The following is a 230,686-nucleotide window of genomic DNA, read 5'->3' as shown; positions in this document are numbered from 1 at the left end:
ACCTTGCCATTCGAGGCAAGAAGATGAACCAGATCCTGACGGAACAGATCGATGTCGCCGTGGCCATGAAGCCAACGCTCGTCACCATTTACTCCGGTATCAATGACATCCTGCGCCCGAAGGTGGACATCGACGCCATGATGGCCAGGTATTCGGACGGCCTAGCCAAGCTGGCGGCCACGGGTGCGCGTGTTTTGGTTTTTACCGGTTTTGACGCCAGCACGTCCAAGATTTTCACCAGTATCCGTGGGCGCACGGCCATCTACAACGAGCTGCTCCGTGAAGTTGCACAAAGTCACGGCGCTGAGCTCGTGGACTACTGGCGGTTCCGCGAATACAACGATTGGCGCTTGTGGGGCATCGACCGCATGCACATGTCCACCGCCGGTCACATCAACATGGCCAACCGGGTTCTGGAGCAATTAGGTGAAACCGTGCGCATTCCCGCACCTGACCTGCCTGCCATCCCCGTCCGGACAACTGCAGAAACGCTCAAGGACAATGCCGCCTGGACCAGGGAATATGTTGGCCCGTGGGTGGGGCGCCGCCTGCGCGGAGTGCCATCGGGTGACAACCTCAGCGCCCGCTGGCCCGTTCTGCATTCACCTTTGCGCTAGGCCCGACGCCCGCCCGTCCGCCTGCCCGACAACGAGTACGACGGCGGCGAAGGGGGAGGCTCAGAAGAGGCGGTCTGCGACTTTCACCCGAGTGGCAAACGCTAGTGCCACATTGAGCTGATCGGCGGATGTTGGGCCTGCTTCAGAGGAAAGCAGCTGATCATCGGGTGTGCTCGGATCGGCGAGGTAAATGCGCGTGTACCCGGCGGACTCGGGTTCGAATTTCCACGAGTCAGCGAGCGTTCCGGCGTCGAGCGTATCGAATCCGAGCCGGTCCATGATTGCCGCCGCCTCACGCTTAGCGTCGACGTCATCGGATGCGATGGGAAGAGCGGAGCGATCGGTGGCGCCATTGCGACGTGCAAGAAGCGGGATGTGGTGGGCGAGGATATTGTTAAACGCCTTGACCTGACGGGCACCAATGAGCCATTCGTGCACTAGCTCGCTCGTTGTCATGACCTCGGAATCGAGTTCCGCGATGCGACCGTCGCGGAACGGGTAGTAATTGCTGGTATCTAGAACAAGTTTGTCCCGCAATAGTCCAGCAGGAAGCTCCTTGACCGCGAGTAGCGGAATGGAGAGCACGATCGCGTCTGCGTCATTGGCGACTTCTTCGACTGTGCCAGCCTCGGCAAGTGGACCGAGCTCTTCAACGAGCCCGTGGAGCGATTCTGGGCCGCGGGAGTTCGCGAGGATCACGTTCAAGCCCGAAGCGACCGCGAGCCGAGCGACTGCCGATCCAATATTGCCACTTCCAATGATTCCCAATGTCTGCATGGTTCTTCCTTTCGAAAATGTCCTGCGCGGCGGGCCTTGATTGGCCGTTGGGCAGAACCTCTTGGCTTGAACGTGGGCCGCCTGCGAAATTATTCCTGCTTCTTATAGGCGGGCCCGTTCGCTTCCTGCGGCAGGTATGGTATGCCAATTAGTCATAATCACCCTAAGGAACTAGACTGGGTAGGCGCTAGGTAGCGCGGAGCGTGTGCAATTGCTCCGGTTTGCGGTGATTATCCTCCCGTTGGCCGGTAGTTAGGGGCTCAAGTTGCGTGCATTCGGGTATTCGCCGGACAGCACCTTCCTCATCATCATGTAAATGACGACCACGGAATCATGCTGTCCAAGGACGGACGCTGCCTACTCGCACGGTTTGCACCAGTGGACCGTATCCATATATTTATTAGGAGTGATCATGGCAGCACATTGCCAGGTGACCGGAGCCGAGCCGGGCTTTGGACATAGCATTTCGCACTCGCACCGCCGCAACAAGCGTCGGTTCGATCCGAATATCCAGAAGAAGCGCTACTGGGTACCGTCCTTGCGCCGCAACGTTACGTTGCAGCTGTCTGTCAAGGGCATCAAGACCATCGACGTCCGCGGCATTGACGCAGTCGTTGCCGAAATTCTGGCTCGTGGGGTGAAGCTCTAGTGGCAAAAGACAAGGACGTACGTCCGATCATCAAGCTGAAGAGCACCGCGGGTACCGGTTTCACGTACGTAACCCGCAAAAACCGTCGTAACACTCCGGACCGTTTGGTTCTGAAGAAGTACGATCCCAAGATCCGTCAGCACGTTGAATTCCGAGAGGAGCGCTAAGACTATGGCTAAGAAGTCCATGATCGCTAAGAACGAGCAGCGCAAGGTCATCGTCGAGCGTTACGCCGAGAAGCGTCTCGCCCTGAAGAAGGCCCTCGTTAACCCGGCCTCCACTCCGGAAGAGAAAGAAGCAGCCCGTTTGGGTCTGCAGAAGCTCCCCCGCAACGCCTCGCCGGTACGCGTTCGTAACCGCGACGCCATCGATGGCCGTCCGCGTGGAACGCTCCAGAAGTTCGGCATCTCACGTGTTCGCTTCCGCAAGATGGCACACGCTGGCGAACTGCCCGGTATCAAGAAGTCCAGCTGGTAATCACTGATTTTCAGTTGTAATTAGGGCGGCAACCTTCGGGTTGCCGCCCTTTTTGTTGCCCTCTTTCCGCCTTTCGCCGGGCCGTTTCGCGGCGCCAGTAGGTGCCCCAGAGGTCCCCAAAAAGACTTGGCTGAGAGCGAAATCTCCCTAGAATCCGGGGAATTTGCCGTGCAAATCACTGGAAAACACCGAAATTTACCGGAATCACGCGGAATTGCTGGTAAGTTCGCTAGCAGTGGTTGACACGCAACCGCGTGGAATTGGATTAACTTGATCGTCCAGGAGGACAAACATGGCAAAGAACCGTAGCGAATTGGTTGCTGAAGTTGCTGCAAAGGCTGAGACCAGCCAGACTGCAGTAAATGGCGTTCTGGATGCTCTCTTCTCGGTATTCGAGAACTCCGTTGCAGCCGGCGAAAAGATCACCATCCCGGGCTGGCTCTCCATCGAGCGCACCGACCGTGCAGCTCGCACCGGCCGCAACCCCCAGACCGGCGAGACCATCCAGATTGCAGCAGGCCACAGCGTGAAGCTTTCCGCTGGTTCCAAGCTGAAGGCTGCTGTCAAGAAGTAATTCTTCTCAGACGCACGTGAAGGCGGTCGGCACTTTGCCGGCCGCCTTCACTCTTTTAACAGCCCGGCCTTTTAAGAGCCCGGCGGCGGCCGCCGTTTCGGCCGGCCCATTCCTGAGAACTTCCTGATTCGCCCGATGTTCACCGGGTGCAGGACAATAGAGAAGTGCCACCCGTAGACTCTTCCCCCGCCACCACAGTCCGTGCTGCACCCAACTCTGATGGGGGCACGTTCGCCGACGGCATTCGAAGCCGCTGGTGGTGGGTGGGGCTGGCAGCCGCAGTGGCCGCCGTCGTCCTTGCCTTGCTGTGGACAGGCGCCACTGCAGTAGCTCAGCTGGCCGATCCCGGATCGTTTACGCGCTGGGGCCTGCCCGTGGCCACCACAATCCACAATCTGGCTCTTTCCGCCGTTATCGGCGCTCTGGTGTTTGCCGTCGTGATCCTGCCCAAGGACCGCAAGACCCACCGGCCACACTCGGGCCAAGCGAAATCCGAAAAGCTTGCCAACGCCCCGGAACACCCAGCCTTTGCGCGGGCCATGACCCTGGCCATGGTTGCCGGTGGGGTTTGGACCATGTCAGCAATCGCCGTCCTGGTTCTGACGTACTCCAGCATTTCCGGGTTGCCCTTGGCCGGCACCGCCGAATACTCCAACATGTTGGTGTTCTTCATGACGGATCTGGCGGTGGGCCAGGCCTGGTTGATGATCACCATCCTCGCCGCCGTCGTCACCACCTTGGTGATCGGCCTGCGCAACATCAGCGCACTGGCCGTGCCCCTTGTCCTTGCCCTGCTGGCCTTCGTGCCGCAGTCCTTGATCGGTCACTCGGCGTCGAGCGCCGATCACAAGGGTGCCGTGAACTCGCTGTTCCTGCACGTCACAGGCGCCTCACTGTGGGTTGGTGGCATCATCGCCCTGGTAGTGGTTTCCGGTGTGCTCGGCAAGATCACGGCGCAAACACTCAAGCGATTCTCCGCACTGGCGATCTTTGCCTTTGCTGCCGTGACCGGATCGGGCGTTGTCAACGCCGCCATTCGCATCACCAATTGGCACGATCTTTTCTACTCTTCCTACGGGCAGCTGATCCTGGCCAAGTTCGCGGCCACCGTTGCGCTCGGCGTGATCGGCTATATGCACCGCGCGTGGATCATTCCACGGCTTGAGGGCGGCAAGGGTGCAAAGACCGGCGGCACCAGCAATACCCGCCGCTTGCTATGGCAGCTGATCTTCGTTGAGCTGTTGATCATGGGCGTTGTCAGCGGCCTTGCTGTGGCCCTGGGTCGTTCCGCCCCGCCGCAGTCGCGCGAGTTGGTGCAGGAGTCACTGAGCCCGGCCGAGATCTTGACGGGATATCCGCTGCCACCGGAGCTGGTGTCTTCTCGCTGGATCACTGAATGGCGCATGGACTGGCTCTGGGTTGCCTTCGCACTCTTGGCCGGGGCTGCCTATATTGCGGGCATGGTGAAACTGCGCAAGCGTGGCGACAAGTGGTCGGTGCTGCGGAGTATTTCCTGGTTCACGGGACTTCTGGCCCTTGTCTACATCACCTCCGGTGGGACGGCCGTCTATGGGGCGGTGCTGTTTAGCGCCCACATGGTTGAACATATGGCCCTGATGGTCATCGCCCCGCTGTTCCTGGCACTGGGATCGCCCGTCTCGCTGGCCCTGCAGGCGTTGACGCCACGCGGGGACGGTTCACGCGGTATTCGCGAATGGATTCTGGTGCTGGTGCACTCGAGGTACTCCCAGCTCATTACGCACCCACTGTTTGCCGCGGCCAATTTCTCCGGCAGCCTGATCCTGTTCTACTACACGCCGGCGTTCAAACTGGCCATGACGTATCACGTCGGCCATGAGCTCATGATCGTGCACTTCAGCCTCACCGGGTACATTTTTGTGCAGAGCATGATTGGCGCGGATCCGCTCCCCAGACGCGCGCCCTACCCCCTGCGGCTGCTGCTCCTACTGGCCACCATGGCCTTCCACGCATTCTTTGGCGTCTCGCTCATGATGGCCACCTCCCTCCTCTCCGGCGAGTACTTTGGCAGCATGGGCCGCCCATGGGGCGACGGCGCATTGGTTGACCAGCAAACGGCCGGTGGCATCGCGTGGGGTGTCGGCGAAGTGCCCACCCTGGCTATTGCCATGGGGGTGGCCTACATGTGGTCCAAATCCGATGCCAGGGAGACCAAGCGCAAGGACAGGGCGGCGGACAGGAATAAGGAAGCCGAGTTGGGCGCTTACAATGACATGTTTGCCCAACTGGCCCAGCGCGACGCCACCACACCTAACCGTGGCCCGGCCCTGCCGCACCGCCCCAAGACCAAACAAGATTCACAGGACAAGCACGACGCCGGGCTGCCCACCTCGGGTGCCCCCGGCGCCGAGGGCAACACAGCCGTGACCAGTACCAAGACCAGCACCGAGATCGGCGGGCCGGATACTCCGGACGCTACGCAAGGAGAAGCGAACTAGTGGATTCCTCTACGAAAACAAGCCCCGTCCGCATCAGGGCATCCGAACTCGAGGGCCGCGGTTGGCTGAATACCGGCGGTGCCGAGCTGAACTTGGAAAAGCTGCGCGGCAAGATCGTCATCCTAGATTTCTGGACGTTCTGCTGCATCAACTGCCTCCATGTTCTGGACGAGCTGCGCCCCTTGGAAGAGGAATACCGTGATGTGCTTGTCACGGTTGGCGTGCACTCGCCCAAGTTTGAGCACGAGGCCGATCCCGTTGCCTTGGCCGCCGCCGTTGAGCGTTACGACATTCACCACCCCGTTTTGGATGACCCTGAACTGATCACCTGGCAGGCTTACTCGGCCCGCGCCTGGCCCACCCTGGTGGTCATTGACCCCGAGGGCTACATCGTCTCCCACCTGTCAGGTGAGGGGCATGCGGCCGGTCTGGCTTCCTTCATTCCCGAACTCATCGCCGAGCACGAGGCCAAGGGCACGCTGCACCGCGGCGATGGCCCTTACGTCGCGCCCGAAGCGGTCTCCCGCGATCTCCGATTCCCCGGCAAGGTCCTGCCGCTGGCCGGTGGCAACTTCCTCGTCTCGGACACGGGCCACCACCGCCTAGTAGAGATGGGCCCGGATCTGACAACTGTCATCCGCACTATCGGTTCCGGCACCAAGGGCTTCCTTGACGGCACCGCCGAAGACGCGCAGTTCAACGAGCCCCAGGGCCTGGCACTGCTCCCGGCAGAGTTGGCAGCGGCGGCCGGGTACGACGTCGTCGTGGCTGACTCGGTCAACCACCGTCTGCGCGGCATCACGCTGGCAACGGGCGAGGTGCGCACCTTGGCCGGCAACGGGGTCCAGCGTCTGCTGGATGCGGGCCCGGCCCGCGTAACGGACGACGGCGAAGCCGCCTCCGAGAGCGACCTTGGCTCTTCTCCGCTCGAGGTTGCGCTGTCTTCGCCGTGGGATGTTGCCTATTCCTCGAAGCTCAACTCGGTCTTAATCGCCATGGCCGGCACCCACCAGATCTTCAGCTTTGAGCCGGCCAGCGGTGCCATGACAGTCGTCGCAGGCAATGGCTTGGAAGGCCTATTGGATGGCCCGGCCGGGCAGGCGTGGTTTGCCCAGCCCTCCGGCCTGACCGAAGACGCCAAGGGCAACATCTGGGTTGCCGATTCGGAAACCTCTGCCCTGCGCGTGCTCAAGTTCGCAGACGACGGCGCGGTTAGTGTTGAGACGGCCATCGGCGAAGGCCTCTTTGACTTCGGCTTCCGCGACGGCGAGGCCGGCCAGGCACGCTTGCAGCACCCGCTCGGCGTTGCCGTCCTGCCCGATGGCTCGGTTGCCGTTGCTGACACCTACAACGGTGCTGTTCGCCGCTATGACCCCGCGACCAAAACGGTCAGCACACTGGCCCGTGGGCTGGCGGAGCCCAGTGATGTCTTGCTAGATGAGTCCGGCGAGGTGCCGCTGCTGATTGTGGTTGAGGCCAACAAGCACCAGCTGGTCCGGCTGCCCTTGCCCAAGAACGCACTTCAGGTGGATGAAGGCGCCGTCCAGACGCAGCGCCCCAAGACACCCGTTGCGCCGGGCGAGCTGGCCGTTACCATCAACTTCTCGGCGCCCACAGGTCAGAAGCTCGATGACCGGTGGGGAGATCCCACTCAGTTGAAGGTCTCCTCGACCCCGCCGGAGTTGCTGATTAGCGGCGGGGGAACCTCCATTGGTCTCTCGCGGACCCTTGTGTTGAACGCTGATGTGCCCGAGGGTGTCCTGCACCTGACGGCCCGTGCGGCGGCCTGTGACGGCCCGGAGGACGCCAATGGCGAGATCCCGGACCATGCCGCGTGCCACCTGTACCAGCAGGACTGGGGCATCCCGGTGACAGTTACCGCCGACGGCGCATCCGAGCTCGCGCTGGATCTGCGCGGAGTCTAGATAGCTACAATAATGGCCCCGCCGGAAGGCGGGGCCATTATTGTGTCTGCGAGTTGAAGCTGCTTGGTGTACCTGCGGCTAGTAGCTGACCACGGGAGTCACCGAAACGGTGGTTCCCGAGATGGCCAGCTTGGCCGTAAAGCCAAAGTCCTCAGCGTCCTTCACCTCGGCGACGAGTCCGCTGAAGAGATCCTGCTCCTGGTAGCTCACCTGGGCCTTCACATTCAGCGGCGCCAGAATCCATTGACCACCGTAGGGTGAAATGGTGATGGCTGGGTACTCCACCACAGACCATTTCACGTCGGTGGTCACACGGTTGTTGGTGGCCGCGCTCATGGGGCAACCCGTGGGCATCAGCACAGCCTGCTTGGCGCACGTGTCCAGGTATTTCCGAATGGTTCCATCCACCTGGGTCAGCAGATTGCTGGTAGGCCCGGTGGCAAGTCCGACGGCGGGAACCGGCTGGGCAGGTCCGCTCACGTTACGTGTCACGGGCGGTGCAGCGAAGAGCTCGGAGCGGTACTCCAGCTCGTAGCTGCCCGGGTAGAACACGGCAAAGGAGTTTTTGCCGTCAGGCATATTGGCCGTGGCGCCGTTGATGGTGGCCTGATTGGCGTTGACCACAGACGCTGTGATGGTGGGCAATTTGGAGGGGACCATGTCCCAGCTGTCAAAGAACAACCACCGCTTGGGGCCTGGGGTCAGGCGGAAATCGGTGCTCATGGCCGTTCCGTCAATCAGGTACTTGACCGTGACGAGTTTGTGGCCATCCGGAGTATCGGTGGGGTCGGCAATGCTGACGTCACTGAGCTTCTCCTGGGACGACGCCAGCGCGGCCCCGTCCAAGGCCGCGGCGTTGGCCCCCGGCACCTCGGCGCGCAAAAGTCCCATGGCTTTGGCGCCGTCGCCGTCCTTGAGCGCGTCCAAATAGTTCGATACGGTACTCTCCGGACCGAACTCCTCGGTGTTCACAACCGTGACGGTCACAATGGCAGCGGCGATGCCCAGCATGAAGATCATGAGCCATGCCGCGGCGATCTTGATGAGTTGGGTCCCGTTGTTCACGCCGTCCACTGTACCGGCTTCGGCCTCAACGGCCTGAATCGGGGGTGCCAGGTCATTTCTCATTGCATCATCGCCTTGGCCGGGATCAGCGTCGGCGTTTCCGTGACGCCGTGCCGAACAGGTCGCGCATCAGGCTCCGGCCCAAGGAGGTGCCCATGGAGCGGACCATGCTCTTCAGTCCGCCGCCCAAAGCACCGCCCAAGGCGCCGATGACCTCCGAGGCAACGCCGCCGCCGTCGTTCGCGGGAGCCGGAAGATCAACGGGAGGCGGTGGCGGAAGCGGGCTGCCCACGGCCGGACCGGTGCTGGCGGCAGGAGCGGGAGTCTGGAGTTTTTCGTACGCCGAGACCGGATCAACGGCTGTGCCATATGTGGGCAGCAGGGCTGACGCGGAGATGACGGCCTTAACGGCGTCAGGGGAGCTGGGGCCCATGACCGAACCTGGGGCGCGAAGCCGGGTCAGCGCCACCGGGGTGGGGGAACCGTTCTCATTCATGACCGTCACCACGGCCTCGCCAATCCCGGCGCTCGTGAGCACTTCCTCGAGATCGTAGCCGCTCGTGGGGAAGGTGGAGACGGTGGCCTTGAGTGCCTTGGCATCATCGGGGGTGAACGCACGCAGGGCATGCTGAACACGATTGGCGAGCTGGGCCAGCACCTCGGCCGGCACGTCCTTGGGGGTCTGGGTGACAAAGAAGATGCCAACGCCCTTGGAGCGGATGAGGCGGACGGTCTGCGTGATGGCCGTCAGGAATGCCTTGCTGGCACCGTTGAAGAGCAGGTGGGCCTCGTCAAAGAAGAACACCAGCTTGGGCTTATCAACGTCGCCAACCTCGGGAAGGTCGCGGAACAAGTCCGCCAACAGCCACATGAGGAAGGTCGAGAACAACAGCGGCTTGTCCTGGATGCTGGGCAGTTCCAGGCAGGTGATGACGCCGCGGCCGTCGGGAGCCGTGCGGAGCAGCTCGGCGGTGTCGAACTCCGGCATGCCAAAGAATTCCCCCATTCCTTGGGCATCCAGGGTGATCAGGTTACGCAGAATGACACCAGCCGTGGCCTTGGATAGCCCGCCGAGCTCCTCCAGATCGGCCTTACCCTCATCGGAGGAGAGGAACTGGATAACGGCGCGCAGATCCTTCAGATCGTAGAGGTCCAGGTCCTTGGTGTCCGCGTAGTGGAACACCAGCTGCAGGCTGGATTCCTGTGTTTCATTCAGGTCAAGCACGCGGGCCAGCAGGATGGGCCCAAAGGAGGTGATGGTGGCCCTGACGGGGACGCCATTGCCGTTGCCGCCCAGGGCGAGGAACTCCACGGGGAAGGCCTTGGATTCCCACTGCTGGCCGAGTGCCTGCGTCCGGGCGGTGAGCTTCTCGCTGCCCGTGGCCGCGGTGGCCAAACCCGTGAGGTCGCCCTTGATATCGGCCATGAAGACCGGAACTCCGGCGGTGGAAAGCTGCTCGGCGATCATGTGTAGGGTGACGGTTTTACCGGTTCCCGTTGCCCCAGCAACCAGACCATGGCGGTTCATCATGGCCAACGGCAGGGACACCTGCGCCTCCGGATGGACGGCGCCGTCCACCATAGCTGCGCCAAGCGCAATGGAGGAACCGCTAAATGTGTAGCCTGCCGAAATGGCGGCGATCAACTCTGCTGGGGTATTGGTAGCCATGACGAAAGCGTACCGCGAGCCACAATCCCAGCGCGGTATTACGCCACTTGAATGCTTCGTGTACGGGGTCAGCCCAGCAGGAACGCCACGGCGAACATAGCCGGGATGGCCAGGATGGTTGTCAGGAGCACGGTGTCCTTGGCTACGGCCACACCCACCTGGTAGCGCTGGCTCGTGACGTACACGTTCTGTGCCGTGGGCAGCGCTGCGGCAACCACGACGGCGAACAGGGCAGCCCCGCTCATCCCGAGCGCAAAGTGCCCCAACAGGAAAGCGACGAACGGATGCAGGACCAGCTTGAATCCGGTGCTGAGCAGGATGTCCGGGCGCCTGCCATCCGCTGCCGAGAGTGGCTTGGTGGTGCCTAGCGACATGCCGAAAGCGATCAGGATGGCTGGAATAGCGGCGCCAGCGACGAGATGAAGTGGTTCGGCCACGAGGTTGGGGAGCTGCCATCCGGTGGCGGCCAAAACGAGGCCAACCGCCGTTCCGACGATCATCGGATTACGTACGATCTGCACCAGAACGCGTCCCGGTGTGGCCCGGTGGCCGCTGGTGATGCTGTCCAGCAGCATTAAGTAGCAGGGGGTGTAGAAGGCCAGCTGGAAAACCAGGACCGGGGCAATCAAGGCCGCATCGCCCAGAACGTAGGCGGCGATGGGAATACCGAGGTTGGCCGCGTTGGCGGTTGAGGACGACATGGCGGCGACCAGCGATTCGCCGAGTTGGCGCTTCAGCCAGAACCTGACGATCACCAAGTAGATGCCGCCGGTAATCAATGCACCGGCCGCGGCCACGAGCAGCGGGCCGGCGAAGACGGTTTTCAGTTCTGCCCGGGACAAGGTTTCCACGAGCAAAGCCGGGCTGGCCACAAAGAAGGACAGCCGGCTTAGTACCAGTTGTGCGTTCTCGCCAAGGACTTTTTGTCGGCCGACAAACCAGCCCACAAGGATCACGAGCCAAACCACCGAGAACCCCTCGATGACGGCTAGCACGGGGGAGTCGCTGCGGAGGTTTTTGGTGTTGGCACATCACCAGCCTAAGCAGGAAATGCCCATGCCAAGAAAACGGCGTTATATGTGACTGGGAATCAGGGAGTTTGCGCCAGTGCGGGACGCAGCAGGCCCTCGGTGACGGCTTCGGCCGGATCGGTGCCTAGGTGCACGATCTTATTTCCCGCATCGACGTGGACAACCGTGGGAACAAAGTCCAGGGCCTCGGCCGTGGTCATTTGGGCGTAGGTCATCAAGATGACGAGGTCACCAACATTTACCAAGTGGGCGGCTGCGCCGTTGATGCCGATGACGCCGGAGCCGCGCTCGCCGGGAATGGTGTAGGTCTCCAGGCGGGCACCGTTGGTGATGTCCACAATGGAAACCAGCTCCCCGGGGAGAATGTCGGCAGCGTCCAGCAGATCGGCGTCCACTGTCACGGAGCCAACGTAATTCAGATCGGCGTGGGTGACAGTTGCGCGGTGAATCTTGGATTTGAATATTGTTCGGATCATAACGGGACAAGTCTACCGCTGCCGGGTCAAGGGCAAGCTGTGAACCGCATCTCCGCGGTGGTTAGCGCCTACTTACCGGCGTCAATTTCCGGCCCATGATGGCCCGGGTCAGCGCGTCCACCACCTCGGTATTCGCTAGTGGATTGCGGATGAGGGTGAAGTCCACATCACCCACGGGCGGCAGGTCAAAACGCCTAGTGATGACCTTCAAGTCCTCCGGAACCAACGACGTCGGCATGACAGCGATCCCGATGCCCGCCCGAAGTGCCGCGAGAACTCCGCTGATCTGTTTGGTTGTACAGGTGACGCGCCACGTTCGGCCGGCGTTCTCTAGGGCGTCGAGGGCGAGCTTGCGGCTCAGGCTCGGTGCGGGATAGGCGATGACAGGAACGGGAGCTCCCGGCTCCAGAACGGTTTGATCCAAGCCCACCCAGGCGAAGGTGTCTGTTTTGACTACCTCACCCTCCTGCGTGCCGGACATCCATTTCACGAACACCAGATCCAGTGCGCCGGCCTTGAGGCGGCGATGCAGGTGATCGCTCTGGCTGACGGTGAGCTCCAGGTTGATCTGAGGGTAGAGCTGGCGGAACTCGCGCAGGATCCGGGGCAGGCCCGTAATTGCCAGATCATCCGCCGTGCCAAAACGAAGGCGCCCGCGCATTGCCGCACCAGAGAAGTAGCGAGTCGCAACATCGTTGGCAGCGAGAATGGTGCGGGCAAATCCGGCCATGGCATCGCCATTGTCCGTCAGTTGCACCTCACGCGTGTCCCGGGTGACCAAGATGCGCCCGGCCGATTGCTCCAACTTGCGAATATGCTGGCTGACGGTCGGCTGGCTAATGCCCAAGCGCTCGGCCGCCCGGGTGAAATTGCGAGTTTCGGCCACGGCCAGGAAACTCTTGAGCTGGATGGGATCAAAAATCGGGGCATCTGACATGGCTGACTCCCTGGAAGTATTACGAATCTCAATAGTACTTATAAGCACCATACTATTTCCGCATAGGCCGGCTCAGCCTAGGGTTGAAAAGGTAACCCCATCCGCCCCGCCAAGCCCAGGACGACCGCGTTGACGCCCCCATCAGCACCTGTGAATGCTGCCCTGACCGCACCCATCAACCTAGTGACAACACGCCCACCGTGGAGTCAGACCTTTTCATCGCTCAAGATCCGCAACTACCGCATTTTCGCTTCGGCAAACATCGTGGCCGTTATCGCCGTGTGGATGCAGCGAGTGGCGCAGGACTGGATGGTGTTGGAACTTTCCGGCTCCGTCACGGCCGTCGGCATTACCGTTTTCATGCAATTCGTCCCCTCCCTCGTCTTGATGCCGCTGGGCGGAATCCTTGCAGACAGGTACTCCAAGCGGCTCATCCTCATGATCAGCCAGGGTTCGGCGGCGGTACTGGCGACCCTTATGGCCGTGCTGGCGCTGACTGGACACCTCGAGGTGTGGCACATCTACGTCATTGCCTTCATTCTCGGGCTCGTTGTGGTGGCAGATCAGCCAGCCCGGCAGGTGTTCGTCAACGAATTGGTGGGGCCGAGTCAACTTCGCAACGCGATCAGCCTAAACTCCTCCATTTTCCAACTGGGTGGCATGATCGGCCCCGCTATCAGTGGCGTCCTGATCATGGCCGTAGGTGGAGGTTGGGCATTCGCGGCCAACGCACTCGCCTGCACCATCACCGTGCTTTCACTGGCGATGATCCGCTCCTCGGAGCTGGTGACAATGCCGCCGGTGAAGCGCGCCAAGGGCCAGCTCATGGAAGGGGTTCGGTATGCGTTAGGCAAGCCGACCATCTTCTGGCCGGCCGTCATGGCTGCTGTCTTTGCCGTGTTCGGTCTCAGCCTGGCCGTGCTGATGGCCGCCTACGCCAATAACGTGTTCGACGTCGGTGCCGGAGGCTACGGCCTGCTGAATACTCTCGTTGCGCTCGGCGCCCTGTGTGGCGCGCTGGCCTCGACCAGGGTTGCGACCTTGCGGTTGCGGGGAGTTATGACGGCAGCTGGCGCGTACGGCGTGCTGCTGATCATTGCCTCCGCAGCGCCCAATATGGTCACGTTCGGCGTGGTCATGGTCGTGGCGGGATTCGCCTCGCTACTCTTCCTCACCAGCGCCAATCAGCTCGTGCAGATGTCAACCAACGTTTCCATCCGGGGGCGCGTCATGAGCCTCTACGTCATGGTGCTGCTGGGTGGCCAGGCCGTGGGCGGACCGCTGATGGGTTGGCTGGCCGAGACGTGGGGTGTTCAGTGGGCCATGGTGGTTGCCGGCGGCATGCCGTTGCTCGCCGCCGTCGTTATTGGCCTGGTGCTGGCAAAGCGCGGGCAGCTGACGCTGCAAATGAATCTTCGCAGCGCCCGCCGCCCGGTGTTCATTGTGTCGAGGTAGCTAGCCGTCGGTCAGCGGAAGGTGCGGGTAGCTTTCCTTGCGCCCCTGGAACTCAAGGATGGCCGGGTTGACGATCACGCCGTCGGAAATTTCAATGGCGCGCGTGATGGTGTCCGACTCGGTCCAAGCCAGCCGGCCAGCCAAGACCGTCTCTACGAACGGCAACAAGGCTTCGCTGATTTCCCATGTGGCCGAGTTCCACAAGTAACTCGGACTGTGATCAACCGCGTAGTAGTTGATGTGGTCCCCAACCGTAAACATGGGATCTGCGAAGGTGGTGCTGCGGGCCCAACTGAAGCCCATTCCTTCGTCGCAGGAAACGTCCACGATCAGACTGCCGGGCCGGAACGCGTCAAGGTCCGCTTCCGTCAGATACGTCATGGGATCGTTGGGATCCTGCAACGTGCAATTGACCACGATGTCAGCCTCGGCGAGGAACTCACTCAACGGTGCGTCGCCCTCTTCAAGCATGACAAACCCCTTGTGAGGGGCCTCGGGTGCAAAATCAAACTGCACCATCTCGGCCGAATGGATCGGGGCAGCCACGGCTGCCACGCTGCGACTTGTGAGGACCTGCACTTCGTTGATACCAAGGGCTTTCAGCGCCGTCACGGCACCACGTGCTGTGGCACCAAAGCCGATCACGACTGCCTTGAGCCGGCGTCCGTAATCGCCCGTTGAACCCGTCAGGGCCAGCGAATGCATCACGGAGGAGTAGCCGGCAATCTCGTTGTTCTTGTGGAATACGTGAAGCCCAAAGCCACCGTCGGGAGCCCAATGGTTCATGACTTCAAAGGCAATGAGCGTCAGCTTCTTATCGATGGCCAGTTGGGTAATGGCCCGGTCCTGCACACAGTGGGGCCAACCCCAGAGGATCTGCCCGTCCTTAAGATCTGCCAGATCAGACGCCTGTGGTTTGGGTAGCAGGACAACGTCGGCCTCGGCAATGAGCTCCTCGCGGGTGGCAACCTTGCCTACCAAGGTGGCCAGGACGTCGTCGGACATGCCAAAACGGGCGCCGTAGCCCGCTTCGACAATGAGCCGGGAGCGGACTTCCTCTTCCATGCGGGAGAAATGTTCCGGGTGGATGGGGGCGCGGCGTTCATCAGGCTTGCGCGATTTCCCTAAGACACCCAGGCGCAACCCGGTAGTTTCGGGGCTCATTTCTTCTTTGCTGGCGTGGGTTTGTCAGCGATCGATGCCGTGGTTTCGCCGGAGCGCTTATCAGCGCGCTTTTCCTTGATGGATTTGCTGGATTTCTTCGACGCGGTTTGCCGTGGTGATTTGTCGCCCATGTCAGCTCCCTAAAGGTGGGGCCAAAATGACCCCATGGCCTGACCATACACGCACCGGGAGTTAAAGAACTGTTGCCCCTGAGTTAATACGCAGGGGCAACAGTTCACACAGAGCGGGCGACGGGAATCGAACCCGCGTATCGAGCTTGGGAAGCTAGCGCTCTACCATTGAGCTACGCCCGCATTGGAAAATCCGCGGTTTCCACCGCGTTTGTTCCGGTATTGATTCTAGCCCTTGACCGAGGGTGCTTAAGACCAGTGACACGCACAAGTTAGCGGTGCTGGCGCAACGGCGGGGCATGCGAATGCTCGACGGCGGTGAGGCTCAGGCACATTTTCTAGCCAATGATGGAGGACTTCACGGCCGTGAACTCGGCATCGGTCAGTGCACCTGAGGCATGTAGGGCAGCCAAGCGCTCGAGCTTGCTGAGCAAATCCTGGCCAGATACCTCAGGTACCGCAGGTGCGGCAGATGCCTGGACGAGCGCCGCTGCGGCCGGCTCTTGAGTCGCGGCCCTTGCATTGACGGCGTTGCTGGCTGCCGTTGCGGTTCCTGCAATCACAGCGGTACGGGCGGCGGTCCCTAGAAGTGAGGTGCGTCGATTGCGTCGGCCAAAAGCCATCGTGAACTCCAATATGGTTGGGTTCCGCACCTGAGCAGAGGCATGCGGCTGCTCCCATCGTAGGACGCCAACGCTTCCTTGGGTAGGCCGACGGCAGGCGCTGCGCCCGCGCAACCGGGCGTCCCGCCGTCGTACGTCCGGTGCAGCCGAAGCTAAATGGCCGGCTCAGCCTTTTTGCCCTGAAGCAGGCGCATCAGCGGCTCCACGTAGCGCGCGGCGATGGGGCCACTGACGGCCATGATGAGCACATAGGTGGTGGCCAGCGCGGCCAGTTCCGCCGGGACCGCGCCAGAGGCAACGGCCAGGCCGGCGATGACAATCGAGAACTCACCCCGGGCAATCAAAGCTGCACCGGCTCGGGCGCGGCCGGGTATGCCAATGCCTTGCCGTCGCGCCGCCCACCAACCTGTCGCGACCTTCGTGAGGGAGGTGACCAAAGCCAAAAGGAGCGCAACTCCCAAAACGGGAGGAATGGAGCCCGGATCGGTATTGAGGCCGAACACAACGAAGAACATGGCGGCGAAGAGATCACGCAGGGGTTCAAGAACTCGCGTGGCGTTCTCGGCCGTGCCGCCTGAAATTGCGATGCCAAGCAGGAAGGCGCCCACGGCGGCCGATACCTGCATGGCCGATGCCACACCGGCCACCAGAAGTGCGGCGCCGAGGAGTTTCAGGAGGAACGATTCCCTATCCGGGCTGTCCAGCACGTTGGACACCACGTGCCCAAAGCGCAGGGCACCGATCAGCACCAGCGTGATGACAAGTAGGGAGACTCCGACGGCGGTCAGGCCGCCGAGGAAGGAAACCCCCGCCAGCACGGCCGTCAGGATTGGCAGATACGCCGCCATGGCCAAGTCTTCAAAGACGAGAATGGACAGGACTACGGGTGTCTCACGGTTTCCGAGGCGTCCCAAATCACCGAGTACCTTGGCGATAATGCCTGATGAGGAGCTGTAGGTAATGCCGGCCATGACCAATGCGCCAACAGGGCCCCAGCCAAGAATCAAGGCAACAGCAACACCGGGCAGCATATTCAGCACGATGTCCACCACCCCGGCCATCCATGACTGCTTTAGGCCCGTGACGAGTTCCTTGGCTGTATATTCCAAACCAAGCATAAGTAGCAGGAGGATGACGCCAATCTCGCTGGCTATGTGAGCGAAGCCGTCGATGCCCCCGAGGTGGACAAAGCCACCCTGACCAAAGGCCAGTCCTCCCAAGAGGTACAGCGGGACGGGAGACATGCCAATCCGCCCGGCCAACCGACCCAAGAATCCGAGCCCAAAAAAGACTATGCCGAGCTGAATGAGGGAGAGGGTGGTTGGGTCCATGGAGTGCTTACGCCTTGGACTGCAAAATTAGGGCGGCTTCGGCCAGCCCGTCGTCCGTGCCAACGATGACCACCAAATCGCCAACATGCAGCACTTCGTCGGGGCGGGGTGAGCCGATGACGTCGCCGTCACGCAGCAGTGCCACGATCGAGGCTCCGGTGCGGCTGCGCATCTGGGTATCTCCCATGGTGCGTCCGGCAAAAGCGGATCCCTTGCGAATCAAGATCTGGTGCGTGCTGATGCCCGAAACGTTTTCCTGCTCGGCGGTGAGCTGAGCAACGAGTTGAGCGGATCCCAACAACTGGCCGAGGCCGGCAGCTTCCTCGGCGGTCAGGGGAATGGAGGCCGCGCAGGCATCGGGATCGTCCGCGCGGGAGAGGATCAGCTCGGTGCGGCCGTCACGGTGCGTCACAACGCCTACGCGCCGTCCGATGCCTAGCTGCAGCTCTCTGCGTACGCCAATTCCGGGAAGAGGCGTCTCTTCAATATTCATGGTTCTTACCTTAGCTGTGTGATTCTCTGAATACCCCTATTTACAACGCATAGGAAGGCAAAAATAGTCCCAAGCTGGCGTCGATACGCTAGTTTTAGAAGGTGCTGATCTCTGACCGCGACATACGTGCCGAAATTGACGCCAAGCGCATTGTCTTGGACCCCTATGACCCCTCCATGGTGCAACCATCGAGCGTTGATGTGCGCATCGACAGGTACTTCCGCCTGTTCGACAACCATCGCTACGCCCACATTGACCCGTCGGAGGAGCAGCCCGATCTGACCCGCATGGTTGAAGTTGACCCCAATGAGGCCTTCATTCTGCACCCGGGCGAGTTCGCACTCGCCTCCACCTACGAAACCGTCACGCTGCCGAACGACGTAGCTGCACGTCTGGAAGGCAAGTCCTCCCTTGGTCGCCTTGGCCTGCTGACACACTCAACGGCCGGCTTCATCGATCCGGGATTCTCCGGTCACATCACGCTGGAACTTTCCAATGTTGCTACCTTGCCGATCAAGCTGTGGCCCGGTATGAAGATTGGCCAGTTGTGCTTCTTCCAGCTGACCTCCCCGGCCGAGAACCCTTACGGCACCGGACCGCACCAGAACCGCTACCAGGGCCAGCGCGGCCCCACGGCGTCCCGCTCCTACAAGAATTTTCACCAGACAAAGATCTGATTTCCAGAACGACGGCCCGCCGTCGTTCCTCACGACTCCCTGCTAAGCGTTCGCGCCGTGCGGCGGGGCCTTGACCGGCAGGAGGAGCAGCAGGCCCAGCAGGAGTACTGCAAGGATGCCGATGATTCCCCAGCGCTGAGCGCCGAAGATGACGATGCACAGGCCGAAGAGCTGCGGTGCAAGGAACGAAACGGCGCGCCCCGTCGTGGCGTAGAGGCCGAACAGTTCCCCTTCCTGGCCCTCGGGTGCCAGACGCCCCATGAACGTGCGGGCGGAGGATTGTGCCGGTCCAACAAAGAGGCACAGGGTCAAGCCGAATACCCAGAACGCGTTCTTGCCGTCGAGGAACAGCAGCGCGCCACCGGAAATCAGCAGCCCAACGAGGGACGTGACAATGACGGCCTTCGGGCCAAACTTGTCGTCGAAGAAACCGGCAGAGAGCGCACCAATGGCGGCCACAACGTTGCCGGCGATGGCGAAAATCAAGACGTCGCCCGTCTTGAAGCCAAAGGATCCAACGGCCAACACGGCACCAAACGTGAAGATGGCGGCGAGTCCATCGCGGAAGACGGCGCTGGAAATCAGGAAGTACACCGTGTGCCGATCTGACTTCCACATCAGCCTGATGGTCCAGTACAACTGCTTGTACGACTGGAAGAAGCCCACTTTGGGCATATCCGGATCGGGCTTGGATTCGGGGATGGCAAACAGAACTGGAATGGAGAACACCAGGATCCACAGTGCGGAGAAAAGTGCCACGACGCGGTAGGTCATGCCGTCCGCACTAGTGATGCCAAAGATGCCGACGTCGGGCTTGATCAACGCAAAATACACCATGAGCAGGGCCACGATGCCGCCCAGATATCCTGCAGCCCAGCCGAAACCGCTGATCTTGCCAATCGTCTTTTTGGTTGAAATCTGCAAGAGCATGGCGTTGTAATTCACGCCTGCGATCTCAAAGAAGACGTGGCCAGCGGCGATCAGCATGCAGCCGAACAGAAGGTATGACTCGTGCGGTTGGACGAAGAAGCAGGCCGCGGTCAGCACCACCACAATGAGTGTGTTGATGCCCAACCACAACCTGCGGCGCCCGCTGTGGTCAGTGCGCTGCCCTGCCACCGGAGCCAGCAGTGCAATAGCAAATCCGGAAATGGACATGGCAAACGCCAGGGTGGCCGTTGCCTTGTCTGCACCGCCAAATGCGTCACCTGTTAGATATAGCGCCGTAAAAATGAAGGTGGTCATGACGGAGTTAAACGCAGCACCACCCCAATCCCACAACGACCAGGCGACGATCTGCCCAGTTGTCCCCGGCGTCTTGGTGGGCGCGGCTGGCAAGGAGGCAGCGGCGGGCGGGTAGTCAGTCATAGGGCACATGCTATCTGTCGCAATGGGCCCGCAGGCTCAAGGCGGGTGAACATTAAGTAGCCGCGGCGTGGCGAGGAAACTTACGCGTTCTTCGAGGGTGTCATCGGGAGTCGCTTGGCGGCGTCTGTTGTGACCGTCACTTGATAGGCTGGTGGGGTCGGGAACCGACGTTAAACCCCGTGATTCGCTCATTTCCAGCCCGAAACATGTGGAGCCCCAGTGTTGTTTGTCCTTTGCGCGCACTTCATCGTTGCCATTTTCGCGCCTATTTTGTTCTCACGGTGGGGCCGATCGGCGTTTTATGTTCTCGCTGCCGTTCCAGGAATCAGCTTCATTTGGCTTGTTGCGCAATACAAAAACGTGTTCTCCGACACACTCCCGAGCCCGTCGCTGGATATTAACTGGATTCCGGTTCTTGACCTCAACCTTTCCTTCCGCATGGACCAGCTCTCATGGATGATGTCGCTGCTGGTGCTCGGCGTTGGCGCCCTGGTCCTGGCCTATTGCGCTAGATACTTCAAGACGAACGACGCCGGACTGGGCGGCTTTGGTGCCCAACTGCTGGCCTTCGCTGGGGTCATGTTTGGTCTCGTGACCGCAGATAACCTCATACTTTTGTTTGTTTTCTGGGAACTGACCACTGTCCTTTCCTACCTGCTGATCGGCTACGCGCGAACCCGTATTGCGGCTAGGCGCGCAGCGTTGCAGGCACTCATCGTGACAACCTTTGGCGGCCTTGCCATGCTGGTGGGGCTGATCATGGTGGGCGAGAGCGCCGGAACTTACAGTATTTCTTCGGTGCTGGCGAAGGCGCCGGAGCTCATGGCTGCTGCCGGAAGTCCTCGGATGGTGCTCGATATTGGCATAGCCCTGCTGCTGGTCGGCGCGGTAACTAAATCGGCGCTGCTGCCCTTCCACTTCTGGTTGCCCGGTGCCATGGCGGCGCCAACCCCCGTCAGTGCCTACCTGCATGCCGCGGCGATGGTGAAGGCTGGAATCTATCTCATCGCACGATTGGCACCGGGCTTCGCGCAGACTGAATTCTGGCAACCCATGATCGTGGTGCTGGGGCTGAGCACCATGCTGCTGGGCGGCTGGCGTGCGCTGCGTCAATACGATCTCAAGCTCATCTTGGCCTACGGCACCGTCAGTCAGCTTGGTTTTATTACCCTCGTGGTTGGCTTGGGTGGCCAAGAGGCTGCCATGGCCGGCATGGCCATGGTGCTGGCCCACGGTTTGTTCAAGGCCTCCCTGTTTCTGGTGGTGGGCATTATTGACCACCAGAGTGGCACGCGAGATATCCGTGAGTTGTCCGGTGTCTTCAAGTCCGCACCGAAATTGGGTGTTGTGGCCCTTATCGGCGCGGCCTCCATGGCAGGGTTGCCGCCCATGGCCGGGTTTGTTGCCAAGGAGGGCATCTTCCAGGCCTTCATTGCCTCGGCCGTCCATGGCCCCGCCGGTCCTGTGGTGGGCTGGAGTGTGCTTGCGGGCATTGTTCTTGGCTCGGTGTTGACGTTTGCCTACAGCGCTCGGTTCATTTGGGGCGGCTTCTCCACGAAGACTAAGGGTATGGCCACTGTTTTCAAGCCTGCTGGCTGGCTGTTCCTGGCGGCACCGGCGCTGCTGAGTGCACTGACGCTTGGCTACGGATTCTTCCCGCACATTGTTGAAGGCTGGGTCAAGCCGTACAGTGACCAGTTCCCGGCATATGACCCCCACGGCATGCACCTCTTGCTGTGGCACGGATTGACGCCAGCGCTGGGGCTTAGCGCCATCGTGGTCGCCGGCGGAATTGGGCTGTTCCTCATGCGCAACAAGGTGGAGGCGCTGCAAAGTAAGATTCCTGCTCCCGTTGACTTTGAGCGGGCATACCGGCAATCGATCGTTGTCCTGGACATGGTCGCGATTTGGGTTACGGGCCGTACGCAGCGAGGTTCGCTGTTCTTCTACCTGGCCGTGATCCTATCGACGGCCATTGCGTCGGTGCTGGCGGTGTTGTTCTTGACAGAACAAAAGTGGACCGACGCCCTCTACTTCATCGACGCCGGATCGCCCTTCCAAATTATTGCCGGCGTTGCCATCGTGGTTGGTGCGGTTGCTGCAGCTAGGGCTAGCAAGCGCTTCATGGCGGTCCTCATGGTCTCCGTTACCGGTTACGGCATCGCGTTGATCTTTGCGTTGCAGGGCGCACCGGACCTTGCATTGACGCAGATGTTGGTTGAAACCATTATTCTGGTGGCCTTTGTGCTGGCGATGCGCCAACTGCCGCCGAGCCTGCTGGAACGCAAATCAACAGGCAGCCATCGCGGGATCAGATTGATTCTTGGCATAGTCTTTGGCGCCACCATGATCATCGTGGCCATTGTCGCCATGGGATCGCGAATTCATGAACCTGTCAGCCTGCAGATGCCTGAACTGGCATATGTTGGCGGAGGTGGACTCAACGTTGTCAACGTGACGCTCGTGGATATCAGGGCCTGGGATACCTTCGGTGAAATATCCGTGTTGGCCATAGCTGCCACCGGTGTAGCCAGCCTGATCTTTGTCCGCGGCCGCGGGAACCGACTGCCACGGGCCGAAACGGTTGCGTCCGGTAGCGTTGGAAAGCTCCGTATGGATTCTTCCCACGCCACCGTCAAGATCGCCGAACGGTTCACCCAATCATCAGGTAACCCGTGGCTGGTGGCTGGGCGCACGCTGGCTCCAGAGCGCCGCTCCATCATCATTGAGGTTGTCACGCGGCTGGTCTTCCATAGCATCATTGTTATTTCCATCTACCTCCTGTTGGCAGGTCACAATGCCACCGGCGGAGGCTTTGCCGGGGGGCTTGTGGCCGGGCTGGCGCTGACTATTCGCTACCTGGCGGGTGGGCGTTTTGAGTTGGCCGAGGCAACCCGGATCTCAGCGGGAACGTTGCTGGGTGTCGGTTTGGCGCTTGCAGCCCTGACGGGCGTGGGCCCGCTGTTTCTCGGCGGGGACGTCTTCCAAAGCGCCATTATCGCCTTTGATCTGCACATCTTTGGGCACGTGAAATTTGTGACCTCCACGCTCTTTGATATTGGCGTTTATCTAGTGGTGGTCGGCCTGGTGGTTGATGTCCTGCGCAGCCTGGGTTCTGAGATTGACCAACACGAAGAAGACGGGACCGGCGGCACCGAGCTGATCGAGGACGACGAGCCACTGGAGGTGGGACGATGAGCGTGAATCTCACCTTATTGCTGGTCATGGGAGTGCTCTACGCGGTGGGTATTTATCTCCTGCTCGAGCGAAGCCTGACCCGCGTCTTGCTGGGCCTGATGCTACTGGCCAACGCAACGAATCTGCTGCTGTTAACAACTGGCGGCTACGCCGGACTGGCGCCGATCTTCAACAAAGATATTCCGCCCACGGAATTTAACGACCCCCTTCCGCAGGCCTTCATTCTGACCTCCATTGTGATCTCCTTTGCTGTCACGGCCTTCATGCTGAGTTTGATTTACCGCTCCTGGCTGCTGAGTAATGCCGACCACATCCAAGTGGATATGGAAGATATTCGCGTTGCCAAGCAGGAAATCTACGACGACGAGGAAGACTCGGAAATTGCCGTGGAAATCTCCGACTTCCACGAAAACGATCAACCGCTCGCGAAGCGGGAAACCGTTCCTGGCATTGGCCCCAAAAGAATAGTGGCTGCGCATGGATCAACAATCAGTGAAAACGGTGTCCACCCAGTGACGCCCGAGGAGAACAAGGAATGAACGTCGCCAGTATGGCCCCGCTTGCCGTAGTCCTGCCTTTTTTCGGGGCGGCTCTTGCGTTCGTCCTGATCAAACACCCACGCGCCCAGCGCCGGGTGAGCCTCGGCACCCTGACCATCACCTTGCTCCTGGAGGTCTGGGTCCTCGCCAGCGTTTGGCAGTCCGGACCCATCGCGGTCCAGTTGGGCGGTTGGGCGCCTCCCTTCGGCATCGTCATGGTGGCCGACCAGTTCTCGTCCCTGCTGCTGGTCGTCTCATCGGCCGTCAGCTTGGCCGTCCTTGCCTACGCCACGGGGCAGGGTGCGGCCGACGGCGAAGAAGGCGGGCCGGTCTCGGTATTCCACCCCACCTACCTGATCCTCGTAGCCGGTGTCTCCAACGCCTTCCTTGCTGGTGACCTGTTCAATCTTTATGTTGGCTTTGAGATCCTACTGACAGCCAGTTATGTGCTCATGACGCTCGGTGGCACCGGATCACGCATCCGGGCCGGCATTACCTATGTGGTTGTCAGCGTGGTTTCTTCGCTACTGTTCCTGATCGCCATCGCCATGGTTTACGGAGCCACAGGCACGGTGACCCTTGCCGACTTGGCCGTGAAACTTGGCGAGCTCGATCCAGGGACGCAGAACCTGCTGCATGTGTTGTTGCTCGTGGCGTTTGGCATCAAAGCGGCCGTCTTCCCTCTTTCCTTCTGGCTCCCTGACTCTTACCCCACGGCGCCAGCGCCGGTCACGGCCGTGTTTGCCGGGTTGCTAACCAAGGTCGGCGTCTATGCCATTGTCCGAACGGAAACCCTGCTCTTTCCCACAGATGACTTCAACTCGGCGCTGCTAATAGTTGCTTTGCTGACAATGATCGTGGGAATTCTCGGCGCCCTGGCTCAGACAGACATCAAGCGAATGCTTTCCTTCACCTTGGTGAGCCACATCGGGTACATGATCTTCGGCGTCGCTCTTTCATCGGTGTTGGGGCTTGCCGCAACCATCTTTTACGTCATCCACCACATCACCATCCAAACCAGCTTGTTCATGGTGACGGGTCTGATTGAACGCCGGGGTGGTAATTCTTCCATCACGCGATTGGGTGGGCTGGCGAAGTTGTCGCCCGTTCTGGGGGTCCTGTACTTCATCCCGGCCATGAACCTTGCCGGCATTCCGCCGTTCTCGGGTTTCATTGGCAAACTGGGGTTGCTGCAGGCTGGGGTGGCCGATGGTTCACCACTGGCCTACGCCGTTGTGGTGGGTGGCGTGGTGGCCAGCCTGCTCACGCTGTTGGCCATGGCCCGCGTGTGGAACCGCGTGTTCTGGCGTAGTACGGTCGACGCCGAGGATCCAGATCCCGTGCTGCTGGCCACCGCGCCGGATTCATCGGGTGCACCGAGCATGCGTGCGCTGCGTACCAGCAAGTATGTAGATGCCACCGAGGGACGTTTTTCTGGAGAAAACGAGGTTCCGATCCTGCCAAAGATGATGGTGTACTCCACCATGGGGCTGGTGGTTCTGGGACTTGCCTTGACCTTCTTCGCCGGGCCGCTTCTTGACCTCAGTCAGGAAGCCGCCACCGACATGCTTGCGCGCACACCGTACATCGAGGCCGTTATGGGCAGTGGGGTGGGCACGCCATGAGCCAATCAACACATGAAACGAAGGACAGGCGCAAGCCTAAGTTCCTGCAGAAACTACCACTGCTGGTGTGGCTGGTGGTGGTGTGGGGTGCCCTGTGGCAGGACTTTAGTGCCGGGAATCTGCTCTTCGGGGCATTGATCGCCCTTGCCGTCTCCCAGATTTTCTACCTGCCGCCCATTGAATTGAGTGGCCGTTTCAACGTGCTGCGCGCAGTGACACTCGCGCTGTGGTTCGTCAAGGAAGTCACGGTTGCCAGCTTCCAGGTGCTGTTCTGGGCGCTGATCAAGGGGCCACGAATTCGCAATGCCGTGATTGCGGTTCCATTGCGCAGCCCCTCGGATCTGCTCATGACAGCCGTTGGACACGTGCTTTCACTCATTCCGGGGTCGCTGGTGGTGGAGGTCGACAGGGGATGCGCCACCCTTTATATCCACGCCATGAACACCCCCACGCCCGAGTCCGTGGACAAGGTTCGTAGCGGCATTCAAAACATCGAAGCCAGGCTGATCCAGGTCATGGGGACAAAAGAAGAGCTGGCCATGGTTAAAGCCGAGAAAACAGGAGCATCCATGGTCACCTATGCGGACCAGATGCGGTCCGGAAGCACTGCGGCCGGTACGTCCAAGGGGGTGCACTAACAGCCATGGATATTGTTGTCATCGTTGTTGCCACGATACTTTCCCTCGCCTCGGCCGGCACGATCTACCGAATCGCCAAGGGGCCCTCACTGCTTGACCGCGTGATTGCGGCCGATGTTCTGCTGGCGATTTTCGGAGCCGCGCTAGCCACGGAGATGGCCATGAATCAACACACCGACAATCTTGCCCTGCTGGTGGTGTTGACGGTGATTGGCTTCATTGGATCTGTCACAGTTGCCCGCTTCGTGGCGCACAAGAAGGAGGACGGATGAACACTTTTCTCAATGTCCTGACGGCCATCGCCTTGCTGTTGGGGGCCTTGATGAGTCTTGCGGCGGCGATTGGATTGCTGCGCTTTCCAGACCTGATGAGTCGCATGCACGCGGCCACCAAGCCCCAGGTTTTGGGGCTGCTGTTGATGCTAACCGCCATTGGCCTGCAAATGCGCTCGTGGAGTTTGCTGCCGATCTTGCTGGTTGCGTGGCTTTTCCAGCTGCTCACCGTGCCCGTGTCGGCCCATATGGTGGGCCGTGCCGGCTACCGCACCAAGCACCGGCGCCCGGAACTGCTCAGTGTGGACGAGCTCGATCAGGTGGTAGCCGCCGTTATCGAGGACGACGCGCGGAAGTAGTTCAGCGCGCAACCCAGGACGGCGCAACCCTTGCCAGCACGCAAAAGGCCCCGTCCGGCGTCGTACGACGCACCGGACGGGGCCTCACCTGCTTAGACTTCTTCGGGGTGCTTGTTGAAGCGGGCGATTGCCTTTTGGGTGGTGCGCCCAGCAACGGTCTGGATAATGGCCGCCACCACGGAGGAGACCAGCGCAAATATTAGCGCCGAGCGGAGGCTGTTCTCCAGATCCGCTCCGTCCTTGGGCGGCTTATTGCCGGTACTTTTCTCCCAGACCGTGTCTACGAGCTTGCTGGCAACAAACCCGGCACCCAGGCTCACTCCGGTTCCGAGCAATTTGAAAACAATATTCATGAAGGACTCCTTACGTGTTCGGTGCGGTCCGCAATCGGCGGAAACCCTATGGCCAGCCTAACGCGTTCAAGCGGCGCGGCAAACGAGGCTTGCTGCAGACTGCGGCCGCTCATGACGCAGGACATTAGTTCCCGGGTCAGGGCTGGATGTAAACTGGAGCCGCAATTCAAACACGACAGGGGAGCGTCATCCTTATTCCTAAGGATCCGGCGCTGAGAGTGCGGTTCGCCGCAGACCCTCGAACCTGCTCCGGCTAGTACCGGCGAAGGGAGTCGAGTTCTCTTCGGTTGCGCGGAAATACCGCCGCAGCCGCCCCTCCTGAAAAGGAGGAAACATGAGCAAGTCATTCGCGGGCGAAAACGCCGCGCAACAAAAGAGCACGCAAGAAGTCCGTAAGTCCACGTGGCGCGTGGTCGACATCGTTGTGGTCTCGGTTCTCGGCGTTGCCGTGGGCGTCATTTTCTGGCTCTGGTCAGCCGGGTACGGGATTATCAGCGCCATCACGGTCGCCTTTCCGCCGTTGGGCGCCCTGTACGGTGGCGGCTGGCTGATTGCCGGCGTCCTCGGCGCCTTGGTCATCCGCAAGCCCGGAGCCGCCCTCTACTGCGAGATGATCGCGGCCATCGTTGAAAGTCTGCTGGGAACACACTTTGGCTTCACCGTGCTGCTGTCCGGCCTAGTGCAGGGTCTCGGTGCCGAGTTGGCATTTGCCGCTTTCCGCTACCGCAAGTTCACGCTCCCCGTGGCACTGCTGGCCGGCGCCCTTGCCGGATTGGCTATGGGCCTCAATGACAGCATTGTCTACAACGCACCGTGGGCCTTTGAATGGAAGGCCGTCTACGTTGTCCTCGCCATGATTTCCGGTGCCGTCATTGCCGGCCTGCTCTCCTGGCTTGCTGTGCGCGGACTGGCCCGCACGGGCGCACTGGCGAGCTTGCCATCGCGCGGCGCCGCCACCGAACGCGCGGTGTAGCCATGGGTTCGGCGCAACATCACGCCACGGCGCACCTTGGTGCGCCGGCGCGGATCAGCGCCAAGGGCTGGGGATGGCAGCATTCGGGCCGCACCGGCCGTGCCGTCCACGATCTTGATCTGGAGATTGCGCCGGGGGAGCGGGTCCTGCTGTTGGGCCCTTCCGGGGCCGGCAAGTCCACGCTGCTCCATGCCCTTGCGGGCGTGCTGGGCGATGACGAGGACGCCAACGAATCCGGTGAACTGCTCATCGACGGCCGTCCGGTAGCGGAATCCCGAGGTCGGGCCGGCCTGATGCAGCAGGATCCGGATGCGCAAGTTGTACTCTCGCGCATCGGCGACGACGTGGCCTTCGGCGCGGAGAACCTGTCCGTGCCGCGCGATGAAATCTGGCGCCGGGTCAGCGCAGCGCTCGAGTCCGTTGGGCTGAACCTTCCTCTGGATCATCCAAGTTCGGCCCTGTCCGGCGGGCAAAAGCAGCGCCTTGGGCTGGCAGGAATGCTGGCCATGCGTCCCGGGCTGCTGTTGCTGGACGAGCCCACGGCCAATCTTGATCCCGCGGGCGTCATTGAGGTGCGCGATGCTGTGCGCCGCAGCCTGGATGAAACCGGAGCAACCTTGGTGGTGGTGGAGCACCGGGTCTCCGTGTGGCTCGATGTCGTCGACAGGATCGTCGTTCTTGCCCCTGCCCGGATGGGTGAGCCCGGCGGAATTCTCTTCGACGGTCCGCCCGCAACCGTCATGGCGCAGAGCCGTGAGCTGTTGGCGGCGGCTGGGATCTGGGTGCCGGGGTACATCCCCGCTGTCCGGCCAAGGAGTTCTCCCGCCTTGGATGCGTACGACGCCGGCAATCACCTATTGCTGGAGGCGTCGGCTCTTGCTGTCTCCCGCACCAAGGGACGGCGGCGTCACCCTGTGGTTCCGGCCGCCGTCGTACCTTCTGTCCAGGTGCGGGCAGGCGAGGCGTTGAGCGTGACCGGGCCGAACGGGTCCGGCAAGTCAACGCTGGCGCTGACCCTTGCCGGATTGTTGGCGCCGGCGGCAGGCGAATTGGTGGCTCTACCGGGGCTTGCCCGTGGGGCGGGACCTCAGCCGCTGAAGTGGCGCGGCCTGGAGTTGATCAGCCGGATCGGTACGGTTTTTCAGGAACCCGAACATCAATTTGTTGCCAACAGTGTCCGTGCAGAGCTGCTGTTTGCGCCGAAGCTTTTGGGTCATGGCGGCGACGCCGTGGATGATTTGCTGGTCCGTTTGCGGCTTGACCATCTGGCCGATGCGAACCCGTTCACGCTCTCCGGAGGGGAGAAACGGCGGCTATCCGTGGCAACAGTCTTGGCCGCCAGCCCGCAGCTGCTGATCCTGGACGAGCCAACCTTTGGCCAGGATGCCAACACCTGGGCAGAACTGGCCTCGCTCCTAACGGAACTCTTGGATGCCGGAACGGCCGTTGTCTCCGTGACGCACGACGCTGCCTTTAGCGCTGTGCTGGGCGGGAATCGCTTGGTTCTCGGTGAGAAGGAAACTGACGCAGAAATTCGAAAAATCGGTGTCCCTGTGAAGGCGGTGCGGCGATGAGTGTAGACATTGTTGCCACGCCTCGATCAACGGCCTGGCTGGCGGGGGCCAACCCGCTCGCCAAGCTGGGTGCTGGGATGGCCGTAACCCTCGTGTTGTTGATCAGCGTGGATTGGGTTTCGGCAACTGTGGCACTGGTGCTTGAATGCGCTTTGCTGCCGTTGGCCGGCTTGGGTGCACGCATGTTGTTGATGCGGGGCTGGCCGATCTTAATTGCGGCCGTGGTGGGAGGCTATGGGACGGCGCTGTTGGCCCCAAAAACCGGCGAACTATTGCTTGCCCTGGGGCCGGTAACGTTCACCACGGGATCATTGGAAGCCGGTGTTGCCATCGCCCTGCGTGGGCTGGCCATTGCCTTGCCCGGGATCATTGTGCTGGCCTCGACGGACCCCACTGATTTGGCTGACGCGTTGGCTCAAAAGCTGCGCCTGCCGCACCGTTTTGTCCTTGGGGCGCTCGCCGCGATGCGGCTGGTTGGCCTGCTCGTTGCCGAGTGGCAAACGCTCGGCATGGCCCGCCGCGCGCGCGGGGTGGGTGGCGAGCCCGGCCTATTCCGAGGCGTCAAGGCTCAGCTGGGCCAGGCCATGGCGTTGCTCGTACAAGCCGTCCGGCGCGCCACGCGGCTCGCCGTCACCATGGAGGCCAAGGGTTTCGGTGCGGGACCACGCACCTGGGCGCGGGAATCCACCTTTTCTCGCCAGGACCTCTGGGTCGGTGCCGGGGGAGTGGTGATTGCGGCGGTGTCGGTGATGGCCGCCGTCGTACTTGGTACGTGGAATCCGACGTTTGGCTAACCTTCTCTCAGGAGGTCATCGGCAAGGGGCGGGCCGCAGCTGGTTCCGTACGTAGGTGAATTGTGATGCGCCTCATGCTTGACATGCGTCAGGCGCGTCTGCCATGCTTCCTAACACGAGTTAGGTAGTTGCAAGGAGGCAACATGAGTGACGTATCAAGACGCCTGATGCTGGGTCTGCTCGGCGCTGGCACTGTCGGCGCCGTGGGGGCCAGCTGGCCCCGGCTCACAGGAGCGGACATCCCTGGTCGGGGAACGGATTCACTCAATGTCGCCATCTTGGGCAATGCCCAGGACGCCGCAAGCCGGGTCAATTTGGTGAAAGCCTTCTCCGCGGCCCACCCCAATATTAAGGTCAGGATTCAAGCCATTCAGGGCGCCGACTGGGGGGACTTCTTTGCAAAGATCCTCACTATGGTCGCCGCCGGGACATCGCCGGATGTGGTCTTGGTGGCCACGGAGGGGGCGCAGCTGTTCGCGGAACGCCTGGCCGAGCCGTTGGATGCCTTTATCAAGCGCGACAAATCCGAGGTGCAGGACTACTTCGACGACGTACACCCGTCCCTGGTCGAGGCGTTCATGTATCAAGGCAGCCTGTTCCAGCTGCCACTGGATTTCAATAGCGCCAACATGTACATGAACACCGGAGCGTTCCAGAAGGCCGGACTCGCCAGGCCTTCTGACAACTGGACTCATGATGACTTCTACAACGCCTTGACGGCCATGAAGAAGACCGGCGGCAAACAATTTGTCCCTTACTACTGGACCAACAGGCTCTTCGGCGGCGTGGTGCCGTGGCTCTACGTCAACGACACCAGCTTCCTGAAGGAAACCCGCAGCACGGGCGGCAACTGGTTCTGGGATTCCTTCTACGCCAACGACCCCACACGCAACATGCGTTCCGGAGGCTACCAGTGGCTTGAGCCCAATGCCGAAGATCCCCGTGTTGCGGAGAGTTTTGAATTTCTGCGCACGCTCGTCTCCGAGGGTCTTGGCACCAGTCCCGCCCAAGGTGGCGGCAATGAGCTCGTGGCCCAGTTCGCTTCCGGTCTGATTGGCACCACCCCCGCGGGTGGCTATTGGGTTCAGGGCTTGCACGAGGCGGGTATGGGCGAGAACGATTTTGATGTTCAGTTCTTCCCGAAGTGGCGGACCCAGCGGCACCAATTTGGTGCGGCAGGCTACGCCATCATGAAGACCTCCACCCGTAAGGACGAGGCCTGGGAGTGGATCAAGTTCTGTGCCACCAAGGAGGCCATGGAGCTGGCCATCCCCACGCCGAACACAACGCCCACCCGCCGGTCCATGGTGAATGAGGCACTCTACTCGGGCAAGGGACCGGCCCACTGGCAAGTCTTCTACGACACCTTGGACAAGTTCCCCAGCTCCGGTCCCATCCCCGCCCCGCCGCAGCAGGCCGCCGTCGAGAGTGCCCTGATCAAGAACGTCCTTGGTGCCGTTACGGGCTCCGCGGCTAATGTCAGGCCGGCCCTGTCCACGCTGCAGCGGGACCTCGAACTGGCTCTGAGGAGGGTCTAATGTCAACAACGCTCAAGCAGTCCCGCGCAGAAGCCCGGGTGTTGGCGGCAAAGAACGCCAGCAAGGCCAAGGATAAGGGCGGCAGGCGCCTAGCCGCGATTTTCCTGGCGCCGACCATTATCGGCATTGCTATTTTCACCCTGGTCCCCATCGTCGCATCGCTGACCTTGGCATTCTTCCGCTGGGACATCATCAGCGCCCCGGAATTTGTGGGGGTGGATAACTTCGTCGCCATTGGTGCGGACCCCACAGTCAGGACAGCGTTCCTGAACACCATGGGATTTGTTGTGGTTGCAGTTTCTCTGCAGCTGACGGTCTCCATCGGCCTGGCCGTTCTGGTTCAGTCCAAGATGCCCGGCTGGCTGCGTACCTTCTTCCGCTCATCGTTCTTCTTTCCGTTGGTCCTTTCGGCCTCCAGCGTGTCCATCATTATGAGCTACCTGTTCAACCAAAACTTTGGCCTGGTCAACCAGGTCATTGGCTTGGTGGGGATCCCGGCCGTGCCCTGGCTGACGTCGCAGGGTGGCGCTATGGTGGTCATCATTCTGGTCTACGTCTGGCAGAACTTCGGGTTCACCTTCCTGCTCATCATCGGTGGCCTGAGCTCCATCCCGGTTGAGATGTATGAGGCATCCTCCATTGACGGAGCCACCGGGTGGAAGCAGTTCAAGAACATCACCCTCCCTCTGCTCAGCCCCACTTTGCTGGTGGCAAGCGTCATGGCGATCATCTCCGCCCTGCAGATCTTTGACCAGCCCTACGTTATTACTCGCGGCGGTCCCGGAGATTCCACCCGCACGGCCGTGATGGTCATTTATGAAACAGCCTTCAAGCAGCTCGACTTTGGCCGCGCATTCGCCATCGGCATCGTGCTGACACTGCTGATCATGCTCGTCACCGCCATTCAATTCCGCCTCTCACGACGCTTCGTGCACTACAACTAGGAGCAGCGCCATGACTATTCACTCCGTGAAAGAAAGCGCCACAGTAGGTGGACGCGGAAGCTCCTCGACACCTCGTCGACGAACCCGCATCACGGGCCGCACCGCCGGCCGTGCCGCAATCCTTGTTGTTGCAACATTCCTGACCCTTGGCCCCGTGGTGTGGACGGTCATGACCTCCATGCGCTCACCCACTGAATCCTTGGGCAGCGGCGGCTCCATCTTCTCCGGCGGCCTGGACTTTAGTTCCTACGCTGACGTGTTCAAGCAGGTCAACATGTGGCTGCTGATCTGGAACTCTGCCCTTGTCACTGGCATCGTCGCCGCGGGCCAGATGTTCACCGCTGCGCTCGCCGGCTACGTGTTTGCCCGCATCGACTTCAGGGGCCGCGGCGTGCTGTTCAGCGTTGTGCTGGCCACCATGATGGTTCCCGCGCAGGTCACCATCGTCCCGGTGTTCATGCTGATTCGCGGTATGGGGCTCTCCGATACCCTGCTGGCCTTGATCCTGCCGGCCATCCCGACGGCGTTTGGTACCTTCCTGATGCGCCAATTCTTCATCGGCTTGCCGGGTGAGCTAGCAGAAGCCGCCGCGATCGACGGCGCATCGCCCCTCCGAACGTTCCGCTCCGTATACCTGCCGTTGGCATGGCCGGGGCTGGCCATTGTGGGCATCCTGGCCTTCAATTTCCACTGGAATGAATTCTTCCGGCCCCTGATCATGACCATCAGTGAGGAAAACTTCACCATGCCACTGGGCCTGGTGTCGCTGCAGGGCAACATGGGCACGGGCTCGGTGTCAACAGTTCTTGCCGGTGTGGTCCTGTCCATGATCCCGGCACTGGTTGTCTTCCTCTTTGGCCAGCGCTACCTCCGCGAGGGCCTGACGGCAGGAATCAATAAGTGAGTCCTACACCTGCACCATCGAAACCCGACGATCTAGGAGAAGTAGCTGTGAGCATCATCGACCCCGCCTTCCCGGCACTGCACGGCCGCCCGGATCAGGGCTGGATCAACGACCCCAACGGCTGCATCTACGTTGACGGAACCCATCACGTGTTCTTCCAGCTCAACCCCGACGCACCCATCCATGGCAACATCCACTGGGGACATGCCACCTCGACGGACCTGGTCCGTTGGACCCAGCAACCCATCGCCCTGTATCCGCGCACGGGGGCCGCCGACGCCGCGGGAGCCTGGTCCGGCGTCGTCGCCCTCGACGGCGACGTACCTACCGCCTACTACACGGGCATCGCCGAAACCGAACATGATTCACAGGTCATGACGGCGACCTCGGATCGGGCCCTGCTGGAATGGCAGCAGGAGCAGCATGGCATCCTGGGTATGCCCGAGGAGCTCAATATTGGCGATGTGAGGGACCCCTTCCTCTTCATCTTCAATGGCAGCCAATACGCCATTCAAGGTGCGGGCTACAAGGATGACACCCCCGCGATCCTGCTGTACCGGTGCCACACCATGACCCAGTGGGAGTACTTGGGTCCGCTGGTGACGGGCGGTGCCGGTGTCGCGGCGGAATGGGCGCCCGCACAAATTTGGGAATGCCCGCAGCTGTTTCTCGTCGATGGGCAGTGGGTACTTATGCTGTCCCTGTGGAACCGCGACAACCACGACCTGGACCGGGTCACCTATCTGACGGGCGAACTCAGCGAGGGCGGCGCCGGGCTGAAATTCCTTCCCACCGGTGGCGGCTTGATCGACGACGGGCCCGATTTCTATGCCCCGCAGGTCGTTGCCGGGACCGCAGCCGAGCCCCGCACGCTCATGTGGGGCTGGAGCTGGGAGAAGTCCCGTCCCGAGGCTGATATTCACGCCTCCGGCTGGGCCGGTGTATTGACGTACGCGCGCTCGCTGTCCTTCCGTGACGGTGCGCTGCTCTCGACGCCGGTTGCCGAGGTAGACACGCTGCGTGCTGGCCCGATCTTTGAAGGGCTCGGAAACTTTTCAGTGCCGCCCCAAACCCGCGCCTTTGAGGTGCTGGCTGCCGGTGCGACCGAGCTGGTCCTAGTGGACGGCGGCAGCGAACGCGTCGTGGCAAGCATCGTGGCCGGGCGTATTCTCGTCGACGGCTCCCTCATTGAGATCTTTGCTGACGGTGGCACGGCATGTACGGTTCGCGCCTACCCCACGGCCACATCGCGCTTTGTGGTCCGCGGGGAAGCAGTGGTAAACGCCCTGGCCCTCTAGCGGACGCCGTCTAACGGTGCCGCCACCGAGCCGCGCATCACCACGGGGCAGGGAATGAGTATGGTTCCTCCAGACTGACTCGCTGCCCCGTGGTCCAACTCCGCCAACAGCAGCTCAATGGCCTTCTCGCCCATTTCACGGTGGGGCAGTGCCACCGTGGTTAGCCCGGGAACAACCGTCCTAGCCAGCGGTTCGTCATCGTCATAACCCACAATGCTCAGGTCCTGCGGGATCCGCAGTCCCAGCTGTCCGCAGGCCAACATGAAGCCCACGGCGACCCTGTCATTTGCGCACACGACCCCGGTGGGCCGGTCGAGCTTTGGCGAGCGGCCGCCGTCGTCCGATAAAAGGCGCATGGCTGCGGCATATCCGTCGTTGATTTCCCAGCCGGTTTCCAGCGCGGTGATGGAGGGCAGCCCCGCCGCGGCAATGGCGGCATCAAAGCCCTGGGTGCGGCGCTCGGTGGCCACCAACTCGGGCCCGCCGGAGAGGTAGACGATGGAGGTGTGCCCGGCGTCGAGCAGGATTTGGGCGGCGCGGCGGCCTCCGCCAATCTCGTCGGGAATGATGGAGAGCACGGCGCCTGCCGGGTCAAAACTGTTCGCAAGCAGCGCCGGAATTCCCTGCATGGCGGGGTGGGGCCGATGCGGGCGCAGGCTCTCCGCGGCGAACATCACGGCGTCAACCTGACGGTTAATGAGCGTGCCAAAGGCATTGTCCTCGCGGACGTCATTGCGCTGGGTATCGATGGCAAACAGGAGATATCCGGCATCGAACGCGGCACTGCTGGCACCTTGCAGGAGCTTGCCGGCGAAAGGCCCGCCAGCAATGGCATCGGTGACAACGCCAATGGTGTGGGTGCGCTGGCTTTGCAGGGAGCGTGCGACGGCGTTCGGAGTGTAATTGAGCTCCTCGGCGGCGGCAAGGATGAGCAACTGCTTGTCCTTGGCGATATTTCCGTCAGCGCGGCCATTAAAGACAAAGCTCACGGCACTACGGGAAACCCCGGCGCGGTCGGCGACGTCCTGGGAAGTGGCCTTGCGTGCCATGCTGCCTCCTAAATCGTGTGAGGTCAGCCTATCGCCTGAAGGTGGTGCTGGCTGAACGTTCTAGGACATGGCCGTTTGGGCGTGGTTCACGCTGCAGTCTCCGGCCCGGGGTACCGTTAAGTGGCACCCGGTTCCGGAGGAATTAGGCCATCGAATTTATCGCATGTAACGGATAAATATTCACGCTTTATGCGTAGACTGTCCAAACGGTCACATTAGTCCTTGGGAATATGCGCCCCGTGATATAAAAGAATTATGACTCAAGTTGCTGCAGAAACCGTTGGCGTATTAGTGCGAGATGCACGCAATGAAAAAGGCTGGACCCAGGATGAACTGGCAACCCATTTGGGTACGAGCCAAAGCGCCGTTGCCCGGATGGAACAGGGCAAACAAAACCTCAGCCTGAAGATGATCCAGCGAATGGAAACACTCCTCGAAGCCAATCTCTTCAACGTTGGCGCGGTCAGCAAAAACACCGTCACCCACCTGCGTGTGCACGGTGGCCGTGAACTCTCCGGCAGCGTCGAGGTCAACACCAGCAAGAACGCCGGCGTGGCCCTGCTCTGCGCCAGCCTGCTCAACCGCGGCACCACCACCTTGCGCCGTCTGGCCCGCATTGAAGAGGTTAACCGCATTGTGGAGTTGCTGACCTCGATCGGTGTCGAGTGCACCTGGCTAGAGGACAACGATCTGCAGATCCGCCGCCCCGCCGTCTTGGACCTTGCTTCCATGGACATCGCGGCCGCCAAGCGCACCCGCAGCGTCATCATGCTGCTGGGACCGCTGTTGGACGAGGAAGACAGCTACCGGATCCCGTATGCCGGTGGCTGTGACCTTGGCACCCGCACCGTGGAGCCGCACATGCAGGCCCTTCGTGAGTTCGGCCTCGGCGTCATCGCTCACGACGGTTTCTACCAGGTGCAGGCTCCTGTTAGCGACATCGAGGACCGCACGTTTGTACTGACCGAACGCGGCGATACCGTCACCGAGAACGCCATCATGGCCGCCGCGCACCGCGAAGGCACCACCGTGATCCGCAACGCCAGCCCCAACTACATGGTCCAGGATCTCTGCTTCTACCTGCAGGGACTTGGCGTCACCGTGGAAGGTGTTGGCTCAACAACGCTGACCATCAAGGGCAAGTCCCGTATCGACGTAAACATTGAGTACGCGCCGTCCGAGGACCCCATCGAGGCCATGAGCCTGATCACCGCCGGCATCGTGACAAAGTCTGAGGTCACCGTCACGCGCGTCCCCATCGAGTTCATGGAAATTGAGCTCAAGGTGCTGGAGCAGATGGGCTTCCGCTACCTCAAATCGGCCGAGTACATGGCCCGTAACGGCAAGACCCGCCTCGTGGACATCACAACTCTGCCCTCCGAGCTCAAGGCCGCGCCGGACAAGATTCACGCCATGCCGTTCCCGGGTCTGAACATTGACAACCTGCCGTTCTTCGCCGTGATCGCCTCCTGTGCCGAGGGCACCACGCTGATCCACGACTGGGTGTATGAAGGCCGCGCCATTTACTTGACGGAGCTGAACCGCCTCGGCGCCGGCGTTCGTCTGCTGGATCCGCACCGCATCGACATCACGGGCCCCACCGCGTGGCGTGCCGCCGAAATCGGCTGCCCGCCCGCACTGCGCCCGGCCGCCTGCATCCTGTTGGCCATGCTCGCCGCGAAGGGCACATCCGAACTTCGCAACATCTACGTCATCGAGCGCGGTTACGAAGATTTGGCCGAGCGCCTGAACACCGTTGGTGCTGAGATCGAGTACTTCCAGGACTAGATTCCAAAGTACGACGCCGGGAGGTCACCTTTCTCAGAAAGGTGGCCTCCCGTTTTTGTCCGCCTCGTTGCGGACTGCACTTGTTCCGAATATGGCTATGCTGAGTACATGTTTTCCTGGTTCCGCCGCAACACAGCCACCGGTCTCGCCACAGGGGATAGCGAGCAGAAATCCCCTGCCTTGCCAGCGCCGCTCACGCTGGGCTCCTTGCTCATAGAGGCTGTCGAGATCCCGGCTCGTCGGGCAAGCAAGCCACCCCAGCGAGTGGTCCAATGGAGCGTGGGAGAGACCCAAACCCGACTGCACCCGGAAGAGCTTCACGATCTCCTCGCGGGCAGGGTGGGCATTATTGATTCCATGACCGGCAGCGACGGCGCTTTTCTCTGTAACGCCGCTGGGGTTCAGGCAGCGGTGCAGGCAGAAAAACCGTCCCGGGTCGGCAAATGGACGGCAGTTTTCCCACCCGACGCCCTAGCCCTTTTGACGGGCCTCATCAGCGATGAACCCGCGGTCATCATCAGCCGGGAAGAGCAAGTTACGTTCGCCCGATGGCTGGACACGGTGTCCTATTAGGGACGTTAGATAGCGGCCAGCGCCTGTGCCAGATCCTGTTTCAGGTCATCCAGATCTTCCAAGCCAACTGACAAGCGCAGGAAACCATCGCTCAAACCGATCGCCGCACGAGCGTCCGGCCCCATAGCGCGGTGCGTTGTTGTGGCCGGATGCGTGATGAGTGACTTCGCATCTCCTAAGTTGTTGGAGATGTCGATGATCGCCAACGCGTTCAGCAGCGCAAAGGCTGCGTCCTTGGTGGTTCCATCGGCGGGTTCGGCCAGCTCAAAGGTCAGGACGGTGCCACCGGCCTTCATCTGCTTCTTGGCCAGCTCATACTGCGGGTGCGAGGGCAGATGCGGGTACAGCACGCGGCTGATCTGAGGCTGTGCCTCGAGAAATTCACCCAGCGCCAGCGCACTGTTGCACGAGTGGGTGACACGCAGATTCATGGTCTCCAAGCCCTTGGTCAGCACCCAAGCGTTGAATGCGGACAGGGCCGGACCGGTGTGGCGCATAAGGTTTTTGACCGGCCCGTCAATGAATTCCTTGCTGCCAAGGATGGCCCCGCCCAACACGCGGCCCTGGCCGTCAATGTGCTTGGTGCCCGAGTACACAATAATGTCGGCACCAAAGTCGCCACAGCGTTGCAGCAGGGGAGTCGCGAAAACGTTGTCGGCCACGACCTGGGCGCCGGCCGCATGAGCCAGATCGCACACGGCCTGGATATCGATGATTTCCTGCATGGGGTTCGACGGCGATTCGAAGAACACGACGGTGGTGGGAACGGATAACGCTTCGCGCCACTGCACCAGATCCGGCCCGTCCACAAAAACGGTCTCCACGCCCCAGCGTGGCAGGAGTTCGTTGAGGATCACGAAGCAAGAGCCAAACAGGGAGCGCGAGGCGACCACCCTATCGCCGGCAGCCAACAATGCGCCGAGGGCCGTGAAGACGGCGGACATGCCAGACGCCGTCGCAAAGCAGGCTTCCTTACCCTCCAGTAGCCGCAGCCGTTCCTGGAACGTGGCCACGGATGGGTTGCCATACCGCGAGTAGACGAAGCGGTCCACCTCGCCTGTGAAGGCCTGCTCGGCTGCTTCGGCTGATTCGTACACAAAGCCGGAGTTGAGGAACAGGGCCTCGGAGGTCTCCTGAAAATTGCTGCGGTCGAGCCCGCCGCGCACGGCCTGAGTGTCCTCGGCCCATGTAGCTGCATGCTCGTTAAAGTTACTCAATTGCTTATCCTTGGCTTTCGCTGGTGCTGCTCTTTGTTTGGATCGGGTTCGTGGCGGTTAGCGCCAGGGCAGCTTCCGATTTTTCCAACCGTTGAGCACCCTGTCGCCAAAGCGGTCGGGTTCACCTTCAAAACCTTCCAAGATGTTGTACGCCGTGTACCCGGCGGCCGTGGCGGCGGTAGCGGCTGCGATGGAACGCGCTCCCGAACGACACAGCACCACCAGGGGCTTCTCTGGGGGAACCGTTGCCAAGAGCTGGGTCAGAAACTCAGGATTGTTGCTGCCATTGGACAGGTTCCATTGAATGAAGACGGGTTCGGTATTCAATGAGGATGTGTCCGGCACGCCAATGTGGGTCCATTCCCCGTCGGTGCGCACGTCAACAAGGACGGCTCCTGCCGCTATGTGATCCCATGCTGTTGCGGGAGCGAGATCGCCTGCGTAGCTCATGCGATCCCCTCGCCATCAAATTCAAGTTCGGAATCGAGCTCGTCAAGTGCGTTTGCCACTGCCACGTCGCTGCTGGCCACGGCCTGCGGGAGGATGACGGCCTGGGCGCAGATGACGGTGGTGCCGTTGAACGTCACGGTGGGTCCACCGTGCAGGACGTACCCTTCGGCAAGCGCGGCTGAGATGCGCTCACAAAACGATCGGTCGTCGGGGCCGGTAATTAGGCGGTAGGCCAGGGGGGATTCGTCCGCGGACATGGGGTCTCCTCATTGCAAGTGACTGGCCTGTGCAAGCGGGAGATAACTGCGGCGCTTAAACGAAATTCCTGGCGCTGCTGGAGGGTTCACGCTTGCAAACGTCAGCCGTTGGTAGCTGGTTTTGCCGAGTATTCACCTGAGGCACCCCGCCGGAAAGAGGGTTGCCGGCCAGCAAGTCAGGGCTTGATACTGGCACTCATTACTCACCTCGAAAGTAACACATTCGTCACGGGTGGGGCCTAAAAAATTTTCGTGTGTGGCGCAACATGACGGGACGCGGTTTAAGCGGTGGCGCTGCTGCGGTGGCGCCCCTTGTGCTGGCAGGATAGAACCATGACACCCAGCCGCGCCTTTGCCGCCGTCCGTTTCCTCTTTGGGGCGGTGACTCTCATCGCCGTGGGCATCCAGTTGGGCATCCACATCGGCCATGGCTTCTCGGTGCTGAACTTCTTTAGTTACTTCACCAATCTCTCCAATATTTTCGCCGCTGTGGTGCTGCTGGTGGAATCCGTCTTGACGTGGCGCGGGAAAGAATTGGGGCCGGCGTGGCAGCTGTTGCGCTGTATCTCAGTGGTCTGCATGGCACTGGTGGGCATTGTTTTCCAAGCTCTGCTCCGTGATGTGGACCTTGGAGCGCTCTTGCCGTGGATCAATACGTGGCTGCACTATGTGATGCCCGTTGTGGTCGTTGCCGATTGGCTCATCCAGTCTCCGCGCAACCCCATTTCACTGCGCAAGCTAGGGATAGCAGTGCTGTTCCCGTTGGTCTATCTGGCGTATTCGCTGATTCGCGGCGCGGCGATCAACTGGTACGCCTACCCATTCCTGAACCCGAACAATGGCGGGTACGGCCCTGTGGTGATCACCTGCGTGATTGTGGCTGTGGCGTTCGTCGTCACCAGCGCAGTGCTGATATTGCTGGCTAACAAGTTCCGTCCGCTGGTGCCTACAGCGTTGTTGCCAGAATCGCGCTGAGCTCGCTGCTGAGCTGTTCCCGGATGGCGGCCGTGCCAATTTCCGCACCGTCGATCGTGTTCACGGGTGCCAACAGGCGCAGGCTTGAAATCAGCCAGACAGCGTCCGCGTCGAGCAGATCAGCGGGCGTGACAGGGCCATAGCCGAGTTCCCAGCCAGCCTCCTTGGCCGCGGCAAACAAGGCGCCTTGGGTAGTGCCAGGCAAGATACCCGTGTCCAGGTGCGGTGTGATGAGCCGTTTCAGGGGAACGCCCGAGTCGTCAGAGATATGCGCCAGGAGAACGGACGACGTCGGCCCCTCCAACACGAGATCGTCACCGCTGGTGAAGATCACGTCATCTGCGCCCTGTTCATGTGCGTGCCGCAGGGCCGCCATGTTTACAGCGTAAGAGAGGGTTTTGGCGCCAAGGAGCAGCCACGGTGCGCGGACAGCGATATCGCTGTCGTAGCCGCGCTCAAGCAAAATGACAGCCAAGCCCTTGGCCCGCTGTTCGGCCAGTGCCGGCGAGATTGCCGAAACCTGCACCCAAGCCGTGGGGGTGTTGGCGCCCTCGGGCCCGCGGGTGGCAATGAGTTTGACGACGCACTGACGCGCCGCGTCAGCTGCTGAGCGGGAATCCTGGGGTTCGGAAGCGGCGAAGGCGGCAACCGCCGTCGTAATGGCGCCCTGCCAAGCTTCCGCTGATGGGATGGCAAGGGCCATGGTCCGGGCCGATCCGGCAAGGCGGTCTAGGTGCGCCTGGATTTTTCGTGGAACCCCATCGACGGCCAGCATGGATTCGAAGATTCCGTCCCCACGTGTGACGCCCTGATCCGTGGCCAAGATGGCGGGGGTGGAGGCGTCGACCAAGCGGCCTGCGGGGTGGGCGGGGTCAAGGAAAACCAAAACTGTCATGCGATAGAGCTTAGCCGCCCGCCACCCGCCTCTGCCGGTGAAAATTGCCTATAGGCTGTTGTTATTTGCGGTCCCATGATCCGGTGGGCACCGTACCGGTGAAATAGGGGTGGCTGGATGGTCTGGACCGCATTTAACCTGCCAACGGGCAGCGCGTGGCTCTCAGTGCTCTTCTTGATCGTGGATTTGGGTATTCGCATTGCCGTGTTGGGCATCATTCCCGGAAATCGGCGCCCCACAACAGCTATGGCGTGGCTCTTGTGCATCTTCTTCCTGCCCTATGTTGGCCTGGTCCTGTTCCTGATGTTTGGAAACTTCCGGCTCTCACGACGACGGCGGGAATCTCAGGACGCCGTCAACCACCGTGTGGTGGAAGGGACCCGCGGGATCGCGGATCTGGTTCCTGAGTATGAAGGCCCGGCGTGGGTGAAGTCTGCCATTGAGTTGAACCGCAACTTGGGTTCCTTCCCTGCCTTGGGGGCCAATAAGGTCCAGCTGATCGAGGGCTACCAGGAGTCCCTGGACGCCATGGCCGATGAAGTGAGCCGTGCCGAACACTTCGTCAATGCCGAGTTCTACATTATGAGCTCCGATGGTTGCACCGACCGGCTGTTCACCGAGCTCGAAGCCGCCGCCGAGCGTGGTGTCCGGGTGCGCGTGCTTTTTGACCACATCGGCTCGATCCGGGTGCCCGGCTACCGTGGAATGATTCGACGGCTTAAGGCAAGCCAAATCCAGTGGCGCCGCATGCTGCCGCTGCTGCCCGTCAAAGGCCAATGGCGCAGGCCCGATCTTCGGAACCACCGCAAGATTCTGGTGGTTGATGGACGGGTGGCTTTCACTGGATCACAGAACGTCATTGAGCCGTCATATCGAAACAAGAAAAACCAAAAGATTGGCCGGAAGTGGGTAGAACTCATGTCCCGGCTCGAGGGGCCCATCGTGGGCACGCTCAACGTCATGTTTGCCACCGATTGGTCCGCCGAGACGGAAGAGAACCTCGAAGGCCAGCTGGCAACGCACCACTGGGATTCCTTTGCTGGCGCTTCCTTGTGCCAGGTGGTGCCCAGCGGGCCGGGGTTTGTCACCGAGAACAACCTTCGCCTGTTTAACACCCTGTTGTACTCCGCGGAAGAGTGCATCACGATCTCCAGCCCGTATTTTGTGCCTGACGATTCGCTGCTGTACGCCATCACCACGGCCGCTCAGCGTGGCATTGTGGTTGAGCTCTTCGTTTCGGAGGCGGGCGATCAGTTCCTGGTCCATCACGCCCAACGCTCTTACTACGAGGCACTGCTCAAGGCCGGCGTTCGGATCTATTTGTATCCCAAGCCCTTCGTCCTGCACGCGAAGCACTTCACCGTGGATTCGGATGTGGCAGTGATCGGCTCCTCCAACATGGACATGCGCAGCTTCTCACTCAACCTTGAAGTCACCGTCATGATGATCGACCGCGAGGTGGTTCATCAGATGCACGCCGTGGAGGACCACTACCGCGAAATCTCACGCGAACTAAAACTCGAGGAATGGGTCAACCGGCCAGTCCTTGCGCGCTACGTGGACAACGTTGCCCGCCTGACAGCCACTCTTCAGTAGCGCTACAGGTCGGCTGCCGATCCGGCATTCCCTCGGTCGCTATCCGACGCGTCGGCCGCGGGCGGCCTTTGGCGTCTCCTTTACGCGACCTACGGGAACACCGGATTCGGCTGCCTTCGAGCGGCACAGGCGGCGGTCAGGCCGGGAATTCTGAGCCTAGGGTTGAGAGGACGCCGTAGGCCTTGGCCTGGATCTCCTGCCACTCCGCCTCGTCCTCGGAGTCGGCCGTGATGGCGCCGCCGATGCCCAAGGAAAGGTGCGTGCCGCCGTCGTGCGTGTCCTGCAGGACAAGGGTGCGGATCACCACGGAAAGATCGGTGGCGGCATTGAGTGAAAAGTAGCCGAGCGCGCCGGAATAGATACCGCGCGGGCCGGCCTCGAGCGTGTCAAGGATGGCCATGGTGCTGATCTTCGGTGCGCCCGTCATGGAACCCGCCGGGAAGGCCGCGGCCACGGCTTGGGCACGCGAGCTGCCCGGAGCCAGCTGCGCCTCGATGGTGCTGACCATCTGGTGCACCGTGGCGTAACTTTCGATCGCGCATAACCGCGGGACAGTGAGCGTTTCCGGCAGGGCAAAGCGGGAGAGATCGTTGCGCAGCAGGTCAACGATCATCACGTTTTCCGCCCGGTCCTTGAGGGAGGTCACCAGATCGGCCTTGAGTGCAGCGTCCGTGGCAGGATCGGCATCGCGGCGACGGGTGCCCTTGATGGGTTCGGCGCGCATGAGCCCGCCAGCATCGATGCGCAGGAAACGTTCGGGCGAGGTGCTGCAAACACGCAGCTCGCCCAGGCGCAGGAACGCCGCAAAGGGGGCCGGATTTCGCTTGCGCAGGGCGCGGTAGGCCGCCCACTCGTCCACGTGTTCCGGTGCGTGCGCTTCCAGCTGGGTAGTCAGGCAGATTTCATAGCTGTTGCCGTCATGGATTTGCGCCTGTGCCGCCGCAATCATGTCCTTATAGCGGCGCTCGCCGTCCCAGGCCGTAAAGTGCGGCGGCTTGGTGGCCTGCGCCCCGCCGTGAATGCCCGACGCCGGGTGGCCGGGATTGTTGCGCGAGGCCACGTGGGCGTTGGCGTGCGCTGTGCGGACTGCTGTGCGGAATTCCTCGGCCTCCAGGCGTGAGCCGGGCTGGTGCGGACCACTCAAGGTCAGTGCGTAGACGCAATTGTCCTGATGATCTAGGACCACCGCGCGGCCTGCAAAGAGGAGTGCAGCATCGGGGATGGTGCCTTCGGGTGTAAAGGCTGAGCCACCGGTTTCTGACTTGAGTTCATAGCCCAGGTAGCCCAGCCAGCCAAGCGTGAAATCGCCGGGATAGTGGCGGGGTGCGCGGACTGCCTTCCGGCCCCATACAGAATCGAGCCACCGGAAGAACGGCCCGCGGATGCGCGTTGTGACCTGCCCCGAACTCACCGTTGTCACGCCATTAGTGTGGCGTGCCAGTTGACCGAAGCGGCCAGAATCATCAGCCATGATGGAGAACCTGGATCTAGCCGCAGCCTCGGTGCCCGGTGCTTGCGTGCCCGCGATGGAGCTGTCCAGCCAGACAGCATTCCCGGCCTGCCCATAGAGCGCGTGGAAGAGTTCCTCGGCAGCAGGCAGCCCCTCTAGGCGAACGGCCGAAAATTCCAGTCCGCGGCGGCGGGCCAGCTCGGGGGCCAGCACGTGCTCCAAGGCGGGGAGTTGGGTCAGGGCGTCCAGAACGGATTCCGGGGCATTGGCCACGCCGTGGGTACCGTCGACCAAAATGTCGGCATGTTCCGCCGAGGCCATGCCGGCCAGCAACCGTTCCTCCTGCTCGGCCCAGGCGTCCCAGAAAGGTGCGTACGTTTCGCCGTCGCGGTCAAGGGCTCGCTTCTTGCGCGCCTGGCTGGGGGCGTCCACCCAAATCACTGCGTCAAGGAAGTCTGCAGCCCGTCCATGAGATGACCCAACACCCTCCACGAGCACTACAGGAGCAACGGCGGTGGTGCGGGAGGCGCCGTCGTTCGCTGCTTCCCAATCCCATGCGGTCCACGTGGCGGGCAGGCCATCGTGCAGAGGCTGCAAGACGGAATCGATGTAGCGCTCCACACCGCCCGCCAAGCCATCCCAGCCGGGGTAAATATCCTCGAGATGAAAGAGGGAAACCGTGCGGTGGCGGCGCAACAAGGCTGCCAGCTCCACGGCTACAGTGGTTTTTCCTGCGCCCGAGCGGCCGTCGACGGCGATGATGACAGGGCGCTCAGCCACGGGCGTGCGCCAAAATGCCGGGAATGGCTGCGGCGATCAGATCCCAACTGACCTCAAAATCCTTGGCGTTGCCGTACCAGGGATCGTAAATTCCCTGCTGTTCGGTGGCGGCGTGGGCCACGGCTGGATCGAAGGAACGCAGCATGCGCACCTTGGCGGCAGCGGCGGCGTCTGGCGCAAGAGCGATCAGGGCGTCGTGATGATCGGTGTCCAGTGCCAAGATGAGGTCCCGTTCGGCAAACCAGGCGGGCTGGAATTCGCGCGCGGCGTGCTTGGCGGCGGCAACTCCGTGACGCGCCAGGACAGCCTTGGCTCGCGGGTCGATCGGGTTCCCAATTTCCCAGGCCGTGGTGCCCGCGGAATCGACCTCCACGTCAAGACCGGATTCGGCCGCGGCGTTGGCCAACATGAATTCGGCCATGGGGGAGCGGCAGATATTGCCGGTACAAACGGTCATGATCCGGTACGGATTGCTCATGGGGTCATTCTATCGGCGCTCTCGGCGGAGCCAGGCTTTGGGGGCTGAATGCCAATCGACCCGTCAGATAACGCCGCTCTGACGATTCAAAGCGGCGTTATCTGACGGGTCGACGGAGCGCATTAATGGGGGACGGGCGCGGAAACGGAATTACACGAGGGCCAGCAGGATGCCCACGGCGATGAACAGGATTCCGAAGATGCGGTTGAGGATCAGTTGCCCGCGCTCGCTGGCCGTCAGGTGTTTGAGCTGCTTGGCGCCGGCGGCAAAAATGAACCACATGACGATGATGTCAATGACAACAACCGTGGCCGTCAGGATGGCGTATTGCGGCAGTAACGGATCATTCGGCCGGATGAACTGAGGCATGAACGCCAGGAAAAAGACGATCGCCTTCGGGTTGAGCAGGTTGACCCACAGCCCGCGGCGGAACATCGAGATTCCGGACTCAGCAGCGGCAGGGGAGTCACTGGCGTCGGACGTCTCTGCCTTGGCCAGCAGCTTTCGGATGCCCAAATACACCAGATAGGCGGCGCCCACGTAGCGGATCATCATGAACAGGAACGGGGAATTGGAGACAATGATGCCCACGCCCGCCGCAACGATGACCACATGGATCACGAGCGCCAACTGCTGGCCAAGGATGCCCCAGAACGAGCGGCGGAACCCGGAAGTCAGCGCGTTGGACATGGTGTTGATGGCGCCCGCGCCCGGAGTCAGGCTGATCATGGCGCCGGCGCCCGCGAGGGCCAGCCAAAGTGAGAATTGCACCCGCTTAGTTTACGGGTCAACGGGGCCGCTCCTGTGGCGGAGGCCGGCTGGAGCTACGCCCGGGCGATGATCTCCCCGTTGGGCATGAGGAACCAGCCATCATTGGAGGCGCCCCAGGTCCGCCAACCGGCAGCGATCCGCGCCAGCGTGGCCGCATCCGCGTAACCGTAGGCGATGGCCTGTTCGGCAAAGGCTGAGCCCACCGTCCGGTCCGCCCACACGCCAGACAGCCAGGCTCGCTGCTCCGCCGTGGCGTACAGCCAGTTGGCGCTCGACGGCGTGACCTCGCTCAGTCCCGCGGCGTGCGCCCAGTGCAGTAGTCGACGCCCGGCGTCCGGTTCCGCCTGATTGTGCCGGGCCACCTGCTGATACAACGCCATCCACTCATCGAGTTCGGGAAGCTGCGGGTACCAGGACATGCCATGAAAATCGGCGTCCCGGGCGGCCACAATGCCACCGGGCTTCGTGACGCGCCGCATTTCACGCATCGCCTCAACGGGATCGGTCAGATGCTGCATGACCTGATGGGCATGAACCACATCAAAGCTGTCATCGGGGAAGTCCAGGTTGTAGACATCGCCCGTCTCAAAGCTGAGGTTGTGCAGGTGCCGTTCCCTGGCCAGTGCCGTTGCGGCGGCCACAACTTCGGGCGCCCGGTCCAGCCCCAGCACTTCGCCGGGGGCCAGCAACAGGGCAAAATCGGCCGTGATGGTGCCGGGCCCGGAGCCCACATCCAGTAGCTTGAGCCCATGCGTCAAGTATGGAATCAGATACGCCGCGGAATTTTCCGCAGTCCGTGAAGCGTGCGATCGCAGCACACTTTCGTGGTGTCCGTGGGTGTAGACGTCACCCTGATCCCGGCCTTCGGTGCTGGATTGATCGCTCATAAATGGAGCGTACGCCCGTCGGAGCGGCAGCGGCCAGAGTTTCTTGAAGAGTGGACGGCCGTCCCCAACCCAAGCGCTCCGGAATGTGGCGCAGGGCACCAAAACCGGCCGTCCGGCGTCGTACTTGTTCGCCCAACGTGAAAGTTGAGTCAACTACGCTCAACTTCATTTGACAAGGAAACGAGCCTGAGTAAAGTTGAGTCCAGAACGCTCAATACCGCTGGTTGAGCGACCCGAGCACCATACAGGTGACGGACAAGTTCACGCAGCGGCTCATGAAAGGAACCACTTATGTCACGTGCCGTAGGTATTGACCTCGGAACCACCAACTCTGTTGTATCCGTCTTGGAAGGTGGCGAGCCCACCGTTATCGCCAACGCTGAAGGCGGCCGCACCACGCCCTCGATCGTTGCCTTCTCCAAGTCCGGCGAAGTCCTGGTTGGCGAAATCGCCAAGCGCCAGGCCGTCAACAACATCGACCGCACCATCGCTTCCGTCAAGCGCCACATGGGCACCGACTGGTCCATCGCGATCGACGACAAGAAGTACACGGCTCAGGAAATCTCCGCTCGTATCTTGATGAAGCTCAAGAACGACGCCGAAGCATACTTGGGCGAAAAGGTCACCGACGCTGTTATCACCGTCCCGGCCTACTTCAACGACGCCGAGCGTCAGGCCACGAAGGAAGCTGGCGAAATTGCTGGCTTGAACGTTCTGCGTATTGTCAACGAGCCCACCGCGGCTGCCTTGGCTTACGGCCTGGAAAAGGGCAAGGAAGACGAGCTCATCCTCGTATTCGACCTCGGTGGCGGAACGTTCGATGTTTCCCTGCTCGAAGTTGGCAAGGATGAAGACAACTTCTCCACCATCCAGGTTCGCTCCACCGCCGGTGACAACCGCCTCGGTGGCGACGACTGGGACCAGCGTGTTGTTGACTACCTGCTGAACCAGCTCAAGGTCAAGGGCATCGACCTGTCCAAGGACAAGATCGCCCTGCAGCGTCTGAAGGAAGCTGCCGAGCAGGCCAAGAAGGAACTCTCCTCGGCTTCCAGCACCAGCGTTTCCCTGCAGTACCTCTCCGTTACCGCTGACGGTCCGGTTCACTTGGACGAGCAGTTGACCCGCGCGAAGTTCCAGGAACTGACCTCCGATCTGCTCGAGCGCACCAAGAAGCCGTTCACGGACGTCATCAAGGAAGCCGGCATCAAGGTTTCCGACATCGATCACATCGTGCTTGTTGGTGGTTCCACCCGCATGCCCGCCGTTTCCGAGCTCGTCAAGGAGCTCGCCGGCGGCCAGGAGCCCAACAAGGGTGTCAACCCGGATGAGGTTGTGGCCGTTGGTGCCGCACTGCAGGCTGGCGTTTTGAAGGGCGAGCGCAAGGACGTTCTGCTCATCGACGTCACCCCGCTGTCCTTGGGTATTGAAACCAAGGGTGGTGTCATGACGCACCTGATCGAGCGCAACACGGCCATCCCCACCAAGCGTTCCGAGACCTTCACGACTGCTGACGACAACCAGCCGTCAGTGGCTATCCAGGTCTTCCAGGGTGAGCGTCAGTTCACTCGCGACAACAAGCCGCTGGGCACGTTCGAGTTGACCGGTATTGCTCCGGCTCCGCGCGGCGTCCCGCAGGTTGAGGTCACCTTCGACATCGATGCCAACGGCATTGTGCACGTGTCCGCCAAGGACAAGGGCACCGGCGTTGAGCAGTCAATGACCATCACGGGCGGCTCCTCGCTGTCCAAGGATGACATTGAGCGCATGGTTCGCGAAGCTGAAGAGCACGCAGCCGAGGACAAGGAACGCCGCGAGGCAGCAGATCTGCGCAACTCCGCAGAGCAGCTGCACTACTCCGTGGACAAGGTTCTGGCCGACAACGATGACAAGCTCTCCGACGAGGTCAAGAACCCCGTCAAGGAAGATGTCACCGCGCTCAAGACCGCTCTTGCAGGCGACGACGACGCAGCCGTGAAGACCGCGTTTGAGAAGCTGCAGGCTTCACAGTCCTCACTCGGCGAAGCCATCTACGCCGCAGCCCAGGCTGAGGGTGCAACGGCCGACGCCGGAGCTTCCGAAGGTGCCGACTCCTCCGCTGCCGACGAAGACATCGTCGACGCCGAGGTTGTCGACGAAGAAGCAGACGAGAAGAAGTAAGCATGTCTGAGTCCGTAAACCCCGAAGAGGGCGAGCCGGTGGATCCAGTGGATCCGGTGGGCGAGCCTGTCGAGAGCAATGGCGATGCACTGTCCCAGGCCGAGGAAATTCTCAACGGTGTTGAGGTTCCGGCCGACGAGGCAGTTGCCCAGGGCAGTTCTGTTGAAGAGGCCGCCGAGTTGAAGAATGACCTTCTTCGCTTGCAGGCCGAGTACGTCAACTACCGCAAGCGCGTTGAGCGCGACCGGGCAGTTGCCGGGCAGATGGCCGTCATTGGCGTCCTGAACTCACTTCTTCCCGTCCTTGACGGCATTGACGCAGGGCGTACCCACGGCGACATCGTCGATGGACCGTTCGCGGCAATTGCAACCAAGCTGGAAGCTGCCTTGGCCACCTATGGTCTGGAAAAGATCGACGCCACCGGCGTTGCTTTTGACCCGACCGTGCACGAGGCGCTCATCCAGCAGCCGTCGGCAGAGGTGGAGATTGACACTGTCAGCCAGGTGCTGCGCAATGGTTACAAGTCCGGTGAGCGTATTCTGCGCGCCGCTCAGGTGATCGTAGCCGTACCCGAGTAACGCGCCATTATTGGTGGTCGAGCCTGTCGAGACCCTTCGTCTCGACAGGCTCGACATCTGCATTTCCCCACAAACTTTAGAAAGGAGACGTCTTGGCAAGTCAGGACTGGGCAGAAAAAGACTTCTACAAGATTCTTGGAGTATCCAAGGATGCTTCCGAAGCCGATATCAAAAAGGCCTACCGAAAGCTGGCCCGCAAGTATCACCCGGATACAAACTCCGGTGACCCGCAGGCGGAAAAGACCTTCAAGGACGTCTCCGAAGCGTATTCCGTGCTCTCCAGCAAGGAAGACCGCGAACAGTATGACGCCATCCGCGCCATGGGCGGCGGTGCCCGCTTCAGCGCAGGAGGCGCCGGCCACAACGGCGGCGGTGGCTTTGAAGACGTCTTCGGCGACCTCTTCGGTGGTGGCCGCAGCGCCCCCCGCAGCAATCCCGGCTTTGGCAGTTCAGGCCTGCCCCCGGAATTTGCCGACCTCTTCGGTGGCGGCGGTGGTGGTGGTTTCGGCGGCTTCCAGCCCCAACCCACTAAGGGTGCCGATCGTAGCGCCAGCACCACCATTTCCTTCGGTGGATCCATCAACGGAACCAAGATTGCGCTGCGCGAGCCAAACGGCGACGTCATTGATGTCCGCATTCCCGCGGGCATCAAGGATGGCCAGAAGGTCCGTGTCAAGGGCAAGGGTCAGTCCGGAGCGGCCGGCCCCGGCGATTTGATGGTCACGGTAAACGTCAAGGCGCACGAGTTTTTCGTCCGCGACGGCGACAACATTCGCGTCCACGTTCCCGTCTCCTTCCCCGAGGCAGCCCTCGGTGCGGACATCAGCGTCCCCACGCTGACCGGCGATACTGTGCGCCTCCGCGTGCCTGCCGGAACGCCGTCGGGCCGTACCCTGCGCGTCAAGGGTGCCGGCGTGAAGACCAAGAAGGGCGACGGCGACCTGCTGGTCACGATCGACGTGGCAGTTCCGCAAAAGCTCAACAAGGAAGCCGAAGAGGCCGTGCGTGCCTTTGCGGCAGCCACTGAAGACGGCAACCCCCGCGCGGCGCTGGCGGACAAAGCCAAGTTGTAGAGCCCATGATCGTCGATCCCTACTCACCGATCTTTGTGATCTCCGTGGCGGCCGAACTGGCCGACATGCATCCGCAGACCCTGCGCCAGTACGACAGGCTGGGGATTGTGAAGCCCAGCCGGGCGCCCGGGCGATCGCGGCGCTACTCGCAGCATGATGTGAACATGCTGCGAGAGGTGCAGCGGCTCTCACAAGAAGGCGTTTCCCTGGAGGGCATTCGCCGCATCATGGAGTTGCAGAACCAGGTCGATGCGTTGCGCTCGAGGGTCGTGGAGCTCAGTGAACAGCTTGAGATTGTCACGGCCGAGATGGAATCGCGGCCGCCACGCACCAACAGCAGGATTTTCGCGGCGGGTCTGATGGGTGGGGATATCGTGGCTCTTGCCCGGGGCCAGCGTCCGCGCCCGCGCAGCCAGGCCATGGTGGTCTGGCGGCCAAAAGCGATAACGCCCAAAAAGCGCCTCCCGCCCCTTCCCTAACAACTAACCCGCAGTAGTGGTCGAAAAAGTCACGATTTCCGTGAATTTTCAGCCACTACTGCGGGTCAGTTGTTTAAGGGGTTAGTCGCGGAAGAGGCCGGCCAGATCGGTCGCCGTCAAGGCTCCGCTGGAGAGCGAATCCCCGCTCATGACATCTGAGAACAGTCGGGACTTCTTCGCCTTCAGGGCCATGACCTTTTCCTCGATCGTGTCCTTGGCAACCAGACGGTAAACCATCACGTTCTTCTTCTGGCCAATGCGGTGCGTACGGTCAACGGCCTGCGCCTCGGACGCCGGGTTCCACCAGGGATCAAGGATGAACACGTAGTCTGCCTCGGTCAGGTTCAAACCGAAACCACCGGCCTTGAGGCTGATCAGGAACAGTGGCGAATCACCATTCTTGAATTCGTCCACAACGGCGGCCCTGTTCCGGGTGCCTCCGTCAAGGTACTGGAAATCGATGCCCTCGGCGACGAGTCGATCGCGCACCTTGCCCAAGAATCCCGTGAACTGGCTGAAAATCAGCGCACGGTGGCCTTCCTTGACCACATCCTCCAGCTGTTCAAACAGGACGTCCAGCTTGGATGAACGCACACCAGCGTGACCCTCGTCCACGAGGGACACGTCAAGGCTGAGCTGACGCAGCAAGGTCAGTGACTGGAAGATGGTGAAGCGGTTCTTGTTCACATCCTCCAGCAGACCCAAAATCTTGGCACGTTCACGCTGCAGGTGTGTCTGGTAAATCTTCTGGTGACGAGGATTCAACTCAACTTCCAGCACCTGCTCCTGCTTGGCCGGAAGGTCGGCAATGACCTGCTCCTTGGTACGCCGCAGCATGAGCGGCTTGACCCGGGCCCGCAGCTTCGCCAGCAACTCGGAGTCCGCATTCTTTTCAATGGGGCGCTGGTAGAACTCGGCAAAACGCTTGGGGCTGGGGAACAGGCCGGGAGCCACAATGGAGAGCAGGGCCCACAGTTCCATGAGGTTGTTTTCCATGGGGGTACCCGTGACGGCCAGCTTGAACGGGGCCTTCAACTTCCGGGCACACTGGTAAGCCTTCGACTGGTGGTTCTTGACGAACTGCGCTTCATCGAGGATCAATCCGGCAAACGGCTGCATCCCGTATTCGGCAAAATCGATGCGGAACAGGGCATACGAGGTAATGACGATGTCCGCTCCGTCAAAGAACTTGGCGGAATTCAGGCCACTCTTTGCAAACGTCTCGGAAACCGTGACAACCCGCAGTCCCGGAGCGAACTTGATGCTTTCACTGGCCCAGTTGCCAACCACGGAGGTCGGGGCAACCACAAGGAAGGGTTTGTTGCCCGAACCGGAGCCGGAGCCAACGCTGTCGCCCGTGCCAGCCTCGGCAGCAGCATCGGTTCCCACGCCGGCCGCAGCATCCGCCTTGACCTGGCACATCAAGGCAAGGGTCTGGACGGTCTTACCCAAGCCCATATCATCGGCAAGAACGCCGCCAAGGCCAAGGCTGTACAAGAAGTGCAGCCAGTTGAACCCATCCAGCTGATACGGGCGCAGGGTTGCATTCAACCCGGCGGGAGCCGCCAGCGGAACGGGAGGTCCGCCGTCGAGCAGTCCGGAAATAGTGTTGCGCCAGGCCTGAGCCTGCTCGTCAACGATGCCCAGCTGCGCCAGTTCGTCCCAGAGGCCGGCCTGGAAGCGGCTGATCCGCAGCTCGCCATCCTTGTTGTCATTGAGGCTGCGGGCTTCATCGATCAGGGCGCGCAGCTGGTGCAGTTCGGGGCGATCCAGAGAGAAATAGGCACCGCTGGGCAGCAACATGCGCGAATTGCCAGCCGCCAGCGCGGAGAATACAGCGGCGAAGGAGACGTACTGACCCTCGAGCGTGATCACAATGCCCAGGTCAAACCAGTCACGCTCATCGGTGGCCTTGGTGGAAATGGTCACGACGGGAGCCTCGGTGACCTCACGGTAACTGGCGATGTCACCGCTGGTGTCAACCTCCACACCGGGTAGCTCCCGCAGCCTTGGCAGGACAGTCTCGGTGAAGGTCAAAGTGTCGAGGCCGCTCAGCGCTGCGGTGCCAGCCAGCGACGGCTCACCCCACGCGTGATTCGCGGCGACACCCATGTCCGTGATGTCTTCCCACGGCTGTCCGACGCTGGCGATCAGCCGCGCCTCGGCACCAGTGTCGCGAACGGCGTGCTCACCTAGCTCGGGCCACAGTGGAAGCGACGTGACGCGGCTGCCCACGGGGTAATGCCACTCCCAATGCAACCTGACCGTGTGATCGGTGCCGTAGGCGGCTAGCAACGAAAGCGTGGGCTCAACGTAGGCCGGCAATTCCACCGAATGATCCGCCGAAACCACCGAGGCGGCCTGCTTCAGCTGCGGATAAAACTGTGTCAGGAACTTCTCCCGGGCCGTCTCCGGGATGTGGACGGTCTCCTTGCGGAGGGCAAAATCAAGCATCTGTGCCGAAGCTTCTGCCGGCAAGGGTGCCAGGGTGATGTCTCCCCGTACGACGCCGCTGCGGGCCGGGCCAGCATTCACACCTGACGCGGTGGGCTCGTTGTGATCACTGAAAAACAGCCCGTTGACAGGGTTGCCGACGCGGCCCACGATCTCCGCGGTGACGGGTACGCCGTCGATCTCGATCAGCGGGCCAACGTCAAGGCCACCCGACTCTTCCTGCGTGACATCGAGTTGAAGCGTGGCGTTATGGTCAACAACCCGAACCGGATCGCCGTTGCCCGTCTGGATCAGGGCAATACCGTTCTTATGGGCGCCATGGAGCAGCTGCCAGAGGTTGCGGCCGGCGAAGTCATTCAGCGACAGCCAAGAGCCTGCATTTCCGTGGTTGAACTGCCGCGGGCTGTGCGAGGTCAGGAATTCGGTAAGCCATTCCAACTGGGTGCGGTCGTGGGCGCCGCCGTAGGTCAGGTAACCAAGAGTGGCCCAGCTGACGCCGGTCTTGACCCATTTTCCGCGCGTCCCCATGACTACGGGGCGGACGTTGAGGACCGGCTCCGAGGGGACTGTGCTGCCCCGGCCGCGGTATGAAAAGCGGGGCGGCGGTACATGAAGTTCAAATTGCAGACCCAAGGCGGGCGTGTCCGCGCTCGGGGCGAAGGTGGCCGGTGGAAGGAGGGCTGACAGCGCAGCCTCCCATGAATCCACTGGTTCAACTGTGGGGGTCTTAGCCGGTGCGGCGGCTGCAGTCTTGCCGTCCTTGGCCTTGGCCAGCAGGGTTTCCAGGAATGTCGGTTCCCGCGGTGCCTCTTCGGGGACGAAAAAGTCGGTGAACGACTGGTCGGCTTCGGCGGCGGCGATCAGGGCAACCACGTGTTTGCAGTTCTGGCGAATCGGGCAATTGCAGATGCCCACACGGCAGGCGATGACGCCGTCGTGCTCGCGGACGAGCTTCGCCGTGGTCCGGTAGACCTGGGTGCCTTCCACCTTGCCGGAGAGCAGACCGGTGGCCGGTTCAAGCGTTATTTCGCTGACCCGGCCTTGGTCGGCATACACGCGGCCGGCTGCGATGGAATTGTCGGTGAACTCGGCGATTCGCGTTAGCAAACGGGAACTCGCGGAGGAGTGCGTCACGGAACTTTTCCACCTGTCGGTTGAGGGTGGTCCAAGATTGCGAACCACATCTATCAATCTTAGGCGGCTTTGGGGACCACTTTCATCTTTTGGAGTCGTAGATGTCCAGCGATAGGCGAATCTTGGTGTTATTGCTGGCGAAATTAGATGTTGGCAGCGTAGGAGCGCAGAAGAATTTGGGCCACATTGGCGTCAACATCCGCGGCTTCGCGCAGACGGACCTTACGGGTGAACGGATCGCCGGCCCTGACATTGACGGCTTCGAGCCGGCCGCCCGGGGCTTCATCCAGCCGTAGGAAGATATCAACCGCGGATTTGCTGACGGGCGTGACCTGGGCGAACTTCCGCCGCGATGTGTTGAGCGTGAAGTATGTCTTGCGCAATTGAATTTCCGTGATCGCGGTGCCGCTTTCGGCCCAAGCCTGGACTAAAGCAATGACGGCGTCGGCAATGGGGCGCAAGTTCAAGCGGTCGGCATACTGCCCGTCCAACAGCTGTCTGGCGTCCTTCAGGAAGAAATCGGGATACCCGAACAACTCCCACATGACAGGGTTTTGGGCGTAACCACTCACTCCGTTCGCGGCTAACCAGCGGCGCGTGTCAGCTTCAGAAACAACGTCCGTGACACGCACCTCGGCCAGCCACCACGCCACATCATGGCCGGTCCGGCGCAGCAACAACCCCGTGTTGTGCTCCAACATTTCCTGCCACGTCTTGACCTGCGGCCTGCTGGACGCTGTCGCTGACTCGCTTGATGACGGCTCGCCCGGCACGGCGTTTAGTTGCGGCGCAAGGCGAGGTCGAAGATGACCCGGCCGGCCTTGTGCGCCTTGTTTTCGAAGCTGGTCAGGATGCGCCCGCCAAAGCGCGGAGCCCAGCCACCAACCGTGTCCGGCTCGTCGCTTTGTTCGCAGTCCACGCCGCTGAGCCGCGCTGCGGTAAGTGGACTCTCGGAACCGGAATGTTCGCCGTCGTGAACGTTGGTGAACTCCTCTGCCGCGTTGCCAACTTCCAGCATCTGCTCGGCGTAGGAGGACCAGTCGGTGGCCAGACGCCAAGTGCCGCCGGGGGCAAGGACGCGGGCCACGAGGGGGGCGAAGTTGTCGTTCACCATGCGGCGCTTGTTGTGCTTGGTCTTGTGCCAGGGATCCGGGAAGAATACCCAGACCTCGCTCACCGAACCGGTCGGCAGCATGGTCCTCAGGACCTCTGGGGCGTTCGCCTGAACAACACGGACGTTGCTGATCTTGTTGGCGACGAGCTTCTGGATGGTCTGAGCCAGGCCGGGCGTGTAAACCTCGACAGCGAGGAAGTCCTTGTCTGGGTTCTCCTTGGCCGCGTGCACAATGGCATCGCCAAGGCCGGAGCCGATTTCGACGACGAGCGGGGCCGTGCGGCCGAACTCTTCCTCGGCGTCAAAGGAGTACTCCGGGTGAACGGAAGTGTCGGCAATATGGCGGGGGATGTCCACGGCCAGGTATGCGGAGTGCTCGTCCCAAGCCTTCTGGCGTTTGCCCTGCAGGCGCGTGCCGCGGCGCACGAATGACACTGTCTGCCTGCGGTACGTGCCTTCGGCGGCCTGGGTTCCCGGCGTGATAGGACGGGCAGAGCCGTCCCCGGAGCGGGGTGCGCGCTGGTCAGCAGCTGCGGAGGCGTCTGCGTCTGCGACTGTTGCTGGGGATTCTGGGCCGGAAACTTGATTTTCACTCATCGGGGTTAAGCGTACCGGGCTTCGGCTCCGTCCACTCGTCGCGGTAGCTCGGGCTACCCCGGTCCTTGCTCGATCTGGATTCAAGATGCGCCAAACCCACCATGAGTTCGGCGCATATGAAAAGTGGCGTTCCCTTATGCGCGGAACTGGAGGCCAGTTGTGCGCCACGGCTAAGATGCGCCAAACTCGTCGCGAGTTCAGCGCATAGGAAAACCCCGGCCAGGAAACGCCGGCACTCCGTTTTTGCCTGGCGTCCTGAGCCTCGGAGAAGGTGAGATGCGGCACTAAGATGAGCGTCCGGCGTCGGGCCGCTGCTAGACTGAGACTACTTAATGTGCGTTACGCGCATTCTGCGTCGATGAACGCATGCAACTTGTCCCGCACGGACTTGCCTCAAGGCAGTCGCGGTTGACACGCTCTGGCATTGAATCGGCGAACCCGCGGTCAAAACTGCCCGTGGGACGTTGAACCGCCTTACGAAAGATTCTCTCTTTACATGACAACTTTTGCTGCCCTTGGTGCGCCCAAGGAAATCGTTGCTTCACTCGCCGCTCAGGGCATTGAAGAAGCATTCCCCATCCAGATCAAGACCTTGCCTGACACACTCGCAGGTCGCGATGTTCTGGGTCGCGGCCGCACCGGCTCCGGCAAGACCATTGCCTTCGCAATCCCGCTCGTGGCCCGCCTGGCCGAGCGCGAAGCTCCTTACTTCCGCAAGCCCGGCCGCCCCATGGGCCTGGTCCTTGCACCGACCCGCGAGCTGGCAACCCAGCTGAACAACACCATCGAGCCCCTCGCCAAGGCCATGGGCTTGAACACCACGGTTATCTACGGTGGCGTCTCACAGGCTCGTCAGGAAAAGGCCCTGCGCGCCGGCGTCGACATCGTCATCGCCTGCCCCGGCCGCCTCGAAGACCTCATGAAGCAGCGCATCGTTTCGCTGGAAAGCGTTGAGATCACGGTTCTCGATGAGGCCGACCACATGGCTGACCTTGGCTTCCTGCCCGTCGTCAAGCGTCTCCTGGACACCACCCCCACGCAGGGTCAGCGCATGCTGTTCTCCGCAACCTTGGATAACGGCGTTGACAAGATTGTTCAGCGTTACCTCTCCAACCAGCTCACCCACTCGGTGGACGAGCCCAAGGCTGCCGTCTCCACCATGGAGCACCACGTCTTGGTCGTCAATGACCAGACCGTGAAGAAGCAGGTCATCGTTGAGCTCGCATCCGGCGCCGGTCGCCGCATCCTGTTCATGCGCACCAAGCACCACGCCCGCAAGCTGGCCAAGACCCTGACCGACGCCGGCATCCCCGCCGTCGACCTTCATGGAAACCTGTCACAGAATGCACGTGACCGGAACCTGGCCGAGTTCTCCACTGGCGACGTCCGCGTCCTGGTTGCCACCGACGTTGCCGCCCGCGGCGTGCACGTTGATGACATTGAACTGGTCATCCACGTTGACCCGCCCACAGAGCACAAGGCTTACCTGCACCGTTCAGGCCGTACGGCTCGCGCCGGGTCCGACGGCGTTGTTGTCACTTTGACGCTTCCCGAGCAGCAGGGCGACGTCAAGAAGCTCATGCGCGCAGCAGGCGTTGACGTGAACTTCGAGCGCGTCACCACCAGCTCACCGCTGATCGCCACCTTGGTTGGCGCAGTTGCTGACAAGATCGATCCGCGCACCCGCGCAGCTTTGCTCGCATCCAAGCAGCCTGCTCAGGGCGGTGGCACCTCAACCGGTGCAAACGCTCAGCGTAAGCGTTCGGTCCGCTCCGGCGCAGCCCCCACAGCCGGTGGCCGTGGCGGCCGCGGTGGCCGTGGCCGCGTTGCTTCCGAATCCTCCGAGCGTCCGGCAGCCGCGGGCAACCGCGGCGAACGCCGTGAAGGTGCTCAGCAGGGTGCCCGCTTCGGCGGTGGCGAAAACCGCCGTCCGGCACGTTCCGCCGAGGGCCGCCCGGCCCGCGACGGCGACGTCGCTCGCGGCAAGCGTTCCCCTCAGGGTGGATCACGCGAGGGTTCACGCGAGGGTTCACGAGAGGGCGCAGGCGCACGCACCAACTCGAGCGTTGCCTGGTCCTCCAACACTGGTGGTACTTCCGGTGGCAGCTACAACGCTAACGGTGGTGGCTCGGCTCGTCCGGCACGCTCCGGTGGCGGTGCTCGCCGCGCGTCGGCTCCGGCCTCCAACCAGCGTCGCAGCCGCTAAATAATCACACGAACGACTCGCAGCAGATGGCCACAATGTGCCGGTGCTGCGGGTCGTTTGTTGTTTAACCTCAAGAGGTACGACGCCGACACTCACCTTAGGTGGGCCGCGGCAGGAACCTAGGTGTCCGGCGTCGAACGTTAGGGAACGAGCTTCCGTGAAGCAAGACGGTTGCCCACCAGCGTGGCGGCTGCCATCGTGATGAGTGCGCCCATCACCAGCGCCGCGGGTTCACCGGGTGCCAGCAGGTTTTGCTGGATGCCAATGGTTGCGGCGGCGATCGGCACGCCAAGCTGGGACGCCGAGAGCACCCCTAGCGGCAGCGGAAGGCCGAGAAAATGTGTCAGCGCGTGGACGCCGATGGCGCCGCAGCCCAGGGCCAGGCCGAGCAGCATCATGTGCGGTGCCATGGCTAATTCGCGCAAATCAAGGGAGGATCCGAGCCACAGGAAGAACAGTGGACCAAGGAAACCTTCCGTCAGGGCGAACAGTTGGTGGGCAAGGCGCCGCGGCTCACCTACCGCAGATACGGCCAGCCCAAAGGCGAAGCCTGCGAGCATGATGGACACGTGACTCCACACGGCAAGCCCGGCCAACGCGAACAGAACAGCCAGTTGAAACCGGAGCTCTAGTGCGAACTTGCGTTGTTCGGAAACCCGGTGGATTTTTTGCTGTAGCCCGGTTTGGTCTGCCTTGCGCAGGATGAAGAATAATGCTGTTGCACTGGCCAATACGGCCAGTGAACCGAGCGCCGCCCGCCCCGCGGCGGCTGGGTTGAGGACTAGCGGCAGGGCCACGATGGCGAGGGTGTCAGCCATGGCCACCTGAGCTGTCATGGCCAAGATATTGGGGCCCTTGAGCTTGAGTGAGCCGACGATCGGCAGCACCAAGGCCGCGGACGACGACGCCAGCAGGACAATATAGAGCGGCGCATGGCCCGTGCCGAACCAGGCCGCAACAGCAATACCGACGGCTGCAGCCGCTACGGCCACCACCGCCATTCGTACGGCCCCGCTGCCCAACGCGGAACGAATTTGCTGATCCCGAACGGGGACGTGAGAACCAGCCACAAACATGATCAAGGCAAACCCGAGGTCGGCAAGAAATATGAAAGTCGGTTCGGCCGGGTCTACGAGGCCTAATCCGCTGCGGCCAATGAGGATACCTGCCACCAGTTCACCGATGACCACCGGAACGTGCCACTTGCGCGGAAGTGCCAATAAGGGACCCAGCAGTGCGGCGGCGCAGATCAAGGCCAGAACCGGAAATGTCATGAGCAGGGCCACGCGCGGCTGGCCAAACATTGCTGTTCCATGTGCTCATTGTGCACGGCGGACGCGTTTTGCCAAAGGGGGCAGGCCGTGATGCTAGAGCAGGACACTTCCCTCGATGCACTTGGTGACGTGTCCACCAACCCAGATCGCGTCGTCATCGATGTCGATGTGCACCCGCCCTTCCCTGCCGAGAACGGTTCCCTGAGATGCCACATAGTTTTGGGGAGCCATATTGGTGTCGTTCATCCACCGGGCCAAGCCCGCGTTGAGGCTTCCGGTAACCGGGTCTTCCCAAACGGCGTCGCCGCCGAAGAACGCGCGCACCTCGAACTGAGTCTCGGATTCGGGGCCGTAGGGGCCAACAACGCCGATTTCTAGGTCATCCAGCAGCCCGGGATCTGGGCGCAGGGCCAGGACCTGCTGTGCAGACGCCAATCTGATGCCCATCCAGCGAGGTCCGTTGACGATCCACGAGGAGTCGAGGATATCCGCGCGCTCAATGCCGAGAACACTGGCAACTCGCCGCAACCGTGCTTCTTCGATGGGCTCGTAACGAGTGAGGGGCGGCGCCTCGAAGGCCAAGCGGTCATCCGTAACGCGGACCGGAACCAGGCCTGCCGCGCATTCCTGCAGGATCACGCCGCCAGCTCCAACCGTTCCGCCCGACTCCAGCCAGGCTCTCGCCGATCCGAGTGTGGGGTGGCCGGCGAAGGGCAGTTCCTCACTCGCCGTAAAAATTCTGACGCGGTAGTCAGCCCGTGGATCTTCCGGAGCCAACAGAAACGTGGTCTCGGCGAGGTTGGTCCAGTTGGCGAACTGCTGCATGTCCGCCGTACTCAGGCCATCGGCGTCATGAACCACGGCAAGTGCATTCCCACGGTACGCCGTCGCTGAGAAGACATCGACCTCGCTGTATCGGCGCGACTTCATCACGGAGTTAGAGAACGGGGTCGATGCTCAGCACGGCGAGGAAGCCGCGGCCGGAAATTTCCGGGGCAGCGTCCGAGCCCACCACCGTGTCAAACTTGCCCAACGCCTCGGCGACGGGCGCGGGGGAGGAGGCTCCGGCGTCGTCCGTTGTTGCGGGAGAAACGGTGGCCGAGCCCTGCAGCAGCACGGCAAACTGGTCGGCGAACACCGGGTGCGGGCGCTTCTTGGACAGCTCGATAATGGCGGCGTAGCCCTTGAACGCGCCGCGCCGGGTCATGAGGTTCAGGTCCTTCAAGGTGCCGGTGGGCAGGGCTGCGGAGGTCTCGGAATCGCCGGAAAAGCGGAACGGGCGGAACTTTTCGAGGGCCTGCTCGGCGCCGTCGACCGTCAGTGCAATGAGCTCGCCGTCGACGATCGTGATGATCCGGTCAACGCCGGGCATGGGCGAGAACGGGCCGGCCTTGGCCACCTCGGCGAGGCTGACGCGCCAGTCCCAGTTCTTGGTGTCCGGGCCGGCCGCAATCTGCCGCGTGACACCGCCGCCGTTGGCCCAGGGGGTTGACTTGAGCGAGGCGTAACGGATGATTTCCACTATTTTTCGTCCTCATTCTTCACGCTGTACACGTGCAATCGTTTGGGATCTGACGGCCGACGGCGGAGCTTGCGTTTGTAGTACGACCAGCCTCCCGTGATAGCTAGGGAGACGGCGAAGGCCAGCACGATCTTGATCGGCAGGTTGGTTCTGACAAAGGTGAGCACCAAAATCATGGCTGCGAAGCTGGCGAAGTTGACGATGATGTCCAGCCAGTCGGTCTTATTACGCATGGGACAAGCTTACGCGGCGCCAGGATCCGAATGTGGCGCCAGCCTTTTTAGCGATAGCTACTCACGAAGGGCTGGTTGCTTGGCACGATTTCCTTGCCGAGTGGCATGAGGGAAATCGGGATCATCTTCAGGTTGGCAATGGCCAGGGGGATGCCGATGATGGTGATCGCCATGGCAAAGGCCGTGGTGACGTGGCCGATCACGATCCAGATGCCGGCAACCAGAAGCCAAATGACATTTCCCAGCGTGCTGGCGATGCCCGTGCCGCCGGGCTTATCCACCACGGTACGGCCAAAGGGCCAAAGTGCGTATCCGGCGATGCGGAACGAGGCGATTCCCCACGGGATCGTGATGATAAGAATGCAGCAGAGAATTCCAGCCGCGAAATAGCCCAGGGCCAGCCAGAAACCGCCAAACACGAGCCAAATGACGTTCAGAATAGTCTTCATCATTCCATTCTGCCCTGCCAAGATGGGGAGCGCCTCAGGGATGCCCCTGAAAACACCCTGAACTAGGTTTCCTCTCAGTCCCTCACCATTCGCCGGTGCTAGGCTGATTTGCACCACCATCACTTCCAAAACTGCAAGGAAACCGGCAATTCCATGGACTTCGGAACCGTCTTTTTGATTCTCATGCTGGTCGTCATTGCCATTGTTTTGGGTGTGGCCATCACCCTTGGCGTCCTCATTTACCGCGGCGCCTTGAGCCTTGCGAAAATCTCCAAGCCGAAGATTGAATCGGCCAAACGCAGCGCGCTGAAGGTCCGCGCCGAGTCCAGCACAGGCCCGGTTGCCGAGATATTGAAGCAGCGCGTTGCTTTGCAGGACGCGCTCGAGGCCACACGCCGCTCCCTCGGTGTGGCCCAGTCGACCGGGCAGTACACGGGCAATCTCGAGTCCATTTTCAACACGCTCCAGCAGACCGGAACGGTCATGGACCATCAGCTGTTGGTGGCGCAGCAGGAGCCAGATCGCGCCGTGCAGGCCCTGTACGCGAAGACCCTCGGTGTTCAGGTTGAGCAGATCACCCAAACCGCCTTGGGGGTCCGCAACGCGCTCGCCAGCGCCGCTGCTCCCGCTGGCGATGTCGACATGAAGGACCTCACCCGCACGCTCGAAATCGAGGCCACCATGCTCAAGAACTGGTCCACAACGTATACGGATCTCGGCCAGGACTAGGCCATGAGTTTCCTTGCCCGGATGTTCGGTTCCAAATCTTCCACTGTTAAGCGTTCCCCCGCTCAGTACGACGCCGGAGCCTCCTCGCGCGAACAGCTCACGTTGTCGGATGCGCAGCGTAAGCAACAGTCCGCTGTGCAAAAGATGCGTCGCGGGGTTGCCGATGTTTCGGTGAGTCGGCAGCGGCTGGACCTTCAAGCCGCCGATCTCCAGCAGGCCATGGGTGCGTTGGCGGAACAAGCGAAGAAGTCGGAGTCTTCCGGCGATTGGGCAGCGGCCCAAACTGCCATGAACGGCCACCTGATCATGGGGGAGCAGTTGGGGGATTTGATCTCGCAACGCGACGCCCTGTGGGAACAGGAAACCATGCTGATCGCCGCACTAACCCAGCTCCAGGCAAGGGTCAGCGGGTTCAACGTCACGGTGGAAACCCTCAAGGCGGCGCATACTGCGGCCGGCGCCGATCATGCCATCGCCAAGGCGTTAAATGACCTCGACGACAAAAACGGCCAAGGCAAATAACCCCAACTACCGATCCTCGCTCACATACGGGGCACTTTCTGCGGACGCTCGCTCGGTCGGCAAGAGAACGCTGCCGGCGAAGCTCCGTACCTGAGCGAGGGTTCTGGAAAACAGGCCCGTAAGTGAGCGAGGGATGAGATTGGGGGTTCAGTTCTCCGCGACGTCACCCGAGGCAACGTCAAAGGTGAAGGAACGCTCTGCCGTGTCAGTTCCTGCCTTCACTGTGAAGGAAAGGACGAGCGTGCCGAGTGCAACGTCGGCGTCCGTCAACGTATAGCTGCTCTTGAATCCGCGGGTGGCGCCTGCGTCGAGCGATTCCGCGTCCAGCACCGTCTCAGAGACGAGTCCTGCCGCCAGGGAGACCGCGGCCGATGGCGTGAATTCGGAAGCAGCGATCCGTCCTGAAAACGCCAGAACGTCGCCGGCCTTGTATCCGGCCATGACGGGCCCGTAGTTCAGGTCCTGTGATTCCCTGTTGGACAACACCTGTGGGGCATCCTCGGAGTAGCCCTGGCCAACTTCCTTCCATGCGGAGGGATCCCAATCGCCATCCGTCTGGCTCAGCACGAAACTCTCGCCCACGCTCTCCCACACGGCTGGGCGGCCAGGGGTGATCGAACGCAACACCACGCATAAGCTGACGTTGCCCGCGAAGGAGGTTCCGGCGTCGTGCGTCAAAGAGGTAGTCGGTGAGGCCAACAAGTCCTCCGGATCGACCGCGACAAACACGATCTCCTGGTAGCCCTGACGTTCGTAGAGCACGCCGATCCGGCCATCGGGCAGGCGGGCGGCGGTGGAATATTCGCTACTTCCAGCGCATAGTACGACGGCGAATGGCCACGTTGCGCCGTTATCTTGCGAGAGCTTCAGGAGGGTGTTGCGGCGCAGGAGGGAATCATGATTGTGGGTGGCCATGAGCCAGCTCGCGGTCTCGGGGGTGGCCAGAACGGTGACATTGGGCAGGCCGTCGAAGCGCGCCACGGAGCCGTTGTCGCTGGGATCGGGCAGCTCGAGGTGTGGTTGCGCGGGGGAGTAGGACTGGCCGCCGTTGGTGGACACCGCCGTGAGCCGGTGCGGGGTGGCGCGCGAATGCATCAGCAGCGTGCCGTCCGCGAGGCACACCACCTTGTTCTCGTTGGCGCCCGCGATGAATTCACCCAAGGTCCAGCTCTCACCATGATCGTCACTATAGGCACTGGCGGCCTTGATCTCACCACGGTGCAGGAGCACAAATTGCTGCACCAGGCGCCCCTTGAACGGGCCGACATGAATCTGGATGCCCGCGCCCGCGGCCGCGAAAAGACCCGTCACGCCGTCGATCTTGAGCATGGCTGTGAGGCGGCGGTGTTGCCAGGTGGCGCCGTCGTCATCGGAAAAGCTGAGGTCGGCGTGCTGGATGGCGTCCTCATTGCCCAGGCCCTCGACAGCCTCGAAGAAGCCCGCATGCGTTCCGGCCGCGTGGAACATGAAGATCCGGTGGGTGTCCGTGTCGATCAGCAGGCTGGGATCGCCGTAACCATCCAGTCCGGTGCCCGTGCGGACCGTTTGCTGAGGTTCCCAGGTGACGCCATTATCGGTGCTGCGGCGCAGGAGCAGGTCAATCGGATTGGGTAGATCGTCCAGATTGGGTCGGCCATCGTAGGCGGCAAGAAGGGTGCCGCGAGGGGATACGGCAAGGGCCGGAATACGGTACTGGCGGTGGCCGGCAATGCCTCGGCGGGCAAGAACCTGTTCAGAGGAGGCAAGGGGATTGATCACACGATGAGTTTAGCGCCGATTCGGCCGCCGATCCGGGCCCCGCGCTACGCCCACACCGAATCAGATCCAGCCCTGCTGCCAAGCTTTTTCGGCAGCGTCGTGCCGCGAAACGGCGTCAAGTTTCATCATGGCCGAGGACAGGTAGTTACGTACAGTTCCGGGCGCCAGATGCAACGCCTCGGCGATTTGGGCCACGCTGGTCGTTGACCGGCTATACCGAAGTGCGTCCAGTTCCCGGTCCGTGAGCGGGCAACGCTCGGCGGTCAGGGCCGTCGCGGCAATTTCCGGGTCAATGTAGCGCTTACCGGCCGCCACATCACGGATGACATGGGCCAGATCCTCCGCCGCCGTGGACTTCGGGACGAACCCTGACACCTTCGACGCCAGCGCTCGCCGCAATACTCCGGGCCGGGCATGGCGGGTCACGATGATGACGCGGGTATTAACAGTGGCGAGAATACGTGCGGCGGCCTCTAAACCATCGGCCCGCGGCATCTCAAGATCCAGCAGGCAGATATCAGGTTGGGTAGCTAAAGCCAGCTCGGCGGCCGTGACGCCATTGTCTGCGCTCGCCACGACCTCGATGTCCGGTTCCAGACCTAGGAGTGCCTCGAGGGCGCCGCGGATGAGGTGTTCGTCGTCGGCTATTAGGAGGCGAATACGCCGTGGTTCACTCACGCGAGAGTTCCTTTGGTGGGGACGGAGGCCTGAAGTTCGAAGCGTTCGGCGTTCATGGTTATTTCAAGTTTTCCACCCAGGGCTTCGACGCGTTCGCGCAGCCCGGTGATTCCGTTGCCGGAGCTCGGCTGGCTTGCTGCCGGTCCAGATACGCCGTTGTTGCTGATGGTGAGCGTGCAGCAGTCCGCCGTCGTTACCAGGGCCATGGCGGCATGCGTGGCCTCGCTGTGCCGGAGGATATTAGTGGTGGCCTCACGCGCGATCATGGCCAGCGCATTGCGGGCCGCCGGGCTGCTGGGCAGTGGGTCAAGCGTGAGTTCGCAGTGCGCCCCGGCAGCGGAAAGAACCTCGCGCGCATTTTCCAGTTCGTTCTCGAGCACTGTCTCTCGATATCCCGATACGAGCGAGCGGGTCTCCTCGAGCGCCTGCTTGGCAATGAGCCGCGCCTCGTGAATATGCTCGCGGGCGGCGTCGGGATTCCCCGCGAGTAGCCGCTCGGCGAGCTCCGATTTCAGGGCGATGACCTGCAGATGATGCCCCTGGATGTCATGGAGATCCGCGGCAAAGCGCAGCCGTTCCTGCGCGACGGCGAGTTCGGCAGCGAGGAGCCGATGCCTGTCCAACTCCACGACAATCCCCCACCACCACAGGCTGCTCAGTATGAGGAGGGGCATGCCTGCCGCATAGACAAGCAGCATGCGTGTTCCCGGATTATCCGGAAGGTCATAGTGCGCACCGTTGATCAGTGAGTAAATGAACGGATGCAGTAGGGACACAACGAGCCCCGCACCCAGAACCGTCATGCGTGGTCGGAGTGGAAGCAGACAGGCGATGAGGGTGATGCCCAGCCACAAGGGAAGAGCCCACATCAGTGTGTCGGCCGGCGCAAACAGACCCAGGAGCCACACCAAAAGTGCCGGGACAAGAAGGGCCGTGGTCCATAGCGGGCGAGGAAGCCCGCCGCCCAGTCCGGCGCGGAGGAACCAGCAGTAGCGAATTTGGGGGACAACAGAGGCAAGGAGGCTCAGTACGAGAAGGCTCGAGACGACGTCGTACTGGGCATTGAACGACTCGACGGCCAAGCTCAGCAGCGTGGCATCGAGAACCACAAGGACAAAAACGATGGAGCCCAAGGTGTAGGTCCAGGTGGTGCGCACGCTACGACCCGGGGCTGCGGATGGGCGCGGAATTTCAGGGGAGATAGCGGGCATATCGCCCAGTCTAGGGCAATGACATTTGTCATGGACGGGCATGCGAAAGTGCCCGAGAAGCCATGACGGCAGGACACTACGCGGCGTGCTGGCAGGGCGGCAGGATTGAATTATCAACGTTCCCTGCCCCTGAAAGTAGCTCTCATGATTGAATCTCTGCAGTCCTTCGCCGCCTCCCTCCCTGCAATGCTGCAGTGGGTGGGCGTGCTGCTTGTCGCGGGAATTCCTTTTGTGGATTCCTACTTTGGTGCGGTGATCGGGGTGGTTATCGGCCTGAATCCTGCGCTCGCCATTGGGGTTGCCGTGGTGGGCAATGTGATCTCGATGCTGCTCTTTGTGTTTGGCACCCACAAGGTGCGGAGCAAGGTGTCCGCCGGTAAAACCGTGAAGGAGCTTTCGCCGCGTCAGCAAAAACTACGCACGGCGTTCGATAAATATGGCGTGGCAGGCGTGAGTCTGGTCGGCCCGGCCATCCTGCCGAGCCAGTTCACCTCGGTCGCCATGGTGTCCTTTGGAGCTCCAAAGAATGCCGTCATCCTGTGGCAGGTCATCGCCATCATTATCTGGGGTACCGCGTTCGGCGTGGCCGCTTCGCTGGGCGTCTCGCTGGCCCGCTAGCTACGTGGGTCGGCTATTCGACGGTGATGCCCAGGTGCACGGCCAGAATGGGGGCCAGTAGGCCCAGCTGGTAGTCGTCAATCACGACGCCGGACATGGAACCGACGCCGTTGAGCGTACGGAATTCGGTGGTGCGCAGATCGAGATCCTTCAGCGTCGCCTGCTGTAGATCGAGGGTTCCGATCCGGCAGTTCTTCAAGGCCATGCGGGTGATCTTCGCGCCGCCAAGGTCCAGCTCGCCGATGATGCAGTCGCTGATCTGCAGGTCAATGATCTTGGACGAGCGCAGATTCAGGAAGTCGATTTTCCCGCCGTCGATCCGTACCGACTGCCAGCTGCTGTCATAAAGTTCTGCCGATCCCCAGCGCGGTGAGGTGATCTCGGTGTCGCGCCAGCTGGTGCGGGCGCCCTTCATGATCGGGGCGAAGCTGTCGTTGAGAACCGTGCCGCGGAACCGCACACCACGCAGCTCTGTGTCGTTGAGCGTTGGCCCGTTGAGCTCGCACTCCAGGAAATCTGTTGAGGTCAGATTGGCTTCATCAAAAGCGGTCCGGTTAAATTGCTGACCGTCATACGTCTCACCCGGGCCGAAGAATGCGTCATCGTTCTCCGCAAGATCGTGCAGGTCAAGGGGAGTGAGACGGGGAGCGCGGGGTTCATTCTTCGAAGCCATGTCCCCAGAGTATCGGGCTGCGGTGACATCGAAATTCTGATAACCATCGGCGGTGTTGGTCAGTCGTCGAAGATAATGCTCAGCCCAGAGGTATAGGCAGGGCCGGTGGCGGCCGGGGGCGCCAGCGGCCTTGGTGCGGTTCCGGCAGACCAGGTTCGTGTTGCCCGAAAACTGTAGCCGTCCTGGGCGGCCATTTCCCAGTCAAATTCCACCGCTTGCCCGGCCTGCAGCGCACGGTAGCCGGGCATGGCGAGGTGTGAATAGTGGACCCAGCAACCACCGGGGGTCTCGTCCGAATCCACGATGCCCCAGCCCTCGTCGTCGTACCACAGACGAACAATTCCCAAGGTGACCATGGCGCCAGCCTAAGGGAAATGCGGTGGACCGGCTAGGCCACCCGCTCCACAACCTGGAAACGCTGCAGGACCACCAGGCTGTCGTCATCCACAGTAAATTCCGGGTCCCCCATGGCCTCGCGCATCTCGGCGGAGTGCCAAAATTCCTCATGTCCGGCCCGCCATTGCGCCACCGAGGTGTGGCCTTCGCCCTCGTCGATGGCGTGCTGCAGATCAACATCTGCCAGCCGGACTGTGCGGACCTCGGTCACTTCGATGACGGCGACACCCTTTCCAGCGGAGTCAACCACCAGCTCCCTGCCGCCAACGTAAGGCAGGCCTTCCTCTTCGATCTCATACTCAATAAGGGTCGCGGTGGTGGACGTCTTGGAACCATCGAGAATCGCGCCGACCAATTGATCGCGCAGTGGTCCTGGGAACGCAAACTCGGAAACCGGCAGTGCGCTGTAGTCAGTCATGGAATCAGCCTACTAGTCACCTTTTTGGCACAATCGTTCTAATTCATCGCTCAGGTTTTGCTGCGCCTGCGCAGCCCAAAGCTCACGCCCCTTATGTGTGTGAAACATCGGCTCCAGGGCGAGCAATTGACGCACGACGGCGGCGCGCCCCTTGCTAAAGTCGCTCTCGGACACGTGGGCGTAGTCCCGGCGAACGCCAGTAATGTAGCGGGAATACTCGCTCGGCGCCGACCCAAGGATGGCGAGGTCGGCATCGCACAGGAGGTGCCCGGCGTCGTCCTTGGGGTCGGGGGAGTGGGTGGCCGTCAGTCGCACCAACCGTGCCACCTCACCGACTTCCATGGCGGGAACCAATCCTTCAAGGCTCAGTTGTGCCAAAACAGCCGAGTCCTCTTCGTCGCTGGGCCTGCCGTTGTAGACGGCGTCGTGAAACCACGCCGCCAGCGCCACGGCTCGGGGTACGGAGCGGCTGGTCAACAGCTCAAGTGCCTCCAAAACCGCCAGGAGATGGGTGGCCGAGTGGTAATTCCGGTGGGGCTCGTTCCAGCGGCTCAGCAAGGATGCGCCCAGCTCCACTTGGCCGGGAAGAAGCGCATCCCAGCGGAGCTCCAAAACAGAACCGACTGACTTGACTCGGTATTTGGCTTTGATACGCAGGCCGGACGCAACCAGGGTCCGGGCCAGTTCCTTGCCGGAAAGGGGCACGGCGCCCGCTGCAACAAGATCCCCGTAAATGCGCTCCGGAACGTCGTAATGATCAAGGTCAAAGGCCCGCTCGGCAACCCCATTGGCCGCAGCGAAAGCATGCAACTCATCCACAGACGTGTCTGAAATCAGGTGGGAAAAGACGGTTCCGTGCGCCGGCCAAAAGGGCGGATCGATGAAGATCATGGCCTTAGTGTAGGCGGATGTTCCCCGGGAGGCCGTCCTGCGAATATGACCTGCCGGTCCAGCGCGCATAGACTCGTTTGAGTTCAACACATCAAGCGAAAGCCAGTGGCAGTGCGAAACGAAGACTCCTCAGTTCAGGCAACGTTCAATGGGATCGCCAGGCGCTATGACCTGATGAATAGGCTCATGACGCTCAATTCGCACGCGCGCTGGTGCAAGGAAGTCGCCACATTCGCCACCTCCGGCCATGGGCGTAGTTACCTTGATCTGGCGACGGGTACGGGCGTTATTGCCCGGGCAATCCGTAAGCTGAGCCCCGAGAGCACCATCATTGGTGCCGATTTTTCCGAGTCCATGCTTGAGATGGCTCGCACTATAGAAGGTAACGAAAGCATTGATTGGCAGTTTGCTGACGCCCATGAATTGCCTTTCGAAGACAACGCGTTCGACGGCGTGACCCACGGCTACCTGCTTCGGAACGTCAGCGATCTTGACCAGGTTTTGAACGAACAATTCCGCGTCCTCAAGCCCGGCGGCGTCGTTTCCGCCCTTGAATCATCTCCTCCACGCGGAGTCCTTGCCCCGTTCATTCGTCTTGGCATGAAAGTTGTGATTCCCACGCTTGGGACACTCATTGGCCGAGACCGCCCCGCTTATCAATACCTGGTCGATTCCACGCTCGGATTCCTGAGCCCGGAGGCCCTTCGGCTCAGATTTGAACAGGCTGGCTTCCAGAACGTTCAGGTGACGTCCAAGTTCATGGGCACCAACATGATCTGGACCGCCCGCAAGCCCGGCTAAGCGAACGCTAGAGCTCCCGCTCCGCATAAACTCCCAGGGCATCGCGTACAAAAGAGGCACCCTCGGTGCCGCCGTAGTTGGCCCCAAAGCGGGGATCGGCCACATACATTTCTGCCAGACCCAGCACGTAGCCACGCGTGTCACCCTCAGGTGTCGAAGCCGGAGTGCCGGGAATTGACCCCAACCACTCAACGTGGCGACGGGCCAGGTCCTGCGCGGCCGTAGAGTCCGGTGAAACGCCACTGGTGAAGGCCGCAATCCAACCCCGGCCGAGGGACGCAACGCGACCCTTCCAGTCTGCCTGTTCCGAGGTGTCCATGGCGCGCCACCACGCGTCACTGCGCGCGTAGGCGTTCTTGCCCCACCGCTGTTCCACCTCATCCTTGTATTGCGTGTGGTCAAAGCCGTCAAGCATGTCTTTTGCCATGATCTTTTCTCCTTCCATTTCTGCTTCGATAGTCTTTTCCCCCGACGCAATCAACCGGGCAATCCGGTCCTGCTCCCTGCGGAGCCACATGACATGTGTCTGCAGCGCCGCTGCCGGAGATTTTTCCCGGTCCAAAACCGATGCAATCTCAGGCAATCCCAACCCGAGTTCACGTAACAATAGAATCCGTTGCAACCTTATGAGCGCAGACTGGTCGTAGTGCCGGTATCCGTTGTTCGCAATCCGGCTCGGCGGCAACAATCCAATGGCGCCATAGTGTCGCAGAGTTCGGCTCGTGGTGCCGGCCAGGGCGGCGATCTGCTGGATTGGCCAGTCCACCACGGGCTCGTATGTGTTCATAGAATCAACGGTAAAGGGTGACGCAACGTCAATGTCAAGGCCGGATCTCGACACCTGGATCTCGACAGGCTCGATCACCGGGCCACCCGATCGCCGGGGTCGGAATAGGATCCCGGCATGCAAAGTTGAGCGTAGTAGACTCAACTTAGGAGAGAGCGAGCCATCGCCCTCCCAGACAGCCAACGAAAGGACCTCTCTTGGACGCCAAATTCACCACGAAGAGCCAGGAGGCTCTTTCCGCCGCCGCCATGAACGCCTCGACCGCCGGAAACCCAACGGTTGAACCCGCGCACCTGCTCAAAGCACTCATGGATCAGCGTCAGGGTGTTGCCGTTGCCCTGTTGAAGGCCGCCGGAGTCGACCCAGATGAGGTCAGCGTCGGTGCCAGCGCAGCCATTCGCACCCTCCCGTCGTCGTCCGGCACCTCGGTGGCCCAGGCCCAGCTCAGCAGAAACACGTTGATGGTGGTGCAGGCCGCGCAGCAGGCCGCCGAGCGTATGGGGGACAGCTACGTTTCTACGGAACACCTGCTTTTGGGCTTGGCAGGCGACGCCGGAGCAACAGGAGGCGCCCTACGCCAAGTAGGTGCCACTCGGCAGGCGCTCGATGCCGCGCTGCCTTCCGTGCGCGGCGACGGCAAGGTCACCACGCCCGATCCCGAGAACACTTTTGAGGCGCTGGCAAAGTTTGGCGTGGACATGACGGCCATTGCCCGCACCGGCAAGCTTGATCCGGTGATCGGGCGTGACGCCGAAATTCGCCGGGTCATCCAGGTGCTCAGCCGTCGTACCAAAAACAACCCTGTCCTGATCGGTGAGCCTGGCGTGGGCAAGACAGCCGTGGTTGAGGGTCTGGCTCAGCGCATGGTGGCCGGAGATGTGCCAGAATCACTGCGCGGAAAGACGCTCATCAGCCTTGATCTGGCCTCGATGGTGGCCGGCGCAAAGTACCGCGGCGAGTTCGAGGAACGCCTGAAGGCAGTGCTGGAGGAAATCAAGGCCTCGGACGGCCAAATAGTCACGTTCATCGATGAGATCCACACGGTGGTGGGTGCCGGAGCCGCTGAGGGTTCCATGGACGCGGGCAATATGCTCAAGCCCATGCTGGCCCGTGGCGAGCTGCGCCTGATTGGTGCCACCACGCTCGATGAGTATCGCGAAAACGTTGAAAAGGACCCGGCCCTAGAGCGCCGCTTCCAGCAGGTCTTCGTGGGCGAGCCCAGTGTTGATGACACGATCGGCATCCTGCGTGGCCTCAAGGAACGCTACGAGGCTCACCACAAGGTTGCTATCGCCGACTCCGCGCTCGTTGCGGCCGCAACGCTCTCCAACCGCTACATCAGCGGCCGCCAGCTGCCGGACAAGGCCATCGACCTGATGGATGAGGCGGCCTCGCGGTTGCGCATGGAGATTGACTCCGCCCCGGAGGAGATCGACCAGCTGCGCCGCGCCGTGGATCGGCTGACCATGGAGGAACTGGCACTCACTGGCGAAAGCGACGCGGCATCCATCGAGCGTTTGGAGGCCCTGCGCGCAGATATGGCCGATAAAAAGGAAGAGCTGGCCGGCCTCAACGCCCGTTGGGAAGCAGAAAAGGCCGGACTGAATCGGGTGGGCGATCTGAAGGCCAAGCTCGATGAGCTGCGTTCCATCGCGGACAAGGCCCAGCGCGACGGCGATCTGGAGCTGGCCTCCCGTGTGCTGTACGGGGAGATCCCGGGGCTGCAGCACGAGTTGGAGGCCGCGGCAGCTGCTGAGGAATCCGCGGACAAGCCAGAGCTGATGGTGGCTGAGGAAGTCACGGCGGACGACATTGCCGAGGTCATCTCCGCCTGGACCGGTATTCCGGCCGGTCGCATGCTCCAAGGTGAAAGCCAGAAGCTGTTGCAGATGGAGCAGGTCCTGGGTTCGCGCCTGATCGGCCAGTCCAAGGCTGTTACTGCTGTGTCCGACGCCGTTCGCCGCGCCCGGGCGGGTATCAGCGACCCGGACCGGCCTACCGGCTCGTTCTTGTTCCTTGGCCCAACAGGCGTGGGCAAGACGGAGTTGGCCAAGGCGCTCGCTGATTTCCTCTTTGACGATGAACGCGCCATGATCCGCATCGACATGAGCGAGTACTCCGAGAAGCACTCTGTTTCCCGGCTTGTCGGCGCCCCTCCTGGATACGTGGGCTACGACGAGGGCGGGCAGCTCACCGAGGCCGTGCGCCGTCGGCCATATTCGGTGGTCCTGTTGGATGAAGTCGAGAAGGCGCACCCGGAAGTCTTTGACATCCTGTTGCAGGTGTTCGACGACGGCCGGCTCACCGACGGGCAGGGCCGCACAGTTGACTTCCGCAACGTCATCATCGTGCTGACTTCCAACCTTGGCTCACAGTTCCTGGTGGATCCGTCACTGACCGAGGACCAGAAGCACAAGGCCGTCATGTCCATCGTTGAGGCGTCATTCAAGCCCGAGTTCCTGAACCGCCTCGACGAGATCGTCATGTTTGATGCGCTCAACGTCGAAGAGCTGTCGAGGATCGTTGACCTGCAGGTGCAGTCGCTGGCGGCCCGCCTGTACGAACGGCGCTTGATGCTTGAGGTGAGCGACGCGGCGAAGGCGTGGCTGGCCCTGACGGGTTACGATCCTGCCTACGGTGCCCGTCCGTTGCGCCGGCTGGTGCAGCGCCAAATCGGCGACCGTTTAGCCAAGGAGATCCTGGCTGGCGCCATCACCGACGGTGACACGGTTCTGGTGGACACCTCCGCCGATTTTGACGAGCTCGGCATGGACTCAACTGCCAGCGCCGGATTGACCGTGCTCCGGAAGTAATCCAAAAAATAGCGATGGCCTGGCTGCTCAAGAATCAAGTCTTGAGCAGCCAGGCCATCGCTATTTTGCTACTGGATTAAGTCTGATTCCAAAGGGTTGCCGTCGCGGGTGTCGTGGACCATGCAGTCGACCCTGCGATCGTCCTTCTCGCTCCACGTGGTGTCCGACGGGTAAGCCGTAGTTTGCTTCAGGGTGCTGATGTCTGAGGCCTCGGACGTGAATGTGACGCCTTCACACACCTCCACGGCCTTGGCCTTGAGTGCCTCGAGGCCGGGGAATTCATCCGCGTCTTCGTAGTAAAAAGTACCCACCAGCTGGGCGTTGTGCGGTGAACTGCACAAGACGACGTCGGCCGGGTTGGACTGGTCCTTGAAATCTCGCAGGCAGTCGCCGTCGAGCCAATCTAAGGGCGACAGCTCTGCCAGGATCAACCCGTCCTCGGGATCTCCCTCGGCCGCCGCGGTGGCTTCCGGGTCTTGTTCGGCGCTGGGCTCTGCGGCCTGAGACTCTGCAGTCTGAGACTGCGATGAAACGACCGGACCGGTATTGGGATCCAAATTCTTGACATTGCCCAGGATGAAACCAACCAGCAACCAGATGAAGAACACGAGGAGGCCAAGTCCGAGAACGGCGGCGCCGAGGATGATAAACAGCTTCTTCTTTGCTGAGGCGGACATTCCTCCGCCACCCTGACCGCCGGAACCGCCGGAACCTCCGGGGCCAGTGGGGAAACCGGGTCCCTGAGGTCCACCGGGGTATCCGCCACCGTTGGGTCCCTGCGGGCCGCCTGCTCCGGGAACCGGCGGAATGCCGGGCGAACCAAATTGTGCTGGGGCACCCCAATTCTGGTGTGTGCCCTGCTGGGGTGTTCCGTGCGGCGGTGTGCCCTGCTGGGCCGACGCTCCATAGGGTGGCTGGCCGCTTGCTGCAGCTTGACCGAATGGCATCGGACCGCCATTGCTCGGCTGGCCGGGCGCGGCGGGCTGGCCGTATGGTTGCGGTGAACCGTAAGGCGGCTGGCCTGCAGCGGCGGGCTGCCCTGAAGTGTTCGTTTGACCCAACGGGGCCGGGGCGCCGTAAGGGGCTTGTGCGCCTGGCTGCGCAGATTCCGAACCTGCAGTGTTTACCTGAGGCGACGCGGTCGTTGGGGCGCTATCTGGCTGACGCTCAATCGGCACAGTGGCTTGTTCTGCTGTCAGCGACTCTGCTGCCAAAGCTGCTGCCGCTGCGGTTTCTTCATGGCCGCGTGCAATTTGAGCAGGCGACTGCCACTGCCCGGCCTTTGGCTTCCAAGGAGTAGCGGACTGCTGCCACGGTGTTTCCGGGCGGCGCCAACCATGATCGTTGACGGCCTGCGGTGCCACTGTCGGAGCTGGAGGAACAACGGGTGAAACTGGAGCTTCTGGCGCACCAGATGCTTCAGATGCCTCAGGAGCTTCAGGAGTTTCGGGAGCCGTTGGCGGTTCGGGCGCAGACGCAGGTGGCATCGTCGGTTCAGACGGCTCAGAGGGTGCCGGGACGCCCACGGCAGTCCCGCCGTCGTGCCGTTCTGGGGCTTTCTGCTCAGTTACAGGCAGTTCCTGCGGTGTTTCCGAGGGCGCCTGCTCGGGGTCCTGCGCTGCACTTTCCTGCGCTGCGCTCTCCTGCACTGCAGTTTCCGGGACAGCGGGCGGAGCCGCGGGTAGATCCGGGATCGCCGGATCTACCGTTGCCGCGGACCAAGGGTTGGTGGCCACGGGTGGCTTGGTGAAATCGGTACGCATGACGGTCTCGGCGCTGTCCCAATCGATGGGTTCTTCCGGGCTCACAGCTTCGTCGGACGCGGGAGTGGCAGCTGATTCGGTGAAGGGCGCCGAAACGCCCTTGGACACAAGCTCCGCTTCATGGCCAACGCGCGCGGCCTCGGCTTCGGCAGCCTCAAGGTCAACGCTCTCGGCCACATCCTCACTTATTTCTGCGACACCAAGCTGCGGCTCGGCAAATTCGTAGTCAGAGCCGGAAATATCCGGTTCCAGAGTCTGCTCCGGCAGCTCGACGTTCTCAGTCGGAGGGCTCTTCTCGGCGCCCTGATCGTTGGCGTTGCTGCTCTCGTTCATGGGCCTGACCTTCCGTGCTGCGCCGGATTCCGCGCAAAAAGTTGTGCTTGTGATGTGGGCTGGACATGTTCGGAATGCACCTGCAGGGCATTCCCAGCTCGCCGTCTACGTGGCGGAAATACTCCGTCTACACGTGACTCTACCGAATATCGGGTCTACGTCGCGGGAAATCCAACGTTTGGCTATGGGCAGAACAACCCATAGTGGGACACGGAAGGTGCAGAACTAATGTAATCTAGGAATACGACAAATTGACCGAATATTCCGGAGCCTCGCTCTTAGCCCGAGCGACCACCTCCGGTCCAAGTGTAAAAGGGGGTCACGCCATGGGGCGCGGCCGTCAAAAGGCGAAGGCAACCAAGCAGGCTCGGGACATTAAGTACTATTCCCCGAGCACTGACTATTCAGCTCTGCAAAAAGAGCTTGGTGGGACTACTCGGCGTGCCCCGAGCCATCACAGCGAACTTCCTGCAGAGCCGGACTATTCGGCATATGACGATAAGTATGCGGATCAGTTTGAAGACGACGACGAAGTGGACTCCCGCCGCATTGGGTAGGACCGCCTAGTTCAATAAACGCAACAAACCCTGCACGACGCGAAAGCGACGTGTGGGGATTTTGTTGTTCCCCAATCGCTCCCTAACCTCGTTCCTCGGCCAGGGTCCCTCGCGATCGTGGCCCCACCCAAATGCTCCCACAGCTCGCAAGCGGGATCGGTGTCATTCTTGCATGACAAGGCTTAACGCACGACGGCGGCCCTCACCAAAAGGTGGGGCCGCCGTCGAACTTCAGAGCTAGGAAGCGTAGTTGCCAACCAGGCGAACCGCGCCGCCGTCGACGCCCTTGGCGCCCTGCGTGTAATCAGTTCCGGTCTTATCGGAATCGGAGGCTTCGCGGGTGACGGTACCCATGACCCATGACGGCAGGCCGCGGGAGTTCAAGCGTTCAACGGCTGCATCGGCGGCGTCGGCCGAAACCACTGCCACCATGCCAACACCGAGGTTCAGGGTGCGCTCGAGGTCGGCCAGCGGCACGTTACCCAGTTGCGAGACAACGTTGAAGATGGACGGCAGGCTCCAGGTGGAGCGGTCCACGGTGCCGATGAGGCCCTGCGGCAGAACGCGTGCCAGGTTGGCTGCGAGGCCACCACCGGTGACGTGGCTGAAGCCGTGAACAGCGCGTTCCTGAGTGACCGGGAGGTAACGGGTCAGATCCAGGCAGTCTGCGGCGTACACGCGAGTGGGTTCGAGGAGTTCCTCGCCCAAGGTGCGGCCGAAATCGGCAACCTGACGGTCCAGGGACCAGCCAGCGTGGTTGATGACGCGCCGAACCAGCGAGTAACCGTTGGAGTGCAGACCCGAGGACGCCATGCCGATGATGACATCGCCCTCGCGAACCCGTTCCGGACCCAGCAACAAATCAGCCTCGACCACACCCGTGCATGCACCTGCGACGTCGTACTCATCAGGAGCCAAGAGTCCCGGGTGCTCAGCGGTCTCGCCACCCACGAGGGCGGTTCCGGCAACCTTGCAGGCGCTGGCAATACCGCGCACAATGTCGGCCACGCGCTGCGGGACAACCTTGCCGGTGGCAATGTAATCGGTCATGAAGAGCGGCTCGGCGCCAACCACGACGATGTCATCGACAACCATGCCCACGAGGTCGTAACCAATCGTGTCGTGGATGTCCATGGCCTGCGCGATGGCAACCTTAGTACCCACACCATCGGTGGAGGTAGCCAGCAACGGCTTCTTGTACGTGAGCAGCTTGGAAACGTCGTACAGGCCGGCGAATCCGCCGAACCCACCTACCACGGACGGACCGTGGGTGGCCTTGACGGCTTCCTTCATCAGCTCAACGGCGAGGTCGCCCGCTTCGGTGTCGACACCTGCACTGGCGTAAGTGATTCCCTGGGGGGTGGAATCGTGGGAGGCGTTGGTCATGGCGTCTCTTTTCTGCGAATGCTTTAAGAACCGTTGGAGGCGGTGCGGTCTTGATCGGTCAGGACAGATTCCAGTTCCGAATCAGGTCCCGGATCGCAACCGGTGGAGGGGGTGGCGTTGCCTGCAGCGGTGCGTTCAAGCAAGTTCTTGCCCAAACGGTCGCTGCTGGGAAGTTCAATCGGGTACGTGCCTGTAAAGCAGGCGGTGCACAGGCGTTCACGCGGCTGCAAGGTGGCGTTGATCATGCCGTCCTCGGAGATGTACTCCAGGGAATCGGCGCCAATTGACTTGGCGATCTCGTCGACGGCTGCACCGTTGGCGATCAGCTCTGCACGTGAAGCGAAGTCGATGCCGTAGAAGCAGGGCCAGCGAACCGGCGGTGAAGAGATCTTCACGTGAACTTCCTTGGCGCCGGCTTCCTTGAGCATGCGCACCACGGCACGCTGCGTGTTGCCGCGGACGATTGAATCATCCACCACCACAATGCGCTTGCCGCGAATAACGGAGTCAAGAGCGCTGAGCTTGAGCTTGATGCCCAACTTGCGCAGCGTATCGCTGGGCTGGATGAAGGTACGTCCAACGTAGGCGTTCTTCACGAAACCATGGGCGAACGGGATGCCGGACTGCTCTGCGTAACCGATAGCGGCCGGCGTTCCGGATTCCGGTACGGGGATGACCAGGTCAGCGTCGTAGTGGCTCTCGCGGGCCAGCTGGCGGCCCATTTCCACGCGGGACTCGTACACGGAACGACCAGCAATCGTGGCGTCCGGACGGGCCAGGTACACGTATTCAAAGACGCAACCGGCAGGCGTGGGAGGAGCGAAGTTCTGGGTGCGCACGCCGTCTTCATCGATGGCGATAAATTCGCCGGGCTCGATTTCGCGGATCAACGTTGCGCCAATGGTGTTCAGGGCGGCATCCTCGGAGGCCACAACCCAGCCACTTTCCAGGCGACCCAGGACCAGCGGGCGAACGCCGTGGGGGTCGCGGGCCGCGTACAAGGTGTGTTCATCCATGAAGACAAAGCTGAAAGCGCCGTGGATCTTGGGCAGCAATTCCATGGCTGTCTCTTCAAGAGAGCGGCCATCGTCGCCACGAAGCAAGGTGGTGACAAGCGCGGTGTCGGTGGTGTTGCCCTGCGCCATCTCACCCGAGGTGGGGGAGCCGTACTTGGCGATGACCATCTCATGCAGTTCTGCAGAGTTGGTCAGGTTGCCGTTGTGCGCCAAGGCGACGGTTCCGCTGCCCGTTGCGCCAAGGGTGGGCTGGGCGTTGGCCCAGTTGGCCGCACCCGTCGTCGAATAACGGCAATGGCCCACAGCCATATGCCCCGTCAGGGTATTCAGTGTGGGTTCGTCAAAGACCTGGGATACGAGTCCCATGTCCTTATACACACTGATCCGCTTGCCATCGCTTGTCGCGATGCCAGCAGATTCCTGACCACGGTGCTGTAGTGAATACAGTCCGTAATAGGTTAGTTTTGCAACCTCTTCACCGGGTGCCCAGATGCCCAGAACGCCACAAGCGTCCTGAGGTCCCTTTTCGCCGGGTAAAAGATCATGGGATAATTTTCCGTCTCCGCGTGCCACGAGAAAATTATCTCATGTAATGGGGCGCACATCCGACCTACTGTGACGTAGCTTAAGTTCCGCTGCTTGAGGGGGTCTGCCTAGGCAGTCTCGGCCCCGGAATTGGATTCATCGTCGGGCAGCGGCTGAGCAACCAGCGTCTTGGCCCGACGCCGGCCCTGTCGGTCAAGGAGCAGGGCAGCCACTGCGCCAAGGCCAACACCCGGTGCGAGCATCAGTACCGCAAACATGCCAAAGACGCTCGAGGTTTCATACTGGTCGTTGGGCGGGAGCGTTAGCGTCATAACGGCCGCGACGACGATGCCAACAATGGCACCTGCGATCATAAACGGGACATACTTCGGGGCGCGACGCACACTGAGTTTGCGCGGTTCTCCGGAAGTGGAATCAGGCTGGGAAGTCATGCTTCAAGGGTACCCGCCCCAGCTGACGGTCCGGCCGGGCGTCCCTTGATGTTCGCTTGTGGTTCGCTAGAAGGTTCGCTAGAAGGGCAGTTCGGCGGAAAGGTCGGCGCGCAATCCCGACGCCGCAACAAGGCCATGTTCGACGGCGTCACCCCAGCTGGTCCCGCCGGTCACCAACGCAAGCCAGGTTCCGGCGTCGCACTCCACCACGTTGGGAGGCGTGCCGCGGGTATGCCGGGGCCCGGCGATGCACTGCGTGACACCGAAGGGAGGAACGCGGACTTCCACGGAATTCCCGGGGGCGCGGGCAGCGAGTTCCTCGAGTGAGTACCGGACAGCCATGGCGGTCACGGGGCGGGAGGAGTCCCCTCCGCGCCATGCGGCAAGTGCGGCGCTTCCCTCGGCGATGTCTATACGACGGCGGGCGGGCATGTAATGGTCCTAGCGGTGAGTTGTGGGTTAGACGAGTAAAGCGCTGACGGCTTGGCCCAAACGCAGGCTGCCGGCCCGGCTATTGCCGCCCATGACCTCTGGCACGATCCTGTCCAGCACTCTGGCCACCTCCGGAATGTCCAGGGCACCGGATGCCGCCAGCAGCGTCAGGCCGACGAGCGAGGCGGCCCGGCCGTTGCCGTCGAGGATCTTCACGGCGACGCTTGCACCGGTTGGGGTTGCCATGGCAAGAACACCTTCGGCACCCATCTTGGCGATGACACCGAGTTCATCCATGACAACTGTGTTGGGTTTTCCGTGACCTTCAACTGCCCAGGGATAATCGAGCATGGACGTAGCAATCGTGGCGGCCCTGGCGTTCGCGTGCTTATCCGACGGCGCCTTGGCGAGCGTGCTGAAGGCGCGTGCCAAGCCGGTCAGTGACACTGCCATGACGGGTGCGCCGCAGCCATCAACACCTGTATGGGCAACCTGTTCGCCGGTGTATTCCTCAAGCACGGTGCGTACGGCTCGCTGCATGGGGTGGTTTGGTTCCAGGTAACCGGCCACGTCCCAACCGTTTTCCGTGCAGGCCCACAGGAATGCGGCGTGCTTGCCGGAGCAGCTCATGGCGAGCTTGGACTTATCCCGTTCGGTGCGGACCATCCAAGCTCGGGCAGTTGAGTCGCTCGGCCACGCGGCGGGGCAGCCGAGGTGGCTTTCGTTCAGACCGGCAGCCTTGAGCATGCCCGCCACAACATCCATGTGTTCAAGGGATCCGGTGTGGCTGCCACAGGCGATGGCCACCTGGGCGCCGCGCAAGGGGACGCCGGACTGCATTGCGGCCAGGGCTTGGAAGGGTTTGGTGGCCGACCGTGGGTAAATCGGGGCCTTGATGTCGCCGAGCTCGGTGACAACTGAACCGTCACCGGCCACCACAACGGCCGAACCGATATGGACGGACTCAACAAATCCGCTGCGTTCCAGAACGGCGAGCTCAACGGCGTCGTACGCCCTGAAAGTATGGATCATGGTGTCATCTTATCCAGAGCTTTACCGCAGGGGCTGTTAGAGGGGCGTGGCAAGGCCGACGGATTCCTTGATGACCAGCTCAACCTCGCCAGCAGGCTTGTCTGCCGCGGCCGCCGTGGCGACGGCGTCGAGCTGTGCCGGGTCAACGAAAATGGTGATCGTGCCGGTTCTCCCATCGGGGATGATCTTGTGGATGGCGGTGGCTTGCTCCGTGGGGAGCGTGGCCTGCCATGCGGCCACCGACTGCAGGGCGGCCTCCAACTGTGCGGCGTCGATCGTCACGAGCTTCGGGATTGCGCCCGCCTGCGTCACGATGGCTGCAGCGGCCTCGGTGGTGACGGCGACGTGCAGTTTGGCCCCCTCAATCCAGGAATCTGCATAGGCGTCACCTAGCTGGGTGCGGAGGGAATCGTTGAGCAAGAGCAATGCGCTGGTCTCCGCCGGGCTGGAACTCTGGGTTGATGGAGTGGACTCCGGGTCCTGCGGGGTGGCGCATGCGCTCATGCCAAGGACTCCTGTCATCGTGGCCGCGAGGACTGCTGCCGCCATTTTCTTGCCGTTCATGATGCCTCCCGTGCTTGCTGTGGGGGTATGGATAAAGCTTAGGCTCAATCGCTTCCGGACCAAATGACAGGAGTGGGTCCCATTCGAGGTGAACGGGACCCACTCCTTTGCCGCTTAGGGTTGAACGTTATTTGCCGGTTTTACTTTGCCGAACGACGGCGGAGCAGGAGGAACGCTGCACCCCCGAGCATCAGCAGGCCGCCGGCTACTCCGAGGAGCAGTGGGGAGCCTGAAACGCCGGTGTTGGCCAAGTCGTTGCCGGCCGGTGCCTTTGCCGGAGCCGTGGTGGGCTCCTGCGTTGCCGGTGCGGTGGTGGGTGCAGGCTTCGGCTCAGCCAAGACCTTGAAGACCGAGGTGGTCGTCAAGGACTCGACACCGTCAACCGTCTGTACGGCCAGGACCGTGTAGTCGCCGGTGGGCAGCTTGGCATCCAAGGTGATGCTCCAGCTTCCGTCAACAACCACGGCGTTATACGCCTTACCGTTGATCGTTACGGAAACCGTTGCGCCTTCAATGTTGCTGCCTGAGATGACGGCTGGACCCCCATTGAACGTGAATTCCTGGCCCTTGGTAGGAGAGGCGACGGCGGGCGCCGCTGGAACCACGTTGAACTTGTTCGTGACTGCTGTGGAATCGTTCCAGTCGGCCAGCGTCTGCTTGGCCGTGACTGTGTAGTTGCCAACGGCCAGACCCGGTGCCACCGTGAATGACCACTTGCCATCGGCGCCAACAACCACGGTTCCGGTGACGTCGCCGGTGAGCTCAATGGTTGCGCCAGCCTTGCCGGTGCCGGTGACTGCGGTGACCGGGGCCGCAACCTTGCCATTGCTGGCGGGAGCCGTGATCGCAGGGGCGGCCAACGTCTCCCTGATGATCTCAACTGAGGCTGTGGTGATTTCCGAGGTGTTGAAACCGTTCTTGGTCTGGAAGGTCACTGGGAACGTGCCGAGCTTGTTGGGGGCTGCAACGCTCCACTTGCCGGTGCCGTCAACGGCCGCTTCTGTGGTTACGCCGTCAATCGTGACGGTCACTGTGGTTCCGGCGGGAACGTCAGAAACGTCAGGAACCGTGCCGGTGTTAGGAACGATACCGGTGATGGCGCCCTTGCGGAAGACCGGAGCCGTAGTGGTGGCCGTCGGGGCTGCCAAGAAGATCTTGACTGAGTAGCCCGCGGTGTGTGCCAAGGCGTCCTTGAGGTCCACTCCGTAGGAGATGACCCCGGGAATTCCGGCGCTGACCATGCCGACCGCGAGGGAACCGGCAATGATGGCACCGCCTGAGTCACCCTGGTTGGCTGTGAGCGCCTTTGAGCCAAAGCCACTGACGCCACGAATATCTTTGAGATCCCCGCCAGGATTGCTGTCGGAGGGGTAGTTTTTCCCGGCAACGAAGAAGTATCCGACCTCGTCGACTTTGGCACAGGACCACCCGGTGGTGCGGCCCGACTTGCAAATATCGGCGCCAAGGATGGCTGTTGAGACACCTGTCACGACGGGACCGGAGTCCTTGGGCGCGGCAGGGGTTTTCCAGTCGGTAACCTGGGGCAACTGGTTCACATCAGGGTTGATGCCGTCAATGACGGAGACGTCGGTGCCGATGTTGCCCAACCCGGTGGTGGGACCGTTCACGTCACCGGTGACAGGGGAATTATTGGGGCCGCCGAACTGTGAGGCGCCGAAGACGCCCAGCAGAGCAGTTGCGCCACCGCCCGCGCCACCCACTGCAGGCTCGGTGGCGGGGTTGGTCAAAGCGGTTTCGGTTGCAGCACCGTCGTCGGTGCAGTGGCCGGCGGAGATGATGGCGGCCTTGCCGGCAGCGTTGAAGCCGTTCCAGCCGATGGAACAGGCAAGTATGCTGGCGCCGGATAGTGCTGCATAGCCCTGTCCATTGGTGACATCGGTGGCCAAAGCGCTAACGGGTCCGGCTGCTGCCTCGATCACGACGTTGGCGTAGTCGTTGGCGAAGTCGTCAGTGGTTTTCTTCACGGCAGCCATGAAGGATCGTGACGTGGGTGCCGGGCCGTCAGTGACGGCATCGCCGGTGCGGATAAGAATGTTGCCCGAGGCGTCCTGCATGATCGATTGTAGGTTCGCGATGCCGAAATGCTTGGCGTAGTCGGCGAAGACTGTATCAATGTCGGAATGCTGCTTGGTCACCAACGGCGTGGTTGGCGCCGCGGTCACATTGACCTTGGCGGTTCCGGCAGCAGCCTTGGCGGCCTCAGGATCGGTGGTCGTGACGTTGATGGTGTCGCCCGCAACTGAGACCACCGCGGCCGGATCAGTCGCGGTGACCTCGGCTTGCACGTCTGCGGCCTCGGCTGCCACCTCGGCGTCGGCGTTGAATTCCTCAACAGTCTTGCCCAGGTCCTGCTTGACTGCCTCGGCCAGACCGTCCGGCAGCGCAGTTTCGGTCGCTGAGGCGGTCGCTGGCGCGGAGGCGACGGCCGTTGCGATCGAGGTCGGTGCAGAATCGGCCGAAGGTGCCGCGGTGGCGGTGCCGGCAGCAAAGGTGCCACCGATCAAAACCGCGGCCGCGGCACACGCCGCGCCTCCGCGTTTGAAGAAGGCACGCTTGGTTGCTCGCATGTGAGTAATTCCCCCTGGAGAGACTAATAATGTTCCGTGAATGAGCAAAGCGCTTTGACGTCATTGTCTGAATGGAATAAGTCCTGTTTGGGGAAAGTCACTGCAGCCCCCAATCGTGAAACTATCAAGTTGATCACCGCGGCACAATACTGTGTCGTGACGTCTCGGGCCGGCGCCCGGTTTCTACCTGTAAATGACGGCAGGGGTAGAACTCCCCATTGACGTTGGCGCTCAAGGCGAGTAGGTCGAGGCTCCTTCGGCTCGCTGGGTGGGACGGTGCCTCCAGCGTCATTTTGCGGCCCCTGTCCATAAGCAAAGTAGTCTTGAGTCGTGAAGGTTCTAGTCATTGGCCCCGGAGGCCGCGAACATGCCATTGTCCGCTCGTTGCTCAGCGACCCCAACGTCAGTGAGGTGCACGCAGCCCCTGGCAATGCCGGGATCGCCGCCATTGTGCCAACTCATGAGATCAACGCAAGTGATCCAGCCGCCGTTGCTGCGCTTGCCTTGAAGCTGGAAAGCGACCTAGTTGTTGTGGGGCCCGAGGCCCCGCTTGCAGCGGGTGTTGCCGATGCTGTGCGTGAGGCCGGGATCCCCGTCTTTGGGCCCAGCAAGGAAGCCGCGCAGCTGGAAGCGTCTAAGGCGTTTGCAAAGACCGTCATGGCCGAAGCTCAGGTTCCCACGGCGATGGCAAAGGTTGCCGTCAATGCCGAGGAAGCTGCTGACGCCCTCGACGCCTTCGGCGCACCGTACGTTGTCAAGGACGACGGTCTGGCTGCCGGCAAGGGTGTTGTGGTCACTAATGACCGCGACGAGGCTCTGGCTCACGCCCAATCCTGCTTTGACGTAGGCGGAACCGTGGTCATCGAGGAGTTCCTCGACGGTCCCGAGGTTTCACTATTTGTTCTTGCCGATGGACGCACCGTTGTTCCATTGGCTCCGGCCCAGGACTTCAAGCGCATCTTCGACGGCGACGAAGGCCCCAACACCGGCGGCATGGGTGCGTACTCCCCGCTCGAGTGGGCTCCTGCCGGTCTGGTCCAAGAGGTCATCGACCGCGTTGCCCAGCCAACCATCGACGCCATGGCACACCGCGGCACCCCCTTTACCGGTGTCCTGTACTGCGGACTTGCACTGACCACCCGCGGCACCCGCGTCATCGAATTCAACGCCCGCTTTGGCGATCCCGAAACACAGGCCGTCCTCGCCCGCCTGAAGACCCCGCTCGGCGGTGTCCTCATGGCGGCAGCCAAGGGCCAACTGGACGAGATCGATGAGCTGCGTTGGGCACCCGAGACCGCGGTCGCCGTCGTTCTTGCCAGCGAAAACTACCCCGACACTCCGCGCACCGGCGATCGGATTCGGGGGCTGAAGAAGGCAAACAGGCTCGACGGCGTTCACGTTCTGCATGCTGGCACCGGTAGTGACGCCGATGGCAACACGGTCAGCGCCGGCGGCCGCGTGCTCGCCGTGGTGGGGCTGGGAGTCGACCTGGAGGATGCGCGCGAGCGGGCCTACGCGGGTATCGAGGAAATTTCCTTGGAGGGCGGCCAGTACCGCACCGACATTGCGGCAAAGGCTGCACGTGGCGAAATTACCGTGGCGGATTCCGCCGCGCAGGCATAAGGAATCAGGCGCATGACTTCAGCAATACCAGAAGCACCGGCACTTTCGGGCTGGACTCACGTCTACTCAGGCAAGGTTCGCGACCTCTACATCCCCAGCCCCTCGAGTGCTGCCAATGATGGTCCGTTCGCCGGCCGCGAGGACGTGGTCCTGGTAGTTGCCAGCGACCGGATCAGCGCTTTTGATCATGTCCTGACCTCGGAAATTCCGGACAAGGGCCGTATTTTGACCGGCTTGAGCTTGTGGTGGTTTGAGCAGCTCAACGTTCCCAACCACCTAGTGGCCACCACGGTTGAAGACGGTGTTCCGGCAGAAGTTGCGGGACGCGGAATGGTCTGCAAGAAGCTTGAAATGTTCCCCATCGAATGCATTTCACGTGGTTACCTCACGGGTTCGGGACTCGTCGAGTACCGCGCCTCGCAAACCGTGTGCAGTCTGCCGCTGCCCGCCGGCTTGAGCGACGGATCGCGCCTGGAGGAGGCCATCTTCACGCCCTCGGCCAAGGCCGAGGTGGGCGAGCATGATGAGAACATCACCTTCGAAACCATGGTGGATACCGTGGGCTCCTCCTCTGCAGAGGCGTTGCGAACGCTGACGTTGGAAATTTATTCGCGCGCCGAGGAAATTGCCCGGGAACGCGGCATCATCCTTGCAGATACCAAGGTGGAATTCGGCACCGATCCGGCCACCGGCATCATCACGCTGGGCGATGAGGTCCTCACTCCGGATTCATCTCGCTTCTGGGACGCCGAGCTGTGGGCGCCGGGCCAGGCGCAGCCAAGCTTTGACAAGCAGTACGTTCGCGACTGGCTGGCCAGCCCGGAATCAGGGTGGGATCGCGCCTCGGATACTCCGCCTCCGGCACTTCCGGCCGACGTCGTTGAGCGCACCAGGGCTCGCTACGTTCAGGCCTTTGAGCGTCTGACGGGCGCAACGTTCGTCTAAAAATCATGCGCGGGGGTCGTTGTTACCTTTCGCCACCGGTCCACCTGGTGCGAAAAGTAACAACGGCCCCCGCGGCTTTTAAGTAGCCCTTATATAGCTAAATGCGGACGCCTGCCATGAGTTCCTGCGCGTCGGCGGCCCGGTCCAGGGCGCCAGCCTGTGTGAATCGGTCACGGGCGCATTCGAACGCGGCGTATGCGTCGCTTGGACGGGCCGAGGCCTGCAGCGCCGATCCGCGCAGCAAGGCCGAGTCACCGGCAATATGTGGCGCCAGCAGCTCAGGCTGGGACTCAATCGTGTCCAACAGCGCCAGCGCACCGGTGAGGTCTCCGTTGAGGTAATTCCACCGCGCCCGAAGCAGCGAAACCTCCAGAGTCTCGACCGCCGTCGCACCTACCACCGAGTGTGCAAGTTCGCTGCGTTCTATGGCTTGCAGCGTTGCAGGCTCCACAACTCCAGCCATGAGCCGTACCCAGGCCGTCGCCTTGTTGAATTGAGCCCAGCGCGACAGATCCGCGGCGGGGGAGAGGAGCCGGCCGGCCTTGGCATGGTGTTCCAACCCGGTCCGGACGTCTTGGCGGATAAAGGCGACGTTTCCGATGACCCAATGGATTTCACCGGCCATCTGCGGTGGGGTTTCGTCGGTGACGGAATCGGCAAGGACCAGTGTTTGGGTCCAGGCCTCATCGAGCCGTCCGGCCTCGGTCAGGGCGCCAATGAGAGTTTGCAGGGCTAGCAGATAGGCGCTGAACTCCTCGAGACTGTCGCCTGAACCAATTTCAACAGCTGCCGTCGCAAACGAGATTGCCTCGACCAGGTTTCCCTGAGCCAGCTTTGCGGCGGCCATGACCTGATTCGCTCGAAGGCCCAGGGCGTCGCTCTCGAGTGTGAGGGAATGGCCAAGGAGTTTGCCGAGGACTGCGGCGGCTTCGGAGTGATCGCCATTGCGCAAGAGTGCGGTGGCAGCAAGGAACGTCATGTGCCACCACGTCACGACATCGTCGTTGGCGCATGCCAGCCTTGCCGCAGCCTTTGCATTGGTTGTGGCGCCCAGATAATCGCGGGTGTCCCAGCTCTGACGGGCGCAGAGCGAGAGACGTAAGTATTCGCTCTCTGCGGGAAAGTTCGGCCGCTCCCACGCCGCAACGGCGGAAGGCGCCAATTGCAGCTGCTCCGCTAGCTGATTGATGATCTCCGTTGTTGGCTCACGATGGGCGTTTTCCAGCAGGGAAATGTAGCTGGCCGAATACAGCTCGCCACCTAGCTCACCCTGGGACAGGTTGCGGGACAAACGTTCTTGTTTAAGTCGATCACCAAAACTGCTGCCCACAGACTTGCCTCTCTTTAGCTGGAATGGTGCTTACACTCTAAGTCTTGTGCGGGCCCAACGGGCAGAATGCGTGACAAAATTTGTCACAAGGGTGAGGAATGGTCCGTACGGTCAGGGCACGACCGGCACGCCGCCGCACGTATTCAGCTTGTAGAGCCGGGCATGGCCCTCACTAGTCACGAGGGTGAAGGCAGCCGAATCAGGCGCCAGCGTCACTCCCGGATAGAGGGAGCGAGGGTCGTTGAACGCCGGAATGTAGTCCGTGCCGAAGTCCAGAAGGTGGGTTACGCCTAGCCGTTTCGCCGCCGCGCACACCTCCGGGTCGCTTCCGATCCGATTGAGCCAGAACCGCAGCGTGTATTGGTCCGCGTTCAAATCGCCCTGCGAACTATAGGGAAACAGCATGGTTCTGCCGGCCAACGCCATGGCCAGGGAGGAGCCGTTGTAAGGATTATTGGCGATCACATCGTCTTCGCTCGTGTAGTCATCCAGCCGTTCGATCAACGCCAGCTCTTGTGCGTCCAGCTGCGCCTGCCCGTCAGGCTCGGCGGGCACGTTGTACATCTGCCCGACCTCGCCCTTGATCTGCCAAAGTCCCGGATTGGATAGGACAAGTACGACGGCGAGGCTGGCTGCCGCCGCCATCTTGCCTCGGCGGTTGGCCAGGGCCGGTGAATTGAGGGCGTCGGGAAATCTGGCGCTGAGCTTCTCGAGCAGAGTCGTCAGTCCAAGGGCGGCCAACGGCACGGCCAGCAGTGGCATAAGAGCGCCAACGCGTTCTGGATTGTCCCACCAAGGCGCCATGACAATGTTGGCCAAGGTTGCGTCGGTGCCAGATGACAACGGATAGGTAAATGCCAGCAGGACCAGCGCGGCAGGCAGCCACCGTAATCCCGGACGGCGGAACCCCGCGTACATGCCAATCACCACAAGAACCGTCAGTGCGATGGCGGGGAAGTTGATCGGGTCCGGGGTGTGGGTGAAATTGCGGAGCAGAGCCATCGGGAAGAACAAGAAGGCAGGGCTGGTGTAGCTGAAGAGGCTGCGAATTTGCGGCAGCGTGAACAACGCGGCAGCAACACCAGCGGTCACGAGCGCCAAGAGGGCTACGCGGCCAAACCCACGGCGCCGGCCCGTGGCGAATCCTGTCCGCAGCCACGCATAGATGAGGAAGGCCAAGAGGGGAGTCAGTATCAGCAGGACACTGAAAATCCCGTTTGGTTGCGCCATTACGGCGCCCGGAAGAAACAGGACAATCAGCGCCAGTGCCTGAACCGGTTCAAGGCCCGTGTGGACCGTTGGGCGCAGGATCAACAGCACCAAGCCGATGCCCAGGGGAACCATAGCGTTGGAGAGCGAATTGGGGTATGCGGAGCCATACTGCAGCAGCAGCCAAGGAAATGCCGGGAAGGCAGCCGCCATAATGCCAGCGCACAGCAGTAAGAGCGGGCGGCGGCCAAAGAGGACACGGGTCAGGAAAATACAGCTCAGCGGCCACACCACGCCTGCCGTAGCGAGCCACATGATGTTGGTAGCCGCCGGAACGCTGATGCCCGTGACAATAACCAATAAACTCGTCAGCCCATGCCACGCGCCCGGGTAGAACGCGGACTTGACCGTTGGAAGAATAAAGCCCGAGATGGCGAACGAGGAAGCGTTGCCGGTCTCCACAGCGAATTCGGTAGCGTTCAGGTGGAACACGGAATCATAGCCCTGCGTGATCGCTTCCGGGCTGGAGGCAACCAAGGTCAGCAGCGCCGTCGTAATTGCTAGGGCGAGCAGCACCCCGGAAAGGGCCGCGCCAAGACCTGCGCGTGGACTTTCAACCGGCGACGCCGTCCGTAGCGTGACGATGAAACGTTGGGCTGTCCACGCCGCCGCGGCCGCGATGGCGGTGCCCAGCAAAACCACGGGGATGTTCCACGACAGATGGAGCAGGGGTGCCACGACGGCGCTGACGGCAATGACCGACACGGACACGGCCGGGCCAAGGCAAATCGCCATGAGGCCGCGGATTCGCAATGCCGCCAGCACGGCCGCACCGGGCAGGGCAAGCATCAGCAGCGCTACCGTGAAAGCCGGCAGCGCTTCAATCCATGAACTCAACCAAACATCCTTGTCCTAGATCGTTGGGTCGAATCAGACTTTTTTGACGACGCTTGACTTGAGCTTCATGGGACCGAAGCCGTCAACTTTCGCGTCAATGTCGTGACCGTTGACGGGATCGATCAGGCGAATGTTGCGAACCTTGGTGCCGATCTTCAAATCCTGGGGGCTGCCCTTGATCTTCATGGTCTTGACGATACTGACAGTGTCACCATTGGCCAGAATGTTCCCGACAGCATCCTTCACTACCGTTTCCTGCTCGGCTTCAGCAGCTTCGGAGTTTTCGGAAGGGGACCATTCGTGGGCGCATTCTGGGCATACCAACAGCTCGCCCATTTCATAGCTGTATTCGGAACCGCAAACAGGGCAGGGGGGAAGTGTGTCACTCATGCGCTCCATCCTAGCCGTTGAGTGGATTGGAGCAGGTTTTCCCCTTGCCAAGGCCTGGTGGTGTTGGCCCCGAATGCCGTTGGGTTCTGAGGGCAAAAGAAAAAGTGGCGGTATCCATTGGATACCGCCACTTTCATTTGGTCGGGGTGACAGGATTTGAACCTGCGGCCTCGTCGTCCCGAACGACGCGCGCTACCAAGCTGCGCCACACCCCGATCCATTACATTTCCGGCGACCAGTGAAGGTCTCGAAAAGCAACCTCTCAAGAATAGCGGAAAGGGGGCTGGAATACGAAATCGAAGCCCAGTGCCGCTTTCTCGCCTCGGAAAACCAGAGAGGTTACGGGTGGGGTTTGGCCGTCAATGTCAGCACCACGGCCTCGGGGCGGCAGGCGAAACGGAAGGGGGCCGTGCGGGAGGTGCCGATGCCCGCGGAGACGTTGACCGGCGTCGTACGACCCTTGGCATCCCAGTCATTGAGACCCTTGGCACGCCATGTGGGTAGATCGCAATTGCTGACAAGTGCACCATAACCGGGGACGCAGACCTGACCGCCATGGGTATGTCCGGCGAGGATCAGATCTGCGCCGTCGGCCGTGAAATGGTCAAGGACGCGCTGGTACGGGGCGTGAGCCACCGCGATCTTCACGTGGGGGGCCGAATCCTGACTTGCTGATCCACGCGGCCAACCGGCGTAACGCTCACGGTTTAGATGGGGATCGTCCACGCCGCTGAAATCAAAGCGAATGCCCTTCATCGGGATGGACTGGGCCCGGTTGGTCAGGTTGACCCAACCGCCCTGGCCGAATCCCGTGTGCAGGGCCTCGGTATCAAGAGCCAGAGGAGTGCGCTTGTCTGTCCGGATCTTGGAGGGCCCGGAAAAGTACGCCAAGGGATTCTTGATGCGGGGGGCAAAGTAATCATTGGAACCAGGCACAAAGACACCAGAGAAAGCCATGAGCGGTCCCAAGGCGTCCAAAAGCGGTGCGATCGCCTTGGGGTGGCTCAGGTTGTCGCCAGTATTGACCACGAGATCCGGCTCCAGTGCAGCCAGCCCCTTCAACCACTCGGTCTTCTTGTGTTGCCCTAGGGACAGGTGGATGTCGGAAAGGTGGAGCACCGTGAACGGCTCGGAACCGGCCGGCAGGATTGCCAGCGATTCCTCGCGCAGGGCAAACCAATGGCGTTCAATGAAAGTGCCGTAGGCCACCGCGGTAGCTCCGGCAGCAACGGCAAACCCCGCCGCCGCACCCAATGTTGTGAGGCGGGACGGGGCTGTGCGCGTACGTGACATGGTGACTTGGCCCTAGTCCTTCTTCTTGTCGTCACTCTTGGTGTCGTCGGACTTTTTAGTCTCGGGGACTGCCGGGGCCGGCGTTACCGGTTTAGGCGCGATGATGACCGGCGGACTAACCATGTTGGCCGGCGGGGCATCGAAACCGTTGACATCGAAGTTACCGGCAACCTGGTTCATGTAACCCTGCCAAGCCTTACCGGCATAGGTAGCACCGTCCACATAGTCCAGACGCTGGTTAGCAATCAACTTGCCGTTGTTGGACTCTGCTTTGTTAATGTTTCCGACCCAGGAGGAGGTGACAAGACCGCGGGTGTAGCCGGTGGTCCAGGTCTGCTCGGAATTATTTGTGGTACCTGTTTTGGCGGCCGCAGGGTACTCCAGCCCTATCAGGTAGCCGGAGCCACGGACCAAAACTTCCTGCAGGACGCTAGTGACGCCGGCAGCAACTTCCGGGTTTACCGTCTGCTTGCAGTTGGCGCCAGGAACGGGGAACTTATCGCCCTTGAGGTTGGTCACAGATACCAAGGCAACGGGATCGCAATGGGTGCCGCCGGAGGCGAAGGTTGCAAAGGCGGAGGCCATGATGAGCGGCGCAACTTCGCCGGATCCGAGAAGAGAGCTCACAAATTCAACACTGTATGGCTGCTTAGGGTCCCCGCCAAGATGGATTCCGGTGGCCGTCATCATCTTTTGGATGTTGCACATATCCAGCTGGGCAGCGGTTGCAAACGTTGCCGTGTTGAGGGAGTTGTACAAACCTTCACGGGCCGTGAGTCGCTGGTAGAAGTTGTTCTCTGCGTTTTGGAGGTCCTTGGAACCATCGCCGGCATTGTCGTCATAAACGCCCGTGGTGGACCCGCAGGTGTTGGTCCACTGGAAACCGATGGGGTACTTACGGACCGCGGCGTTGACGACCTCGTTGATCCTGTGCCCGGAGTTCAGCCACTCGGCAAAGGTAAACGGCTTGATGGTTGAACCCACATCGAAACCGCCAGCACCGCCAAGTGAATTGCCATTGACATCAACCCGATCAACATTGAAGTTGTAATCGGAGTTGAACTGACCCTCGGGCGAAATGAGTTTGCTGTTCTGTGCCATCGCAAGAATCTTGCCGCTGCCCGGCTGAACAGTGACCAATGACTGGCCCACCTTGTCCGGGTTATTCTCAGCGGGAGTGAAGTTCGCAAACTGCGCCTGGGCCGCATCCTGCAGGCCCGGATCCAGAGTGGTGGTGATGGTCAAGCCACCCTGCAGCAGCAGCTTCTCACGATCTTCCACGGTCTTGCCGTAGTTGGGATCATTGAGAATCAAGTTGCTCACGTACTGGCAGAAATATTCGGCCCGAACGGCCGTGGTGCAGCCATTGCGGTTGTCCTGAACCTTGAGGCCAATCTCGGCTTTCACAGCGTCAGCATGCTGCTTTGCATCGATCATGCCCTGATCCAGCATGTGGTCAAGAACCATGTTTCGACGCGAAAGGGCGTTGTCAGGATTGACAACGGGATCGTAGTAACTGGGCCGGTTGACTACTCCTGCGAGCAGGGCGGCCTGGGGCAGCGTCAGATCCTTGGCGTGTGCGCTGAAGTAAAAGGACGACGCCGCTTCAATGCCGTAGTTGTTGTTAGCGAAGAACACCCAGTTGAGGTAACCCTGCAGAATTTCTTCCTTCGAGTACTTCTTGTCAACGGCAATGGCGAGTTTGATCTCGCGCACCTTGTCGCCAACACCCTTACCGTCGCCCTGCTTAACCTTCTCCAGTTCACCGTTAGCGGCATATGTCTGGTTGATGACGTTACTCACGTATTGCTGCGTAATGGTGGAGGCACCCTGACGCCCGCCACCCCTCGCCATGGACGTGACGGCGCGCATCAGCCCGCGCGTGTCGATGCCGCCATGCTCGTAGAAACGAGAATCCTCAACGGCGACGATCGCATCCTTCATGAACGGCGAGATGCTGTCGAGGGGTACCTCGGTGCGGTTCTGATCGTAGAAAGTCGCAATGACGGAGCCGTCGGCAGCAAGAATTTTCGATGACAGGGCCGGAGTCCCGACGTTCATCTCGTCCGGGAGATCGTCAAAAAATGAGATGGAAGAGGTCGCCGTGCCGCCCGCCAAGGCGACGGCCGGAACCATCAGTCCTGCAACCAGCACACCGCAAATGCTGCTGATGCCCAGGAAAGCGACCAATTTACCCAGAGTTGTGGCGGTATCGAAAATGGGGTGTTTTTTTGCTGCCATTTTCCCAGTTTAGCGGCAGGGGATACGCTTTGAGGTATGACCAAATGGGAGTACTCTACGATTCCGCTGATTATCCATGCCACAAAGGCGATTCTCGACCAGTGGGGTGACGACGGCTGGGAGCTGGTTCAGGTTGTTCCCGGGCCCGATGGCAATGGCCTGGTTGCATACCTGAAACGAGAGAAGGCTTAACCGTGAATGACGCGTCAAATCAAGGAATTTCACGTATTGAGGCTCGTCTTGCGGAGCTTGGCCTAGCCCTTCCCGCTGTGGCTGCGCCGGTAGCTGCCTATGTACCAGCTGTGATCTCCGGCAACCACATTTACACCTCCGGCCAGTTGCCTTTTGTTGACGGAAAACTCACAGCTTCGGGCAAGGTCGGTGCGGCGGTTTCCGCTGAGGACGCAAAGGCCCTCGCAGCGATCTGCGCCATCAACGCCATTGCGGCACTCAAAAGCGTCATCGGCGACCTTGACCGGGTCACCCGCATTGTTAAGGTAGTTGGCTTTGTTGCCTCGGATCCGTCTTTCACCGGACAGCCGGGCGTCATTAACGGTGCCTCCGAGCTTTTGGGCGAAGTATTTGGTGAGGCAGGAATTCACGCCCGATCCGCCGTCGGAGTTTCCGTCTTGCCTTTGGATTCTCCTGTCGAGGTTGAGTTGATTGCCGAATTCCAGTAATACTCCCGCGGGCATTCGACCCGCAGGTAAGAGGTCCTTCCCGCTAAGCGCAGACCAGCGGGGAGCTGCCGAAACCTGGGTGGAATTTGGTGACCGCACCCCCAGCAAGCCGCGGAAGGCGTCGTCGGTGGTGTTGTTGAAGGACAGCCCCGCCGGCCTGAAAACGTATCTGACGTACCGCCCGGGCGGGTCGCCGTTGGGCACCGTGGCATTCCCCGGTGGCACCATTGAGATCGCGGACGACGACGTGACCGACTGGGTGGGCCCCTCGCCCACCGCGTGGGCCAAGAGTCTGGGCATGGAAGACATTGGCCTGGCCAAGTGCCACGTGGTGGCGGCGATCCGTGAAGTTTTTGAGGAAACCGGCATCTTGCTGGCGGGCCCGGACGGGTCCTCGCTGGTCGAGAGCATTTCTGGGCCGGAATGGATGCGCGCGCGCGAATCAATTGCCGCGCAGGAAACCACTTTTGCGTCCCTGCTCGAGCGCTACGGTCTCGCCCTGCGCACCGATCTACTCAAACCGTTGAGCCACTGGACGAGCCCGGATTTTGCCCACAGACGGTTTGATACGCGGTACTTTGCTGCGACGCCGCCTGTGAATCAGGAACCGTCGTTGCTGACGAGCAAGGGTGTTTGGGGCCGGTGGGCATGTGCCGCCGATGTCCTGGCTAACCGTGCCAACTCGGCGTTGGGTGATGAGATCGGCCTGCCGAACACGACAGGACTGACACTCGGCGAACTGATGGTGCCCGGAGTGGAAATCATTCTGGAAAAGATTGCCGCCGCCCGCGGCTGCATCGCTTACCTGAACCACAAAAGGCCCATCAACGAATATCAGCCAAAGCTCGTTGTTGGCGATGACGGTGGATTCAGCCTTGAGGTGGCTACGGCTCCTGCATCTGAAGGTGGACCCTGCCGGGAACGGTAGCGGTTCTCACTGCATAAATTAAACGCTGTTTAAATTAAACAAAGCCGGCCGGATCAGTAATGATCCGGCCGGCTTTGTGTCGCTACTAGCGTGAACGCTGACGCAGACGGTTGACGTCCAAGATGACAACTGCGCGGGCTTCCAGGCGCAGCCAGCCACGCTGAACGAATTCGGCCAGAGCCTTGTTGACGGTCTCGCGGGAGGCGCCGACCAGCTGGGCCAGTTCTTCCTGCGTGAGCTCGTGGGCAACCAGGATGCCGTCGGTGGCGGGGCGGCCGAAACGGTCTGCCAGATCCAAGATGGCCTTGGCCACGCGGCCGGGAACGTCCGAGAAGACCAGATCGGAAAGGTTGTCGTTGGTGCGGCGCAGGCGGCGGGCCAGGGCCTGCAGCAGCTGCATGGACACCTCGGGGCGGTTGCGCAGCAAGGCGTTAAGGGACTCGTTGCGGAGTCCAGCCAGGCGGGTTTCGGAAACGGCGGTGGCGGTGGTGCTGCGCGGTGCCGGATCGAACAGGGCCATTTCGCCGAACAGCTCGCCCGGGCCGAGGATGGCAACGAGTGATTCGCGGCCGTCGGAGGAGGTGCGTCCCAGCTTCACCTTGCCGGAAACGATGAAGTAGAGCTGATCGCCCTGGTCTCCTTCACGGAAGACCGAAGCCCCGCGGGAAAGATCCACCTCCGCCAGTTCGTCGGTCAGAAGGCGGAACGCCTCGTCGTCGAGCGTGGCGAACAGTGGTGCCCGGCGTAGTACCTCGATGTCCATGAAAACTCCTTGCATTATGTAGCTAATAAGTTGTGACCTATTACTGATTGTTTCAGAATTTTTCTGATTTTGTGACCAATTTGGCATTTGGGGCGTGGGTTGTCAGCATATTGGCAGTTTGGCTAGCCTAGAAGACCAGTTGTTACTCGGTTTGTGCCGGTAACATGTGCCACTGAGGCGTAATTGCTGCGTCTGACGGACTGGGCCTTGACCCGGGAGGAGCTGTACGCGACGGTGTTTGGTTTCTCGTGGCTTGATGTTTTGCTGATCCTTTGGCTTTTGTGGCAGCTGATTTATGGCCTGAATGCCGGATTGGTCGTGGCTTTGGGTGGGTTGGCCGGATTTATTGCCGGCGCCGTGGGGGCATTTTTTGCCGCGCCCTTTGTTAGTCAATTAGCCCCGAGCCCCGGTTGGCGAACCGTCATGGTGATCGGCGCAACAGTCCTCTTGATTGCCATTGGGCATGGTGTAGGCATGAAGTTGGGGCGGGCCATTGGGCGTCATGTGAAATCAGACTCAATTCGCTCAGTTAACCGTATCTTGGGTGGTGTGCTGAATGTTGCTGTAGGCGCATTGGTCATTTCCATGCTGTCCTTTGGGGTTTCCAATTTAGGTATTCCGGTTGTTGCCAAAGCGCTGAGCGATTCCCAAGTCATTTCCAGAATCGATGACTGGACGCCGAAACCCGTCAAGGAAGCAGTGGCCCAAGTTCGTTCGTTGGTCCTTGATGAAGGCATCCCCGCGTTGCTGAATCCGGACGGTCCCAACGTTGAGGTGGCCGCACCAAACGCAGACACCAACACCGATGCATGGAATGCAGCCGCAGAATCGGTCATGAAGATTTCCGGGACCGCATTCCAATGCGGCCAGAACCAGACGGGCACGGGATTCGTCATCTCGCCCGGACGGGTGTTGACCAACGCCCACGTGGTTGCGGGCGTATCGATGCCGGTGGTCCAGACCCAGAAACAGGGCGCGCTACCTGCCCGAGTTGTGTATTTTGATGCTTCTCACGACATGGCCATTCTTGCCGTTGACTCACTCGAGGCCCAGCCGCTGGCCACCGCCGCGACGGTTCCCGGGAACACGGTGACGGCATTTGCGGGCTATCCGTTGGGTGGCCCATTGCAAGTGCGGGCGGCAACTGTGCTTTCCTCCGCACCCATGATGGTTCCGGACGTCACCGATGGTGCCACAACGCTGCTGGATGTGTACCAGTTGGCTGGCAATGTACAGTCGGGCAACTCAGGAGGACCGCTGTTGGATAGCGACGGAGATGTTGTGGGCGTGATCTTCGCCAAGGCCACCTCCACCAACAACGTCGGCTTCGCACTGACCATGGAAGAAGTTAATCCGGTTATCGCGGCAGCACCTCACCTCAGCAGTGCGGTACCTTCTGGCTCCTGCAAGGTGGGCTGAGCCCGACGGAGCACCCGGGCCCGGAGTTGTTGCCCCGGACTTTTGCCCTGGCGCCGGTGCCCTGGCACGAGATGCTAGGCGAGTGCCTTGTCCAGAGCGCTCACTGCCAGCTCGTAGCCGTGGACGCCCGCGCCAACAATCACGACGCTGCATACTGCTGAAAGGTAGGAGTGGTGCCTGAACTCTTCACGCTTGTGGACGTTGGAGATATGCACCTCCACCGTAGGAAGTTCGACGGCGGCAATCGCGTCCCGGAGGGCCACCGAGGTATGTGTGTAGGCCCCTGCGTTGATGATGATGCCCACCGCTGTGCCGCGCGCCGCGTGGATGGCGTCGATCAGGACACCCTCGTGATTGGACTGTAGGCACGAAACGCTGAACCCGGCAGCCTTGGCGGCCGCGGTGGTGAGGACTTCGACGTCGGACAGAGTTGCCGATCCGTAAATCCCAGGCTCGCGAGTGCCCAGCATGTTGAGATTGGGGCCATTGAGGATCAGCAGGGTGCCACGGTCCGGCGCAGTCGAAGAGGTCATGGGTTAATAATGCCCCACGGAAGGTGACTCATCCGTGAAACTACCCGCAACAGCGCTGGCACTTAAACAACTAACCCGCAGTGAATGGCCAAAACACGTGGAAAATCGTGAATTTTCGCCATCGACTGCGGGTTAGTCGGAAACGGGGTGGTTATGACTCGCTTGACGGTGGTGTGGTGATACTGACCAGCCTCAGCTTGCCGACGCGCTCACGCAGGATCCGTTGCGCTTCCATGCCGAGTGCGTCGTCACTAATGACCTCGTCCACGTCCTCCAATGCCGCGATAGTGCTGATTCCCACCGTGCCCCACTTGCTGTGATCGGCCAGGACAACCACCTTGCGTGCGGCACCAATCAGTGCCCGGTCCATCTCGGCCTCGAGCAAGTTCGGTGTGGTGAAGCCGGCGCTCTCGTCGGCCCCGTGCACGCCCATGAACAGGACGTCCAGATGCAGCGAGTGGACCGACGCGGTGGCAATGGGGCCCACCAGTGCGTCCGACGGCGTGCGCTCGCCGCCCGTGAGAATGACCGACACACGGGATCCGGAGCTCTGAAAAACATCGGCGATTTTGACGGAGTTTGTCACCACCGTCAGGTTCTTGCGCGTGCTGAGGGCATTGGCAAGCGCCCAGGTGGTGGTGCCAGCGCTGAGCCCGATAGCCATGCCATCGTGGACCAGCAACACGGCCTCCTGCGCAATTGCATGCTTTTCCTGGGTGCTCTGCGTGGACTTGAGTTCGAAGCCCGGCTCATGCGTCCCGGCGCCGCCTGGGAGCTTTGCGCCGCCGTGGATCTTCTGGACCAAACCGGCGTCGTCCAGGGCATCGATGTCGCGGCGGACCGTAACGACCGATACGCCGAGGAGTTCGGCCAGATCGGCGACCCGCGCTACCCGCTCACGGGACACGATGGCCACAATTTCACTGCGCCGGGCGTCCGCAAGCATGGGAACCTCCTCGGTTCTGGTGACGGAGCCGGCCGCCCCTGATCTCATTCGCATGCTCAACCCTTACTGGAACCCAGTGTCAGGCCAGCCACGAAGTGCCGCTGCAACAGCAGGTAGACGATCAAGGTGGGGATGACGGTGATGATGGCGCCGGCGGCGAGGAGGTTGTAGTTGGACAGGAACGTTCCCAGCAAGTTGTTGATGGCCGTGGTGACAGGCAGCCGGTCCCCGCTTTGGATGAACAGCAGCGGCCAGAAGTAGTCGTTGTAGATGAAGATCAGTTCCAGCGTCGCCAAGGCGGCGATCGCCGGCCGGCACAGCGGCATGATGATGGAGATGTACTGTCGCCAGATTCCGGCACCGTCCACCAGTGCCGCCTCGGTCAGGTCTGCCGAGAGCGCCTTCATGTAGTTGGAAAGAACAAAGGTGCAAAAGCCGATCTGGAACGCGGTGTTGGCGATGATCACGGACATATAGGTGTTCAGCAGGCTGCCGGAATCGCTGAACCAGTAGGGCAGTTGAATGAGCTTGAACATTTCAAACAGTGGCGTGGCCAGAACCTGCGGAGGAAGCAGGTTGCCGGCGGTAAACATGATCAGCAGCGTGATATTGAATTTCCAGTTCACCCGACTGACGGCGAAGGCCATCATGGAACTGCACAGCAACACCAAGATGATGGTGGGGATCGTGATGATCAGCGAGTTCGCGAAGTAGCGCGGGAAACCGCCCTGTGTCCAGGCCTGGACAAAGTTATCGAAGTTAAATGCGCCGCCAAGGCTGAAGTAGCCATATTTGTCAGTGTCTGACTTGGACCGCAAGGCCGTGAATAGTGCCCACCCCAGGGGGATCATCCACATGACGGCCATGACCGTCAAGAAGATGTGGGTGCCGTAGTGCGGCCGCTTGAGACCGTGGCCAACGCCGCCCGTGGCGGTTCGGGTGGTTCTCGTGGTGGAAGTAGACATTAGAACTTCTCCTTCCGGAAGGTGCGGGAAAGGTAGATGGTGATGGGGACCAAGGATATGACCAACAAGATGACAGCAAATGCCGAGCCGATGCCGATGGATTGTCCTTCGCCGATGAGGTAGCTGACGACGAGGGCGCTGATGAGTTCAAGCCCGTTGGTGCCCTTGTTGATGACCCAGACGACGTCGAACGCGCGGAGGGATTCAATGATGGTGATCACCACGATGACAATGTTGATAGGTGCCATGGCCGGAAAAACGATCCGGAAGAATGTTTGGGTGGCGTTGGCGCCGTCCAATGAGGCGGCCTCCTTGAGGGAGGCATCGACGCCCTTCAGGCCGGCTAAGTACAGGATCATGACGTATCCGGCGTGGCGCCAGGTGGCCGCGATGAGGGCCGCCCAGATATTGACGCTGGGATCGCCAAACCAGTCGACGGCGTCCGGGGTGCCGGCCGTGCCGAGCAGGAAATTAAGCAGGCCATTGTCTTTTTGGTAAAAGAGCTGCCAAATAATGCCCACGAGGGCCAGGGACAACATGACCGGGACAAAGAAGATGCTTTGGTAGATCTTGCTGCCGCGGATTTGCTGGTCCAAAAGCACGGCCAGCAACAGGCCCAAAGGGGTGGCGATGACTGCAAGGAATACGAGCCACAGGATGTTGTGTTGGACAGCAGGCCAGAACGCCGGGCTGTCGTTGAAAACGTAGCTGTAGTTGGCAAGGCCCGCGGCGCGGATGTCCGAGAGGGCTAGGCCGTTCCATCGGGTGAAGGACAGGACAACGGAGAGGAGGGTGGGGATCCAGACAAAGACCAGCTGGACCAGAGTGGGTATGCCCACCATGAAACCAAGGACCACTTTGTCCCTGGAGGAGAGTCTCTTGACCCCTCGGTTCTTGCGTGGGCTTGTAGCAGATTTGTGGCTGGCCCGGGTGTTGCGGGGGGATGGTTCGGAAAGTTCGGTGGGCGTGCTCATGGCGGCAAACTCGTTTTCTCGCAGTGAACGTTTGCTGGGATTGCGGAGGGACTAGGTGTGGTGGCAGGCCAAGCCCACCACCGCACCTAGTCGTTACTGAGCCGCGTACAGGGCCTTGGCTTGGGACTCCATGTTCTTTACATCCACGGTGCCGTCCTTAATGAAGGCCTGCAGGGCCGGGATCATGACGTTGTTCGCCATGGCAGGCAGGGCATCGCGGTCAAAGAACTGGCTGATGCTCTTTGCGTTGGCGATGGTATCGGCGCACTTCTTGGTCAGCGGCGAGAAGGATGAGGTGTCCGTGCCCTTGGCCGTCGCAATGTTGGACGGGTCAACCTTGGCATAAGCGTCCTGTCCTTCGGGCGTGCCCATGAATGACATGAAGTCCCGGGCGGCCTGGTTGTCGCCGCCCTTTTTGGACAGCAGTAAGCCGTCGATGGGTGCTTCTACGGCGTCCTGGCCTTCCATGGCGATTTCCGGGAAGGGGAAGAAGTCGATGTCGTCAAGGATGGTCTTGTCTGTGAACTGCTGAGTTACGAAGGAACCGAGCAGGTACATGCCGGACTTCTTCTTACCCATGTTGATGGCCGCATCCTGCCACGTCATGCCCAAGGCGGCCGGGTTCTGATACGGCAGCAGGGCGCTCCAAGTATCAAAGACATCGCTGACCTTCTTCTGATCCCACGATTCCTTGTGGGCCGTCAGATCCATGTGGAACTGGTAGCCGTTGAGGCGCATGTTGATGTAATCGAAGGTGCCCATGGCCGGCCAGCCGTCTTTGTCGGCAAACTCAATGGGAACCAGGCCATCGGACTTCATCTTGGCGCACAGGGTCTTGAGGTCATCGAAGGTTGTGGGAACTTCGTAGCCCTTCTCCTGCCAAACGCTTTTGCGGTAGAAGAAGCCCCAGGGGTAGTTGTAGTTCGGCACAAAGTACATCTTGCCGTCGGGTCCGGTGGATGCCTTCTTCATGGCGTCGGAGTAGTTTGCGCCAACGGTTTCCCAGACATCGTCAATGGGTGCCAGCAGGCCCTTGCCCGCGTAGTACTGCATGCGGTAACCGGCGAACCACGTGAAAGTATCGTCCGGGCTGCCCTGGAGGTACGTGGAGATCTTGTTCTGGAAATCGTTGTGCGGGACCACGTTGGTGGTCACAAGGTTCTTGGACTTGGCGGTGAATGCGTCCGTAACTGCCTTGTAGGCGGCCTTGGGGACGTCGTCCGAGGAGCCGGAGCCAAAGGTCAGCGAGGTCGATGCGGAGGCACCCGGACCGGAGCCGCCGGTACAGGCGGCAAGCAGCGGGATTCCGGCTGCGCTGACGGCACCCACGCCGAGGGTCTTCAAAAGGGTGCGGCGGTCAAAGCCTGAGCGGATGATTCCGCTGGCGGACCGGTCTTCGTTGAATGACATGATTTCTCCCTTGAAATGCACGTGCCCGTGAAGTGGATCACATGAATCAATCGTGAAACTACAAAAAAGAAACGTCAAGAGTCAAAAGAGAAACATTTCGATCACGCTTTGTTTCATTCGACAGATTGGGCCGGGCGCGAGGAATCGGGATAGGGCTTTCCCTGCGTCGTGGTGCGGACCGGCCTATCTACCGAAGACCCCACGAGTGTTTCCTGTGACTTTGCCGCGCGGCGAGGCTCCGGCAAATATGACAGCATGTGCGGCCAGTATGTCGTTGCGGGTTAAACCAAATCGAGTACGCAGTTGTTGGACCGACGACACCGAAAATACTGAAAATTGGTGAAATCGGTCCAACAACTGCGTACTCGAATGGGGGGGGTGGGTCAGCTTAAGCCTTCAGCGACTCCGCAATCTGGTTCATCACGGTGTTGTCGGCCAACGTTGACGAGTCGCCGGCGGCGCGGCCCTCGGCCACGTCCTTGAGTAGGCGGCGCATGATCTTGCCCGAGCGTGTCTTGGGCAGTTCCGGAACCACCAGGATGGTTTTCGGCTTGGCGATGGGGCCAATTTCCTTGCCCACATGGTTACGCAGGGTCGTGACGATATCGGCGTCCTCCACGGCTGATCCGCGCAGGATCACGAAGGCCACGACGGCCTGCCCGGTGGTTTCATCCGCGGCACCAACCACGGCAGCCTCGGCCACCGAGGGGTGGCTGACCAATGCGGATTCGATCTCAGTGGTGGAGAGTCGGTGTCCGGAAACGTTCATGACGTCGTCCACGCGACCCAGAAGCCAGATGTCGCCGTCGTCGTCCCACTTGGCACCGTCGCCAGCAAAGTACATGCCGTCGAAGCGGGACCAGTAGGTGTCCTTGTAGCGCTCGTTGTCGCCCCAGATACCGCGGAGCATGGACGGCCAGGGCTCGCGGATGGTGAGGTAGCCACCGTGGCCGTGGGGAACCGAGGCGCCGAGCTCGTCCACCACGTCGACGGCGATGCCGGGCATGGGGACCTGGGCGGAGCCGGGCTTGGCGCTGGTGACGCCGGGCAGCGGGGCCACCATGATGGCGCCGGTTTCCGTCTGCCACCAGGTGTCAACAACGGGAGCTACGTTTCCGCCAATGACGCGGCGGTACCACATCCAGGCCTCGGGGTTGATGGGTTCGCCCACCGAGCCGAGCAGGCGGATCGAGGAGAGATCGTACTTGGCGGGGATGTCCTCGCCCCACTTCATGAAAGTACGGATCGCCGTCGGTGCCGTGTACAGGATGGAGACCTTGTACTTCTCCACGATTTCCCAGAAGCGGCCCTGGTGCGGGGAGTCCGGAGTGCCCTCGTACATGACCTGGGTTGCGCCATTGATGAGCGGCGCGTAGGTGACATAGGAGTGGCCGGTGATCCATCCGACGTCGGCCGTGCACCAGAAAACGTCAGTTTCCGGGTGGAGGTCGAAGACGGCGCGATGCGTGTACGCGGTCTGAGTGAGGTAACCACCGGTGGTGTGCAGGATGCCCTTGGGCTTGCCCGTGGTGCCGGAAGTGTAGAGGATGAACAGCGGGTGTTCGGCGGCATGCCCGACGGCGGTGTGCTCGGTTGAGGCGGTCCCGACAGTATCGTCCCACCAGACATCGCGGCCTTCGACCCAGTTAACGGGCTCGCCATTGCGCTTGACCACGACGACGTTCTGCACCGAGTGCCCGGGTGCGACGAGCGCTTCATCCACGGCCGGCTTCAGTGCACTGGGCTTGCCGCGGCGGAAGGTGCCATCGGCCGTGACAACCAACTTGGCCTCGGCGTCGTCAATGCGTGAACGCAGCGCGTCGGCGGAGAAACCACCAAAGACCACCGAATGGATCGCACCGATGCGGGCGCAGGCAAGCAGTGTGATGACGGCTTCGGGGATCATGGGCAGGTAAACGGCTACGCGGTCACCCTTGGCCAGGCCCAGGGATTCGAAAGCGTTGGCGGCCTTCTTGACCTCTTCGGTCAGCTGCGCGTAAGTGTACGTACGGGTGTCACCGGGCTCGCCCTCGAAGTGAATGGCGATGCGGTCGCCGTTGCCCGCCTCAACGTGACGGTCAAGCGCGTTGTACGCGGCGTTGATTTCACCGTCCTCGAACCAGGTGGCGAACGGCGGATTGCTCCAGTCCAGGGTCTTTGTAAAAGGCTTGCTCCAGGTCAGCAGTTCACGGGCCTGCTCGCCCCAGAAGGCGGGACGGTCTGCGTTGGCCTTTGCGTATTCATCCCCGTGCACGATTGCGTTGGCAGCAAATTCTGCGCTGGGTGCGAACTGACGGTTCTCCGTGAGGAGGTTTTCCAGTGCGTCTCCGGACTGGTTGTCAGCTGCGGTGGTGACCTCAGACATCTAATATCCCTTCGTTCCTTCTTAGCTGTTGTCCCCTCAAAACCTCTCCACGCAGCAGTGCGTGGCTGTCCCTTTTCGGGCTGGCGGCAGTGCACAGTTTGGGATTGAGGACAACGTCCTGTTCTGGCATAAACTCTAGCGCTTCCCATGCCTAGACGTGTCCGTCGTCACAGGTTTACGAGGCCAGTGGCGTCATATCTGCGCTCAAATGCATGATGTTGCCCACGGTGGGGGTATGGGTATCTCTCCCCATCTAGCGTTTTTTGGCCTGATTTAGCTGTGGCTCGCTAGTGTTGCCTGTACGCGTTAACTAGGCTGGGGAACAATCGTGACAAAAGAGGAGCTAGACCATGACAGAGCAACACACGCCGTCCACCCAGGCAGCCACCGCCAGCACGGGTGCAGCGCTCAGTAATGCCGCCGTCGGGCCGCTGACCATTCGGGACCTTGCGGTTCTGGGGTCGGTGCTGATCATTTTCGTCGCTTCGGTGGTGCCGATCGTCCAGACACTCGCGGGCGGCCTCAACCTCTGGAACACGGGCGGACTGTTCTACCTAGCCATCGGCGTGATTCTGCCGTTGGTGGTCGGTGGCCTGTTCCTTGCCCGCCGGCTGAGCCCGGGCACCCAGGTTCGCATTGGATCGTTGTCCACGGATCAGTTCGCCTCGGTCGTGGCTTCCTTTGCAACCTTCTTTTTCTTCACGGGTACGGTGACCAACTTTGGCATCGCCTACCTCGTGGGTCTCATTGGCTCGCTGCTCCTGTTGGCCTCCACCGCGTGTGCGCAGTGGATCCCCGCTCTAGCCTCCGATTTTGCCGGGCGCACCGAGGTTCCCGCCAACCTCGTAGCGCGCGACGCCGTTCCTGCCGTCAAGCGCCCCTCCGCACCGAAGCCTGTAGCTGGCCACGCTGGTGCCAAGCCCGCCGGCCCCCAGGGCAGCTCCGGCAAGGGCGCCTCGGTTGCTTCTGGTTCTCAGGGTGTTGGCGTGCCGACTCCGGGCGCCGATGCTGCTGTTGCTGGTGCTCCCGTTGCCGGCGCTGGTGCTTCTGCCGCATGGGGAACGCCGAAGTCGTCCGTTGCGCACACCTCTGCCGGCCAGATTTTCACTCCGGCCAAGGACGCCTCCCCGGCGGCCCAGACGGCGAGTACCGTATCCGGTGCCGTGGCCCGTCCCGCCGCTAGCAACACCCAGACGTTCCCGGTAACCGGAATCGCTTCGGAAAACTCCGAAGGGCTCTCCGCGCCGAGCGCACCGGAGGTCTCCGATGACGCGGCAGCCCCTTCGTCGACCCGCACGGAAGCTGCCCAGCCCGCTGAGGCGACAGCCGCCGTCGTACCTTCTGATGACGACTCTTCCGCCGACGACAACGCGACAACCTTGAACCCGCAGGTTGCTCCCGCAGCCGAGCAGGAGAAGGCCGAGCCGGCCGCAGCTGAGCCAGCCGAAGCTGAGCCGGTCAAGGAGAGCATCGGCGCCACGGTGAACCCGCAGGCCGCCGCGACCGTGAGCACCGAGCCGTTCTGGTTTGCTGTTGACCGCCCGCAAAACGTGATTGACGAGCACACCCGCCAGTTCATGTTCAAGCTGACTCCCGGTGCCTGGATTCTGGGGCTGGAAGATCGCGGAAACAGCTTCCTCGTCCAGGACAGCCATGGCAAGACGGGCGTCCTGCTCGACCTCGTGGGGATTGAGCGCGCCTCGGACAGCCAGTAATGTCGCCGGATTCGGCGCTGGCACTCAAGCGCCGGGCCCGGAAGATCAACCGCGAACTCGCGCAGCTCTACCCCTATGCGCATGCGGAGCTGGATTTCCGCAACCCCTTTGAGCTGCTGGTGGCCACGGTCCTGTCTGCCCAAACCACGGACATTCGTGTCAATGCCGTGACCCCGGAGCTCTTTGCCCGCTTCCCGACCCCGCTGGCGATGGCACAGGCAGCCACCGTGGAACTGGAAACGCTGATCAAGTCGACCGGTTTCTTTCGGGCCAAGGCCGGCAATTTATTGGCCTTGGCGACCCGCCTTGTTGACGAGTACGACGGCGTGGTGCCCGGTTCCCTTGAAGCCTTGATTACGCTTCCGGGAGTCGGTCGGAAAACCGCGAATGTGGTGCTGGGTAACGCTTTTGGTGTCCCGGGAATCACCGTGGACACCCACTTCATGCGGCTGGCCAAGCGCTTTGGCTGGACCGAATCTACGGACCCGGTGCGGATTGAGTCCGATGTAGCTGCGTTGTTTGAGCCCAAGGACTGGACCATGCTCTCGCATCGAGTGGTGTTCCACGGACGCCGTATTTGCCATGCCCGAAAGCCTGCCTGTGGCGCCTGCCCTATTGCGCATCTGTGCCCGGCGTATGGCGATGGCGAGGTTGACCCCGTGAAGGCCGCGAAGTTGCTCAAGTACGAGCTGGCTCCCGGCCAGGAAGAATTGCTGGCCCGGATGCAGGCCGATGTGGACAATGCCGCGCAGTACCGGCAGGAATCTCAGTTGGCAGTCCGTAACGCCCAGGCTGGTATTACTGTTCCTCAAGGTCAGGGCCTCCAGCAGTGAGTGCCTACGCGGATCTGGTTGCACTGGCGGCGAAGGCTGCAGCCACGGCTTCGCTTCCGGCAGCCATGAGGGCCGGGCGGCCTTCGCTGTGGCAGCCAAGCATCGATAGGGCCGCCGCTCGGCAGGCGGCCGTGCTGATGCTCTTTGGTGCCTTGGATGATGTTCCGGCCACCTCAACAAAGCCATTGGTGCAGGCCGATTTGGACGTGTTGCTGATTGAACGAGCACACACTCTCAACCACCACCCCGGACAGGTGGCGTTCCCCGGGGGCGGCGTGGATCAAGGGGATGCATCCATCATGGCCGCTGCCTTGCGAGAAGCTGAAGAGGAAACCGGACTTGACCCCACGGGCGTTGAAATCCTGGGTTTGTTGCCCGAGGTTTCTTTGCCGGTCAGCAATTTCCTGGTGACTCCTGTTGTGGGGTGGTGGGCGCGGCAGACTCCCGTGGCTGTTGTTGACTTTGGTGAGTCGGCGCAGGTGTTTCGGATTCCGGTGCGTGACCTGCTCGATCCGGACAACAGGTTCACGGCCGTTTTGAAACGTGGCCGCTTTCCGTACAAGGGACCTGCCTTTGTGGTGAGCGGTGTGGTGGTTTGGGGTTTCACGGCAGGTATTTTGGACTACATTTTCCATGAACTGGGCTGGTCAGTTCCCTGGGACGAACAGCGCGAAATCGCGGCTCCGCTCTAGCCTGATGGCGTGCGGTGCGGTGCGGTGCAGTGCGGTGCTGGTTGCGAGCCGTGCCTGCAGGTGACTATTTCGCGTCAGCGTAGCACTGGACCACGCTGACGTTGACGGGAAATTCCAGCGGTATTTTTCCAAAGATCAACTCGGTGGCCGCACGGGAGGACTCATGGACGATCTGGGTGACCTCGTCCACCATGTTGGCAGGGCAGTGCACCATGACCTCATCGTGCAGGAAGGCCACGAGCTGCGGGGTGCCCTGCACTGACCCGCCCGACATTTCCCCGGCGCCGGGAGCGGCCACCGCCAAGGCCCGCAGCCGCCGTCGTAATTCAGCCAACCAACAGCAGGCCCATTCGGCAGCCGTCCCCTGAACCACAAAGTTGCGGGTAAAGCGGCCGCGGGACCTGGCCGCCTGCTCTGCACGGCGTTGTTCCTGCGCGGTGGAACTGCGCTGGCCGTCGTGCCAATCCTGGGTGGTAGGAGGGGTGCTTCGGCCCAGATGGGTGGTCACGCGCTCGCCTCGTTCACCTGCGCGGGCGGCCTGCTCAACGAAGTCCAGTGCGCGCGGGTACATGCGCGCAAGCTGGGGGACCAGCCGTCCGGAGTCGCCGGTCGTGGCACCGTAAATGGCGCCCAACAAGGCGACCTTGGCCATACTTCGGTCGCCGCCGAACCCCTCTGCGGCAATCCCGGCGTAGAGGTCCTTGTTATTCCCGGCGGCGTCACCTCCCGCGGCAGCCATGGCTGTGTCCTGCGCCAAGGCCGCCAGGACCCGCGGCTCCAATTGGGCGGCATCGGCAACAATCAACGAGTACCCGGGATCGGCAACGGCGGCGCTACGGATTTGCGCGGGGATCTGCATCGCGCCACCGCCGCGTGAAGCCCAGCGCCCGGAGACCACGCCGCCCACCACGTATTCGGCGTGGAACCGGCCGTCCTTGACCCATTGCTGCAACCAATTCCAGCCATTGGTGGTGAACAGCCGGCTGAGCTTTCGGTAGGTCAACAGGGGTTCGATGACCGGATGCTTAAACTCCTGCAGTTCCCAACTTCTGGTGGATTTAGCCTCAATCCCAGCCCGATGCAGCGCGCGCATCAGATCCTGCGGTGAATCAGGATTCAGCGACGGGGCGTTCAGGGCGGTGCGCAGATTCCCAGCCAGGGCTTCCAGTTTTTCGGGATGGTTGAAGTTCGTCGGTTCAGGGCCAAGCAGGTCATCGAGCAGCCTCCTATGCAGGTCTTCCCTCCAGGGGATACCTTCATACTGCATCTCCGCAGCCACCAATGCACCCGCAGATTCCGCACTGAGCAAAAGTGCGAGCCTAGCGGGGTGTGTGGAGGAACTAACGGCTGTTTTTTGTGCACCCAGTTCGCGCGCCACCGCAGTCAGGTCCCATAGCGCTGGGCCAGACGGAGCCACTGGTGCGTCGAAAAGACTCTCCTGGCCGGCGTGGGAACCATATAGCGACGAACTGTTCCGTGTGGGATCGATTTCCGGCGGGAGGGGCGTGAAATTCTGTTGGTAACCGGTGGTGGCAGCAAATTCCGAGTACTGCAAAATGTTTTGGCACAAGGCCAGATCATGGCACTTTTCCACGCGTACACCGGCAGCCAGGAGACTGGGATACCAATGTATTGCCCTGTCCCACACCCAGCGAGGGCGGTGCATCTCCTCCAGAGCTTGAACGGCCGGGCCGAGCTCGGCGCGGGCCACCGTTTGGGCAGGCGCGGCCGGTGTGCCGTCGTCGTTCCGGAGCTCGACCACGGCAGTGGAACGTTCGGAACCGGTGGCCAGCAATGCGTACATAAGTTCTATTCTCCACTGGTGGCCCGAATAATTCCTCCACACGCAATTCCTCCACAGGTGGGGAGTGGCACGCAGTTCTCCACTTTCGCCAGAAAGGGTGTGGAACTGTGATGGCCGGAGCGGCACAGTTGCTCCATGAGAAGTCGCCAAAACTTGCCGTCGGGCCCAGCATCGGAACCGTGGATTCCGCATCGGGACACATCAGTACTGCTCCTATCTGCTTCCGCCGAGCTGCAGGGCGCCGTGGGTCGCATTAGTGCGGCAGCCGCCGTCGAACTCCTTGTGGGTCAGGGTGTGGAACAAGCCGCAGCCCGGTGGGACGACGTGGCGGCTGTGCTGATTGACGCCGCAGCTGTTGTCGACGCCGGGGTGGAGGCCGGACTCGCTGGGTGGCGGGGGCCGACTGTGGTGGTGGGGTTTGCTGCGGATTCGGCAGTCATGTGGCAGCAAGCTGAGCTACTCGGGGTGGATCGGGTCGCCATCTTGCCAGATTCTGCGCGTTGGCTGGCCAACTACCTGAGTTGCCTGCGAAGCCCTGTGTCCGGCGCCGGGGTTGTGGGAATCGTAGGCGGATGTGGTGGGGCCGGTGCATCAACGCTGGCCACGCTGGTTGCTGCCGGTGCCGTGAAGCGGGGAGTGCGGACGCTGCTCGTTGACGGCGACCCCTGGGGCGGTGGGCTTGGGACGGCATTGTCGGCCGATGACGTCCCGGGCCTGCACTGGCCGGAGTTGCTGCGAGCGTCCGGGGCCATCAACCCCGAACAATTGGCGGCATCATTACCGTACTTTGCCGGGTTGGCCCTACTTTCCTGGGACCCGTCGGCTCGCCCTGATGGTGCAGGGCCAGCTGGTTTCGCGCAATCTGGGCCACGATCCCAAACGGCCGTGGGTGAGGTCATGCGCGCTGCCCGGGGAGCCTATGGCTTGGTAGTGGTTGACTTAGGCCGCACGCCTGACGCATTTAGATCCTTGGCCGTGCACTGCGATGGTTTGGCGGTGGTTGTGCCTGCTCGTGCGCGTTCGGCCGCCGCAACGTTACCGGTCGTAGCGGCCTTGCCGCCGAAGCCTGCCGTGGCCGTGGTTCGAGGACCACTCGGGGAAGGGCTGGACGCGGGCATGGTTGCTTCCGCGGTTGGCCTGCCGCTCATTGGCAAGATGCCGCGGCTGCGTGGTGCCACGGACGCGCTGGAGGCCCAGCGTCTGCCAGATCTCCTCCGACGGCGGCCCATGCGGACACTTGTAGGGAACGTTCTTGAGTGGATGGCAGGAGAAGGTGCAGGCGCTGTCCTTGGAAGCAAAAGTGAGCAGGCATCAGGTGGGGGTCGGCAATGACCGCTGAATCTCAACACGGGAGCCTCTCCTTTGGCCCATGGGACGGGGCCGTCGATGCTCAGCTACTTGATACCGTGCGGCGCAGCGTTCTGGCTCAGGCCGGGCCAGTGACAGACCTTCAGGTGGCGGCGGCCGTGCGCGAAAGCGGCCGATTACTGGGCGCGGCCGGTTCACTGATCGCCATGGAAAGAATCACCGCCGAACTCAACGGTTTGGGCCCCCTTCAGGGCCTCACCAAAGACCCCGAGGTAACTGACATCTTCGTCAACGCCCCGGAATCGGTCTGGTTGGACCGGGGTTCCGGACCTGAACGCGTAGCCGTGCGTTTCGCCGGCGAGAGCGAACTGCGGGCGCTCGCCGTCAGGTTGGTGGCCAGCGGCGGCCGCAGGCTTGATGAAAGCAGCCCCTGTGTCGACGTGAAAATTGCCTCCGGATATCGCATCCATGCCGTGCTGCCACCAATTTCCGCTACCGGAACACTGCTTTCCATCCGGATCAAGCGACGCACGATTCTCACTCTCGCCCAAATGGTGAACGCCGGAAGCATGGGGCCAGTGTTTGCACAGGTGCTTGAATCCGTCATGACCCACAGACTGAACTTTCTGATCAGCGGAGCAACGGGAGCCGGGAAAACCACTCTGCTGTCGGCACTGCTGGGCCTGTGCCCGCCAAGGGAACGGCTTGTGCTGATCGAGGATGCGGCCGAACTGGAACCAGACCACCCCCACGTGGTGACAATGGAGGCCCGGCACGAAAATGCTGAGGGAGCCGGTGCGGTAGATCTCGCGGAACTCGTCCGGCAGGCTCTGCGCATGAATCCGGGCCGACTCATTGTTGGTGAGTGCAGGGGAAGGGAGGTGCGCGAACTGCTAATGGCGATGAATACAGGCCACAGCGGTGGTGGTGGGACTATTCACGCAAACAGCGCACGTGATGTTCCCGCCAGGCTGGCGGCCCTGGGAGCACTGGCCGCCATGTCCCCGGAAGCCGTGTTCCTACAGGGCGCCAGCGCACTTGACGTTGTCATCCACCTGGCACTCATCGACGGTCGCCGTGTCGTTGCAGAAATTGCCGTGGTCGAGCTGCGCCATGGCCGGCTGGATGTTATTCCCGCCCTGACACTGTCCGACAATCTGCCTGGCGCAAACGGAGCGTCGATGGGTGTGAGAATCGCACAAGGACCAGGATGGCCGCCGCTTGCGAAAAGGCTAGGACTTGCGGGACTCCTGGAGACACCTTCTGGCCAGGGGATGCCATGAAAGTGTGGGATGCAGGGCCATGAGTGCACTGATAGTGCTTGTCCTGTCCGGAACAGCCTGCTGCCTCATCGGTTTGCATCGGCAACCCCGGGCGGTGGCGCCAAGGCGCAACTCCGTCCGGTCCAGGGGCAGCGCTCGCCGGAGCAAACCACAGGCAGAAGCGCTTCCAAGGTTGATCCGCCAATTGGCCTCGCTTCTGGCGGCAGGCCGAACAGGACCGCTCCTGTGGCGGGCCTTGGCTCTTGTCTTGGCCGTGGAACAGGACCGTGCCCGGGAGAAAACCCGTGCCCCCTCACCGGAATCCCTTCAGGTCGTGTCACGGCGCCACGGGCCCTTGCCAGCCGGGGAACGAGTGCAGATGGACGTGACTCTGCAACTGGTTCTCACCGTGGAACGGGCCAGCGCCTTGGGCCTGCCCACGGCACCTGCGGTACGTAGCGCCTGCAGCAACTTTGGTGGGGCTGGCAGTGGTGGGTTTGGCAGGAGTACACGCAGGGGAGGCCTGACCGCGGAACAGGCTCGCGTATGGCTCGATATTGCCGCTTGTTTCGACGTCTGTGAGGCCAGCGGGGCGCCCGTCGCGGCAGTCCTGGAACGACTGGCAACCATGTTGGAGGCCGATCATGACGCTGCCGCCTTGCGGGAAACTGCGCTCGCAGGCCCTCGTGCCACCGTGAAGTTGTTGACGTGGTTGCCGTTTCTTGGCCTTGGTCTCGGAATGCTGATGGGTGTTGACCCGATGGCCGCTCTTCTAGGTAGTCCCCTTGGGTGGGCGGTAGTGGCGGCGGGTACTGGTTTCGCTATCGCAGGGAGGGCCTGGTCGGCCAGCATGATTTCGAATGCTGCACGACCGATTGAGGGATCAGATGGGCACCGGATAGTGGGCAATGGATCACGGTGGCACGTCGCATTTTCGAGGAGGGACTAATTGTGGGCGGGCTATTTTTCTTCATAATGGCGGCGCTGGCCATCTTGTGTTTATGGGGCTCCAAAAGGCGAGGCCCCGAAAAATATGGACCGGATTTCGCTGGACCAGAGGGGCGCCAGCAAAGCCAGCAAAGCCTTGCAATGGTTCGCGATGCGCGGCACCGCCCGTGGTCGTTTCGTAAGGAAGGATCATCGCGCAACTCAGCAGGGGTGGCTTCGGTGCCGTTGTTGTTGGAGTTGTTGGGAACGGCGCTGGACTCCGGACTTACCGTCCAAGGGGCTTTGCGAGCGGTTGCCCACGTTGCCGAACCCGGCATCCAGGGGCATCTCTTACGTGTGGTTGCGGGCCTGGAAATTGGTGCGTCGTGGCACAGCTCATGGGAAGGGAACACCACCCGGGGAGACGTCGCCCAGATCCACGATGCCTTGAGTTTTGGGGCCGTGACGGGTGCATCCGCGGCACCACTGCTGTACGCCGAGGCGCAACGTTCTCGCAGGGCCGCAAGCCGCAGTGCCGAGAAGCGAGCGGCAGCATTGGGCGTCAAACTGGTCCTTCCGCTGGGCCTGTGCTCGTTGCCAGCCTTCATTGCGTTGGGAATCGTGCCCGTTGTGATGGCCATGATTCCTCGGTTTTAGCCTTGCTCGTTCGTCCACAGGCATAGCTATCCCTCGGACTATCCACCAAACAGCAAAGTGGTCTTTTGCTGAAGGCGGGAGAGGAGAAGAGTTCAAAAACCAGGTTTTGATTGGTCGCTTCGCCTCCGTGCGGTGGCTGAATCAAAGCAGCACATGAAAACAAGGAGTTGAGATGAACAGCAATGAAGTCGCCCGAGGAATGGTTGCCGGCACCGACGAAGCCCTCGCCAAGGGGAACGTCAGCGAGATCTTTCCCGGAGCCAGTGCGAATCCGCCAGTGGTGAACCGACACGTCCACCCCAGCCGGGCTCGGCTGCCGTGGACCCGACAGGCGTGGTCCGGGAGGGCATGGAGTCGCAAAAACTGGGCGAAGTCAGGGATGGAAGCCGGAATGGCAACGGCAGAATACGCCATCGCAACATTGGCCGCCGTTGGATTTGCTGGGCTGTTGGTGGTGATCCTCAAGAGCGATGAAGTCCGCGGTTTCCTCCTAAATATCATCCGCACGGCCCTGAGTTTTTAAACGGCGATTCAGGAAGTTGGGGTGCGATGCATACGCTGACACAGTTGTTCCGCGCTGACCGTGCGTCACACGCGCAATCGGGTGGATTCTCCACGGGCACACCGGCCATGAGGGGATCGGTGACCGCGGAACTGGCGGTGGTGCTGCCCGCGGTTACGGCACTTCTGGCGATCCTTCTCCTCAGCGTCTCTGCGGGAATGCTCCAGCTTCGACTGGAGGAAGGCGCAAGAGCGGGCGCCAGGGCCCTGGCCCGTGGGGATTCGTCGGCCCAGGTCCTAGATACTGTGTCACGGGTTTCGGGTGCGCAAGCGTCGGTTTCCATGGCGATTTCCGGTGGCTATGCCACGGTCTCCGTCAGTGGCCGCACCGGCGGGGTCCTCTCAGGCTTCGTTCCGTGGATCCAGACTGCAAAAGCGAGTGCAAGGGTCGAAAGCGGTGAAGCTGGACCGATGCTGCGAGATCCTCCGATTCTGCGGCCTGCTCAGCAGATGGGGACCACATTGCCGGGTTCGGCGGCCCTGAAACCAGCGCTCTGGCGGTGGGCTCGGGGCCCGGCGTGCCCGCTTCGAACCGGGCTCTGTGCCACTAGCGCGTTGTTCACTGGCGGAGGTTTCCATGGATAAGGGTGAAGAAGGGGCAGGGACCGTATTGGCGGTGGGACTCGTCTTCGTCATGTTGTTGCTTACGGCCATGGTGCTGGGGCTAGGGCAAGCGGCTGTCGCAGCGGCCAAAGCAGCTACTGCGGCGGATCTATCAGCATTGGCCGCCGCAGATGCCTATAGGGGCCTTTCTGTCGGTTCTCCGTGCCAGATTGCGGCTGATGTGGCTGCGCTCCATGGTGCGTCGCTCCTGGACTGCACTCTGGCAGGCGATCAGTCCGTACGAGTCAGCGTCTCGATCCGAACGGCCCTGCCGTGGCTCTCAACGGGAATGGCTAGGGCAGGACCGCCACCCGATACGGTCGGGCCCGGCCATCCTTGAACCGATTACACCGGGCGCCGTGTCCTCGACTGGCGCATTCTCACCACGCGCGATTGTGCGCATGTTCCTTGAAAACTGAATAGAGCGGCTATCCGGGCAGGCTGCCGCTTGAGGCCTTGGACAGTAAGAGCTTGAGGAGCAGTACTGCGCCCACTTTGTCCAGAGGGTTGTTCTTGTTTCCGCATTTGGGCGATTGCACGCAGGACGGACACCCTGACGGACACTCGCAGGCTTCAATAGCCTCCATGGTTGCCTTGATCCATGTCCTGGCCATATCGAAACCACGCTCGGCAAACCCGGCGCCGCCGGGATGGCCGTCATAGACAAATATTGTCGGCTGGCCGGTGTCTGCATGGATAGCGGTCGATACTCCGCCAACATCCCACCTATCGCTCGAGGCAACCAGTGGAAGCAAACCGATCATCGCGTGTTCGGCAGCATGCAAAGCTCCCGGAAACTGTGGTTCCACGAGGCCGCCGCCCAGCATCGTCTGATTGTCGAGTGTGAACCACACGGCCTTGGTGAACAAGTCGCGGGCCTCCAATTCCAACGGTTCCTCACCGAGAACTTCATTGGAGATGATTGCCTTACGTTGGAACGAGACCACCTGGGTGCGGACCTGAACCGCACCAAAATGCATCTCAACAGGACCCCACACCTCATTTTTGAGCGATTCCAGCACCTCGATCTGGGTGACATCCCGTGCCGTGGTGTAGAAGTCCGGCTGACCACGGCGGACCAAGGCGCAGTGGTCAGCCTCGTTGAGTTCGAGCACTACATAGCTTGTTCCCTGATGAACGTACACGGCACCCGTATGTGCTTGGTAGTGGGACTGCGGAGAGCCCATCGTCCCTAGCAACGCTCCCGTTTCAGCCTCGATGATATTGATCGGTCCGCCCCCGTCCTCACGCAGGTTGACCATGGCGGCAGCACTTTGCGGGTGTGTCCAGAACCAGCCGGCCGGCCGCTTGCGCAAATATCCTTGAGCCACCAATTGATCGAGCAGGGCCGGCGTACTTGCATCAAAAATGGCCAAGTCCGCGAGTGTGATTGGCAGCTCGGCCGCGGCCGCACAAAGATGGGGACCTAAGACGTACGGGTTGGATGGGTCAAATACGGTGGCCTCCACCGCTTGATCGAAAATAGCCTCGGGATGGTGAACCAAAAAAGTGTCAAGGGGATCATCACTGGCCACAAACGTTGCCAACGCATCCTGCCCGGCCCTGCCCGCACGGCCGATCTGTTGGAAAAAGGACGCCCTGGTACCGGGCCATCCGGCCACTAGAACAGCATCCAGTCCGGATATATCGATTCCGAGTTCGAGCGCCGAAGTGCTTGAAACGCCAAGCAGGTCTCCTGATCGGAGGGCTTTTTCCAGCTCCCGCCGTTCCTCGGGGAGATAACCCGAACGGTAGGCGGCCACGCGCGGGGGAAGGCTGGGATCGACGTCGTCTAGGAGCCTTTTGGTCACACTTGAAATGGTTTCGGCGCCGCGTCGTGACTTGATGAAAGCAATGGTTCGCACATGGGATGAAACGAGGTTGGCCAGCAGATCCGAGGTTTCGGCGATGGCCGTACGACGGGACTTTGCTCCGTTCTCGCCTTTGAAATCTGTCAGTTCCGGCTCCCACAGCGCAACGGTCGTTGCACCGTGGGGGGAGTAGTCCTCGGTGACGGTCGTGACTGGCGCCCCGATCAATCGGGCAAAGGAGGTGCCCGGGTCTGATGACGTGGCAGAGGCCCCCATAAACACAGGACTGGCACCGTAATGGGCGCAGATTCGACGAAGACGCCGCATCAACACAGCCACATGGGAACCGAAAACGCCGCGGTAACTGTGGGCTTCATCGATGATGACGTATTTCAGCCGCTTGAAGAAGCGAGCCCACCACGTGTGGTTGGGTAGTACCCCAAAGTGCAGCATGTCAGGGTTGCACAGGATGAAATTGCTGTGGTCCCGGATCCAACGCCTATCAGCTGGGGCGGTGTCGCCGTCGTAGGTGGCCGCACGCAGCGTGGGTAGATTGAGTGAATTCAGCGCAGCCAGCTGATCGGCTGCAAGTGCCTTAGTGGGGGAGAGGTACAAAGTCACGGCGCCGTCGGTTTCCAGCAGTCCAGGGTTTTCTGCGACCCGCAGCGCGGCCCGGTGGACTGCATCCAAGGCAGGCAGTTGATAGGCAAGTGACTTGCCGGACGCCGTCCCCGTAGCGATGATCGTATGCTCGCCACCATGTCCTGCGTTGGCCCCCATGACTTGATGCCGCCATGGCTGCACAACACCCAAGAAGGAATATGCGTTGACAAGATCCGGGTGGACCCAAGCAGGCCAAGGCTCGTTGACGGCCTGCCGCGCCGGAATTCGCCGGACATGCTGCAATTGAGGAGGATTGCTTCCTCCACCCAACTGCGAGATCAGCGAATGATTGGTAGACACTCCCTCATTGTGTCACCGCGGCAGTTACAGGCCGGCCATCTCTGCCAGCCGTTCTCGAGGTACCAAGACGGTAACCGGGCTTACTGTGCGCCAGCCAAGTTTGTAATACAGGCTCTGGCCACCGGTACTGGCCACCAACAAACCCGTCCTGACGGGGTAATCAAGGGATCGGGCCGTGAGAGTTTTCATCATCAACATCCCAAATCCACGTCGACGATGCGGTGCCGCGGTCTTCAGTTCGTCAAACACCGCCGTTTCCCCATAGATGCCAACCCGTCCGCTGGCCAGCACGGTTTGTCCACGGACGATGGCGGCCGAAAAGCGGGCCTGGCAGATTGAATCGCTGTGCCTTCCGCCGATCTTCTTGACGACAAGCGTCAATTCGGGATCTCCCAAAAATGGATCCTGATTATCTTGGGTTTCCATGGCACAAACCATGAGCCGCTCAGAAGTTGAAACCATCCCCATGCCATATTGGTGCGCCAACTTCACATAGCGATGAACGTCGGGGCCGATCACGCAGAGGGCCCGCTGAGAGGAGGCCGTTACCTCTGCGGCCAGGGCGGCAAAATCGGTCGGCGTTGGGTCGCACGTGAAGTACTCCCAATCACCGTTGCGGTCAGGGCATAGAGCCGCAAGAAACCCCGGCCCGGAGCGGCTTTGGTAGCTCCGCAGCGCACTCCAGCCGGCGAACCATTCTGTTGCATAGTGCGCAAGCTCCGTGGAACCACCCGTCATGCTTCCAGCCTATGCCCGGAGGGTGCCAGCGGCCACAAATGCCGGCCCGTTTGGTCACACAAAGTAGGCTTTAAGACGTGTCGATGAACAAAATTGTGCTCTTTTACGGCTTTACCCCTCTGAGTGACCCAGAGGCGATCAAGCTCTGGCAACGCGCGCTGTGCGAAAAACTCAGCCTCAAGGGGCGCATCATCATCTCCAAGGACGGCATCAATGCCACCGTTGGAGGTGACATCAAGGACCTCAAGCAGTACCTGAAAACCACGCGTGAATACGCCGGCTTCAGGAACATGGACATCAAATGGTCAGACGGCACAGGAGATGACTTTCCCCGCCTGAGCGTGAAAGCCCGTGAAGAAATCGTCAGCTTTGGCGCCCCGGGTGAACTTAAAGTTGATGAAAATGGTGTGGTTGGCGGAGGTACTCATCTGCTGCCCGAAGAGCTCCACGAACTTGTCGCGGACAAGGAATCCAAGGGTGAGGAAGTCGTTTTCTTCGACGGCCGCAACGCCTTCGAAGCGCAGATCGGTAAATTCAAGAACGCCATTGTTCCCGACGTCGACACTACCCATGACTTCATCAAGGAACTGGATTCCGGCAAGTACGACGACCTCAAGGACAAGCCGGTCGTCACCTACTGCACCGGCGGGATCCGTTGCGAAGTCCTCAGCTCGCTCATGGTCAACCGTGGCTTCAAAGAGGTCTACCAAATGGACGGCGGGATCGTCCGCTATGGCGAAACGTTCAAGGACAAGGGCCTCTGGGAAGGCTCGCTCTACGTGTTCGACAAGCGCATGCACATGGAATTCAGCGACGAAGCCAAGGAAATCGGCCACTGCATCCGCTGCAACAACCCGAGCAACAAATTTGAAAACTGCTCCAACCCCAGCTGCCGCAACCTCAACCTGTACTGTGCCGAGTGCGCCAGCGCACCGGAAACCTTGCAGTGCCCGCAGGGCTGCACTGACTGACGGCTTCCTGAGCCCTGGCGCATTCACAGCTAGATCAGCTCCAGGGTAGGCCCCTCATGCAAGGCTTTGTAGACCCGGTTCCGCACCACGTTGGCCTCTGATGAGGTGAGTGTCCGCTCCAGCGACTGCAGGGTCAATCGAACCAACACATTGGCCTGGCCCGTCACCAGTCCGAGCCGTGTGAGCGCTCCTTCCGGAAGCTGGGAGGCGGGTGTAATCGCCAGCACCTCAAGCCCGGCCAGCACGTCCGCTTCCTGACCCAACGCGGAACGGGCCGCGTCCCCCAGGACTTCGGAGTCGACGTCGTCCGCGCAGACAAGGGACAGGTCTCGGCGCATGGGTGGCATGGCGGAAACGGGGTTGTAGGGTGACAGGTCACTCATTTGGCCACGAACGCGGGGATCGGTCGAGCGCAACAGTCGGATGTCGTCAATGCCTTTGCGCAGCATCAGAGCCCGGTCCAAGCCCATGCCCAGTGCCAGCCCGCACCAGCGGCGGGGATCAAGCCCGGAGGCACGTAGGACAGTGGCGGCCACCAGCCCGGCCTCGGCCAGTTCCAGCCATTCGCCGCGAACCTGAACGTCCAACTGCACGCCGGCCGTCGTGTACGGGTGAGAGCTGGGCACGGCCCGCCAGTGCGCACCCGGCAGGACAGCCTCCACCAGGGCGCCAAGCATGGTGGTCAGATCAGGTACGCCCAGCAGCCCGCGTGAGCGTAGCCGCCACAAGTCCACCTGATGCGGCGTGCCTACATGGGTGCGATCCACGGCGTCGCGCCGGTACACCAAGCCCGGTAGGACATGGAGGGTGTCATATCGATCCAGCTCCGGCCGCAGCGAATCCAGCACGGCGGGCATTCCCGCGGACGTGTGGCTGCGCAGCATGACGGTGGGGCTGACATGGCGAGAATATCGGGAATCGCGGGTGATGTCGTCGGGGTTGAAGCCCAGCCGGTCGTAATTGTCGCGCACGGAGACCAGTGGACTGGGACGGTGCTCGGCCACGGGCACATTCCAGATGGCAGCCAAGGCGTCAGTGATGGAGGCCAGCATGGCCGACATGGCGTGTCCGGCGGAGGGATCGCTGAGGTCAGGGATGGCAAGCGCCGATTGCAGGGCAGAGTGAGAGATATAAGAGTGCATGGGGGTGAATCCTTTGGTATCCGGGAGGCGGTGGGTGGGAACCCCTCAGCCGCTGCCGGATGGACTCAGCGCGTCAGCGAAGCAGCCCATGCGGCCAAAGGCGGCCGAGGGCAGGTAAATCGCTGAACAGTGTGCATGAACTAATCGTACGCGCACCGGGACGCCCACAACTCGATAGGCTGTTCCAATGACTGATTTCGCCACCGTTCCTGACGCCCCACGCAGTGACAACCTGGACCTCCTCGCCGCATTGGCCACAGACCTCACCGCCATCAATTACACGGTCGACGGCGTGGCGGAGCTCCTTGGCCCGGACGCCAACCAAGCGCTGGCCCGGGACCAGACTGTGCCGGCTGCCTTGGCGCTTCGAAGCAACGAGGACGCGCTGGCAACTGTCGTCAAGCTGTGGCTCCTTGCGAACAATATTCCGGCAGAGCTGCTGTCCCGCACGTTGCCCGGAATCGGCATGGATGCCTTGGTTCACCTCGGCCTTATCGAATCCGCGCCGGAGCCCGGGATGGTTCGGGCTGCTGTGGACCTTCGCCCTTATGGCTGGCCTGCCGCGGAAGAAGGCGGAAACGACACCAACTTGTGGGTGACGAGCGACCTCGGCGCCCATCAGCGGCAGGGAGTGCTGCGCAAGGACCACGTCTTGGGTATTGGACAGGCCTCGCTAACCCTTGCCCAGGGAACCATCCGCCGCGACGTGGATCGGGCCCTGGATCTCGGGACCGGTTGCGGCATTCAGCTGTTCCACCTGCTGCATCACGCTAAAACTGTTGTCGCCACCGACATTTCGGAACGGGCGCTGGCCTTCACCCGGTTCAACCTTGCACTTAATGCCCCGGAATTGGGCTTGTCTGATGCGGATTTTGATGCGGGCAACCCAGACGCTCGAATCTCCTTGCGTCTGGGCAGCTTGCTGGATCCTGTCGCCGGAGAGTTCTTTGACTTGGTGGTCTCCAACCCGCCGTTCGTCATCACCCCGCGCCACCGCGGAGAGCAAAGCAGCGACCAGTTCACCTACCGCGACGGCGGCTTGGCCGGAGATGCCATCGTGGAAACCCTGGTCCGTGAACTGCCCGGCATTCTGAATCCCGGCGGCACGGCGCAGATGCTGGGCAATTGGGAAGTCACCGAAGGCACCTCGGACGACGGCGGCACCCCGGCGCCATGGCATGCCCGTCCCGCGCAATGGCTGGCGCCGGGCACCGAGGCATGGTTCATCCAGCGTGAGCAGGTTTCCCCCGGCGGATATGCCGAAACGTGGCTGCAGGACGCCTCACAGGGCCGCGATTCGGCTGCCTACACCAACGCCTATGAGGATTACCTGCTCGATTTTGCGTCACGCAACGTGGCGGGAATCGGCTTTGGCTACATCCTGCTGCGCCGTCCTGCCGTTGGGGAGGAGCCGAGCGAACCACGCTTTGAGGAGATCCTGTACCCCATCGAACAGCCCGTGGGGCCGCACCTGGCCGATGCCCTTGACAGGGTCCAGTGGTTGAAGCAGCGCCCCTCCATTTCGGACGAGCACCTACTTGCCGCATCCGATGTTACCGAGGAGCGCCACCAAAAGCCGGGAGCCGAACACCCCGGCGTGATCCTGCTCCGCCAGGGTGCCGGGTTGCGCCGCACCAACCTGATGAGCACAGAGCTGGCAGGCTTTGTTTCAGCGTCCGACGGCGACCTCACCGCCGGTCAGATCATCGGCGCCCTGGCTGTATTGCTGGAGCGTGACGATGCTGAATTCGTTGACTCTCTCGGCAGTGACGTTCGCAACCTCGTCAGGGACGGATTCCTTATTCCGGCCCCGTGGACGACGATTCCACAGATGGTGAAGCCGAGTAATTTGTCCAAAGGTGCCACTGTGGGCGCATAGTTGTATGGACTCCGTTTCCCAAGCAATACGCGTTCACGGTAAAAATATGGTGAACTAGGCTCTTGGGGACGCCGTTCGTCCCACTTTCATTCCCTGTAGGAGTACCGTGCCCAGCAAGGCAGCAGCCAGCAAGCCAAAGACCGGCAAAAAGCTCGTAATTGTAGAGTCCCCGGCCAAGAGCAAGACCATCGCCAAGTACCTTGGCGAGGGTTTCGTCGTGGAAGCGTCCATTGGGCACATCCGCGACCTGCCGCAGCCTTCCGAGCTGCCCGCGGAACTGAAGAAGTCCTCGATCGGCAAGTTCGCCGTCGACCTTGAAAACGACTTCAAGCCGTACTACGTGGTCTCCTCCGACAAGAAGAAAAAGGTGGCAGAGCTCAAGGCGCAGCTCAAGGACGCCGACGAACTCTACCTCGCAACCGATGGGGATCGCGAGGGCGAAGCCATCGCGTGGCACCTGCTCGAGGTGCTCAAGCCCAAGGTGCCCGTGCACCGCATGACCTTTGCCGAAATCACCAAGGAATCCCTGCAGCGCGCCTTGGGCAACCTGCGCGAACTGGACACCGATCTGGTGGACGCGCAGGAAACCCGCCGCGTGGTTGACCGTCTCTTCGGCTATGAGCTTTCCCCGGTTCTGTGGCGCAAGGTTGCGCCGAAGCTCTCCGCCGGCCGCGTGCAGTCAGTTGTCACCCGCATGGTGGTTGAGCGCGAACGTGAGCGCATGGCCTTCCGTTCGGCCAACTACTGGGACCTGGCTGGCACCTTCAGCACCACCGACACCGGCGAATCCTTTAGCGCCAAGCTTGCCGCCGTCGATGGCAAGCGCGTGGCTTCCGGACGTGACTTCAACGACAAGGGTGAGCTGACCGGCAAGAATGTTGCGCACCTTGACGAGGTTGCCGCGAAGGCACTCGCCACCGCCCTGCAGGATGTGTCTTTTGCCGTCCGCTCGGTCGAGCACAAGCCCTACACCCGCCGCCCGGCTCCGCCGTTTACGACGTCGACCCTCCAGCAGGAAGCCGGCCGAAAGCTGCGCTTCACCTCCAAGTCGACCATGTCGACCGCCCAGCGCCTGTATGAAAACGGTTACATCACGTATATGCGTACCGATTCATCCTCGCTGAGCGATGAAGCCGTCAACGCGGCCCGGCGCCAGGCATCGGAGCTTTACGGCCCCGAGTTTGTCCCCGCAGCCAAGCGCGTTTATGCCAATAAGAGCTCCAACGCCCAAGAAGCCCACGAGGCCATCCGCCCCGCCGGTGACTCCTTCCGCACCCCGGCCCAGGTTGCCAGTGCCCTGCGAGGAGACGAATTCAAGCTGTACGAGCTGATCTGGAAGCGCACCGTCGCCTCCCAGATGGCTGATGCCAAGGGCTCGACGGCGACCATCAAGTTGGGTGCCACGGCAGCCGGTGGCGCTGCTGACGGCAAGGATGCTGAGTTCTCTGCGTCCGGAACCGTCATCACCTTCCGCGGCTTCCTTGCCGCTTACGAGGAAGGCCGGGATGAGTCCCGCAACGACTCCGACGATTCGGACCGTCGCCTGCCCAACGTCAAGGAAGATGACGCGTTGCAGGCAGCCGAAGTTCAGGCCAATGGCCACGAGACCTCGCCGCCGCCGCGCTTCACGGAAGCATCGCTGACTAAGGAAATGGAAGAGCGGGATATTGGCCGCCCATCCACCTACGCATCAACGCTGTCCACCATCATGGACCGCGGCTACGTCCGCAAGCAGGGTTCGGCGCTGGTTCCGAGCTGGATCGCTTTCTCCGTGGTGCGTCTGCTGGAACTGCACTTCACAGATTATGTGGACTACGAGTTCACCGCCGGCATGGAAACTGGCTTGGATAAGATCGCCAACGGCCAGGACAAGGGCTCGGACTGGCTCAAGCGCTTCTACTTTGGCGATGGCGATGATGCTGGCCTGCAAAGCATTGTGAACAACCTTGGTGACATCGATGCGCGTGAGATCAACTCCATGCCCATCACCGACACCCTGGTGCTGCGCGTCGGAAAGTTCGGCCCATACCTTGAGAGCACTGTTCCCACGTTGGACGCCAAGACCGGCGAGATCATTGAGGCGGCCCGCGCCAATGTTCCCGAAGATCTGGCCCCGGACGAGCTCACGCCCGCCAAGGCGCAGGAACTCATGGACACGGCGGCACCGGAGGAGCGACTCCTTGGTGTTGACCCTGTTTCGGGCCACTCTGTTGTGTCCAAGAATGGCCGCTACGGACCGTACGTCACCGAAGTGATCCCGGAGATGACCGCAGAGGACATCGCCAATCAGCCGGTGGAATATTACAAGAACGGCAAGCCGAAGCCGCCGAAAAAGCCGGTCAAGGCTAAACCGCGCACCGGCTCGCTGTTCAAGACCATGACAGTTGACACCGTCACCCTGGACGAAGCTCTGGCCATCATGAGCCTGCCACGTGTTCTTGGGGAAGACGCCGAAGGCAATGAGATCACTGTTCAGAATGGTCGTTTTGGCCCGTACCTGAAGAAGGGATCGGACTCGCGCTCCATCGGCACCGAGGAAGAAATCTTCACCATCACCCACGAGGCGGCACTGGCGATCTACTCCCAGCCCAAGCAGCGTGGTGCCCGCGCGGCGGTGCCACCGCTGGCGGAGTTTGGTGAGGACCCCGTTTCGGGCAAGAACATTGTGGTGAAGGAAGGGCGCTTCGGCCCCTACATCACCGACGGAGTCACCAACATCACCGTTCCCCGGGGGACGGAAGTTGAACAGCTGACCCGCGAGACGGCCATCGAGTTGCTGGCTGACAAGCGCGAACGTGGTCCCGTTAAGCGGACCGCCAAGCCCGCTGCCAAAAAGCCGGCGGCCAAGGCCCCGGCCAAGAAAAGGGCTCCCGCGAAGAAGTAACACCGCTGCAGTTCCGTCTGTCCAACGTCGCCCCGCACACCGAAACTGGTGAGCGGGGCGACGTTTTTGTGCCACCTGCTTCCTGGATGCCTTTCCCACCCTCTGACGAATGAGTGTATTTGTGCGAAAGTGTGCGGTTTTTCCTAAATGAGATCGGTAACATATGGATTTTTTGGAATGTGAACCGTAACATGTGAGCTGTAGCTCCATTTGTGTTCTGAATCACTTCGGGTGGTTGGCCGCAAGCTTGGTGCTTCAGACCACCTGACCATTCCAGCTTTCACGGGGAGATATGAAAATTCGTCATAGTACGGGCCGAAATGCGGTCGTCGCGGTTTTGACCGCGGCCGCACTAGCCCTCACCGCTACAGCCGTCGCGCTGCCAGGCGCCAGTGCGGCTGTTGCACCTGCCCTAGCCCCTGCAGTTCTGGCAGTTTCCGCGCCTTCGGGCGCAGTCCCATTGACGCCGGCCGGTGCGCCGCAGACAATCCCTGGCCTCGCCAACTGGGCGGCAGCGACTGGCCAGTTCACCTTAGGCGATGGAGCCAAGGTCATCGGCGCAGATGCCGCACTGACGGGCGATCTTGCAGAACAACTGTCGACCGTTCTGGGCCGAACCGTCGGCATAGCAGCCAACGGCGCCATCGCTGGCGATCTCGAAATTGTCATTGACTCATCCCGGAGCGCCACGCTGGGTGAGGAAGGCTACGAACTCAACGTCGGTAACACCATCAAGGTCACCGGAGCCACGGACACCGGTGCTTTCTATGGTGCTCAGACCATCTTGCAGCTACTGACGCAGGGCAACTTGGTCAACAAGGGTGTCTCTACCGATGTTCCGCAGTACCAGGAGCGTGGCGTTGGCCTGTGCGCCTGCCAGGTGACCATTTCCATGGAGTCGCTGGAGCGCACCATGAAGGACATGGCCTACAACAAGCTCAACCAGTTGTGGCTGGAAACTAAACTCAAGTCCGATGCCTACCCGAAGGCTAACTTCTGGGCTTACTACACCAAGGCAGAGGCCGCCCAGATCACGGCGTGGGCCAAAAAATACCACATTGAGCTGGTCCTGGAAGTAAACTCTCCCGGCCACATGCGTCCCTGGCTTTACGACTACCCCGAGCTGCAGCTGGTCAATAACGCCGGCAACAAGAAGGTTGAACAGCTGGACATCAGCAAGCCTGAGGCCTTCACCATGGTCACCACCTTGGCCGACGAGTACGCTGCCGCGTTCCCTGACCAGCAGTACTGGCACATGGGCGGCGATGAGTACATGATGGGCGACAGCTACGGCAACTACCCGCAGTTCGCCAAGTTCGTCACTGACCATCCGGAGATCTTCCCGGCAGGTTCCGGCCCCGGCGACGTCTTCGTCTGGTTCATGAACAAGGTCAATGCCCACGTCAAGGCAAACGGCAAGCAATTGCGCATTTGGAACGACGGCGTCCCGACGACCAGCACCATCCCGCTGGATGAGGACATCGTGGTGGAGCACTGGCTCAACTCCGGACTCAGTCCCCAGGCCCTGCTGAACGCCGGTCACGACGTACAGAACTCCGCCCAGGCGCTCTACTTCAGCCGACCCGGTGCCTACAACGTGAACCTGCCCAATCTGTGGAACTCGGGCTGGACTCCCAAGACGTTCGACGGCGGCACAACCGTCACCGACGTCCCCGGCAAGGGTAAGGTCATTGGTGCCAAGCTGTCCGCATGGCCCGATGATTCCACCTTGTCCACCGAATCCATGGTTGAAGAGCAGCTCTTTGCCACCACTCGATTCCTGGCCCAGGCCACCTGGGGTGGCCCCAAGCCCACAGCGGACTTCTCCAAGTTCAGCACGCTGACCAATAATTTGGGCCGTGTGCCCGGCTACAACAGCTACGACAGGACACCCGTGGGTGATGGTGGGTACGCCATCTCAACTGCAGGAAAATCTGTCAACGTCAGCGGATCCGGTGTGGCGGTTGCTGCCGCGGCCAACGAAACCTGGACACTGGCAGCCACTAGCGATCACTACTACAAGCTGACCGCCGCCAACGGCAAGTGCCTGGCCATGGCTGGTGGAGTGCTGTGGCTACAGGCCCCCATGCAGCAGGACCTGGCGCCGTCATTGTCTGATTGCAACGCGACCGACCGCCGCTTGAACAACCTGCAAAAGTGGGAAGTCCTCAAGGATGGCAACGGGTACAGAATCCGCAACGCGATCACGCAGCTGCCATTGAGCGTCAATGCATCAGGAGCACTCACCCAGCAGGCTCCCGACGTGCTTGCCGCCAGCGTCTTCACCTTGGCTGGCGAAGTATCCACCAGCGTGGCCGCGCCGGCCCGAGCTGTGGCTGGAACGCCGTCGACCGTCAGTGTGACTGTCGATAACCGCACGGCCATCGGCATCACAGGTGCTGTTGTCACTCCGGCAGTTCCCGCTGGCTGGACGTTGGCTCCGGCATCCATCACCCTAGGTGACGTGGCCGCCGGTGCGACCATGACAGCGACATTCACCGTGACCCCGCCGGCATCGGCTGACTACGGCAACTTCACGGTTACCGCCTCCACCACTTACACAGCCCAAGGCGAAGCCCGAGTCAGCAACTCCAGTTCGACGGGTTTGCTGACGTGTTCGGCAGCGGCCGTACGCCCGGTAAGCGCGGTAGTGGACAGTTTTAACAACGGCGGCGGAGAAGTAACTCCGGCCCTTAACGCCATCGATGGAAACCCGAGCACGTTCTGGGGAACCGCCTGGACACCATCAAATGCTCCCCTTCCACACAGCATCACCGTGGATCTTGACAAGGAGATGAGCATTTGTGCCATCAACGCCTTGCCACGCCAGGGCAGCAGCTCCGGAGCAGTCAACGGCCGCATCAAGGATTATGAGATCTACGTCAGCAATAGCGCCGCCAGCGTAGGCACGAAAGTTGCGCAGGGAACCTTCGCCAACGTTGCCACCATGCAGAGCGTGATTCTTGATACTCCCGCGGTGGGACGGTATGTGACGCTGAAGGCCTTGTCAGAGCAGGCAGGCAACCCCTGGACCACACTGGCCGAGTTGACCGTGGACGCTGCAGATCCAACCGTGACGCCAACTCCGACACCGACACCGACTCCGACGCCAACCGCGACGCCGACCCCGACGCCAACTCCGACACCGACCCCGACCCCAACGCCAACCCCGACCCCGACACCGACTCCGACCGCTCCTGCTACGACCGAGCCCGCCTGTAACAACGGCTCAGGCAACAACGGCGTCGGTCATGGCAAGGCCTGCAACAATGGCTCCGGTAATAACGGCGCCAGCAACGGCCAGGGCTGCAACAACAGCGCTGGGCGTGGCAATGCCTGCAACAACGGCACCAGCAGCGACTGGTGATGCGAGAGTTCCCAAGGATGTTCGCCCGGGTCGCTCCGTGACGTTGCTGGGCGCGGCATTGCTGCTGACCAACCGCCTTCGGGCTGGCCAGCACAAGTAGCATCAACGAACACGGCGATTGCGTCGTGAGGCCACTCGGGTGGTGAAGCTAACGGAAACTGCTTCGTCACGCGAGTGGCCTTTCGCATGGAATGCCCGGGAAGGGACAATAATGGGCGTATGAGATTAGGCGTCCTCGACATCGGTTCCAACACTGTCCACCTGCTGCTTGTTGATGCGCGCCCGGGTGCCAATCCTGTGCCTTATGCCTCCCACAAGCGGCCGCTGAGCCTGGTGAAGTATCTGGATGCAGAAGGGAACATCACTGATGAAGGTCAGCATGAGCTGATCGAATTCATCCTTGAGGCGTGGGAATTTGCCGCCAAACACCAAGCCAAGGATCTCCTGGCATTTTGTACCTCCGCCATCCGCGAATCAACTAATGGCGCTGCAGTCCTTGCCCGAGTTCAGCATGAAACCACCGTCCGCTTGACCGAGCTCACGGGCGAAGAGGAATCTGCCATGACCTTCTTCGCCGTGCGGCGTTGGCACGGTTGGGGCGCCGGTACCATCTTGAACCTCGACATCGGTGGTGGTTCCTTTGAAATTTCCCAAGGCAGCAATGAGCTTCCCGAGCAGGCGCACTCGGTGCCGCTGGGTGCAGGCCGGCTGACCCGGGAATGGCTCGCCGAAGATCCGCCCACAGCCAAGAGCATCAAGCGACTGCGCAAGCACATCAAGGAAACTCTCCGGGAACCCATCGCGGCCACCCAAACCCTCGGCGCACCCAACATCGTTACCGGCTCCTCCAAAACCTTCCGGGCGCTGGCGCGCATTACGGGAGCTGCGCCGTCGTCCATGGGACCTTATGTGGGCAGGGAGCTGCACCTGAGCGATCTGGGGCTGTGGTCCCAGCGCTTGTCGGCGATGTCTTCGGCGGATAGGCTGCACCTTCCTGGCGTCTCAGCGGCGCGTGCCCAACAGGTGCTGGCCGGTGCGTTGGTGGCCCAGACCGCGCTGGAGATGTTCCAGGTACCGACCCTGAAAATCAGCCCGTGGGCGCTGCGTGAGGGCTTGATTTTGCGGCGCTTGGACCAGCTGGTCTTTGACGGTCCGCTCGATCCGCCGGCTCATGTTGGCAAGCTGCGCAACTCGGACGCTAAGTAGGTGGAGATGACGGAGAAACCCATGAATTCCTCGGACGCCGACGCTCAAGACAGCCCCGGACGGCACATTCCAGTGGCTCTTTCCACAGCCTCGGTGTACCCATTGTCGGTGCATGACGGGTTCGCTGTGGCCTCTGATCTGGGGTACGACGGCGTCGAGGTGCTGGTGACGCACAACGGCGACAGCCAGGATGCGGCGGCGTTGACACGGCTGGCCGAGCGCTATGACCAACCCATTCTTGCCATCCATGCGCCCACGCTTCTGTTGACCCAGCAAGTATGGGGTAGTGCCTGGAACAAGGTCCAGCGATCCGCCCAGATGGCTGTGGATGTGGGTGCCGACGTGGTGGTGGTGCACCCGCCGTTCCGTTGGCAGAACGATTACGCCGAGACGTTCGCCCATGGTGTCCGGGACATTGCCGATGCCTTTGGCATCCGAATTGCCGTTGAAAACATGTACCCGTGGCGGGTGCGTGGGCGCGAGGCTCTGGCGTATCTGCCGCACTGGGACCCGGTTCCGCAGGACTACAGGGATGTCACCTGGGACTTTTCCCATGCAGCGTCGGCAGGGGCATCCAGTCTGGATGCGGCCAAGGCGCTCGGCTCACGCCTGCGCCACATCCACCTGACGGACGGGGTTTCGCCGTCCACCAAGGACCAGCACCTGATCCCCGGTCACGGCACGCAGGAATGCGCTGAGGTGCTCCAGCACATCGCAGGCAACGGGTTCGACGGCGCAGTGGTCGCCGAGATTTCCACCCGCAAGGCCAAGGGTGCCGGTCAACGCGAAGAGTGGTTGGCCGAGACCTTGGAATTCGCAAGGGTGCATTTGGGGCAGACGATCGCTTAGCCCGGATGCGGGGCTGCACAACGGCTCTTCTCCCGTTAAACGCGAAATCGCCGGAGACCGTTTCACCAGTGGATGGGGGGAATCACTGGCGAGGTCTCCGGCGATTGGACTGGTCTTCAGGACAAGACCAGTCCGATCATCACTCGCACCCTTATGAGGTACTTAAAAGATTACGGTCCGCGGTTGAGAGTAGCCCGGGCGCAGGCTGTGCGTTTGCCATTAAGTATTTTTGTTGACATCAATACTTGATATCCGCGGTTGCAAAGACCGTGCGGTTGCGTGCAATGCTGGGGCAAAGACAAGATGGAGAAATGATGAAAAAGATTGTGTTCCTTGGTTGCGGCTCGATGGGCGAAGCCATTCTCGGTGGCATGCTGGCCGCTGGAGTATCGCCTCAGTCAGTGGTTGTGACAGTTCGCCGGCCCGAGCGGGCCAATGAGCTGGCCACCCTCCACGGGGTAACCGCGTTGGCCTCCAACGAAGAGCCGAGCGCAAACTCCCAAGCAGTTGAGGGCGCCAGTGTAGTGATCCTGGGTGTGAAGCCCGTTGGCATCATGGACCTGTGCCGCGAGATTGCCGATTCCCTTGACTCCAGCGCAGTGGTTATCAGTGTTGCGGCCGCCGTATCGCTGTCACAGTTGGAAGGCGCCCTGCGACCCGGGCAGCCCGTTGTTCGCTCCATGCCTAACACCCCGCTGAAGGTTGGCCGAGGAGTAGTGGCGCTGTCCGGGGGCTCGTCTGTCGACGAGCACCACCTAGCCGCCGCCCACGAAGTGTTCGATGGTTCCGGCGTCGTATTGGACGTACCGGAGGATCAGCAGAACGCCGTTTCGGCCATCAGCGGATCGGGCCCGGCTTACGCTTTTTACCTGGCCGAGGCCATGGCCGCTGCAGCCGAAGATTTTGGCCTTGCTCCCGAGATTGCGCAGATCCTGGCCCGCGAAACCGTCGCCGGAGCCGGCATCATGCTGGCCGAGCCTGGTGCCAACGCGGCTGCCCTGCGCCGTGCGGTAACGAGCCCCAATGGCACAACCGAACAGGCAATTGCGAGTTTCGACCGCGACGGTCTGCCGGCAATTGTGCTGGCGGGAGCGCAGGCCGCAGCCAGCCGCGCAGCCCAGATCACCGAAGAGCTCTCCGCCCAGTAACCCTCGCTCAGATACGGGGCATTTCCGAGGAACGCTCGCTCAGTGGCGAAAGCGCACTGACCGAGCGTCGGTCAAAAGTGCCCCGTATGTGAGCGAGCGTCGGTGGGGGTGGCCGTGGACTCCAGCTCGAGCAGGAACGACTTCGCCTCGCTGCCGCCCAAGTAGGCCCCTTGCGAGCCATCGGCCCTGACCACCCGGTGGCACGGCAGCACGAGCGGCAGCGGATTGCGGGCGCACGCCGTGCCCACCGCCCGCACCGCACGCGGACTGGACGTCAGGGCTGCCACGGCCGCATAGCTGGCCGTATGCCCGTACTCAATGCGCGGCAAATAATCCAGGACCTCACGGCGGAAACCAGTGGCAAGACGGAGGTCAAGGGCCACATCAAAATCCTTGCGGCGCCCGGCAAAATATTCCTCAAGTTCCCGCGCGGCAAGATCCAGCCGCGACGGCGCCTGCAGAATCCGCGGACTAATGGTTGCCGCGAGCGATTCCAGAACGGCATCGTGCCCCTCGCTGGCAAACGCCACACGCACCAGCCCGGCCTCTGTACCGGCTAGCAGAAGCTGTCCCACGGGAGAATCGATCACCCGGTAGCCAATATCCAGCAGCCCTCCGGCCGCTGCCGCTTGCTGCAACGCGTCCCCAAGCCGATCCAGGGCTGCATCGTCCACGGCAGCAACCGGGGCAAGTTCGGTGGGCATCTTGTGCTCAATCATCGTCATCGGTCCTCACAACAGGCGCCAATATGGTGCGCAAAGTCTTCATCCCGTCGGCTGCGGCCCGCCGTGCCGCTGCCTCCGAATTTCCTAATATTTCAGCCACGCCCGCGTAACGCAGCCCGGCCAGATGGTGGTAAACCACCGCTTCGCGCTGCGTTGGCGGCAGCTGGGCAAGTGCCGCCCACACATGTGCGGCGGCCTCTCCGGCCATAACTGAACGTACGACGGCGTCACCGCCACCCTGCCTGGCGTCGCCACCCAGTGGGTCACGTCCGGAGACGTCGCTATCGGCGGCGCTGGCGCCGTCGATAGGGGTCGGCAGCCGCTGGAGCTTCCGATGGTGGTCCATGGCCTTGTTACGGGCAATCGTGACCAGCCACGCCTCCCGGTTCTGCACTCCTGCAGTGGTGGGATAGACGCGAAGTGCAGCTAGGAACGTTTCCTGCCAGACGTCGTCGGCGTCGTCCGCACCAACCAGCCCCCGGCACACGCGCAGCACGGTGGCGCCGTGGGCAGACACGATCGCCTCGAACGGCGGCAGCGTATCAGCCGCCGTTCTACCGCCAGCCTTGACGGCGCTCACAACACGCTCACCTAGAACGTTCACCTAGAACAAGGCCTCGGTGTGGAACCGGTGCGGGTTCTCCAATTCCAGGAGGAACTCCTTGTTCTCCAGCCCTCCTGCGTAGCCCACCAATGATCCGTCAGCACCCACCACCCGGTGGCAGGGGACGATGATACTGATGGGGTTGCGTCCGTTGGCTGAGCCCACCGCCTGGGCCATGGACCTATCGCCCAAATCAGCCGCCAGCTGGCCGTATGTGCGTAGCTCCCCATATGGGATTTCGCGCAGCGCCGCCCATACTCGGTGTTGGAAATCGCTGCCGACCGGAGCCAACGGAAGCGTGAACTCCTGGCGTTCACCGGAGAAGTACTCTCCCAATTGTTCGGCCGTCGCCGCCAGAACCGACGACGAAGCCGCTGTAACTTCGACTCCGAACGTCCCCAAAGCCGGGCGACGCTTATGCACCGCCATATACACGGCTTGCAGGCCGGCGTCGTTCACCACGGCCGTCAGGAGCCCCAAGGGCGAGTCAAAAATCAAGTGCTGGATCATAAGAAAACTACCTCCTGCCCTGTAGACGTCTGGCGCCGCAAAAACGTGAGTTTAGGGGCGCGCGGCGAAGCGTTCCAGCAGGTCAACGTAGCCGGAAACAATGAGCATGTCGCGGCTGGAGACACGGGTATTGGGCTGGGCGTAGGTGAAGTCCTCGCCCGGGGATTTCACGCCAACCACCGTCACGCCGTATTTGGAACGGACCTTGGATTCCTCCAGCGTGAAGCCCTGTGTTTCCTTGGGCGGGTACATCTTCACGATCGCGAAATCGTCGTCGAACTCGATGAAGTCAAGCATCCGCCCACCCACAAGGTGCGCGGCCCGGACACCGGCGTCGGCCTCGGGGTAGATCACATGGTTGGCGCCGATTCGCCGCAGGATCTTGCCGTGAGATTGCGTGATGGCCTTGACCCACAGATGCGCGATGCCCAGATCCACCAAGTTCACGGTGATGAGCACGCTGGACTCGATGGACGTGCCCACACCGACGACGGCGGAGCTGAAGTCCTGTGCACCGAGCTGGCGCAGCGCATCAATGTCGGTGGCGTCGGCCTCGACCACGTGGGTCAGCACGCCGGCCCACTTTTGCACTAGGGCAGGATCGCGTTCAATGGCGAGCACCTCGCGGCCCTGCTTGACCAGCTGATGGGCCGTGGCCGCACCAAACCGGCCCAAACCAATCACCAATACCGGGGCATTGTGCGGTGGGCGGTTGCTGGAGTCTGTTTTCTCAGCCAATGATGGGCCTCTCTTCCGGGTAGTGGTACAGCTGACGGCGCTGGCGCAGTGCCAGGGCGGCAGCCAGCGTGATGGAACCGACGCGGCCAAAGAACATCATGGCGCACAAAACGTAAACGCCCGACGGCGGGAGCTCAGCACTGAGCCCCGTGCTCAGTCCCACCGTGGCGAAGGCAGAGATGGTTTCAAAGAGCACCCGGTCCATGCTTTCCCCGGAGATGGCCAACAACAGGCCGCACGCGATCATGACGAACGTTGCGCCCATCATGATCACCGAGATGGCAACGCGCATGGTGCCTTGCGGGATGGTCCGCCCGTAGATCTTCACATCATTGTCACCGCGTGCCTCGGCCACGATGGCCAGGAACATCACGGCCAAGGTGGTGACCTTGATGCCGCCGGCCGTCGAAGCAGAGCCGCCACCCACAAACATCAGTGCATCGGTGAGCAGCATGGTGGGAGTCTGCATGGCGTTCATATCCACAAGGTTGAAGCCAAGGGAACGGGTCATGACGGAGGCAAAGACCGAGTGGGTGATCTTGTCTCCCACGCTCATGGTGCCGATTGTTGCTGGATTGGTCCACTCCATGGCACCCCACAGCACGGTGCCGGCACCGAGCAGTAGAAGGGAGACCTGGACGGTCAATTTTGCGTGCAGCGTCCACTTCTTAAAGCGGAACCCGGTGGCCAACAAAACCATCATGACGGGGAAGCCAAGGCTCCCGATGAAGCCGCCGATCATCAGGGGGACCAGAATCCACAGATCGGCCTCGTAGGGCACCACGCCGTCGGAATGTGGGGTGAAGCCTGCGTTGTTGAAGGCAGAGATGGAGTAGAACGTGGCATGCCAGATGGCTTGGGGGAGGGACTCGCCCAGAATCAGGAACCGCGGGGCCAAGGCAAGCGCCAGAGTAATTTCAATGGCGACGGAGGTGCTGATAACGATGCGCAGCAACGTACCCACCTCGCCCAGACGCCCGGCGTTCATGGCCTCCTGGGCAATGAGCTTGCCACGCACACCCAAGCGCTTGCTGACCATCAAGGACATCAGAGACGCCAAGGTCAGGATGCCCAAACCACCAACGAAGATGGCGATCAAGATGACGAGCTGGCCAAAGAATGACCAATGCAGCGCTGTTGAGACTGTCGTTAGACCGGTGACGCAGACCGCGGAGACCGCAGTGAAGAGGGCGTCGTGGAAGGCCGTGGGCTGGCCGTGGCTGGATGACACGGGCAGGCTGAGTGCCAGTGTGAACGCCAGAATGACCAGGGCAAAGACAATCAGGGCCAACCTGGCAGGTGAGCTGTTGGCTACCTTGTCCACGAAGTCGCGGACGCTCACAACGACCTTTAACGACCATCGAAGCAGCCGCTGCGTATCTGTGGAATTAGCTGTCAACGCTGCGCTGCCCTTCCTGCCATGAACTGTTACGAAGCCGCGGATACGGCATTTACGGCCGGACTTCGATAGCCTGTGATGGATGTCATCCTTTGCCAGCACCGGACCGGCGGCCGTCCCGACAAGCATAGTCTGCGATGCGGCCATGTCTGCGTACAACTTTGGCCCCAGCCATCCCATGTCGCCCCAGCGCCTTGACCTCACAGCGCGCTTGGCGCGAGAGCTGGGAATTTTCGATCTCCCGCAGGTCAATGTTGTTGAGTCCTATGTGGCATCCGATGACCAACTTGCAACGGTGCACACGCGCGATTACATCGCTGCGGTGCGTCATGTGGGGGAGAATCCTGCCCATTCCGATCATGGCCGAGGACTTGGTACCGAAGACGATCCAGCATTTGCCGGCATGCACGAGGCCAGCGCAAGGCTCGCCGGCGGATCGCTGCTGGCGGCCGACGCCATTCTGGACGGTACAACGCTCCGAGCCGTGAACTTTGGCGGCGGCATGCACCACGCCTTTCCCGACAAGGCCAGCGGCTTCTGCATCTACAACGACACCGCGCTGGCCATCGCAAAGCTGCTGGCGTCCGGGGTGTCGAAGGTGGCCTACATCGACATTGATGCCCACCACGGCGACGGCACCGAACGTATCTTTTGGGACGATCCGAGGGTGCTAACCATCTCGCTCCACGAATCCGGTGTGACGTTATTTCCCGGGACAGGCTTTGCCAACGACATTGGTGGGCCCAACGCGGAAGGCACCGCAGTAAACGTCGCAGTGCCGGCCGGAACCTCAGACGCCGGTTGGCTCCGAGCCTTTCACGCCGTCGTTCCTCAACTAGTGGAGGCCTTTGCGCCGGAGATCATTGTCAGTCAGCATGGCTGTGATTCGCATCGGGATGATGAACTCTCGCACCTGAACACTTCGGTGGATGGTCAGCGTGAGGCCGCACTGAGCATTGCGGGGCTGGCTGAGAAGGTCTGTGGTGGCCGCTGGATCGCCACGGGAGGCGGTGGCTATGACATTTTCAGTGCGGTGCCGCGCGTGTGGAGCCATCTCATGGCGATCGTGGCTGGCAAGCCGGTGCCGCTGCGCACAGCCGTGCCGGAGCCTTGGCGGATGCATGTCGCGGAGAAGTACGGTCAAGTGGCGCCATTGTTCATGGGCGAGGACGCCGATACCTGGTGGCGCTCGTGGGAGGTGGGGTACAACCCCTCGGACGCCCTGGATCGGACGGTTATGGCGACCCGGAAATCGGTGTTCCCGCTGTATGGGCTGGACCCCTGGTTCGACTAGTTCCGTACTTTGAGGGTTTGACGGGTTTGGTGGGCCACGGTAGACGCTCAGGGAGCACTGTCATGATGGTTCTTGAACGAGTTGATACGTTGGTGGCCGCAGGGCCGAATTTCAGGAGCTAGTAGATGACCCACTCCACGCCGGAACTTTCTTGGCCGAGCACCGGCCAGCCGGAGGCGGCGATCGCCGGGTCGGTAAAAAACCCGTTCGCGGCCATCACTGTGCGCGATTACATCACTGACGGCCTGGCGCTGATCCTGCTGGTGACCTCCTTGTTCCTGCCATGGCGTGTGGCAGGATCGGGCTCCGTGGGTGGCTCGTCGCTTGCCGCGGGCCGCATCGACGTTCTGCTGGTGACGATTGTCAGCATGCTGTCCCTCGGGTTGAGCTATGTGTGGCGATCGGGGGCGTTTGGCACCGGCTGGAATTACAGGAAGATGCAGGACCTGAGGTTGCTGGCCAACGCGCCCTACCTTGTGGTCGTTGCCGTGTATCTGGTCCTGGAGCTGGTGAGTCCTAGGGGGTTGGGGACTGCTTTGGCCTTCGGTGTTGCGGGTGCCGTGCTGGCGGCGACCCCGAGGCAGGCCGAACTTGGCGATCCGGTGGTCGATGCGGCACGGGACCGACGCTGGCTGTATGCGCTTTTGGGTGTTGCCGGGCTCACGGTTCTGACCGTTCTGATTGAGAGTGCCAGGTTCTTGGTGGTCGGCAAGGACTTCCCCTTGGGCCCCTTGTATCTGGTGTCCCCGATTCTTCTCGGGCTGTTCACTCCGGCCCTGTTCGTTGTAGTGGCGATAAAAATTCTGCAGAAAAGCCAGCCGTGGCGCCTGGTAGGTATGGGTATTGGCGCTGCCGGGCTGCTGTTGGGCTTTATTTCGCTGCCCGGAACTTCGCGCGTGGTGGCAGGTTTCTATGGGTCATCTCCGACCTTCAGCGTTGTTTTCTGGATGGCATTCGGAGCAATCGCTGCCGCTCCATCTCTGGGCAGACTAATGATTCAACAGCCGGCTCTTGAGAAGTGGCAGTCTGCTTCTACCGCCGTGTTGAGGCTGGCCTTGGCGGCCTCAGCTGGCGTTGCTCTTGTGGCCCTCGTGAACTTGATCCGCGTGCTGGCCAGCGACGGGTACGTGCTCCAGCACTTTCATGAAACTTCGTTCGTGTGGGTGTTGACGCTAGTCATCGCGGTGTTCGGAATTGCCGGCTTCCTCGTGACGGCCGCGCCATTGAAGAGCGGAACGCGGCAGGGCCGAAAACTGGGAACCGCGTATGCAGCCCTCTTGTTTGTCTTGTTCCTCGTGCTCGTATTCGTTGGCCCCAAGACCTTGTCCTGGGGTCTGACTGGGATTGCCGCCACCTTGGCATTCGTATTTCCTGTCGCGATTGTTGCGATCTTGTGGGCACCCCGATCCATGCGCGAGTACTTCGGCGCTGTACCGGCGCCCAACTCCGGTTTTAGTTTCGACGGCGTACCGTCTCCCGAGGTTCCCCTTGCGGAAACTGCGAACCCGGTCCGCCTCCACGAACTGATGGCCGAGGCGGCCAACCCGGCCACAAGTCACGCCCGGCTCCACGAACTTGCTGCCGGATATCGGCAGCTCCACGGCGTGATCGCCGGAAATCCGTCAACTTATCCGGAGCTGCTTGACTGGCTCGAAAAAGTTAACAGTCCCGGTGTCGCAGAAGCCCTGCCGCAGCATTAGTCACCATGAATCATGGCCTTGAAGAAGGCTCCAAGATGCTCACACGGGCATATGTCGCTAGGGTAGTGGAATGGTTGCAGAAAAAGTCTTTGCGGTAATTGCCGAAAGCACCCGTCGGGACATCTTGGAAGCACTGGCCCAGGAGAGCAAAGCCGTGGGTCAGTTGGTCGATGAACTTGGCGTTTCTCAGCCGACAGTTTCCAAGCACCTGCGGGTTCTTCGCGAGGCGGGCGTCGTGACAATGCGCGCCCAAGGGCAGAAACGTTTCTACGGCATCAATACCGAGCCGCTGGCCATGGTTTCCACATGGCTGGATTCTTTGGGTGCCGGTGCCGCCATTGTGTCCACTGCCGCGGTGTCGGCCAATGGCACTCCGGTCAACGGTGCTCAGGCCAACAGCGCGTCAGCAAACGGAACTCAGGCCAACGGCGTGAAGCCGGTCGAGGATGCAAAGAAGCCCCTAGCTCCTGCTTCCCTAGCTCTTGTTTCCGTTCCTCCTGCTTCCGTGCCGGACAATGGCCACGCCGCGCGTCCTTCGACTAAGGTTCAAACCGCCCCGGCAACGAATGGAACAGGCACGGTAAAGGATGCTGCGTCAGGCGCGCCTGCGGTCGTGGCCCCGGCAGTAAAGGCCGCTCCGGTGCATGTTGCCTCAAGCCAGGTGGCAACCATTGTGCATTCGAACGACGTCGATGGTGGCGTTCAGAGCCAACTGAGCCGTAGTGTTGGCAGGGCCGCCAACAAGGCCGCTGATCTGTTGGCCAACCTTCCGACGTTGCCAACATTCAAGCGTCGGAAGAACTAGGAAGCAGCGCCTTTTCCGACAATGCTCGGGCTATTTCTGCATGATCATGCACGCAGTATCGGCTTGTGAGCAAAATTAGTGTTAGCGGTTCCGTGGCTGGAAAATTGCCAGTGAGCTTATTTTTGCGCCGCCGTACGGCGCCACACCCTTTTCAGGAGACTCATGGATACCAGGCTTGAAACCATCCGGGAGCAAGTATTAGCCCGTAATCCCGGGGAAAAAGAATTCCACCAGGCTGTGCTGGAAGTTTTTGAAAGCCTTGGCCCGGTATTGGATAAGCACCCGGAGTTCGTTGATGCGGCTGTTCTGCAGCGTTTGTGCGAACCAGAACGTCAGATCATTTTCCGTGTGCCGTGGATGGATGATTCCGGCCGGGTTCAGATCAACCGTGGTTTCCGCGTCGAGTTCAACTCCGCACTGGGGCCGTACAAGGGCGGGCTGCGTTTCCACCCGTCGGTGTACCTTGGCATCGTAAAGTTCCTCGGTTTCGAGCAGATCTTCAAGAACGCCCTGACCGGCATGCCCATCGGTGGCGGCAAGGGTGGTTCCGACTTTGACCCCCGCGGCAAGTCCGACGCCGAAGTTATGCGTTTCTGCCAGAGCTTCATGACCGAGCTGTACCGCCACATCGGCGAGTACACCGACGTCCCTGCCGGAGACATTGGTGTTGGTGGCCGCGAGATCGGTTACCTCTTCGGCCAGTACAAGCGCATCACCAACCGCTACGAGTCCGGTGTACTTACCGGCAAGGGCATTGGTTGGGGTGGTTCCCTGGTGCGTCCGGAGGCAACCGGATTTGGCACCGTCATGTTCACGCAGGAAATGCTGAAGACCCGTGGCACCTCGCTCGATGGTCAGCGTGTAATTGTGTCCGGCTCCGGAAATGTGGCCACCTTCGCCATTGCCAAGGCTCAGCAGTTCGGCGCCAAGGTTGTGGCCTGCTCGGATTCCTCCGGCTACATTGTGGATGAGAACGGCATTGACGTTCCCCTGCTGCGCCAGATCAAGGAGAAGGAACGTGGCCGCCTGAAGGAATACGCGGTTCGCCGTGGTGCCTCGGTCAGCTACGTTGAAGGTGGCTCCGTTTGGGACGTCAACGCTGCCGTTGCCCTTCCCTGCGCAACGCAGAACGAACTAAACACTGAGGCGGCGACCCGTCTCGTGAAGAACGGCCTGATCGCCATCGCTGAAGGCGCCAACATGCCCTCCACCAGCGGTGCGGTTGCCGTCTTCCAGGAAGCCGGTATCTTGTTCGGACCGGGTAAGGCAGCCAATGCTGGCGGTGTAGCCACCTCCGCACTTGAGATGCAGCAGAATGCCAGCCGCGACGCGTGGTCCTTCGAGCACACCGAGAACCGCCTGCAGCAGATCATGATTGGCATTCACGACCGTTGTGCCGAGACCGCCGATACCTACGGCTCCCCGGGCAACTACGTGGTTGGCGCCAACATTGCCGGCTTCGTCAAGGTTGCCGACGCCATGCTGGCCCAGGGCCTGATCTAAGCTCCACCGCTTCAACTGACCCGCAGTAGTGGTCGAGAAATCGCGATTTCGCGGTGTTTTTCGACCACTACTGCGGGTCAGTTTTGTTTTACGGAGTGAAGGCGCCGCCCTTCTCTGCGCTCCAGACAAGCCGGACAAGCCGCTCAGCCCAGTGTCGACTGCCTGAGCACGAGCTCCGGCCGAAACACCACGTGGGTAGCTTCGAACCCGGGCTCCGCCGCAGCTTCTTGCAAAAGCAACTCCAGCGCAGTGGATCCGATCAGGACGCTGGGCTGGCGGATCGAGGAGAGCGGGACCACCGTAGCTGCAGCGAATTCGATGTCGTCGTAACCGATCAAGGCTATCTCCTGGGGTACTTGCACATCGCCCATTAGCATCAGGCCCTGAAGGATGCCCACGGCCAGCAAATCGTTGGCCGCAAAGATTGCATCCGGTCGCTCCGCTGCAGTGCGGTTCCGGATGGCCTCGCCCGCGGCCCGGCCGGAGAGCACCGTCAGTGATTCGGTTTTTAGGACCTCAAGCGTGGCGTCGGAAACCTCCCCGATGGCCTTGCGTGCGCCGGTGAGTCGTTCGGCCACCTGGCGGATGGAGGTTGGGCCGCCGACGAAAGCTATCCGACGCCGGCCCAGTGACAACAGGTGCCGCACAGCCATTTCGCCGCCGGCGAGGTTGTCCACGCCGACGGAGGAAAAGCTCAGGTTGTCCGACACCCGGTCCACGAGAACGGTGGGGATGCCCCTGCGGCGCAATTGCTCCAGTCTCGGGATGACGTCACCCACGGGGGAGAGGAGGACGCCGCGCACACGCTGTTGCTCAAAGAGGTCTAGGTAGGCAGCTTCCCGGCCCTCGTCGTCGTTGCTGTTGCCCACCAAGACGGAGAAGTTCTCGGCCGCTGCGCTGTCCTCGGCGCCCCGGGCCAAATCGGTGAAAAAGGGGTTCGCGGCATCCAGAACCACCAGCCCGATGCTGTGGCTCATGCCGGCGCGCAGCTGGCGGGCGGCATCATTGCGGACAAAGCCGAGTTTTTCGATGGCCGCCTGAACCCGGGTTGTGACGGCCGGGGACACCTTTTCTGGCCGGTTGAGCACATTTGAGACAGTGCCAACGGACACGCCGGCCAATGCAGCGACGTCCTTGACGCTGGCTGAAACCATGGTGGGGGCTCCTGAGTTAGTTCCCGCCCCGCCTTTGGGACAGGTGCACCTAGAGAAAATGGTGACCTCAGACTACCCTGCCCGGTGCCTCTTTGAACGCCTTCATTGAAACGAATCACAAAACCCTCCTGAGGCTATTGACGCCCAACCTTTGAGCGCTCTATGATTCAAATCACAGCTCGTAATGAAACGATTCATTATCGAGTTCACACAGCCCCAAAGGTGCGGTTCATTTTATGCAGCAAACAAACAGCTCCCGGTCCGGCCCCTCAGGGGAGGAGCTCAAGCCGGCACTCACCCTCATCCATGCAGCCAAGACCTTCGGCCCGGTAGTTGCGCTAGCCGACGGAACCATCGAAATCCTGCCCGGGGAAATCCATGCGCTGGTCGGGGAGAATGGCGCCGGCAAGTCCACGCTGGTGAAGATCCTCGCTGGCCTGCACCGCCCGGATTCGGGAGACTTCCGGGTCGCTGGCGAAACTGTACAGTTCCGCAGCGTCGGCGACAGCAAGGCGGCGGGAATCTCGGTCATCTACCAGGAGCCCACGCTCTTTCCCGACCTCACCGTCGCGGAGAACATCTTCATTGGCCGCCAGCCCAAGGGCCGCTTCGGGCTGATCAGCCGGTCCGCCATGGTGAAGGAGGCGGGCAAGCTCTTTGAAAGGCTCGGCGTCCCCATCGATCCGACCCGGATTGCCGAGGGCCTGTCCATTGCCGACCAGCAAATCATCGAAATCGCCAAAGCCATCTCGCTGGATGCCAAGGTGCTCGTCATGGACGAACCCACAGCCGCCCTCAGCGGCGTGGAGGTAGACCGGTTGTTCGCCGTCGCCCGCGGCCTGCGCGATAAGGGCACCGGCATCCTGTTCATCTCGCACCGCTTCGAGGAAGTCTTCGAGCTGTGTAACCGGATCACGGTGATGCGGGACGGGCGCTACATCGCCACCCACCAAACCGCCGACGTCACCGTGGAGAACATTGTCCGCGAGATGGTCGGGCGTGACATTGGCGCGCTTTTCCCCAAGGCCGAAGCCGAGGTTGGCGCCGTCGTCCTTGATGTTGAGCAGCTCAGCCGGGCCGGCGTCTTCAAGGACATCAGCTTCCAAGTCTGCGCCGGGGAAATCGTTGCCCTTGCCGGCCTGGTCGGTGCCGGGCGCACCGAAGTGGCCAGAGCCGTGTTCGGGATCGACCCGTACGACGCCGGTGCCATCACCTTTGAGGGGCGCCGGCTCAAGGCCCGTGATCCCCAAGCAGCCATCACAGCAGGCATGGGGTTTGTTCCAGAGGACAGGCGCAAGCATGGGCTTGTCCTGGAACTGTCCGTAGCCCGAAATGTCACCCTGACACTGCGCAACAAGTTCACCACGGCCGGACTCATCAATGGAGCAGCCGAACGTCGAGCTGCCAAGGACTGGAGCGAACGCCTCCAGGTCAAGAGCGGCTCCCTGGAACACCCCGTCTCGACCCTCTCCGGCGGAAACCAGCAAAAAGTAGTGCTTGCCAAGTGGCTGGCCACCGAACCCCGGCTGCTGATCATCGACGAACCCACCCGCGGCATCGACGTCGGCACCAAAAGCGAAGTCCACCGGCTCATCTCCGACCTGGCCGGCCGCGGGATCGCCATCTTGATGATCTCCTCCGAACTGCCCGAGGTCCTGGGTATGGCCGACAGGGTCCTGGTCATGCGCGAAGGCCAAATCACCGCCGAACTCAACCGCGCGGACGCAAATCCGGAATCCATCATGCATGCCGCCACGTCTTCCGCGGGAGGAACCCCATGAGCTCAGCCCTGGACAACAGGAAAGCAACAGCCAAGCCGCCAGCATCTCGCGGCTGGGCGGCCGCCACATCGGTGCTCCGGCTCCGTGAGCTGCCCGTGCTCATCGCATTGACAGTGCTGGTGCTCGTTACCTACCTGATTAACCCGCTGTTCCTCAGCGCCCAAGGCGTCAAGGACCTGCTGTTGAACGCCACCATCGTCATGATCTTGGCTGTGGGGCAAACCCTGCTAATCATTACCCGGAACATCGACCTCTCCGTGGGTTCCATGCTGGGCATGGTGGCCTTCGGCACGGGATCGATCTTCGCCGCCATGCCGGACATCCCGATCATTGCCGTCTTCGGCATCGGCATGGTCTTCGGCATGGGCCTCGGCGCCATCAACGGCATCCTCGTGACAGTGGCCAAGGTGCCGGCCCTGGTCATCACGCTCGGCGCGCTTTACGTGTTCCGCGGCCTGAACAACGCCTGGGCCGGCGGCAAGCAATACTTCGCCGGCGACCGGCCGGATGCCTTCGGTGCCCTCTCCGTTGATACGTTCCTCGGGTTTCCCATCATCACCTTGGTGGCCGTCGTCGTTGTCATCGCGGTGGCAATGTACATGTCCGGAACCCGGCCCGGCAGGGACCTGTACGCCATCGGATCCGACCCCGACGCCGCCACAGCCTTTGGCATCAAGGTCTCCAGACGCGTGCTGCTGGCCTTCCTGGCCAACGGGGCACTCGCCGGTCTGGCCGGCGTGCTCTACGCCAGCCGCTTCAACTCCGTGGGAGCCACCACCGGCTCCGGCATGGAACTGACAGTGATTGCGGCCGCCGTTGTGGGCGGTGTGGCGATCTTCGGTGGCAGCGGATCCGTTACGGGGGCGGCGCTCGGCGCCCTGCTGCTGACCACCATCACCAGTTCGCTGACAGCTGTCAGGGTGGACAAGTTCTGGCAGCAGGCCATTGTTGGCATCTTGATCCTGGCCGCCATCATCATCGACCGCGTGGCTAGTCTGCGCACAGCCAAGAAACTGCGGATTAGCGAGGCCAGGAATGTCTGAGACCACCACGCCCACCAGCAACGCCCCCGCGGCGGCACCTACCCGGCGCACGTACACGCCACCGTGGCGCAAGTCCCGGGCCGCAAAGCTCCTGGCCAGCCGGGACGCCATCACCATCTACGCCTTGGTGGCGTTTCTGATCTACGCGGCCGCTAGCATTCCCCGCTTCGCATCGCCGGTCACCACGGGCTTCTTGCTCCTAGACGTCATTCCTGTCCTGCTGATCGCCATGCCGATGACGTTGATCATCATCACCGGCGAAATAGACCTTTCGGTGGCCAGCATTGCCGGGCTGACCAGCGCCACCATGGGAGTTCTCTGGGCAGGCGGCATGAACATTTGGCTGGTGCTGGCGGTCAGCTTACTTGTCGGGGCCGTTTGCGGGATGTTCAACGGCTTCCTGATTGCCGTGTTGGGACTGCCGTCGCTGGCCGTCACAATCGGCACCCTGGCGCTCTTTCGGGGCCTGGCTCTAGTGACCATCGGCGACAACGCCGTGGCCAACTTCCCCAAGCCGCTGACAGCTTTCTTCACGTCCAAGCTGGGTGCCACGGGCATCCCCACGGTGATGATCGGCGTCATCGTGGTCATCATCTTCTTCGGGGTATTGCTGCACTTCACCCCATTTGGACGCGGCCTCTTCGGCATGGGTTACAGCAAGGAAGCCGCAGCCTTTGTGGGCATCAAGGTGGCCCGCAGTAAATTCTGGCTCTACGTGGCATCTGGAGCTGTCTCGGCACTTGCAGGTATCTTCTGGACGCTGCGCTACACCAGCGCCCGCAGCGACAACGCCTCCGGCTTGGAACTGGCAGTCATCGCTGCCGTTCTGCTCGGCGGGGTCTCCATCTTTGGCGGTAAGGGCTCCATTCCCGGGGTCCTGGCCGGCGTCCTGCTAATCGGCTCACTGAACTACGCGCTGCGGCTGGGGAGGGTGTCCGACGTCGTACTCATCACCGTGACGGGCCTGCTGCTCATCCTGTCTGTCGTAGCCCCGAGCATCGGTTCTGCCATCAGGGGGTGGCGGCACAACCGCCGCGTCCGCCGCAACGCCGAGCTATAAGCCAACTAAACCAAAAAAGCACTTCACCACCACAAGCGAAGGAAAAACAATGATGTTCAACCGCAAGAAATCGCCCCGACCGTCCCGTCTAGCGTCCCTGGTCGCCGTCACGGCAGTGGCCGCCATGGCCCTGACTGCCTGCAGCGGCTCGGGCACTCCCGCCGGCAGTGACGCGGCTGCGGGAGGGGACGCCACCATCACCTTCATCCCCAAACAGCTGAACAACCCCTACACGGACGTTGTCTTGTCCGGCGGCAAGAAGGGTGCCACTGAGGCGGGCTTCGCGTCCTCGAACGTCGTGGGCCCGTTGGAAGCCTCCGCCTCCAGCCAGGTCTCCTTCATCAATGCCGAGACGCAGGCCGGCACCAATGTGATTGTGATCGCCGCCAATGACCCCGACGCTGTGTGCACCGCCCTGGGTGAGGCCCGCACCGCCGGGGCCAAGATTGTCGCCTTCGACTCCGACACCAACCCTGATTGCCGCGACGTATTCATTAGCCAGGTGGTGGCCAAAGACGTTGCGTTGATCCAGACCAAGCTCATCTCCGAGCAGATTGGCGGCAGCGGCGAGATCGCCATCCTGTCGGCCACCGCGAACGCCACGAACCAGAACGAGTGGATCAAGTTCATGGAGGAGGAGCTTCAGAGCAACCCGGACTACAAGGACATCAAACTCGTTGCCAAGGTTTACGGCGATGACAATGACACCAAATCGTTCCAGGAAGCACAGGGCCTCATGCAGGCCCACCCGAACCTCAAGGGCATCATCTCCCCCACCACAGTAGGCATCGCAGCCACCGCCCGCTACCTCTCCACCTCCGCCTACAAGGGCAAGGTTGCGCTGACCGGACTGGGACTGCCCAATGAAATGCGTCCGTTCGTCAAGGATGGAACCGTCAAGGAGTTCGCACTCTGGGATCCGGCCCAGCTGGGTTACGTTGCCTCCTTCGCCGGCAAGGCACTCAAGGACGGAACAATCACCGGCGCCGCTGGCGACACCTTCACCGCCGGTGAACTGGGCGAGCGCAAGGTCCTCGACGGCGGCCTTGTGATCGTCGGCCCGCCCACAGTGTTCAACACCGCAAACATCGACAAGTACGACTTCTAATCCGCGTAGCCGGGCGGGCCACTGAGAGCCCGTCCGGCACCGCTTCAACGCTTGCTTTGAACCTGAGTTCCTTTTTCATGCCGAATTTCATGCCGAAAGGCCCCCGATGAACCACATTCAACCCGCGACGCAGCTGTTGGCACAGCACCGGCGCCGGCCCACCCGGATCGGCCTGGTCTCCGGCGGCCTTGGCGCCTACTGGCCCCAGTTTCCGCAGTTGCTGCCGCAATTGCAGGACTCTGTCCGCTACGTCACCAGCCGCTTCGAGGCTCTCGAGGCAGACGTGCTGGACACCGGCTTCATCTCCGACGCCGAAGAGGCAGCAATTGCCGGGGAAAAACTGCGTGTGGCTGATTGTGACTTGATAGTCATCTTCCTGACGACGTACCTGACCTCATCCATGGTGCTGCCCATCGCCCAGCGGGCCAAGACTCCCGTCCTAGTCATTGACCTGCAGCCCACCGAGGCCATGGACCACGCTTCCTTTGACACCGGCAAGTGGCTTGCCTACTGCGGTCAGTGCCCGGTGCCGGAAGTTGCCAATGTTTTCCGCCGCGCAGGGATCGACTTCCGTTCCGTTTCTGGGCATCTCAAGCAGGAGTCCGCGTGGGAGCGGATCACCCAGTGGGTACACGCGGCGGGTGTCCGGGCACGGCTGCGAAACGCCCGGCACGGGTTGATGGGGCATCTGTACCCCGGCATGCTGGATGTCGCCACCGACCTGACCACCGTCTCAACAACGTTTGGCTCCCATGTTGAGGTGCTCGAATTTGATGACCTGCGGGAGCGCGTCAACGAGGTGACACCGTCTCAGGTGGCCGAACGCCTGAACCTGGCCCGTGAACTCTTTGTCCTGGATGACTCCGTGGACGACGACGATTTCGCCTGGGGTGCCAAGGTGTCAGTGGGGTTGGACCGACTTGTGGAGGACTTCAACCTGGACTCGCTGGCCTACTACCACCGTGGACTGGCTGGCGAACAGCATGAACGGCTGGGTGCCGGGATGATCCTGGGCGCCTCCATCCTTACAGCCAGAGGAGTCCCCATGGCCGGCGAGTTTGAGCTGCGGACCTCCATCGCCATGCTCGCAGCCCAGGCCATCGGCGCTGGCGGCTCATTCACCGAAATTCAGGCCCTGAACTTCCACGACAATGTGGTGGAGATGGGCCACGACGGGCCAGCACATCTGGCCGTGTCAGCGAAAGACCCGCTGCTGCGTGGGCTGGGTGTCTACCACGGCAAGCGGGGCTGGGGAGTATCGGTGGAATTCGATGTCCAGCACGGCCCCGTCACCACCTTCGGCCTGGGCCAGAACCGGGACGGTAGCTACGTCTTCGTCACCTCGGAAGGCGAGGTGGTCCCGGGCCCGTTGCTGGCGATCGGCAACACCACCTCACGTGTGGATTTTGGTGGGGACCCCGGGCTGTGGGTTGACGAGTGGAGCCAGACCGGGATCGGCCACCACTGGGCGCTGTGCCTGGGCCACCGGGCATCCGATATCAAGGCCGCGGCATCCCTATTGGGCATTGAACACCGTCATGTGGTGCTCTCATGAGCCTCCTCCGAGTCTGCTTCACGCTTCAGGTCAAAGCCGGGCGCATCGAAGAATACACGCAACGGCACGCGGCCGTATGGCCGGAAATGCTGGCGGCCCTCAAGGCAGCCGGCTGGCACAACTACTCGCTTTTCCTGCGCCCCGACGGGCTGCTGATTGGCTACTTCGAAACCACCAGCCTGCAGCAAGCGCAGGCGCAGATGGCAGCTACCGAGGTCAATGCCCGCTGGCAGGCCGAAATGGCTGGCTTCTTCGAGGATCTAGACGGGGCCCCCGATCAGGGCTTCAAGCAACTTAGTGAGGTATTCAACCTCGAAGACCAACTGGCCGCCGTGGCGCCAGTACCCAACCACTTCACAACCCAAGGAGACTGACGTGTCTATCCCCACCGACGTTTTGACCCAGCTCGAACATCAGAGCATCGAATTGCCCTCCTGGGCATTCGGCAACTCCGGCACCCGCTTTAAAGTCTTTGCGACGCCCGGAACTCCCCGGACCATCGAGGAAAAAATTGCCGACGCAGCGCAAGTCAACACCCTCACCGGGCTGGCGCCGGCCGTGGCACTCCACATCCCCTGGGACAAGGTGGAGGACTACACCGCCCTTGCTGACTATGCGGGGGATCTGGGCGTAAAGCTGGGTACTGTCAACTCCAACACCTTCCAGGACGATGACTACAAGTTCGGCAGCCTCACCCACAGCGACCCCGCCATACGGTCCAAGGCCATCGACCACATGTTTGAATGCCTTGAAGTCATGAACCAGACAGGCTCCCAGGACCTGAAAATCTGGTTGGCTGATGGCACCAACTATCCGGGCCAGGGCAACATCCGTGCCCGTCAGGATTGGCTGGCCGATTCCCTGACGAAGGTCTACGACCGGCTCGGCGACGAGCAGCGCATGGTGCTCGAATACAAGTTCTTTGAGCCCGCTTTTTATCACACCGACGTGCCGGACTGGGGCACCTCCTACGTCCATTGCGCAGCTCTGGGTGAGAAGGCGCTGGTCTGTTTGGACACGGGGCACCATGCCCCGGGCACCAACATCGAGTTCATCGTGGCGCAGCTGCTGCGCCTGGGCAAACTCGGCTCCTTTGACTTCAACTCCCGCTTCTATGCCGACGACGACTTGATTGTGGGCGCCGCAGACCCGTTCCAATTGTTCAGGATCATGCACGAGGTGGTCCGCGGTGGCGGCCTGGACCCGGCCAACAACGTGGCCTTCATGCTGGACCAGTGTCACAACGTTGAAGGTAAGATCCCAGGCCAGATCCGTTCCGTCCTCAACGTCCAGGAAATGACAGCCAGGGCACTCCTGGTGGACACCACAGCCTTGGAGGCAGCGCAAAACTCTGGCGACGTACTGGCTGCCAACGCGGTGCTGATGGATGCCTTTTACACCGATGTGCGCCCGACCCTAGCCTCGTGGCGTGAATCTCGCGGGCTGCCTGCCGACCCGATGGCAGCTTTTGCCGCCAGCGGCTACCAAGAGAAAATCAACGCAGACCGCCAAGGCGGCCAACAGGCCGGATGGGGAGCATAAGCATGACTGAATTAACAAGCAATGCCGTGGCAGATCTAGTTGCCCGATCCAACCGTTTGGGCGCAGACAAGCGCAACACCAACTATGCCGGTGGCAACACCTCCGCCAAGGGTTTCGCGACTGACCCTGTCACGGGTGAAGCCGTGGAATTGCTGTGGGTCAAGGGTTCCGGGGGAGACCTCGGTACGCTGAAGGACTCCGGGTTGGCCGTGCTGCGTCTCGACCGCATGCGCGCCATGGTCAACACCTACCCGGGTGTTGAGCGCGAAGATGAAATGGTCGCCGCGTTTGATTACTGCCTGCACGGAAAGGGAGGTGCTGCGCCGTCGATAGACACGGCCATGCACGGCCTGGTTGACGCGGCGCACGTGGACCACCTGCACCCGGATTCCGGTATCGCCATTGCAACTGCGGCCGACGGCGAGTCGCTCACCGCCACGATCTTCGGTACCAAGGTGGCTTGGGTTCCGTGGCGTCGTCCCGGATTCCAGCTAGGCCTGGACATTGCGGCCATCAAGGCCAACAACCCGGACGCCATCGGCACCATCCTGGGCGGCCACGGCATCACCGCCTGGGGTGAGACAAGCGAGGAAGCGGAAGCCAATTCTCTGTGGATCATTGAAACGGCAGAGACCTACATTAGAGCCAACGCCCGCAAGGACCCGTTCGGTGCAGCGCTGCTAGGATATGGCGCCCTGTCGGAAGCTGAACGCCGTGCCAAGGCCGCGGCCCTGGCCCCGACCATCCGCGGACTGGCCTCCACTGACAAGGCCGCCGTTGGCCACTTCAGCGACGACGCTGCAGTGTTGGAGTTCCTTGGCGCGGAGGAGCACCCCCGCCTCGGCGCACTGGGCACCAGCTGCCCCGACCATTTCCTGCGCACCAAGGTCAAGCCCATGATCCTTGACCTCCCGGCGGATGCTTCGGTAGAAGACTCGATCGCCCGGCTGAAGGAACTCCACACCGAGTACCGCACGGATTACGCGGCCTACTATGATCGCAACGCCGTGGCTGATTCCCCTGCCATGCGCGGTGCGGATCCAGCTATTGTGCTGGTTCCCGGTGTCGGCATGTTCTCCTACGGTGCGAACAAGCAGACAGCACGCGTGGCGGGCGAGTTCTACCTCAACGCCATCAACGTCATGCGTGGAGCCGAATCCCTCTCCACCTACGCGCCCATTGACGAAGCCGAGAAGTTCCGGATCGAATACTGGGCCTTAGAAGAGGCCAAGCTGGCCCGTCTGCCCAAGCCGAAATCGCACGCCACCCGCATCGCCTTGGTGACGGGTGCGGCGTCGGGCATTGGAAAAGCCATTGCCACCCGCCTTGCCGCGGAAGGCGCCTGCGTGGTCATTGCGGACCTGAACCTTGAAGCTGCTCAGGCCGTGGCGCTGGATCTCGGCGGTCCGGATGTAGCCATTGGTATCAAGGCCGATGTGACCGACGAAGCTGCCGTGCAGGGCGCAGTAGATGCGGCCGTGTTGGCATTCGGCGGCCTGGACCTCGTGGTCAACAACGCCGGATTATCCATCTCCAAGCCGTTGCTGGAAACCACCGAAAAGGACTGGGATCTGCAGCATAATGTCATGGCCAAGGGCTCGTTCCTGGTGTCTAAGGCGGCCGCCAAGGTCCTCATCGAGCAAGATATGGGCGGGGATATCATCTACATTTCCTCGAAGAACTCCGTGTTCGCCGGACCCAATAACATTGCGTACTCCGCCACCAAGGCCGATCAAGCCCACCAGGTGCGTTTGCTCGCGGCCGAACTCGGTGAATACGGCATCCGTGTCAACGGCATCAACCCCGACGGCGTGGTCCGCGGCTCCGGCATCTTCGCCGGTGGCTGGGGCGCCAAGCGTGCCGCCGTCTACGGTGTGGATGAGGAAAAGTTGGGCGAATACTACGCACAGCGAACCCTGCTCAAGCGTGAGGTGTTGCCGGAGAACGTGGCCAACGCCGCCGCCGTGCTGACCTCTGCCGAGCTGTCGCACACCACCGGCCTGCACATCCCCGTGGACGCCGGCGTGGCCGCAGCCTTCCTGCGATGAGTGCGTTGTTTGCCGCCGTCGACATTGGCGCGTCTTCCGGCCGCGTCATTGTCGGCAGCCTCTCCGGGGGAATAGCGGAGCTGCACGTGGTTCACCGCTTCCCGAATGGGGTCCTGGAGGTTGACGGCTCCCTCTACTGGGACTTTGAGGCGCTGTTTGCCGAGGTGCTCACCGGGCTGCGGGCCGCCGCGGAGCACGCCGCCGCGCTCGGAGCCGGTATTGAAAGCATCGGCATTGACACCTGGGCCGTTGACTACGGTCTTGTTGACGCCAACGGAGCCTTGGCCGGACCGGTGTTCAACTACCGGGACGGTCGTGGGGCTGCCGCTGTGGATGGCGTGCATGAGCTGATCGACGCTGCCCGGATGTACGAGACGACCGGGCTGCAACACTTGCCCTTCAACACCATCTACCAGATGGCCGCCGAAATAGACCTAGGTGGCAAGCAGGCGCTGTTGATCCCGGATCTGCTGGCATTCTTGCTGACAGGTGAGCGCCGCACGGAATCGAGCAATGCCTCCACCACGGGGCTCTACGACGCGGTGGCGGGGGAGTGGGCCACCGAATTTCAGAGGGCCCTTGGCCTGCCGATGGACTTGTTTCCGCCGCTGATCGAGCCTGGCGAGACCATCGGCACGCTTCGCCCTGACATTGCGGCCCGAACGGGCTTGCCCCCTACAACGAAGGTGGTTGCCGTGGGCTCGCATGACACCGCCTCGGCTGTGGCGGCAGTTCCGGCGACCACCCCGAACTTTGCGTACATCTCCTCCGGCACGTGGTCGCTGGTGGGCGTTGAACTCGATCGCCCGGTGCTGTCCGAGGCGAGCCGGCTGGAAAATTTCACGAACGAACGCGGCGTTGACGGCACCATCAGATACCTCCGCAACGTGGGTGGGCTCTGGTTGCTCAGCGAATCCATGCGCACCTGGGAACAGTCCTGGGAAGAACGCACAGCCGACGCCGGGTCCCCGGCCGTCGCTGCACAGAGGCCCACGCTGTCCTTGCCGGAGCTGTTAGCGGCGGCCGCCGCCGAAGCTTCCGGGGGCCCGCTGATTGATGTGGATGCCGATAAATTCATTGCCCCGGGCAACATGCCTGCCCGGATCCGTGCCGCGGTGCACGCAGGGGGAAGGGAGCTGGGAACCCGGCCGGCCGCCGTCGTACGGTGCATTCTGGACAGCCTTGCCGCGGCCTACGCCCGGACGGTCACCCAAGCGCAGGCGTTGTCCGGCAAACAGGTGGACGTGATTCACATTGTTGGCGGCGGTTCGCAAAACGAGCTGCTGTGCCAGCTGACGGCAGATTCCACAGGGTTGCCGGTGGTGGCCGGTCCTGTGGAAGCCACGGCGCTGGGGAACGTGCTCATCCAGGCGCGGGCAGCGGGGGTAGCCCCGCGATCGTTGGGCGAACTGCGTGCGGTGGTTGCCGCCAGCACCTCCAGCGTTTATTACCGGCCGCGGGACACGGCCGTCATCTAGTGAAGGGCGTTCCATTGCGTCCATGGGGTTTCCTCATGGTCAACAAGGCGGCCTCTTATGGGAATTTTCAGTGCAATTGCCCAGATTTCGGTACGTCATTTTGGGACTATGGACAACGGGCAGATGCGAAAGCCGTTTTAGGCTGGGGCGTCCCCCGTGATCCAACTCACGGAATCCCGCGGCCTCGTTGCCGCCCAGGGAACGCCAAGAGGAAGTTTTACCAATGCAGTCAGAGCAACAGTTAGCAAAGACCCTCAAACCGCGCCATTTGTCCATGATTGCCATTGCCGGAGTTATCGGCGCCGGGCTTTTTGTAGGATCAGGCGCCGCCATTCAACAGGCCGGTCCTGGGATTCTGGTGGCCTACGCGGCGGCCGGTATCGTGGTCATCCTTGTGATGCGGATGCTGGGTGAAATGGCAGCCGCCCATCCGGAAACCGGGTCCTTTTCCACCTATGCAGACAAGGCGCTGGGGCGGTGGGCCGGCTTCAGTATTGGCTGGCTCTATGCCTGGTTCTGGATCATAGTCCTCGGCGTTGAAGCAACAGCCGGAGCCGCCATCATGCACCGCTGGGTGCCCGGGGTTGAGCAATGGCAATGGGCGCTGATCCTGATGGTGTTGCTGACATTGACCAACGTGGCTTCGGTGAAGTCCTACGGTGAATTTGAATTTTGGTTTGCCTCCGTCAAGGTGGCCGCCATCATCGTGTTCCTCCTGTTGGGAATCACAGCCATCCTTGGACTCTTGCCGGGCGTCGACGCTCCGGGCCTTTCAAATCTCACTGGCAACGGAGGATTCTTCCCGAGTGGTCCAGGTGCCGTCCTGGCTGGTGTCCTTGTAGTGGTGTTTTCCTTCTTTGGTGCCGAGATTGCCACGATTGCCGCCGGTGAGTCCGAGAACCCCGTAGATGCCGTGAAGAAGGCCGTGAAGTCCACCGTATGGCGCATCCTGGTGTTCTACATTGGCTCCGTGGCCATCGTTGTGACGCTGCTGCCGTGGGACGATGCATCGGTGGCCAAGAGCCCCTACGTTGCCGTCATTGAGCTGTTTGGGATCCCGGGTGCCGGAACCATCATGGACGTAGTTGTCCTGACCTCCGTGCTCTCCTGCCTGAACTCTGGCCTGTACACGGCCAGCCGCATGCTGTTTTCGCTGTCCACTCGCGGTGATGCCCCCAAGTCCTGGCGCAAGATCTCCAAGCGTGGAGTCCCTGTCAGCGCAGTTCTGGCGTCCACCGTGGTTGGCTTCGTGACCGTGGGCTTGAACTACCTGTCCCCGGATAAGGTATTCCTATTCATGGTCAACACCTCCGGGGCCATCGCCTTGTTCGTGTGGCTCGTGATCGCCCTTTCCCAGCTGATCCTGCGACGCCGGATGGGCGCCGAGGCGAAGGATCTCGCCTTGAAGATGTGGTTCTTCCCGTACCTGACCTGGCTTTCCATCGTGGCCATCACGGCCTTGCTCATCGGTATGGTGATTGTTCCCCAAACCCGGGAGGCATTGCTGTTGTCGGTGGCGCTGGCGGCCGTGGTCGTGGCCATCGGCGTCTTCCGATACCGCAACAAGGGCGCCAACCATGCGTCCGTCGTCGAGCTTGGCGATGAACTCCGGGATGACGTTGACGCCCGCCCGTGAGATAAGCCTTCACCTGAACAACTGACCCGCAGTAGTGGTCGTAAATCGGTAATATTTCCCCGATTTCGAACCACTACTGCGGGTCAGTTGTTTAAGCGCCAGGGCCTGCCGTTTGGGGGAATGTCCAAACGAGATTATGTTGGGATCAGCGCCGGTGTGAAAAGTGGCCGGCCACTGCTCAAGGAGTGTGAATCGTGGTCAGTGCAAAGGCGCCTGAACATGTGGTTGTTGTGGGGGCGGGAATCATTGGATTGTCCACTGCCTGGTATTTGCAGGAGCACGGCATCAAGGTCACAGTGGTTGACCGCGGAGAGGTCGCCTCGGGATCTTCCTGGGGCAACGCCGGCTGGCTAACCCCCGCCCTGACGCTCCCGTTGAGCGAGCCGGCCGTCCTGCGTTATGGTCTCAAGGCCATGATCGATCCGGCGTCGCCGCTGTATATTCCGCTCTCCGCAGATCCGACGCTCCTAAAATTCCTCCTTGGATTCGCTCGCAACTGCACACCGGCCAAATGGCGTTCGGCCATGGGAGTGTTTGCCGAGCTTGGACGTACCGGGATTGACGCTTTCGATGAGATCGCGGCCGGGACTCCTGCCGTGGCCGAATTAACTCATTCCGCGGATCCGTTCTTGGCGGGGTTTGCCTCCATGGAAGACAGGGAGGCTCTTGTAAAGGAGTTTCACGTCATCCGAGAAACGGGCGGTCACGTGGACTTCAATCTCATCACCGGAGATCAGATTCGTGAACTCGAGCCCGCACTTGGTGCTGGCGTGGCTGCAGGAATCGAAATCCGAAACCAACGCTTCATTAACCCGCCAGCATTCATGCACTCGCTCGCCGACACCGTTGTTGCCCGCGGTGCCACCTTGTTGAGCGCTTTTACCGTTTTTGATGTTCGCGACACGGGCACCGGTGTGGACGTGATTGGTTCGGAAGGACGCCTACTTAAGGCCGACGCCGTCGTCCTCGCCACGGGTGCGTGGTTGGGAACGTTGGCGCGCAAATTTGGCGTCAGGCGCGTGGTCCAGGCAGGGCGGGGCTACAGCTTTACGGTGGTTCCCGAGGCGATGCCCACCCGCCCCATCTATTTCCCCGCTCAGCGTGTGGCCTGCACCCCTCTCGGGGACAGGCTACGGGTGGCCGGCATGATGGAGTTCCGGAATGCCGATGCGCCCTTGGACCCGCGCCGCATCCAGGCCATTGTGGAAGCTGCCTCGCCCATGTTCACCGGCATTAGTTGGGAAGACCGGGCTGAGGAATGGGTGGGGTCGCGGCCCTGTACCACCGATGGTTTCCCGCTCGTGGGGGCCACTGCCTCCCCTCGCGTTCACGTTGCCGGCGGGCACGGCATGTGGGGGATCGCGCTAGGCCCGCTCACCGGCAAAATGGTGGCAGCGGGGATGACAGGCCAAGCGGCGCCGGCCACCATGCGCCACTTCAACCCGCTGCGCTAGTCCGGCTGCGCTAGCGGACCAGCGTGCCAGCCCGGCTCCGCTGCGTTCAGGCGCCACCCGTCGCCGTGGCGAGGGGTGGTGCACCCGTGCTGCCGCGCACCACCACATGCGGTTCAAAAACCTGCACCGGGTCCGTAATGGCATTGCCAAACAGCAGGTCCCGCATCTGCGCCCACGCGTGTTCACCCACCTCCATGATGGGGACCGCAGCGGTGGTCAGCGGTGGTGTGGTGTAGCGGGCAAAGGGAATGTCATCGAATCCCGTGACGGAGATTTCCTCGGGGACCTTGACGCCGCGTTCATTGAGGCTGCTCAGCAATCCCATGGCTGTCAGGTCGTTGAAGGCGAGGATTCCTGTGGCTCCGCTGGCAATCACGTCAGTGGCGGAGTCGTAGCCGTCCTCAAACGTGGAACCATTCTCTAGGTACGTGACCTCAACCTGCGGGTGGGTCCGGTTGAATTCCTTCAGGCCGGCCAATCGAAGGGCGTTGGACGCGCTCCTAGCCGGGCCGGCCACGTAAGCAATTTTCGTGTGCCCAAGATCCGCCAAATGGGCTGCCAGGTCTTGAATGCCCCTGCCGTAATCGACCATGACGCTGGGGCTTTCATGCGCGTCCGTTGTGCGGTTGACCAGGACCATGGGTTGCAGGCTCGGTGCGAGCTCTTCAAGCTCCGCGGCACTCATACGTGGGGCGCACAGCACCACGCCGTCGCAGCGCCGTCGAGCTTCTCCGGCCAGAATGGCCTCTTCGCTGGAGACCTCCGAGGAGTCTGCAATGAGCACGCGGTAGCCGTCCTGTGCCGCGGCTCGGCTCACGCCGCGCAGGACCGTCTGAAAGGTCGGGTTGCCCAGATCTGGAACAACCACCCCAATGGTTTCCGTCTTTCCGCGGGCCAAATTTCGCCCCATGGGGTTGGGCTGATATTTCAGTTCAGTTGCGACAGCACGCACCCTGGCGGCAATTTGGGGATCCACACTGAAGTTGCCGTTCATGACCCGGGAGACCGTCGCCAGTGAGACTCCTGCCTTGGCGGCAACATCGGAAATGCCTATGCGGGTGGGGCCTGCGCGTTTGGCCATGGTGGTTCCTTACGGCTTGGAGGTGGCGGCATCAACTGCATCGGCTCGATGCTTGGCCTTGACGGGATGCCCGGACTCTTGATAGAAAGCATATAACGGTTTGAGAAAACGCTTTCTCACAATCTACTTCATCAGGCTCAACCACTCCCAGGTGAAACACCAGTCAGGTGGGGCGGGCAGGATTCCATACAACGTTGTGAAAGGTCATCCAAGCTCATGAGTACCGTAGTGGCGTCCGTCGAGAGGACCGCAGAAGTGTCATCAACGAAGAAAGCCCGCATAGCGCTGGTAGGGGCCGGTTCCCGAGCCGAGATGTACGTGCAAGCGATCATGGGCCCGCACTCTGACACCGCTGAACTCGTGGCTATCGGGGATGTGAACGCCGGGCGCACGGCCTATTACACGGCCCTTGCCGCCGGGCTAGCGGAACAACGGACGTCCTCGGACGGCCATGCGGCCCAAACGGTCCCGGAGGCATTTGATCCGGCCGAGCTGACAGCCTATGTCAAGGCCAACGCCATTGACCGCGTCATTATCACCACCCCCGACTTCACACACGCTGACTACATTGTTGAGTCGCTGCGCGCGGGTGCCGATGTTGTGGTTGAAAAGCCGCTCACGATCGACGTTGATGGTTGCCGTCGCATCACGGCAGCCATCGCCGAGACCGGACGCAACGTGGTTGTCACGTTCAATTACCGTTACTCACCGCGCAACAGTGCCCTGAAGGGAATCATCCAGAGCGGGGTCCTTGGCAAGGTCACCAGTGTGGACTTCAGCTGGGTGCTTGATACCGTCCACGGGGCCGACTACTTCCGCCGCTGGCACCGCGAGAAGAAGAACTCCGGTGGTCTGCTCATCCACAAGGCCTCGCACCACTTCGATCTGGTTAATTGGTGGATTGACGACGTCCCTGCCCGTGTCTACGCTTCCGGTGGCCTGCGCTTCTACGGTGCGGACAATGCCGCCACCCGCGGGCTGGGCGAGCGGCCAGCCCGCGGCACGGTTGATGGCGCTCCTCATGACCCATTCGCGTTGGACCTGCGCGAGGACCCGAAGCTGGCTGCGCTCTATTTGGACAATGAGAAGTTTGACGGTTACATCCGCGATCAGGACGTGTTCTCCGAAGGCATCACCATCGAGGACAACCTGGCCTTGACGGTGGACTACGACGGCGGTCCCACCATGAGCTACTCCCTGAACGCCCACAGCCCGTGGGAAGGCTACCGGGTCAGCATCAATGGCACCGAGGGCCGGGCGGAGCTTGAGGTGGTGGAAAGGGCGGCCGTTCACGACAGCAACGACAAGAAGAATGTGGTTGACCCCAGCGCCACACCCATCGAGGAGGACGACGCCGTGCGCCGCAACGGCGAACGTCTGGTGGTGCAACGCCACTGGGGGTCAGCCTACGAGGTGCCCATTGTCAACGGCGAGGGCGGTCACGGAGGTGGAGACTCCTTGCTTCTGGCGGATCTCTTCAATGGCCCGGGGGAAGATCCGCTGGGGCGCCCGTCCGGATACCTGGACGGCCTGCGATCTGTGGCTGTGGGCATTGCCGGCAATGAATCGCTGGTCACCGGGGCGGCCATTCGCATTGCCGACCTTGGCCTTGGAGCAGACCTTTCCAAGTCCACACCGGCCACGTCCGCCGAAAAGGCCCGCTCATGACACGCGTACTCATCACCGGAGGTTCGGGACGGCTTGGCCGCAGTGTGGTGGCCGGCTTTGCCGCCGCAGGTCACACCGTTGCCTCCCTGGACCGGGATATCTTGCCGGAGAACGTTGTCACGGCTGGCGTCACGCAGGAGTCGGTGGATCTGCTGGATGCTGAGGCAGTCAACCGGGCCATGGCCCGGCACTCGCCCGACGCCGTCATCCACCTTGCCGCGATCGCCGTCCCGTTTAGTGCCCCGGAAGAGGTGATCCTGAAAACCAACACCATGCTGGCGTACAACGTATTCAACGCCGCCACGAGCAATGGCGTTGGAAAAATCGTGACCGCCTCCAGCCCCACTGTCCTTGGCTACGGCAACCCGACAGGCTGGCTGCCGGAAAGCTTCCCGCTTGATGAAAAAACGACGCCGAAGCCCTGGAACGCCTACGCGCTCTCCAAGCTGGTGGCCGAACAAGTCATGCGCATGTTCGCCACGGCCCACGGGGACACCACGCGCTACGCAGCGTTTCGGCCCTGCTACGTGATCTCACCAGAGGAATGGGAAGGCGCCCCAACTCAGCAGGGGCACACCCTGGCCGAACGACTGGCGGACCCGGCACTTTCGGCACCTGCCCTCTTTAACTATGTGGATGCCCGTGATGTAGCCGATTTCCTGGCTGTTCTGCTGGACAAAATGCCTGAGATTGAGAACGCCCAAACGTTCTTTGTCGGAGCCGCGGATGCGCTCGCCGTCGAATCCTTGGACAAGCTCATGCCCATGTTCCTCCCCGGGAGCGAAGCGTTGGCGGCCGGTTTGACCGGCACCAGCCCGGCATTTTCCATCGCCAAGGCACACGAGATTTTGGGCTGGACGCCGCAGCGAAGCTGGCGTACGGAACTGATCGATACCAACCGCGCGGACCTGGCCTCCGCAGCCTCACACTAGGAGCACCATTGAAATTCGAAGGCGTACTTTTCTTCCCCGTCACCCCGTTCACCGAGGATGGCGACGTTGATGTTGCCCTCCTCAAGGAGCACATCGCCTCCCGTTTGCCGTTTAGCCCGGGCGGCGTATTTCCGGCCTGCGGCACGGGAGAATTCCATGCGCTCAGTCTGAGTGAGATCGCTACTGTGGTGCGGGCCGCCGTCGAGGTTGTGGACGGAGCTGTCCCGGTGATCGCCGGCGCCGGTGGTCCGTTGGGGCATGCCCTCGACACCGCCCGTGCGGCGGAAGCTGCCGGTGCCGATGCGTTGCTGGTCCTGCCGCCGTACTTGGTCGGCGCCCCCATTGACGGTCTGGTTGCTTACATTGAGGCAATTGCGGGCGCCTCCAAGCTCCCTGTGATCGTCTACCACCGAGGCAACGCGAAGTTCACGGCGGCCGCCATGGTGCGGCTCGCCGCAAACCCGAAGGTCATCGGTTTCAAGGACGGGATTGGCGATGTTGGCCTGGCGCAGGAGATAGTTTCCGCCGTCCGCGCCACGGGCCGCGAAGACTTCCTGTTCTTCAACGGCCTGTTGACAGCGGAACTCACCCAGGGCGCCTACCGCGGACTCGGTATGCCGCTGTATTCCTCCGCGGCATTCGCCATGGCTCCGGAGATCGCTACGGCCTACTACCGCGCCTACATCGACGGCAATGAAGAACGCCGCCAAGAGTTGATCGCCGGCTTCTACGCCCCGCTGGTCCGCCTGCGCGACGAGACTCCCGGATTCGGCGTCTCCCTCATCAAGGCCGGGCTGCGCCAAGCCGGGTTGGCCGTTGGCTCGGTTCGCCCTCCGCTGGTGGATCCCACCGCGGATCAGGAAGCCCGCCTGGCCGCTATCCTCGCCAAGGGTCATGAGCTGGCTGCCAGCCATGCGCTGGCCAACGCCTGAGGCTGACCGTCCCATGAGTTCGAAGATCACAGCCCTCCACACCCGCCTGCTGACGGTGCCCCTGCGCCGCAGCTGGGGTGTGGAAGCGCCGGAGAATCACATCATTGCCACCACCGTGGAAACGGACGACGGCGGCACCGGCCACGGGTTCTCTTGGACACCGACAATTGGCCCCCAGGCCGTCAAAGCCTTGCTGGATCACGACATTGCAAGCTTTGCAGTTGGGCTGCCCGCCGATCCGGAGCCGCTGTGGGATGCCCTGTGGCTACGTCTGCACGAGGCCGGCGGCGGCGGGCTGACCACGATCGCCATGGCCGGATTGGACCTAGCATTGTGGGATCTGGCGGCACGTAATGCCAACACCTCCGTGCCGGGGCTGCTGGGTCAACGCCGTGAATCAGTGGAGGTTTACGGTTCCGGCGTGAACCTGCATTACTCGCTCGAGGATCTCGTGGCGCAGGCCGAACGATGGGTGGCCGCCGGCCACTCCGCCGTCAAGATCAAGGTGGGAAAGCCGGACATCGCCGAGGATGTGGAGCGTCTTGCCGCCGTCCGCGGCGTGATCGGCCCGGACCGGGCGCTGATGATTGATGCCAACCAGCGCTGGGATCTACCCACCACCATCCGGGCGCTCTCCAGGCTGGAGCAGTTCAACCTCCATTGGCTGGAGGAACCCATCCGCGCCGACGATCTCTGGGCTTACAAGCGACTGCGCAAGCACTCACCCGTTCCCATTGCACTCGGCGAGAACGTCCACACCATCCAACGTTTCCGGGACTTCATTGACGCGGAGGCCGTGGATATCATCCAGCCCAACATTGTTCGAGTGGGTGGAATTACCCCGTTCCGGCGGATCGTAGAACTTGCGCGCACCAACAGCATCGCGGTGGCTCCGCACCTGCTTCCGGAACTGTCCGGACAGCTTGCCCTGACGCTGGCCAACGCCGTCGCCGTGGAGGATGTTGAGGACGCTTCCTTTGAGCAACTCGGAATTCTTCGCGGACCCTCACCGATCTCCATCCGCAACAGCAGGCTCTTCGGCACCGGGCGCCCCGGTCTGGGCCTGCAGTTTGCCGCAGGCATCCCCACCCGCTAGTCCTTCCTAGCTGTCACTTCCAAAGTAAGAGGAAAATTCTCGTGCAGACCGCAACGCAAGACCTTCAAGACCTGACGGCAGCCGCCCACGCAGCAGCCGGAGCTGCCGCGGCAGCCAGCGACGCCGAGCGGGCGTCCTGGCTGGTGGCGATCGCCGATGCGCTCGACGCCAACGTGACCGAGTTGGTGGCGATTGCCGATTCCGAATCCCGGCTGGGCACCGTCCGGCTGACCGGCGAGGTGGCCCGAACCTCAGGCCAACTGCGGCTGTTCGCCCGGGTCATCACGGAGGGCTCCTACCTGGAGGCGGTCATAGACCACGCCAACCCGGGCTCCACCCCGCCGTCACCGGACCTTCGCCGAATTCTTCATCCCGTGGGCCCGGTGGCCGTGTTCTCGGCGTCGAACTTCCCCTTTGCCTTCTCGGTAGCCGGCGGCGACACGGCCTCCGCGTTGGCCGTTGGCTGCCCCGTGATTGTCAAGGCTCACTCGGGGCATCTGGAATTGTCCAAGCGGACAGCGGAGATTGTCACCGAGGCGCTGCGCGGCGCCGGTGCGCCGGAGGGAATCTTCGCCCTGGTGGCCGGTCGCGAAGCCGGGACGGCGCTGGTACAGGACCCGTTTATCAAGGCTGTGGGCTTCACGGGATCTATCCCCGGGGGCCGGGCCTTGTTTGATCTCGCCGTGTCCCGCCCCGAACCCATACCGTTCTACGGCGAGCTGGGCAGCCTGAATCCCGTGGTCATCACGGCGGCGGCCCTTGCCGCGCGTGGTGGGGCGCTGGCCGCTAGCCTCGCCGCCTCATTCACGATGGGTGCCGGGCAGTTTTGCACCAAGCCCGGCCTGGTCTTTATTCCGGCAGGCACCACCTTCGGTGAGGCCGTGGCCGCCGAATGTGTTGGCAAGTCTGCTGCTCCTATGCTCACAGACCGCATTGCCGCGGCCTATCCGGCCGGACTGGCGTCCCTCGCAGCACAGCCTGGGGTGGCCGTCATAAGTGGCTCAACTGAGCAGAACGCCGAAGCGGATGGGGCTGGCGCCGTCGTATTTTCCACGACGGCGGCCAGCGTCATTGCCCGCCCGAAGGAGCTGCTGGAGGAGTGCTTTGGCCCCACGACCCTGCTGATCGAGTACCGCGATGAGGCGGAACTGGCTGCCGCCCTGGCGTTGGTACCGGGGAGTCTGACGGCCACAGTCCATGCGGAGGACGGCGAGGACATTGCCGCACTCGTGAACCAGCTGACCGGCTTGGCCGGGCGGGTGCTCTTTGGCGGTTGGCCCACAGGCGTGGCCGTGAACTGGGCCCAGCAGCATGGTGGCCCCTACCCGGCCACCACGTCATTGTTCACCTCGGTAGGTGCGACGGCGGTCCGCCGCTTCCAGCGCCCCATCGCCTACCAGGACGCCCCGGCAGCGGTGTTGCCCGCCGCCCTGCGTGAGGATAACCCGCTGGGCATCCCGCGCCGTGTGGACGGTGTGCTGACACTGGGCTAACCACAACAGCGGGTAAACCAGACAGCGAAGGGGAACGGCCACGACAAGTGCCCGTTCCCCTTCACTGTTTCGTGCCTTCTTCGCTCGGTCGGTGCGCCTTGGACGAGCGCCTAGAGCTGCAGCGTGACCGGCCGAAGGATGCCGTTGACGGCCGTTGCGGGCCAGCGTGGATCAACGCTCAGCGGCCTGATTCCGGCGGCTCCCAAGAGCACGGTGTCCTCAATTTTTACGCCCGGTCCCGACGGGTTCCAGGTGAACGGCTGGTTGAGCGCAACAGTGTCGGTCACGGCATCGGTGGCACGCGGATCACGCCCGGCGTAGCCTGCAGGGCCGCCCTGGTGGTGCAGCTGCCACTGCTCAGCCCCGAACCCGTGTCTCGCATAGGCGGTGCGGATCTCCGAGAGGACCCCCGCAATGCTGGCCCCGGGGGTGGTGGCGTCGAAAATGTCCGCCTCAACATTGGCAATGCGGGACTCGGCATCCAGCTCGGCGGGGGTGCCGCCGTCGAACCTCACCCAGCGAGTCACGTTGGCGATCATGCCGTCGCGGCGGGCGCACACCACGGCCATGGCCCGGCGGCCGAGCACCGCATCCGTGGGAAGCGGGTGCCGAAAGCTTGCGCGGGAGGCCCCGTTAGCCAGCAGCACCAGGGCATCTGCCCCGGCGGAGACGACCCGACCCGCCAGCGCCGCCGCGAGCTGCCTTTCCGTCGTGAGCGGGGTGGACTCGGCCAAAACATCCGTCAGAATTTCCGCCGATTCCCGGCACAGGAGTTCGTATCGGCCCAGCTCGCCAGGGAGCAGGGACCGGCGGGCAAGCCGCAATTCTGCAGCCAATTCGCTTTCTGCGGCGGGCGAGATTCTGGGCCCAAACCAGGCTGGAACATCCGTCAACGAAGCATGCCACGGGATCTCGTGCACCGTCACGCCAGCAGGAATTTCCTCGGCCAGCAAGCGTTCGGCCTCATTGTTGTAGGTGACGAGGTGATCGCCGTCGGCTGTCACGAGAACGGCGAGGACGGGGTCACCGGCCAAACTAATGCCGACCCGGCTGCCGTCAAGATACCAACTGAGCGCCGTATGGCTCGTGAGCAGTATCGAATCCCGGCCCGCGGAAGAAAGTATCTCAAGGACGCGGGTGCGTTTGGAGGCGCGGTCGGCGGCCTTTTCGCCGGCAAGATGAGCGGTGAGAGCTGTTGTTGTCATGTGGCGGCTGTCCATTCTTCGATGTGCTGGTCTGTGGCAATCCCGTCGGCGATGGTGACGGTGACGGTGCGGGTCAGGGACTCGCCGGGTTGAAGGTCGACGGAGGTGTCCCAGGCAAGCGCGGAACCTACCCCCGGGTAGCCCTCGACCCTGACGAACCATGGGTCGTCTGCTTCCGGCGGTGCTGTGAAGACGAGGGTGGCGGGTTTGCCGCAGAAGTCGCCGGACCATGCCAGCCACGGGGCCCGGCTGCCGTGGACTGCATCTTCTCCGCTGGCCGAGGAGGTACGGACATCAGCATTTTCAACGGCGGGCAGCCGCCAAAAGAAGCCGCCATATCCGCCGGCCGCGCGACCATTCGAGCCAGGACTGCCTAGGCTCACACTGCTGGTGCCGGCTGGTGTCAGTGTGAAGGAAAGTGTCAGCTGCCATGCTCCATGGGCGGCTTCGCGCCAGCTCCAGGTGCGAGTTTCATGGAGGATCGCCGCACCGTCGGGGCCGTTCCAGCTCAGTTGTTCCACGCGGGACCCCTCGAGGTCCACGGACGAGGTCCGAACGATCCGGCCGTGGTCCGGGCGCCACACATAGCCGGCATCTTCACGGCGATATGTCCGACCGCCCCAGAAATTCACGCCGTTGACATCCTGCAGCGCAACGCCTGCGCCCAGATGCCATACGTGGTCCAGCGGCATGGCGTCGGTGACCAGCGTGCCGTTCAGCGTGGTGACGGGGTGCAGGTAGGGGCGCGGCGACAGTGTCGCGGCGAGCTTTTCTCCGCTGATTTCACGAGCCACTACCTTGTCGGAAAGCGTGATGGAGTCCGTCGCTTGGGCGGGCCGCGCCCAGGGCGCGCCAATTTCACTGAAGGTGGCTTGCGCCGCCGTCGCCCTTTGAATCCATGCGGAAATGTCCTTGATAACGGGGTGTGCAGCCAGGCCCTCGCCGAGCCACTCAATGTGCTCGGCAGCGATGCGGTGCGGGTCCTCGGCGATGCGCACGGCTTCCAGCACGCTCATGAAGGCGCCACTGTTTTCCAGCGAGCTCAGCAGCGGTGTTCCGTCCTTGCGATGCGCCAGCAGGTTCTCCAGCAGGTCCGTGCGGCCAAAGATCTGCTTCGTGGTGATGCCGCCGACGGTCAGTTCCAGGATGTCCTGCGTGTAGTGAAAAACTGCAGTCCCCAACGTTCCGTGGACGGTGACAAACGGTTCCGTCTGTTCCGGGGCGCACACCGTGAGTGCGCTGACGACGGCGGGGCCCACCTTGGGTGTGATCCGCACGGCGGAGGTGTCGTCACCTTCGATGTCGTGGGCGCGGTAGAGGTCCGTTTCCACGGTCTCGATGGCGTCTGCCGAAAGGATCCCGGCGATCCGAAGGGCCGTGGCGATGGAGTGCGCCAGAGGATTGGTGGTGACGCCGTCCACCACGTCCACGCCGTCAATGGTCCGCTTTCCTGCCCAGCGGGAACGCTGGTAATAGCCCTTGTCCCGCAACCACGTGCCGGTCGCCGAGTAGCCGCGAATGGTGCCGAGGGTACCGTCGGAAATCTTCTCGGCTAGGGCGGGCAGTGCAAGGGAACCCAGAGACTGGAAACCGATTTGAACGGCCCGGCCCGCGGCCTCGGCGGCTGTGCGCAGTTCTTGGAATTGCGCCATGGAGGCGGCCGTGGGTTTCTCCAGGTAGACATCGGCACCGGCGGCCAAGGCTGCCAGGCCGAGAGCTGAATGGGTCTGAATGGGTGTGGCGATGATGACCACATCTGGGGCGATGCCGGCGGCGAGTAGTGTCTCCAAGTTGTTGAAGATACGTACGTCCTCGGACAGCTGACCTGGCTCCGGCGGGTTGGGATCGGCTACGGCCACCAGCTGCAAGGCCCCTACCTGCGCCAAACGCTCAAGGTTGACCAAGTGGTGCGCGCCGAAGCCATGGACGCCCACCAAGGCAATGCGGGGGAGGGGTGTTGGGGAAGAGAGCGGGGCTGTCGCTGCAGGGAGCTGTTCCGTGCGTTCCATGGAGGAGTCCAATCTGTCCGAGCGTCATCGCGGGTATTGCCTCTACAGTACTCGGCAAGCGCTTTCCAAGCGTCATTTCAGTGTTTTTTGATCTGTTCGGCGGACGGCCTACGGGCCGGCCGCCGAACAATGGAGGGTCAGATGGCGATGGCTGCGGTCATTTCCTCGACAGCTTTCCCTGCGGCCTCAGCAGGTGTCTGGCGTTTGAACATGACCTCGGAGGCATACCGCTTGATGATGTCTTCCATGGCGCCTCCGCCCTGGGGGACGCCCGGCGGCACAGGGCCCAGCTGATCCTTGATGCCGTCGATAAATTCGATGACCCGCACATCGGCAGGCTTCATCTTGTCAGCCACCGCTGCCCTGACCACCGTGCTGACGGGTACACCGCGGTCACCCAGTAGGGCCTCACCTGCCGCTGTGCTGTTGGCGAGGAAATCAATGAGTTTCGCGGCCGCTTCGGAATTTTTGCTTCTCGAGGAAGCTGACCAGAACTGGGATGCCTTGTACCAAAGCTTGGCGTCAGCCACATTGCCGGTCAGGGTGGGGTAGTGCAGCAGGACCAGCTCGGTGCCGGCGGCGCTTTCAAGGGCCGGCAGCTGGTTTGACCACCAGAACGACATGGCGGCCTTGCCTGTTGCCGTCGAACTTTGGTCCAGGGGTGAAGCCTGCTCCTCAATCACCTGGGATGCCGGCGGGATTGCCTTGGCCTCGCCGAGCTCCAGGAGGAACGCCAGCCAGCCGTCCATGTCCTCCGGCGCAAATCCAAGGCCGCCTTCCGGGGTGTAAAACTCCTTGTCTCGTTGCCGCAACCAGACGCATAGCGATGCCTGGTCACCGCTGTAGGCTGTGGAGCCAAAGGCGCCGTCCTTGGACTTCGCCGTGACTTCCGCGGAGATTCGTTTGTAGTCTTCCCAAGTCCACGTCTTATCATCCGGCAGCTCAACTCCGGCGTCCTTGAAGACCTTGGGGTTGGCAACGATCGTGGCGGCGTTGATGCCGGCAGGGATGCCCGTCAGCCCGTCAGAGCTCTCGCCAGCTTTGAGGACGTCGGCCACGAGGTCGGTGGTGTTTACTGTCTGCTTGGAGAGGTCCAGCAGGGCGCCACGGGACGAGTATTCCGAAATGTACTTTTCATCCATCTGTAGGACGTCAGGGGCATCGTTGCCGGCAGTCTGTGTGGCCAACTTGTCCCAGTAACCGCTCCAGTCGCCGTATTCGGCCTTGACCTTGATCCCGGGATTTTCCTTCTCGAACGCAGCGATGGCGGCGGTGGTCACCTTGACTCGCGTGTCCGATCCCCACCAGCTGAAACGAATGTCAACCTGGCCGGCTGCATTCGTGGCGGGAGCGCTTGACCCGCATGCAGCGAGAGCCAGGGACACGGTGGTTGCCACTGCTGCTCCGCCCAGCAGCCGGTGGAATCCCCTGCGGGAAAGGGGTGCTTCCAGGGCGGATACTGCTGGGTTCTTTGGCGAGTTTGACACTGAGAAATCCAATCTTCGTTGAATGATTCTTTCGGGGTGAGGCCTAGTTGCTGAGCGTGGTGAACTTGTCGAGCTTGCGGCACTCTGTGGAGCGTGGTGCCTACGGATGGTGCCTGTGGGTGTTAGTTGTGGCGAATGCCGAATTCAGCAGTCGCCACGGTCCAGGCACGCGCTTGGTCTGTGAGGGTGACGCCCAATCCCGGACGGTCAGGTATGAGCATGCGGCCGTCCTTGGTTTCCAGCCGTTCGTTGAACAGCGGCTCCAGCCAGTCAAAATGCTCCACCCACGGTTCCCGGGGGTAGGCGGCCGCCAGATGCAGATGAATCTCCATGGCGAAGTGCGGGGCCAGATCGAGCCCATTGTGATCGGCAAGTGCTGCCAGTTTCAGGAACTGGGTGATGCCACCGATCCGAGGGGCGTCGGGCTGAATGATGTCCGCCGCCTTGTGGCGGATCAACTCCCAATGTTCAGCAACACTGGCCAGCATTTCACCTGTAGCGATGGGGGTGTCCAAAGATGCGGCAAGTGCTGCATGGCCCTCCGCGTCGTAAGCGTCGAGGGGTTCCTCGATCCAGGCAAGGTTGTATTCCTCCAGAATCCTGCCCATGCGTTGGGCCGTGGCCCGGTCCCACTGCTGGTTCGCATCAACCATGAGCGGAACGGAGCCGCCAAGCCGTTCGTGGACCGCGGCCACCCGGGCCAGGTCAACAGCGGAATCGGGATGCCCCACCTTGATCTTGATTCCGCCGATGCCGTTGGTAACTGTTGCATCCGCGTTGTCCAGCACCTGCTCCAGAGGGGTGTGCAGGAATCCTCCGGAGGTGTTGTAGCAGCGGACCGAATCACGGTGTGCTCCCAGAAGTTTGGCCAGGGGGAGGCTGGCTCGCTTCGCTTTCAGGTCCCACAGTGCGATGTCCATGGAGGCAATGGCCTGGGTGGCCAAGCCGGAGCGGCCAACAGAGGCGCCAGCCCATGCCAGCTTGGTCCACAAGCGGGCGATGTCATTGGCGTCCTCGCCAAGGAGTTCCCCGGCAATCTCCTTTGCGTGGGCAAACTGGCCGGGACCGCCAGCCCGCTTTGAATAACTAAAGCCAATCCCTTCGAAGCCGTCGGCCGTGCGGATCTCGGTGAAGAGAAAAATGACCTCGGTCATGGGCTTTTGGCGGCCGGTGAAGACCTTGGCGTCACTGACGGGTACGGCCAGCGGCAATGCCACGGAGGACAGCTTGAGCCATTCGATCCGGCTGCCCAACTTCACGTCCCGGGTTGCTTTTAAGGGTGCTGCGGTCAAAGGCATTACGGTCCCTTCAAGTAGTGAGAAAACGTTTTCTCGATTTATCCTAGAGTATTGTGATGCAACTAACAAGGCTGGTCAGAGGGGTGTCGATTCGCTCCAGTGCCCTCCAGCGCTCCCGAACGCTCTGGCGGGAGAACCGGCTACTTTCGGGCCGAGTCGAGCATTCCCTGAGCCTCGGCGACAAAAGCGTTCGCCGCTTGCTCAGGGGAAGACTTGTCGAAGAGCACATCCGCCGTATGGCGGACGATGGCGTCCTGCATACCGCTCGCTCCGACAGGCGGGATGGGTGGCGCCACGGTGATGTCTGCCTTGATGTCTGCGAGAAACTTCGCGACGATCGCATCCGCAGGCTTGAGGCTGGGCGTGATGGCCGTGAGGACGGTGCTATTGGTTGGAATGCCACGATCGGTCAGGAGAATCTTCCCGGCGTCCACACTATTGAGTAGGTAGTCAATAAAGGTTGCGGCTTCCTTGGGGTGCTTGGACTGCGAGGAAACGGCCCAATACATGGTGGGCTTGTAGTACATGCCATTTTCCTTGGCCACCCCTGTCAAGCTGGGGGCGCGCAACATCTTGATTTCACTGCCGGTTGCACTTTCCAAGGAGGCAAGCTGGTTGGTCCAGCTCCAGCCCATGGCGAGACGGTTGGTGCCAAAGAGGCTGCTCTCAAGGCTTGCCGAGGCGTCTTCGCTGTTGATGCTGGCCGGAGGGCTGGCTTTTTGGTCCCGCTGCAGCTTGAGCTGCTCCCAAAATTTCGCCGCTGTCTCAGTTTTGAAACCGAGCTGGCCATCATCTGTGTACAGCTGTTCGCCGTGTTGGCCCAGCCAGATGATCAGGCTTGACTCATTGTTGCCATAGGACGCTCCGTAAAGTTTGCCCTTGCCAGCGTCGGTGATTCTAGCGGCCAGTTTTGCGTAGTCATCCCAGGTCCAGGTGAGATCGTCGGGAAGTTCAACCCCGGCCTCCTTGAAAACGGCCGTGTTGGCCATGACAACCAACGCGTTTTGCCCTGTGCTGAAGCCGTATTGCTTACCGGAATACTCGCCGGTGGCCAAGGCGCCCTTGTCAATCCCCGAGACGTCGACCCCGAGCGTCGACAGGTCCGCCAGCGCTCCTCGGCCGCCATATTCGGCAATGTACTTTTGGTCCATCTGGATGATGTCAGGGGAGTCCTTGCCTGCTGTAACAGTGGCCAACTTATCCCAGTAGCTGGCCCAATCGCCCGGCCGGGGATCGATCTTGATGCTGGGGTTTGCTTTGGTAAACGCTGCCGTCGCCTCGTTAGTTTGGGCGTTGAGGAACTCATTGCCCCACCAGGCAAAGCCTAGGGTGACGCTTCCATCTGCGGCTTGTTCGCTAGCCTTGCCGCAGCCGGTGGCCAGCAATCCTACGGCGGCGGTGCCGAGGAGGAGCTGTCCGAACTGGCGCCTGTTGATCGTGGAGCGCATTGTGCCTGCTTTCAGTTGAATGGTTTTGATGACGTGACGAGCTTGAGTATGAAAAAGCCGAACTAGTGGGCGGCGAGCCAACCCTGGCCGGTCAACCATGCCTCGCAGCGGTTGGTCCATTCGGCTGCGGGATGCCGGCCAGCTTCCCCGTCGTCGACAGCCAGGCCCAAGCCGTGGCGTCCCTGAGGGAAAATGTGCAGCTCGAAGGAAACATCGTGGCGGGCCAGCGCCGCCGCGTAGTCCAGTGAATTCGCGACCGGCACGGCGCCGTCGTCCGCCGTGTGCCACAGGAAGGTCGGGGGAGTAGCGGCATCGAGCGCTAACTCAGCGGACAGCGCGCGCCGCAGCTCCCAGGCGGCATCCGGGCCAAGGAGCGCATCCACGGAACCTTGATGGCAGTGCGAAACGAGGGAGATGACGGGGTAGGCCAAAATGGCAAGGTCCGGCCTATCGGCATTCGTTGCTCCGCCGGCACCGGTGCTGAGTGTTGCCGCAAGATGTCCTCCGGCAGAAAAGCCCAGGACGCCAATGCGTGTCACATCGATGGCGAGCCCGGATTCGCCTGACCGTAACCACCGCAGCGTTTCTTGCGCGTCGTTCAACGGTGCGGGATGAAGCGCCTTGCCGGGGTATTCAGGGGCGACGGCGTAGAACAGCACCACGGCGTTTAGCCCCAAGGAATTGAGCCAGCGAGCTACAGGCGCGCCCTCATGATCGGCCTGCCGGTGATAGCCGCCGCCGGGAAGGACCAGAAAGACCGGCCGGCCAACCAGTTCTTCGGGGCAGAATGTTTCCAGCCGGGGACGTCGGGTCATGATCTGACTCCACTTCCGAGCGTAGTGCGCAGGAAGTCAAAAACTTCTCGTTGCATTGCAGTCGAGAACTGGTGCCCACCAGCCCAAAACGTGCCGATGTAGCCGCCAGAGGCGTGGAGATTATCCAACAGTCTGTTGGCATCCCGCATGCCCTGCGGCGGGAACAGTGGATCTTGGGATGCGTACTGCACCAAGAATTGTTCCGCGGCGGCGAAGGCCGTGAGCTCCGGCCATTCACCGAGCCGTCCCAGACCGGGCGTTTGCAGGAGCCAGGAGTGTGCATCCAAATACGCGGGAAAGAGCGAGGCGAAGGTTGTCATCATTGCCGTTACCGCGTAGCTGCGAATCGCCGGTGAGAGCGCAGCTAACACCAGCGCCCGCCCGCCCCCGCCGGAGAACCCGAAGCAGCCCAGCCGTGAAGGGTCGACGCCGGGCAGTGACGCCAAAACGCCTAGGGCAGCCAGATCGTCGTGAGCCACCATTCCGGCAAGGCTTGTCCCCATCAGCCCGGCGGCCTTGGCAACCGTATCTTCGTGAAATGCGGCCGCGGCGTTGTACGCCTCCGCCGGGCCGGGAACGTGGTCAGCTTCGCGCCACTGGGCCTGCCGCCCGGCCAAGGCATCGGCCGTCCGCCATGGCGGCACGTCGAGGGTGAATCGGCGGCTACCCCATGAAAACGTGTCATGGGCAAGGACGGCGAAGCCTTCCCTAGCCAGTTCTGTTGCCGCCGACCTGCCGTCATAAAGATCGTGCCGGGCGGGGTCGGTTTCCACCCCGGGCTCACTGCGGCCGTCAGGGAATTCGATCAGCCGGCTGGCGCCGGTGTATTTGTTGCCACCATGGCAATGGAGGGCCAGGACGCCCGGGAGAAGCTCGACGGCGCCCGCCGGCCGGACCAGCCAGGCGCGGGTTTCGGGCCCAAAACCCAGCTGCCAGCTGAGCGCTGTGGTGGTGACGCCGTCGTGCCTTTCCTCCCAAAGCGTTGCCACCTCGACGGCGGCAGGAGGAGAGGGAACGCCCAAGGTATCCGCCAGCCGTTGAGAGCGAGGCGGAAGCACGGCGGGGCCCCTGCTGCGGACATAACCGGGCCAATCGTCGTAACCGGGGATGGCGCTGGGCCGGGCGGAGGGATCCACGGTGGCCTTTCGATGAAGTAGCCGGACGCCCGAGAGTGATCGGGCACCCGGCAAGCGGGTGTAGTTTCTACTTGTCCAGGTTGAGATTGACTTCTTCGATGAACTTCTTGGCGGCATCGGCCGGAGTTGTCTTTTCAAAAAGAACGTCGGTCATATTGCGGTTCAAGATCTCCAAGGTAGCCGAGGACCCGGCCGGGAACGGCAGTGGCGGGGTCAGCTTCAGCTCGGCAATGCGGTCAAGGTAAGCGGCTTCCTTTTTCTGATTGTCCTTCAGCAGCGGGATGACGGTGGTGCGGACGTCAAGGTTGGCCGGCATGCCGCGGTCACTCTTGATCAGCTTTCCGGCCGCCTCACTATTAACCAGATAACTGACGAACTTTGCGGCGGCCGCTGTGTTCTCAGACTTGGCTGAGATGCCGTACTCCATGGACGAACGTAGCCACGCGCCGCCGGTGGGGGTCTCGCCCGGCATCTTCATCATGAGAAGTTCATTGCCTGAATAGGAGTTCATCTGGTTGCTCCAGGAGATCTTCATGCCTTGCTTGCCTTGGCCAATAAGTGTCTGCTCCGGCTGTGCCGATCCGTCCTCGACCACCTGGGACGCGGAGGGTGATCCGGCGGACTTTTGCAGATCCAGGTTCATTTGCAGCCAGTCTGCGACGCGGGCTTCACTGATGCCAACCTTTGTGCCGTCATCGGCGTACAGAGGCTCTCCGCCTTGACGTGCCCAGACGGCGAGGAATGAATCGTTGGACATGGGTGTGGTGCCGAAGGTGCCCTTGGGGGAGTTCTGGGTGATCTTGGCGGACAGCTCCTGGTAGTCCTCCCAAGTCCAGGATTCGTCATCGGGTAGTTCAACGCCGGCCGCCTTGAAAACTGCCGGGTCAACCACCATGGACATCGAATTTACGCCAGCTGTAATGGTGTACTGCTTGCCCTCGATCTGGCCAAGTTCCACGGTGCCCGGGGCAAACTTGGAGGTGTCAATCTGGTCCTTGACCTTCGCCAGGTCCAAGAGGACGCCTCGGCTGGAATACTCGCTGGGGTAGGAGCCGCTCATGGCTAATACGTCCGGGGTGTCGCCGCCGGCAACCTGGGTGGCCATCTTGTCCCAGTAGGCGCTGAACTCGGTGTTTTCGCCCTTGACCTTGATCCCGGGGTTCTCTGCCTCAAAGGCCTTGATGACATCAAAAGTCGTTTTGGCGCGGGATTCATTCCCCCACCATGCGAATCGAATGGTCACCGGATCATCTGCGGTTCCGACCTTTTCCGTGGAGCCGGAGGCCCCGCAGCCAGTTAATAGCAGGGATGCTGCGAGGAGTGCGCTTGTGCCGAGCGCCATGGATTTCCTGAGCTGAAACGTCATTGTCCAACCTATCGTTGTGGCGTTTCGCGGCCCTGGCACCCTTGTGGGTCCCGTCACAGAAAACGCTTTCTCGAAATTTATCAAATGGACTGTACAGGCGTCAAGAAAACGTTTACTTTGGATTAAGCCACTTGGAATTTGTGGCGTGGATCTCGTTGCTAGGGACTCCATCTGGCCGGTCATCGGCCGTCAAGCACGCACGTATTGAACGTATTAGACAACTGTTAATTTTCCCCGACATGAAACCAAAGGAGGTTCGCATGCTGGTTCATAACCAACGTGATGGTGGCTGCATCGCACGCATGATCGAGGCCTGGATAGCGCAAACGGAGGTCCGGGCATGAGTGCGCTGGGTGAACTCTCCAAGATCAAGCGCCGTACCGGCCCCAAGACCGCAGCCGAGAAGAGGGATGACCGGCGCGATAATAAAGCCGCCTACATCTTCCTCTTGCCGTGGCTCATTGGGCTGGTTTTCATTACCATCGGGCCCATGATGGCTTCGTTGTACCTGTCATTCACTGACTACAACCTGCTGCAGGCGCCCAACTGGATCGGGCTGGATAACTTTGCCCGCATGCTCCGGGATACGCGCCTGCATAATTCGCTTGGCGTCACCTTTACGTACGTTCTGGTGGGTGTCCCCATCCAGCTGGCCGTGGCGCTGTTGATTGCGCTCGTTCTCGATAAGGGAATTCGCGGATTGCCGTTTTACCGCTCGGTGTTTTACCTGCCGTCCCTCTTGGGTGGTTCCGTGGCAATCGCCATCTTGTGGAAGCAGATCTTCGGCACAACAGGACTGGTCAACCAGCTCCTGGCCATGGTTGGCATCGAGGGACCCGGATGGATTTCCGATCCCAATACAGCACTGGGGTCCATCATCCTCCTGCATGTTTGGACGTTCGGTGCCCCCATGATCATCTTCCTGGCCGGCCTGCGACAGATCCCCGCCATGTATTACGAGGCGGCTGAAGTGGACGGCGCCACGGCGTGGCAAAAATTTGTCAAGATCACTATCCCGCTGCTGAGTCCCATCTTCTTCTTCAACCTGGTCCTGCAGATCATTGGCGCTTTTCAGTCCTTCACGCAGGCATTCATTGTTTCCGGCGGCAGTGGCGGCCCGTCCGATTCGACCATGTTCTTCACCTTGTACCTTTACCAAAAGGGATTTGGGCAGTTCGACATGGGTTACGCATCCGCCATGGCATGGGTTTTGCTGATCATCATCGGCGCCTTTACTGCTATCAACTTCGTCGCGTCTAAGTATTGGGTGTTCTACGATGACTAATCTGCAAACTGTCTCTGAAGCTCCGGCCGTCCCCGCGGCGCCGAAACCGCCCCAGAGCAGGAAAAAGAAGGCTCGCGAGTCCCATGGATCCTTGTCCTTTAGCCGCCGGGCCCGCACCAAGGCCATGGTGAAGCACCTGATCCTCATTGTGTGCGGAGCCGTCATGATCTATCCGCTGCTGTGGATGGTGGTTTCCTCGGTACGTCCGAATGAACTAATTTTCAAGGATCCTGGGCTGTGGCTGGACGGGCTGGATATGAGCAACTACACGAACGGCTGGTCGGCATTGACGCACCCGTTCGGCCACTACATGCTCAACTCGGCGATCGTGGTGATTGGTTCCATCCTTGGCAACCTGATCTCCTGCTCCATGGCTGCCTACGCATTTGCGCGGCTGAAATTTACCGCAAGCAAATTGTTCTTCGGCATCATGCTGCTCACGATCATGCTGCCGTTCCATGTGGTGATTGTGCCCCAGTATGTCTTGTTCTCACAGATAGGTTGGGTCAACACCTTCTGGCCCTTGATTGTGCCTAAACTGCTGGCCACCGACGCATTCTTTGTGTTCTTGATGGTGCAGTTCATCCGTGGCATTCCCAAGGATCTTGACGAGGCTGCCCGGATCGACGGCGCCGGCCACCCCCGGATCTTCCTGCGGGTGATCCTGCCGCTGATGGTTCCGGCCCTGGCCACCACCACGATCTTCACGTTCATCTGGACGTGGAATGACTTCTTCGGCGCACTGATTTACCTGACGGATCCGGATATGTTCACCGTTCCAGTCGCCCTGCGGGCCTTCGTTGACTCCCAGGCCGGCACGAGCTGGGGCTCCTTGTTCGCCATGTCGATCGTGTCCCTCCTGCCGGTATTCATGGTCTTCTTGTTTGGCCAGCGATTCCTCATCAAGGGCATCGCCACCACCGGCATCAAGTAGCAAATATTTCGCATGACAGTACTTTCTCCACATGCAGGTGGGTGCTCAACCATCTTTAGGCGGAGAAAGTACTGTCATTCTCTTTAACAATTCAGCGAAACCGCGCCCCGCAGGACGTAGGATGTCCAGTGAACCTGTTCGGAGTAGATACCGGACCGCGACTGAAACGGATTCCGAGCCATGCCGCTCTTTGATATGCCAGTGGACCAACTCCGCGTCTACGCCTCGAGCGTCACTGCGCCTGCTGACTTTGAGCGCTATTGGGATGAAACCATCGACGAGGCGCGCGCGTTTCCCTTGGCCGCAAGTTTCACGCCGATGGAAAACCTGCTCACTGTCATCGACAGCTTTGACGTCTCCTTTGCAGGGTTCGACGGCGCCCCGATCAAGGGCTGGTTGCACCTCCCCGCGAACCGAGCGGCGGGCGAAAAGCTCCCGGTTGTGGTGCAGTACATTGGCTATTCGGGCGGGCGGGGCCTGATCCAGCAGGACACCGCTTGGGCGCAGGCTGGCTACGCGCATTTCATTATGGATACCCGCGGACAGGGCTACGGCGGGCTGCTGGGGGAGACCGCCGATCCGCACCCATCCGCTGGCGATGTGGCTTATCCGGGGTTCATGACCCGTGGCGTCGGCGCCCGCGACAGCTACTACTACCGCCGCGTCTACGTGGATGCCTTCCGCGCCATCGAGGCCGTCCAAAGTCACCCGGAAGTGGATGCCGCAAAGGTCATCATCACCGGGATTAGTCAGGGTGGTGGCTTGGCCATTGCCGCCGCAGGCCTCACCGCTGGAAGGCTCGACGGCGTCATTTCCGTCATGCCCGATGTCCCGTTCCTACAGGACTTCCCCCGCTCCATCGACGTTGCCGCCCGTGGGCCGTACCCGGAAATTGCGGCCTTCCTGAACCGCCACCGCACGTCCCACAAAGGTGTCCTGGAGGTGCTGAACTATTACGACGGCGTCCACTTCGCCGCGCGCTGCGTTGTCCCGGCTTTGTACTCGTGTGCTGGCATGGATGATGTTTGCCCGCCCTCCACCGTCTACGCCTCCTTCAATAATTACGGCGCCGCGGCGGCCCAACAGCCTGCCAAGGAAATGGAGTACTACCGCTTCAATAACCACGAAGGCGGGCAGGAACACCATCGTCTTCGACAGCTCCATTACGTGGCCGATTTGCTGGCCGAATAATTTCGGGCGTATGGTGTGGACATGACAAACCGTTGGTATGCGTATTTTTCGTTGGCTCTGGAGGGGCCCGCGTCTAACTGACACGCATCCAACCTTCCTTCAGAGCCAACAGGACAGAGAATCTTATTCTCTGTCCTTCGCCATTTCCGGCGGGCTCCGATGCGGGCTCGCTTCCAGCCCCCGTCAAAGGAATCATCCCCATGAGCGTCACCGCAGCCCCGCAGCCCACCACGGATACAGCAGCAGCCACCCACACCACGGCCAACCTGCGCGTCAGCCGATTCACCGAATTGCCGTCCCCTGCACAGCTAGCGGCAAAGCTGCCGTTGGACGCGAACACAAGCAACGTCGTCGAACGCGGCCGGGACCAGATTCGGGCCGTCATGGATGGCCTTGATGACAGGCTTTTGGTGGTGGTGGGCCCCTGCTCTATCCATGACACCAAGGCCGGTCTGGAATACGCCCGTCGCCTGGCCGAGACGGCCAAGGAGCATGAGGAAGACCTGCTGATCGTCATGCGTGCGTACTTCGAAAAGCCCCGCACCACTGTGGGCTGGAAGGGTCTGATCAACGATCCGGATTTGGATGGAAGCCACGATGTTGCCAAGGGTTTGGAAATGGCGAGGGAATTCCTGCTGGAGGTTGCCCGTTTGGGGATGCCCACAGGCACCGAATTCCTTGAACCGATCAGCCCCCAATACACGGCCGATCTGATCTCTTGGGGTGCAATCGGCGCCCGGACCACCGAAAGCCAGATCCACCGCCAGCTGACGTCCGGACTGTCCATGCCGGTGGGCTTCAAAAACGGCACCGACGGCGATCTTCAGGTCTCACTGGATGCCTGCAATGCCGCCAGCGCCGAGCAGTCATTCCTCGGGATCGACGGTGACGGCCGCGCCTCACTGGTAACCACCTCGGGCAATCAGGACACGCACGTCATCCTTCGTGGCGGACGCAAGGGGCCCAACTACAAGGCCGCCGACGTCGCGGATGCATCGGCCAAAGCTGCTGCGGCCGGCGTCAATCCGCGCCTGATCGTCGACGCAAGCCACGCAAATTCGGGCAAGAGTCACCACCGCCAGGCAGAGGTGGCCCTGGAAATTGGTGCCCAGCTGGAAGCCGGCGATGACTCCGCACACACCATTGCCGGAGTCATGTTGGAGAGCTTCCTTGTGGGTGGCGCGCAGAGCCTGAACGTGGAGAAAGTTGCCGCCGGTGCGGCCCAACTGACATACGGCCAGAGCGTCACCGATGCCTGCATGGACTGGGACGTCACGGCAGAGGTGCTGGCGAACCTTGCCCGCAGTTCACGGGCCCGACGTACCGCCTGAGGCATCCGCTAGCGACCCGCACGGCTCCTCTAGGAGTCGATTGAGAGCTATTTCACGCAACAACTTTCACATAGGCCCCTTCTGCCCCTAGAGTTAGCGCTAGGAGCATAAGGTGCTGGGCGCCAATAGGCAGCTCCAACTTGATTGAAATTGGATACCGAGGACGGCAATGACTCAGGAGCAGAACTTCTCCAATGTGAACTTCTTGACTGTTCAGGAAGTCGCCGAGCTCATGCGTGTGTCAAAAATGACTGTGTACCGCATGGTGCACGCCGGTGAGCTCCCTGCAGTGCGTTTCGGAAGGTCGTATCGCGTGCCTGCAAACGCCGTGGAAAGCTACCTTAGATCCGCCGTGGTCGATGGCACAGAGACGCAGGGACCTTCCAGTTCGGCGCATGCAGGGTAAAGGCGGTACCCTAGGAAAGATCCATTTTCGGCTTTGACCGATTCCTGAGATCGGTCGCCTAATCGTTTACGGCCTCATTCGAGGTTGTTCTATGCAGTTTGTGAGGAACTTTCATGGGTTCAGTAGTTAAGAAGCGCCGCAAGCGGATGTCCAAGAAGAAGCACCGTAAGCAGCTTCGCAAGACGCGTCACCAGCGTCGTAACAAGAAGTAAATCTTCTTTTTTGCGAAGACACCCGTTCACCCTTGTGGTGTGCGGGTGTTTTTTTATGTCCGAACGGCGATTGTCAGGACGGGCCGGCTGAAGCGTCGGCTGGAGGAAAAGCGTCCGGTGCTCAACGTTTACGCACCATGGTGATGCCCTTCCAAAGTCCGTACACAATGCCGGCTCCGGTTGCAGCCCGCAGGCCCAGCGTGGCTGCGCGGCGGCCGGATCGGTAATCGTAGATGGGCCAGTTGTTGTCTTTGGCGTGCTGGCGCAGTTTCGCATCGGGGTTGATGGCCACGGGGTTTCCGACGGCGGTCAGCAACGGAATGTCATTGTAGGAATCGCTATAGGCCCAGCAGCGGGCCAGATCCAGGTTCTCGCGTGCAGCAAGATCGAGAACCGCTCGCCCCTTGGCCGGACCGTGCAGGATTTCCCCCACGAGGCGACCTGTGTAGATGCCGTCCTCGATCTCAGCCACGGTGCCCAGGGCTCCTGTGAGGTTCAGGCGTTCGGCTATGACAGCGGCAACCTCTACAGGAGTCGCCGTCACGAGCCACACTTGGCGGTCGGATTTGAGGTGTTCCTGGGTCAGCGCCTTGGTGCCGGGCCAGATCTTCGAGACGATCATCTCGTCATAAACTTCTTCGCCCAGCTGGCGAACAAATTCGGCGCTAATGCCGGCGGCAAGTTTCTGGGCGGAATCCTGAACGGAATGAACGTCCTTCATGTTCTCGCCACGCGTGATGAACTTCAGCTGTTTCCACGCAAAGCCAGCCACGTCGCCGAGGGTGAAGGCCCGCTTTTGATACATTTTTCGAGCCACATGAAACAAGCTGGCGCCCTTCATCAACGTGTTGTCCACATCAAAGAAGGCTGCCTCACCCTGATACAGCGCAGCGGTCGAGGAGGCCTCGGCACTGTTGGTAGTCACGTCGGGCATGCACCGAGTCTAGTCATTTCTGCCCTTCCATGCCCGCTCCGCCACCTGCCGTTGGGGTTAACTGTGGTGAAACTTTCATTTGCGTCGGCGCCGCAGCGCTGCTCAAGAGACTGGTAGGGGAGACGCGCCAGCTTAGCGGCATAGTGAGTACCGTTGTAGCCATGGACAAAACTGAGAACTCCCAAGCCGAACCGCAGCTCCCCCTGTTGGAATTGGTGACGAAAAACGGCTGCCACCTGTGCGAAGATGCCGTCGCGGTTGTGGATGAGGTGGCTGGGGAGCTGGGGCTGCCCTGGCATGAAGTTCGCATCGACGGAGATGCCGAGCTGACAGCACGCTACGGCGAAGAAGTCCCCGTGGTGTTGGTGGATGGTGTCCAGCGCGATTTTTGGCAGATTGATCCCGTCAGGTTGCGCGGCATCCTCGCCCGGGCCATGGGCCGGGAATAGCCCGCCGCTACCCGAGGAGTACGCACGGCGACCCGCGTTTTGGGCTGTGAGGAGCTAGGTCCTAAAGTGGGGGAAGGTGGACATGGGCGGGTACCCCGCGTGTCCAGCAATCAGGCCTAGCCATGATGCGAGAATGTGGAGTGGTGTTTTGAGCCCAGTGCAGACCCCGGATGAGTCGATGGCCGAGCCGGCCCGGCAACTTCCGCCTGCCACCGTCTCGCGCCTGACCCTTTACCTACGCACCTTGAATGCGCTGGTGGCCGAGGGAGCCGAGAGTGTCTCTTCCGAAGCGCTGGCGGAATCGGCCGGCGTTGGTTCGGCGAATGTCCGCAAGGATCTCTCGTACTTAGGCTCTTATGGCACCCGTGGCGTGGGCTACGATGTCGCCAATCTGAGCCGCAAAATTGCCCAGGCGCTGGGCTTGACCCACGAGTGGCGTGTGGCCATCATCGGTGCCGGTAACCTGGGTCGCGCGCTGGCCCGGTATGCCGGATTTGAATCGCGCGGCTTTGACGTGGTGGCCCTGTTGGATGCGGACCAGCTCATTATTGGCACTGAGATTGGTTGGTTGCGGGTTGGCGATGTGGCCCAGCTTGAAACCGTACTTGCCTCCACGAGGGCCAATATGGTGGTCTTGGCGCTCCCGGCAGCCGTGGCCCAGTCAGTGTGTGATCGCGTTGTTGCCGCCGGGGTGCACAGCATCCTGAGCTTTGCCCCTGTGGCCCTTGCGGTCCCCGAGCACGTCAATCTGCGCAAGGTGGACATGGCTACCGAACTACAAATCTTGGCTTACCACGCGCAGAGTCTGCAGGCGCCGGAGCTAAAGCAGAATCGTGCAGGCGCTTAGCCCGAAGCTGTGCTCGGGTAGCCGCTGAAGTACGACGGCGGGAGGTCACCTTTGCTGCAAAGGTGACCTCCCGCCGTGGAGTCGGAGCCGGGGTGAGAGCGGCTAGCTCTTGCTCACACCCTCTTGCTCACTTCGTGCGGCTCGCCTTTTGCGCCGCGAAGAATTCCTTGGCCGGAGAGCCGAAAAGCAAAAACACGCCGATGATGCCCAATCCAACCTGAACGATCGTCAGCGGGTTTGGCTGGCTCAGGAAGACCAGCGAGATAATGGCGAGGACAAGTGCCGTTGTCCTAGCCCAAGTTGCACCCCGGCGGATTTTCCGTGCCAACAAAAAATAGCTCGCCGTCATGGCAATGCTGAGGACGAACGCCAAGAACAGCGCCACGTTGACAAGTGTCGGATCTGCGTACACCTCGGCCAGCTCGGGGGTGCTGCCCAATGCCGTTTGCAGGGCATCAATGACGGAGGACTTGACCGACGGCACAAGCATCACGGCCAGCAAGGCCACGACTGAAATTGCCTGCATGACACCGGCGGCCAGAATCATCCTTGTCGCCATGAGCACGCGGCTGGGCGGTGCCAGGTGTGTGCCGAGTCCGTTGGGCGTCCCTAGCTGTGACGGTCCGCCGGCCTGCTGTCCACCAAAGCCGGGGTATGCCTGCGAGGGAGGCAACGCCTGCGCCGGTGTATTGGCCTTCTGCGCGTCTTTCACGTCTTGGGGCGGCTCCCACCCAGCGGGCGCGTACTGGCCGTACCTAGGCACGCCTGGGGTGATCTCGCCGAAGCTGCCTTGGCGGGTTGTGGGTTGCTCTTGGGGTTCTTCACCGGAGGTGGTCATGAGAGCTGCTCTTTCAGTGTTGCCGTGGCGCCAATGCTGGCCGAACATGAAGAAAGGCCGCGCCGGGTTTCTAATAACCCTACGCGACCTCTCTTGTGGCGCCTACCTCGTGAAGTTACTGGCGAAAACTAATATCCGGGGGTTCTGGAACGTGAATTGAGCCAGGCTGTTGAATCCGGAAGCCACATGAATACTGCGGCCACGACACCCAACAGGCCAACGCCGCCGCCACCGAGGAACAACAGCAAGAAGCTCACAACCACGGTGGCTGAAAGCGCCCACCTGGCCCACTGCATGCCTTCCTTGAGCTTCATGGCGCAGATAACCACAGCCACCATGAGGGCGAGTGAGATTAGCGTCAAAACGAGACCCTTGACACTGCTCATGCCGGAGCCAAGGAGAAGCAGGGAACCGAGGAACGAAAACACGCCAAAGATGATTCCCAAGCCGGCCGTCACGAGCCACAGGATGTAGGAAACCTTCAACATCTGCGGCAGGCCATCCGTCTTGAACAGCCCGGCGAAGCCGCCGACCGGCATCACGTCATTCATGGACTTTGGCATGTCCTTGGGCATTTCAAACTTAAAGTCACCGGACTGCTGGGACTGGGGTGGCTGCTGGTAACCGGGCTGCTGGTACGGCGGAGGCGCCTGGTACCCCGGTGCTTGATACCCCGGTGGGGTAGCGCCGGGCTGGTTGGGGGGAGTTGGCGAAGAACCATAGCCGGGAGGCGGTGGTTGCGAGCCGGGCTGCTCGGGACCTGTTTGCTCATTCGGTGTGCTCATAGTCAAAACCCTAGTCGCGCGATGAACACTTGCATAGGTCTCGCTGGTGGCGACAAAAAGTGCCGGCCCGCCATGATGGCGGACCGGCACTTTAGGCCTCTTGTGAGGAGGCATTTATGCGTTGGGGAGAACCCTTATGCAGCCTTGACGAAGGCTACGTCCAAGGTGATGGTGACCTTGTCGGAGACCAATACGCCGCCTGCTTCCAGAGCTGCGTTCCAGGTCAGGCCGAATTCCTTGCGGCTGATGACGGTCTTGGCTTCGAAACCTGCGCGGGTTGCGCCGAACGGGTCAACAGCAACGCCGTTGAACTCGCCCGTGAAGGTCACGGTCTTGGAGATGCCGCGGATGGTCAGCTCGCCGGTCAGCTCGAAGTCCTCAGCGTCGCCTGACACTGCGGAGGAAACGAACGTCAGGGTGGGGAATGCCTCGACGTCGAGGAAGTCACCGCTCTTGACGTGGCCGTCGCGGCCTTCGTCGCCGGACTTGAAGCTGTCGGCCTGGATGGTGGCGGTGATGGAGGAATCGGAGAGGGTTTCGCCGAGGGTCAAGGCGCCTTCGAGCAGGGCGAACTGGCCGCGGACCTTGGAGATGCCTGCGTGGCGGACAACGAAGCCAACCGTGCTGTGTGAGACGTCGAGGTTCCAGATGCCCTGTGTGAGGCCTGCGGATTCAATGGTGGTAACTGACATGTGGAGCTCCTTGGTTTTGTTCTATACACAATGGCGGGATCGCCGTTGTGGTGACCCTTCGAAAGGTATAAGCATGCGTTTGCATCTAATATTCCCGTGTTCCAAAAAAAACTTTAGCGGCAACGGATTAACCCCTAACCAACTAACTTTGAGAAACTGGGAAACATGTCTGAAGTAACTGTTCATCTTCTGCGCCACGGCGAGGTTTTCAACCCCGATGGCGTGCTCTACGGCCGGCTCCCCGAGTTCCACCTCTCAGAGCGTGGCCGCGCCATGGCGGTGATGGTTGCCGAGCACTTTGCTGCGTTGAAGAACGACGGCGCTGCCCCGGTTTATCTGGTGGCCTCACCGCTGACGCGGGCCCAGGAAACGGCACAGCCCACGGCTGAGGCGCTGGGCCTGGAGATCGTGACCGATCCGCGCATCATCGAAGCGGAGAATCACTTCGAGGGAATGAAGGTCAACAAGGCGGAGCTGCTTAAGCCCAAGCACTGGCCTTATTTCGTGAACCCGTTGCGACCCTCCTGGGGTGAAGCGTACGCAGCCCAGGCGCAACGCATGCTGGAAGCGGCGCGGGATGCCCGCCGTCGTGCCTTCGAAATTGGCGGAGACGGCGCACAAGCCATCATGGTCAGCCACCAGCTGCCCATCTGGTCCACTCGGCGCAGTGCCGAGGGGAAGAACCTTTGGCATGATCCGCGTAACCGCGAGTGCACGCTGGCATCGCTGACGTCCTTGACGTTCAACGGCGAAGACATTGTGGATGTCGTGTACAGCGAACCGGCTGCCGCATTGCTACCCGGCGCCTCAACCACTCCCGGCGCGTAGCTTCACAAGCTCAACGTACACAGCTGACAATCAGCTATTCGACGTAGCGTAGAAGATAATGCCATTTCTGCGACCGCCCAATGGCCTCCCCATGAAACGAAAGATTTGCGTCGTGACTTCCTCGATGAGCCGTAGATCGCTCTTTGCCGCCGGCGGTGCCGCACTGACGGTGGCCTTGGCCGCATGCTCAAGCAATGACCCGTTGGCGGACCAGGCCAACGCAGGCGATAACAAGAATTACATTGCCGGGGACGGATCTGTCACCGAATACGGGGTCAACGATCGCAAGGACCCGGTCACGTTCACGGCGGCCCTCTTCGATGGCACCACGGTGGACGCCGCGGATTTCCCCGGCCAAGTCACCATCATGAACTTTTGGTACGCGGCTTGCGCCCCGTGCCGTTTGGAAGCCCCTGACATGCAGGCTCTCAACACCGAATTCAGCCCCAAAGGTGTGCAGTTCCTCGGCGTGAACGTCCGCGATGAAAAGGCCGCCGCCGAAGCTTTCGAGCGCAACTTCGGCCTGACGTATCCGAGCATTGTGGACAAGGATGGCGGTGTCCTGCTGGCGCTGACCAAGTTTGTGCCACCCGCCGCCGTTCCCACCACCTTGGTGCTGGATAAAAAGGGCCGGGTCTCTGCCCGCATCCTCGGTGTCGCCGACAAGGGCACGTTGAAGGCCCTTATTACCTCCGCCCTCGCGGAAAACTAGCGGCCACCCACCTCCATGAACAATCCCTTTGCCGAAACGGTACTGACCGGCTCCATGTTGTTGGCCATACCTGTTGCCCTGCTGGCCGGGCTGGTCTCCTTCCTTTCACCGTGCGTGCTGCCTCTGGTTCCGGGCTATTTGGGCTACGTGAGCGGGCTCAGCGGCGCGGATCTGCAGGATCAGCGCCGCGGGCGCATGTTTGCTGGCATCGGGCTGTTTGTGCTGGGTTTCTCGGTGGTATTCATGCTCATTGGCGCCGTGTTTGGACAGCTCGGGGCCTGGCTCATGGGGCCCGACGCCGCCTGGGTCACCCAGGTGCTTGGCCTCGTGGTGATCTTCATGGGCATCGTATTCCTTGGCGGCATGAGCTGGTTCCAGGGCGAGGCCAAGATTCACGCGAAGCCGCCGGCTGGGCTGTGGGGTGCGCCGATCTTGGGCCTGACATTCGGCTTGGGATGGGCGCCATGCATCGGCCCAACCTTCAGCGCCGTGCAGTTGTTGGCTTTCTCCGATGGTCCCAACGCGGCCAAGGGCGCGTTCCTGACCTTTGTCTATTGCTTGGGACTGGGATTGCCGTTCCTGCTGATTGCCCTGGGGGCCCGCAAGGGGCTGGGTGCGCTGGCCTTTTTCAGGAAACACCGACGGGGGCTGCAGTACTTTGGCGGCGGCATGTTGATTGTTCTGGGATTGTTGATGGTGACCGGGTTGTGGGGCACGTGGATCAACGAATTACAGTTTTGGTTTGCGAATGAAGTGAGATTGCCAATCTAATGAAAGAGACAGTGGTGGAAGAACCCAAGAGCAAGGCGCCGAAACCCGCCGGTGGTGAGGTGGTGCTGCCGCAACTCGGGTTCTTCGGGATGGTTCGCTGGGCCTGGCGGCAGCTGACAAGCATGCGCACGGCCTTGTTCCTGTTGCTGTTGCTGGCCGTGGGTGCCGTGCCCGGCTCCCTGTTCCCGCAGCGTTCTTCGGCTCCGGCCGAGGTGACCCAGTACCTGAAGGACAACCCGGGCTCGGGTCCCATCATGGACTGGTTCAAGCTCTTCGACGTGTATTCCTCACCGTGGTTTGCCGCCATTTATCTGCTGCTGTTCACCTCCTTGATTGGCTGTGTCATTCCGCGCGCCAAGATTCATTGGAAGGCCATGCGTTCCGCGCCGCCGCGGACGCCCAAGCGGCTCTCCCGGTTGGCCGAATATGGCACCGTAACGATCCCCGCCGCGAACGCGATCGACGCCGAGACCGCCGTCAAAGACGCCGCAGCTGCGCTGAAGCAGCGTGGATACCGCGTGGACGTCCGGGACCTCGACACCGACCGGCCCTCGGTGGGTGCCGAGATCGGATTCCTGAAGGAAGTCGGCAATCTGCTCTTCCACACGGCCATGATCGGCGTCCTTGCGGCCATCGCCTACAGCGGACTCTTTGGCTACAGCGGCCAGCGGGTGCTCGTTGAGGGCGAAACGTTCGTCAACACCTTGAGCAGCTACGACACCTTCACCCCCGGCACCAACTTCTCGGATGACACCCTGGAACCGTATTCGGCGCAGCTGGAAAGATTGGTGGTCAAGTATGACAGGTCCACCGAGGCCCACTATGGGCAGCCGCTGGACTTCAACGCCACCCTGAAGGTCAAGGACGGCACGGATGCCGAAGCCGAGACGAAGACCCTGAAGGTCAATGAGCCTGTAGGGATTGGTGGAACCAACATCTACCTCGTGGGCAACGGCTATGCCCCGGTTGTCACGGTCAAGGATGGTGAAGGCAATGTCTCATTCCAAGGTCCCGTCATCACCATTCCCACCGACGGCGCCTACACCTCCCTCGTGGTCATCAAGGTTCCCGATGCAAAGCCGAACCAGCTTGGCTTTGTAGGATTCTTCCTGCCCACGGCGTTGGTCGATGAAAAGGGTGTGGCCTTCGGTTCCGATCCTGACCCGTTCAACCCGCAGCTCAACCTGAATGCCTACACGGGCGATCTTGGGCTCGACGGCGGTGTGCCGCGCAACGTCTACACACTTGACACCTCCACGCTCACCGAAATCAACTCACGTAACCTCGACGCCGGCGGTATTGTGTTGGCCCCGGGGCAGAGCTACGACCTTCCCGGCGACAACGGCAGCATCAGCTTTGACGGCATTAAGCGTTTTGCGGCCCTCGACATCCGCCATGACCCCGGACAGGTTTACGTCTTGGTGTTCGCGGTGCTGGCCTTGGCCGGTCTGATTGCCTCCTTGTTCTTCAACCGCCGCCGCGTGTGGGTTCGCACCGGTAACCACCCGGACGGGCGCACCATGGTGGAATTTGGCCTGCTGGCTCGTGGTGAGGACCACCGCCTGGCGGGCGAGTACATCGCCATCAACAAGGCCCTGCACAGCAAGTGGCTGGTGCCATTGGAGGATGCAGAGCAAAATGGTGAGCAGACCCCAGCAGTAACGGAAAATTCCGCACCCGGCGACACCCCCGCAACTAAGGATCAGTAATGCAAGATATCAATGAGGGCTTTGCCCAACTCAGCGAGCAGCTCATGCTGGTTGCCGGTATGGCGTACGCGGTGGCTTTCTGTGCCTACGTCTGGGACTTGTTCACCTTCAGCAAGGCCGCCAAGGCGGGCCTGGCAGGCCAGGAAACTTCAGCCCAGGCTGGCGTGCTCGCCGGAGTTGGGGCCCGCGGCGCAACGGGCCAAGGACTGGAAAGCGGGCCGCAGGATCGCGGCGTGCGCCCTAGCAGCAAAACCCATGCGGGCTCTGACGGAGTAACTGCCGGAGACTCTATGCTCTATGGCAAGGAACGCCGCGTCGTTGCCCGGGTTGCCGTGGCACTAACCGTCGTTGCCGCCGTCGTCCAGGGCTTTGCCGTGGTCTTCCGTGGGCTCGCCGCCGGTCGTGTGCCGTGGGGCAATATGTACGAATTCTGCACCACGGGCAGCTTTGCCGTGGCCATCGTGTTCCTGCTGGTTTTGACCCGCCGCGATCTGCGGTTCCTTGGCACCTTTGTTGTTGGCCTCATTCTGCTCATGGTCGTTGCAGCGTCGGTCGCATTCTGGACGCCGGTGGGCCATCTGGTACCCGCGCTGCAGAGCTACTGGCTGGTCATTCACGTCTCCATCGCCGTGCTGTCCTCGGCGTTCTTTACGCTGACGTTCGCCATGTCGGTGCTGCAGCTTTTCCAGTCCCGCCGTGAGGCTGCCATCGCTGCTGGCAAGAAGGACAAGGCTCTCGTCATGCGCCTTGTGCCGAACGCGCTGAGCCTTGAGAACCTGTCCTACCGCATCAACGGCATCGCGTTTGTTGGCTGGACCCTGACCCTGATGTTTGGTTCCATCTGGGCCGAAAAGGCGTGGGGTCGCTTCTGGGGTTGGGACACCAAGGAAGTGTGGACGTTTGTTATCTGGGTTGTTTACGCCGGCTACCTGCACGCCCGCGCGACGAAGGGCTGGACGGGTACCCGTGCCGCCTGGCTCTCGATTGTCGGCTACCTGTGCGTGGTCTTCAACTTCACCATTGTGAACATGTACTTCTCCGGCCTGCACTCCTATGCAGGTGTGGGCAGCTAACTACTGCCGTTGAGCTTGGACACAACAACGCCTCGAGATGCGATTCGCACCCGGGGCGTTGTTGTGTCTGGCGCCGGTTGCGAATCCCGGCGTGTTTGCGCCGCTACTTCATGCCGCCCTTGAGGATCCCGGGCTTCGTATAACCGCGGGCTAAAATGGCCAGCGCCAAAGCGGCCACCATCAGCCCAAAGTCACGTAGGGCGACATCGTAGAATCCGGAGTACGTCAACAAGTTCACGATGATGCCCGCGAGCCAGAACGCAACCACAAAAGCGGCGTACCGTGGCCGCAGGACCATGGAGGTGGCCGCGATGATCTCCACGATCCCGATAGCGAGCATGGTCCCGTGGGCGCTCAACGGCGAGATGTTGGCGACCCACGGGGCAAGATAGCCCTCCCAATTCGTGAGGACGTTGAAGAACTTATCCAGCCCCATGATGAGCGGGATCGCGATGAAACCGATCCACAGCAGCAGGAACGCACCGTAGGCCGGCTCGGCCTTGGCCCGCGCCAGTGCGTGGGACGTCCATCCGGTGGATGGGGCGGGGATTGAATGGGTTGCCATGACTCCTCCATCTAAAAACAGAACTTATGTTTTTAGACTGCGCCTCATTCGCCGCCTTGTCAACAACTGAATTCTCGGCCATCGACAGCCACCAAGATGGCGTTATTTCCCTAGAGCTGCGCCACCTGGCCGTTTTCCACGGACCAGCGCGTATCTAGGCGTACTGTTTCCAACAGTCGGCGGTCGTGGGTGACCAGCAGAAGTGTGCCCTCATAGCTTTCCAGGGCTTCTTCGAGCTGCTCGATCGCCGGCAGGTCAAGGTGGTTGGTTGGCTCATCGAGCACCAGTACGTTAACCCCGCGGGCCTGCAACAACGCTAACGACGCGCGGGTGCGTTCGCCGGGGGAGAGCGCACCAACGGGGCTGGTCACCTGATCGGCCTTGAGTCCGAATTTTGCCAACAAGGTGCGGACTTCCGCCTGGTTCATCTCCGGGACCAGCGTTTCAAAACCATCTCCCAGCGGGACATCTTCGGGGAACTGGCTGCGGGCCTGGTCGATCTCGCCGATGGCGACATTCGCACCCAGTGAGGCAACGCCGCTGTCCGGCGCCGTGCGGCCCAGCAACAGGCGCAACAGCGTGGACTTGCCCGCGCCGTTTGGGCCGGTGATGCCGATCCGTTCACCGGCGTTGACCTGCAGCGAGACGGGGCCCATCGTGAAGTCGCCCTGCTTGATCACGGCCGCATTCAACGTGGAGACCACCGTGCTGGAACGCGGGGCTGCGGCGATGCTGAACTGCAGCGCCCACTCCTTGCGCGGTTCCTCGACCTCGTCCAGGCGGGCAATGCGGGACTCCATCTGGCGTACCTTTTGGGCCTGCTTTTCGGAGGATTCGGAGCTTGCCTTGCGGCGGATCTTGTCGTTGTCCGGGGCCTTCTTCATGGCGTTGCGCACGCCCTGCGAACTCCACTCGCGCTGCGTCCGGGCGCGCCCCACGAGGTCGGCCTTCTTGTCGGCAAACTCATCATAGGCCTCGCGGGCGTGGCGCTTGGCGATGGCGCGCTCCTCCAGGAAGGAGTCGTAGCCGCCGTCGTACACGGCCACCTTGTTTTGTGCCAGATCCAGCTCCACCACGGACGTGATGGTGCGGGCAAGGAACTCGCGGTCATGCGAGACCAGGACAACGCCGCCGCGCAACCCCTTCACGAATTCCTCGAGCCGCGCCAACCCGGCCAGGTCAAGATCGTTGGTTGGCTCGTCAAGAAGGACGACGTCGAAGCGGCTCAGCAGGAGGGCGGCCAAGGCCACGCGGGCGGCCTGCCCACCGGAAAGTCCTGTCATGGTGGCGTCAGGGCCAACGTCGAGGCCCAGCTCGGCCAGGGTTGCCGGAATGCGATCATCGAGATCTGCGGCACCGCAGGCTAGCCAGTGGTCCAGGGCTGCTGCGTAGCGGTCGTCGTCTTCGGACTTGCCGGACCCCAGGGCCTCCGCAGAGCTTTCCATGGCGAGCGTGGCTTCGGTGCAACCTGTGCGTCGACCAATATAAGCGGCAACAGATTCGCCTTCAATCCGCTCGTGCTCCTGCGGTAGCCAGCCCACGAAAGCATCGGATGGGGCAGTGCTCACGGTGCCGCCCTGAGGTGTGGCCGCGCCGGCCAGCAGGCTCAACAGGGTCGACTTGCCTGCACCGTTGGCGCCTACCACCCCGATCACATCACCAGGGGCCACTGTGAAGGAGAGGTTACTGAAAAGGGTGCGGTGTGCGTGGCCTCCGGAGAGGTCCTTCGCGACAAGGGTTGCGCTCATGATTCCATCTTAAGTTGCTTCAGTGTGTCCACCTGACGGGCGTGGCATGGGTCTCGCCGGGAGAGCGCGGGCGCATCCCGGTGGGCCTTCCCGCCGCAGAACCTTGTGCTCCCCTGTTCCTCACGTTGAGCCGTCACATAACGCCCTTATAGAACGATCTAAACGGCGTTATCTGACGGCTCAACGGGTCTACAGGGTGCATTTGTGGGAGGCGGGCGCATTTTGGTGGGGGCAGGCAGCTGGGAGGTGGCGGCCACTCGGGGCGGGGAGTGCCCGGCGTCGTGCATGGGAAATGTTGCTGCAGATGACGGCAGGCTTGAAGCCGGGCGCCAGCCACGGGCAAACTAATGAGCAGAATCAAGAGTTTCGACCATGCGGCCCTGGCCGGTCGAACGGCAACCCTCGCAACCATAGTGGGGTGCCCCAGGTGACGATTCGACGCTCTCGGCACTTGCCGCGGGCGTAAGTATGGCGCGGTGCTCGGCACTCGCCTTCACACGAAGGAAAAAATCATGTCTGAAACAACCACACTGATCAACGACGCCGCAGTACGCTCAACCCGCCTGGGCGAAGCCGGTGCGGCTTGGGGCCAGCGGATCGGGGCCAGCCCTGACAATGCGAAATTGACGTACAAGGTGGCCGGCGTGGGCGTTGGTTCGGTGGCCACACGCATCAGCTCCGGCAAGCACCAATTCACGGTGGACGAGCCCGCCGCGTTGGCCGGTGACGACACCGCTGCCAGTCCCGTTGAGTACGCCCTGGGTGCGGTCATCTCTTGCCAGGTGGTTGTCTACCGCCTGTACGCCGAGCAGTTGGGCATCCAGGTGGACGACATCACCATCAACGCCGAGGGCGATCTGGACGTTCGCGGATTGTTCGGCATCGATGAAACCATCCGCCCCGGGTTCACCGACATCCGGCTGGCCGTCAACATCACCGGCCCGGAATCGCAGGAACGTTATGACGAGCTGGCCCGTACGGTGGAGGCGCGTTGCCCCGTCCAGGACCTGTTCAGCAACGCCACTCCGTTCACCACCGTCATCACCAAGGTCTAAGCGGGTTGCATTGGCTGGTGCGTGATCGAGGAATAAGCAAAGGGAATCGAACGTACCGGCCATCGCCTGATTTGCGCGCCTAGGCGGCCGCGGTGAGCTCGCCGCGGCCGGCAAGGTGTGCGTCCAACTCAGACTCCAGACCTGCCGTGTCGTAGGAGCCCGTGAAGATCGGTGTGCCCGGTTCGAAGGCAGTTCCGTTGGTGAGGAGACCGGCGTCGACCGCGTCAAAACCCAGTCGCTCAACAAACTCCAGAACCATGGCGCGGGTTTCATCGTAGTCTGCGGCAACCGCCAGCGCACGCCTGTCCGCCGCGCCGGCAGGGCGGGCGTCGAGCTCCAGTTCGTGATAGCCAATGTGGTTCAGCGACTTCGCCATATGGGCTTCGGGGATGTGCGTCAAGACCATTTCAGAGCTCGACGACGCATCCTCCAATTCGGGCATATCTCCGTTGGTGTCGTGCCAGAAGTTCATGGTGTCAAGCACATGCTTGCCAGCCAGTGCTGCAGGGTCGAGGGTGCGGAACTTGTGCAGGGGAACCGATAGGACCACAAGATCGGCCTGCGCCATCGCCTCCTCGGCCGTGACGGCCGTGGCGCCCGGGGCCATGACGGAGATGATCAGGTCAATCTTTTTGGGGTCCCCGGAGGCTGCGATCAGTACACGGTATCCGGCCTTCAATGCCTGCCGAGCAACGCCCGTGCCGACCTTCCCGGCTCCGAGAATGCCAATAGTTTTCGTGCTCATGCGCGTGATTCCTTGCTGGTGCTCGTCTTAAGTTCCGCATCGATCAGCGGTTTGACCTCGGTGCCGAAAAGTTCAATGGACTTCAAAACATCCTTTTGCGGGACGGATGCGATGTCCATTTCCAGGATGTGACGGTCGTGGCCCATATGTTGGTGCGTGAGCAGAATCTTCTCCGCCACCTGTTCCGGGGTGCCGGCATAAATGGCGCCTGCGGGTGCAGTCTGCATGTTGTAGCTGATCCGGTTGGGCTGTGAGAAGCCGCGCTCGCGGGAAATGCCGTCCATGAGGTGGCGCCAATACGGGTAAAAGGTTTCCGTGGCGCCGTTCTTGGCAACAAGTCCGACGGCGCTGACGCCCACCTTGAGCGCCTCGGCGTCGTGCCCGGCTTGTTGCGCTCCGGTGCGGAACAGCTGCGCGTGCCGGGAAAAGTTGCTGATGGAACCGCCCAGCAGTGCGTAAATTACGTTGGTTCCGAGGGCGGCCGCGCGTGCCGTTGAACTTGGGGTGCCGCCGGTGGCGATCCAGATGTCCAAGTTGTTATTCACCGGACGTGGGTAGATGGTGGCCTGATCCAAGGAGGGGCGGAACTTCCCGCTCCAGGTGATCGGTTCTTCCTTATTTCCGGCCTCGTTGAGGGCCAGGAGAAGATCGATCTTCTCCTCATAGAGCTCCTCATAGTCATTCAAGTTGGCGCCAAACAACGGGTAGGACTCAATGAAGGAGCCACGCCCTGCCGTTACCTCGGCACGGCCACCGGAGAGTAGGTCAAGCGTTGCGAATTGTTGGTAGACGCGAACAGGATCCTCGGTGCTCAGGACCGTGACGGCTGAACCAACTTTGATGTGCTTGGTTTGCGCGGCGGCTGCGGCCAAAACAGGAATCGTGGAGGAGACAGCGTAGTCGGCGCGGTGATGTTCACCGATGCCGAAATAGTCCAAGCCCACTTCGTCGGCCAGCCGGGCCCGTTCAAGGAGGTCAGCCATTCGCTGCTCGGCGCTGATCAGGGATCCCGTGACGGGGTCCGCGTGGACGTCGCCAAAGCTGTAAATGCCAAGTTCCATCAAGTGCTCCTCAAATCCCGGTGATGCCACCACCGCACCATAAATATGCGCTGTTCTACAGATCATCTTATCTGAATATGATCTGTAGTAAAGCCCATTAGTCAGTTATGATGGATGTCATGAGTAATAGCACCGCAATAGAACCCCAGACCATTGATTCCCGGGATGATTTTGGCTGGACGCTGGGCGTTCTGGTGCGCAACTATCAAAATGCCTCACTGGCGGCCATGGGTGAGTTCCCGCATGGGCCGCGCGGTTATCAGGTTTTGGTGGCCGTAGTGAGCGGGGAGCAGCCCAATCAATTGGCGCTGGCTCAGCACCTGGGCATTGATAGAACCGTCATGACCTATCTGATCGATGACTTCGTTAAGGCCGGCCTGGTGGAGCGGCAGCTGAACCCGGCCGATCGCCGCGCCCGCCTAGTTGTCGCCACGGATAGCGGCCGCAACGAACTCGAGCGGCTACAGCACGCGGTTCTCGAAGCTGAAAATACAGTTCTTGGCGTCCTGGCTGACAAGGAGCGCGAGGTCTTCCGTTCACTGCTGCGTCGCGTGGCCTGTGAGTCGCCGGCCGTTTCTGAGCACAGCCTTGGGGCCTGCGAAGCTGTGGAGGAAATGCTGGGCGCAAGCAAGAAGTAGCCGCTCGCGTTAGGCTTTGGGCTAGTTCTTTTTGGACCGAGCTCTGCCCATGGTTGCGCCCGGCGAATACGAGCACTCGATCAGCAGCTGCGGCAGCGGCTGATCCTTCTTGTCAATCTGGTCAATCAGAGCGTCGACGCCCAACCGGCCCAGTTCATCGGCCGGGGAAATGAGTACAGCCATTTCCGGCTCAGACATGCTGGCCGTGTCGAGTGACGAGGCTATCGCCAAGACGGAAATGTCATGCGGCAGGCGGTAACCGGCCTGTTGCAGCCCGGCGACGAACCCCGGTCCGGCGTGTTCGTTCATCATCAAAACGCCCGTAGTTTTGGGGTGCTTGGCCGCAAATTCCTTGGCCAGCTCGCGGCCTCCTGCTGAAGAATGCAGTCCGCTCATGATGGCACCCGTGAGGCCGCGTTGGGCCGTGACTTCGCCGAACGCCTTGCGGGTCCTGGCCACCGGGCCGTAGCCGCCGAGCAGCTGGTTGCCCACTCCGCCGTCGATCAACACAAGATCGGTGTGGCCTAGTTGAATGAGCCGGTCCACGGCGTTCTCCACAGCAGATTCAAAGTCAACGTCAACAAAGGGGATCCCCGTGGTGTCCCGGGTTCGCCCAATCAGGGCGAACGGAATGTTGCTTCCGGACAGCTCAACCACGCGCGGGTCATCGAGTTGAACCTCCATGAGGACCACCCCATCCACCAAGCCTGAGGACGTCAACTCGGTGACTGCCTCAGCGTCGTTACTCATGGGCCACAGCACCAAGTTGTAGCCACGAAGCCGGGCTTGATCTGCGGCGCTGGTGAAAAAACGCACCGAGGTTGGCGAGAAACGATGCTGCAGGGCCGGGTACAGCAGGGCCAGTACGTGAGTGCGGCCCCGGGCTAGTGCGCTGCCGACGGCGTTGCGGCGGTAGCCCAGATCTTTCATGGCGGCTTCAACCTTGGCCCGCGTTTTGGGTGAGACGGGTTTTGAATTGTTGATGGTGAATGAAACCGTCGCCAAAGACACGTTCGCCAGATTGGCCACATCCTGCATGGTCGCCACGTTGCTCCTCCCAGTTGCTCTGGGTCAAAGCTACCCCACTCGACGTTAGTCATAGTCTGCTGCACCGTCGACACAAAGTAAAGCGCTTTATTTTTTTCTTGACACGGCGGTATTGACGAAGGCATGATCGATGTCACAAGCAAAGTAAAGCGCTTTACTGCAGAGTCTTCGGAGCTGCGCAGGAACCACCAATGGCGAGGATTCCCTCAGCCACTGCACACCGGTTCCTGGCTGGAGCGCACACGTTGACCAGCACAAAGCGCGTGGAACCACGCATCACGTAACCGAGCAAAGGAGCTACCCGTGAAGATTCGCACTAAGACCCGCTTGACCAAGTTTTTGGCCCTAGCAGCCGTCGCCCCGTTCGTCCTGACAGCATGTGGAGGCGGAGGTAGCAACGCTTCTGGCGACGCAACCAGCCTGACACTCATGGATTACTACAACAACGATCCCGACAAGGCCCTGATTCAAACGGCCATCGACAAGTGTGCAGCGGATATTGGTGTCACGATTACGCGTGAAGTGGTGCCCGGAAAGGACCTGATTCAGAAGGTTCTGCAGAAATCGTCATCCAAGACGCTGCCGGACATTTTGATGCTGGACAACCCGGACGTGCAGGAAATTGCCTCCACTGGCGGTTTGGCACCGCTCAGTGATTTCGGTGTGGATACTTCCGGGTTTGCTCAGGGCATGCTCGACGCCGGCACCTTCGAGGGTGAGGTTTATGGGCTGGCTCCTACCGCCAACACACTGGGTCTGTTCTACAACAAGAAGCTGCTGGCCGATGCCGGCCTGAAGCCGCCCACAACGTGGGAGGAACTAAAGACAACAGCAGCCACACTGACCAGCGGCGACCAGTATGGTCTGGCCTTCTCGGCCATTGCCACCTATGAGGGTGCATGGCAGTTCCTGCCGTTCATGTGGACTAACGGTGGAAGTGAAACCGAGCTGGATTCACCCGAGAACAAGGAAGCGCTGCAGCTGTGGAAGGACCTGATCGGCAGTGGAGCGGTATCCAAGGGGGCCATCAACTGGGGTCAGGGTGACGTCAAGGACCAGTTCATGGCCGGCAAGGCCGCCATGATGATCAACGGCCCGTGGCAGATTCCGGCACTCAACGAGGACGCCTCGCTGGAGTGGGGCTCCGTTCAGGTGCCTGTCAACAAGGCAGGCCAGACGCCCACAGCACCTTTGGGTGGCGAGGTGTGGACCATTCCGCAGACCGGGGATAAGGCCAAACAGGCCAAGGCCGCCGAGTTCATTAGCTGCTTCACCGCAGGAGACACTCAGGTGGCCCTCGGTTCAGAGCGCTACACGGTTCCCACTAAGCCGGAGCTTGCCAAGGAATATGTTGAAAAGATGCCGGACATGGCGTCCTTCACCGAGCAGATTGCCAACGCGCGTTCACGCACGGGCAACCTTGGTGCCGAATGGCCTAAGGCTGCAACCACCATCTACACGGCTATCCAGCTGGTGCTGACGGACAAGGCCACCGTCGATGAGGCCTTCGCCCAAGCCGCCAAGGGCTAACGCCAACACCATTTCGACGCCGGTTCCGCACTCAAAGTTGCTGCGGAACCGGCAGTGAGGCCACCATGACTTCCCTTTCAACAGATGCGCCCGCTGCACCCGCCACCCGCTCCGGTAGGAGAACAGGTACACCCGTAGCCAGGCCGCGGCAGAGTTTTTGGGCCCGCGAAAACATCGCCAAGATCCTCTTCGTCGTCCCCGCCGGCGTCTACATGCTGGCGTACTTTGGCTACCCCGTGGTCAAAAACCTCGTCATGAGCATGCAGGACTACACAACCAAGACTTTTTTCACCGGTGAAGCCCCGTGGGTTGGGTTCCAAAACTACGTAACTGTCATCAGTTCAAATCTGTTCGGGCCAGCGTTGCTCAACACGGCACTGTTCACGGTGGTCTCCATTGCTGGTCAGTTTGCGATTGGACTCGCGCTGGCATGTTTCTTCAACCGCAACTTTCCGCTCAGTCGCTTCCTGCGAGCCATGTTGCTGCTCCCGTGGCTGCTGCCACTGATCGTAGCCAGCGCCACCTGGCGCTCCATCCTCGACCAGGATTCGGGAATCCTCAACCAATTCCTTGGGACCTTTGGCATCCCCGCCATTCCGTGGCTGACAAGCCCCGATGTGGCCCTGATCGCCGTCATCCTTGTCAATATTTGGGTGGGGATTCCCTTCAATGTCACGTTGCTCTATGGCGGACTGCAAGACATCCCTGCGGAACTTTATGAGGCCGGACAGCTGGATGGTGCCACGGGGTGGAAGGCGTTCCGTCACATCACCTGGCCCAATCTTCGCCCGGTTGTCAGCGTGGTGTTGATCCTTGGTGTTGTCTACACCATCAAGGTTTTGGACATCATCTTGGGCCTGACAAACGGTGGCCCCGCAAACTCGACACAAACCATCGCCGTGCGGTCTTATCAGGAGTCCTTCGTCAATTTTGAGTTCGGGGTTGGTGCAGCCTTCTCCAACATCCTGATCATCATTTCCCTCGTATTCGCCGTCATCTACCTGCGGGCCAATCGCCGCGCCGTCGATGAGTAGGAGACCTCAATGACCACTTCACAGCTCAATCCATCGGGCATTCGCGTGAGCGCGCTCCGGCGTCGGGCCATCAAAACCCGGACGTCCACCGTACTGGGGTTCCTTTTCCTGGCCTTTATGTTGTTCCCCATCTATTGGATGGTCAATGCCTCGCTGCAGCCGTCCGGCAATACTCTCTCGGCGGACTTCTTTCCGTGGAATCCAAGTTTTGCCGGCTATGAAAAGGCCATCGCAGATCAAGGTAAGAATCTGCTGACGAGTCTTGTCATTGCCCTCGGGACCGTGGTTGTCACCCTCGTCATCGCAGCCCCGGCCGCATACGCACTGGCTCAGTTCAAATTCCGCTGGATTAGTTGGGCGCTGCTGGCCATTTTGATCGCCCAGATGATTCCCGGTGTTGTCATAGCCAACGCCCTGTACACGGCCTACAACAATCTGGGCCTTTTGAATTCCATCTCTGGCCTGGTTCTTGCCGATGCAAGCCATGCCATTCCGTTCGCGATCTTGATCATGCGGGCATCGATGATGAGCATTCCGGCGTCGATCATTGAGGCCGCACGTGTGGACGGGGCGGGCCAGTTCAGGGCCTTTATCTCCGTCGCCATGCCCATTGCCAAGAATGCGCTGATCACGGCCGGCCTCTTTGCCTTCCTGTTCGCCTGGAGTGACTTCCTCTTCGCCCTGACACTAACCACCACGGATGAGATCCGCCCTGTGACTCTGGGCATCTACCAATACCTTGGCACCCAGGTCTCCAACTGGAGTGCTGTCATGGCAACTGCCGTGCTGTCATCCTTGCCGGCAATTGTGCTCCTCGTTGTGGCGCAGAAGTACATTGCCGCCGGTGCTACCGGTGGGGCCGTCAAATAGCGGCGCCCCCAGCTAGCCAGCATGAAGCCGAACAGGCCAACCCCTCAACTCACGCAAACCCATTGCAGAAAGCGAAAACAATGTCTGGAATCACCAGCCCCGAAACTCCCATCAACGTCGTTGTCTGGGGAGAAAACCGGCACGAACAAATTGAGCAATCCGTCAGGGACATTTACCCGGACGGCATGCACACCACCATTAAAGAAGGCATCGAAGAGAACCTGGGCGCCGATGCCCGGGTGACGACGGTGACCCTTGATGATCCCGAGCACGGGTTGACCGAGGAAGTTCTCGCAGCCACGGACGTCCTCGTCTGGTGGGGCCACGCTGCCCACGACGAGGTCTCCGATGAGGTGGTTGAGCGCGTGCACAAGCATGTCCTGGCGGGCATGGGCCTGCTGGTGTTGCATTCGGGTCACTGGTCCAAGATCTTCGGCAAGCTCATGGGTACCTCCTGCACGCTGCGCTGGCGTTCGGAGCAGGATCGCGAACTTGTCTGGACAGTTGACCCGACCCACCCCATTGCCCAGGGTGTGCCGCACCCGTTCATCATCCCTGCCCAGGAAATGTATGGCGAGTACTTCGATGTTCCCGCCCCGGACGAGCTCATCTTCCTCTCGACCTTCACCGGTGGAGAAGTGTTCCGTAGCGGCATGACCTACCGCCGCGGATTCGGCAAGATCTTCTTCTTCAGTCCCGGCGATCAGGACTACCCGGTGTACCACCAGAAGGAGATCCGCAAGGTCATCTCCAACGGAGTTCAGTGGGCCAAGACGCTTCGCCCGGAACGCGCCGAGCCTGTGCTGCTGCGCTATGACACCGAAGACTTCTACAACGGCCAGGGCTACCAGGGAGCGATCGCCAATTGAGCACCTTCGCGACTATTGAAACACCCGGTCCGCTCCGCCTCGTCCAGGTTGGCGCCGGCGGCATGGGAAAGGCCTGGATCGAAGCGATCACGGCGAACCCGGACGTAGAACTGGTGGGCCTCGTCGACCTGAACACGGACACGGCTCACGAGGCGCTCGCGGAAAAGGGCATCGACGGCGTTCTGGTGGGGACCAGTGTCGCTGAGATCGCCGCCGCAACCGGTGCTCACGCCGTCGTCAATGTGACAGTGCCCGTGGCGCACCATCCCGTCAACGTCGAGGCATTATTCGCAGGGTTGCCGGTGCTGTGCGAGAAGCCCGCGGCTCCGACGGTTGCCCAGGCGCTGTCTCTTGCCGCCAGCTCGGAAGCGAGCGGTCAGCTGTTGATGATCAGCCAGTCCCGGCGCTACTTCAACGCCCTTGCCCAGCTCAAGGCCGTCACCGGCGAACTGGGGGAGATCGGCATGATCACCACCGAGTTCTTCAAGGCGCCGCACTTTGGTGGTTTCCGTGAGGAGATGGACCATGTTCTGTTGGTGGACATGGCCATCCACCCGTTCGACGCCGTCCGTTACCTCACGGGGCAGGACCCGGTCAGCGTGTACTGCGAGGAGTTCAACCCTGCTTGGAGTTGGTACAAGGCCGACGCCGCTGCTACCGCCATCTTTGAGTTTTCCAGCGGCCTTCGCTATGTGTACTCAGGGTCCTGGTGCGCTGACGGCCAGGAGACATCCTGGAACGGGCAATGGCGCGTGAACGGTGAACGCGGCACCGCGCAATGGGACGGGGAGCAAGCTCCCGTTGTCGAGGCCACTGATGTGGCTGGCGGGCAGCTCTTGGTTCCTGCTGCCGCCGACCATCCGGAACAGATTGCGGGTTCCCTGGCCGAGTTCGCCTCCGCTGTCCGCACGGGCGTGGTGCCGGACGGTCAGATTCACTCCAATGTGCATTCCTTGGCCATGGTGGAGGCGGCTGTGCTTTCCGCCGAAACCGGCCAGCGAGTGCGGATTGATGACGTTCTGACGGCTGCATACGCGCAGGCATTGGACGCGGAGAAGAATGCGGACGTCAAAGCCGTCCTGTCCGGCTGGGGATCGCCGCTGGGCCGCTTCGCCGGCCAGATGGACGCTGCCAGCCGCTAGGGTTGGCGGCGCGGCGGTTCCTGAACCACCAACAATTCTTGGCCTATCGCACATCCACTGAGCGGATGTAGCGTTGACTTTATGCCGCCGGAAAACGATGGCGACGTGCTCAGTCGACGTGGCGCGATGCCTAAGAAGGGGATGCTGTCCATGACCAGCAGGGAGAGCGGTAAGCCGGAAGTTCACAAGCTAGCCACGCCCACTGGGGCCCACCCCGACGTCGCCTTTACCCTGCCGGAGACCATGACCGGCAGGGTAAGCCCCGCGAAAACGGCTGTCGGCGACAAGCCGGTCTTCGCTTACATCGCCAGCCTGCCGCAGCCGCAGCGTGGCATCGGCGAAGCCGTCGATGCGCTGGCGGCCAAGACGCTGCCCGAGCTCCATCGCTCCGTGAAGTGGGGGATGTCGTACTACGGCGTCGGCGACGGGTGGTGCTTTTGCTGCGGCGCCTTTGCCAGCCATGTCAAGGTCATGTTTATCAATGGCGCGGCGCTCGAACCGGTACCCCCAGTGACCCCCGTGGGGATGGGCAAGACGACGCGTGGAGTGGAACTCGAATCCCTGGACGATATCGACGAACGCCAGATCGCGGATTGGATGAAACAAGTCGCGTCCGTGCCGGGAGTTGGGGGCAAAAAACGTTGAACCCAAGCCGATGGGGAGTCAGTCCTTTGTCAGTTCCTCGGCGAGCATCACGAGGATTCCGCTGGGGCCGCGAAGGTACGTGAGCTTATAAATATCGGCGTAATTCGCCACACCTCGCAGTGGATAACATCCGTGTTTTGCAGCTATTTCGAGGGCCTCATCGATGTTGTCGACCGAGAAGGCCACGCGGTGCATACCGATGTCGTTGGGACGAGTTGGCTGCGTCTCGATTGCCTGGGGGTGGATGTATTCGAAGAGCTCAAGCCGACCGTGACCATCTGGGGTCTGGAGCATCGCGATCTTGGCATGGTTACCATCAAGCCCGACGGCGGTGTCGGTCCAGTCGCCGCTCACTGTGTCGCGGCCAATAACGGTAAGGCCGAGATCGGTGAAAAAGGCGATGGTTTCTTCAAGGTCGCGAACGGCGATGCCGACGTTTTCAAGTTTTATGGCCATACCTTGAAAGCTACCAAGGCGTTCCGATTAACTCCAGAGTCTAGCTATCTTGCTCTGCGCCCAGCGACAACCAGTTTTCTCTTGTGGCCAACGCGGCCCCTTCGGAATCCCCAATGCTGGCCAGCTTAATAATCTGCGCGTGTGCCGAGATCGAATGTCGAGCCGCATCCGTGCTGAAGCGTTGGTACTCGCTGCGTCGAAGAACGGGCATGGCCTGCTCCAGGACCTCTGGAATCATGGCGTTCGCGGAGGCTTCAACCATCACGGCGTGAAACTGGTCGTCGGCACTCAGGGCGGCATCGACGTCGTCCGCATCTAGTGCTTCGGCGAAGTCCGCGTTCGCGGCGACCATAGCCGCGAGCTGGTTCGGGCCCAGTGCAGGCACGGCCAGCCGGGTGGCCAGCTCATGCATGGCGGCCACCACTTGCCGCGCATTCGATGTTGCTGCGGGGTCAACGGGGGCCACGATGGTTGCCCGACCAGGCTGGGACACGATGAGCCCGGCCCGCTCGAGGCGTAGCAAGGCCTCGCGGATCGGGGTTCTGCTCACTCCGAGCCAAGCCTCCAATTCGGGATCACGCAGCCGCTCGTCCGGGGCAAAGGTGCCGTCAATGATCGCGTCACGGATGGATTGGTACACGTCGTTGCGCAACAGGGAGCGCTTGTGAATTCCATGGGGCAGGGGAGTGGGCATGCAACATAGGATATATCGCACCGACCGACAGTGGGCTGACCGCGGGATCGTTGCCGCCAATCGGAACCCCGGGTGCATGTAAGTAGAGCCAGTGAGACCCTTGACAGGATTGTGCAATTGGTATGCAATATATTGCATCCCGCAAGTCACGCATCCAACCCACGAGGACGTCATGGCCATCACCGATTTTGAACGTTATCCGCTGACTTTCGGACCTAGCCCTATTCACGATCTTCCTCGCCTGAGCACGCACCTAGGCGGTGCCACGATCTGGGCCAAGCGTGAGGACGTCAATAGTGGACTGGCCTTTGGTGGCAACAAGACGCGCAAGCTCGAATACATCGTCCCTGACGCCATTGCCCAAGGTGCGGACACACTTGTCTCGATTGGTGGCTACCAGTCCAACCACACGCGGCAGGTTGCGGCCGTCGCAGCAAAACTTGGCATGAAGGCCCGCCTAGTCCAGGAAAACTGGGTCGATTGGCCGGATCCGCTCAGCGACCGGGTGGGGAACATCCAGCTCTCGCGGATCATGGGCGCCGACGTACGCCTAGACAAAGCTGGCTTCGACATTGGCATCCGCAGCAGTTGGGAGCAGGCCATCAAGGAAGTCGAGGATGCGGGAGGCAAGCCCTACCCGATCCCTGCGGGCGCCTCCGAACATCACCTCGGCGGCCTCGGTTTCGCCAACTGGGCTTACGAAGTTGAAAAGCAGGAGCAAGAGATGGGCATTTTCTTCGACACCATCATTGTCTGCACTGTCACCGGATCCACCCACGCCGGCATGATTGCCGGATTCGCCGGCCAGGACCGTCCGCGCCGCGTGATCGGCATCGACGCGTCCGCCACGATTGAAAAAACCCGTGCCCAGGTGGCCCGGATCGCCCGCCATACGGCAAAACTGATCGGCTTAGAAAGAGAACTTCGCGACGAGGAAATCGACGTCAGGGAAGGCTGGGCCGGTGACCTCTACGGCATTCCCGTCGAGTCCACCATGGAAGCCATCCGACTTTCCGGCTCGCTCGAGGCCATGATCATCGATCCCGTCTACGAAGGAAAGTCCATGGCGGGGCTCATTGACCTGGTGAAATCCAAGGAAATTCCGGCCACCAGCAACGTCCTCTACGCACACCTGGGCGGGCAGCTTGCACTCAATGCCTACAGCGGGTTGTTTCGCTGACCTGGGCGAAAAGAGGTCGCTGAAGGGAGTGGCGAAAAGTAGCGAAAAGTTTGTGTGATTTTGTGTTGAATGCTTGGCGTCGTGTGCGTTAGGGTAAGTAATTGTGAGATAGATAACGCAGCCCCCGCCCCGCGCCGATCGCTCCGCCTTTAAAGGTGGATTGCCGGATCGCGCCATGTACGCCTGCCAATCCACGAATCTGTAAGAAGGCCGTAGTGCGCTCTTTTCCCTTTAAACCCGCTGGAAAGCCCGACCTCCGATCACCCAGCCGTTACCTCCTGTGGTTGGCAGGAGCCCAGCGCGGAACACTCCTGATGGGCATCCTGTACGGCACAATCTGGACGGTCTGCCAGGCGCTGACCCCGTATGTTCTTGGCCAAGCCATCGATTTAGGCATTCTGCCTGGCAACTTCAGCCAGCTTTCGGCCTGGGTTGGATTGCTGGTGGGCCTGACCATCATCCAGTCGATCTCGGCCACCTTGCGTCACCGCGCCGCCGTCAGCAACTGGATGCAGGCAGCATTCAGGTCCTCGCAAGTGGTGGGGTACAAGGTGACACGCAGTGGTGACGCCCTGCCGCAAAAATTCTCCACCGGTGAGGTGGTATCCACCAGCGCGTCCGACGCCATGCGCATTGGCGAAATTTTCGACGTCATCGCCCGCCTGGCAGGTGCCGTGATCGGGTACCTGTTGGTCTCCTTCCTGGTGTTCCAAACTTCTTGGCAGCTGGGCCTGGTGGTCTTGATCGGCGTGCCACTTTGTGGTGCTGGCATGCTGTTTGTGATCCGTCCCCTGCAACGCCGCCAAAAGGATCAACGCGAGGCCTCCGGACAAATGACGGCCCTAGGCGCCGACACCGTGGCCGGACTGCGTGTTCTGCGCGGCATTGGCGGCGAGCACATCTTCGTTGAGCGCTACCGGGAACGGTCACGGGCAACGCAGCTCGCCGGCAACAAGGTGGCCTATTCCCTGGCCGATCTGGACGCCGCGCAGGTGTTCGTTGTTGGTGTATTCAGTGTTGCGTTCACCTGGATCGGTGCCCTGCAGGCTGTTTCTGGCCAGATCGAGGCAGGTCAGCTCGTGGCGCTCTACGGGTACGCGGTCTTCCTCGTTTCGCCCATCCGCACGGCCGCCGACGCCGTCTCTCGCTTCATCCGTGCCCAGGTTGGTGCGAAGCGAATCATCGACGTTTTGGCCACCCCGTCCGCCGTGCACGACGCCGAGACAACAGTTTCCTCGCCCTCCTCACCGAGTGCTTTGCATGACTCGGTCTCGGGCGTGGTGATCTCCCCGGGTGGGCTGTGCGCTATCGTTTCGGGCGATCCCGCACAGTCCGCAGACCTTGCCCGCAGGCTGGGCCGTTTTGAGGATGCTGTCCTGCGTGAGGCGCAGGTTCGGTGGGGCGATGAGGCTCTGCACCTCATGCCGTTGCGCGAGGTTCGTTCCCGCATTGTGGTTTCCGATGCGGAACCCCAGCTGTTCACGGGAACGCTGCGTGAAGAATTGGATCCCGCCGGGAACCACAGCGACGCGCAGATCATGGCCGCCATTGATGTGGCCAGCGCCGATGACGTCTTTGACGGGCTGGAAGACGGGCTCAATGATGAGGTCACCGAGAAGGGCCGCAGTTTCTCCGGTGGACAAAGGCAGCGCCTGACGCTGGCTCGGGCCGTGCTGACCGACGCCGAGGTCCTGGTGCTGATCGAACCGACCAGCGCCGTCGATGCGCACACCGAATCCCGGATCGCCACGGCCCTGCGCCGCACACGGAACACACCGGGGCACACCACAGTGGTGGTCACGGCTAGTCCGCTTTTGCTGGGCGCCATGGACACGGTGGCATTTCTGCAGGACGGCAAGTTGCAGGCGCAGGGAACACACCGTCACCTGCTGGACACTGTCCCGGAGTACCGCAAGGTGGTCATCCGTGGCGAAGGCATGGACGGCCACGGCACCAACGTAAGCAGCACCAACCAGACAAGCGGCACCCACGCAAGCAACGGCGTCGAACTAATAGAAGACAGCACCACGCACGGAGGGGAGAACTAATGGCTGAAACCAAGCTGCCTGTTGCGGATTCCGCCCAGGTCAAGGCCGAGGGGCTGCGGCTCTTGCGCATGCACAAAAAGCCGCTCGCCGGCGTGGTGGGTCTCTATGTGGTCTCCGCCGTCGCCGGGCTGGCGGGACCGTTCATGCTGGGCCGCCTCGTGGACGCAGTCAGCGTTGGCACCACGGCCGGCTTTGTCGCCACCGTTGCGCTGAGCCTTGCCGGGTTCGTGATTGTCCAGACGCTGCTGGCCCGCTGGGCTCGGCGCAAGGGCATGGTGTTGGGCGAGAAGGTCTTTGCTCAGCTGCGTGAGGAATTCATGGAGCAGGTCACCTCCTTGCCGCTCTCAACGGTGGAAAAGGCCGGTACGGGTGACCTGGTTTCCCGTACAACCAATGACGTGGACGCGGTCTCACACACCGTGCGCTTTGGAGTTCCGCAGGTGCTCGTGTCCGTGGCGACCATCGCGCTGACCGTGGCCGCCGCAGTGTTCACCAGCCCGCTCGTCGCAGTGGCGTTGGTGATTGGTGTGCCGCTGTTGGTACCGGTCACGCGCTGGTATCTCAAACGCGCCACGCCTGGTTATTTGGCTGAGCGTGAAAGCTACGCCGGGCTCAACGGCGCCATCACCGAGACCATCGAGGGTGCCCGCACCGTGGACGCGCTCAGCCTTGGCCCGATCCGTCGCGCCCGGATCGATGCCGCCCTGCGCAACTGCTATGAGAAAGAAAAGTACACGCTGGGCCTGCGCACAGTGCTGTTCCCGGTGGCGGAACTTTCCTTCTGGCTCCCGGTGGCCGGCGTGCTGCTCTGGGGTGGCTGGCTGTCCTCGCAGGATCTGGTCACCACGGGCATGGTGGCAACGGTTGCGCTGTACGCCATGCAGCTCATCGACCCCGTGGACACGCTCATCATGTGGATCGACGAGATCCAGGTTGGCGCTTCCTCGCTGGCCCGCATTGTGGGCATCCGTGAGGTCAAGGCGGACCGCATCGCTACCGACGCCATCCCCAGCGATGACCTGCTGGTAGTGGACAAGGCCCGCTACGCTTACCGACCCGGGCACGATGTGCTCCACGGGATCGATCTCACGCTCAGGCCCGGGGAGCGAATTGCCATGGTGGGTCCCTCCGGCGCGGGGAAGTCCACGCTGGGGCGCCTGCTGGCCGGCATTCACGGGCCAACCTCCGGCTCGGTCACGGTAGGCGGCGTGCCGTTGGTGGACCGCCCGCTGGACGAGCTGCGTGGCGAGGTTGCCCTGGTCACGCAGGAGCATCACGTGTTTGTGGGGACCTTGGCGGATAACGTTCGCCTGGGCAAGGCAGATGCCAGTGACGCCGAGATCGAAAAGGCCCTGTCCGACGTCGGATCCCTCGCGTGGGTGCGCGCCCTCCCCAAGGGCTTGGCTACCGAGGTGGGCTCGGGTTCGCACACGCTGACACCAGCCCAGGCACAGGAGTTGGCGCTCGCCCGGCTGGTGCTGGCTGATCCGCACACGCTTGTGCTGGACGAGGCAACATCGTTGATCGATCCGCAGGCTGCCCGCGATCTGGAGTTCTCACTCAGTGCCGTCCTTGAGGGGCGGACGGTCATTGCGATTGCGCACCGGCTGCACACCGCGCACGACGCCGATCGGGTGGCCGTGGTGGAAAAGGGGCGAATTTCAGAGCTTGGCTCGCATGATGAACTGTTGGCGCAGAACGGCTCCTATGCGGCCCTGTGGAATTCGTGGCGCCAGGACGCCTGATCCACCCTGTTGGTCGGCCGGAAAAGCGCGTACCGTTCAAAGCGGGGGACGCGTTGGACCGGCCGGCCCGGTGCGTAACTACTTGGAATGACAACTTGGAATCACAGGGAGTTCACCATGCCTGACAAACAGCCACACCACCACGAACACAAAAAGGTCGACAAGGGCCACGCCATCAAGGCCAAACGCGCACTGAAGAAGGCGCGCGGAGCGGCCGATGAATCTGCGGATCCCGTAGCCCACATCACGAAGAAGCGTTAGTGCCAGTGCCGAAGTGCCGGCCAGCTACATGCATATGCATGGAATAGCCGGCCGGCGCCTTTCGTTATGCCAACCATGGAAACAAATTTCAAGAAGCGCATAGGATTCCTGTCCTTCGGCCACTATGGGACGGGCCGCGGCTCGCAGACCAACTCGGCGGCCGACGCCCTGCACCAGGCGATCGACCTTTCCGTTGCCGCCGAGGAACTGGGCATCGACGGGGCGTTCTTCCGCGTCCACCACTTTGCCCGGCAACAGGCCGCACCCTTCCCGCTGATGGCTGCCATCGCGGCGCGCACCAGCCGGATCGAGATCGGCACCGGCGTGATCGATATGCGTTATGAAAACCCTTTGTACATGGCCGAGCAGGCTGCCGCCACGGATCTGATCAGCGACGGGCGGCTGCAGATCGGCGTGAGCCGTGGTTCACCCGAGCCCGCCGCCAACGGTGCCGCCGATTTTGGCTACCATCCCCTTGACGGCGAAACGGATGCAGACATGGCCCGCCGGCACACGGCTTCCTTTCGGCACGCGATTTCCGGCGCCGGCGTGGCCGAGCCCGGCGAACATGCGTACATGGGTGGCGAGCGGCTGTTGCGGATCGAGCCGCAGGCGCCCGGCCTCTCGGAACGTATTTGGTGGGGAGCGGGCTCCCGCGCTACCGCGGTCTGGGCCGCGCGGCAGGGGATGAACCTCATGAGCTCAACTCTTTTGACGGAGGATACCGGCGTGCCGTTCGATGAGCTCCAGGCCGAGCAAATCCAGTTGTTCCGTGACGAGTGGGCCAAGTCCGGTCACAGCTTCACGCCGCGAGTTTCGGTCAGCCGCAGCATCATCCCGGTGGTTGACGACACCGACCGCATGTACTTTGGCCTTCGCGCCCAAGCAGACAGTAAGGACCAAGTTGGCATGATCGATGGCCTTCTTGCACGCTTCGGCAAGAGCTACATGGGTGACCCCGCAGATATTGCCCGCGACCTTGCCGCCGACGCCGCCGTTCAGGCTGCGGACACACTCATGCTCACGGTGCCCAATCAGCTGGGAGTTGCCTACAACACAAAGATGCTGGCCAACATTGCCGAGCACATCGCGCCTGCCATCGGCTGGGAGCCAGCCACCGCCTAAGTGTGCCGATTCAGGCATTGGGCGGGTGCCGCCGTCGTACTTTAAAGTTCGACGGAGGCACCCGGCATTGCCCTGCATTCGCGCCTCCAGACGGGTGGGGGAATGCAAGCGCGGTCGCGGTGGTAAAATCGGCATAGGAACCCCTAAATTTTTAGCGATACCGGTCAGCTACTGGCCGAAAGAATCGCAACAAACGGCGGCGCAACATCGCCAGCCTGACGCCCACAACACCATAAAGTCTGGAATCCATGAGAAGAACAGCTCGCCAAACCCCACCCGCCCTCGCCGACGGTGCCATGCGCATCGTGGCCCTTGGTGGTCTGGGGGAGATTGGCCGCAACATGACCGTCTTCGAATACGCAGGAAAGCTGCTGATTGTTGACTGCGGCGTACTGTTCCCCGAGGAGCACCACCCCGGCGTCGACGTCATCATCCCCGATTTCTCTTACCTGAAGAACCGCTGGCAGGACGTTGTTGGCCTGGTGCTGACTCACGGCCACGAGGATCACATTGGCGGTGTCCCGTACCTGCTTAAGCACCGCGGCGACATTCCCGTGATCTCCGCAAAGCTGACCCTTGCGTTCCTGAAGACCAAACTTGATGAACACCGCATCAAGGGCAAGATGATCCAGGTCAAGGAAGGCGACCGACGCAAGTTCGGCCCGTTCGACGTCGAATTCCTCGCCGTCAACCACTCCATCCCGGACGGCTTGGCCGTTGCCATCCGTACGCCCGCCGGCCTCGTGCTGGAAACCGGCGACTTCAAGATGGACCAGTTCCCGCTGGACAAGCGCATCACCGACCTCGCTGGCTTTGCCCGTCTGGGTGAGGAAGGCGTGGACTTGTTCCTGCCTGACTCCACCAACGCTGAGGTTCCGGGCTTCTTGGCAGCCGAGGCTGACCTGATCCCGGCTATCGATCAGGTTATGCGCACCGCGCCGCGCCGCGTTGTTGTTTCCAGCTTCGCGAGCCACGTGCACCGCATCCAGCAGATCATCGACTCTGCCCACAAGTACAACCGCAAGATCGCCTTCGTTGGCCGCTCCATGGTCCGCAACATGACCACTGCGCGTGAACTTGGTTACCTGAAGATTCCGCGCGGCATGCTCGTTGATGCCAAGGAACTTGAGCGTATGGCCCCCAACAAGGCCGTGTTGATCTGCACCGGATCACAGGGTGAGCCCATGGCCGCCTTGGCTCGTATGGCCAGTGGCGATCACCAGATCAACCTGACCGAGGGCGACACCGTTCTGTTGGCCAGCTCGCTGGTTCCCGGTAATGAGTCCTCGATCTACCGCCTCATCAACGACCTCACCAAGCAGGGTGCCAACGTTGTTCATAAGGGCAACGCCAAGGTGCACGTCTCCGGTCACGCCAGTGCCGGCGAGCTCGTGTACTGCTACAACTTGGTTCGCCCGAAGAACGTTATGCCCGTTCACGGTGAATACCGCCACCTGAAGGCCAACTCCGAGCTGGCCGTCCGCACCGGTGTTGACCCGAAGAACGCGTTCATCCTTGAAGACGGCACCACGATCGACCTCAAGGACGGCGTTGTTAAGGTATCCGGTAGCGTTCCGGCTGCTTATGTCTACGTTGAGAACATGATTCCCGGCGCAGCCACCGAGGAGTCTCTGCAGGACCGTATTCGTTTGGCCGAAGACGGTGCGGTTACCGTTCTGCTGATCGTTGACCCGGACAGCGGCAAGATCGAAGAAGACCCGGAGTACTTCGCAGTGGGCTTCAACCTCGCCGAGAAGGACATCGACAAGGCCACCGTCATCGTTGAGAAGACCATAGCTTCGCTCCGCGGAGAGAAGACGGGCCACGGTGCCGAGAAGGCCATCGCCGAGGCACTGTTGCGTTGGTCGGACCGCGCACTGCGCCGCAAGCCGGTCTACACGGTCATCATCGTCGAAGCGTAAGCTTTCCGCGGGGCTCGCTGGTCGAGCCTGTCGAGACCAAGTGCCGCCGTCGTTCATCATGAACGACGGCGGCACTTGGCTTTTAAGGGTGCCTACTTCGCGAGGACGGGGCCAACCCGCGAGAACGGGGTATCTTGTGGGGCGCTTCGCGGCTTAGCCCCGTTTTGGTGAGCGGTAGCCATGAAAAGTCCTATCCTTCGCGGAGCCTGTCCATGTCGCGGCGATCCTTCTTGGTGGGCCGGCCGGTGCCGCGGTCGCGCTGAGGCAGGCCAAGGGCTGGGAGTACTGGCCGCGGGGGCGTGTGGTCGGTGAAGCAGTGGCTGGCCGCTTCGGCTCCGACCCGCTTGTTGATGAGGGCGCGGACTTCCAAAATACGGTCGTAGCCGGGTTGGCGGACGCGAATGGTGTCGCCTGGGACAACAGTTTGGGATGCCTTGGCATTCGCGTCGTTGAGTTTCACATGGCCAGCGCGGCAGGCAGCCGTGGCCATTGACCGGGTCTTGTAGGCCCGGATAGACCACAACCAGGCGTCAATGCGCACTGAGGCGGGCGCGTTCTTGGGAATGCTCATAGTGCATCTACTCTAGCGCTGGCCGCAGGGTTTGGTGGCGGCCTACGGTACCGTCAGGAAACTGGCATCAAAGGAGTTCAGGTCGATGGCGACACCGTTGTAGTTGAACTCGAATTGCTGCTGGCTGGCGATGCGCATGGTGCCCGACGTGTTCCAGCCGCCGTAGGGGAGTGGGACAGGAGCCAAATGATCCGGCTGCCAGCTGTCGAACGCGAACGCGGAGGTGTCGGTGTCCCACAAGGGTACGTCGGAGAAGCTGTCGGCTGTGGCGCCCTGAAGCCCGCCCCACATGCCTGAACCCGTGTAGATGACCGGACGAACACCGGTGGCGGCAACGCCGTCGACCATTTCACGGGTGACGGGCACGCCGCCGTCTTCCACATCCAGGGCGAAGAACTGCAGCCGGTTGGCGTAAGGCCCGGCGGCGGCGATGCCTGCCTGCCAGCAATTCGGGTCACGAGTGTACACGGCGATCTTCAGCCCGGCGTCGAGCGCCATTTCCAGCTGCGGCAGGGTGTGTTCCCACGGCGTGCAGCTTTCCCACATGGTTGAGTGCATCACGTACAGCCGGAATCCGTCCGCGTAGGCCTGGGTGAACCAGGCGGGGTCGGTGATGATGTTGGCAGAGTCGATGGCCTTGACCGAGCCCGTCAATTCCGAGCCCGTCAGTTCCGAGTCCACAGTGCCCTGCGCGGCTAGTTGCGGGGCAGGATCGGCGGGGATGGGTTCTTTCACGGCTGCCTCCGGGGTTGCTGGCTGTCCAGTGGGCGATGGCTGGGTAGTGGCGCCCATGCTTGCCTGGATTGGGGCAACAGGCGCGGCGGCGGGGGCCGAGGCTGTTGTGACGTTTGGGGTGGTTGCCGCGGCGCCGGCCACCAAGAACACTCCCATTGCCACTGACAGTGTGGCGATGAGGGCGGCAATTGTGGTGACGGAGCGACGGCGGGCGTGAAAAAGGCGCAAAAAGATAGCGAAATGCCTAACGTTTTAATGAACGGTGCCGCAAATGTGATGCCATTGGACGGCAATCATCGGGCATTCCCCCGCTACCAAGATTACCGGCGAGCAGCATTTTTCGTTAGGATCACCGTCACACAACGTGGGATTTGCGCCGGATTCAGCCGCCGGCCGTGCAGCAGCCCAAGCAAAAAGACAAGAACGACGGCGGCACCCGGGTGAGGAATGAAAACTCACCCAGGTGCCGCCGTCGTGCGTTAAAGAAAGGGTTAGTCCTGGTTGCTGAACGCTGCGTCGAAAGACAATGCGGACGGGGCGAAGTCGAACTTCTTCAGCGCGGCCAGGGCCTCGGGCGCACCCTGCAGGCGGTCCATTCCGGCATCTTCCCACTCCACGGAGATGGGGCCGTCGTAGCCAATGGCCGTCAAGGCGCGGAACGATGATTCCCAGGGCACGTCTCCACGGCCGGCCGAGACAAAGTCCCAGCCACGGCGCGGATCGCCCCACGGCAGGTGGGAGCCCATGAAAGTGTTGCGGCCGGTGGGGCGCAGCTTCGTGTCCTTGCAATCAACGTGGTAAATCCGATCCTTGAAGTCCCAGATGAAGGAAACCGGGTCGATGCCCTGCCACATGAAGTGCGACGGGTCCCAGTTCAGGCCGAACGCCTCGCGGTGGCCGATGGCTTCAAGGGAGCGCACGGTGGTCCAGTAGTCGTAGGCGATCTCGGAGGGGTGGACCTCGTGGGCAAAGCGCACACCGCACTCGTCGAAGACGTCAAGGATCGGGTTCCAGCGGTCGGCGAAGTCTTGGTAGCCAGCCTCGATCACGGATGCGGGAACAGGCGGGAACATGGCCACGTACTGCCAGATCGAGGAACCGGTGAAGCCGACCACTGTCTTGACGCCAAGGGCCTGAGCCAGCCGGGCGGTCAGCTTCATCTCCTCGGCGGCGCGCTGACGCACGCCCTCGGGATCGCCGTCGCCCCATACCTTGGCGCTAACAATCGCCTGGTGACGGAAATCGATGGGATCATCGCAGACGGCCTGGCCCTTGAGGTGGTTGGAGATGGCCCAGACCTTCAGGTTGTAGCGATCCAGCACAGCAAGTTTGCCTTGAACATAGCCGGGCTCGTCCCAGCGCCAGGGGTCAAGGTGATCGCCGGAGCAGGCGATTTCCAGGCCGTCGTAGCCCCAATCGGAGGCCAACCGCGCTACCTCTTCGAAGGGGAGATCGGCCCATTGGCCGGTGAACAATGTGTAAGGGCGTGCCATGGGTCGGTCCTTAAGAGTTGTGGAGGAGTTGGGTTTCGGCAGGCTCAGCCACCGAAGTGGTTTCAGAAGCAACCACCGGGAGAGTCAATCCGCCTGCCGCAGAGGAGGCCTCGATACCGGCGAGTACTTGCTGCACACCGAGTCCTTCCTCGAATGACGGCGACGGATCGGTTCCGTCGGCGATGCTGTGGAGGAAGTCGCGAATCTGGTGGGTAAAGCTGTGCTCCCAGCCAATTACATGTCCCTGCGGCCACCACCCTGAAATATAGGGGTGTTCGGGTTCCGTGACAAGGATGCGTCGGAATCCCTGGACCTCAATGGGTTCGGTGCCGTTGAGGAAGTACAGCTCGTTGGGGTTTTCCAGATTGAAGGTTAGCGACCCGGCCGTGCCATATACCTCGACGCGCAGGGCGTTCTTCTGACCCAGCGCAACGCGCGAGACGTCTACGCTCGCCACGGCGCCGCTGGCCATGGACAGCGTTGCCCACACGGCGTCGTCGACCGTGACAGGCTCGATCCCGTCCGGGCCCGGCCGCTCGGTGACGAAGGTGTGCAACTTGCCCGAAACCGCCGTGACGGTATCGCCGAGCAGGTGCTGGATCTGGTCGATGGCGTGCGAGGCAATATCGCCCAAGGCGCCCGATCCCGCGGTTTCCTTGCGCAGCCGCCACGTCATGGGAGCCTCGCTGTCCGCCAGCCAGTCCTGCAGGTACGACGCGCGAACCTGACGGATAGTGCCCAACTCACCATCTTCGATGAGTTTGCGAGCCAGCGCCAGGGCCGGAACGCGCCGATAGTTGAAACCAACCATGGAGCGAACGCCAACACTGCGCGCGGCCCGGGCCGCGGCAACCATGGCCTCGGACTCTGCCAAGGAATTGGCTAGCGGCTTCTCAACCAGCACGTGCTTGCCTGCGGCGAGTGCCGCCGTCGCAATTTCTGCGTGCAGCCATCCGGGGGCGCAAATATCGATGATGTCGATGTCGTCCCGCTTTATGACCTCCCGCCAATCAGTGGCGGATTCACTCCAGCCATACTTCTTTGCGGCGGCAGCAACGGCCACGGCGTCCCGTCCTACGAGAACTTTCTGTTCAAAGTCCGGGACGTCGAAGTGGTTGGCAACTGTGCGCCAGGCGTTTGAGTGGGCTTGGCCCATGAAGGCATAGCCAATGGCTGCCACACCGAGAGGGCGGGCGCCGGATGTTTGGGGGGAGGTCATAATCGTCGGATTCCTAAAGGGTTGCTGCGGTGGGGTTCCAGTCCACCGGCACGGGCTCGGAGCTTGGAGCCGTGCTGGAGATCTGAACAAATTCGCCGCTGTTCACTGACTCGGCGATGGACACCATGGCGTCAAGGACGTGATAGGCCAGCTCGCCCGTGGCGCGGTGCGGAACACCGGCACGGATGGAGCGGGCCATGTCCAGTACGCCCAGGCCGCGGCCGTCGGCAGGGCCGGTTGCCGGGATGGAAGTCCAGTCCTCTTCGCCGCGCTTGCACAGCTTGATGTCGCCGTCGAAGTTGTTCGGGTCAGGCAAGGAGATGGTTCCCTCGGTGCCCGTGATCTCCACAAATCCCATGCGGGCCTTGGGGGATTCGAAGCTGTAGACGCTGTGTGAGGATGCGCCGGATTCAAACTGGGCAATGGCGCTGACGTGGGTAGGAACCTCGACGTCGAACACCTCGCCTTCCTTCGGGCCGGAGCCGATGGTGCGAGTCGGGAAAGCGGTATTTCCTACGGCAGCCACCTTGGCGATGGGGCCAAAAGCCTGAACCAGTGCGGTGAGGTAGTAAGGAGCCATGTCGAACAGCGGGCCGGCACCTTCCTGGAAGAGGAACGCCGGGTTCGGGTGCCATGACTCCGGGCCGGGTGACTGGAACATGGTCAGTGCCGTGAGTGGCGTACCGATTTCGCCGGCGTCGATCAAGCGGCGGGCGGTCTGCAGGCCTGCACCAAGGAAGGTGTCAGGGGCGCAACCCAAGCGGAGGCCTGCAGCCTGTGCTTCCTTCAAAAGACCCAGGCCACTTTCGCGGTCAAGTGAGAACGGCTTTTCCGTCCACACGTGCTTGCCGGCCTTGATAGCTGCCGTGGCAACCTCAACGTGCGCCGCCGGGATGGTCAGGTTCACGATGATTTCAACGTCGGGGTGGTTCAGGGCGACGTCCACGCCACCGGAAATTTCGACGCCGTACTCGGCTGCGCGGGCGGCTGCGGCTTCCTCAAAGAGGTCCGCAATAACAAGCACCTTGACGTCGGGGAACTTGGTCAGATTGTCCAGGTACTGCTTGCTGATGTTTCCGGCGCCGATGAAGGCAACGCCTACGGGTCCTGTCTTAGCCATGGGGGATCAGGCCTTTCCTGCGTTGAGGAAGGCGAGGCTTTCAGCGATGCCTTCAAAGATGTCGCCGGCGTAGTCATCGAATTCAACGACACCAACTTCCAAGGACTTGGCGGCTTCAATGACGTCCCAAACCGGGACCTTGCCCTGGCCGGCGGGAAGCTGCGCCAGGTTGTCGGTGGTCAAGGGGCCGTCCTTGATGTGAATGTACTTAACGCGCTCGCCCAGGCTGGTCAGCACGTCAACGGCGTTGGCGCCGCCAACGGAAACCCAGTACGTGTCCACTTCGAGAACAAGTTCCGGATCCAGCAGGGTTTCAAAGTATTCCAGGGCGCTGGTGCCATTGATCTTGGACTCAAGCTCCCAGGCATGGTTGTGGTAACCCACACGGACACCGTATTCGGCGCCCTTCTTGGCCGCGGCGTTGAGGCCGTCGGCAATCTTCTGGATGTCCTCGGCGGTTTGCCACTGATCGGCCGGAATGAAGGGATCAATCACTGTGGTGATGCCCAGCTTATTGGCGGCCTTGAAGATTTCGTCCTGGTCATCCTTGAGCAGCGGGGCATGGCCGGAAGGGGCTGTGATGCCGTTTTCGGCAAAAGCTGCGGCAAGGGCATCGGCCGTGGCGACGAAGTTATAGGGCTCAACCTTGGTGAAGCCAAGCTCTGCCACGCGGGCAATGGTACCGGGCAGATCTTCTTCAAGGGGCTTGCGAACGGTGTACAGCTGCAGAGAATACGTCATTGGGAACTCCTGAAAGGCATGAATGTGTGTTCCAGATCAACTTATGGGAACTTTTGACGATGGTCAAGCAAAAGTTTGTATTTAATGAGCGATCTAAAGAATTGTGACAGTTGGAAGCCCATGTGTTATTTATTGGGGATGCCAAAGTCACCAGGATTGCCCCAGTCGCGCAGGGAGTCGCCAAGCACTGCTGATAGCCCGGATTCAGCCGGTCAGCCGTACGGACAGTCCCGCGCCGGCGACGTATTTCAACTTTTGCGCGATGGACGCGCCAGGACCCGGGCGGAACTAGCCACCATCACCGGATTGGCCCGCTCTACGGTCGCTGCCCGCATTGATGCCCTGAGCGTGGCTGGACTCATTGGCCCCGCCGGTGAGGCGGTCTCCTCAGGCGGGCGACCGCCGTCGCGCTTTGCCTTCCAGCCTTCCGCCCGAGTTATCTTGGCCGTGGACGTTGGCGCCACGCATATGCTCGTGGCGTTGCTGGACCTGCGCGGCGCTGTGCTGAGCGAGGTTCGCAAAGACATCGACATTGCCGCCGGGCCAACGCCCGTGCTGGACCAAATGCTGGAACTGTGCGAGCAGATTTTCGCCACCTCCGGGCGCCATGAACGAGAGCTCGTGGGGATTGGCATTGGCTTGCCAGGGCCGGTGGAGCACTCCACCGGCAAGCCTGCCAGCCCGCCCATCATGCCCGGGTGGGATGGCTTTGATGTTCCTGCCTACGTTCAGAATCGCTTTGATGTAGACGTTCTGGTGGACAACGACGTCAACATCATGGCGTTGGGAGAACGCGCTTCCTACTGGCCCGACGTCGATAATTTGCTCTTCATCAAGGTGGCCACGGGCATTGGTGCCGGCATTATAAGCGGCGGACTTCTTCAGCGCGGAGCCGACGGAACAGCCGGAGATATTGGGCACGTGCGCGTTCCGCGTGGCGGTGATGTGATGTGCCGCTGTGGGAATTTCGGCTGCCTGGAAGCCATGGCTTCGGGCCCGGCAGTAGCATCGGCGCTGGCCGCCGCGGGGGTTCCGGCGGCAACCGCCGAGGACGTCCTTGAGCTGGCGCGGCGTGGAAATTTGGCCGCCATTGCCGCCATGAGGCAGGCCGGACGCGATGTGGGAGACGTGCTTGCCGCGAGCGTGAACCTGTTGAATCCCTCGGTCATTGTTATTGGCGGAGGCCTTTCCTCGGCCGGCGAATATTTGATGGCCGGCGTGCGTGAGATCGTCTACCAGCGCTCGCTTCCCCTTGCAACCGCCCGATTGCGCATTGTGCAGTCTATGGCGGGCGGCCACGCGGGCGTCCTGGGTGCCGGGCACATGGTCATTGATCACGTCCTTTCCCCAGCCAGCGTGGAACTTCTCGTCCAGCAACAGCCCTAGGAATTACCCATGCCTAACGTGACGATCACTTCCCTGGCGCAGCAGTTGGGCATCTCCAAGGCGTCGGTTTCCTATGCACTTAATGGCCGGTCAGGCGTCAGTGACGAAACGCGTGAAAGGGTCCTTGCGCTGGCCGCCGAGCTAGGTTGGTACCCCAGTTCAAGTGCCCGGGCGCTGTCCCATTCCCGCAGTGAAACCATCGGGATCGTCCTGTTGCGCGACCCGGCTCATGTGGGTTCCGAGCCGTTTTACATGAGTGTTTTGGCCGGCATCGAGGCGGTTCTTGGTGAACGGGACCAGAACCTGATGCTGCGCATCGTGGCGCCGGACGCTGCAGCCGAACGCCGCGATCTAGCCGTCTACCGGAGGTGGGTCGGCGAAGGCCGCGTTGACGGTGTCCTCCTCTTCGATGAAACGAGCAACGATCCACGGTGTCAGTTGTTGGGTGATCTGGGCCTGCCCTTCGTGCTCGTTGGTGGTACCCGTGCGCCCGCTGCCAAAAGTGCGGCGACGGCGGTGGATCAATCGGCGGATGCCGCAACGGTGGTCGAGGCCCTGCATGAGCGGGGACACCGCCGGATCGCTTACATATCTGGGCTGCCAACGCTGGGACATGAGCGCGCCAGGAGTGCCGCCGTCGTGGAGCACGCGGAATCGCTGGGGATCTCCGCCGTTGTTACGGCGTCGGATTACACCGCGGCCGACGGCGAGATGGCCACCATTGCGCTTATGGCTGGTCTGGATCCGGCGTCGAAAGACTTCCCTACGGCACTTTTCTACGGAAACGATCTCATGGCGGTGGGTGGGCTGGCCGGACTGAAAAAAGTGGGGATTTCCGTGCCCGAGCAGGTTTCCGTGGTCAGCTGGGATGACTCGATCATGTGCGAGTTCAGCTCACCTCCTGTTGCGGCACTCAACCGCGATATTGGTGAATTGGGCCGCCAATCGGCCATGTTGTTGCTGGATATTATTCAGGGCCATCAGAGGGAAAACGTATCGATGCCAGCCGGTGTTCTGCGGCTTCGAACCAGCTTGGGCGTAGCGCGCACCTAGCGGTCCGTGCGCGTCACAGACAACGATTTCGTTACCTAGGTTAACCGGTTCAGTTCCGCTCACCTCTCCGGCTTGCATAGCCAAGAAATCCCCGAAGAATCAAGGGTTTTGACCCTCATTTCATCTTCCAGCACGCTATCCATCTCGCGCTTGGAGCCTTTTCCGTTGGTCACGAATCCATAAGGTTTAAATAATTTCTCTACTTTTGATTGACGGTCGGCATAAGTTCGTCTAGGTTTGGAGTCACGTCCTCGGTATGGCCTGCGCCACACCCGAGATTTGAAGATTTTTCCGGGCTAATCCCCTCAGACAAGGAAGTCATTGAAGTGAAAATTCGATCTTTTGCCGCGGTAGCGGCCATTGCGGCACTTGCCCTCACCGGTTGTAGCGGAACTGCCGACAACGCATCCAGCGAATCAGACGGCAAGACGCTGACCTACTGGGCCAGCAACCAAGGCACTAGCCTTGATAACGACAAGGAAGTCCTCACCCCGCAGCTGAAGAAGTTCGAGGAAGAGACTGGCATCAAGGTCAACCTCGAAGTCATCGGCTGGAACGATCTCCAGACCCGAATCCAGACCGCTGTCACCTCCGGTCAGGCTCCCGACGTCCTCAATATCGGTAATACCTGGGCCGCCTCACTGCAGTCAACCGGCGCATTCATGCCCTTCGATTCAGCTGCCCTCGACGCCATTGGCGGCAAGGACAAGTTCGTCAAGACCGCCATGGACACCGGCGGAATCCCCGGTGAAGACCCCACTTCCGTGCCCCTGTACGGTTTGGCTTACGGCCTGTACTACAACAAGGCCATGTTCAAGGATGCCGGCCTGACCCCGCCCACCACGTGGGAAGACATGGTTGCGGCAGCTAAGAAGCTGACAACCGGCGACAAGCACGGCTTCGCACTGGCAGCCGGCAGCTACACCGAGAACTCCCACTTTGCATTCATCAACGCAGCACAGAACGATGCGGAATTCTTCGATGCTGAAGGCAAACCCACGTTCACCGAAGACGGCGTCGTTGACGGCATCGCCCGGTACCTTGACCTCATGCAGACTGACAAGGTTGTTGACCCCGCCAACGCCCAGTATGACAACGCAACCCAGGCCGTCAATGACTTTGCCAACGGCAAGGTTGGCATGATGCTGACCCAGAGCAACGCCAACAGCTCCATCAGCTCACAGGGCATGAAGGGTGATGAATTCGGCGTTGTCGCGTTCCCTTCACCCTCCGGTGCCACCGAAGTTGCCACCATGGTGGCCGGTATCAACATGTCCATCTTCAAGAACACGAAGAACAAGGATGGCGCACTGGAATTCGTGAAGTTCATGACCAGTGAAACCACCCAGGCCGAACTAGATAAGCCGTTCGCAGCCCTCCCCGTCCTCGCCGGGGTAACCCCCAGCTTCACCGACGACGCAGAACTGGCCAAGACCTTCGCTGACATCTACGAAAACAAGTCCAAGCCGCTTCCCCTGGTAGCGGCTGAAGATCAGTTCGAGAGCACCGTCGGTAAGGCCATGAACCAGATGTTCGCCACGATCGCCTCAGGCGGAACCGTCTCCAAGGACGACATCAAGGCAGCACTGACCACCGCACAGCAGGCGGTCGAAGCAGCAAGCTAGTCCCCGGCTCCTCCCAGATTACGGGTCGCTGAGCGACCCGTAATCTGGGCCCCTCGCAGGCGTGGGCCCAAGCGGTTTCTCGCCAGTTGCGGGTCGCCATCCGGGGGCCCAGGTAGATCGGTCCTGTCGTGGGCCCTAACGACTTCTCCCTCATCGCGCACCATCTCAGCTTGTTTGCTTCAGCTGTAGGGCTATTCAGTTCTTCGCCTGGCGTGAATCCTCCGCCTCCTTCATTTTTCAAACTTTCCCAGAAAGGTGCGTGTTCGCAGTGTCTGCATCCACCGCCGTAAAGAAATCCGGCCCAGCAGCCGGGGCAACCGGAAGGAAAGCCCGCAAGCCCCGCCGCGCCGGCTGGTGGTTGCCCTATGCGCTGCTAGCACCAGCTGTCATTTTTGAGCTCTTCATCCACGTAGTTCCCATGGTCACGGGAATCTGGATGAGCTTCCTCAAGCTGACCAAGATGTTCATCTCCAACTGGGGAAACGCGCCCTTTGTTGGGTTGAAGAACTACCAGGTTGCCCTCGACTTCGATTCCGCCGTCGGTCTCGGTTTGCTGAAGTCATTCGGCATCACAGCCGCTTTCACCATCCTGGTGGTTGGCATCTCCTGGAGCCTGGGAATGGCTGCCGGCGTTGCCTTGCAGAAGACCTTCCGCGGACGCGCCATCTTCCGCACCCTGTTCCTGATTCCCTACGCTTTGCCCATGTACGCCGGCGTCATCGCCTGGAAGTTCATGTTGCAGAAGGATAGTGGAGCACTCAACCACCTGCTGTTCGACAACCTGGGTCTCCCAGGGGATAAGCCGTTCTGGTTGATCGGCGACAACGCGTTCCTCGCCGTCGTCGTCGTAGCCATCTGGCGACTGTGGCCCTTCGCCTTCTTGATGTTGATGGCTGGTCTGCAGTCCATCCCCACAGATGTGTACGAGGCATCGGCCGTTGACGGTGCAAAGCCGTTCCGCCAGTGGTGGCACATCACGCTGCCCATGCTGCGCCCGGTCAACATGGTTCTTGTTCTGGTCATGTTCCTGTGGACCTTCAACGACTTCAACACACCGTTCGTCCTGTTCGGCGGTTCACAGCCGCCCGCGGGTGACTTGATCTCCTTCCATATCTACAACTCTTCATTCCTGACCTGGAACTTCGGTTCAGGCGCCGCAATGTCGGTCCTGCTCCTGCTCTTCCTGCTGGTCGCCAGTGGAATCTACCTGCTCTTGATGAACCGGAGGAAAGACAATGCATGAAACAACCGGCGCCAAGGTCTTTAGAATCGTCACCATTACGCTGCTGAGCATCTTCACCATCATCCCCATCTACGTCATGGTGATCTCAGGACTGAAGCCACTGAAGGACGTCCAGGGTTCCTTCTCCTGGTGGCCCAAAACACTGACAATTCAGCCGTACATTGACATGTGGAAGACAGTTCCGTTGGCGGACTACTTCCTTAACTCCGTCGTTGTTTCCACCGTTTCTACGCTGCTCTCGCTGATCATCGCGATCTTCGCCTCCTATGCCATCTCCCGGTACACCTTCCGCGGCCGCGCACTTTTCTCCGGCACGGTCTTGTCCACTCAGATGCTGCCCGGCGTGCTGTTCTTGCTGCCGTTGTTCTTGATCTTCGTGAACATCAACACCAACTTCGGCGTTCAGCTGGTAGGTACCCGCGTCGGTTTGATCATCACGTACCTGACGTTCTCGCTGCCGTTCTCCATCTGGATGCTCGCTGGCTACTTCGATGGCATCCCGCGTGAACTCGATGAAGCGGCCAAGGTAGATGGCTGCGGTCCCATGCGAGCACTGGTCAAGGTGATCCTACCCGCAGCCCGGCCGGGACTCGTCGCTGTGGCCATCTACAGCTTCATGACAAGTTGGGGCGAAGTCCTGTTTGCCTCGGTCATGACCACCGACGCCAACCGAACCCTCGCCGTCGGCCTTCAGCTCTACTCCACGCAGACCAACGTCTACTGGAACCAGATCATGGCCGCCTCGGTGGTGGTCAGCATCCCCATCGTGATCGGCTTCTTGCTGCTGCAGAAGAACTTTGTGGCGGGTTTGACGGCCGGAGCCGTGAAGTAATAGTTACAGACTAAGAAATACGACGGCGTGCTTTGCCGGCGGGGACTTACATCTCCAGCCAGCGAAGCACGCCGTCGTTTGTCAATGCCGTCGTTTATTAATGAGGGACCAAAATGGCTAGAAAACTACTCCCGGGGCAACGCGCCGAGCTGTACACCCTGGATGTGGGGACTCGCGTGGCAACGCTGCGTCTCTCCTCCAGCACACTTCTTTTTGAGGCACCCAATTGGAGTCCCGACGGGCAGTGGCTTGTTGTCAATGGAGACGGAAAGCTGTTTAAACTGGGCGCAGAATCGGGTGAACTCGAGGAGATCGATCTGGGCGGCATCGCCGAGATCAACAATGATCATGTCCTGAGCCCTGACGGTGCCACGGCGTATGTGTCCAGCGAGGATGGCCATATTTATGCGATCGACCTTGCGGCCGGGGACTCCGGCAGGCCTCCCCGGCGCGTAACCAATGACAACGGCGCGGGTTTCAGGCACTACCTCCATGGCGTATCACCCGATGGTTCAATGCTCGCCTATATTGGGCTGACTGCCGAAGACGGCCGGGTACTCACAAACGTTTATGTGGTGCCGGCAGCAGGCGGGGCAGACCTCCAGCTGACGGACGATCACTTCGCCGACGACGGCGCAGAGTTTTCGACGGATGGGTCTTGGATCTACTTCAATTCTGAACGCGGTTCCGCTATCCCGGGGCACGCCCAGCTCTTCCGGATTCCGGTTGAGGGAGGCGAAGCCGAACAATTGACGTCTGATGAACGCGTCAACTGGTTCCCGCACCCCTCACCCGGCGGGAGCAGCATCGCTTATGTGAGTTTCCCGCCGGGGACTTTGGGGCACCCGGAGAATCGGGACGTCGTCGTACGGCTTGTGGAGCGCGACGGCTCCATCAAGGACCTTGCCCACGTTTTCGGTGGGCAAGGCACCATGAATGTTCCCAGCTGGGACCCGACGGGCAACAAAATAGCCTTTGTTGCCTACCCGATCGAGGGCAGCGTTCGCTAGATAGCGCAGCCGTCCGGGCCGCAGGCTTCGGCGTCTGCTCCGCCGGCGCCGACCATGGTCAGTGGGTTGGCTTCCTGCCAGGCTTGCTCGAGCGCCTGGGAGAAAAGCTCGGCAGGCTGTGCGCCGGAGAGACCGAACTTGCGGTCAATCACGAAGAACGGAACGCCAGTCACGCCAAGCGCGCGGGCCTCGGCAAAGTCGTGGCGGACGTCGTCGGCGTACTTGTCGGTGTCCAGCGCGTCATTAATGTCGACGGCGGACAGCCCGGCCTCGGTGCCAATCTTTACCAGGGCCTCGCGGGCGCCAATGTCCACCCCGTGCTCAAAGTGAGCCGAGAGCAGGGCTTCCTTGACGGCGTCGCCCTTGTCATTCGCCTTGGCTAGGTGCAGCAGTTGGTGGGCGTTGAAGCTATTGGCCACCACGATGTCGTCGAACTTGTAGTTCAGGCCCTCACCAGCGGCCTGCTCGGTGACGTGGGCGAACATGCCGGCAACCTGGGACGGGTCCATGCCCTTGCGCTCGCTCAGGTAGCTGAGCTCGGTGCCGTCGTAGTGCTCGGGGAGGCTGGGATCCAGCTGGTAGCTGCGCCACTGCACCTCCACGGAATCTTTGTGCGGGAATGCGTTCAGGGCGGTCTCAAAACGGCGCTTGCCAATGTAGCACCAGGGGCAGGCCACGTCGGACCAGATCTCAATCTTCATACTGGCGGAAACAGGGGAGTGGCCGCGATTATTCCGGCGCGTTCGTCACACGGTCTCGCCTTGACCTCGACAGGCTCGACCACCAGATCGGTGATCGAGCCTGTCGAGATCAGTAATTCAGGTTGCCTCACCGGGACCCGACCATCGGGCCTGCAGTGGCTAGCGTCCGGTTGAGGCAACCAAACTTATGCGGCCGCCAGCTCACGCTCCGGGGTTGCGTGGAGGTAGTTGGCGTAGGCGGAGGTGGTCAGGAAGGCCGGGAACTCCTCGCCCATGGAAACGTCCGTGAAGATCTCCAGGGCGTCGGCGAAACGGTCATCTTCGAAGCGGGGGAGCTTGGCGAATTCCTCCTCCAGCATCTCCTTGACCCAGTCGTAGGTGATGAGTTCGCCCGTATCGGTGATGGCCTGGCTGTGGATCCACTGCCAGATCTGCGAGCGGGAGATTTCCGCGGTGGCGGCGTCCTCCATGAGGTTGTTCAGGGCCACGGCACCATGGCCGCGCAGCCACGACTCGATGTACTGGATGCCAACCCAGATGTTGTCGCGGATGCCTTGTTCGGTGATGTTGCCTTGAGTGCCGGCGACGTCGAGCAAGGCGCGGTCGTCGAGTTCGACGTCCTCGCGGAGACGGCTGATCTGGTTGGGGTTCCAGCCCAGAATGTCATCGAAGACCTCCATGGCCACAGGAACCAGATCAGGGTGGGCTACCCACGAGCCGTCGAAACCGTCATTGGCCTCCCGCGTCTTATCGGCACGGACCTTGTTCATCGCGTTGGCGTTGGCCTCCGGATCGCGGCGGTTGGGGACAAAAGCTGCCATGCCGCCAATCGCCATGGCGCCACGGCGGTGGCAAGCCCGAACCAGCTGTTCGGTGTAGGCCCGCATGAACGGTGCCGTCATGGTGATCTGGTTGCGGTCGGGGAGCACAAAGCGGGGACCGCGGGTGCGGAAGTTCTTGATCACCGAGAACAAGTAATCCCAGCGACCGGCATTTAGCCCGGCTGCGTGATCGCGCAGTTCGTAGAGGATTTCCTCCATCTCGAAGGCGGCCGTGATGGTCTCGATCAAAACCGTGGCACGGATGGTCCCCTGTGGGATGCCGAGCAGGTCCTGTGCCTGGATGAAGATGTCGTTCCAGAGCCGGGCCTCCTGATGATTTTCAATCTTCGGCAGGTAAAAGTACGGTCCCTTGCCCTGAGCGATCAATCGGCGGGCATTGTGGAAGAAGTAGAGGCCGAAGTCCACGATGCCACCGGCCATGGGCTTGCCGTTGATGAGGAGGTGCTTTTCCGGCAGGTGCCAGCCGCGGGGACGAACCACGATGGTGGGCAGTTCCTCGGCGGGCGCCAGCTTGTACTCCTTGCCCTCAGGGCTGGTGAAATCGATCCGGCGTTCCAGTGCGTCGATTAGGTTCAGCTGGCCACGGATCACGTTCCCCCACGTGGGTGTGGAGGAATCTTCCATGTCGGCCAGCCACACCTTGGCGCCGGAGTTCAGTGCGTTGATGGTCATTTTCTTATCGACGGGGCCGGTGATTTCCACGCGGCGGTCCTCCAGTCCGGGAGCCGGAGGAGCAACGCGCCAGCGAGAGTCTTCACGGATGTGAGAGGTTTCGCGCAGATAGCGGGGATCGCTGCCGCTGAGGATCTGGCTGCGGCGGGTTTGGCGGGCTGCCAGCAAGTCTTGGCGTCGCGCCGTCGTCGTTCGGTTCAAGGCTGCGATGAAATCCAGGGCCTCGGGGGTCAGGATTTCATCTTGGCGGTGGATGGGCGGAGCGGTCAAGGTGATGCCGTTGAACGTGATTCCGTTCAAGCTGTTCGTTGAGTTCATGGGAGTTCTCCAAGTCTGGTGGCGGTGGGGGGGGGGGGGGGGGGGGGGGGGGGGGGGGGGGGGGGGGGGGGGTGGCGGGCACCGGCGCGGCGACGACGCGCAGCGGCCGT

Annotated in this window: 209 protein-coding genes, 2 tRNA genes and 3 riboswitches (1 of these 214 cut by a window edge); of the genes, 113 read left to right on the top strand and 98 right to left on the bottom strand. The window is 61.5% G+C overall.

Annotated features, from left to right (window positions below):
• Positions 1–617, top strand: the 3' portion of a protein-coding gene (locus ACP7B9_RS10520) for an SGNH/GDSL hydrolase family protein (RefSeq protein WP_425863119.1). It extends 175 nt beyond the left edge of the window; the window shows 617 of its 792 coding nt (coding positions 176–792); its start codon lies off the left edge, out of view; its stop codon occupies positions 615–617.
• 60 nt (positions 618–677) lie between these two features.
• On the opposite strand, the gene ACP7B9_RS10515 is transcribed toward ACP7B9_RS10520, so the two are convergent.
• A complete protein-coding gene (locus tag ACP7B9_RS10515) occupies positions 678–1,484 on the bottom strand; it encodes an NADPH-dependent F420 reductase (protein WP_425863154.1) in 807 nt (268 codons plus the stop codon).
• 322 nt (positions 1,485–1,806) lie between these two features.
• Between ACP7B9_RS10515 and rpmB the strand changes: the two genes are divergently transcribed.
• The 6 genes from rpmB (at position 1,807) to ACP7B9_RS10485 (ending at position 7,496) form a co-directional block, all read left to right on the top strand.
• Positions 1,807–2,043, top strand: coding sequence for a 50S ribosomal protein L28 (gene rpmB / locus ACP7B9_RS10510; protein ID WP_038465685.1), 237 nt, complete (start codon positions 1,807–1,809; stop codon positions 2,041–2,043).
• The gene (gene rpmG / locus ACP7B9_RS10505) at positions 2,043–2,210 is read left to right on the top strand and encodes a 50S ribosomal protein L33 (RefSeq protein WP_044574616.1); all 168 of its coding nucleotides are present in this window, start codon (positions 2,043–2,045) and stop codon (positions 2,208–2,210) included. Before rpmB ends, rpmG begins: the two co-directional genes overlap by 1 nt.
• A gap of 4 nt (positions 2,211–2,214) precedes the next feature.
• Positions 2,215–2,520, top strand: coding sequence for a 30S ribosomal protein S14 (gene rpsN / locus ACP7B9_RS10500; RefSeq protein ID WP_062007872.1), 306 nt, complete (start codon positions 2,215–2,217; stop codon positions 2,518–2,520).
• Between the two features lie 292 nt (positions 2,521–2,812).
• A complete protein-coding gene (locus tag ACP7B9_RS10495) occupies positions 2,813–3,094 on the top strand; it encodes an HU family DNA-binding protein (RefSeq protein ID WP_425863116.1) in 282 nt (93 codons plus the stop codon).
• Positions 3,095–3,258: 164 nt separating this feature from the next.
• A complete protein-coding gene (locus ACP7B9_RS10490) occupies positions 3,259–5,571 on the top strand; it encodes a cytochrome c oxidase assembly protein (RefSeq protein WP_425863114.1) in 2,313 nt (770 codons plus the stop codon).
• Positions 5,571–7,496: an NHL domain-containing thioredoxin family protein gene (locus tag ACP7B9_RS10485; RefSeq protein WP_425863112.1), complete on the top strand. Its 1,926-nt coding sequence runs from the start codon at positions 5,571–5,573 to the stop codon at positions 7,494–7,496. Before ACP7B9_RS10490 ends, ACP7B9_RS10485 begins: the two co-directional genes overlap by 1 nt.
• A gap of 78 nt (positions 7,497–7,574) precedes the next feature.
• Here ACP7B9_RS10485 and ACP7B9_RS10480 read toward each other — a convergent pair whose 3' ends face one another.
• The 5 genes from ACP7B9_RS10480 to ACP7B9_RS10460 form a co-directional block, all read right to left on the bottom strand.
• Complete coding sequence (locus ACP7B9_RS10480) at positions 7,575–8,624, bottom strand: hypothetical protein (RefSeq protein ID WP_425863111.1); 1,050 nt, start codon at positions 8,622–8,624, stop codon at positions 7,575–7,577.
• A gap of 22 nt (positions 8,625–8,646) precedes the next feature.
• Complete coding sequence (locus tag ACP7B9_RS10475; RefSeq protein ID WP_425863109.1) at positions 8,647–10,230, bottom strand: helicase HerA-like domain-containing protein; 1,584 nt, start codon at positions 10,228–10,230, stop codon at positions 8,647–8,649.
• 68 nt (positions 10,231–10,298) lie between these two features.
• Positions 10,299–11,225, bottom strand: a complete 927-nt coding sequence (locus ACP7B9_RS10470; RefSeq protein WP_425863108.1) for an AEC family transporter — start codon at positions 11,223–11,225, stop codon at positions 10,299–10,301.
• Between the two features lie 95 nt (positions 11,226–11,320).
• Entirely contained in the window at positions 11,321–11,737 is a 417-nt protein-coding gene (panD, locus tag ACP7B9_RS10465) for an aspartate 1-decarboxylase (protein WP_425863107.1), read from the bottom strand.
• Positions 11,738–11,798: 61 nt separating this feature from the next.
• Complete coding sequence (locus ACP7B9_RS10460; protein WP_425863152.1) at positions 11,799–12,659, bottom strand: LysR family transcriptional regulator; 861 nt, start codon at positions 12,657–12,659, stop codon at positions 11,799–11,801.
• A 144-nt stretch (positions 12,660–12,803) separates the two neighbouring features.
• Between ACP7B9_RS10460 and ACP7B9_RS10455 the strand changes: the two genes are divergently transcribed.
• Entirely contained in the window at positions 12,804–14,129 is a 1,326-nt protein-coding gene (locus ACP7B9_RS10455) for an MFS transporter (protein WP_425863105.1), read from the top strand.
• Here the strand turns inward: ACP7B9_RS10455 and ACP7B9_RS10450 are convergent, their stop codons facing one another.
• The 6 genes from ACP7B9_RS10450 to ACP7B9_RS10425 form a co-directional block, all read right to left on the bottom strand.
• Positions 14,130–15,293, bottom strand: coding sequence for a N(5)-(carboxyethyl)ornithine synthase (locus tag ACP7B9_RS10450; RefSeq protein ID WP_425863103.1), 1,164 nt, complete (start codon positions 15,291–15,293; stop codon positions 14,130–14,132).
• The gene (locus tag ACP7B9_RS10445) at positions 15,290–15,424 is read right to left on the bottom strand and encodes a hypothetical protein (protein ID WP_425863102.1); all 135 of its coding nucleotides are present in this window, start codon (positions 15,422–15,424) and stop codon (positions 15,290–15,292) included. The genes ACP7B9_RS10450 and ACP7B9_RS10445 overlap by 4 nt, the downstream gene beginning before the upstream one ends.
• Positions 15,425–15,536: 112 nt before the next feature.
• Positions 15,537–15,607 (bottom strand) — tRNA-Gly (locus tag ACP7B9_RS10440).
• Between the two features lie 155 nt (positions 15,608–15,762).
• Positions 15,763–16,047 (bottom strand): SHOCT domain-containing protein, encoded by a 285-nt coding sequence (locus ACP7B9_RS10435; RefSeq protein ID WP_425863100.1) that lies wholly within the window; start codon positions 16,045–16,047, stop codon positions 15,763–15,765.
• Between the two features lie 152 nt (positions 16,048–16,199).
• Positions 16,200–17,378, bottom strand: coding sequence for a cation:proton antiporter (locus ACP7B9_RS10430; RefSeq protein WP_425863098.1), 1,179 nt, complete (start codon positions 17,376–17,378; stop codon positions 16,200–16,202).
• 7 nt (positions 17,379–17,385) lie between these two features.
• Positions 17,386–17,871, bottom strand: coding sequence for a cation:proton antiporter regulatory subunit (locus ACP7B9_RS10425; RefSeq protein WP_425863097.1), 486 nt, complete (start codon positions 17,869–17,871; stop codon positions 17,386–17,388).
• Between the two features lie 101 nt (positions 17,872–17,972).
• Between ACP7B9_RS10425 and dcd the strand changes: the two genes are divergently transcribed.
• Positions 17,973–18,548 (top strand): dCTP deaminase, encoded by a 576-nt coding sequence (gene dcd / locus ACP7B9_RS10420; RefSeq protein WP_425863095.1) that lies wholly within the window; start codon positions 17,973–17,975, stop codon positions 18,546–18,548.
• 42 nt (positions 18,549–18,590) lie between these two features.
• Here dcd and ACP7B9_RS10415 read toward each other — a convergent pair whose 3' ends face one another.
• Positions 18,591–19,916 (bottom strand): MFS transporter, encoded by a 1,326-nt coding sequence (locus ACP7B9_RS10415; protein WP_425863094.1) that lies wholly within the window; start codon positions 19,914–19,916, stop codon positions 18,591–18,593.
• A gap of 219 nt (positions 19,917–20,135) precedes the next feature.
• Here ACP7B9_RS10415 and ACP7B9_RS10410 point away from each other — a divergent pair, with 219 nt between their 5' ends.
• From ACP7B9_RS10410 to mnhG, 6 genes are read left to right on the top strand one after another with little or no spacing between them, the layout of a single operon-like run.
• A complete protein-coding gene (locus ACP7B9_RS10410) occupies positions 20,136–23,114 on the top strand; it encodes a Na+/H+ antiporter subunit A (RefSeq protein ID WP_425863092.1) in 2,979 nt (992 codons plus the stop codon).
• Positions 23,111–23,653, top strand: coding sequence for a Na(+)/H(+) antiporter subunit C (locus tag ACP7B9_RS10405; RefSeq protein ID WP_425863090.1), 543 nt, complete (start codon positions 23,111–23,113; stop codon positions 23,651–23,653). The genes ACP7B9_RS10410 and ACP7B9_RS10405 overlap by 4 nt, the downstream gene beginning before the upstream one ends.
• On the top strand, positions 23,650–25,278 hold the full coding sequence (locus tag ACP7B9_RS10400; protein ID WP_425863089.1) for a Na+/H+ antiporter subunit D: 1,629 nt from the start codon (positions 23,650–23,652) through the stop codon (positions 25,276–25,278). The genes ACP7B9_RS10405 and ACP7B9_RS10400 overlap by 4 nt, the downstream gene beginning before the upstream one ends.
• Positions 25,275–25,916: a Na+/H+ antiporter subunit E gene (locus ACP7B9_RS10395; RefSeq protein WP_425863087.1), complete on the top strand. Its 642-nt coding sequence runs from the start codon at positions 25,275–25,277 to the stop codon at positions 25,914–25,916. The genes ACP7B9_RS10400 and ACP7B9_RS10395 overlap by 4 nt, the downstream gene beginning before the upstream one ends.
• Before the next feature lie 5 nt (positions 25,917–25,921).
• Entirely contained in the window at positions 25,922–26,188 is a 267-nt protein-coding gene (locus ACP7B9_RS10390) for a monovalent cation/H+ antiporter complex subunit F (protein ID WP_425863085.1), read from the top strand.
• Complete coding sequence (gene mnhG / locus ACP7B9_RS10385; protein ID WP_425863083.1) at positions 26,185–26,547, top strand: monovalent cation/H(+) antiporter subunit G; 363 nt, start codon at positions 26,185–26,187, stop codon at positions 26,545–26,547. The genes ACP7B9_RS10390 and mnhG overlap by 4 nt, the downstream gene beginning before the upstream one ends.
• A 92-nt stretch (positions 26,548–26,639) precedes the next feature.
• On the opposite strand, the gene ACP7B9_RS10380 is transcribed toward mnhG, so the two are convergent.
• The gene (locus ACP7B9_RS10380; RefSeq protein WP_425863082.1) at positions 26,640–26,900 is read right to left on the bottom strand and encodes a DUF4235 domain-containing protein; all 261 of its coding nucleotides are present in this window, start codon (positions 26,898–26,900) and stop codon (positions 26,640–26,642) included.
• Positions 26,901–27,067: 167 nt separating this feature from the next.
• Positions 27,068–27,188: riboswitch (TPP riboswitch) on the top strand.
• 46 nt (positions 27,189–27,234) lie between these two features.
• Here ACP7B9_RS10380 and ACP7B9_RS10375 point away from each other — a divergent pair.
• The 7 genes from ACP7B9_RS10375 to ACP7B9_RS10345 all read left to right on the top strand — a co-directional run bounded on the left by ACP7B9_RS10375 (position 27,235) and on the right by ACP7B9_RS10345 (position 34,925).
• Positions 27,235–27,873, top strand: coding sequence for an ECF transporter S component (locus tag ACP7B9_RS10375; protein ID WP_425863080.1), 639 nt, complete (start codon positions 27,235–27,237; stop codon positions 27,871–27,873).
• A 2-nt stretch (positions 27,874–27,875) separates the two neighbouring features.
• Positions 27,876–29,447: an ABC transporter ATP-binding protein gene (locus ACP7B9_RS10370; RefSeq protein ID WP_425863078.1), complete on the top strand. Its 1,572-nt coding sequence runs from the start codon at positions 27,876–27,878 to the stop codon at positions 29,445–29,447.
• Complete coding sequence (locus tag ACP7B9_RS10365) at positions 29,444–30,241, top strand: energy-coupling factor transporter transmembrane component T family protein (protein ID WP_425863077.1); 798 nt, start codon at positions 29,444–29,446, stop codon at positions 30,239–30,241. Before ACP7B9_RS10370 ends, ACP7B9_RS10365 begins: the two co-directional genes overlap by 4 nt.
• Positions 30,242–30,384: 143 nt before the next feature.
• Positions 30,385–31,779, top strand: coding sequence for an extracellular solute-binding protein (locus ACP7B9_RS10360; protein WP_425863075.1), 1,395 nt, complete (start codon positions 30,385–30,387; stop codon positions 31,777–31,779).
• Complete coding sequence (locus ACP7B9_RS10355) at positions 31,779–32,723, top strand: carbohydrate ABC transporter permease (protein ID WP_425863073.1); 945 nt, start codon at positions 31,779–31,781, stop codon at positions 32,721–32,723. The genes ACP7B9_RS10360 and ACP7B9_RS10355 overlap by 1 nt, the downstream gene beginning before the upstream one ends.
• Before the next feature lie 10 nt (positions 32,724–32,733).
• Complete coding sequence (locus ACP7B9_RS10350; RefSeq protein WP_425863071.1) at positions 32,734–33,627, top strand: carbohydrate ABC transporter permease; 894 nt, start codon at positions 32,734–32,736, stop codon at positions 33,625–33,627.
• Between the two features lie 47 nt (positions 33,628–33,674).
• Complete coding sequence (locus tag ACP7B9_RS10345) at positions 33,675–34,925, top strand: GH32 C-terminal domain-containing protein (protein WP_425863069.1); 1,251 nt, start codon at positions 33,675–33,677, stop codon at positions 34,923–34,925.
• Here the strand turns inward: ACP7B9_RS10345 and ACP7B9_RS10340 are convergent.
• Positions 34,922–35,974 carry a LacI family DNA-binding transcriptional regulator gene (locus ACP7B9_RS10340; protein ID WP_425863067.1) on the bottom strand — a complete coding sequence of 351 codons (1,053 nt, stop codon included), beginning with the start codon at positions 35,972–35,974 and terminating at the stop codon, positions 34,922–34,924. The two genes, ACP7B9_RS10345 and ACP7B9_RS10340, sit on opposite strands and share 4 nt — an antisense overlap.
• A 255-nt stretch (positions 35,975–36,229) precedes the next feature.
• On the opposite strand from ACP7B9_RS10340, the gene ACP7B9_RS10335 reads away from it, so the two are divergent.
• Both ACP7B9_RS10335 and ACP7B9_RS10330 read left to right on the top strand, forming a co-directional pair.
• Entirely contained in the window at positions 36,230–37,762 is a 1,533-nt protein-coding gene (locus ACP7B9_RS10335) for a UDP-N-acetylglucosamine 1-carboxyvinyltransferase (RefSeq protein ID WP_425863065.1), read from the top strand.
• A 108-nt stretch (positions 37,763–37,870) separates the two neighbouring features.
• A complete protein-coding gene (locus ACP7B9_RS10330) occupies positions 37,871–38,335 on the top strand; it encodes a hypothetical protein (RefSeq protein ID WP_425863063.1) in 465 nt (154 codons plus the stop codon).
• Positions 38,336–38,340: 5 nt separating this feature from the next.
• Here the strand turns inward: ACP7B9_RS10330 and ACP7B9_RS10325 are convergent, their stop codons facing one another.
• From ACP7B9_RS10325 to ACP7B9_RS10315, 3 genes are read right to left on the bottom strand one after another with little or no spacing between them, the layout of a single operon-like run.
• Entirely contained in the window at positions 38,341–39,552 is a 1,212-nt protein-coding gene (locus tag ACP7B9_RS10325) for an O-succinylhomoserine sulfhydrylase (RefSeq protein ID WP_425863061.1), read from the bottom strand.
• Between the two features lie 57 nt (positions 39,553–39,609).
• Positions 39,610–40,002 (bottom strand): rhodanese-like domain-containing protein, encoded by a 393-nt coding sequence (locus ACP7B9_RS10320; protein ID WP_425863059.1) that lies wholly within the window; start codon positions 40,000–40,002, stop codon positions 39,610–39,612.
• Entirely contained in the window at positions 39,999–40,259 is a 261-nt protein-coding gene (locus ACP7B9_RS10315; RefSeq protein ID WP_425863058.1) for a DUF1737 domain-containing protein, read from the bottom strand. The genes ACP7B9_RS10320 and ACP7B9_RS10315 overlap by 4 nt, the downstream gene beginning before the upstream one ends.
• 83 nt (positions 40,260–40,342) lie before the next feature.
• Positions 40,343–40,463: riboswitch (SAM riboswitch) on the bottom strand.
• 129 nt (positions 40,464–40,592) lie between these two features.
• Between ACP7B9_RS10315 and ACP7B9_RS10310 the strand changes: the two genes are divergently transcribed.
• Positions 40,593–41,234: a Pr6Pr family membrane protein gene (locus ACP7B9_RS10310; protein WP_425863056.1), complete on the top strand. Its 642-nt coding sequence runs from the start codon at positions 40,593–40,595 to the stop codon at positions 41,232–41,234.
• Here ACP7B9_RS10310 and ACP7B9_RS10305 read toward each other — a convergent pair.
• Positions 41,206–42,129 carry an aminodeoxychorismate lyase gene (locus ACP7B9_RS10305; RefSeq protein ID WP_425863054.1) on the bottom strand — a complete coding sequence of 308 codons (924 nt, stop codon included), beginning with the start codon at positions 42,127–42,129 and terminating at the stop codon, positions 41,206–41,208. The genes ACP7B9_RS10310 and ACP7B9_RS10305 overlap by 29 nt on opposite strands.
• A 117-nt stretch (positions 42,130–42,246) precedes the next feature.
• Between ACP7B9_RS10305 and cls the strand changes: the two genes are divergently transcribed.
• Complete coding sequence (cls, locus tag ACP7B9_RS10300) at positions 42,247–43,725, top strand: cardiolipin synthase (RefSeq protein WP_425863052.1); 1,479 nt, start codon at positions 42,247–42,249, stop codon at positions 43,723–43,725.
• A 136-nt stretch (positions 43,726–43,861) separates the two neighbouring features.
• Here cls and pabB read toward each other — a convergent pair whose 3' ends face one another.
• The 4 genes from pabB to ACP7B9_RS10280 all read right to left on the bottom strand — a co-directional run bounded on the left by pabB (position 43,862) and on the right by ACP7B9_RS10280 (position 48,091).
• Positions 43,862–45,955, bottom strand: coding sequence for an aminodeoxychorismate synthase component I (gene pabB / locus ACP7B9_RS10295; RefSeq protein ID WP_425863050.1), 2,094 nt, complete (start codon positions 45,953–45,955; stop codon positions 43,862–43,864).
• Entirely contained in the window at positions 45,948–46,433 is a 486-nt protein-coding gene (locus tag ACP7B9_RS10290) for a low molecular weight protein-tyrosine-phosphatase (RefSeq protein WP_425863048.1), read from the bottom strand. Before ACP7B9_RS10290 ends, pabB begins: the two co-directional genes overlap by 8 nt.
• Before the next feature lie 150 nt (positions 46,434–46,583).
• Complete coding sequence (locus ACP7B9_RS10285) at positions 46,584–47,204, bottom strand: LysE family transporter (protein WP_425863046.1); 621 nt, start codon at positions 47,202–47,204, stop codon at positions 46,584–46,586.
• Between the two features lie 53 nt (positions 47,205–47,257).
• On the bottom strand, positions 47,258–48,091 hold the full coding sequence (locus tag ACP7B9_RS10280) for a class I SAM-dependent methyltransferase (protein ID WP_425863044.1): 834 nt from the start codon (positions 48,089–48,091) through the stop codon (positions 47,258–47,260).
• A 291-nt stretch (positions 48,092–48,382) separates the two neighbouring features.
• Between ACP7B9_RS10280 and dnaK the strand changes: the two genes are divergently transcribed.
• The 4 genes from dnaK (at position 48,383) to ACP7B9_RS10260 (ending at position 52,378) form a co-directional block, all read left to right on the top strand.
• Positions 48,383–50,248: a molecular chaperone DnaK gene (gene dnaK, locus ACP7B9_RS10275; protein WP_425863043.1), complete on the top strand. Its 1,866-nt coding sequence runs from the start codon at positions 48,383–48,385 to the stop codon at positions 50,246–50,248.
• Between the two features lie 2 nt (positions 50,249–50,250).
• The gene (locus ACP7B9_RS10270; protein WP_425863041.1) at positions 50,251–50,826 is read left to right on the top strand and encodes a nucleotide exchange factor GrpE; all 576 of its coding nucleotides are present in this window, start codon (positions 50,251–50,253) and stop codon (positions 50,824–50,826) included.
• 92 nt (positions 50,827–50,918) lie between these two features.
• Positions 50,919–51,899 (top strand): DnaJ C-terminal domain-containing protein, encoded by a 981-nt coding sequence (locus ACP7B9_RS10265; RefSeq protein ID WP_425863039.1) that lies wholly within the window; start codon positions 50,919–50,921, stop codon positions 51,897–51,899.
• Positions 51,900–51,904: 5 nt separating this feature from the next.
• Positions 51,905–52,378, top strand: coding sequence for a heat shock protein transcriptional repressor HspR (locus tag ACP7B9_RS10260; protein ID WP_425863038.1), 474 nt, complete (start codon positions 51,905–51,907; stop codon positions 52,376–52,378).
• Between the two features lie 81 nt (positions 52,379–52,459).
• Here the strand turns inward: ACP7B9_RS10260 and ACP7B9_RS10255 are convergent, their stop codons facing one another.
• The 3 genes from ACP7B9_RS10255 to trmB form a co-directional block, all read right to left on the bottom strand.
• The gene (locus ACP7B9_RS10255; protein WP_425863037.1) at positions 52,460–55,966 is read right to left on the bottom strand and encodes an SNF2-related protein; all 3,507 of its coding nucleotides are present in this window, start codon (positions 55,964–55,966) and stop codon (positions 52,460–52,462) included.
• Between the two features lie 143 nt (positions 55,967–56,109).
• The gene (locus ACP7B9_RS10250; RefSeq protein ID WP_425863035.1) at positions 56,110–56,667 is read right to left on the bottom strand and encodes a DUF5655 domain-containing protein; all 558 of its coding nucleotides are present in this window, start codon (positions 56,665–56,667) and stop codon (positions 56,110–56,112) included.
• A 77-nt stretch (positions 56,668–56,744) separates the two neighbouring features.
• On the bottom strand, positions 56,745–57,677 hold the full coding sequence (trmB, locus tag ACP7B9_RS10245) for a tRNA (guanosine(46)-N7)-methyltransferase TrmB (RefSeq protein ID WP_425863034.1): 933 nt from the start codon (positions 57,675–57,677) through the stop codon (positions 56,745–56,747).
• A 496-nt stretch (positions 57,678–58,173) separates the two neighbouring features.
• On the opposite strand from trmB, the gene ACP7B9_RS10240 reads away from it, so the two are divergent.
• On the top strand, positions 58,174–59,883 hold the full coding sequence (locus ACP7B9_RS10240; RefSeq protein WP_425863033.1) for a DEAD/DEAH box helicase: 1,710 nt from the start codon (positions 58,174–58,176) through the stop codon (positions 59,881–59,883).
• A 140-nt stretch (positions 59,884–60,023) separates the two neighbouring features.
• Here ACP7B9_RS10240 and ACP7B9_RS10235 read toward each other — a convergent pair whose 3' ends face one another.
• The 5 genes from ACP7B9_RS10235 to ACP7B9_RS10215 form a co-directional block, all read right to left on the bottom strand.
• Positions 60,024–61,187 (bottom strand): cation:proton antiporter, encoded by a 1,164-nt coding sequence (locus ACP7B9_RS10235; RefSeq protein WP_425863032.1) that lies wholly within the window; start codon positions 61,185–61,187, stop codon positions 60,024–60,026.
• A gap of 63 nt (positions 61,188–61,250) precedes the next feature.
• Entirely contained in the window at positions 61,251–62,087 is an 837-nt protein-coding gene (locus ACP7B9_RS10230) for a PhzF family phenazine biosynthesis protein (RefSeq protein WP_425863150.1), read from the bottom strand.
• A gap of 7 nt (positions 62,088–62,094) precedes the next feature.
• Positions 62,095–62,679 (bottom strand): HutD/Ves family protein, encoded by a 585-nt coding sequence (locus ACP7B9_RS10225; protein WP_425863030.1) that lies wholly within the window; start codon positions 62,677–62,679, stop codon positions 62,095–62,097.
• Positions 62,679–62,912: a hypothetical protein gene (locus ACP7B9_RS10220; RefSeq protein WP_044577518.1), complete on the bottom strand. Its 234-nt coding sequence runs from the start codon at positions 62,910–62,912 to the stop codon at positions 62,679–62,681. The genes ACP7B9_RS10225 and ACP7B9_RS10220 overlap by 1 nt, the downstream gene beginning before the upstream one ends.
• A 47-nt stretch (positions 62,913–62,959) precedes the next feature.
• A complete protein-coding gene (locus ACP7B9_RS10215) occupies positions 62,960–63,361 on the bottom strand; it encodes a YccF domain-containing protein (RefSeq protein WP_425863029.1) in 402 nt (133 codons plus the stop codon).
• 153 nt (positions 63,362–63,514) lie between these two features.
• On the opposite strand from ACP7B9_RS10215, the gene ACP7B9_RS10210 reads away from it, so the two are divergent.
• Complete coding sequence (locus ACP7B9_RS10210; RefSeq protein WP_425863027.1) at positions 63,515–64,090, top strand: hypothetical protein; 576 nt, start codon at positions 63,515–63,517, stop codon at positions 64,088–64,090.
• 3 nt (positions 64,091–64,093) lie between these two features.
• Entirely contained in the window at positions 64,094–64,612 is a 519-nt protein-coding gene (locus ACP7B9_RS10205; protein ID WP_425863025.1) for a PspA/IM30 family protein, read from the top strand.
• Between the two features lie 147 nt (positions 64,613–64,759).
• On the opposite strand, the gene ACP7B9_RS10200 is transcribed toward ACP7B9_RS10205, so the two are convergent.
• The 3 genes from ACP7B9_RS10200 to ACP7B9_RS10190 are packed head-to-tail and all read right to left on the bottom strand — an operon-like array spanning position 64,760 to position 68,259.
• Complete coding sequence (locus ACP7B9_RS10200; RefSeq protein WP_425863024.1) at positions 64,760–66,370, bottom strand: sialidase family protein; 1,611 nt, start codon at positions 66,368–66,370, stop codon at positions 64,760–64,762.
• 60 nt (positions 66,371–66,430) lie between these two features.
• Entirely contained in the window at positions 66,431–67,048 is a 618-nt protein-coding gene (locus ACP7B9_RS10195; protein ID WP_425863022.1) for a response regulator transcription factor, read from the bottom strand.
• Complete coding sequence (locus tag ACP7B9_RS10190; RefSeq protein ID WP_425863020.1) at positions 67,045–68,259, bottom strand: sensor histidine kinase; 1,215 nt, start codon at positions 68,257–68,259, stop codon at positions 67,045–67,047. The genes ACP7B9_RS10195 and ACP7B9_RS10190 overlap by 4 nt, the downstream gene beginning before the upstream one ends.
• Before the next feature lie 144 nt (positions 68,260–68,403).
• Here ACP7B9_RS10190 and ACP7B9_RS10185 point away from each other — a divergent pair, with 144 nt between their 5' ends.
• A complete protein-coding gene (locus tag ACP7B9_RS10185; protein ID WP_425863018.1) occupies positions 68,404–68,877 on the top strand; it encodes a hypothetical protein in 474 nt (157 codons plus the stop codon).
• Positions 68,878–68,890: 13 nt separating this feature from the next.
• Here ACP7B9_RS10185 and ACP7B9_RS10180 read toward each other — a convergent pair whose 3' ends face one another.
• The 4 genes from ACP7B9_RS10180 to ACP7B9_RS10165 are packed head-to-tail and all read right to left on the bottom strand — an operon-like array spanning position 68,891 to position 71,255.
• Positions 68,891–69,550 (bottom strand): pentapeptide repeat-containing protein, encoded by a 660-nt coding sequence (locus ACP7B9_RS10180; protein WP_425863016.1) that lies wholly within the window; start codon positions 69,548–69,550, stop codon positions 68,891–68,893.
• Positions 69,551–69,609: 59 nt separating this feature from the next.
• Positions 69,610–69,906, bottom strand: a complete 297-nt coding sequence (locus tag ACP7B9_RS10175; protein ID WP_425863014.1) for a cold-shock protein — start codon at positions 69,904–69,906, stop codon at positions 69,610–69,612.
• Positions 69,907–69,938: 32 nt separating this feature from the next.
• Positions 69,939–70,364, bottom strand: coding sequence for an ASCH domain-containing protein (locus ACP7B9_RS10170; protein ID WP_425863013.1), 426 nt, complete (start codon positions 70,362–70,364; stop codon positions 69,939–69,941).
• A 12-nt stretch (positions 70,365–70,376) separates the two neighbouring features.
• Entirely contained in the window at positions 70,377–71,255 is an 879-nt protein-coding gene (locus tag ACP7B9_RS10165; RefSeq protein ID WP_425863011.1) for a DUF4031 domain-containing protein, read from the bottom strand.
• A gap of 105 nt (positions 71,256–71,360) precedes the next feature.
• Between ACP7B9_RS10165 and ACP7B9_RS10160 the strand changes: the two genes are divergently transcribed.
• Positions 71,361–72,056 (top strand): ubiquinone/menaquinone biosynthesis methyltransferase, encoded by a 696-nt coding sequence (locus ACP7B9_RS10160; RefSeq protein ID WP_425863010.1) that lies wholly within the window; start codon positions 71,361–71,363, stop codon positions 72,054–72,056.
• Between the two features lie 7 nt (positions 72,057–72,063).
• Here ACP7B9_RS10160 and ACP7B9_RS10155 read toward each other — a convergent pair whose 3' ends face one another.
• Entirely contained in the window at positions 72,064–72,843 is a 780-nt protein-coding gene (locus ACP7B9_RS10155) for a MerR family transcriptional regulator (protein ID WP_425863008.1), read from the bottom strand.
• A 197-nt stretch (positions 72,844–73,040) separates the two neighbouring features.
• Here ACP7B9_RS10155 and clpB point away from each other — a divergent pair, with 197 nt between their 5' ends.
• Entirely contained in the window at positions 73,041–75,656 is a 2,616-nt protein-coding gene (gene clpB / locus ACP7B9_RS10150) for an ATP-dependent chaperone ClpB (RefSeq protein WP_425863007.1), read from the top strand.
• A gap of 68 nt (positions 75,657–75,724) precedes the next feature.
• Here the strand turns inward: clpB and ACP7B9_RS10145 are convergent, their stop codons facing one another.
• A complete protein-coding gene (locus ACP7B9_RS10145) occupies positions 75,725–77,752 on the bottom strand; it encodes a hypothetical protein (protein WP_425863006.1) in 2,028 nt (675 codons plus the stop codon).
• Between the two features lie 326 nt (positions 77,753–78,078).
• Between ACP7B9_RS10145 and ACP7B9_RS10140 the strand changes: the two genes are divergently transcribed.
• Positions 78,079–78,309, top strand: coding sequence for a DUF3073 domain-containing protein (locus tag ACP7B9_RS10140; RefSeq protein WP_425863004.1), 231 nt, complete (start codon positions 78,079–78,081; stop codon positions 78,307–78,309).
• Between the two features lie 237 nt (positions 78,310–78,546).
• On the opposite strand, the gene purM is transcribed toward ACP7B9_RS10140, so the two are convergent.
• The 7 genes from purM to ACP7B9_RS10105 all read right to left on the bottom strand — a co-directional run bounded on the left by purM (position 78,547) and on the right by ACP7B9_RS10105 (position 86,304).
• Positions 78,547–79,695, bottom strand: a complete 1,149-nt coding sequence (gene purM, locus ACP7B9_RS10135; protein ID WP_425863002.1) for a phosphoribosylformylglycinamidine cyclo-ligase — start codon at positions 79,693–79,695, stop codon at positions 78,547–78,549.
• Between the two features lie 23 nt (positions 79,696–79,718).
• The gene (gene purF / locus ACP7B9_RS10130) at positions 79,719–81,284 is read right to left on the bottom strand and encodes an amidophosphoribosyltransferase (RefSeq protein WP_425863001.1); all 1,566 of its coding nucleotides are present in this window, start codon (positions 81,282–81,284) and stop codon (positions 79,719–79,721) included.
• An 80-nt stretch (positions 81,285–81,364) separates the two neighbouring features.
• On the bottom strand, positions 81,365–81,688 hold the full coding sequence (locus ACP7B9_RS10125) for a hypothetical protein (RefSeq protein ID WP_425862999.1): 324 nt from the start codon (positions 81,686–81,688) through the stop codon (positions 81,365–81,367).
• A 78-nt stretch (positions 81,689–81,766) separates the two neighbouring features.
• Complete coding sequence (locus tag ACP7B9_RS10120) at positions 81,767–82,120, bottom strand: sterol carrier family protein (protein ID WP_425862998.1); 354 nt, start codon at positions 82,118–82,120, stop codon at positions 81,767–81,769.
• A gap of 27 nt (positions 82,121–82,147) precedes the next feature.
• Entirely contained in the window at positions 82,148–83,152 is a 1,005-nt protein-coding gene (locus tag ACP7B9_RS10115; protein ID WP_425862996.1) for an asparaginase, read from the bottom strand.
• A gap of 36 nt (positions 83,153–83,188) precedes the next feature.
• On the bottom strand, positions 83,189–83,716 hold the full coding sequence (locus ACP7B9_RS10110; RefSeq protein ID WP_425862995.1) for a hypothetical protein: 528 nt from the start codon (positions 83,714–83,716) through the stop codon (positions 83,189–83,191).
• A gap of 140 nt (positions 83,717–83,856) precedes the next feature.
• Complete coding sequence (locus ACP7B9_RS10105; protein ID WP_425862993.1) at positions 83,857–86,304, bottom strand: LPXTG cell wall anchor domain-containing protein; 2,448 nt, start codon at positions 86,302–86,304, stop codon at positions 83,857–83,859.
• Between the two features lie 330 nt (positions 86,305–86,634).
• Here ACP7B9_RS10105 and purD point away from each other — a divergent pair, with 330 nt between their 5' ends.
• Together purD and ACP7B9_RS10095 are read left to right on the top strand one after the other, a co-directional pair.
• Positions 86,635–87,927 carry a phosphoribosylamine--glycine ligase gene (purD, locus tag ACP7B9_RS10100; protein ID WP_425862991.1) on the top strand — a complete coding sequence of 431 codons (1,293 nt, stop codon included), beginning with the start codon at positions 86,635–86,637 and terminating at the stop codon, positions 87,925–87,927.
• Positions 87,928–87,939: 12 nt separating this feature from the next.
• Entirely contained in the window at positions 87,940–88,872 is a 933-nt protein-coding gene (locus ACP7B9_RS10095) for a phosphoribosylaminoimidazolesuccinocarboxamide synthase (protein WP_425862989.1), read from the top strand.
• A gap of 97 nt (positions 88,873–88,969) precedes the next feature.
• On the opposite strand, the gene ACP7B9_RS10090 is transcribed toward ACP7B9_RS10095, so the two are convergent.
• From ACP7B9_RS10090 to ACP7B9_RS10065, 6 genes are all read right to left on the bottom strand, one after another.
• Positions 88,970–90,202, bottom strand: a complete 1,233-nt coding sequence (locus ACP7B9_RS10090; protein WP_425862987.1) for a helix-turn-helix domain-containing protein — start codon at positions 90,200–90,202, stop codon at positions 88,970–88,972.
• Positions 90,203–90,313: 111 nt separating this feature from the next.
• Positions 90,314–92,308, bottom strand: a complete 1,995-nt coding sequence (locus tag ACP7B9_RS10085; protein ID WP_425862985.1) for a DUF6541 family protein — start codon at positions 92,306–92,308, stop codon at positions 90,314–90,316.
• A 33-nt stretch (positions 92,309–92,341) separates the two neighbouring features.
• Complete coding sequence (locus ACP7B9_RS10080; protein WP_425862983.1) at positions 92,342–92,698, bottom strand: zinc ribbon domain-containing protein YjdM; 357 nt, start codon at positions 92,696–92,698, stop codon at positions 92,342–92,344.
• Between the two features lie 138 nt (positions 92,699–92,836).
• Positions 92,837–92,913: transfer RNA gene (locus ACP7B9_RS10075), tRNA-Pro, on the bottom strand.
• A gap of 124 nt (positions 92,914–93,037) precedes the next feature.
• Positions 93,038–93,991, bottom strand: a complete 954-nt coding sequence (locus ACP7B9_RS10070) for a metallophosphoesterase (protein WP_425862981.1) — start codon at positions 93,989–93,991, stop codon at positions 93,038–93,040.
• A gap of 12 nt (positions 93,992–94,003) precedes the next feature.
• A complete protein-coding gene (locus tag ACP7B9_RS10065; RefSeq protein WP_425862980.1) occupies positions 94,004–96,232 on the bottom strand; it encodes a transglycosylase domain-containing protein in 2,229 nt (742 codons plus the stop codon).
• Between the two features lie 36 nt (positions 96,233–96,268).
• Here ACP7B9_RS10065 and ACP7B9_RS10060 point away from each other — a divergent pair, with 36 nt between their 5' ends.
• Genes ACP7B9_RS10060 through ACP7B9_RS10050 form a run of 3 tightly spaced genes read left to right on the top strand, consistent with a single transcriptional unit; the run spans position 96,269 to position 97,840 of the window.
• Positions 96,269–96,424: a hypothetical protein gene (locus ACP7B9_RS10060; protein WP_425862978.1), complete on the top strand. Its 156-nt coding sequence runs from the start codon at positions 96,269–96,271 to the stop codon at positions 96,422–96,424.
• 2 nt (positions 96,425–96,426) lie between these two features.
• Entirely contained in the window at positions 96,427–96,912 is a 486-nt protein-coding gene (locus ACP7B9_RS10055) for a RidA family protein (RefSeq protein WP_425862976.1), read from the top strand.
• A 13-nt stretch (positions 96,913–96,925) separates the two neighbouring features.
• Positions 96,926–97,840, top strand: a complete 915-nt coding sequence (locus tag ACP7B9_RS10050; protein WP_425863148.1) for an NUDIX hydrolase — start codon at positions 96,926–96,928, stop codon at positions 97,838–97,840.
• 85 nt (positions 97,841–97,925) lie between these two features.
• Here the strand turns inward: ACP7B9_RS10050 and ACP7B9_RS10045 are convergent, their stop codons facing one another.
• A complete protein-coding gene (locus tag ACP7B9_RS10045) occupies positions 97,926–98,603 on the bottom strand; it encodes a Crp/Fnr family transcriptional regulator (RefSeq protein WP_110484662.1) in 678 nt (225 codons plus the stop codon).
• Positions 98,604–98,786: 183 nt separating this feature from the next.
• On the opposite strand from ACP7B9_RS10045, the gene ACP7B9_RS10040 reads away from it, so the two are divergent.
• On the top strand, positions 98,787–100,022 hold the full coding sequence (locus ACP7B9_RS10040; RefSeq protein WP_425862974.1) for a MarP family serine protease: 1,236 nt from the start codon (positions 98,787–98,789) through the stop codon (positions 100,020–100,022).
• A gap of 74 nt (positions 100,023–100,096) precedes the next feature.
• Here ACP7B9_RS10040 and aroQ read toward each other — a convergent pair whose 3' ends face one another.
• The 6 genes from aroQ to acs all read right to left on the bottom strand — a co-directional run bounded on the left by aroQ (position 100,097) and on the right by acs (position 107,215).
• Positions 100,097–100,555 carry a type II 3-dehydroquinate dehydratase gene (gene aroQ / locus ACP7B9_RS10035; RefSeq protein ID WP_425862972.1) on the bottom strand — a complete coding sequence of 153 codons (459 nt, stop codon included), beginning with the start codon at positions 100,553–100,555 and terminating at the stop codon, positions 100,097–100,099.
• A gap of 151 nt (positions 100,556–100,706) precedes the next feature.
• On the bottom strand, positions 100,707–101,501 hold the full coding sequence (locus tag ACP7B9_RS10030) for a DeoR/GlpR family DNA-binding transcription regulator (RefSeq protein ID WP_425863147.1): 795 nt from the start codon (positions 101,499–101,501) through the stop codon (positions 100,707–100,709).
• Positions 101,502–101,557: 56 nt separating this feature from the next.
• Positions 101,558–102,466: a carbohydrate ABC transporter permease gene (locus tag ACP7B9_RS10025; RefSeq protein WP_425862970.1), complete on the bottom strand. Its 909-nt coding sequence runs from the start codon at positions 102,464–102,466 to the stop codon at positions 101,558–101,560.
• Complete coding sequence (locus tag ACP7B9_RS10020) at positions 102,466–103,440, bottom strand: carbohydrate ABC transporter permease (RefSeq protein WP_425862969.1); 975 nt, start codon at positions 103,438–103,440, stop codon at positions 102,466–102,468. The genes ACP7B9_RS10025 and ACP7B9_RS10020 overlap by 1 nt, the downstream gene beginning before the upstream one ends.
• Before the next feature lie 93 nt (positions 103,441–103,533).
• Positions 103,534–104,850 (bottom strand): ABC transporter substrate-binding protein, encoded by a 1,317-nt coding sequence (locus ACP7B9_RS10015; protein WP_425862967.1) that lies wholly within the window; start codon positions 104,848–104,850, stop codon positions 103,534–103,536.
• A gap of 388 nt (positions 104,851–105,238) precedes the next feature.
• Positions 105,239–107,215 (bottom strand): acetate--CoA ligase, encoded by a 1,977-nt coding sequence (gene acs, locus ACP7B9_RS10010; RefSeq protein ID WP_425862965.1) that lies wholly within the window; start codon positions 107,213–107,215, stop codon positions 105,239–105,241.
• A gap of 350 nt (positions 107,216–107,565) precedes the next feature.
• On the opposite strand from acs, the gene ACP7B9_RS10005 reads away from it, so the two are divergent.
• From ACP7B9_RS10005 to ACP7B9_RS09995, 3 genes are read left to right on the top strand one after another with little or no spacing between them, the layout of a single operon-like run.
• Positions 107,566–108,930, top strand: a complete 1,365-nt coding sequence (locus tag ACP7B9_RS10005) for a hypothetical protein (protein WP_425862964.1) — start codon at positions 107,566–107,568, stop codon at positions 108,928–108,930.
• Positions 108,930–109,763: an endonuclease III gene (gene nth / locus ACP7B9_RS10000; RefSeq protein WP_425862962.1), complete on the top strand. Its 834-nt coding sequence runs from the start codon at positions 108,930–108,932 to the stop codon at positions 109,761–109,763. The genes ACP7B9_RS10005 and nth overlap by 1 nt, the downstream gene beginning before the upstream one ends.
• A complete protein-coding gene (locus ACP7B9_RS09995; RefSeq protein WP_425862960.1) occupies positions 109,760–110,455 on the top strand; it encodes an NUDIX hydrolase in 696 nt (231 codons plus the stop codon). The genes nth and ACP7B9_RS09995 overlap by 4 nt, the downstream gene beginning before the upstream one ends.
• Before the next feature lie 64 nt (positions 110,456–110,519).
• Here ACP7B9_RS09995 and ACP7B9_RS09990 read toward each other — a convergent pair whose 3' ends face one another.
• A complete protein-coding gene (locus ACP7B9_RS09990) occupies positions 110,520–112,259 on the bottom strand; it encodes a bifunctional 3'-5' exonuclease/DNA polymerase (RefSeq protein ID WP_425862958.1) in 1,740 nt (579 codons plus the stop codon).
• 135 nt (positions 112,260–112,394) lie between these two features.
• On the opposite strand from ACP7B9_RS09990, the gene ssd reads away from it, so the two are divergent.
• The 7 genes from ssd (at position 112,395) to ACP7B9_RS09955 (ending at position 117,917) form a co-directional block, all read left to right on the top strand.
• Positions 112,395–113,591 carry a septum site-determining protein Ssd gene (gene ssd, locus ACP7B9_RS09985; protein ID WP_425862957.1) on the top strand — a complete coding sequence of 399 codons (1,197 nt, stop codon included), beginning with the start codon at positions 112,395–112,397 and terminating at the stop codon, positions 113,589–113,591.
• Positions 113,588–114,850, top strand: a complete 1,263-nt coding sequence (locus ACP7B9_RS09980; RefSeq protein WP_425862955.1) for a TadA family conjugal transfer-associated ATPase — start codon at positions 113,588–113,590, stop codon at positions 114,848–114,850. Before ssd ends, ACP7B9_RS09980 begins: the two co-directional genes overlap by 4 nt.
• A 19-nt stretch (positions 114,851–114,869) precedes the next feature.
• Entirely contained in the window at positions 114,870–115,778 is a 909-nt protein-coding gene (locus ACP7B9_RS09975) for a type II secretion system F family protein (protein ID WP_425862953.1), read from the top strand.
• A 209-nt stretch (positions 115,779–115,987) separates the two neighbouring features.
• Positions 115,988–116,413 carry a type II secretion system F family protein gene (locus ACP7B9_RS09970; RefSeq protein ID WP_425862951.1) on the top strand — a complete coding sequence of 142 codons (426 nt, stop codon included), beginning with the start codon at positions 115,988–115,990 and terminating at the stop codon, positions 116,411–116,413.
• Between the two features lie 172 nt (positions 116,414–116,585).
• Positions 116,586–116,936 (top strand): DUF4244 domain-containing protein, encoded by a 351-nt coding sequence (locus tag ACP7B9_RS09965; protein ID WP_425862949.1) that lies wholly within the window; start codon positions 116,586–116,588, stop codon positions 116,934–116,936.
• 26 nt (positions 116,937–116,962) lie between these two features.
• Positions 116,963–117,559, top strand: a complete 597-nt coding sequence (locus tag ACP7B9_RS09960) for a TadE family type IV pilus minor pilin (protein WP_425862948.1) — start codon at positions 116,963–116,965, stop codon at positions 117,557–117,559.
• Complete coding sequence (locus ACP7B9_RS09955; protein ID WP_425862946.1) at positions 117,552–117,917, top strand: Rv3654c family TadE-like protein; 366 nt, start codon at positions 117,552–117,554, stop codon at positions 117,915–117,917. The genes ACP7B9_RS09960 and ACP7B9_RS09955 overlap by 8 nt, the downstream gene beginning before the upstream one ends.
• Positions 117,918–118,005: 88 nt before the next feature.
• On the opposite strand, the gene ACP7B9_RS09950 is transcribed toward ACP7B9_RS09955, so the two are convergent.
• Together ACP7B9_RS09950 and ACP7B9_RS09945 are read right to left on the bottom strand one after the other, a co-directional pair.
• Entirely contained in the window at positions 118,006–120,351 is a 2,346-nt protein-coding gene (locus tag ACP7B9_RS09950) for a DEAD/DEAH box helicase (RefSeq protein ID WP_425862944.1), read from the bottom strand.
• 24 nt (positions 120,352–120,375) lie between these two features.
• Entirely contained in the window at positions 120,376–121,089 is a 714-nt protein-coding gene (locus ACP7B9_RS09945) for a GNAT family N-acetyltransferase (RefSeq protein WP_425862942.1), read from the bottom strand.
• A 77-nt stretch (positions 121,090–121,166) separates the two neighbouring features.
• Here ACP7B9_RS09945 and ACP7B9_RS09940 point away from each other — a divergent pair, with 77 nt between their 5' ends.
• Positions 121,167–122,060, top strand: a complete 894-nt coding sequence (locus ACP7B9_RS09940; protein ID WP_425862941.1) for a rhodanese-related sulfurtransferase — start codon at positions 121,167–121,169, stop codon at positions 122,058–122,060.
• Between the two features lie 29 nt (positions 122,061–122,089).
• On the opposite strand, the gene ACP7B9_RS09935 is transcribed toward ACP7B9_RS09940, so the two are convergent.
• Positions 122,090–123,202, bottom strand: coding sequence for a hypothetical protein (locus tag ACP7B9_RS09935; protein ID WP_425862939.1), 1,113 nt, complete (start codon positions 123,200–123,202; stop codon positions 122,090–122,092).
• 187 nt (positions 123,203–123,389) lie between these two features.
• On the opposite strand from ACP7B9_RS09935, the gene ACP7B9_RS09930 reads away from it, so the two are divergent.
• The 6 genes from ACP7B9_RS09930 (at position 123,390) to proC (ending at position 134,535) form a co-directional block, all read left to right on the top strand.
• Positions 123,390–125,081, top strand: a complete 1,692-nt coding sequence (locus ACP7B9_RS09930) for a DUF7059 domain-containing protein (RefSeq protein WP_425862937.1) — start codon at positions 123,390–123,392, stop codon at positions 125,079–125,081.
• A 106-nt stretch (positions 125,082–125,187) separates the two neighbouring features.
• Positions 125,188–127,965 (top strand): type I DNA topoisomerase, encoded by a 2,778-nt coding sequence (topA, locus tag ACP7B9_RS09925; protein ID WP_425862935.1) that lies wholly within the window; start codon positions 125,188–125,190, stop codon positions 127,963–127,965.
• Between the two features lie 292 nt (positions 127,966–128,257).
• Positions 128,258–131,332: a family 20 glycosylhydrolase gene (locus ACP7B9_RS09920; protein ID WP_425862933.1), complete on the top strand. Its 3,075-nt coding sequence runs from the start codon at positions 128,258–128,260 to the stop codon at positions 131,330–131,332.
• A 219-nt stretch (positions 131,333–131,551) separates the two neighbouring features.
• Positions 131,552–132,538, top strand: a complete 987-nt coding sequence (locus ACP7B9_RS09915) for a Ppx/GppA family phosphatase (RefSeq protein ID WP_425862931.1) — start codon at positions 131,552–131,554, stop codon at positions 132,536–132,538.
• 21 nt (positions 132,539–132,559) lie between these two features.
• Complete coding sequence (locus ACP7B9_RS09910; protein ID WP_425862929.1) at positions 132,560–133,387, top strand: sugar phosphate isomerase/epimerase family protein; 828 nt, start codon at positions 132,560–132,562, stop codon at positions 133,385–133,387.
• A gap of 311 nt (positions 133,388–133,698) precedes the next feature.
• Positions 133,699–134,535 carry a pyrroline-5-carboxylate reductase gene (gene proC, locus ACP7B9_RS09905; RefSeq protein WP_425862928.1) on the top strand — a complete coding sequence of 279 codons (837 nt, stop codon included), beginning with the start codon at positions 133,699–133,701 and terminating at the stop codon, positions 134,533–134,535.
• A gap of 71 nt (positions 134,536–134,606) precedes the next feature.
• Here proC and ACP7B9_RS09900 read toward each other — a convergent pair whose 3' ends face one another.
• Genes ACP7B9_RS09900 through ACP7B9_RS09880 form a run of 5 tightly spaced genes read right to left on the bottom strand, consistent with a single transcriptional unit; the run spans position 134,607 to position 138,454 of the window.
• Positions 134,607–135,260: a methylated-DNA--[protein]-cysteine S-methyltransferase gene (locus ACP7B9_RS09900; RefSeq protein ID WP_425862926.1), complete on the bottom strand. Its 654-nt coding sequence runs from the start codon at positions 135,258–135,260 to the stop codon at positions 134,607–134,609.
• Positions 135,247–135,840 carry an RNA polymerase sigma factor gene (locus ACP7B9_RS09895; RefSeq protein WP_425862924.1) on the bottom strand — a complete coding sequence of 198 codons (594 nt, stop codon included), beginning with the start codon at positions 135,838–135,840 and terminating at the stop codon, positions 135,247–135,249. Before ACP7B9_RS09895 ends, ACP7B9_RS09900 begins: the two co-directional genes overlap by 14 nt.
• A 24-nt stretch (positions 135,841–135,864) precedes the next feature.
• Positions 135,865–136,374 carry a methylated-DNA--[protein]-cysteine S-methyltransferase gene (locus tag ACP7B9_RS09890; protein WP_425862923.1) on the bottom strand — a complete coding sequence of 170 codons (510 nt, stop codon included), beginning with the start codon at positions 136,372–136,374 and terminating at the stop codon, positions 135,865–135,867.
• Positions 136,375–136,425: 51 nt separating this feature from the next.
• Complete coding sequence (locus ACP7B9_RS09885) at positions 136,426–137,112, bottom strand: potassium channel family protein (protein WP_425862921.1); 687 nt, start codon at positions 137,110–137,112, stop codon at positions 136,426–136,428.
• On the bottom strand, positions 137,105–138,454 hold the full coding sequence (locus ACP7B9_RS09880; RefSeq protein ID WP_425862919.1) for a TrkH family potassium uptake protein: 1,350 nt from the start codon (positions 138,452–138,454) through the stop codon (positions 137,105–137,107). Before ACP7B9_RS09880 ends, ACP7B9_RS09885 begins: the two co-directional genes overlap by 8 nt.
• Before the next feature lie 139 nt (positions 138,455–138,593).
• On the opposite strand from ACP7B9_RS09880, the gene ACP7B9_RS09875 reads away from it, so the two are divergent.
• The 4 genes from ACP7B9_RS09875 (at position 138,594) to gdhA (ending at position 143,813) form a co-directional block, all read left to right on the top strand.
• Complete coding sequence (locus tag ACP7B9_RS09875) at positions 138,594–139,805, top strand: acetoin utilization protein AcuC (protein ID WP_425862918.1); 1,212 nt, start codon at positions 138,594–138,596, stop codon at positions 139,803–139,805.
• Positions 139,806–139,930: 125 nt separating this feature from the next.
• Complete coding sequence (locus ACP7B9_RS09870; protein ID WP_425862916.1) at positions 139,931–141,505, top strand: hypothetical protein; 1,575 nt, start codon at positions 139,931–139,933, stop codon at positions 141,503–141,505.
• Positions 141,506–141,575: 70 nt separating this feature from the next.
• Positions 141,576–142,310 carry an ArsR/SmtB family transcription factor gene (locus ACP7B9_RS09865; protein ID WP_425862914.1) on the top strand — a complete coding sequence of 245 codons (735 nt, stop codon included), beginning with the start codon at positions 141,576–141,578 and terminating at the stop codon, positions 142,308–142,310.
• A gap of 162 nt (positions 142,311–142,472) precedes the next feature.
• Positions 142,473–143,813, top strand: coding sequence for an NADP-specific glutamate dehydrogenase (gene gdhA / locus ACP7B9_RS09860; RefSeq protein ID WP_425862912.1), 1,341 nt, complete (start codon positions 142,473–142,475; stop codon positions 143,811–143,813).
• A 143-nt stretch (positions 143,814–143,956) separates the two neighbouring features.
• On the opposite strand, the gene ACP7B9_RS09855 is transcribed toward gdhA, so the two are convergent.
• Complete coding sequence (locus ACP7B9_RS09855; RefSeq protein WP_425862909.1) at positions 143,957–144,967, bottom strand: LacI family DNA-binding transcriptional regulator; 1,011 nt, start codon at positions 144,965–144,967, stop codon at positions 143,957–143,959.
• A gap of 236 nt (positions 144,968–145,203) precedes the next feature.
• On the opposite strand from ACP7B9_RS09855, the gene ACP7B9_RS09850 reads away from it, so the two are divergent.
• The 11 genes from ACP7B9_RS09850 (at position 145,204) to ACP7B9_RS09800 (ending at position 159,672) form a co-directional block, all read left to right on the top strand.
• Entirely contained in the window at positions 145,204–146,748 is a 1,545-nt protein-coding gene (locus ACP7B9_RS09850; RefSeq protein ID WP_425862907.1) for a sugar ABC transporter ATP-binding protein, read from the top strand.
• Positions 146,745–147,791 carry an ABC transporter permease gene (locus tag ACP7B9_RS09845; protein ID WP_425862905.1) on the top strand — a complete coding sequence of 349 codons (1,047 nt, stop codon included), beginning with the start codon at positions 146,745–146,747 and terminating at the stop codon, positions 147,789–147,791. Before ACP7B9_RS09850 ends, ACP7B9_RS09845 begins: the two co-directional genes overlap by 4 nt.
• On the top strand, positions 147,784–148,851 hold the full coding sequence (locus ACP7B9_RS09840; RefSeq protein WP_425862903.1) for an ABC transporter permease: 1,068 nt from the start codon (positions 147,784–147,786) through the stop codon (positions 148,849–148,851). The genes ACP7B9_RS09845 and ACP7B9_RS09840 overlap by 8 nt, the downstream gene beginning before the upstream one ends.
• Before the next feature lie 49 nt (positions 148,852–148,900).
• Complete coding sequence (gene rhaS, locus ACP7B9_RS09835) at positions 148,901–149,959, top strand: rhamnose ABC transporter substrate-binding protein (RefSeq protein WP_425862901.1); 1,059 nt, start codon at positions 148,901–148,903, stop codon at positions 149,957–149,959.
• A 106-nt stretch (positions 149,960–150,065) separates the two neighbouring features.
• Positions 150,066–151,514, top strand: a complete 1,449-nt coding sequence (locus ACP7B9_RS09830) for an arabinose isomerase (RefSeq protein WP_425862899.1) — start codon at positions 150,066–150,068, stop codon at positions 151,512–151,514.
• Positions 151,511–151,888, top strand: coding sequence for an L-rhamnose mutarotase (locus tag ACP7B9_RS09825; protein ID WP_425862898.1), 378 nt, complete (start codon positions 151,511–151,513; stop codon positions 151,886–151,888). The genes ACP7B9_RS09830 and ACP7B9_RS09825 overlap by 4 nt, the downstream gene beginning before the upstream one ends.
• A gap of 1 nt (position 151,889) precedes the next feature.
• A complete protein-coding gene (rhaI, locus tag ACP7B9_RS09820) occupies positions 151,890–153,056 on the top strand; it encodes an L-rhamnose isomerase (protein ID WP_425862896.1) in 1,167 nt (388 codons plus the stop codon).
• A complete protein-coding gene (locus tag ACP7B9_RS09815; protein ID WP_425862894.1) occupies positions 153,044–155,104 on the top strand; it encodes a bifunctional aldolase/short-chain dehydrogenase in 2,061 nt (686 codons plus the stop codon). Before rhaI ends, ACP7B9_RS09815 begins: the two co-directional genes overlap by 13 nt.
• The gene (locus tag ACP7B9_RS09810) at positions 155,101–156,582 is read left to right on the top strand and encodes a rhamnulokinase (RefSeq protein WP_425862892.1); all 1,482 of its coding nucleotides are present in this window, start codon (positions 155,101–155,103) and stop codon (positions 156,580–156,582) included. Before ACP7B9_RS09815 ends, ACP7B9_RS09810 begins: the two co-directional genes overlap by 4 nt.
• A gap of 223 nt (positions 156,583–156,805) precedes the next feature.
• Positions 156,806–158,218 (top strand): amino acid permease, encoded by a 1,413-nt coding sequence (locus tag ACP7B9_RS09805; RefSeq protein ID WP_425862890.1) that lies wholly within the window; start codon positions 156,806–156,808, stop codon positions 158,216–158,218.
• 194 nt (positions 158,219–158,412) lie between these two features.
• Entirely contained in the window at positions 158,413–159,672 is a 1,260-nt protein-coding gene (locus ACP7B9_RS09800; protein WP_425862887.1) for an NAD(P)/FAD-dependent oxidoreductase, read from the top strand.
• 46 nt (positions 159,673–159,718) lie between these two features.
• Here ACP7B9_RS09800 and ACP7B9_RS09795 read toward each other — a convergent pair whose 3' ends face one another.
• Positions 159,719–160,753: a LacI family DNA-binding transcriptional regulator gene (locus tag ACP7B9_RS09795; RefSeq protein ID WP_425862882.1), complete on the bottom strand. Its 1,035-nt coding sequence runs from the start codon at positions 160,751–160,753 to the stop codon at positions 159,719–159,721.
• 216 nt (positions 160,754–160,969) lie between these two features.
• Here ACP7B9_RS09795 and ACP7B9_RS09790 point away from each other — a divergent pair, with 216 nt between their 5' ends.
• Genes ACP7B9_RS09790 through ACP7B9_RS09770 form a run of 5 tightly spaced genes read left to right on the top strand, consistent with a single transcriptional unit; the run spans position 160,970 to position 166,874 of the window.
• A complete protein-coding gene (locus tag ACP7B9_RS09790) occupies positions 160,970–162,421 on the top strand; it encodes a Gfo/Idh/MocA family protein (RefSeq protein WP_425862880.1) in 1,452 nt (483 codons plus the stop codon).
• Complete coding sequence (locus ACP7B9_RS09785; RefSeq protein ID WP_425862879.1) at positions 162,418–163,353, top strand: NAD-dependent epimerase/dehydratase family protein; 936 nt, start codon at positions 162,418–162,420, stop codon at positions 163,351–163,353. Before ACP7B9_RS09790 ends, ACP7B9_RS09785 begins: the two co-directional genes overlap by 4 nt.
• An 8-nt stretch (positions 163,354–163,361) precedes the next feature.
• Positions 163,362–164,285: a 5-dehydro-4-deoxyglucarate dehydratase gene (locus ACP7B9_RS09780; RefSeq protein WP_425862877.1), complete on the top strand. Its 924-nt coding sequence runs from the start codon at positions 163,362–163,364 to the stop codon at positions 164,283–164,285.
• A 13-nt stretch (positions 164,286–164,298) separates the two neighbouring features.
• Positions 164,299–165,381 (top strand): mandelate racemase/muconate lactonizing enzyme family protein, encoded by a 1,083-nt coding sequence (locus ACP7B9_RS09775; protein WP_425863145.1) that lies wholly within the window; start codon positions 164,299–164,301, stop codon positions 165,379–165,381.
• A gap of 41 nt (positions 165,382–165,422) precedes the next feature.
• Positions 165,423–166,874, top strand: a complete 1,452-nt coding sequence (locus tag ACP7B9_RS09770; protein ID WP_425862875.1) for an aldehyde dehydrogenase (NADP(+)) — start codon at positions 165,423–165,425, stop codon at positions 166,872–166,874.
• 110 nt (positions 166,875–166,984) lie between these two features.
• Here ACP7B9_RS09770 and ACP7B9_RS09765 read toward each other — a convergent pair whose 3' ends face one another.
• The 8 genes from ACP7B9_RS09765 to ACP7B9_RS09730 all read right to left on the bottom strand — a co-directional run bounded on the left by ACP7B9_RS09765 (position 166,985) and on the right by ACP7B9_RS09730 (position 177,614).
• Positions 166,985–168,079 carry a M24 family metallopeptidase gene (locus ACP7B9_RS09765; protein WP_425862873.1) on the bottom strand — a complete coding sequence of 365 codons (1,095 nt, stop codon included), beginning with the start codon at positions 168,077–168,079 and terminating at the stop codon, positions 166,985–166,987.
• On the bottom strand, positions 168,076–170,088 hold the full coding sequence (locus ACP7B9_RS09760; protein WP_425862871.1) for a DUF6807 family protein: 2,013 nt from the start codon (positions 170,086–170,088) through the stop codon (positions 168,076–168,078). Before ACP7B9_RS09760 ends, ACP7B9_RS09765 begins: the two co-directional genes overlap by 4 nt.
• A gap of 137 nt (positions 170,089–170,225) precedes the next feature.
• Positions 170,226–171,575, bottom strand: coding sequence for an ABC transporter substrate-binding protein (locus ACP7B9_RS09755; protein WP_425862869.1), 1,350 nt, complete (start codon positions 171,573–171,575; stop codon positions 170,226–170,228).
• A 122-nt stretch (positions 171,576–171,697) separates the two neighbouring features.
• Complete coding sequence (locus ACP7B9_RS09750) at positions 171,698–172,873, bottom strand: L-talarate/galactarate dehydratase (RefSeq protein WP_425862867.1); 1,176 nt, start codon at positions 172,871–172,873, stop codon at positions 171,698–171,700.
• Between the two features lie 140 nt (positions 172,874–173,013).
• A complete protein-coding gene (locus tag ACP7B9_RS09745) occupies positions 173,014–174,321 on the bottom strand; it encodes an ABC transporter substrate-binding protein (RefSeq protein ID WP_425862865.1) in 1,308 nt (435 codons plus the stop codon).
• 62 nt (positions 174,322–174,383) lie between these two features.
• Complete coding sequence (locus ACP7B9_RS09740; protein WP_425862864.1) at positions 174,384–175,136, bottom strand: alpha/beta hydrolase; 753 nt, start codon at positions 175,134–175,136, stop codon at positions 174,384–174,386.
• Positions 175,133–176,272, bottom strand: coding sequence for an acetylxylan esterase (locus tag ACP7B9_RS09735; RefSeq protein ID WP_425862862.1), 1,140 nt, complete (start codon positions 176,270–176,272; stop codon positions 175,133–175,135). Before ACP7B9_RS09735 ends, ACP7B9_RS09740 begins: the two co-directional genes overlap by 4 nt.
• Before the next feature lie 67 nt (positions 176,273–176,339).
• Entirely contained in the window at positions 176,340–177,614 is a 1,275-nt protein-coding gene (locus ACP7B9_RS09730; RefSeq protein ID WP_425862860.1) for an ABC transporter substrate-binding protein, read from the bottom strand.
• Positions 177,615–177,978: 364 nt separating this feature from the next.
• Here ACP7B9_RS09730 and ACP7B9_RS09725 point away from each other — a divergent pair, with 364 nt between their 5' ends.
• The 6 genes from ACP7B9_RS09725 to ACP7B9_RS09700 all read left to right on the top strand — a co-directional run bounded on the left by ACP7B9_RS09725 (position 177,979) and on the right by ACP7B9_RS09700 (position 182,997).
• Complete coding sequence (locus ACP7B9_RS09725) at positions 177,979–178,923, top strand: carbohydrate ABC transporter permease (protein ID WP_425862858.1); 945 nt, start codon at positions 177,979–177,981, stop codon at positions 178,921–178,923.
• On the top strand, positions 178,916–179,857 hold the full coding sequence (locus ACP7B9_RS09720; protein WP_425862856.1) for a carbohydrate ABC transporter permease: 942 nt from the start codon (positions 178,916–178,918) through the stop codon (positions 179,855–179,857). The genes ACP7B9_RS09725 and ACP7B9_RS09720 overlap by 8 nt, the downstream gene beginning before the upstream one ends.
• A 180-nt stretch (positions 179,858–180,037) precedes the next feature.
• Positions 180,038–181,048 carry an acetylxylan esterase gene (locus ACP7B9_RS09715; protein ID WP_425862855.1) on the top strand — a complete coding sequence of 337 codons (1,011 nt, stop codon included), beginning with the start codon at positions 180,038–180,040 and terminating at the stop codon, positions 181,046–181,048.
• Positions 181,049–181,248: 200 nt separating this feature from the next.
• Positions 181,249–182,379 carry a 3-deoxy-7-phosphoheptulonate synthase gene (locus ACP7B9_RS09710; protein ID WP_425862853.1) on the top strand — a complete coding sequence of 377 codons (1,131 nt, stop codon included), beginning with the start codon at positions 181,249–181,251 and terminating at the stop codon, positions 182,377–182,379.
• A gap of 169 nt (positions 182,380–182,548) precedes the next feature.
• Positions 182,549–182,785 (top strand): helix-turn-helix domain-containing protein, encoded by a 237-nt coding sequence (locus tag ACP7B9_RS09705; RefSeq protein ID WP_425862850.1) that lies wholly within the window; start codon positions 182,549–182,551, stop codon positions 182,783–182,785.
• Positions 182,786–182,898: 113 nt separating this feature from the next.
• Positions 182,899–182,997 carry a 30S ribosomal protein bS22 gene (locus ACP7B9_RS09700; RefSeq protein WP_074712200.1) on the top strand — a complete coding sequence of 33 codons (99 nt, stop codon included), beginning with the start codon at positions 182,899–182,901 and terminating at the stop codon, positions 182,995–182,997.
• Between the two features lie 121 nt (positions 182,998–183,118).
• Here the strand turns inward: ACP7B9_RS09700 and ACP7B9_RS09695 are convergent, their stop codons facing one another.
• Positions 183,119–183,931 (bottom strand): HAD family hydrolase, encoded by an 813-nt coding sequence (locus ACP7B9_RS09695; protein ID WP_425862847.1) that lies wholly within the window; start codon positions 183,929–183,931, stop codon positions 183,119–183,121.
• A gap of 161 nt (positions 183,932–184,092) precedes the next feature.
• Here ACP7B9_RS09695 and ACP7B9_RS09690 point away from each other — a divergent pair, with 161 nt between their 5' ends.
• Entirely contained in the window at positions 184,093–184,380 is a 288-nt protein-coding gene (locus tag ACP7B9_RS09690) for a glutaredoxin family protein (protein WP_425862846.1), read from the top strand.
• Positions 184,381–184,558: 178 nt separating this feature from the next.
• Positions 184,559–185,227, top strand: coding sequence for a redox-sensing transcriptional repressor Rex (locus ACP7B9_RS09685; protein WP_425863143.1), 669 nt, complete (start codon positions 184,559–184,561; stop codon positions 185,225–185,227).
• A gap of 127 nt (positions 185,228–185,354) precedes the next feature.
• Here the strand turns inward: ACP7B9_RS09685 and ACP7B9_RS09680 are convergent, their stop codons facing one another.
• From ACP7B9_RS09680 to ACP7B9_RS09670, 3 genes are all read right to left on the bottom strand, one after another.
• Complete coding sequence (locus ACP7B9_RS09680; RefSeq protein WP_425862845.1) at positions 185,355–186,065, bottom strand: hypothetical protein; 711 nt, start codon at positions 186,063–186,065, stop codon at positions 185,355–185,357.
• A 128-nt stretch (positions 186,066–186,193) separates the two neighbouring features.
• Positions 186,194–186,850 carry a hypothetical protein gene (locus tag ACP7B9_RS09675; protein WP_425862843.1) on the bottom strand — a complete coding sequence of 219 codons (657 nt, stop codon included), beginning with the start codon at positions 186,848–186,850 and terminating at the stop codon, positions 186,194–186,196.
• 134 nt (positions 186,851–186,984) lie between these two features.
• Positions 186,985–187,542, bottom strand: coding sequence for a YceI family protein (locus tag ACP7B9_RS09670; protein WP_425862841.1), 558 nt, complete (start codon positions 187,540–187,542; stop codon positions 186,985–186,987).
• Positions 187,543–187,707: 165 nt separating this feature from the next.
• Between ACP7B9_RS09670 and ACP7B9_RS09665 the strand changes: the two genes are divergently transcribed.
• The 5 genes from ACP7B9_RS09665 to ccsB all read left to right on the top strand — a co-directional run bounded on the left by ACP7B9_RS09665 (position 187,708) and on the right by ccsB (position 192,635).
• The gene (locus tag ACP7B9_RS09665) at positions 187,708–188,370 is read left to right on the top strand and encodes a histidine phosphatase family protein (protein WP_425862840.1); all 663 of its coding nucleotides are present in this window, start codon (positions 187,708–187,710) and stop codon (positions 188,368–188,370) included.
• Between the two features lie 124 nt (positions 188,371–188,494).
• Positions 188,495–189,082: a TlpA family protein disulfide reductase gene (locus tag ACP7B9_RS09660; protein WP_425863141.1), complete on the top strand. Its 588-nt coding sequence runs from the start codon at positions 188,495–188,497 to the stop codon at positions 189,080–189,082.
• Positions 189,083–189,097: 15 nt separating this feature from the next.
• A complete protein-coding gene (locus ACP7B9_RS09655; RefSeq protein ID WP_425862838.1) occupies positions 189,098–189,853 on the top strand; it encodes a cytochrome c biogenesis CcdA family protein in 756 nt (251 codons plus the stop codon).
• The gene (resB, locus tag ACP7B9_RS09650; protein WP_425862836.1) at positions 189,853–191,562 is read left to right on the top strand and encodes a cytochrome c biogenesis protein ResB; all 1,710 of its coding nucleotides are present in this window, start codon (positions 189,853–189,855) and stop codon (positions 191,560–191,562) included. Before ACP7B9_RS09655 ends, resB begins: the two co-directional genes overlap by 1 nt.
• Positions 191,562–192,635 carry a c-type cytochrome biogenesis protein CcsB gene (gene ccsB, locus ACP7B9_RS09645; RefSeq protein WP_425862835.1) on the top strand — a complete coding sequence of 358 codons (1,074 nt, stop codon included), beginning with the start codon at positions 191,562–191,564 and terminating at the stop codon, positions 192,633–192,635. Before resB ends, ccsB begins: the two co-directional genes overlap by 1 nt.
• A gap of 103 nt (positions 192,636–192,738) precedes the next feature.
• Here ccsB and ACP7B9_RS09640 read toward each other — a convergent pair whose 3' ends face one another.
• Positions 192,739–193,200: a hypothetical protein gene (locus ACP7B9_RS09640; RefSeq protein ID WP_425862833.1), complete on the bottom strand. Its 462-nt coding sequence runs from the start codon at positions 193,198–193,200 to the stop codon at positions 192,739–192,741.
• Positions 193,201–193,310: 110 nt separating this feature from the next.
• Entirely contained in the window at positions 193,311–194,948 is a 1,638-nt protein-coding gene (locus tag ACP7B9_RS09635; RefSeq protein ID WP_425862831.1) for an ABC-F family ATP-binding cassette domain-containing protein, read from the bottom strand.
• A 355-nt stretch (positions 194,949–195,303) separates the two neighbouring features.
• A riboswitch (SAM riboswitch) is annotated at positions 195,304–195,423 on the top strand.
• Between the two features lie 37 nt (positions 195,424–195,460).
• Between ACP7B9_RS09635 and ACP7B9_RS09630 the strand changes: the two genes are divergently transcribed.
• A complete protein-coding gene (locus ACP7B9_RS09630) occupies positions 195,461–196,003 on the top strand; it encodes an OsmC family protein (protein WP_425862830.1) in 543 nt (180 codons plus the stop codon).
• 79 nt (positions 196,004–196,082) lie between these two features.
• Here ACP7B9_RS09630 and ACP7B9_RS09625 read toward each other — a convergent pair whose 3' ends face one another.
• A complete protein-coding gene (locus ACP7B9_RS09625) occupies positions 196,083–196,748 on the bottom strand; it encodes an NADPH-dependent F420 reductase (protein WP_425862828.1) in 666 nt (221 codons plus the stop codon).
• Positions 196,745–197,809: an LLM class flavin-dependent oxidoreductase gene (locus ACP7B9_RS09620; RefSeq protein ID WP_425862826.1), complete on the bottom strand. Its 1,065-nt coding sequence runs from the start codon at positions 197,807–197,809 to the stop codon at positions 196,745–196,747. The genes ACP7B9_RS09625 and ACP7B9_RS09620 overlap by 4 nt, the downstream gene beginning before the upstream one ends.
• Before the next feature lie 119 nt (positions 197,810–197,928).
• Between ACP7B9_RS09620 and ACP7B9_RS09615 the strand changes: the two genes are divergently transcribed.
• Positions 197,929–198,447, top strand: coding sequence for a MarR family winged helix-turn-helix transcriptional regulator (locus tag ACP7B9_RS09615; RefSeq protein ID WP_425862824.1), 519 nt, complete (start codon positions 197,929–197,931; stop codon positions 198,445–198,447).
• A 21-nt stretch (positions 198,448–198,468) separates the two neighbouring features.
• Here the strand turns inward: ACP7B9_RS09615 and ACP7B9_RS09610 are convergent, their stop codons facing one another.
• On the bottom strand, positions 198,469–199,485 hold the full coding sequence (locus ACP7B9_RS09610; RefSeq protein ID WP_425863139.1) for a LacI family DNA-binding transcriptional regulator: 1,017 nt from the start codon (positions 199,483–199,485) through the stop codon (positions 198,469–198,471).
• A gap of 312 nt (positions 199,486–199,797) precedes the next feature.
• On the opposite strand from ACP7B9_RS09610, the gene ACP7B9_RS09605 reads away from it, so the two are divergent.
• From ACP7B9_RS09605 to ACP7B9_RS09580, 6 genes are all read left to right on the top strand, one after another.
• Entirely contained in the window at positions 199,798–201,024 is a 1,227-nt protein-coding gene (locus ACP7B9_RS09605) for a sugar ABC transporter substrate-binding protein (RefSeq protein ID WP_425862822.1), read from the top strand.
• 65 nt (positions 201,025–201,089) lie between these two features.
• Positions 201,090–202,058 (top strand): carbohydrate ABC transporter permease, encoded by a 969-nt coding sequence (locus ACP7B9_RS09600; RefSeq protein WP_425862821.1) that lies wholly within the window; start codon positions 201,090–201,092, stop codon positions 202,056–202,058.
• Between the two features lie 9 nt (positions 202,059–202,067).
• Positions 202,068–202,928 (top strand): carbohydrate ABC transporter permease, encoded by an 861-nt coding sequence (locus ACP7B9_RS09595; protein ID WP_425862819.1) that lies wholly within the window; start codon positions 202,068–202,070, stop codon positions 202,926–202,928.
• A gap of 80 nt (positions 202,929–203,008) precedes the next feature.
• Positions 203,009–203,797 (top strand): ThuA domain-containing protein, encoded by a 789-nt coding sequence (locus ACP7B9_RS09590; protein ID WP_425862817.1) that lies wholly within the window; start codon positions 203,009–203,011, stop codon positions 203,795–203,797.
• Complete coding sequence (locus tag ACP7B9_RS09585) at positions 203,794–204,939, top strand: Gfo/Idh/MocA family protein (RefSeq protein WP_425862815.1); 1,146 nt, start codon at positions 203,794–203,796, stop codon at positions 204,937–204,939. Before ACP7B9_RS09590 ends, ACP7B9_RS09585 begins: the two co-directional genes overlap by 4 nt.
• Before the next feature lie 81 nt (positions 204,940–205,020).
• Positions 205,021–205,584: a DUF1801 domain-containing protein gene (locus ACP7B9_RS09580; protein WP_425862813.1), complete on the top strand. Its 564-nt coding sequence runs from the start codon at positions 205,021–205,023 to the stop codon at positions 205,582–205,584.
• Positions 205,585–205,602: 18 nt separating this feature from the next.
• Here ACP7B9_RS09580 and ACP7B9_RS09575 read toward each other — a convergent pair whose 3' ends face one another.
• Positions 205,603–206,040, bottom strand: coding sequence for a VOC family protein (locus ACP7B9_RS09575; protein WP_425862812.1), 438 nt, complete (start codon positions 206,038–206,040; stop codon positions 205,603–205,605).
• A gap of 40 nt (positions 206,041–206,080) precedes the next feature.
• Positions 206,081–206,734 (bottom strand): GntR family transcriptional regulator, encoded by a 654-nt coding sequence (locus ACP7B9_RS09570; RefSeq protein WP_425862810.1) that lies wholly within the window; start codon positions 206,732–206,734, stop codon positions 206,081–206,083.
• A 172-nt stretch (positions 206,735–206,906) separates the two neighbouring features.
• On the opposite strand from ACP7B9_RS09570, the gene ACP7B9_RS09565 reads away from it, so the two are divergent.
• From ACP7B9_RS09565 to ACP7B9_RS09540, 6 genes are all read left to right on the top strand, one after another.
• Entirely contained in the window at positions 206,907–207,914 is a 1,008-nt protein-coding gene (locus ACP7B9_RS09565; RefSeq protein WP_425863137.1) for a 1-aminocyclopropane-1-carboxylate deaminase, read from the top strand.
• 215 nt (positions 207,915–208,129) lie between these two features.
• Complete coding sequence (locus ACP7B9_RS09560; RefSeq protein ID WP_425862808.1) at positions 208,130–209,962, top strand: ABC transporter ATP-binding protein; 1,833 nt, start codon at positions 208,130–208,132, stop codon at positions 209,960–209,962.
• Positions 209,962–211,707, top strand: coding sequence for an ABC transporter ATP-binding protein (locus ACP7B9_RS09555; RefSeq protein ID WP_425862806.1), 1,746 nt, complete (start codon positions 209,962–209,964; stop codon positions 211,705–211,707). Before ACP7B9_RS09560 ends, ACP7B9_RS09555 begins: the two co-directional genes overlap by 1 nt.
• Positions 211,708–211,824: 117 nt before the next feature.
• Positions 211,825–211,968, top strand: a complete 144-nt coding sequence (locus tag ACP7B9_RS09550) for a hypothetical protein (RefSeq protein WP_170835477.1) — start codon at positions 211,825–211,827, stop codon at positions 211,966–211,968.
• 66 nt (positions 211,969–212,034) lie between these two features.
• Positions 212,035–213,093 carry an LLM class flavin-dependent oxidoreductase gene (locus ACP7B9_RS09545; RefSeq protein WP_425862804.1) on the top strand — a complete coding sequence of 353 codons (1,059 nt, stop codon included), beginning with the start codon at positions 212,035–212,037 and terminating at the stop codon, positions 213,091–213,093.
• Between the two features lie 248 nt (positions 213,094–213,341).
• Positions 213,342–215,015, top strand: coding sequence for a ribonuclease J (locus ACP7B9_RS09540; protein WP_425862802.1), 1,674 nt, complete (start codon positions 213,342–213,344; stop codon positions 215,013–215,015).
• A gap of 190 nt (positions 215,016–215,205) precedes the next feature.
• Here the strand turns inward: ACP7B9_RS09540 and ACP7B9_RS09535 are convergent, their stop codons facing one another.
• The 6 genes from ACP7B9_RS09535 to ACP7B9_RS09510 all read right to left on the bottom strand — a co-directional run bounded on the left by ACP7B9_RS09535 (position 215,206) and on the right by ACP7B9_RS09510 (position 220,894).
• Positions 215,206–215,586 carry an RNA-binding S4 domain-containing protein gene (locus ACP7B9_RS09535; protein WP_425862801.1) on the bottom strand — a complete coding sequence of 127 codons (381 nt, stop codon included), beginning with the start codon at positions 215,584–215,586 and terminating at the stop codon, positions 215,206–215,208.
• Positions 215,587–215,628: 42 nt separating this feature from the next.
• Positions 215,629–216,549 (bottom strand): hypothetical protein, encoded by a 921-nt coding sequence (locus tag ACP7B9_RS09530; RefSeq protein ID WP_425862800.1) that lies wholly within the window; start codon positions 216,547–216,549, stop codon positions 215,629–215,631.
• A 263-nt stretch (positions 216,550–216,812) separates the two neighbouring features.
• Positions 216,813–217,814 carry a sugar phosphate isomerase/epimerase family protein gene (locus ACP7B9_RS09525; RefSeq protein ID WP_425862799.1) on the bottom strand — a complete coding sequence of 334 codons (1,002 nt, stop codon included), beginning with the start codon at positions 217,812–217,814 and terminating at the stop codon, positions 216,813–216,815.
• Between the two features lie 10 nt (positions 217,815–217,824).
• On the bottom strand, positions 217,825–219,033 hold the full coding sequence (locus ACP7B9_RS09520; RefSeq protein ID WP_425862797.1) for a Gfo/Idh/MocA family protein: 1,209 nt from the start codon (positions 219,031–219,033) through the stop codon (positions 217,825–217,827).
• 13 nt (positions 219,034–219,046) lie between these two features.
• Positions 219,047–220,153 carry a Gfo/Idh/MocA family protein gene (locus tag ACP7B9_RS09515; protein ID WP_425862795.1) on the bottom strand — a complete coding sequence of 369 codons (1,107 nt, stop codon included), beginning with the start codon at positions 220,151–220,153 and terminating at the stop codon, positions 219,047–219,049.
• 6 nt (positions 220,154–220,159) lie between these two features.
• The gene (locus tag ACP7B9_RS09510) at positions 220,160–220,894 is read right to left on the bottom strand and encodes a sugar phosphate isomerase/epimerase family protein (RefSeq protein ID WP_425862793.1); all 735 of its coding nucleotides are present in this window, start codon (positions 220,892–220,894) and stop codon (positions 220,160–220,162) included.
• Positions 220,895–221,032: 138 nt separating this feature from the next.
• On the opposite strand from ACP7B9_RS09510, the gene ACP7B9_RS09505 reads away from it, so the two are divergent.
• The 6 genes from ACP7B9_RS09505 (at position 221,033) to ACP7B9_RS09480 (ending at position 228,043) form a co-directional block, all read left to right on the top strand.
• Positions 221,033–222,280 carry an ROK family transcriptional regulator gene (locus ACP7B9_RS09505; protein WP_425862791.1) on the top strand — a complete coding sequence of 416 codons (1,248 nt, stop codon included), beginning with the start codon at positions 221,033–221,035 and terminating at the stop codon, positions 222,278–222,280.
• 9 nt (positions 222,281–222,289) lie between these two features.
• Positions 222,290–223,333 (top strand): LacI family DNA-binding transcriptional regulator, encoded by a 1,044-nt coding sequence (locus tag ACP7B9_RS09500; RefSeq protein WP_425862789.1) that lies wholly within the window; start codon positions 222,290–222,292, stop codon positions 223,331–223,333.
• 326 nt (positions 223,334–223,659) lie between these two features.
• Positions 223,660–224,958: an ABC transporter substrate-binding protein gene (locus tag ACP7B9_RS09495; protein WP_425862787.1), complete on the top strand. Its 1,299-nt coding sequence runs from the start codon at positions 223,660–223,662 to the stop codon at positions 224,956–224,958.
• 268 nt (positions 224,959–225,226) lie between these two features.
• The gene (locus ACP7B9_RS09490) at positions 225,227–226,201 is read left to right on the top strand and encodes a carbohydrate ABC transporter permease (RefSeq protein ID WP_425862785.1); all 975 of its coding nucleotides are present in this window, start codon (positions 225,227–225,229) and stop codon (positions 226,199–226,201) included.
• On the top strand, positions 226,194–227,033 hold the full coding sequence (locus ACP7B9_RS09485) for a carbohydrate ABC transporter permease (RefSeq protein ID WP_425862783.1): 840 nt from the start codon (positions 226,194–226,196) through the stop codon (positions 227,031–227,033). The genes ACP7B9_RS09490 and ACP7B9_RS09485 overlap by 8 nt, the downstream gene beginning before the upstream one ends.
• Before the next feature lie 113 nt (positions 227,034–227,146).
• Positions 227,147–228,043, top strand: coding sequence for a TolB family protein (locus ACP7B9_RS09480; protein WP_425862781.1), 897 nt, complete (start codon positions 227,147–227,149; stop codon positions 228,041–228,043).
• Here ACP7B9_RS09480 and ACP7B9_RS09475 read toward each other — a convergent pair.
• Both ACP7B9_RS09475 and aceB read right to left on the bottom strand, forming a co-directional pair.
• Positions 228,040–228,744 carry a DsbA family oxidoreductase gene (locus ACP7B9_RS09475; RefSeq protein WP_425862780.1) on the bottom strand — a complete coding sequence of 235 codons (705 nt, stop codon included), beginning with the start codon at positions 228,742–228,744 and terminating at the stop codon, positions 228,040–228,042. The genes ACP7B9_RS09480 and ACP7B9_RS09475 overlap by 4 nt on opposite strands.
• A gap of 185 nt (positions 228,745–228,929) precedes the next feature.
• Positions 228,930–230,576 carry a malate synthase A gene (aceB, locus tag ACP7B9_RS09470; RefSeq protein ID WP_425862778.1) on the bottom strand — a complete coding sequence of 549 codons (1,647 nt, stop codon included), beginning with the start codon at positions 230,574–230,576 and terminating at the stop codon, positions 228,930–228,932.
• Positions 230,577–230,686: the final 110 nt, after the last annotated feature.

The sequence above is a fragment of the Arthrobacter sp. TWP1-1 genome (genome assembly GCF_049897845.1).
In the GTDB taxonomy this organism is placed as follows: domain Bacteria; phylum Actinomycetota; class Actinomycetes; order Actinomycetales; family Micrococcaceae; genus Specibacter.
Note: the sequence above shows the minus strand (reverse complement) of the source record. Positions and strands in the feature narration are given on the sequence as shown.

Coding starts and splice junctions, on each gene's coding strand:
- ACP7B9_RS09675 (WP_425862843.1), bottom strand. CDS start 186,850: ATGAGCACACCGAATGAGCAAACAGGTCCCGAGCAGCCCGGCTCGCAA.
- ACP7B9_RS10280 (WP_425863044.1), bottom strand. CDS start 48,091: ATGAGCGATCAATCCAGCACCGAAGGCCGGGATCAGGGTGACGTCTAC.
- ACP7B9_RS09725 (WP_425862858.1), top strand. CDS start 177,979: ATGAGTGCGCTGGGTGAACTCTCCAAGATCAAGCGCCGTACCGGCCCC.
- ACP7B9_RS10220 (WP_044577518.1), bottom strand. CDS start 62,912: ATGCGTAATAAGACCGACTGGCTGGACATCATCGTCAACTTCGCCAGC.
- gdhA (WP_425862912.1), top strand. CDS start 142,473: ATGGATACCAGGCTTGAAACCATCCGGGAGCAAGTATTAGCCCGTAAT.
- dnaK (WP_425863043.1), top strand. CDS start 48,383: ATGTCACGTGCCGTAGGTATTGACCTCGGAACCACCAACTCTGTTGTA.
- ACP7B9_RS10080 (WP_425862983.1), bottom strand. CDS start 92,698: ATGAGTGACACACTTCCCCCCTGCCCTGTTTGCGGTTCCGAATACAGC.
- ACP7B9_RS10365 (WP_425863077.1), top strand. CDS start 29,444: ATGAGTGTAGACATTGTTGCCACGCCTCGATCAACGGCCTGGCTGGCG.
- ACP7B9_RS09525 (WP_425862799.1), bottom strand. CDS start 217,814: ATGGCACGCCCTTACACATTGTTCACCGGCCAATGGGCCGATCTCCCC.
- ACP7B9_RS10155 (WP_425863008.1), bottom strand. CDS start 72,843: ATGAACACATACGAGCCCGTGGTGGACTGGCCAATCCAGCAGATCGCC.
- ACP7B9_RS09825 (WP_425862898.1), top strand. CDS start 151,511: ATGAGCCTCCTCCGAGTCTGCTTCACGCTTCAGGTCAAAGCCGGGCGC.
- ACP7B9_RS10060 (WP_425862978.1), top strand. CDS start 96,269: ATGACCAAATGGGAGTACTCTACGATTCCGCTGATTATCCATGCCACA.
- aroQ (WP_425862972.1), bottom strand. CDS start 100,555: ATGACCTCTTCGACTGCGCCGGACCGTGGCACCCTGCTGATCCTCAAT.
- ACP7B9_RS10190 (WP_425863020.1), bottom strand. CDS start 68,259: ATGCCCGCTATCTCCCCTGAAATTCCGCGCCCATCCGCAGCCCCGGGT.
- ACP7B9_RS09515 (WP_425862795.1), bottom strand. CDS start 220,153: ATGGCTAAGACAGGACCCGTAGGCGTTGCCTTCATCGGCGCCGGAAAC.
- ACP7B9_RS10110 (WP_425862995.1), bottom strand. CDS start 83,716: ATGAACGGCAAGAAAATGGCGGCAGCAGTCCTCGCGGCCACGATGACA.
- proC (WP_425862928.1), top strand. CDS start 133,699: ATGATGAAAAAGATTGTGTTCCTTGGTTGCGGCTCGATGGGCGAAGCC.
- ACP7B9_RS09830 (WP_425862899.1), top strand. CDS start 150,066: ATGAACCACATTCAACCCGCGACGCAGCTGTTGGCACAGCACCGGCGC.
- ACP7B9_RS09845 (WP_425862905.1), top strand. CDS start 146,745: ATGAGCTCAGCCCTGGACAACAGGAAAGCAACAGCCAAGCCGCCAGCA.
- ACP7B9_RS10065 (WP_425862980.1), bottom strand. CDS start 96,232: ATGGCAGCAAAAAAACACCCCATTTTCGATACCGCCACAACTCTGGGT.
- purM (WP_425863002.1), bottom strand. CDS start 79,695: ATGACCAACGCCTCCCACGATTCCACCCCCCAGGGAATCACTTACGCC.
- ACP7B9_RS10250 (WP_425863035.1), bottom strand. CDS start 56,667: ATGTTGGAGCACAACACGGGGTTGTTGCTGCGCCGGACCGGCCATGAT.
- ACP7B9_RS10205 (WP_425863025.1), top strand. CDS start 64,094: ATGAGTTTCCTTGCCCGGATGTTCGGTTCCAAATCTTCCACTGTTAAG.
- ACP7B9_RS10340 (WP_425863067.1), bottom strand. CDS start 35,974: ATGGCACGCAAGGCCACTTCCCAGGACGTCGCCGACCGCGCCGGGGTT.
- ACP7B9_RS09740 (WP_425862864.1), bottom strand. CDS start 175,136: ATGACCCGACGTCCCCGGCTGGAAACATTCTGCCCCGAAGAACTGGTT.
- ACP7B9_RS09865 (WP_425862914.1), top strand. CDS start 141,576: ATGGTTGCAGAAAAAGTCTTTGCGGTAATTGCCGAAAGCACCCGTCGG.
- ACP7B9_RS09510 (WP_425862793.1), bottom strand. CDS start 220,894: ATGACGTATTCTCTGCAGCTGTACACCGTTCGCAAGCCCCTTGAAGAA.
- ACP7B9_RS10260 (WP_425863038.1), top strand. CDS start 51,905: ATGATCGTCGATCCCTACTCACCGATCTTTGTGATCTCCGTGGCGGCC.
- ACP7B9_RS09610 (WP_425863139.1), bottom strand. CDS start 199,485: ATGCAGGATGTGGCCAATCTGGCGAACGTGTCTTTGGCGACGGTTTCA.
- ACP7B9_RS10425 (WP_425863097.1), bottom strand. CDS start 17,871: ATGAATATTGAAGAGACGCCTCTTCCCGGAATTGGCGTACGCAGAGAG.
- ACP7B9_RS10175 (WP_425863014.1), bottom strand. CDS start 69,906: ATGGTCACCTTGGGAATTGTTCGTCTGTGGTACGACGACGAGGGCTGG.
- mnhG (WP_425863083.1), top strand. CDS start 26,185: ATGAACACTTTTCTCAATGTCCTGACGGCCATCGCCTTGCTGTTGGGG.
- ACP7B9_RS09550 (WP_170835477.1), top strand. CDS start 211,825: ATGCCTGACAAACAGCCACACCACCACGAACACAAAAAGGTCGACAAG.
- resB (WP_425862836.1), top strand. CDS start 189,853: ATGAAAGAGACAGTGGTGGAAGAACCCAAGAGCAAGGCGCCGAAACCC.
- ACP7B9_RS09765 (WP_425862873.1), bottom strand. CDS start 168,079: ATGACAACAACAGCTCTCACCGCTCATCTTGCCGGCGAAAAGGCCGCC.
- ACP7B9_RS10315 (WP_425863058.1), bottom strand. CDS start 40,259: ATGTCCGCGGACGAATCCCCCCTGGCCTACCGCCTAATTACCGGCCCC.
- ACP7B9_RS09990 (WP_425862958.1), bottom strand. CDS start 112,259: ATGTACGCATTGCTGGCCACCGGTTCCGAACGTTCCACTGCCGTGGTC.
- ACP7B9_RS10400 (WP_425863089.1), top strand. CDS start 23,650: ATGAACGTCGCCAGTATGGCCCCGCTTGCCGTAGTCCTGCCTTTTTTC.
- ACP7B9_RS09685 (WP_425863143.1), top strand. CDS start 184,559: ATGGCCGAGCCGGCCCGGCAACTTCCGCCTGCCACCGTCTCGCGCCTG.
- ACP7B9_RS10380 (WP_425863082.1), bottom strand. CDS start 26,900: ATGAATATTGTTTTCAAATTGCTCGGAACCGGAGTGAGCCTGGGTGCC.
- ACP7B9_RS09785 (WP_425862879.1), top strand. CDS start 162,418: ATGACACGCGTACTCATCACCGGAGGTTCGGGACGGCTTGGCCGCAGT.
- ACP7B9_RS09720 (WP_425862856.1), top strand. CDS start 178,916: ATGACTAATCTGCAAACTGTCTCTGAAGCTCCGGCCGTCCCCGCGGCG.
- ACP7B9_RS09625 (WP_425862828.1), bottom strand. CDS start 196,748: ATGAGCACGAAAACTATTGGCATTCTCGGAGCCGGGAAGGTCGGCACG.
- ACP7B9_RS09710 (WP_425862853.1), top strand. CDS start 181,249: ATGAGCGTCACCGCAGCCCCGCAGCCCACCACGGATACAGCAGCAGCC.
- ACP7B9_RS10320 (WP_425863059.1), bottom strand. CDS start 40,002: ATGAGCTACGCAGGCGATCTCGCTCCCGCAACAGCATGGGATCACATA.
- ACP7B9_RS09665 (WP_425862840.1), top strand. CDS start 187,708: ATGTCTGAAGTAACTGTTCATCTTCTGCGCCACGGCGAGGTTTTCAAC.
- ACP7B9_RS10370 (WP_425863078.1), top strand. CDS start 27,876: ATGGGTTCGGCGCAACATCACGCCACGGCGCACCTTGGTGCGCCGGCG.
- ssd (WP_425862957.1), top strand. CDS start 112,395: ATGAGAAGTCGCCAAAACTTGCCGTCGGGCCCAGCATCGGAACCGTGG.
- ACP7B9_RS10015 (WP_425862967.1), bottom strand. CDS start 104,850: ATGTCATTCAACGAAGACCGGTCCGCCAGCGGAATCATCCGCTCAGGC.
- ACP7B9_RS09535 (WP_425862801.1), bottom strand. CDS start 215,586: ATGAGCATTCCCAAGAACGCGCCCGCCTCAGTGCGCATTGACGCCTGG.
- ACP7B9_RS09640 (WP_425862833.1), bottom strand. CDS start 193,200: ATGGCAACCCATTCAATCCCCGCCCCATCCACCGGATGGACGTCCCAC.
- ACP7B9_RS09635 (WP_425862831.1), bottom strand. CDS start 194,948: ATGAGCGCAACCCTTGTCGCGAAGGACCTCTCCGGAGGCCACGCACAC.
- ACP7B9_RS10390 (WP_425863085.1), top strand. CDS start 25,922: ATGGATATTGTTGTCATCGTTGTTGCCACGATACTTTCCCTCGCCTCG.
- ACP7B9_RS10435 (WP_425863100.1), bottom strand. CDS start 16,047: ATGGCTTTTGGCCGACGCAATCGACGCACCTCACTTCTAGGGACCGCC.
- ccsB (WP_425862835.1), top strand. CDS start 191,562: ATGCAAGATATCAATGAGGGCTTTGCCCAACTCAGCGAGCAGCTCATG.
- ACP7B9_RS09600 (WP_425862821.1), top strand. CDS start 201,090: ATGACTTCCCTTTCAACAGATGCGCCCGCTGCACCCGCCACCCGCTCC.
- ACP7B9_RS09670 (WP_425862841.1), bottom strand. CDS start 187,542: ATGTCAGTTACCACCATTGAATCCGCAGGCCTCACACAGGGCATCTGG.
- ACP7B9_RS09690 (WP_425862846.1), top strand. CDS start 184,093: ATGGACAAAACTGAGAACTCCCAAGCCGAACCGCAGCTCCCCCTGTTG.
- ACP7B9_RS09475 (WP_425862780.1), bottom strand. CDS start 228,744: ATGAAGATTGAGATCTGGTCCGACGTGGCCTGCCCCTGGTGCTACATT.
- ACP7B9_RS09700 (WP_074712200.1), top strand. CDS start 182,899: ATGGGTTCAGTAGTTAAGAAGCGCCGCAAGCGGATGTCCAAGAAGAAG.
- ACP7B9_RS10235 (WP_425863032.1), bottom strand. CDS start 61,187: ATGTTTGGCCAGCCGCGCGTGGCCCTGCTCATGACATTTCCGGTTCTG.
- ACP7B9_RS09795 (WP_425862882.1), bottom strand. CDS start 160,753: ATGGCCAAACGCGCAGGCCCCACCCGCATAGGCATTTCCGATGTTGCC.
- ACP7B9_RS10310 (WP_425863056.1), top strand. CDS start 40,593: ATGACACCCAGCCGCGCCTTTGCCGCCGTCCGTTTCCTCTTTGGGGCG.
- ACP7B9_RS10020 (WP_425862969.1), bottom strand. CDS start 103,440: ATGAGCACGCCCACCGAACTTTCCGAACCATCCCCCCGCAACACCCGG.
- ACP7B9_RS09975 (WP_425862953.1), top strand. CDS start 114,870: ATGAGTGCACTGATAGTGCTTGTCCTGTCCGGAACAGCCTGCTGCCTC.
- ACP7B9_RS10145 (WP_425863006.1), bottom strand. CDS start 77,752: ATGAACGAGAGCAGCAACGCCAACGATCAGGGCGCCGAGAAGAGCCCT.
- ACP7B9_RS10115 (WP_425862996.1), bottom strand. CDS start 83,152: ATGATCCATACTTTCAGGGCGTACGACGCCGTTGAGCTCGCCGTTCTG.
- ACP7B9_RS09930 (WP_425862937.1), top strand. CDS start 123,390: ATGACTGATTTCGCCACCGTTCCTGACGCCCCACGCAGTGACAACCTG.
- ACP7B9_RS09790 (WP_425862880.1), top strand. CDS start 160,970: ATGAGTACCGTAGTGGCGTCCGTCGAGAGGACCGCAGAAGTGTCATCA.
- ACP7B9_RS10045 (WP_110484662.1), bottom strand. CDS start 98,603: ATGGACATCGAGGTACTACGCCGGGCACCACTGTTCGCCACGCTCGAC.
- aceB (WP_425862778.1), bottom strand. CDS start 230,576: ATGAACTCAACGAACAGCTTGAACGGAATCACGTTCAACGGCATCACC.
- ACP7B9_RS09485 (WP_425862783.1), top strand. CDS start 226,194: ATGCATGAAACAACCGGCGCCAAGGTCTTTAGAATCGTCACCATTACG.
- ACP7B9_RS09775 (WP_425863145.1), top strand. CDS start 164,299: ATGAGTTCGAAGATCACAGCCCTCCACACCCGCCTGCTGACGGTGCCC.
- ACP7B9_RS09695 (WP_425862847.1), bottom strand. CDS start 183,931: ATGCCCGACGTGACTACCAACAGTGCCGAGGCCTCCTCGACCGCTGCG.
- ACP7B9_RS10025 (WP_425862970.1), bottom strand. CDS start 102,466: ATGTCTACTTCCACCACGAGAACCACCCGAACCGCCACGGGCGGCGTT.
- ACP7B9_RS09545 (WP_425862804.1), top strand. CDS start 212,035: ATGCCAACCATGGAAACAAATTTCAAGAAGCGCATAGGATTCCTGTCC.
- ACP7B9_RS10125 (WP_425862999.1), bottom strand. CDS start 81,688: ATGACTTCCCAGCCTGATTCCACTTCCGGAGAACCGCGCAAACTCAGT.
- ACP7B9_RS10305 (WP_425863054.1), bottom strand. CDS start 42,129: ATGACAGTTTTGGTTTTCCTTGACCCCGCCCACCCCGCAGGCCGCTTG.
- nth (WP_425862962.1), top strand. CDS start 108,930: ATGTCGCCGGATTCGGCGCTGGCACTCAAGCGCCGGGCCCGGAAGATC.
- ACP7B9_RS09750 (WP_425862867.1), bottom strand. CDS start 172,873: ATGCCTTTGACCGCAGCACCCTTAAAAGCAACCCGGGACGTGAAGTTG.
- ACP7B9_RS10140 (WP_425863004.1), top strand. CDS start 78,079: ATGGGGCGCGGCCGTCAAAAGGCGAAGGCAACCAAGCAGGCTCGGGAC.
- ACP7B9_RS09875 (WP_425862918.1), top strand. CDS start 138,594: ATGTCATCCTTTGCCAGCACCGGACCGGCGGCCGTCCCGACAAGCATA.
- ACP7B9_RS09500 (WP_425862789.1), top strand. CDS start 222,290: ATGCCTAACGTGACGATCACTTCCCTGGCGCAGCAGTTGGGCATCTCC.
- rpmB (WP_038465685.1), top strand. CDS start 1,807: ATGGCAGCACATTGCCAGGTGACCGGAGCCGAGCCGGGCTTTGGACAT.
- ACP7B9_RS10230 (WP_425863150.1), bottom strand. CDS start 62,087: ATGAAGTCGCGCCGATACAGCGAGGTCGATGTCTTCTCAGCGACGGCG.
- ACP7B9_RS10415 (WP_425863094.1), bottom strand. CDS start 19,916: ATGACTGACTACCCGCCCGCCGCTGCCTCCTTGCCAGCCGCGCCCACC.
- ACP7B9_RS09910 (WP_425862929.1), top strand. CDS start 132,560: ATGAATTCCTCGGACGCCGACGCTCAAGACAGCCCCGGACGGCACATT.
- ACP7B9_RS10475 (WP_425863109.1), bottom strand. CDS start 10,230: ATGGCTACCAATACCCCAGCAGAGTTGATCGCCGCCATTTCGGCAGGC.
- ACP7B9_RS10395 (WP_425863087.1), top strand. CDS start 25,275: ATGAGCCAATCAACACATGAAACGAAGGACAGGCGCAAGCCTAAGTTC.
- ACP7B9_RS10450 (WP_425863103.1), bottom strand. CDS start 15,293: ATGAGCCCCGAAACTACCGGGTTGCGCCTGGGTGTCTTAGGGAAATCG.
- ACP7B9_RS10165 (WP_425863011.1), bottom strand. CDS start 71,255: ATGATCTTCATCGATCCGCCCTTTTGGCCGGCGCACGGAACCGTCTTT.
- ACP7B9_RS09745 (WP_425862865.1), bottom strand. CDS start 174,321: ATGCGCTCCACGATCAACAGGCGCCAGTTCGGACAGCTCCTCCTCGGC.
- ACP7B9_RS09760 (WP_425862871.1), bottom strand. CDS start 170,088: ATGGAACGCACGGAACAGCTCCCTGCAGCGACAGCCCCGCTCTCTTCC.
- ACP7B9_RS09805 (WP_425862890.1), top strand. CDS start 156,806: ATGCAGTCAGAGCAACAGTTAGCAAAGACCCTCAAACCGCGCCATTTG.
- ACP7B9_RS10105 (WP_425862993.1), bottom strand. CDS start 86,304: ATGCGAGCAACCAAGCGTGCCTTCTTCAAACGCGGAGGCGCGGCGTGT.
- acs (WP_425862965.1), bottom strand. CDS start 107,215: ATGTCTGAGGTCACCACCGCAGCTGACAACCAGTCCGGAGACGCACTG.
- ACP7B9_RS09965 (WP_425862949.1), top strand. CDS start 116,586: ATGAACAGCAATGAAGTCGCCCGAGGAATGGTTGCCGGCACCGACGAA.
- ACP7B9_RS09660 (WP_425863141.1), top strand. CDS start 188,495: ATGAGCCGTAGATCGCTCTTTGCCGCCGGCGGTGCCGCACTGACGGTG.
- ACP7B9_RS10335 (WP_425863065.1), top strand. CDS start 36,230: ATGACTCAAGTTGCTGCAGAAACCGTTGGCGTATTAGTGCGAGATGCA.
- ACP7B9_RS09705 (WP_425862850.1), top strand. CDS start 182,549: ATGACTCAGGAGCAGAACTTCTCCAATGTGAACTTCTTGACTGTTCAG.
- rhaS (WP_425862901.1), top strand. CDS start 148,901: ATGATGTTCAACCGCAAGAAATCGCCCCGACCGTCCCGTCTAGCGTCC.
- ACP7B9_RS09935 (WP_425862939.1), bottom strand. CDS start 123,202: ATGCACTCTTATATCTCTCACTCTGCCCTGCAATCGGCGCTTGCCATC.
- ACP7B9_RS09520 (WP_425862797.1), bottom strand. CDS start 219,033: ATGACCTCCCCCCAAACATCCGGCGCCCGCCCTCTCGGTGTGGCAGCC.
- ACP7B9_RS09815 (WP_425862894.1), top strand. CDS start 153,044: ATGGGGAGCATAAGCATGACTGAATTAACAAGCAATGCCGTGGCAGAT.
- ACP7B9_RS10240 (WP_425863033.1), top strand. CDS start 58,174: ATGACAACTTTTGCTGCCCTTGGTGCGCCCAAGGAAATCGTTGCTTCA.
- ACP7B9_RS10290 (WP_425863048.1), bottom strand. CDS start 46,433: ATGAGCAATCCGTACCGGATCATGACCGTTTGTACCGGCAATATCTGC.
- ACP7B9_RS09655 (WP_425862838.1), top strand. CDS start 189,098: ATGAACAATCCCTTTGCCGAAACGGTACTGACCGGCTCCATGTTGTTG.
- ACP7B9_RS10215 (WP_425863029.1), bottom strand. CDS start 63,361: ATGAAGACTATTCTGAACGTCATTTGGCTCGTGTTTGGCGGTTTCTGG.
- ACP7B9_RS10210 (WP_425863027.1), top strand. CDS start 63,515: ATGGACTTCGGAACCGTCTTTTTGATTCTCATGCTGGTCGTCATTGCC.
- ACP7B9_RS10355 (WP_425863073.1), top strand. CDS start 31,779: ATGTCAACAACGCTCAAGCAGTCCCGCGCAGAAGCCCGGGTGTTGGCG.
- ACP7B9_RS09595 (WP_425862819.1), top strand. CDS start 202,068: ATGACCACTTCACAGCTCAATCCATCGGGCATTCGCGTGAGCGCGCTC.
- ACP7B9_RS10170 (WP_425863013.1), bottom strand. CDS start 70,364: ATGACTGACTACAGCGCACTGCCGGTTTCCGAGTTTGCGTTCCCAGGA.
- ACP7B9_RS10120 (WP_425862998.1), bottom strand. CDS start 82,120: ATGCCCGCCCGCCGTCGTATAGACATCGCCGAGGGAAGCGCCGCACTT.
- ACP7B9_RS09715 (WP_425862855.1), top strand. CDS start 180,038: ATGCCGCTCTTTGATATGCCAGTGGACCAACTCCGCGTCTACGCCTCG.
- ACP7B9_RS10350 (WP_425863071.1), top strand. CDS start 32,734: ATGACTATTCACTCCGTGAAAGAAAGCGCCACAGTAGGTGGACGCGGA.
- ACP7B9_RS09855 (WP_425862909.1), bottom strand. CDS start 144,967: ATGGTTTCAGCCAGCGTCAAGGACGTCGCTGCATTGGCCGGCGTGTCC.
- ACP7B9_RS09505 (WP_425862791.1), top strand. CDS start 221,033: ATGCCAAAGTCACCAGGATTGCCCCAGTCGCGCAGGGAGTCGCCAAGC.
- ACP7B9_RS09810 (WP_425862892.1), top strand. CDS start 155,101: ATGAGTGCGTTGTTTGCCGCCGTCGACATTGGCGCGTCTTCCGGCCGC.
- ACP7B9_RS10495 (WP_425863116.1), top strand. CDS start 2,813: ATGGCAAAGAACCGTAGCGAATTGGTTGCTGAAGTTGCTGCAAAGGCT.
- ACP7B9_RS09565 (WP_425863137.1), top strand. CDS start 206,907: ATGGCCATCACCGATTTTGAACGTTATCCGCTGACTTTCGGACCTAGC.
- ACP7B9_RS09890 (WP_425862923.1), bottom strand. CDS start 136,374: ATGATCCAGCACTTGATTTTTGACTCGCCCTTGGGGCTCCTGACGGCC.
- panD (WP_425863107.1), bottom strand. CDS start 11,737: ATGATCCGAACAATATTCAAATCCAAGATTCACCGCGCAACTGTCACC.
- ACP7B9_RS09960 (WP_425862948.1), top strand. CDS start 116,963: ATGCATACGCTGACACAGTTGTTCCGCGCTGACCGTGCGTCACACGCG.
- ACP7B9_RS09900 (WP_425862926.1), bottom strand. CDS start 135,260: ATGACGATGATTGAGCACAAGATGCCCACCGAACTTGCCCCGGTTGCT.
- ACP7B9_RS10005 (WP_425862964.1), top strand. CDS start 107,566: ATGACAGAGCAACACACGCCGTCCACCCAGGCAGCCACCGCCAGCACG.
- ACP7B9_RS10030 (WP_425863147.1), bottom strand. CDS start 101,501: ATGCTTGCGGACGCCCGGCGCAGTGAAATTGTGGCCATCGTGTCCCGT.
- ACP7B9_RS10185 (WP_425863018.1), top strand. CDS start 68,404: ATGATTGAATCTCTGCAGTCCTTCGCCGCCTCCCTCCCTGCAATGCTG.
- ACP7B9_RS10070 (WP_425862981.1), bottom strand. CDS start 93,991: ATGTCACGTACGCGCACAGCCCCGTCCCGCCTCACAACATTGGGTGCG.
- ACP7B9_RS09555 (WP_425862806.1), top strand. CDS start 209,962: ATGGCTGAAACCAAGCTGCCTGTTGCGGATTCCGCCCAGGTCAAGGCC.
- ACP7B9_RS10480 (WP_425863111.1), bottom strand. CDS start 8,624: ATGAGAAATGACCTGGCACCCCCGATTCAGGCCGTTGAGGCCGAAGCC.
- ACP7B9_RS09615 (WP_425862824.1), top strand. CDS start 197,929: ATGAGTAATAGCACCGCAATAGAACCCCAGACCATTGATTCCCGGGAT.
- ACP7B9_RS10375 (WP_425863080.1), top strand. CDS start 27,235: ATGAGCAAGTCATTCGCGGGCGAAAACGCCGCGCAACAAAAGAGCACG.
- ACP7B9_RS09915 (WP_425862931.1), top strand. CDS start 131,552: ATGAGATTAGGCGTCCTCGACATCGGTTCCAACACTGTCCACCTGCTG.
- ACP7B9_RS09480 (WP_425862781.1), top strand. CDS start 227,147: ATGGCTAGAAAACTACTCCCGGGGCAACGCGCCGAGCTGTACACCCTG.
- ACP7B9_RS10430 (WP_425863098.1), bottom strand. CDS start 17,378: ATGGACCCAACCACCCTCTCCCTCATTCAGCTCGGCATAGTCTTTTTT.
- ACP7B9_RS10445 (WP_425863102.1), bottom strand. CDS start 15,424: ATGGGCGACAAATCACCACGGCAAACCGCGTCGAAGAAATCCAGCAAA.
- ACP7B9_RS09850 (WP_425862907.1), top strand. CDS start 145,204: ATGCAGCAAACAAACAGCTCCCGGTCCGGCCCCTCAGGGGAGGAGCTC.
- rpsN (WP_062007872.1), top strand. CDS start 2,215: ATGGCTAAGAAGTCCATGATCGCTAAGAACGAGCAGCGCAAGGTCATC.
- ACP7B9_RS09840 (WP_425862903.1), top strand. CDS start 147,784: ATGTCTGAGACCACCACGCCCACCAGCAACGCCCCCGCGGCGGCACCT.
- ACP7B9_RS09870 (WP_425862916.1), top strand. CDS start 139,931: ATGACCCACTCCACGCCGGAACTTTCTTGGCCGAGCACCGGCCAGCCG.
- ACP7B9_RS09540 (WP_425862802.1), top strand. CDS start 213,342: ATGAGAAGAACAGCTCGCCAAACCCCACCCGCCCTCGCCGACGGTGCC.
- ACP7B9_RS09945 (WP_425862942.1), bottom strand. CDS start 121,089: ATGACGGGTGGTTCCACGGAGCTTGCGCACTATGCAACAGAATGGTTC.
- ACP7B9_RS09955 (WP_425862946.1), top strand. CDS start 117,552: ATGGATAAGGGTGAAGAAGGGGCAGGGACCGTATTGGCGGTGGGACTC.
- ACP7B9_RS10405 (WP_425863090.1), top strand. CDS start 23,111: ATGAGCGTGAATCTCACCTTATTGCTGGTCATGGGAGTGCTCTACGCG.
- ACP7B9_RS10180 (WP_425863016.1), bottom strand. CDS start 69,550: ATGGCTTCGAAGAATGAACCCCGCGCTCCCCGTCTCACTCCCCTTGAC.
- ACP7B9_RS09980 (WP_425862955.1), top strand. CDS start 113,588: ATGACCGCTGAATCTCAACACGGGAGCCTCTCCTTTGGCCCATGGGAC.
- ACP7B9_RS10360 (WP_425863075.1), top strand. CDS start 30,385: ATGAGTGACGTATCAAGACGCCTGATGCTGGGTCTGCTCGGCGCTGGC.
- ACP7B9_RS09730 (WP_425862860.1), bottom strand. CDS start 177,614: ATGGCGCTCGGCACAAGCGCACTCCTCGCAGCATCCCTGCTATTAACT.
- ACP7B9_RS09920 (WP_425862933.1), top strand. CDS start 128,258: ATGAAAATTCGTCATAGTACGGGCCGAAATGCGGTCGTCGCGGTTTTG.
- ACP7B9_RS10330 (WP_425863063.1), top strand. CDS start 37,871: ATGTTTTCCTGGTTCCGCCGCAACACAGCCACCGGTCTCGCCACAGGG.
- ACP7B9_RS09680 (WP_425862845.1), bottom strand. CDS start 186,065: ATGACCACCTCCGGTGAAGAACCCCAAGAGCAACCCACAACCCGCCAA.
- ACP7B9_RS09590 (WP_425862817.1), top strand. CDS start 203,009: ATGTCTGGAATCACCAGCCCCGAAACTCCCATCAACGTCGTTGTCTGG.
- ACP7B9_RS09570 (WP_425862810.1), bottom strand. CDS start 206,734: ATGCCCACTCCCCTGCCCCATGGAATTCACAAGCGCTCCCTGTTGCGC.
- cls (WP_425863052.1), top strand. CDS start 42,247: ATGGTCTGGACCGCATTTAACCTGCCAACGGGCAGCGCGTGGCTCTCA.
- ACP7B9_RS09620 (WP_425862826.1), bottom strand. CDS start 197,809: ATGGAACTTGGCATTTACAGCTTTGGCGACGTCCACGCGGACCCCGTC.
- trmB (WP_425863034.1), bottom strand. CDS start 57,677: ATGAGTGAAAATCAAGTTTCCGGCCCAGAATCCCCAGCAACAGTCGCA.
- ACP7B9_RS09575 (WP_425862812.1), bottom strand. CDS start 206,040: ATGGCCATAAAACTTGAAAACGTCGGCATCGCCGTTCGCGACCTTGAA.
- ACP7B9_RS09580 (WP_425862813.1), top strand. CDS start 205,021: ATGCCGCCGGAAAACGATGGCGACGTGCTCAGTCGACGTGGCGCGATG.
- ACP7B9_RS09630 (WP_425862830.1), top strand. CDS start 195,461: ATGTCTGAAACAACCACACTGATCAACGACGCCGCAGTACGCTCAACC.
- ACP7B9_RS10095 (WP_425862989.1), top strand. CDS start 87,940: ATGACTTCAGCAATACCAGAAGCACCGGCACTTTCGGGCTGGACTCAC.
- ACP7B9_RS10270 (WP_425863041.1), top strand. CDS start 50,251: ATGTCTGAGTCCGTAAACCCCGAAGAGGGCGAGCCGGTGGATCCAGTG.